This is a genomic window from Streptomyces sp. SID13031 (assembly GCF_010548305.1).
GTDB lineage: Bacteria > Actinomycetota > Actinomycetes > Propionibacteriales > Kribbellaceae > Kribbella.
Genome location: NZ_JAAGLV010000014.1, coordinates 56538 through 242719 on the forward strand (window position 1 = coordinate 56538; position 186182 = coordinate 242719).

The 186182-nt window shown below is 67.9% G+C and carries 190 protein-coding genes, 2 tRNA genes, 1 pseudogene and 1 riboswitch (1 of these 194 only partly in view); of the genes and pseudogenes, 71 read left to right on the forward strand and 122 right to left on the reverse strand.

Annotated elements, in window-relative coordinates; genetic code table 11:
* A protein-coding gene (locus G3I17_RS26260) for a helix-turn-helix transcriptional regulator (protein ID WP_164600272.1) crosses the window boundary here: on the reverse strand, positions 1-214 show its 5' portion. The gene continues 719 nt to the left of window position 1, outside the view; the window shows 214 of its 933 coding nt (coding positions 1-214); its start codon is at positions 212-214; the stop codon falls past the left edge of the window.
* Positions 215-321: 107 nt separating this feature from the next.
* Between G3I17_RS26260 and G3I17_RS26265 the strand changes: the two genes are divergently transcribed.
* The 6 genes from G3I17_RS26265 to tgmC all read left to right on the forward strand — a co-directional run bounded on the left by G3I17_RS26265 (position 322) and on the right by tgmC (position 3636).
* Positions 322-489: a hypothetical protein gene (locus G3I17_RS26265; protein WP_164600273.1), complete on the forward strand. Its 168-nt coding sequence runs from the start codon at positions 322-324 to the stop codon at positions 487-489.
* Between the two features lie 7 nt (positions 490-496).
* Complete coding sequence (locus tag G3I17_RS26270; protein ID WP_164600274.1) at positions 497-637, forward strand: hypothetical protein; 141 nt, start codon at positions 497-499, stop codon at positions 635-637.
* A gap of 23 nt (positions 638-660) precedes the next feature.
* A complete protein-coding gene (locus G3I17_RS26275) occupies positions 661-834 on the forward strand; it encodes a hypothetical protein (protein ID WP_164600275.1) in 174 nt (57 codons plus the stop codon).
* Positions 835-1136: 302 nt separating this feature from the next.
* Complete coding sequence (tgmA, locus tag G3I17_RS26280; RefSeq protein ID WP_164600276.1) at positions 1137-1448, forward strand: putative ATP-grasp-modified RiPP; 312 nt, start codon at positions 1137-1139, stop codon at positions 1446-1448.
* 2 nt (positions 1449-1450) lie between these two features.
* Entirely contained in the window at positions 1451-2416 is a 966-nt protein-coding gene (gene tgmB, locus G3I17_RS26285) for an ATP-grasp ribosomal peptide maturase (RefSeq protein WP_343238419.1), read from the forward strand.
* Positions 2413-3636 carry an ATP-grasp peptide maturase system methyltransferase gene (tgmC, locus tag G3I17_RS26290; protein ID WP_164600277.1) on the forward strand — a complete coding sequence of 408 codons (1224 nt, stop codon included), beginning with the start codon at positions 2413-2415 and terminating at the stop codon, positions 3634-3636. Before tgmB ends, tgmC begins: the two co-directional genes overlap by 4 nt.
* A 356-nt stretch (positions 3637-3992) precedes the next feature.
* Here tgmC and groL read toward each other — a convergent pair whose 3' ends face one another.
* The 6 genes from groL to G3I17_RS26320 form a co-directional block, all read right to left on the reverse strand.
* Entirely contained in the window at positions 3993-5642 is a 1650-nt protein-coding gene (groL, locus tag G3I17_RS26295) for a chaperonin GroEL (protein ID WP_164600278.1), read from the reverse strand.
* A 19-nt stretch (positions 5643-5661) separates the two neighbouring features.
* A complete protein-coding gene (locus G3I17_RS26300; RefSeq protein WP_164600279.1) occupies positions 5662-6708 on the reverse strand; it encodes an amidohydrolase family protein in 1047 nt (348 codons plus the stop codon).
* A gap of 56 nt (positions 6709-6764) precedes the next feature.
* The gene (locus G3I17_RS26305; protein ID WP_343238420.1) at positions 6765-7121 is read right to left on the reverse strand and encodes an MmoB/DmpM family protein; all 357 of its coding nucleotides are present in this window, start codon (positions 7119-7121) and stop codon (positions 6765-6767) included.
* Complete coding sequence (locus G3I17_RS26310) at positions 7118-8215, reverse strand: aromatic/alkene monooxygenase hydroxylase subunit beta (RefSeq protein WP_164600280.1); 1098 nt, start codon at positions 8213-8215, stop codon at positions 7118-7120. Before G3I17_RS26310 ends, G3I17_RS26305 begins: the two co-directional genes overlap by 4 nt.
* A gap of 9 nt (positions 8216-8224) precedes the next feature.
* Positions 8225-9247, reverse strand: coding sequence for an FAD-binding oxidoreductase (locus tag G3I17_RS26315; RefSeq protein WP_164600281.1), 1023 nt, complete (start codon positions 9245-9247; stop codon positions 8225-8227).
* A gap of 93 nt (positions 9248-9340) precedes the next feature.
* On the reverse strand, positions 9341-10993 hold the full coding sequence (locus G3I17_RS26320) for a methane monooxygenase (RefSeq protein WP_164600282.1): 1653 nt from the start codon (positions 10991-10993) through the stop codon (positions 9341-9343).
* A gap of 133 nt (positions 10994-11126) precedes the next feature.
* Between G3I17_RS26320 and G3I17_RS42240 the strand changes: the two genes are divergently transcribed.
* The gene (locus tag G3I17_RS42240; RefSeq protein WP_164600283.1) at positions 11127-12914 is read left to right on the forward strand and encodes a GAF domain-containing protein; all 1788 of its coding nucleotides are present in this window, start codon (positions 11127-11129) and stop codon (positions 12912-12914) included.
* A 47-nt stretch (positions 12915-12961) separates the two neighbouring features.
* A complete protein-coding gene (locus G3I17_RS26330; RefSeq protein ID WP_164600284.1) occupies positions 12962-13867 on the forward strand; it encodes an aminoglycoside phosphotransferase family protein in 906 nt (301 codons plus the stop codon).
* Positions 13868-13879: 12 nt separating this feature from the next.
* Here G3I17_RS26330 and G3I17_RS26335 read toward each other — a convergent pair whose 3' ends face one another.
* The 6 genes from G3I17_RS26335 to G3I17_RS26360 form a co-directional block, all read right to left on the reverse strand.
* Entirely contained in the window at positions 13880-15052 is a 1173-nt protein-coding gene (locus tag G3I17_RS26335) for an ABC transporter permease (RefSeq protein WP_164600285.1), read from the reverse strand.
* Positions 15052-15720 (reverse strand): ABC transporter ATP-binding protein, encoded by a 669-nt coding sequence (locus G3I17_RS26340; protein ID WP_164600286.1) that lies wholly within the window; start codon positions 15718-15720, stop codon positions 15052-15054. The genes G3I17_RS26335 and G3I17_RS26340 overlap by 1 nt, the downstream gene beginning before the upstream one ends.
* A gap of 4 nt (positions 15721-15724) precedes the next feature.
* Positions 15725-16519, reverse strand: a complete 795-nt coding sequence (locus tag G3I17_RS26345; protein WP_164600287.1) for a hypothetical protein — start codon at positions 16517-16519, stop codon at positions 15725-15727.
* A 1-nt stretch (position 16520) separates the two neighbouring features.
* Positions 16521-16973, reverse strand: coding sequence for a hypothetical protein (locus tag G3I17_RS26350; protein ID WP_164600288.1), 453 nt, complete (start codon positions 16971-16973; stop codon positions 16521-16523).
* 132 nt (positions 16974-17105) lie between these two features.
* Entirely contained in the window at positions 17106-17522 is a 417-nt protein-coding gene (locus G3I17_RS26355; RefSeq protein ID WP_164600289.1) for a hypothetical protein, read from the reverse strand.
* Between the two features lie 480 nt (positions 17523-18002).
* Entirely contained in the window at positions 18003-20852 is a 2850-nt protein-coding gene (locus G3I17_RS26360; protein ID WP_164600290.1) for a LuxR family transcriptional regulator, read from the reverse strand.
* Between the two features lie 201 nt (positions 20853-21053).
* On the opposite strand from G3I17_RS26360, the gene G3I17_RS40035 reads away from it, so the two are divergent.
* Positions 21054-23984, forward strand: a complete 2931-nt coding sequence (locus G3I17_RS40035; RefSeq protein ID WP_203590772.1) for a S8 family serine peptidase — start codon at positions 21054-21056, stop codon at positions 23982-23984.
* 45 nt (positions 23985-24029) lie between these two features.
* Here G3I17_RS40035 and G3I17_RS26370 read toward each other — a convergent pair whose 3' ends face one another.
* Complete coding sequence (locus G3I17_RS26370) at positions 24030-25319, reverse strand: aspartate aminotransferase family protein (protein WP_164600291.1); 1290 nt, start codon at positions 25317-25319, stop codon at positions 24030-24032.
* Between the two features lie 69 nt (positions 25320-25388).
* Between G3I17_RS26370 and G3I17_RS26375 the strand changes: the two genes are divergently transcribed.
* Positions 25389-26486 carry a Rossmann fold nucleotide-binding protein gene (locus G3I17_RS26375; protein ID WP_343238421.1) on the forward strand — a complete coding sequence of 366 codons (1098 nt, stop codon included), beginning with the start codon at positions 25389-25391 and terminating at the stop codon, positions 26484-26486.
* A 59-nt stretch (positions 26487-26545) separates the two neighbouring features.
* On the opposite strand, the gene pdxY is transcribed toward G3I17_RS26375, so the two are convergent.
* The 4 genes from pdxY to G3I17_RS26395 form a co-directional block, all read right to left on the reverse strand.
* The gene (gene pdxY / locus G3I17_RS26380; protein WP_164600293.1) at positions 26546-27397 is read right to left on the reverse strand and encodes a pyridoxal kinase PdxY; all 852 of its coding nucleotides are present in this window, start codon (positions 27395-27397) and stop codon (positions 26546-26548) included.
* Between the two features lie 28 nt (positions 27398-27425).
* Positions 27426-27956, reverse strand: coding sequence for a DivIVA domain-containing protein (locus G3I17_RS26385; protein ID WP_164600294.1), 531 nt, complete (start codon positions 27954-27956; stop codon positions 27426-27428).
* Between the two features lie 4 nt (positions 27957-27960).
* Complete coding sequence (gene rlmN, locus G3I17_RS26390; RefSeq protein ID WP_164600295.1) at positions 27961-29082, reverse strand: 23S rRNA (adenine(2503)-C(2))-methyltransferase RlmN; 1122 nt, start codon at positions 29080-29082, stop codon at positions 27961-27963.
* A 110-nt stretch (positions 29083-29192) separates the two neighbouring features.
* Positions 29193-29918 (reverse strand): C39 family peptidase, encoded by a 726-nt coding sequence (locus G3I17_RS26395; protein WP_164600433.1) that lies wholly within the window; start codon positions 29916-29918, stop codon positions 29193-29195.
* 311 nt (positions 29919-30229) lie between these two features.
* On the opposite strand from G3I17_RS26395, the gene G3I17_RS26400 reads away from it, so the two are divergent.
* Positions 30230-31264 carry an LLM class flavin-dependent oxidoreductase gene (locus G3I17_RS26400; RefSeq protein WP_164600296.1) on the forward strand — a complete coding sequence of 345 codons (1035 nt, stop codon included), beginning with the start codon at positions 30230-30232 and terminating at the stop codon, positions 31262-31264.
* Here the strand turns inward: G3I17_RS26400 and G3I17_RS26405 are convergent.
* From G3I17_RS26405 to rpsB, 6 genes are all read right to left on the reverse strand, one after another.
* Positions 31254-31862 (reverse strand): GNAT family protein, encoded by a 609-nt coding sequence (locus tag G3I17_RS26405; protein ID WP_164600297.1) that lies wholly within the window; start codon positions 31860-31862, stop codon positions 31254-31256. The two genes, G3I17_RS26400 and G3I17_RS26405, sit on opposite strands and share 11 nt — an antisense overlap.
* 45 nt (positions 31863-31907) lie before the next feature.
* Positions 31908-32741, reverse strand: a complete 834-nt coding sequence (locus G3I17_RS26410; RefSeq protein WP_164600298.1) for a phosphatidate cytidylyltransferase — start codon at positions 32739-32741, stop codon at positions 31908-31910.
* On the reverse strand, positions 32741-33298 hold the full coding sequence (gene frr / locus G3I17_RS26415; protein ID WP_164600299.1) for a ribosome recycling factor: 558 nt from the start codon (positions 33296-33298) through the stop codon (positions 32741-32743). The genes G3I17_RS26410 and frr overlap by 1 nt, the downstream gene beginning before the upstream one ends.
* Before the next feature lie 115 nt (positions 33299-33413).
* Positions 33414-34163 carry a UMP kinase gene (gene pyrH / locus G3I17_RS26420; protein ID WP_164600434.1) on the reverse strand — a complete coding sequence of 250 codons (750 nt, stop codon included), beginning with the start codon at positions 34161-34163 and terminating at the stop codon, positions 33414-33416.
* 64 nt (positions 34164-34227) lie between these two features.
* Complete coding sequence (gene tsf / locus G3I17_RS26425) at positions 34228-35046, reverse strand: translation elongation factor Ts (RefSeq protein ID WP_164600300.1); 819 nt, start codon at positions 35044-35046, stop codon at positions 34228-34230.
* Positions 35047-35185: 139 nt separating this feature from the next.
* Entirely contained in the window at positions 35186-36157 is a 972-nt protein-coding gene (rpsB, locus tag G3I17_RS26430; protein WP_164600301.1) for a 30S ribosomal protein S2, read from the reverse strand.
* 325 nt (positions 36158-36482) lie between these two features.
* Between rpsB and G3I17_RS26435 the strand changes: the two genes are divergently transcribed.
* Positions 36483-37193, forward strand: coding sequence for a M23 family metallopeptidase (locus tag G3I17_RS26435; RefSeq protein WP_164600302.1), 711 nt, complete (start codon positions 36483-36485; stop codon positions 37191-37193).
* A 32-nt stretch (positions 37194-37225) separates the two neighbouring features.
* On the opposite strand, the gene G3I17_RS26440 is transcribed toward G3I17_RS26435, so the two are convergent.
* A complete protein-coding gene (locus G3I17_RS26440) occupies positions 37226-37705 on the reverse strand; it encodes an Rrf2 family transcriptional regulator (protein ID WP_164600303.1) in 480 nt (159 codons plus the stop codon).
* 31 nt (positions 37706-37736) lie between these two features.
* A complete protein-coding gene (locus tag G3I17_RS26445) occupies positions 37737-38678 on the reverse strand; it encodes a tyrosine recombinase XerC (RefSeq protein ID WP_203590773.1) in 942 nt (313 codons plus the stop codon).
* Between the two features lie 137 nt (positions 38679-38815).
* Here G3I17_RS26445 and G3I17_RS26450 point away from each other — a divergent pair, with 137 nt between their 5' ends.
* The 4 genes from G3I17_RS26450 (at position 38816) to dprA (ending at position 43679) form a co-directional block, all read left to right on the forward strand.
* Positions 38816-40435, forward strand: coding sequence for an amino acid permease (locus tag G3I17_RS26450; RefSeq protein ID WP_164600304.1), 1620 nt, complete (start codon positions 38816-38818; stop codon positions 40433-40435).
* 126 nt (positions 40436-40561) lie between these two features.
* Positions 40562-40918 (forward strand): YraN family protein, encoded by a 357-nt coding sequence (locus G3I17_RS26455; RefSeq protein WP_164600305.1) that lies wholly within the window; start codon positions 40562-40564, stop codon positions 40916-40918.
* A complete protein-coding gene (locus tag G3I17_RS26460; RefSeq protein ID WP_164600306.1) occupies positions 40918-42495 on the forward strand; it encodes a YifB family Mg chelatase-like AAA ATPase in 1578 nt (525 codons plus the stop codon). The genes G3I17_RS26455 and G3I17_RS26460 overlap by 1 nt, the downstream gene beginning before the upstream one ends.
* Positions 42492-43679 carry a DNA-processing protein DprA gene (gene dprA, locus G3I17_RS26465; protein ID WP_203590775.1) on the forward strand — a complete coding sequence of 396 codons (1188 nt, stop codon included), beginning with the start codon at positions 42492-42494 and terminating at the stop codon, positions 43677-43679. Before G3I17_RS26460 ends, dprA begins: the two co-directional genes overlap by 4 nt.
* Positions 43680-44692: 1013 nt before the next feature.
* Here the strand turns inward: dprA and G3I17_RS26470 are convergent.
* The 9 genes and pseudogenes from G3I17_RS26470 to G3I17_RS26505 all read right to left on the reverse strand — a co-directional run bounded on the left by G3I17_RS26470 (position 44693) and on the right by G3I17_RS26505 (position 50205).
* On the reverse strand, positions 44693-45016 hold the full coding sequence (locus tag G3I17_RS26470; RefSeq protein ID WP_077012708.1) for a DUF2469 domain-containing protein: 324 nt from the start codon (positions 45014-45016) through the stop codon (positions 44693-44695).
* Positions 45013-45711 carry a ribonuclease HII gene (locus G3I17_RS26475; RefSeq protein ID WP_164600307.1) on the reverse strand — a complete coding sequence of 233 codons (699 nt, stop codon included), beginning with the start codon at positions 45709-45711 and terminating at the stop codon, positions 45013-45015. The genes G3I17_RS26470 and G3I17_RS26475 overlap by 4 nt, the downstream gene beginning before the upstream one ends.
* Positions 45712-45748: 37 nt before the next feature.
* The gene (lepB, locus tag G3I17_RS26480; RefSeq protein WP_164600308.1) at positions 45749-46513 is read right to left on the reverse strand and encodes a signal peptidase I; all 765 of its coding nucleotides are present in this window, start codon (positions 46511-46513) and stop codon (positions 45749-45751) included.
* A complete protein-coding gene (lepB, locus tag G3I17_RS26485; protein WP_164600309.1) occupies positions 46510-47157 on the reverse strand; it encodes a signal peptidase I in 648 nt (215 codons plus the stop codon). Before lepB (G3I17_RS26485) ends, lepB (G3I17_RS26480) begins: the two co-directional genes overlap by 4 nt.
* Positions 47158-47276: 119 nt before the next feature.
* Positions 47277-47639, reverse strand: a complete 363-nt coding sequence (rplS, locus tag G3I17_RS26490) for a 50S ribosomal protein L19 (RefSeq protein WP_164600310.1) — start codon at positions 47637-47639, stop codon at positions 47277-47279.
* A 183-nt stretch (positions 47640-47822) separates the two neighbouring features.
* The gene (locus tag G3I17_RS41075; RefSeq protein WP_239062948.1) at positions 47823-48320 is read right to left on the reverse strand and encodes a GNAT family N-acetyltransferase; all 498 of its coding nucleotides are present in this window, start codon (positions 48318-48320) and stop codon (positions 47823-47825) included.
* Positions 48321-48338: 18 nt separating this feature from the next.
* A pseudogene (gene trmD / locus G3I17_RS41080) lies at positions 48339-49025 on the reverse strand (tRNA (guanosine(37)-N1)-methyltransferase TrmD); the annotation flags it as partial.
* Entirely contained in the window at positions 49022-49576 is a 555-nt protein-coding gene (gene rimM / locus G3I17_RS26500) for a ribosome maturation factor RimM (protein WP_164600312.1), read from the reverse strand. The gene rimM and the pseudogene trmD, both read right to left, overlap by 4 nt.
* A 41-nt stretch (positions 49577-49617) precedes the next feature.
* Positions 49618-50205 carry a cupin domain-containing protein gene (locus G3I17_RS26505; RefSeq protein ID WP_164600313.1) on the reverse strand — a complete coding sequence of 196 codons (588 nt, stop codon included), beginning with the start codon at positions 50203-50205 and terminating at the stop codon, positions 49618-49620.
* A gap of 191 nt (positions 50206-50396) precedes the next feature.
* Here G3I17_RS26505 and G3I17_RS26510 point away from each other — a divergent pair, with 191 nt between their 5' ends.
* From G3I17_RS26510 to G3I17_RS26530, 5 genes are read left to right on the forward strand one after another with little or no spacing between them, the layout of a single operon-like run.
* Positions 50397-51308: an ABC transporter substrate-binding protein gene (locus G3I17_RS26510; protein ID WP_164600314.1), complete on the forward strand. Its 912-nt coding sequence runs from the start codon at positions 50397-50399 to the stop codon at positions 51306-51308.
* A 1-nt stretch (position 51309) separates the two neighbouring features.
* On the forward strand, positions 51310-52230 hold the full coding sequence (locus G3I17_RS26515; protein WP_164600315.1) for an amino acid ABC transporter permease: 921 nt from the start codon (positions 51310-51312) through the stop codon (positions 52228-52230).
* 8 nt (positions 52231-52238) lie between these two features.
* Entirely contained in the window at positions 52239-52991 is a 753-nt protein-coding gene (locus G3I17_RS26520; protein WP_164600437.1) for an amino acid ABC transporter ATP-binding protein, read from the forward strand.
* 1 nt (position 52992) lies between these two features.
* The gene (gene speB, locus G3I17_RS26525; RefSeq protein WP_164600316.1) at positions 52993-53940 is read left to right on the forward strand and encodes an agmatinase; all 948 of its coding nucleotides are present in this window, start codon (positions 52993-52995) and stop codon (positions 53938-53940) included.
* Positions 53933-55510 (forward strand): thiamine pyrophosphate-binding protein, encoded by a 1578-nt coding sequence (locus tag G3I17_RS26530; RefSeq protein WP_164600317.1) that lies wholly within the window; start codon positions 53933-53935, stop codon positions 55508-55510. The genes speB and G3I17_RS26530 overlap by 8 nt, the downstream gene beginning before the upstream one ends.
* 68 nt (positions 55511-55578) lie before the next feature.
* On the opposite strand, the gene G3I17_RS26535 is transcribed toward G3I17_RS26530, so the two are convergent.
* The 4 genes from G3I17_RS26535 to G3I17_RS26550 form a co-directional block, all read right to left on the reverse strand.
* A complete protein-coding gene (locus G3I17_RS26535) occupies positions 55579-55830 on the reverse strand; it encodes an RNA-binding protein (protein ID WP_164600438.1) in 252 nt (83 codons plus the stop codon).
* Positions 55831-55835: 5 nt separating this feature from the next.
* Positions 55836-56384, reverse strand: a complete 549-nt coding sequence (gene rpsP / locus G3I17_RS26540; protein WP_164600318.1) for a 30S ribosomal protein S16 — start codon at positions 56382-56384, stop codon at positions 55836-55838.
* Positions 56385-56631: 247 nt separating this feature from the next.
* Positions 56632-57975, reverse strand: coding sequence for a 6-phospho-beta-glucosidase (locus G3I17_RS26545; RefSeq protein WP_164600319.1), 1344 nt, complete (start codon positions 57973-57975; stop codon positions 56632-56634).
* A complete protein-coding gene (locus G3I17_RS26550; protein WP_164600439.1) occupies positions 57972-58724 on the reverse strand; it encodes a DeoR/GlpR family DNA-binding transcription regulator in 753 nt (250 codons plus the stop codon). Before G3I17_RS26550 ends, G3I17_RS26545 begins: the two co-directional genes overlap by 4 nt.
* Before the next feature lie 125 nt (positions 58725-58849).
* On the opposite strand from G3I17_RS26550, the gene G3I17_RS26555 reads away from it, so the two are divergent.
* Genes G3I17_RS26555 through G3I17_RS26570 form a run of 4 tightly spaced genes read left to right on the forward strand, consistent with a single transcriptional unit; the run spans position 58850 to position 62874 of the window.
* Complete coding sequence (locus G3I17_RS26555; RefSeq protein WP_164600320.1) at positions 58850-59827, forward strand: PfkB family carbohydrate kinase; 978 nt, start codon at positions 58850-58852, stop codon at positions 59825-59827.
* A gap of 4 nt (positions 59828-59831) precedes the next feature.
* Positions 59832-61118 (forward strand): extracellular solute-binding protein, encoded by a 1287-nt coding sequence (locus G3I17_RS26560; RefSeq protein ID WP_164600321.1) that lies wholly within the window; start codon positions 59832-59834, stop codon positions 61116-61118.
* Positions 61115-62047, forward strand: coding sequence for a sugar ABC transporter permease (locus G3I17_RS26565; RefSeq protein WP_164600322.1), 933 nt, complete (start codon positions 61115-61117; stop codon positions 62045-62047). The genes G3I17_RS26560 and G3I17_RS26565 overlap by 4 nt, the downstream gene beginning before the upstream one ends.
* Before the next feature lie 29 nt (positions 62048-62076).
* Entirely contained in the window at positions 62077-62874 is a 798-nt protein-coding gene (locus G3I17_RS26570; RefSeq protein WP_203590806.1) for a carbohydrate ABC transporter permease, read from the forward strand.
* Here G3I17_RS26570 and G3I17_RS26575 read toward each other — a convergent pair.
* From G3I17_RS26575 to G3I17_RS26585, 3 genes are read right to left on the reverse strand one after another with little or no spacing between them, the layout of a single operon-like run.
* Positions 62861-63079 carry a hypothetical protein gene (locus tag G3I17_RS26575; RefSeq protein WP_164600323.1) on the reverse strand — a complete coding sequence of 73 codons (219 nt, stop codon included), beginning with the start codon at positions 63077-63079 and terminating at the stop codon, positions 62861-62863. The two genes, G3I17_RS26570 and G3I17_RS26575, sit on opposite strands and share 14 nt — an antisense overlap.
* Positions 63080-63103: 24 nt before the next feature.
* Positions 63104-65032 (reverse strand): caspase family protein, encoded by a 1929-nt coding sequence (locus tag G3I17_RS26580; protein WP_164600324.1) that lies wholly within the window; start codon positions 65030-65032, stop codon positions 63104-63106.
* A gap of 1 nt (position 65033) precedes the next feature.
* Positions 65034-65417, reverse strand: a complete 384-nt coding sequence (locus G3I17_RS26585) for a hypothetical protein (protein ID WP_164600325.1) — start codon at positions 65415-65417, stop codon at positions 65034-65036.
* Between the two features lie 140 nt (positions 65418-65557).
* On the opposite strand from G3I17_RS26585, the gene G3I17_RS26590 reads away from it, so the two are divergent.
* The 3 genes from G3I17_RS26590 to G3I17_RS26600 all read left to right on the forward strand — a co-directional run bounded on the left by G3I17_RS26590 (position 65558) and on the right by G3I17_RS26600 (position 68087).
* Positions 65558-65752 carry a hypothetical protein gene (locus tag G3I17_RS26590; RefSeq protein ID WP_164600326.1) on the forward strand — a complete coding sequence of 65 codons (195 nt, stop codon included), beginning with the start codon at positions 65558-65560 and terminating at the stop codon, positions 65750-65752.
* A gap of 39 nt (positions 65753-65791) precedes the next feature.
* A complete protein-coding gene (locus G3I17_RS26595; protein ID WP_164600327.1) occupies positions 65792-67156 on the forward strand; it encodes a flotillin family protein in 1365 nt (454 codons plus the stop codon).
* A gap of 184 nt (positions 67157-67340) precedes the next feature.
* A complete protein-coding gene (locus G3I17_RS26600) occupies positions 67341-68087 on the forward strand; it encodes a M23 family metallopeptidase (protein ID WP_239062950.1) in 747 nt (248 codons plus the stop codon).
* 51 nt (positions 68088-68138) lie between these two features.
* On the opposite strand, the gene G3I17_RS26605 is transcribed toward G3I17_RS26600, so the two are convergent.
* From G3I17_RS26605 to ffh, 6 genes are all read right to left on the reverse strand, one after another.
* Entirely contained in the window at positions 68139-69278 is a 1140-nt protein-coding gene (locus G3I17_RS26605; RefSeq protein WP_164600328.1) for a S1 family peptidase, read from the reverse strand.
* 210 nt (positions 69279-69488) lie between these two features.
* On the reverse strand, positions 69489-70892 hold the full coding sequence (locus G3I17_RS26610) for an N-acetylmuramoyl-L-alanine amidase (protein ID WP_164600329.1): 1404 nt from the start codon (positions 70890-70892) through the stop codon (positions 69489-69491).
* A 196-nt stretch (positions 70893-71088) separates the two neighbouring features.
* Positions 71089-72183, reverse strand: a complete 1095-nt coding sequence (locus G3I17_RS26615) for an amidohydrolase family protein (RefSeq protein WP_164600330.1) — start codon at positions 72181-72183, stop codon at positions 71089-71091.
* Positions 72184-72371: 188 nt separating this feature from the next.
* Positions 72372-73535 (reverse strand): lytic transglycosylase domain-containing protein, encoded by a 1164-nt coding sequence (locus tag G3I17_RS41740; protein ID WP_203590778.1) that lies wholly within the window; start codon positions 73533-73535, stop codon positions 72372-72374.
* A gap of 279 nt (positions 73536-73814) precedes the next feature.
* Complete coding sequence (locus tag G3I17_RS26625; protein ID WP_164600332.1) at positions 73815-75185, reverse strand: lytic murein transglycosylase; 1371 nt, start codon at positions 75183-75185, stop codon at positions 73815-73817.
* A 132-nt stretch (positions 75186-75317) separates the two neighbouring features.
* Complete coding sequence (gene ffh / locus G3I17_RS26630) at positions 75318-76877, reverse strand: signal recognition particle protein (protein WP_164600333.1); 1560 nt, start codon at positions 76875-76877, stop codon at positions 75318-75320.
* A gap of 134 nt (positions 76878-77011) precedes the next feature.
* Here ffh and G3I17_RS26635 point away from each other — a divergent pair, with 134 nt between their 5' ends.
* The 3 genes from G3I17_RS26635 (at position 77012) to G3I17_RS26645 (ending at position 79428) form a co-directional block, all read left to right on the forward strand.
* Positions 77012-77452, forward strand: a complete 441-nt coding sequence (locus G3I17_RS26635; protein ID WP_164600334.1) for a hypothetical protein — start codon at positions 77012-77014, stop codon at positions 77450-77452.
* Between the two features lie 3 nt (positions 77453-77455).
* Positions 77456-78487, forward strand: coding sequence for a hypothetical protein (locus tag G3I17_RS41745; protein ID WP_164600335.1), 1032 nt, complete (start codon positions 77456-77458; stop codon positions 78485-78487).
* Positions 78488-78684: 197 nt separating this feature from the next.
* On the forward strand, positions 78685-79428 hold the full coding sequence (locus tag G3I17_RS26645) for an arginase family protein (protein WP_343238422.1): 744 nt from the start codon (positions 78685-78687) through the stop codon (positions 79426-79428).
* A gap of 171 nt (positions 79429-79599) precedes the next feature.
* On the opposite strand, the gene G3I17_RS26650 is transcribed toward G3I17_RS26645, so the two are convergent.
* The 5 genes from G3I17_RS26650 to G3I17_RS26670 form a co-directional block, all read right to left on the reverse strand.
* Positions 79600-80112 (reverse strand): hypothetical protein, encoded by a 513-nt coding sequence (locus tag G3I17_RS26650; RefSeq protein WP_164600337.1) that lies wholly within the window; start codon positions 80110-80112, stop codon positions 79600-79602.
* A 94-nt stretch (positions 80113-80206) separates the two neighbouring features.
* A complete protein-coding gene (locus G3I17_RS26655) occupies positions 80207-81247 on the reverse strand; it encodes a DUF2332 domain-containing protein (RefSeq protein WP_164600338.1) in 1041 nt (346 codons plus the stop codon).
* A gap of 10 nt (positions 81248-81257) precedes the next feature.
* Positions 81258-83525 carry a [protein-PII] uridylyltransferase gene (locus G3I17_RS26660; RefSeq protein WP_164600339.1) on the reverse strand — a complete coding sequence of 756 codons (2268 nt, stop codon included), beginning with the start codon at positions 83523-83525 and terminating at the stop codon, positions 81258-81260.
* Positions 83526-83864 carry a P-II family nitrogen regulator gene (locus tag G3I17_RS26665; RefSeq protein ID WP_164600340.1) on the reverse strand — a complete coding sequence of 113 codons (339 nt, stop codon included), beginning with the start codon at positions 83862-83864 and terminating at the stop codon, positions 83526-83528.
* Positions 83861-85195, reverse strand: a complete 1335-nt coding sequence (locus G3I17_RS26670; RefSeq protein ID WP_239062929.1) for an ammonium transporter — start codon at positions 85193-85195, stop codon at positions 83861-83863. The genes G3I17_RS26665 and G3I17_RS26670 overlap by 4 nt, the downstream gene beginning before the upstream one ends.
* Positions 85196-85454: 259 nt before the next feature.
* On the opposite strand from G3I17_RS26670, the gene G3I17_RS26675 reads away from it, so the two are divergent.
* Complete coding sequence (locus G3I17_RS26675; RefSeq protein WP_164600342.1) at positions 85455-86051, forward strand: TetR/AcrR family transcriptional regulator; 597 nt, start codon at positions 85455-85457, stop codon at positions 86049-86051.
* A 3-nt stretch (positions 86052-86054) separates the two neighbouring features.
* Here the strand turns inward: G3I17_RS26675 and G3I17_RS26680 are convergent, their stop codons facing one another.
* From G3I17_RS26680 to G3I17_RS26695, 4 genes are read right to left on the reverse strand one after another with little or no spacing between them, the layout of a single operon-like run.
* The gene (locus tag G3I17_RS26680) at positions 86055-87305 is read right to left on the reverse strand and encodes a hypothetical protein (protein WP_164600343.1); all 1251 of its coding nucleotides are present in this window, start codon (positions 87303-87305) and stop codon (positions 86055-86057) included.
* The gene (locus tag G3I17_RS26685) at positions 87302-87763 is read right to left on the reverse strand and encodes a sigma factor-like helix-turn-helix DNA-binding protein (protein ID WP_164600344.1); all 462 of its coding nucleotides are present in this window, start codon (positions 87761-87763) and stop codon (positions 87302-87304) included. Before G3I17_RS26685 ends, G3I17_RS26680 begins: the two co-directional genes overlap by 4 nt.
* A 41-nt stretch (positions 87764-87804) precedes the next feature.
* Positions 87805-88977 (reverse strand): MFS transporter, encoded by a 1173-nt coding sequence (locus G3I17_RS26690; RefSeq protein ID WP_239062930.1) that lies wholly within the window; start codon positions 88975-88977, stop codon positions 87805-87807.
* A gap of 40 nt (positions 88978-89017) precedes the next feature.
* On the reverse strand, positions 89018-90031 hold the full coding sequence (locus G3I17_RS26695) for an NAD(P)/FAD-dependent oxidoreductase (RefSeq protein ID WP_164600345.1): 1014 nt from the start codon (positions 90029-90031) through the stop codon (positions 89018-89020).
* A gap of 42 nt (positions 90032-90073) precedes the next feature.
* Between G3I17_RS26695 and G3I17_RS26700 the strand changes: the two genes are divergently transcribed.
* Together G3I17_RS26700 and G3I17_RS26705 are read left to right on the forward strand one after the other, a co-directional pair.
* Positions 90074-90652, forward strand: a complete 579-nt coding sequence (locus tag G3I17_RS26700; RefSeq protein WP_164600346.1) for an XRE family transcriptional regulator — start codon at positions 90074-90076, stop codon at positions 90650-90652.
* Between the two features lie 45 nt (positions 90653-90697).
* The gene (locus G3I17_RS26705; protein ID WP_164600347.1) at positions 90698-91681 is read left to right on the forward strand and encodes an asparaginase; all 984 of its coding nucleotides are present in this window, start codon (positions 90698-90700) and stop codon (positions 91679-91681) included.
* Here the strand turns inward: G3I17_RS26705 and G3I17_RS26710 are convergent.
* A complete protein-coding gene (locus G3I17_RS26710) occupies positions 91653-92870 on the reverse strand; it encodes a sigma-70 family RNA polymerase sigma factor (RefSeq protein ID WP_164600348.1) in 1218 nt (405 codons plus the stop codon). The two genes, G3I17_RS26705 and G3I17_RS26710, sit on opposite strands and share 29 nt — an antisense overlap.
* Before the next feature lie 24 nt (positions 92871-92894).
* On the opposite strand from G3I17_RS26710, the gene G3I17_RS26715 reads away from it, so the two are divergent.
* Positions 92895-93638 carry a class I SAM-dependent methyltransferase gene (locus G3I17_RS26715; protein WP_164600349.1) on the forward strand — a complete coding sequence of 248 codons (744 nt, stop codon included), beginning with the start codon at positions 92895-92897 and terminating at the stop codon, positions 93636-93638.
* Here the strand turns inward: G3I17_RS26715 and ftsY are convergent.
* The 5 genes from ftsY to G3I17_RS26740 are packed head-to-tail and all read right to left on the reverse strand — an operon-like array spanning position 93635 to position 100697.
* Positions 93635-94831 (reverse strand): signal recognition particle-docking protein FtsY, encoded by a 1197-nt coding sequence (gene ftsY, locus G3I17_RS26720; protein WP_343238425.1) that lies wholly within the window; start codon positions 94829-94831, stop codon positions 93635-93637. The genes G3I17_RS26715 and ftsY overlap by 4 nt on opposite strands.
* Before the next feature lie 43 nt (positions 94832-94874).
* Entirely contained in the window at positions 94875-96593 is a 1719-nt protein-coding gene (gene cydC / locus G3I17_RS26725; protein ID WP_239062931.1) for a thiol reductant ABC exporter subunit CydC, read from the reverse strand.
* Positions 96590-98254: a thiol reductant ABC exporter subunit CydD gene (cydD, locus tag G3I17_RS26730; protein ID WP_203590783.1), complete on the reverse strand. Its 1665-nt coding sequence runs from the start codon at positions 98252-98254 to the stop codon at positions 96590-96592. The genes cydC and cydD overlap by 4 nt, the downstream gene beginning before the upstream one ends.
* Complete coding sequence (gene cydB, locus G3I17_RS26735; protein ID WP_164600350.1) at positions 98251-99264, reverse strand: cytochrome d ubiquinol oxidase subunit II; 1014 nt, start codon at positions 99262-99264, stop codon at positions 98251-98253. The genes cydD and cydB overlap by 4 nt, the downstream gene beginning before the upstream one ends.
* A gap of 11 nt (positions 99265-99275) precedes the next feature.
* The gene (locus G3I17_RS26740; RefSeq protein WP_164600351.1) at positions 99276-100697 is read right to left on the reverse strand and encodes a cytochrome ubiquinol oxidase subunit I; all 1422 of its coding nucleotides are present in this window, start codon (positions 100695-100697) and stop codon (positions 99276-99278) included.
* Between the two features lie 79 nt (positions 100698-100776).
* Here G3I17_RS26740 and G3I17_RS26745 point away from each other — a divergent pair, with 79 nt between their 5' ends.
* Both G3I17_RS26745 and G3I17_RS26750 read left to right on the forward strand, forming a co-directional pair.
* A complete protein-coding gene (locus G3I17_RS26745; protein ID WP_164600352.1) occupies positions 100777-101163 on the forward strand; it encodes a BlaI/MecI/CopY family transcriptional regulator in 387 nt (128 codons plus the stop codon).
* A complete protein-coding gene (locus G3I17_RS26750) occupies positions 101160-102065 on the forward strand; it encodes a M56 family metallopeptidase (RefSeq protein ID WP_164600353.1) in 906 nt (301 codons plus the stop codon). Before G3I17_RS26745 ends, G3I17_RS26750 begins: the two co-directional genes overlap by 4 nt.
* Positions 102066-102306: 241 nt before the next feature.
* On the opposite strand, the gene G3I17_RS26755 is transcribed toward G3I17_RS26750, so the two are convergent.
* The 4 genes from G3I17_RS26755 to G3I17_RS26770 all read right to left on the reverse strand — a co-directional run bounded on the left by G3I17_RS26755 (position 102307) and on the right by G3I17_RS26770 (position 105352).
* A complete protein-coding gene (locus G3I17_RS26755) occupies positions 102307-103410 on the reverse strand; it encodes a beta-eliminating lyase-related protein (RefSeq protein WP_164600354.1) in 1104 nt (367 codons plus the stop codon).
* Between the two features lie 32 nt (positions 103411-103442).
* The gene (locus G3I17_RS26760; RefSeq protein ID WP_164600355.1) at positions 103443-104174 is read right to left on the reverse strand and encodes a zf-HC2 domain-containing protein; all 732 of its coding nucleotides are present in this window, start codon (positions 104172-104174) and stop codon (positions 103443-103445) included.
* Entirely contained in the window at positions 104171-104704 is a 534-nt protein-coding gene (locus G3I17_RS26765; RefSeq protein ID WP_343238426.1) for a sigma-70 family RNA polymerase sigma factor, read from the reverse strand. Before G3I17_RS26765 ends, G3I17_RS26760 begins: the two co-directional genes overlap by 4 nt.
* Before the next feature lie 123 nt (positions 104705-104827).
* Positions 104828-105352, reverse strand: a complete 525-nt coding sequence (locus G3I17_RS26770) for a hypothetical protein (protein ID WP_239062933.1) — start codon at positions 105350-105352, stop codon at positions 104828-104830.
* Positions 105353-105448: 96 nt separating this feature from the next.
* Between G3I17_RS26770 and G3I17_RS26775 the strand changes: the two genes are divergently transcribed.
* Positions 105449-105778: a nuclear transport factor 2 family protein gene (locus G3I17_RS26775; RefSeq protein ID WP_164600357.1), complete on the forward strand. Its 330-nt coding sequence runs from the start codon at positions 105449-105451 to the stop codon at positions 105776-105778.
* A gap of 12 nt (positions 105779-105790) precedes the next feature.
* On the opposite strand, the gene G3I17_RS26780 is transcribed toward G3I17_RS26775, so the two are convergent.
* From G3I17_RS26780 to G3I17_RS26850, 15 genes are all read right to left on the reverse strand, one after another.
* Positions 105791-106774, reverse strand: a complete 984-nt coding sequence (locus tag G3I17_RS26780) for a zinc-dependent alcohol dehydrogenase family protein (protein WP_164600358.1) — start codon at positions 106772-106774, stop codon at positions 105791-105793.
* 30 nt (positions 106775-106804) lie between these two features.
* Positions 106805-107827 (reverse strand): alcohol dehydrogenase catalytic domain-containing protein, encoded by a 1023-nt coding sequence (locus G3I17_RS26785; protein WP_164600359.1) that lies wholly within the window; start codon positions 107825-107827, stop codon positions 106805-106807.
* 73 nt (positions 107828-107900) lie between these two features.
* Positions 107901-108476 carry a TetR/AcrR family transcriptional regulator gene (locus G3I17_RS26790; protein WP_164600360.1) on the reverse strand — a complete coding sequence of 192 codons (576 nt, stop codon included), beginning with the start codon at positions 108474-108476 and terminating at the stop codon, positions 107901-107903.
* A gap of 319 nt (positions 108477-108795) precedes the next feature.
* On the reverse strand, positions 108796-109200 hold the full coding sequence (locus tag G3I17_RS26795) for a type II toxin-antitoxin system VapC family toxin (RefSeq protein WP_164600361.1): 405 nt from the start codon (positions 109198-109200) through the stop codon (positions 108796-108798).
* Positions 109193-109486: a type II toxin-antitoxin system prevent-host-death family antitoxin gene (locus tag G3I17_RS26800; RefSeq protein ID WP_164600362.1), complete on the reverse strand. Its 294-nt coding sequence runs from the start codon at positions 109484-109486 to the stop codon at positions 109193-109195. Before G3I17_RS26800 ends, G3I17_RS26795 begins: the two co-directional genes overlap by 8 nt.
* A 32-nt stretch (positions 109487-109518) precedes the next feature.
* Positions 109519-113082: a chromosome segregation protein SMC gene (gene smc / locus G3I17_RS26805; protein ID WP_203590785.1), complete on the reverse strand. Its 3564-nt coding sequence runs from the start codon at positions 113080-113082 to the stop codon at positions 109519-109521.
* Between the two features lie 209 nt (positions 113083-113291).
* A complete protein-coding gene (locus G3I17_RS26810; protein ID WP_164600364.1) occupies positions 113292-113492 on the reverse strand; it encodes a hypothetical protein in 201 nt (66 codons plus the stop codon).
* A 133-nt stretch (positions 113493-113625) separates the two neighbouring features.
* Positions 113626-114480 (reverse strand): bifunctional DNA-formamidopyrimidine glycosylase/DNA-(apurinic or apyrimidinic site) lyase, encoded by an 855-nt coding sequence (gene mutM, locus G3I17_RS26815; protein ID WP_164600365.1) that lies wholly within the window; start codon positions 114478-114480, stop codon positions 113626-113628.
* A gap of 1 nt (position 114481) precedes the next feature.
* Complete coding sequence (gene rnc, locus G3I17_RS26820) at positions 114482-115177, reverse strand: ribonuclease III (protein WP_203590814.1); 696 nt, start codon at positions 115175-115177, stop codon at positions 114482-114484.
* Between the two features lie 64 nt (positions 115178-115241).
* A complete protein-coding gene (rpmF, locus tag G3I17_RS26825) occupies positions 115242-115433 on the reverse strand; it encodes a 50S ribosomal protein L32 (protein WP_164600366.1) in 192 nt (63 codons plus the stop codon).
* Positions 115434-115539: 106 nt separating this feature from the next.
* Complete coding sequence (locus G3I17_RS26830) at positions 115540-116052, reverse strand: YceD family protein (RefSeq protein ID WP_343238427.1); 513 nt, start codon at positions 116050-116052, stop codon at positions 115540-115542.
* Between the two features lie 128 nt (positions 116053-116180).
* Positions 116181-116651, reverse strand: coding sequence for a pantetheine-phosphate adenylyltransferase (gene coaD / locus G3I17_RS26835; RefSeq protein ID WP_164600368.1), 471 nt, complete (start codon positions 116649-116651; stop codon positions 116181-116183).
* A complete protein-coding gene (gene rsmD, locus G3I17_RS26840) occupies positions 116644-117207 on the reverse strand; it encodes a 16S rRNA (guanine(966)-N(2))-methyltransferase RsmD (RefSeq protein ID WP_164600369.1) in 564 nt (187 codons plus the stop codon). The genes coaD and rsmD overlap by 8 nt, the downstream gene beginning before the upstream one ends.
* Positions 117204-119453: an ATP-dependent DNA helicase RecG gene (recG, locus tag G3I17_RS26845; protein ID WP_164600370.1), complete on the reverse strand. Its 2250-nt coding sequence runs from the start codon at positions 119451-119453 to the stop codon at positions 117204-117206. The genes rsmD and recG overlap by 4 nt, the downstream gene beginning before the upstream one ends.
* On the reverse strand, positions 119450-121105 hold the full coding sequence (locus G3I17_RS26850) for a DAK2 domain-containing protein (protein ID WP_343238428.1): 1656 nt from the start codon (positions 121103-121105) through the stop codon (positions 119450-119452). Before G3I17_RS26850 ends, recG begins: the two co-directional genes overlap by 4 nt.
* A gap of 39 nt (positions 121106-121144) precedes the next feature.
* On the opposite strand from G3I17_RS26850, the gene G3I17_RS26855 reads away from it, so the two are divergent.
* A complete protein-coding gene (locus tag G3I17_RS26855; RefSeq protein WP_203590786.1) occupies positions 121145-122149 on the forward strand; it encodes an SAM-dependent methyltransferase in 1005 nt (334 codons plus the stop codon).
* Between the two features lie 124 nt (positions 122150-122273).
* Here the strand turns inward: G3I17_RS26855 and G3I17_RS26860 are convergent, their stop codons facing one another.
* From G3I17_RS26860 to G3I17_RS26870, 3 genes are all read right to left on the reverse strand, one after another.
* Positions 122274-122918 (reverse strand): hypothetical protein, encoded by a 645-nt coding sequence (locus G3I17_RS26860; RefSeq protein ID WP_164600371.1) that lies wholly within the window; start codon positions 122916-122918, stop codon positions 122274-122276.
* A gap of 160 nt (positions 122919-123078) precedes the next feature.
* Positions 123079-123300 (reverse strand): 50S ribosomal protein L28, encoded by a 222-nt coding sequence (rpmB, locus tag G3I17_RS26865; protein ID WP_164600372.1) that lies wholly within the window; start codon positions 123298-123300, stop codon positions 123079-123081.
* A gap of 73 nt (positions 123301-123373) precedes the next feature.
* Positions 123374-125383 (reverse strand): aldo/keto reductase, encoded by a 2010-nt coding sequence (locus G3I17_RS26870; protein WP_203590787.1) that lies wholly within the window; start codon positions 125381-125383, stop codon positions 123374-123376.
* Between the two features lie 295 nt (positions 125384-125678).
* On the opposite strand from G3I17_RS26870, the gene G3I17_RS26875 reads away from it, so the two are divergent.
* Both G3I17_RS26875 and G3I17_RS26880 read left to right on the forward strand, forming a co-directional pair.
* Positions 125679-126302: an HAD-IA family hydrolase gene (locus G3I17_RS26875; protein WP_164600373.1), complete on the forward strand. Its 624-nt coding sequence runs from the start codon at positions 125679-125681 to the stop codon at positions 126300-126302.
* Between the two features lie 142 nt (positions 126303-126444).
* Positions 126445-127890 (forward strand): DUF222 domain-containing protein, encoded by a 1446-nt coding sequence (locus G3I17_RS26880; protein WP_164600374.1) that lies wholly within the window; start codon positions 126445-126447, stop codon positions 127888-127890.
* Here the strand turns inward: G3I17_RS26880 and G3I17_RS26885 are convergent.
* Both G3I17_RS26885 and G3I17_RS26890 read right to left on the reverse strand, forming a co-directional pair.
* Entirely contained in the window at positions 127839-128987 is a 1149-nt protein-coding gene (locus G3I17_RS26885) for an MFS transporter (RefSeq protein WP_164600375.1), read from the reverse strand. The two genes, G3I17_RS26880 and G3I17_RS26885, sit on opposite strands and share 52 nt — an antisense overlap.
* Complete coding sequence (locus G3I17_RS26890; RefSeq protein WP_164600376.1) at positions 128984-129316, reverse strand: HAD-IA family hydrolase; 333 nt, start codon at positions 129314-129316, stop codon at positions 128984-128986. Before G3I17_RS26890 ends, G3I17_RS26885 begins: the two co-directional genes overlap by 4 nt.
* A 78-nt stretch (positions 129317-129394) precedes the next feature.
* Between G3I17_RS26890 and G3I17_RS26895 the strand changes: the two genes are divergently transcribed.
* Positions 129395-130576 carry an ROK family transcriptional regulator gene (locus G3I17_RS26895; protein WP_203590788.1) on the forward strand — a complete coding sequence of 394 codons (1182 nt, stop codon included), beginning with the start codon at positions 129395-129397 and terminating at the stop codon, positions 130574-130576.
* 23 nt (positions 130577-130599) lie between these two features.
* On the opposite strand, the gene G3I17_RS26900 is transcribed toward G3I17_RS26895, so the two are convergent.
* From G3I17_RS26900 to G3I17_RS26910, 3 genes are read right to left on the reverse strand one after another with little or no spacing between them, the layout of a single operon-like run.
* A complete protein-coding gene (locus tag G3I17_RS26900; RefSeq protein ID WP_203590789.1) occupies positions 130600-131289 on the reverse strand; it encodes a DinB family protein in 690 nt (229 codons plus the stop codon).
* Between the two features lie 3 nt (positions 131290-131292).
* Positions 131293-132105, reverse strand: a complete 813-nt coding sequence (gene thiD / locus G3I17_RS26905) for a bifunctional hydroxymethylpyrimidine kinase/phosphomethylpyrimidine kinase (protein ID WP_164600378.1) — start codon at positions 132103-132105, stop codon at positions 131293-131295.
* 28 nt (positions 132106-132133) lie between these two features.
* Positions 132134-133096, reverse strand: a complete 963-nt coding sequence (locus G3I17_RS26910) for a thiamine-phosphate kinase (protein ID WP_164600379.1) — start codon at positions 133094-133096, stop codon at positions 132134-132136.
* A gap of 129 nt (positions 133097-133225) precedes the next feature.
* On the opposite strand from G3I17_RS26910, the gene G3I17_RS26915 reads away from it, so the two are divergent.
* From G3I17_RS26915 to G3I17_RS26930, 4 genes are all read left to right on the forward strand, one after another.
* Positions 133226-133459: an Lrp/AsnC ligand binding domain-containing protein gene (locus G3I17_RS26915; protein ID WP_041290445.1), complete on the forward strand. Its 234-nt coding sequence runs from the start codon at positions 133226-133228 to the stop codon at positions 133457-133459.
* The gene (locus G3I17_RS26920) at positions 133438-133959 is read left to right on the forward strand and encodes a DUF3515 domain-containing protein (protein ID WP_203590790.1); all 522 of its coding nucleotides are present in this window, start codon (positions 133438-133440) and stop codon (positions 133957-133959) included. Before G3I17_RS26915 ends, G3I17_RS26920 begins: the two co-directional genes overlap by 22 nt.
* A gap of 104 nt (positions 133960-134063) precedes the next feature.
* Positions 134064-134480, forward strand: coding sequence for a YciI family protein (locus G3I17_RS26925; protein ID WP_164600380.1), 417 nt, complete (start codon positions 134064-134066; stop codon positions 134478-134480).
* Positions 134480-135733, forward strand: coding sequence for a sigma-70 family RNA polymerase sigma factor (locus G3I17_RS26930; RefSeq protein WP_164600381.1), 1254 nt, complete (start codon positions 134480-134482; stop codon positions 135731-135733). The genes G3I17_RS26925 and G3I17_RS26930 overlap by 1 nt, the downstream gene beginning before the upstream one ends.
* A gap of 21 nt (positions 135734-135754) precedes the next feature.
* Here the strand turns inward: G3I17_RS26930 and G3I17_RS26935 are convergent, their stop codons facing one another.
* From G3I17_RS26935 to G3I17_RS26945, 3 genes are read right to left on the reverse strand one after another with little or no spacing between them, the layout of a single operon-like run.
* Complete coding sequence (locus G3I17_RS26935) at positions 135755-136888, reverse strand: D-alanine--D-alanine ligase family protein (RefSeq protein ID WP_164600382.1); 1134 nt, start codon at positions 136886-136888, stop codon at positions 135755-135757.
* Positions 136889-136933: 45 nt separating this feature from the next.
* On the reverse strand, positions 136934-137125 hold the full coding sequence (locus G3I17_RS26940) for a ferredoxin (RefSeq protein WP_164600383.1): 192 nt from the start codon (positions 137123-137125) through the stop codon (positions 136934-136936).
* A gap of 18 nt (positions 137126-137143) precedes the next feature.
* Entirely contained in the window at positions 137144-138364 is a 1221-nt protein-coding gene (locus G3I17_RS26945; protein WP_164600384.1) for a cytochrome P450, read from the reverse strand.
* 144 nt (positions 138365-138508) lie between these two features.
* On the opposite strand from G3I17_RS26945, the gene G3I17_RS26950 reads away from it, so the two are divergent.
* The 3 genes from G3I17_RS26950 to G3I17_RS26960 all read left to right on the forward strand — a co-directional run bounded on the left by G3I17_RS26950 (position 138509) and on the right by G3I17_RS26960 (position 140903).
* Positions 138509-139123: a TetR/AcrR family transcriptional regulator gene (locus G3I17_RS26950; protein WP_164600385.1), complete on the forward strand. Its 615-nt coding sequence runs from the start codon at positions 138509-138511 to the stop codon at positions 139121-139123.
* Complete coding sequence (locus G3I17_RS26955; protein WP_203590792.1) at positions 139120-140223, forward strand: PLP-dependent transferase; 1104 nt, start codon at positions 139120-139122, stop codon at positions 140221-140223. The genes G3I17_RS26950 and G3I17_RS26955 overlap by 4 nt, the downstream gene beginning before the upstream one ends.
* 74 nt (positions 140224-140297) lie before the next feature.
* A complete protein-coding gene (locus tag G3I17_RS26960; protein ID WP_164600386.1) occupies positions 140298-140903 on the forward strand; it encodes a nucleoside deaminase in 606 nt (201 codons plus the stop codon).
* Here G3I17_RS26960 and G3I17_RS26965 read toward each other — a convergent pair.
* Both G3I17_RS26965 and G3I17_RS26970 read right to left on the reverse strand, forming a co-directional pair.
* Positions 140880-142040 (reverse strand): MFS transporter, encoded by a 1161-nt coding sequence (locus G3I17_RS26965; RefSeq protein ID WP_164600387.1) that lies wholly within the window; start codon positions 142038-142040, stop codon positions 140880-140882. The genes G3I17_RS26960 and G3I17_RS26965 overlap by 24 nt on opposite strands.
* Positions 142037-142819 (reverse strand): DeoR/GlpR family DNA-binding transcription regulator, encoded by a 783-nt coding sequence (locus tag G3I17_RS26970; protein WP_164600388.1) that lies wholly within the window; start codon positions 142817-142819, stop codon positions 142037-142039. Before G3I17_RS26970 ends, G3I17_RS26965 begins: the two co-directional genes overlap by 4 nt.
* A gap of 78 nt (positions 142820-142897) precedes the next feature.
* On the opposite strand from G3I17_RS26970, the gene G3I17_RS26975 reads away from it, so the two are divergent.
* The gene (locus G3I17_RS26975) at positions 142898-144058 is read left to right on the forward strand and encodes an MFS transporter (RefSeq protein WP_343238429.1); all 1161 of its coding nucleotides are present in this window, start codon (positions 142898-142900) and stop codon (positions 144056-144058) included.
* A gap of 23 nt (positions 144059-144081) precedes the next feature.
* On the opposite strand, the gene G3I17_RS26980 is transcribed toward G3I17_RS26975, so the two are convergent.
* Together G3I17_RS26980 and G3I17_RS26985 are read right to left on the reverse strand one after the other, a co-directional pair.
* Positions 144082-144840 (reverse strand): SMP-30/gluconolactonase/LRE family protein, encoded by a 759-nt coding sequence (locus G3I17_RS26980; protein ID WP_239062935.1) that lies wholly within the window; start codon positions 144838-144840, stop codon positions 144082-144084.
* Positions 144841-144901: 61 nt separating this feature from the next.
* Positions 144902-145708, reverse strand: coding sequence for a class I SAM-dependent methyltransferase (locus G3I17_RS26985; protein ID WP_164600389.1), 807 nt, complete (start codon positions 145706-145708; stop codon positions 144902-144904).
* A 258-nt stretch (positions 145709-145966) separates the two neighbouring features.
* Between G3I17_RS26985 and G3I17_RS26990 the strand changes: the two genes are divergently transcribed.
* Positions 145967-146485 (forward strand): GyrI-like domain-containing protein, encoded by a 519-nt coding sequence (locus G3I17_RS26990; protein ID WP_164600390.1) that lies wholly within the window; start codon positions 145967-145969, stop codon positions 146483-146485.
* Positions 146486-146519: 34 nt separating this feature from the next.
* Here the strand turns inward: G3I17_RS26990 and G3I17_RS26995 are convergent, their stop codons facing one another.
* Together G3I17_RS26995 and G3I17_RS27000 are read right to left on the reverse strand one after the other, a co-directional pair.
* Positions 146520-147527: a sugar phosphate isomerase/epimerase family protein gene (locus G3I17_RS26995; protein WP_164600391.1), complete on the reverse strand. Its 1008-nt coding sequence runs from the start codon at positions 147525-147527 to the stop codon at positions 146520-146522.
* Between the two features lie 43 nt (positions 147528-147570).
* Positions 147571-148665: a Gfo/Idh/MocA family oxidoreductase gene (locus G3I17_RS27000; RefSeq protein ID WP_164600392.1), complete on the reverse strand. Its 1095-nt coding sequence runs from the start codon at positions 148663-148665 to the stop codon at positions 147571-147573.
* Between the two features lie 69 nt (positions 148666-148734).
* Here G3I17_RS27000 and G3I17_RS27005 point away from each other — a divergent pair, with 69 nt between their 5' ends.
* Entirely contained in the window at positions 148735-149877 is a 1143-nt protein-coding gene (locus tag G3I17_RS27005; RefSeq protein WP_164600393.1) for an ROK family protein, read from the forward strand.
* Between the two features lie 767 nt (positions 149878-150644).
* Here the strand turns inward: G3I17_RS27005 and G3I17_RS27010 are convergent.
* Positions 150645-151649, reverse strand: coding sequence for an NAD(P)H-dependent glycerol-3-phosphate dehydrogenase (locus tag G3I17_RS27010; RefSeq protein ID WP_164600394.1), 1005 nt, complete (start codon positions 151647-151649; stop codon positions 150645-150647).
* A complete protein-coding gene (locus tag G3I17_RS27015) occupies positions 151646-152482 on the reverse strand; it encodes a lysophospholipid acyltransferase family protein (RefSeq protein ID WP_164600395.1) in 837 nt (278 codons plus the stop codon). Before G3I17_RS27015 ends, G3I17_RS27010 begins: the two co-directional genes overlap by 4 nt.
* A gap of 16 nt (positions 152483-152498) precedes the next feature.
* Between G3I17_RS27015 and cofC the strand changes: the two genes are divergently transcribed.
* On the forward strand, positions 152499-153170 hold the full coding sequence (gene cofC / locus G3I17_RS27020) for a 2-phospho-L-lactate guanylyltransferase (RefSeq protein ID WP_164600396.1): 672 nt from the start codon (positions 152499-152501) through the stop codon (positions 153168-153170).
* A gap of 30 nt (positions 153171-153200) precedes the next feature.
* The gene (locus G3I17_RS27025; protein WP_164600397.1) at positions 153201-153407 is read left to right on the forward strand and encodes a hypothetical protein; all 207 of its coding nucleotides are present in this window, start codon (positions 153201-153203) and stop codon (positions 153405-153407) included.
* Positions 153408-153520: 113 nt separating this feature from the next.
* Here the strand turns inward: G3I17_RS27025 and G3I17_RS27030 are convergent, their stop codons facing one another.
* From G3I17_RS27030 to leuC, 5 genes are all read right to left on the reverse strand, one after another.
* Positions 153521-154105 carry an HU family DNA-binding protein gene (locus tag G3I17_RS27030; RefSeq protein ID WP_164600398.1) on the reverse strand — a complete coding sequence of 195 codons (585 nt, stop codon included), beginning with the start codon at positions 154103-154105 and terminating at the stop codon, positions 153521-153523.
* Between the two features lie 235 nt (positions 154106-154340).
* Positions 154341-154526: a hypothetical protein gene (locus tag G3I17_RS27035; protein ID WP_164600399.1), complete on the reverse strand. Its 186-nt coding sequence runs from the start codon at positions 154524-154526 to the stop codon at positions 154341-154343.
* Between the two features lie 50 nt (positions 154527-154576).
* Complete coding sequence (gene corA, locus G3I17_RS27040) at positions 154577-155743, reverse strand: magnesium/cobalt transporter CorA (protein WP_164600400.1); 1167 nt, start codon at positions 155741-155743, stop codon at positions 154577-154579.
* 268 nt (positions 155744-156011) lie between these two features.
* Positions 156012-156611 (reverse strand): 3-isopropylmalate dehydratase small subunit, encoded by a 600-nt coding sequence (gene leuD, locus G3I17_RS27045; protein WP_164600401.1) that lies wholly within the window; start codon positions 156609-156611, stop codon positions 156012-156014.
* Positions 156612-156622: 11 nt separating this feature from the next.
* Positions 156623-158062, reverse strand: a complete 1440-nt coding sequence (gene leuC / locus G3I17_RS27050) for a 3-isopropylmalate dehydratase large subunit (RefSeq protein ID WP_164600402.1) — start codon at positions 158060-158062, stop codon at positions 156623-156625.
* A 108-nt stretch (positions 158063-158170) separates the two neighbouring features.
* On the opposite strand from leuC, the gene G3I17_RS27055 reads away from it, so the two are divergent.
* Positions 158171-158890 carry an IclR family transcriptional regulator gene (locus G3I17_RS27055; RefSeq protein ID WP_164600403.1) on the forward strand — a complete coding sequence of 240 codons (720 nt, stop codon included), beginning with the start codon at positions 158171-158173 and terminating at the stop codon, positions 158888-158890.
* A gap of 173 nt (positions 158891-159063) precedes the next feature.
* Entirely contained in the window at positions 159064-159603 is a 540-nt protein-coding gene (locus G3I17_RS27060) for a DUF308 domain-containing protein (RefSeq protein WP_203590794.1), read from the forward strand.
* Between the two features lie 70 nt (positions 159604-159673).
* Here the strand turns inward: G3I17_RS27060 and G3I17_RS27065 are convergent.
* The 5 genes from G3I17_RS27065 to G3I17_RS27085 all read right to left on the reverse strand — a co-directional run bounded on the left by G3I17_RS27065 (position 159674) and on the right by G3I17_RS27085 (position 163308).
* Positions 159674-159749 (reverse strand) — tRNA-Glu (locus G3I17_RS27065).
* Positions 159750-159827: 78 nt separating this feature from the next.
* Positions 159828-159899 (reverse strand) — tRNA-Gln (locus tag G3I17_RS27070).
* 115 nt (positions 159900-160014) lie between these two features.
* Positions 160015-160977 (reverse strand): CPBP family intramembrane glutamic endopeptidase, encoded by a 963-nt coding sequence (locus G3I17_RS27075; RefSeq protein WP_164600405.1) that lies wholly within the window; start codon positions 160975-160977, stop codon positions 160015-160017.
* Entirely contained in the window at positions 160977-162455 is a 1479-nt protein-coding gene (gltX, locus tag G3I17_RS27080; RefSeq protein ID WP_343238431.1) for a glutamate--tRNA ligase, read from the reverse strand. The genes G3I17_RS27075 and gltX overlap by 1 nt, the downstream gene beginning before the upstream one ends.
* Before the next feature lie 64 nt (positions 162456-162519).
* Positions 162520-163308: a fumarylacetoacetate hydrolase family protein gene (locus G3I17_RS27085; RefSeq protein ID WP_164600406.1), complete on the reverse strand. Its 789-nt coding sequence runs from the start codon at positions 163306-163308 to the stop codon at positions 162520-162522.
* Positions 163309-163410: 102 nt separating this feature from the next.
* Between G3I17_RS27085 and G3I17_RS27090 the strand changes: the two genes are divergently transcribed.
* The 3 genes from G3I17_RS27090 (at position 163411) to G3I17_RS27100 (ending at position 165179) form a co-directional block, all read left to right on the forward strand.
* On the forward strand, positions 163411-163899 hold the full coding sequence (locus tag G3I17_RS27090) for a GNAT family N-acetyltransferase (RefSeq protein ID WP_343238430.1): 489 nt from the start codon (positions 163411-163413) through the stop codon (positions 163897-163899).
* On the forward strand, positions 163896-164768 hold the full coding sequence (locus tag G3I17_RS27095) for a 3-methyladenine DNA glycosylase (RefSeq protein WP_164600407.1): 873 nt from the start codon (positions 163896-163898) through the stop codon (positions 164766-164768). Before G3I17_RS27090 ends, G3I17_RS27095 begins: the two co-directional genes overlap by 4 nt.
* Positions 164769-164897: 129 nt before the next feature.
* The gene (locus tag G3I17_RS27100; protein WP_164600408.1) at positions 164898-165179 is read left to right on the forward strand and encodes a hypothetical protein; all 282 of its coding nucleotides are present in this window, start codon (positions 164898-164900) and stop codon (positions 165177-165179) included.
* Here the strand turns inward: G3I17_RS27100 and G3I17_RS27105 are convergent.
* Positions 165167-165727: a hypothetical protein gene (locus G3I17_RS27105; RefSeq protein WP_164600409.1), complete on the reverse strand. Its 561-nt coding sequence runs from the start codon at positions 165725-165727 to the stop codon at positions 165167-165169. The genes G3I17_RS27100 and G3I17_RS27105 overlap by 13 nt on opposite strands.
* A gap of 197 nt (positions 165728-165924) precedes the next feature.
* Between G3I17_RS27105 and G3I17_RS27110 the strand changes: the two genes are divergently transcribed.
* Both G3I17_RS27110 and G3I17_RS27115 read left to right on the forward strand, forming a co-directional pair.
* Complete coding sequence (locus G3I17_RS27110; protein ID WP_203590795.1) at positions 165925-167196, forward strand: Fic family protein; 1272 nt, start codon at positions 165925-165927, stop codon at positions 167194-167196.
* Positions 167197-167282: 86 nt separating this feature from the next.
* Positions 167283-167864: a DinB family protein gene (locus G3I17_RS27115; RefSeq protein WP_164600410.1), complete on the forward strand. Its 582-nt coding sequence runs from the start codon at positions 167283-167285 to the stop codon at positions 167862-167864.
* Here G3I17_RS27115 and G3I17_RS41095 read toward each other — a convergent pair.
* On the reverse strand, positions 167813-168097 hold the full coding sequence (locus G3I17_RS41095; RefSeq protein ID WP_239062957.1) for a beta-lactamase family protein: 285 nt from the start codon (positions 168095-168097) through the stop codon (positions 167813-167815). The two genes, G3I17_RS27115 and G3I17_RS41095, sit on opposite strands and share 52 nt — an antisense overlap.
* 29 nt (positions 168098-168126) lie before the next feature.
* Positions 168127-168486, reverse strand: coding sequence for a serine hydrolase domain-containing protein (locus G3I17_RS41100; RefSeq protein WP_239062936.1), 360 nt, complete (start codon positions 168484-168486; stop codon positions 168127-168129).
* Positions 168487-168643: 157 nt separating this feature from the next.
* A riboswitch (cobalamin riboswitch) is annotated at positions 168644-168761 on the forward strand.
* Between the two features lie 188 nt (positions 168762-168949).
* On the opposite strand from G3I17_RS41100, the gene G3I17_RS27125 reads away from it, so the two are divergent.
* The 4 genes from G3I17_RS27125 to G3I17_RS27140 all read left to right on the forward strand — a co-directional run bounded on the left by G3I17_RS27125 (position 168950) and on the right by G3I17_RS27140 (position 174164).
* Positions 168950-171904: a ribonucleoside-diphosphate reductase subunit alpha gene (locus tag G3I17_RS27125; protein ID WP_203590796.1), complete on the forward strand. Its 2955-nt coding sequence runs from the start codon at positions 168950-168952 to the stop codon at positions 171902-171904.
* Positions 171901-172968 (forward strand): ribonucleotide-diphosphate reductase subunit beta, encoded by a 1068-nt coding sequence (locus tag G3I17_RS27130; protein WP_164600411.1) that lies wholly within the window; start codon positions 171901-171903, stop codon positions 172966-172968. Before G3I17_RS27125 ends, G3I17_RS27130 begins: the two co-directional genes overlap by 4 nt.
* A 122-nt stretch (positions 172969-173090) precedes the next feature.
* Complete coding sequence (locus G3I17_RS27135) at positions 173091-173762, forward strand: hypothetical protein (RefSeq protein WP_164600412.1); 672 nt, start codon at positions 173091-173093, stop codon at positions 173760-173762.
* Positions 173763-173906: 144 nt separating this feature from the next.
* Positions 173907-174164 carry a hypothetical protein gene (locus G3I17_RS27140; protein ID WP_164600413.1) on the forward strand — a complete coding sequence of 86 codons (258 nt, stop codon included), beginning with the start codon at positions 173907-173909 and terminating at the stop codon, positions 174162-174164.
* Positions 174165-174202: 38 nt separating this feature from the next.
* Here G3I17_RS27140 and G3I17_RS27145 read toward each other — a convergent pair whose 3' ends face one another.
* Positions 174203-175516 (reverse strand): MFS transporter, encoded by a 1314-nt coding sequence (locus G3I17_RS27145; protein ID WP_164600457.1) that lies wholly within the window; start codon positions 175514-175516, stop codon positions 174203-174205.
* A 41-nt stretch (positions 175517-175557) separates the two neighbouring features.
* Positions 175558-175992 carry a MarR family transcriptional regulator gene (locus tag G3I17_RS27150; RefSeq protein ID WP_164600414.1) on the reverse strand — a complete coding sequence of 145 codons (435 nt, stop codon included), beginning with the start codon at positions 175990-175992 and terminating at the stop codon, positions 175558-175560.
* 113 nt (positions 175993-176105) lie between these two features.
* Here G3I17_RS27150 and G3I17_RS27155 point away from each other — a divergent pair, with 113 nt between their 5' ends.
* A complete protein-coding gene (locus tag G3I17_RS27155) occupies positions 176106-177197 on the forward strand; it encodes an epoxide hydrolase family protein (RefSeq protein WP_164600415.1) in 1092 nt (363 codons plus the stop codon).
* Here the strand turns inward: G3I17_RS27155 and G3I17_RS27160 are convergent.
* From G3I17_RS27160 to G3I17_RS27170, 3 genes are all read right to left on the reverse strand, one after another.
* Complete coding sequence (locus tag G3I17_RS27160) at positions 177184-177462, reverse strand: hypothetical protein (protein WP_164600416.1); 279 nt, start codon at positions 177460-177462, stop codon at positions 177184-177186. The genes G3I17_RS27155 and G3I17_RS27160 overlap by 14 nt on opposite strands.
* Positions 177459-179048, reverse strand: a complete 1590-nt coding sequence (gene cimA / locus G3I17_RS27165; protein ID WP_164600417.1) for a citramalate synthase — start codon at positions 179046-179048, stop codon at positions 177459-177461. The genes G3I17_RS27160 and cimA overlap by 4 nt, the downstream gene beginning before the upstream one ends.
* Before the next feature lie 228 nt (positions 179049-179276).
* Positions 179277-179675: a hypothetical protein gene (locus G3I17_RS27170; protein WP_164600418.1), complete on the reverse strand. Its 399-nt coding sequence runs from the start codon at positions 179673-179675 to the stop codon at positions 179277-179279.
* 101 nt (positions 179676-179776) lie between these two features.
* Between G3I17_RS27170 and G3I17_RS27175 the strand changes: the two genes are divergently transcribed.
* A complete protein-coding gene (locus G3I17_RS27175; protein WP_164600419.1) occupies positions 179777-180205 on the forward strand; it encodes a hypothetical protein in 429 nt (142 codons plus the stop codon).
* 27 nt (positions 180206-180232) lie between these two features.
* Here G3I17_RS27175 and G3I17_RS27180 read toward each other — a convergent pair whose 3' ends face one another.
* The 3 genes from G3I17_RS27180 to G3I17_RS40040 all read right to left on the reverse strand — a co-directional run bounded on the left by G3I17_RS27180 (position 180233) and on the right by G3I17_RS40040 (position 182600).
* Positions 180233-181324, reverse strand: a complete 1092-nt coding sequence (locus G3I17_RS27180; protein ID WP_164600420.1) for a branched-chain amino acid aminotransferase — start codon at positions 181322-181324, stop codon at positions 180233-180235.
* Between the two features lie 62 nt (positions 181325-181386).
* Positions 181387-182451 carry a 3-isopropylmalate dehydrogenase gene (locus tag G3I17_RS27185; RefSeq protein WP_164600421.1) on the reverse strand — a complete coding sequence of 355 codons (1065 nt, stop codon included), beginning with the start codon at positions 182449-182451 and terminating at the stop codon, positions 181387-181389.
* A complete protein-coding gene (locus G3I17_RS40040; RefSeq protein ID WP_020392829.1) occupies positions 182448-182600 on the reverse strand; it encodes a hypothetical protein in 153 nt (50 codons plus the stop codon). Before G3I17_RS40040 ends, G3I17_RS27185 begins: the two co-directional genes overlap by 4 nt.
* 259 nt (positions 182601-182859) lie before the next feature.
* On the opposite strand from G3I17_RS40040, the gene G3I17_RS27190 reads away from it, so the two are divergent.
* The 4 genes from G3I17_RS27190 (at position 182860) to G3I17_RS27205 (ending at position 185998) form a co-directional block, all read left to right on the forward strand.
* Positions 182860-183426, forward strand: coding sequence for a class I SAM-dependent methyltransferase (locus G3I17_RS27190; RefSeq protein WP_203590797.1), 567 nt, complete (start codon positions 182860-182862; stop codon positions 183424-183426).
* Positions 183427-183437: 11 nt separating this feature from the next.
* Positions 183438-184253: an aldo/keto reductase gene (locus G3I17_RS27195; protein WP_164600423.1), complete on the forward strand. Its 816-nt coding sequence runs from the start codon at positions 183438-183440 to the stop codon at positions 184251-184253.
* A 108-nt stretch (positions 184254-184361) separates the two neighbouring features.
* The gene (locus tag G3I17_RS27200; RefSeq protein WP_164600424.1) at positions 184362-184874 is read left to right on the forward strand and encodes a SigE family RNA polymerase sigma factor; all 513 of its coding nucleotides are present in this window, start codon (positions 184362-184364) and stop codon (positions 184872-184874) included.
* Positions 184871-185998 (forward strand): hypothetical protein, encoded by a 1128-nt coding sequence (locus G3I17_RS27205; RefSeq protein WP_164600425.1) that lies wholly within the window; start codon positions 184871-184873, stop codon positions 185996-185998. Before G3I17_RS27200 ends, G3I17_RS27205 begins: the two co-directional genes overlap by 4 nt.
* Positions 185999-186182: the final 184 nt, after the last annotated feature.

Genomic DNA, 186182 nt, shown 5'->3' on the forward strand with positions numbered 1-186182 from the left:
CAGTGACATTGACGCCCAGCGCCCGCGCTACGGCGGCAACCACAGTAGGGGTCGCGGCTCGCTCCCCGGACTCCACCTTGCAAATCGTTGAATACGAAACGCTGGCACGTCCAGCAAGGCCGGTTTGACTCGCACCGTTGAGTTTGCGTAGCTCCGCGATCCGCTGCCCGATTCGCGTGGCGTTGCTCTCCTCCGGCTTGGAGTCGTCCTCCATGCTCGCCCCCCGATGGCGTTGTGGCAGCTGTGTGGCAGTTCCGGAGCCAATCTGCCCTGAGTATCAACGTTACGCGACGGAACGAACACAGTCAGGAGGTGGCGGCAATGAGCGAACTGAGCGAGGTGCAGATCAGCGAGTACGTCAGCCGATGTCCTGAGCTTATGCGGTGGGCGTTCGAGGGGTGGTTGCGAGGCGAGCGCAAGTTGGACGGCGACCTGATCGACACGGGAGACAGCGGTGCACGGGAAAACAACCACCAAGGAGGGATCTGAGTGGCGAGTGCGGTTGTGGTTCAACGAGCACGTCATCGCGGACTCGACCGCAGGGGCGGAGCTCGCAGACAGGTTAGCGGCGTATTACTGGCACCGCTTCGCCAAGCTGCGCGTGACCGTCGAGGCGACCGTCCCGCCCAAGCAGTGATCAAGCGCACCTGGTGGCGCGTGATGGTCATTCGCGGCGACAGGATCATCGATGACCGCTACGCCCCGACTGAGCTGGCCGAGGCCTATGCCAACGTTCTGCGGCTGATCTACCCCGCCGACCAGATCCGGGCGGAAGAGGTCACCGCCACCGAGGCTGCCTACCCGCCGAGTCGGCCGTACGACCCGCGCGACTGATCGACCCACGAACGGGCGGAACCGGCACCGGTCCTCATCGTCCTGCGGAGTGATTGCCGCGCGGTGCTGGTTCCGTCTCACCCGTCCCTGCCTGGGCGATGCGACTCCCTGAAGGTCCCCCGACGTCCAGGCAGGGACCCAAATGCCGGCTGGTGTGGCTACGGCAAGAACAGAGCCGTATCGCGCCAGCCGTTCCACCCCGAGGTTGGACGCGAGCCTCGGTGCGGCCCCCGCTGTCCCGTGTTGGATGCCTTCGGCACGGGACAGCGAGCGGGCCTTCCATCTATCTAGGAGGCATAAAGATGTACAGGTTCGCCGATCGTTTTCCAGTCAGCCAGACCGCAAGTGCAGGAGCTGTCTCTCCGGTGCCGTGGGGATTGTCGCGGCTGGAGCCGTACGGGTCTTTCGACCTGGTCGAGGATGTGCCAGCCGGTCTGGACCCCACCACGCAGCGAGGCTTGTACCAGCTGCCCAACGGGACGATTGTGATGTCGCCAGGCAAGCACAGCCGCTCTCGCCAAGGCACGGAGAAGTCCACTAAGACAGGCAATCGCGGGGATGGCTCCAAGGCGCGACCCGACACCGACCACAGCCAAGACACGAAACTCGACTGACGATGATGAACAATGCCCGGCGAGTTCTGGTGCTAACGGAGGCGGACGATCCAACCGCCGACCTGGTGATCGAAGAACTGAACGACCGCGACGTGCCAATCGCCCGATTCGACACGTCCGATTTCCCATCCAGCCTGACCGTGGCGGCAGATATCAACGGCCTACGGAACTGGCGGGGCTGGCTGCGGACACCCACGCGAGAAGTGGACCTCACAGCCGTCCGGTCCTTGTACTACCGCCGTCCCAGCGATTTCGACTTCTCGCGTCTTGAGCCACAGCAGGCCCGCTTCGCCGCCTCGCAGGCTCGCTTCGGGCTCGGCGGCCTGCTGGCAGACTTGCCCGGATGCCTATACGTGAACCATCCCAACGCGATCGCCGACGCCGAGTACAAGCCGGTCCAACTCTCGGTCGCCGCCTCGGTCGGGCTGAGGGTTTCACCGACACTCATCACCAATGACCCCGAGGAAGCCCGAGCGTTCGCGAGGGGCGTCGGGAGGATCATCTACAAGCCGCTGTACCTCGGCCTGCACGACCTGGACGGGCAACCGGCGAGCATCTGGGTGAAGGAAGTTGACTTGGAAGACTTGGATGACTCGATCGCCGGAACCATGCACTTGTTCCAGGCGCGCTGCGACAAGGTCGCCGATCTACGTGTCACAGTGATCGGCGACAAGGTCTTCTGCGTGAAGATCAAAACGGAAAGCCCCGATCTTCTGGACTGGCGATATGACTACGACCACCTGTCCTACACGGTTGTCGAGCCACCGGCTGGAATCGTTGACAGCATGCAGGCGTACATGAAGCGATTCGATCTTGTCTTCGGCTGCTTCGATTTCGCCGTACCCCGCAACGGGGGCCCGGTGTTCTTGGAGTGCAACCCAAATGGCCAGTGGGGCTGGCTGGAGGAGGCGACAGGTCTGCCGATGACGGCAGCCGTAGCCGACCTACTGCAGAAAGGGACACGATGACGACCCCCGAACCGGACGGTGGCCGGGCAGCGGCGCTGCGGGTGAAGCTGGCGGACGAACTGGAGGCCTCCGGGGATCTGCGGACGGAGCCGTGGCGAGCAACGATAGAGACCGTCCCACGCGAAGCATTCATCCCGAGCTTCTTCGAGCGGATCGATACCCCACAGCAGACGATGTGGCGACCGATCACCCCCGAGCTCGTCAGCCAGCAGGCCCGACTGGAGCTGACGTACACCGACGAGACCTGGGTGACCCAACTGGATCACCACACGTGGCCAGTCGACACAGCCGTACCCATCCCCGGCGAACCGACATCCTCCTCGACTCTGCCGGGTCTGGTCGTGCGGATGCTGGAAGAGCTCCAAGTCGAAGACGGCAGCCGGGTACTCGAGATCGGAACCGGGACCGGCTACTCCTCAGCGCTGATGTCCGCACGGCTTGGAGCCGAGCTGGTCACGTCGGTTGAGGTCGATGCCGAAGTTGCCGTCCGCGCAAAAGAGGCACTTGCCGCAATCGGATTCATGCCCGATCTCGTGACCGGCGACGGCCTTCTCGGCTATCAGCCTGGAGCACTCTATGACCGCGTGATCGCCACTTGCTCGGTTCGTCACGTTCCAAAGACCTGGGTCAACCAGACCCGACCAGGCGGTCTGATCCTGACAACAATGCTGGGCTGGTTGGACGCATCGTCCGGACTGGTCCGTCTCGAAGTCACCGGAGACGGCACAGCCGAAGGTGCATTTCTCGGCGGCACCGAATCCTTCATGCCTGCTCGGCCGCATGCTGCTCCGCGACTTGGCGACGATGTCTACACCTGGATTGACGAGGTAGAGACCACAGAGCGTGCGACTGCTGCGGGTCCCGAGATCCTGGACCCCTGGGACGGTTGGACGTCGATGTTCATCGCGCAACTCGCTGTCCCCGACTCCCAGCTGCTCATCTACGGCGTCGATGGCGGTCCGGTGATCGAGCACATCATTGACGTGAACCAGCACGCGATTGCGATTCTCCGGAAGCTGCCCGACGACTCTACAGTCGTGCGGCAAGCCGGACCCGTCGCTCTGTGGGACTCGGTAGAGGCTGCCATTTCAGAGTGGCGGAACGCAGGATCACCCCCGCTTGAACAGTTCCGCATCAGCGTGACACCCGAGGCGCAAACGGTCTGGTTCGGAGACCCTGTCGGCCCGCTGTCGTGGAAACTACCGACGAACACCCAGTAGAGGCGAGTAAGTCGAGCCGCGGTTCGTGCAGCACAGCGCGCAGGTGGAAAGCTCGATCGCCGTACGGCGGCCGGCGTAGACCGGGACATCTCCGAGAATCTGGAGGCAGCCGGCAAGGCGCCACATCGGGGCTAATCTGCAGAAGTTCAACTGGCCAAAGATTGTTGGGACCTCGGCGGCTTCATCGACCGCGCAGGTTGCAGCCCGGCACAAACGTGCCCACAGCGGCCGCCGGGAACTACCTCTTGTTTCTTGTCTTTGCTCTTGCCCCCTGGTAGGCGGGCACTCCGCCGCGACACGGGTGCCCGCCCCCGGGAGGGATCGGGGGCGGGCGGGCCAATTGGGTCACTAGGTGGTCAGTAGATGTTGGAGGGGCGGATCATGCCTTCGGCCAGGTCACCGAAGCCGGGGGCCATGATCGCGCCCGGGTTGCCGAGGACCTCCTCCACGATGGCGGTCTCCGTGGTGATCAGCAGGGCGGCGATCGAAGCGGCGCTCTCCAGCGCGGACCGGGTGATCTTGACCGGGTCCATCACGCCGAAGTCGAACATGTCGCCGTACTCGCCGGTCAGCGCGTTGAAGCCTTGTCCGACCGGTAGTTCCGCGACCGTCTTCACGACCTCGTCGCCGTCGTAGCCGGCGTTGATCGCGATCCAGCGCAGCGGTTCGGCCAAGGACTGCCGGACGATCTCGCGTCCGATCAAGGCGTCTCCGGTCAGCTCCAGCCGGTCGAGAGTGTCGCGAGCCTGGGTCAGCGCCGACCCACCGCCCGCGATCACGCCTTCCTCCAAAGCGGCGCGCGTCGCGGACAGGGAGTCCTCGACCCGGTGCTGCTTCTCCTTGAGCTCGACGCCGGTTGCCGCGCCGACGTGGATGACGGCGACCCGGCCGGCCAGCCGCGCGATCCGGAGCTTGAGGTTGTCCTCGTCGTGCTCGTTCTTGGCCCGCTCCAGCTCCTTCTCGAGTTGGTGCAGCCGGGCCTCCACGGCCGCGGGATCACCGGCGCCGCCGACCATCGTCGTACCGTTCTCGGTGATGGTGATCCGGTGACACGAGCCCAGGTCGCCCACCGAGAGCGAGAGCAGGTCGACGCCTGAGTCTTCGCTGACCACGCGAGCGCCCAGTACCGCCGCCAGGTCCTCCAGTTCGGCCACCCGCCGGTGCCCGAAGCCGGGCGCCCGCACGACCACCGAGCGGAACGTGTCGTGCACATTGTTGCTGACCAGCATCTGCAGCGCCGGACCGTCGACGTTCTCGGCCAGGATCACCAGGGGCCGGCCCGATCGCGTCACCAGCTCCAGCGTCGGCATCAGCTCCTGCAGCTGGCTGATCTTCTTGTTGGTGAGCAGGATGTAGGGGTCGTCGAAGACGGTCTCCATCCGGTCCTTGTCGGTCACCATGTACGGCGAGATGAAGCCGTGGTCGAACTCGATGCCGTCGACAACGTTCAGCGACAGCCCGTACGCCGGCGACTCCTCGACCGTGACGACCCCCGTCTTGCCGACCCGGCTCATCGCCTCGGAGATGACCGAGCCGATCTCCGGGTCGTCGTTCGCGGACAGCGTCGCCACGAACAGCAGGTCGGTCTGCCCACCGACCTCGGCGGTCCGCTCGTGCAGCGTCTTGACGATCACCGCGACGGCTTCCTCGATCCCCCGGCGCAGCTGCATCGGGTTGGCGCCGCCGTCCACAGCGCGCAGACCCTCACGTACCAAGGCCTGGGCGAGCACGGTCGCGGTGGTCGTGCCGTCGCCGGCCACCCCGTTGGTCTTCATCGCGACTTCCTTGACCAGCTGCGCGCCCATGTTGGCGAACGGGTTGCGGAGCTGGATCTCCCGCGCGATGGTGACGCCGTCGTTGGTGATGGTCGGCGGTCCGGTCAGCTTCTCCAGTACCGCGTTGCGCCCCTTGGGTCCGAGCGTCACCTTGACCGCGTCGGCGAGCGCGTTCACGCCCTGCTCGAGCAGTTGCCGCGCGTCGGTGCTGAAGCGAAGATCTTTGGCCATCTGTCTGCTTCCCTTCGGTTCAGGAGACCTGGACCGGCGCGGAGCCGATCGGCTTGTCGGCGACCCCTTCGGCGGCTGCTTCCTTGATCCGCAGCTCGGCCGGTACTTCGAGGTCGTACAGCTTGGCCGCGTTGAGGCCGAGGATCTTGCGCTTGATGTCCGGCGTCAGGACGCCGTACTCGGACTGCATGTCCTCGGGGATCTGGAAGTCGACGAACTTCTCGACCAGCCACTTCGGCTGCCAGATCGCGTAGTCGCTGGCGAAGGTGATCCGGTCCTCGCCGATCCAGTACAGGAGCTCGCCGATGATCTGGGCGAAGTACCGGGGCCGGCTGTGGATGAACGGCATCGCCACCGCCAGACCGCCGTACACGTTGGGCTCCTGCGTCGCGATCCAGCAGAAGTCCTCCAGCCGGGGCAGCCCCACGTGCTCGACGATGAAGTTGAGCTCGGGGAACATTGAGGCCGCATAGTCGATGTCCTGGACGTCGAAGGCATCCCGGTTCAGCGGGTAGATCGTGGGGCCCTTGTGCACGTGGATGTTCTTGATGCCGAGCTCGACGCACTTGCGCAGGTACGGCTCGGCCTCCGGGTCGGACAGCTTCCAGCCGCGCGACTCGCCCTTCCACTCGGCGGTGTAGAGCTTGACGCCCTGCAGGTTCCAGCGGGCATGCAACTCCTCCAGCTTGTCCAGGCCCTCCGCACCGTCGCGGGGATCCCAGGCGCCGTTCGTGATGAACTTGCCCGGGTTGTTCTCCATCACGGCGCCGTCGCGCTCGGTGGTGTTGAACCCGTCGACGTAGAAGTCGGTCAGATAGGTCGGCTGGAAGATCGCCTTGTCCACATAGCCGATCTCGAACAGGTCGTGCAGCAGGTCGGCCTCGGAGTACGCGCCGAACTTCTCCGCCGTCCAGACGAACTCCTCGGGCGACAGGTTGCGGTGATAGTCGTAGAAGCAGTTGGTGAAGCCGGCGCCGAACCGGTTCTTGTTGTTCTCCGGCCGGCCGTTCCAGTAGTGCACGTGGCTGTCGACGATGTAGTACTTCTCGCCGTTCTTCTCATACATGGTTTGCCTCCCTGGCAGGCAACTGGACCGGGCCCCATCGCTGAGGCCCGGTGTCTTCAGCTGGTGACCTCGACGAGGTCGAAGTCGATGTACTCCGCGGCCTCCTCCGGACTGGAGAAGAGCATGGTCTTGTCGTCGAAATGGACCATCCGCCCGTAGTGGGTGGACATGATCTCCTCGAAGTCGGCCAGGCCGAACTCCGAGCCGAGCGCGTCGGAGATCTCGGCGAAGTCGAAAGTGAGCTTGCCGACGCCGTCGACGCGGATCATCGAGGGGTACTCGGTGATCGTGACGTTGTCGTGGTGGCCCATGATCTCGGCCACCACGTAGCCGTTCTGGTTGTTCATCAAGGTCACGCCGCACATGTTCGAGAAGGTGCGGTCGACCGCGCCGAACTCCTTGGTCGTGGTCACTGGTCCAGCTCCTTCGGTACGTCGAGGTCGAGGTCGGCCAGCGCGCTGCGCAGACCGGCCTTGGCCGAATCCAGCGAGTCGGCGAACGTGACGACCTTCTCGTTCGGCTGCGACCAGATCGGCTGCAGTTCGCGGGCCGCCCGCAGGCTCTGCGGGATCCAGGTGGCGAGCCATTCGCCCAGCACGGCCTTGTTCTCGTCGCCGTGCTTCTCGTCCCTGGTCAGCAGCGAGAACAGCGCCCGGGTGTAGCCGAGGTCACGGCTGTAGTCGTTCTCGCCGGCACCGACGATCGTCGGGGTGATGTAGTCGCCGTTGCGGGCCGAGACCTGCATCAGCAGGTCGCTGCGGAACAGCACGCCGACCAGGGACTCGAAGACGATGTTCGTCGCGAACAGCGCCTCACCCCAGTCGCCGATCGCGGTCAGCCGCTCGACGTTCTCCCGGACACCCTGCCAGACCGGGTCGCTCTGCCAGACCTCCTTGTGCACCTGCCCGTCGAAGTCGATCTCCGACTCGGCCAGGTCGAGGTTGAACAGCGCCAGGTCCTGGGCGAAGCGCAGCTTGTGGGCCGCGTTGACGCACATCGCGTTGTTGATCATGTTCGTCGGCGCCGACCGCTGCGCGGCGGTGAAGACGTGCATGCCCAGCCCGTTCTCGGCGTGCATCCAGGCGCCGAGGTTGCGCTGGATGAACTTGGTCCAGGCCGGGTTCCAGTGCGAGTACGCCTTGGCCCGCTTGGCGTTCTCCAGGCTCAGCCCGATCTGCCGGACGATCGCCGCGTTGTTGCGGTAGATCGTCTTCTCCCACTCCTCGTTCGGGTCGCGGAACTGGTGCCAGTCCGACGACAGCAGCCGGGTCCAGTCCTGCGGGTAGCCACCAGGAGAGTTCGCGAAACCGTAGATCCAGCCCTGCGTCAGGTGCCGCTCGGGGTCAGGCTGGACGTCGAAGGTGACATCCTCGTACGTCGTCGCGCGGGCCTTGGCCGGCTTGAAGTAGTTGTAAGTGCGACTCGTGGAGCTCGGGAACGTGAGCGCGCCGGCCTCGGAGTCGGTGAACTCCGGGTGCGGGAAACTCCGTTCTTTGGTATCTGCCATCTCGATCTCCTACTCCGCCACCGAAGTGGTGAACTTGTCGTAGTGGATGTGCTCGCGCGGTACGCCCTGCATCTCCAGCAGGCCGATCGCGGCATCGACCATCGGCGGTGGCCCGCACAGGTAGGCTTCGCACTCGGCCAGCCCTGGCTCCAGCCGTTGCACCACCTCCGTCACGAACCCGGTGTACTGCCACTCGTCCGGCCAGCTCTCCGACAGGCAGCCGACGAAAGCGAAGTCCGCCAGCTCGGCGCCCAGCTCCTCGATCTGGTCGAGGTAGAACAGGTCCTCGTGCGTCCGGGCGCCGTAGTAGAAGCGCACCGGGCGATCGATGCCATCGGCAACGAGATGCCGCAGTAGCGACAGGATCGGGGCGAGCCCCGCTCCCCCGCCGATGCAGACGATCGGCCGGTCGGACGACTTCTTCAGCGTGAAGGTGCCGTACGGCCCGTCCAGCTCGAGCTCGTCGCCGACCTTGAGCTCGCCGTCGAGCAGGCCGGAGAAGTGCCCACCCGGGTACTTCTTGATCAGGAACTCCAGTGGATCGCCGGGCAGCGTCGCCATCGAGAAGGACCGGTGCGCGTCGTGGCCCGGGATCGCGATATCGGCGTACTGGCCGGGTTTGAAGGTGAACTTGTCCGGCTCGACCAGGTCGAGCCGCAGCGACACGATGTCGCGGGTGACCGGCTCGATCGCGGCGACCCTGGTCCGCAGGTGCTGCAGCGGGACGGCGTTGCGCAGTTCCTCCTCGTCGTAGTTCATCAACTCCACGGTGAGATCGGAGTACGCGTGCGACTTGCAGAGCAGGATGTAGCCCTCGTCGCTCTCGTACTCGGCCAGCGCGAACGTCGAGTACCGGTCCATCTGCACGTCGCCGTCCAGCAGGAACGACTTGCAGGCGGCGCACTGGCCCTCCTTGCAGCCGTGCATCAGCGCGATGCCCTGCCGGAAGGCGGCGTTCAGGACGGTCTCGTCCTCGTCGACCTCCATCTCGAGGTCGACGGGTTCGAACCTGACGACGTGTTTGTCACCCATCGACTTCTCCTCATCGACTACTGCTGATCGGATGGAGCGATCGGTGGCGGCGAGTGGTGCCAGGGTTCGCCGCCACCGACCAGCTCGGGTGGGTCAGACCTTCGCCGGGGCCGGGCGGCCGGCGGGGCCGCCTGCCGTGTACGCCGCGAGGTGGGCCTCGCGGTCCGCGTCGGACATCTCGTTGAGCAGGATGTTCGGGCTGGCGAAGTTGATGCCGCGAACGTCGTCGAGGGTCCAGAGCTTCTTCTGGTCGTCCAGATCCAGGTGCGGCTGGGGGATCAGCGTCTTGCCGTCGTCACGGACGTACCCGAGGTCCTTGATGATGTCGGCCAGATCGCGGTTGTGGTGCAGCGTCTCCCACTCGCGATGCCCGGTCAGCCGGCCCATGTTCGGCGTCGGGCGACCCTCGTACTCCGGCCGGAACGCCTTGATGTCGGTCCAGGCGCAGGTCTCCGAGCAGTACGTGCGCCACTGGCCGTCGACCTTCTCGGTGACCATGTCCTCGCGGATCAGGGCCGGCACCATGCAGGTCCAGCAGCGGTGCGGGTACTGGTAGTCGACGTCCTCGAAGGCGATCGGCTTGTTCTTGCCGGGGTACCGCAGGCGGTTGTAGTTCTCCCACCACTTGCCGTACTTGTTGTACCAGCCCGGGTACTTGAACTCGAACCAGTCGAAGTCCTCGTCCGTCATCGGGTCGATCCGCCAGTAGTTGACCGGCCAGCCGGTGGCGAAGAACTGGGCCACCTCGTGCACGTAGCCCTTGTTGTAGATCCGGTTCCAGGCCTCCTCGACCAGGTCGTGCGGGATCTTCAGGCCGTACTTCTCCAGCGGGATCAGGTAGCTGCGGTAGTAGTCGTCGTAGATCCAGCGGCGCCACATCTCGGCGTAGGAGTCGCGGTCCTTGCGACGGTCCTTGGTGCCGTACTCGATGAACGTGCCGATCGCGGCGTCGACGACGCAGTGGTTGTTCCACCAGGCGTAGCGCAGGTCGCGCTCGAGCAGCTGGCGGTTGTCCTCGTCGGCCAGCGCCATCAGCAGGATCGAGTACCCGTTGCTGATGTGCCGCGACTCGTCGGACTGGACCGAGTGGAACACCGTCGGCAGCAGGTAGTCGCCGTTGGCGGCGGCCTCGTCGGGCATCGCGACGAACAGCGTGTTGGTGAACGCGGTCTCGGCCACCACCGTGAGGTAGATGTTGGCCGCGGTGATCGCGTCACCGGTGATGAAGCCCTCACCGAACTGCCGGCCGATGGTGCCCGCGTAGTTGTTCGCGAACGCCTTCTCGGTGATGTCGAACCCGGCCGGGTCGATGTAGTGGTTCATGTAGAGCTTCTTCAGGTTCATCTGGATCGTCGAGTGCCGGACCTCGTCGATCATCTGCACCGCGAGCCCGTTGTGGATCTCCGGGTTCGGCACCGCGTCGATCGCCATCGGCATCGCCCGGGCCGCCGAGATCTCCGGGAACGGGATGATGGACAGGAACAGCTTCTGCCACTCCATCCAGCGCTGCTGCACCTGGCGGAACATGTTGCCGCGGATCGCGCCGTCCATGGCGCCGAAGACGCGGTTGTCCTTCTCCTCCTCCATCGGGAAGTAGGACCGCATGATCTGCTTGAGCGGGTCCTTCTTCGGGGCCTTGTCGAAGGTGTAGTCGGTTCCGAAGCGTGTCGCGGGAGTCGCGAAGGTCGGCTCCCAGGACAGTTCGGTGATCTTGGCATGTGCCTTGCTCAGACTCTGCCTGCTCACGGTCTGCCTCCTCGGGGTTCAAGTGCACCGATCACACCCCGGGTGAGGCCTTGCGCTTGTCTCAATCTGAGACACAGTGGAAGCAGGGACGGCTCTACGCTAGGAGCAGAGTTCGACGACGAGAGGCGCGTCTGTGGAACAAGATCACTGGATCAGCACACCGAGGCCGGGCCGGCTCCTCCAAGTCGCCCGAGACTCCTTCCTGTCCTCCGGTGATCTGGACGACCAGGTGGTCCGCGAGCCGATCCAGGCGTCCTGGCTGCGCTCGTCGCGGCTGCGGGTCGACACCGACAACCTCGACCCGAGCTACCTCGGCATCGAGGGCCCCAGCCCCCTCGCCCTCAGCGCAGAGCCGGTACTTCGTGCGCTCGCCGACGAGCTGGCCAACGAGTCCGTCAGCATCATCCTGACCGACCAGCACGGCCTGGTGCTGCAGCGGAAGTGCCCGGATCCCTCCCTGGTGAGGCTGCTCGACCAGGCGTACCTGTCCCCCGGCTTCAGTTATGCCGAGGAACAGGTGGGCACCAACGGGATCGGGACGGCGCTGGAGGCCGGCATCCCGACGATGGTGACCGGGAGCGAGCACTTCACCGGCAGGCTGGGCGGGTTCGCCTGCGCCGGCGCTCCGATCCATCACCCGGTCACCGGTGCGCTGCTCGGCGTACTGGACCTGACGTCGTCCGTGACTCACTCAAACGCTTTGCTGATGTTCTGCGCACGCTCGACGGCGCAGAAGATCGAGCAGCAACTACTGGCGCGGTCCGGGGCTCGGGAGCTCGCACTGTTCCGTGACTACCTGGCTGCGTGCCAGCACCCGGGCAGTGGCGTGATGGCCCTCAGCCCTGACCTCGTGATGATGAACAACCAGGCTCAGCAGCGTTTCGACCCCGCCGATCAGGCTGCGCTCCTGGCTCGCTCTGCGGATGCAGCGGGCACCCCCGATCCGGTCACCCTGGTTGCTGACCTCCCGAGCGGCCTGGTTGCCCGGCTGGACTATCGACCGGCGTTCAGCGGTGCAGAGCTCGCAGGCGGAGTACTGCGGATCCAGGTGCAGTCTGGGCTCGATTCCACCACTGGGCCGGTGCACAACGCAGTACCGGTGATGCCTGGGCTTGCTGGGACCAGTGCTACTTGGCAGCGGGTCTGTCAGTCGGTGGACACCAGTAGGCGCAACGGCTCGTGGGTGGTGCTGGAGGGTGAGGCGGGGGTCGGCAAGATCGCGTTGCTGCGCTCGGTGAACCAGCTACGCAACGGCAGCGGGCACTTCCGGGTCATGGACGCCTCTGAGTGCGGCCCTGCGTGGCTGGACACGGTTGCTGACGAGTTGTCGGCCGGAGCCGGGTCGCTGGTCATCCGGCGTGCGCATCTGCTCGACAGTGATTCCGTGAGCGGTCTGTCGGAGCTGCTGCTCGAGCAGGCCGACCAGCGGAGCGAGATGTGGGTCGCGCTCACCATGCGGAGCGAGCCGCGCAACCCCGAGGTCGACGCGCAACTGCTGCCGCACTTCTCCCACACGGTGGAGGTGCCGCCGCTGCGGCATCACCTCGAAGACATGCACAAGCTGGTCCCACACCTGCTCCGCCGGCTCAACCGGGGGAACAACCTCAGCATCTCCCCCAGCGCACTCGCCCAGCTGATGCGACTCCCCTGGCTCGGCAACGTCGAGCAGCTCCGCCGCGTCCTGCTCCGGATCGCCCAGCAACGCCGCTCCGGCACGATCGACCTGGACGACCTGCCAGGCGAGTGCCGGGCCACCACCCGCCGCCGGCTCTCACAGCTCGAGTCGCTGGAACGCGACGCCGTCGTGAAGGCCCTGGTCATCCACCGCGGCAACAAGGACAAGGCCGCGAGCGACCTCGGCATGTCGCGAGCCACCATCTACCGCAAGATCCGCGACTTCGGCATCAACCTGACGATCTGAATAAATGCTTTGCCCCGGGTCTCGGCCTGACCGGAGACTTGGCCGGGATGAGCGACAACAGCGGTTCAGACGGTCGTGCCGGGATCGACGCGGACCTGGTCAGGCGACTGATCAAGGCGCAGTTTCCGCAGTGGAGTGCGCTGGCGGTTTCGCCGGTGAAGGTCGATGGGTGGGACAACCGCACCTATCGGCTCGGGGACGCGATGACTGTACGGCTGCCGACGGCTGCGGCTTATGCGCCGGCCGTCGACAAGGAGGATCTCTGGCTGCCGCGATTGGCGCCGTCATTGCCGGTCGCGGTGCCTGAGCCGGTGGGTAAGGGCGTGCCTGGTGAGGGGTACGGGTTCAACTGGTCGGTGCGGCGGTGGTTGGACGGGGAGACGGCGTCGGTCGACCGCATCGATGACCTGTCTGGCTTTGCTGTCTCCGTGGCCGAGTTCATCCTTGCGCTGCAGCGGTGTGACGCGAGTGGTGGGCCGGTGGCGGCCGCGCACAGCTTCTACCGGGGTGCGCCGCCCGCGCACTACGCCGATGAGACTCGGCGTGCGCTGGTCGCGTTGGCCGGCCGGGTTGATGTTGCAGCCTGCACTGAGGTTTGGGAGGGCGCGCTCGCATCCTCATTCGCCGGGCCGCCGGTGTGGTTTCACGGGGATATCGCGCAGGGCAATCTGCTGGTCGTCGACGGGAAGCTGTCGGCCGTCATCGACTTCGGCACTTCGGGAATCGGGGACCCGGCCTGCGACCTGGTGATCGCGTGGACGATGTTCTCCGATCAGAGTCGGGAGGCATTCCGGCGTACCGTCTCGCAGGATGCGGCGACCTGGGCCAGGGCTCGCGGCTGGGCACTGTGGAAGGCGCTGATCGTGCTCGCGGACGTCATCGACGTCGACGCCTCGAAGGCAGCCGTCAACCAGCGCGTGATCGAAGAAGTGCTGACCGACCCACTGGGCTGACGGCCAGTGCCGCTAGAGCCTGATGATGCGTGCGATCGGTGTCCTGGCCGCGCGGACTGCCGGGTAGAGCCCGCCCAGCAGGGCCGCGACCGAACTCGCCGAGACGCCGATGAGGACAGCTGCGGCAGAGACCTTGACCCCACCGAGGGAGCTGTCCGCCTGGAAGGCGCCGACCACCGTGGGCAGCAGGAGGATCGCACCCAGTGTCGCGGCCAGCGAACCGAGCAGGGCCACCACTTGGGACTCCAGCAGCATGATCAGCAGGACGTCCTTCAACGAGGCGCCGAGCGCCCGGCGAAGGGAGAGTTCGTCGGCGCGTTCCCGGGCCGTTGCCAGGCCGATGTTCAGGATGCCGAGGCAGCCCACCATCAGGCTGAGGGCGGCGATACCGAGGAAGATCCGGCGCAGGATCGCCAGCTGGCCGGCGAACGAATCGAGGCGATCCACTCGGGTGACGTCACCGATCCGGGGCGTAAGGCCCGTGGGCTCCGACAGCTCGACCACCCGTCGCCGGAGGCCGTCCGGATCGACAACCCCGCCGCTGACCAGGACGCCGGCCGAGCCACTCTCATAGGCGAGTCGCTGCCAGTAGGCGTTGCCCGACAGGTCCACATAGGCGTGGGGTTGAGAGCTGCCGTCATGGACGACCCCGACCACGACCACGGCCACCCGCTGGTAGCCGTCGCCGAAAGCCATCGAGGCCGGCCCCGCGGGCCAGCCCTGCGCTCCCCAGCCCGCGCGGTTCAGCACCACCTGGGGCGCCAGGCGTGGCGATCCGAACCAGCTCCCCCGGATCAGGGGGAAGGGTTTGATGGCGATCAGGTCGGGCTCCACGACGGACACTGCCAGCTCGCCTCCCGTCTGGCCGGTCGTACCGATCATGAACTGCGGCTGCTCGACGACCAGCGTTGTCCTGGTGGTCGGCCCCGCTGCACGCCGGACGACGTCCCGGACCTGTTGGGCCGTCGCCACGGCGTCTGGGCCATCGCCCTTCACCGCGACCTGGACCGTGACGCCCGGCCCGCTCTCCAGGATCGAGTCGCGCACCACCTCCTGCGCCATGAAGTCGCCACCGCCCTGGATCAGGACGATGGCCAGTACGCCGACGAAGAGGCTGACCGAGGTCAGTGCGCTGCGCAACGGGCGGCGCCGGACCCCTTGCCAGGCGACCAGCAGGGCCGCCATCACGGTGTCACCAGGGCGCCGTGATCGAGGGTGAGGATCCGGTCGCAGCCGTTGGCGACCAACTTGTCATGGGTGACGACGACCAGCGCTACGCCGCTCTGCCGGGCCAGCGCGTGCAACTCGGCCATCACGGCGGCTCCGGTCTCCTCGTCGAGCGACCCGGTTGGCTCGTCGGCGAGGATCACTCGCGGCGCCGAAGCCAGCGCCCGGGCGATCGCGACCCGCTGCCGCTCGCCTCCTGACAGCTGATCCGGCCGCCGTCCGGCGAGGTCCGCCAGCCGCACCTTGGCCAGCGCCTCCATCGCAACGTCGCGACGGCGCCGCCGGCGAAGCCCCCGGTGCAGCACCCCCGCCTCGACGTTCTCCCGGACGCTGAGGTGGGGCAGCAGGCAGAAGTTCTGGAACACGAAGCCGAACAACCGCGCCCGCAGTCTTGCCCGGTCGGCGTCGCCGAGACCGTGGACGCGCACTCCGTCCACCAGATAATGCCCGCCGGACAGTTCGTCGAGCAGCCCGAGGATCGAGAGCAGGGTGCTCTTCCCGGAACCGGACCGGCCGACGATGGCGACCCGTTCGCCTGGATCGACGGTCAGGGAGACGTCGTGGAGGAGCACCTGCGAGGCGGCTCCCACGATTTTCCGGGCGGAGGTCAGTTCGAGGACCCGCATGGCGCTAGCCGCCGGCCAGGTCGGGCGCCGGCAGGCTGACTCGATCGCCCTCGGCCAAGCCGGAAAGGATCGCGATCCGGTTTCCGTCGCTGGCCCCGAGGGTGACGCTGCGCAGGCTCGGTTCTCCCTTCGGCCCGAGCAGATTGACCGTCCCCTGGGCCGCCGATCCGGCCACCGCCTCGAGTGGCAGCGTCAGCACGTCGCGCTCTTGCGCGGTGACCAGCGCCATCACGGCCGGCATCCCTTCGAAGACCGGCAGATCCGCCGGTACCAGGCAGGTGACGCGGAGCGGGGCGCCGGAACCTGCTGCCCTGGTCGGAACGGTGCTCAGCAGGGCACACGGGAACGGCCCTGGTCCGTTGGTGATCTGGGCCTTCGCCGAGATGACGGGGGTGTAGAGGCGGTACAGGGATGCCGGATCGAGTTCGGCGACCATCCCGAACCCGGTTGCCCGTACCTCGGCGATCGGGAACCTGGCCGGGACGCGTTGCCCGGGCGTGACGAGCATCTTGGTGATCACGGCACCTGCCGGTACGTTCACCGGCACGACAGAGCCGTCGGCTTTCTTGATCCGAACTGGACCGGAAGACAGCACCACGGTCCCAGCCGCGGCCGACGTCAGTACGCCGGCCGGCGCGGCGGCCACTGTCGCCTTGAGCGTCACCACGCTCTGGATCGATCCGCGGGCGACCACCGCGGTAGGCGAGCTGCTCGGAGGCCGGCCCGGTGCCGGTGCGGCCTGGCCACCGCTGCAGCCCGCCAGCCCGAGCACGCAGGCCATGACGAGGACGAGTCTCATCTCAGATCGACTCTTTGTCGCAGTTCTGCTGGAAGTCGTTGGCGATCGGCCCCAGGTCGCCCAGCGAGGCACGCCGCAGTACGTCCTCGAAGAAGGTCTTCGATTCCGCCTGGAGCGCGGTGGTGTAGTAGTACGTTTCCCTGATCTTCAGGGCCTCGGCCAGCGCACCGCCGGTGGATTTCGTATCGCCGGCCAATGCTTTGCCGACCCAGGAGCAATACCAGCGCCGATCGGCCGCCTGCCGCCCGAACCCGCGTTGATAGACGACATCGTGGCCATCGTCGGTTTTTGCCATGAATGACTTATCGGCGGGCCACTGCCAGCCGTCCGCCAATTTCAGCGTGGCGGCCTCGGCCCGATATTCCGAAATCATTTCTGTGACCTTCAGGCCGTCCTGTCCAGCAGTATCTGAATCAGCCGATCCGCCGCATCCGGAAAGCGTCAGCAGCAACACCAGGACGCACCATTTCGAGTTTCGCATCCGTTCTTCCCTCCAGGCATTTTCCGCACCGGCCGGGTCTCCGCCGGGTGGGCTGGACCGGCGCCGGCCCACCCCACCCGGGGACCCATCACTCAGCACTCAGGCTCAGTAGCGCTCCGAGCCGATCAGGTTGTACGGGCTGCAGCCGCCCCCCGGGCACCCGCTGTTCAGCCGGAACGCGTTGTAGAACTGCCGGCCGTTGCTGACGCTGCTCGCCAGCGTCCGGCGCACGTTGGTCTCGGACTTGGTCCAGCTCTGCGGGCTGCCGATCAACGCGTAGGACACGCTCAGCAGCTCGAAGTACTGGCCGTTCTTCGGCAACGAGGAGAACGTCACCGAGACCGCTCCGGTGCCCTCCTTGAAGCGCGCGTTCGACGAGATGTAGAGATCGCCGCTCGCGTAGTTCGTGCCGGTGATGCCGTGGTCGGAGGCCGCATCGGCGACCCCGACGTTCAGGGCGAACACGCCCGCGACCACAGCGCCGGCCGCGACCAGTTTCTTGACGACTCCAGGACGAATCATTCTGCCTCACCATTTCCTTCGGACGAGTGGCGAAACCCGGCCCGGGCGGGACCTTCGAAGGTTTTACCACCCAGTGAATAGAACGGTCACAGAGTGAGTGCTCCCAAGATCCGCTGTCAAGACTTCGACCGGTCATTCACCGGAACCCGAATTGAACAATCCATGACCGATTCCGGAGAGTTAATCCGAGACGCCCAGAACTCGTATCAATTCACCCCCGAATTTAACGTGAAAACGATTGACCGGATTTCCGGCAGCACGAATAGACCCCGGAACGACGCGGGCAGCGTCGGACCGCAGGCGGTGCTACCGCTGTGAATCGGCTCCCCCAGAGTCCGAAAACGGACTACGGCGATCGCGGCGGGCTCACCCAGCCCGGCCGGAACCGCAGTCGAAACATACAAGCACCCTGCGCCGGACACAAGCACTTGCCGTAAGCCCGCAGTCACGCTGAGCATGCAGCTCCGGGGCACCGCCAGTTCATCGCCCGGCCTCGAGCAGATCGGTGCGCGAGCCGGCGTTGAGCTTGCGGAGAACCTTGGCGACGTGCTGCTCCACCGTGCGCGGTGAGAGGAAGAGGACGTCGGCGATCTCGCGGTTGGTGTGCCCACGGCCGAGCAGCCGGGCGACTTCTTGTTCGCGGGGTGACAGCTCGGCGCCGTAGCCGCGGCGGCCTCTGCGGGAGGGAGAGGTGACCCCGTGGCTGCGTAGCTCGTGGCGGCAGCGGGCCGCATCCCGGGAGGCCCCCAGGCGGTCAAAGCTCTCCGCGAGCGCAGTGAAGGCTTCCACTGCCTCAGGCTCCTGGAGCGCGAGCCTGCAGTACACAGCGCGCTCAGCCACCAGCGCAGCGAAGTACGGTGCCGGCAGAGCTTCGTATTGACGCTCTACCTCTCTATAGAGCTCCGCAGCAGCTAGATAGTCGCCGTCGCTTTCAGCTAGCTGAGCCCGGCCGCAGTGGAGCGCGACTCGCGCCAGTGGCGCATCCAGCCCGCTCGTGCAGTCGTCCAACTCCCCCAGCAACTTCCGTACTTCGTCGTCGCGCCCGTCCGCGAGTAGTACGGCGACTGCTGACGGCGTCAACTCCCCTGCCCAGGCCCACACCTGCTTGCGCCGCAGGAGGTCGAGGCCCCGATTCACCGAGGCAACTGCCGCACCGAGTTCACCACGCATCAGCTGCATCCAGCCGAGCAAGCCGAAGCCGGCCAGCGCTATCTGCGCGATGGCCTCGGGCGGCTGATCAATACCGGTCGCCGCAAGGAAGGCCTCCGCCTCGGCCCACTCGCCACGGGCGACCGCCAGAGATGCCAGTACCAGGGACAGCTCACTGGTGAGCGGGAACAGGTCGCGGTACTCGTCCAGAAGCTGCTCAGCGCGGTCGTCGAGTCCTGCCCATTCACCGGTGAACCAATCCACCCTCGCGCGAGTGGAGCGCGCCGTACTGACGACGAACGGTGCACCGCAGTCGGTCGCGAGCTGCAGCCCACTCCACAGCAGATCAATGGCCTTCGTGTAGTGGCCGATGGACATGCAGGCGTCTGCGAGGTTGCAGTGAGTTCGAGCGAGGTCCCGCTGCTCGGCCCCAGACGCGCCACTCACCGGAAGTCTGGAGATCTCACGCAGTACGGCAGGGTCGCCGGTGTGCAGCCCGGTCCCGAGCAGGTTGGCCCGGAGGGAGGCGACCAGCACTGGATCGGTTGCCCTGCCCAGGAACTGCTCCGCTCGCTCCGCCCACCGTCTGTTCTCGTCCAGCGACGCTGCCCCGAGCCAGCACTGAGCCAGCACGGATACCGCCTTGGCCTCCAGATCCGGTCTGGCGTGGAGGTCGGGGATCGCTCGTTCGATCTCCCGCCGCCCCTCGGAGATCCCGCCTGCCGCGCGCACCATCATCAGTCCGGCGTAGAGCCGAACCTCACCTCGCACCGCCGGCGACAGCCGCTTGTCGGTCAGTAGTCGCTGCAGGGTATCCATCGGGTCCTGCTGATCCAGACCCGTGTAGGCCACTTTGCCCAGCTTCGCGGCCATTCTGTCGACGCCTTCGGAGGTCTGGTCGTGCTCAGCCAACAGCCTCTGGAACAGTCGCGTCGCCGTCGAAGCATCGCCAAGCTCGCTGGCCCGATCAGCTGCGGCCTCACCGTAGCGACGCCAATCCTGCGTGCGGCTGGCCAGCCGGCTGTGCTCGGCCAGCTGGAGCAGCGGTAGCGGTGTCGTCCCGGCCAGAGTCTCGGCGATCCGCCTGTGCAGCGCCTGTCGCTGCGGCCCCGGCAGACTGTCATAGACCGCCTGCCGTCCCAACGCATGGCGGAAGTCGTAGCGACCGTCACCCGAGTCCCGCAGGACTCCCGCAGCCAGTGCAGAAGTAAGGGCCGCTTCAACGGCTTCCTCGGCAAGACCAGTCACCTGCCCGAGCAAGTCACTCGCTGCTGGAATCCCCAGTGCCGCCGTGGCGTAGCTAACCTCCCTCGCGGCCTCCTGCAGGCCGGAGAGCCGTTCAGCCATCGCATCCCGCAGCAGAGCCGGTACTTCGACATGCTCGAGCGCCCGGCGAGCAGTGCTCCCGTCAACGGGCAGAGGCAGCGTCCGGACCGCCTCCTCGATCACTGCGGGGATACCGGCTGTCCGGTCGTACAGCAGCTCGGCCAGGTCGGTCCCGATCGCGTCGACCCCCAGGATCCCGGCCGACAGCGACCGGACCCCGGCAAGGTCCAGTGGTTGCAGGGTGAGCACAGCGCTCGGCAGCCCCACCGGCGGCCGGTACTCCGCTCCGAGTGGCGGACCCGACGTCAGGTCCTCACGCCGGTAGGTCACCACGATCGATAGGTTGTCCGGCGGATCCGTCATCAGGAACCGCAGCAGCTGACGCGATCCGTCATCCGCCCAGTGGAGGTCCTCCACCACGAGGAGCGCCGGGCCCGCGGCCGCCAGTAGCTCGCGGATGGCCCGGAACACCTGGTGCCGCTCAGTCGCTGGGTCACCGGCGGGCCAATGCGCGTCGGGGAACCGGTCTGCGAGCTCCGGCAAGAGGGGGCGTAGTACCGAGGTGAGCGGGCCTAGCGGAGTACCGGAGTGGCGTGGGTAGTTTCTGAGCGCTTCGAGGACCGCGCCGTAGGGGAACGGCTCTCGCAGGGGCTGGCAGTAGCCGACCATGAGGTACTTGCCGCTGACCTCGGGCTCACGCAGCAGCTCGTTGACCAGGCGGCTCTTCCCGATCCCTGCCTCGCCCTCGACCAGCGCGACGCCTTGCCTGGCTGCTGTGGCGGCCAGCAAGCGCAGTTCGTCGGCGCGGCCGACCAGCACTGGCGAACTGGTACGGGTGATCGGTGCTCCAGCCATCTGCGCTCCCGTGGATGTGGGGGCGAGCCTACGTCGGCGGCAGCGGTGGGGAAACCGTTTCCGTGTGTCCGGAGTTGCGAATAGTCACGTACCCCTACGTACTCATGCCCGGATTGTTCCGGTCGTGACTCGCCACGACAGTAAGCGGACCGGCCACCCCACCCCCTCCGCCCTGGTGGCCGGGGACCGAACGGAGAGCTCATGAAACTCCCGCGGACAGGGGCCCTTGGGGCCATCGTGTGTCTGTCACTCGCAGTACTGGTTCCACCGGCTCAGGCCGCTGCTCCACCATCGGCACCCAGCCCCACCATCCGGGGCGCTGGTGCTCCGGGCACCATTCCCGGCAGCTACATCGTCGTGCTGAAGGACGGTGCCCGGGCCTCCGCCTCGACCCTGGCTTCGAGGTACGGAGGCAAGGTCAAGCTGACCTACACCACCGCACTGCGCGGGTTCTCGGCCTCCTTGACCGAGGCAGAGGTATTGCGGCTGGCGGCAGATCCAGAGGTCAGCTACGTCGAGCAGGACGGTATCGCCCGGGCCACTGACCGGCAGGCCAACCCGACCTGGGGACTCGACCGGATCGACCAGCTGAAGCTGCCACTCGACCAGGGCTACACCTACGCGACCAAGGCGCCCGGCGTCACGGCGTACATCGTCGACACGGGGATCTACAAGACGCATACCGACTTCGGTGGCCGGGCGACCGATGGCTACGACTTCATCGACAACGACGCGATCGCCAACGACTGCAACGGGCACGGCACTCATGTGGCCGGCACGGTGGGCAGTACGACGTACGGGGTGGCCAAGGGCGTCGCACTGGTCGGCGTACGGGTCCTGAACTGCCAGGGACAGGGCGAGTGGTCCCAGGTCATCGGTGGCATCGACTGGGTCGCCCAGAACGCCAAGAAGCCGGCAGTCGCCAACATGAGCCTCGGTGGCGAGGCGAACACCTCGGTGGACGACGCGGTAAAGCGCGCCGTCGCCGCGGGCGTCACCTTCTCGGTTGCAGCAGGCAACGACAACGGCGCGAACGCCTGCAACACCACCCCGGCCCGGACGCCGGAGGCGATCACGGTCGGCTCCACCGACAACCAGGACAACCGGTCCAGCTTCTCCAACATCGGCTCGTGCCTGGACATCTTCGCGCCCGGCTCCGGCGTCACGTCGACCTGGAACAACGGCGGTACCAACAGCATCAGCGGTACGTCGATGGCGACACCGCACGTCACGGGAGCAGCGGCGCTCTACCTGGCGGGCAACCCCTCCGCCACGCCGGCCACTGTCGCTTCGGCGCTGACCAGCAACGCGAGTGCGGGCGTAGTGAAGAACCCCGGCAGCGGCTCACCGAACAAGCTGCTCTACACGGGCTTCATCGGCGGCGGCGACCCCGAACCGCCGACCTGTGCAGGCGGTACGTCGACCGAGGACGCGGCGATCCCCGACGCGGGTGCCGCCGTCTCCACGGCCACGACGATCACTGGTTGCGCCGGGAACGGTACGTCGACGACCAGCGTGAAGGTCGACATCAACCACAGCTACACCGGTGACCTCCAGGTCGACCTGGTCGGACCGTCCGGCGCAGTGATCAACCTCCGCCGTGCGGGCGGGGTCGGCTCGCCCGACGGGCTGCACCAGACCTTCACCGCCAACACCTCCGGCGAGACCCGCAACGGCACCTGGAAGCTGCAGGTGAAAGACGTCTACCGCTTCGACACCGGCACCCTCGACGGCTGGTCGCTGAACTTCACGCCGTCGGCCGCCAACTACGAGGGCGACGCCGTCCCGGTCAAGTCGGGTGGTCCGGTTGCGAACTTCGCCGGCGGCCAGGACGCGACCGTCAGCGAGTTCCCCGCCATCATCGCCGGGCTGCGGGCCGGCGGTACCCGCCCACAAGGGCAGACCTGCACAGGTACGGCGATCGCGCCGCGGAAGATCCTGATCGCGGCGCACTGTGCCGATGCGGCCGGCGCCAAGAGCTTCCTCTACGGGCTCAACGACCTCAACGCCGGTGGTGGCACCAAGGTCGGCGTGGTCGACTACAAGAAGCACCCGAAGTACGTGAACTTCGACCAGGGGTACGACGTCGCGGTGGTCACCACCGACGCGGACGTCCCGGTGCCCGGCGGCAAGTACGCGTCGTACGCGACCTCGGCCGACGCGGGGCTGGAGAAGCCGGGGGCCACCGGGCAAGGCTTCGGCTACGGCAAGAAGGACTTCGACGACACCGCGCGCGACGTGACGCTCGACAAGGCGTCGCTGCCGATCGTGGACGGCGCGCAGGTCTGCAACGGCGTCGGCGCCGGTTTCAAGCCCGCGACGATGATCTGCGCCGGGTACTCCGACGGCCGGATCACCATCCTGCCCGGGGACAGCGGTGGCCCGCTGATCGTCCAGGGCAAAGTGATCGGCGTCGCCTCCTGGAGCCGCTCCGACTTCAAGTGGTACAGCGTCTACGGCCGGCTCACCAACGACATGGGCGACTGGGTCAAGACGCAGGTCGGCGACACGCCCCCGACCGGTGACTTCGGGGTGGCGGTCTCACCGTCCGCCGTGAAGGTTGCCCCCGGCAAATACATCTCGACGACGGTGACCAGTACCGCCGGATCGGGCGGCGCCGAGAACCTGACGCTGACCGCCTCGGGTCTGCCCACCGGCGCCCGGGCCACCTTCCAGCCGGAGTCGATCAGCTCCGGCTCCGCCGCCAAACTGACCCTCGAGGCCGGTACCGGTACCCCGGCCGGCAACCACACCGTCACGGTCACCGCGACCAACCCGGCCGGCAAGACGGCCACTGCCAACGTCACGCTGACAGTGGCAGGCGACCAGCCCCCGACGGGCGACGTACAGGTCACCGCAACCCCGTCCAGCGGGACAGTGACTCAAGGCCAGCTCGCTCAAACCACGGTGAAGGCGTCGGGTGGCACCGGCAACCTCACCCTGACCGCCACCGGCGTTCCCACCGGCACCCAGACCTTCTTCAACCCGGCCACCATCACCCAGAACGGCACCAGCAACGTCTGGTTCTTCACCAACTTCCAGACGCCCCGCGGTACCTACGCGATCAAGGTCTCGGCCCGCTCCGCCGACGGCAAGACCGGCACCACCACCTACAACCTCACCGTCCGCTAGGACGCAGAGTGGGCCTCTGCCTCACGGCGGGGGCCCACTTCTGGGTCAGCGCAGGGTGTTGAAGGAGTCTCGGAGGATCTCCAGGGCTTCGGTGGTTTCCTCTTCGGTCAGGGTCATCGGTGGGGCCATCCGCAGGACGTTGCCGTAGAGGCCGCCCTTGCCGATCAGCAGGCCGCGGTCCATCGCCTCCTGCTGGAGCTTGACCGTGGTGGCGGCGTCCGGCTTGCCGTCGTCGGGGTTGATCAGCTCGGTGGCGAGCATCAGGCCCTTGCCGCGGACGTCGCCCAGCTCGGGGAACTCCTCCGAGATGCCGCGCAGCCCGTCCATCAGCTGGGCGCCGCGCTTGGCCGCGTTGGCCTGCAGGTCGTTGTCGAGGAGGTACTCGATCGTCGCCTTCGCCGCGGTGGTCGAGATCGGGTTGCCGCCGAAGGTCGAGAGGCTGTTGGCGCTCAGGCTGTCCATCAGGTCCGGCTTCGCGACGACACCGCCGATCGCGAACCCGTTGCCCAGGCCCTTGGCGAAGGTCATCGCGTCCGGTACGACGTCATGCGCCTGGATCCCCCAGAAGTGCTCCCCGGTCCGGCCCCACCCGGTCTGCACCTCGTCGGAGATGAAGAGGATCCCGTACTCGTCGAGCACCTCCTTGAACGCGGCGTACAGGCCGTCGGGCGGTGACGAGAAGCCACCGACGCCCTGGATCGGCTCGACGATCATGCACGCGACGTCGCCCGCCGTACCGGTGTCGATCACATTGCGGAGATCGTCCACGCAGACCTTGATGTACTCCGCGTCCGGCAGGTCCCTGAACGGGCTGCGGTACTGGTACGCCCCCTGCACGTACTGCACGTTGATCGGCGACAGGCTACTCGCCGACCAGCCCCGGTTGCCGGTGATGGCGACCGTGCCGAAGCCGCGGCCGTGGTACGAGTTGCGCATCGCCAGCACCTGGTTGGAACGGCGCTTCTGGGTGGCGAACAGCAGGGCGGCCTCGTTCGCCTCGGTGCCCGAGCTGGTGAAGAAGACCTTGGCGTCCGGGATACCGGACAGCTCGGCGATCTTCTCGGCCAGCTCGATCTGCCGCCGGATCAGGTAGACCGTCGAGGTGTGCGCGATCCCGGTGGCCAGCTGCTCGCGGACCGCCTCGGAGATCTCCGCGATGTCGTACCCGATCGCGTTGGTCAGGATGCCCGCGAAGAAGTCGAGGTACTCCTTGCCCTCACCGTCGGTGACCCGGCGGCCGGCGCCCTTGACGATCTCGATCGGCTGCTCGTAGTACAACGACAGCCAGTCCGGCATGACGGCCTTGTGACGCTCCCACAGCTCCGCATGTGTCATGACCTAGCAATACCTCATCGCCAGGCCTCACCGCCATCACGACCTACCGGTGACTTAGGGTGGCTCCTCGTGACGACGCCGAGTATCGCCCATCTGGACATCGAGTCCCTGCGGCATTTCGACCAGGTGACCGGGGCCGGCGCCACCTCGATGGGCGGCTGGCGGGTGCAGTCGGTGGACCTCACCGGGCGGACGGCAGTACTGCTCAAGCTGTCGCCGATGGGCTCGCTGTTCCTCGGGTGCGCGCTCGAGGAGACGGCTGCGACCTGGGTACGCGACGGCGGCGGGCTGATCTTCCCCGCCATCCCGGAGCTGCCGTTCGACCCGTACAGGGGCAGCCTCTATGCCGCCGATGAGCTGTACGCGGGCCTGGCGGCCGGCTACGAGGCGACTCCGGATGCGCAGATCTACGCGTGGTCACGGCAGTACGACGAGAGGGGCGACACCAGTCGCACCCTGGCGGCCGCGCTGCACGACCACTCGATCGCCGACGCGCTGCACGAGCTCCCCGGCGGCAAACCGTGGATCGGCGTGATGGGCGGCCATGGGATCGCACGCACCGACCCGACGTACCGGGCGGCCGTCCTGCTCGGCCGGACGCTCGCCCGGGCGGGTCTGACCGTCGCGACCGGCGGCGGACCCGGCGCGATGGAGGCAGCCAACCTGGGCGCCAGCCTGTCCTTGTACGACGATGCGGCGGTCGACTCGGCCCTCGCCATGCTCGCCGGTACGCCGTCCTTCCGCCCCTCCATCGCAGACTGGGCCACCAGCGGTCTGGCCGTCCGCCAGGCCTTCCCCGGCGACGGCGGGGTCTCCATCCCGACCTGGTTCTACGGCCACGAGCCGCCGAACGTGTTTGCGGGCTCCATCGCGAAGTACTTCTCCAATGCGCTCCGTGAGGACGTACTGCTCGGCCGCGCCCGCGGCGGCATCATCTACTTGCCGGGAGCGGCCGGTACGGTCCAGGAGATCTTCCAAGCCGTCACCCCCAACTACTACGGCGACCAGGTGACCCAGACCCCGATGATCCTCGTCGGCGACCACTACTGGACGACCGAACTCCCCGTCTGGCCCCTGCTCCAGGGGTTGGCCGCCGGGCGCCCGATGGCCGCCTCCGTCCACCTGGTCGGCTCGATCGAGGACGCCGCCAGGCTCGTCATTCGTTAACGGATCTGAAACTACCCATGGTGTCCCCCGGCCGCCATCGGCCGGGGGGATTTGTCAGCTCAGGCGACGCGGGACGGCGTGAACTGCATCCGCGGGTGGGCGTACGCGTCCTGCGATTCGACGAGCTGCAACTCGCGCTCCCCCGAATCGTGCGTGCGCGTGAGCAGATCGAAGACGCTGGAGGTCGTGCGGGCGACCGCATCCGCGAGATCGCCCGTACGGCGGTAGTGCGCCGTGAAGAGCGCGGCCGTCACGTCGCCCGAGCCGTTCGCCTTCATCGGGATGTACGGCGTCTGCACGAGCCACGCGCCGCTGTCGTCGACGGCCAGCATCTCGATCGTGCCGTCCTCGCGGTCGGGGCGCTCGACGCTGGTGACGAGCACCGTGCGCGGTCCGGTCGCGCGCACGAGCTCCACCGAGGCCAGCGTGGACTCGAGGGTGTCCGGCTCGGTACCGGTCAGGAAGCCCAGCTCGAACTGATTGGGCGTGATGATGTCGGCGGCCGGAACCACCCGGTCGCGCAGCAGCACGGGGATGGCCGGAGCGACGAAGCAGCCGGATTTCGCGTTCCCCATCACCGGGTCGCAGGAGTACACCGCCGCGGGATTCGCCGCCTTCACCCGCTCCACCGTCTCGAGGATGACGTCGGCGATCCCCTCCCCACCCTGGTAGCCCGACAGGACCACGTCGATCTGCGGAAAGACTCCCCGGTCCTCGATGCCCAGCAGGACCTCTCGCACGTCGTCCGGGCTGATGAGCGGCCCGCGCCAGGCCCCGTACCCGGTGTGGTTCGAGAAGTTCACCGTGTACACCGGCAGCACCTCCACACCGATGCGCTGGAGCGGGAAAACGGCTGCCGAGTTACCTACGTGCCCGTAGGCGACCGCGGACTGGATCGAGAGAATCTTCACCGCCCGATCATGCCACTTCGCCGCTGACTCAACCTCGCGGGCGTTCCGGGCCTTTACCCGGTCTGCCGCTGAGCCAGCCTTCGGCTTCGTCGAGCCAGTCGTCGACCTCTTCGACGTCGTAGCCCTCGGTCAGCCGGACCGGGGTGAACTGCACTTTGCGGATCTCGCGCGGAGTGACCGGGCGGTCGACAGGCTGCCCGTTCACCGTCGCCATCACCCGATCCACGAAGGCGTCGACCTCAGACGGGGCATAGCCCTCGCGAATACGGACGGGCGTGAAGAGCGGTCCTTGCCGTTGCTCGCTGGTGGGCGCGTGCCCCGCGACCGGCCGGTCCGGCATCCACTGCTCGGCGTCGGCCAGGAAGTCGTCGACCTCGTCGGCGGCATAGCCGGGGCCGAGCAGCGGAGTACGGAACGCCGCACCGCGCAGCTCCGGCACCGTGACCGATGGCTGCCCGGTACGGTTCACCGTCGCGAGAATCTGCTCGACCAGCGCGTCGACCTCGGCACGGTCGTACCGCTCGCCCAGGCGCTTGACGGCGAACTCCGGCCGAAGCACGCGATCAGTCCTTGTTGGCGGCGGCGAGCTGGCCGCAGGCGCCGTCGATCTCCTGACCTCGGGTGTCGCGGACCGTCGTCGGGATGCCACCGGCCTGCAGGCGGCGGACGAACTCGCGCTCGTCGGCCGGGTCGGAGGCGGTCCACTTGGAGCCGGGCGTCGGGTTCAGCGGGATCAGATTGACGTGCACCCAGCCCCAGTCGCCGCGCGCTGCCAGCTTCTCGGCGAGCAGGTCGGCGCGCCAGGCGTGGTCGTTGATATCGCGGATCATCGCGTACTCGATCGAGACGCGGCGCTTGGTCTTCTCGGCATAGCCCCAGGCGGCGTCGAGGACCTCGTCGACCTTCCACCGGTTGTTGATCGGGACGAGCTCGTCGCGCAGCTCGTCGTCCGGCGCGTGCAGCGACACCGCCAGCGTGACCGGGATGCCCTCGGTCGAGAGCTGGTTGATCCGCGGCACCAGGCCGACGGTCGAGACCGTCACGCCCCGGGCCGAGATCCCCAGGCCGTCCGGCGAAGGCTCGGTGAACCGGCGGACCGCGCCGATCACGGCCTTGTAGTTGGCCATCGGCTCGCCCATCCCCATGAAGACGATGTTGTTGACCCGGCCGGGGCCGCCGGCGATCTCGCCACGGGCCAGCGCGCGGGCGCCGTCGACGACCTGCTCGACGATCTCCGCGGTGCTCATGTTCCGGGTCAGACCGGCCTGGCCGGTCGCACAGAACGGGCAGGCCATCCCGCACCCGGCCTGCGACGACACGCACATCGTGGTGCGGTCCTTGTAGCGCATCAGCACGGACTCGACCAGCGACCCGTCCAGCAGCTTCCACAGCGTCTTGCGCGTGGTCCCGTTGTCGCACTCCATGTCGCGGACCTTGGTCAGCAACGGAGGCATCAGCTCGGCGACCAGCTTGTCCCTGGTCGCGGCGGGCAGATCGGTCATGTCCGCCGGGTCGTCGGTCAGCCGGGCGAAGTAGTGGTTCGACAACTGCTTGGCCCGGAAGGCGGGCTCGCCGAGCGCCGTCACCGCGGCACGGCGCTCCTCCCCGCTGAGGTCGGCCAGGTGCCGCGGCGGCTTCTTGGCACGGCGCGGCTCATCGAAAACAAGCGGAAGGGAGGTAGTCATGGCCTCCCATTGTCGCGCGCGCCCTCGCTCATTCACAAATTCACATCAGTGACCCTGGACACCACTCGCGCCCGGGCGGCCTGACCGCCAGGGCGCGAGTGGTAGGGCGGTCAGGCGGAGTAGCCCTTCGGCGGGATCAGGGTGGCGAGCTGGTTGAAGGTCAGCCAGTACGTCGCCGGGCCGAAGCCGGCCGGGTCGGCGATCAGCACGGTCGAGTCGCTGGTGTCGTACCCGATCACGGTGAAGTAGTGCCAGATCGTGTAGTTCGGGTAGCCCGGCGGGTGGTTGCTGGCGGGGGCGACGATGTTCGCGACGATCGCGTAACCGCGGTCGATGTCGTACTGGATGTCGTACCAGAGCAGGTCGCGCTGCCCCTGGGTCGGCGGATCGTTCGGCATCTCCTTGGTCTCGTAGTACCCGGTGTTGAGCCGGTTGTTGAGCACACCGGTGACCTGACCGATCCAGTCGGTACCGTCCTCGTCGGTGCCCAGTTGGTTGGCCAGGTCCTGCTGGCTCGGTGCGGACATCCGCGCCGACAGGGCGATCCGGGTGGCGGCCGGACCACACCAGTAGCCGGTCTGCTGGTACTGGAAGTCGATGCTCAGCGACCGCAGCGTCTGGGTCGAGTGCCCGAGCGTCGGCACCTTCTTCGTGGCCGCTGCCGCATTCGCGGCCTTCGCAGCCGTACTACCGGCCTGTACTCCGATGCCAGGCGCACCCAGGGCGGTAGATGCGCCGGCCGGAGCCGGTGTCGCCACGGCCGACGAGGTCAATGCCATCGGCATCGACACTCCGGCAACCAGGGCCAGACCGCATGCCGCGGCCTTCAACTTCATCGTCGTACGCCTCCCGAGCCTCACGGGCGGCTGGAACAGGTCACGGGACATGTGAGCTCCTCAGCCTCGACGCGGCGACCTCCGTGGCCGTCGCACACGACAGTGGATTCCTTGCACCGACCTCTTGTAAACCCACTCTCCGGGCATGAACGGGCACGCTCAGCGACTGACATCGTGGTGTTTCCGCAGGTCACGGCGTTGTCAGCAGGTTTCCAAGACCGTCCGAGCACCGTGAAAATTTGACCGAGCATTTCGATTCAGATCGAATCCAGCCGCGGAATGGGCCACCGCCGGAGTCGGTTGCACCCCATATGGACTCACTCCCCCGTACTGCGCTCGCTGGGGTCCCGTTGTCGGTTCTCGACCGGTCTCGGACGCGTACTGGCGAGACAGAGGCCGAGACGCTTCGTGGCACGGTTCAGTTGGCGCAGGAGGTCGAGGAGCTTGGGTATCACCGGTTCTGGGTGTCCGAGCATCACAGCGTGCCTGGGGTGGTCGGGTCGGCGCCGACCGTGCTGGCTGCAGCCGTGGCGGCGTCCACCTCACGGATCCGGGTCGGCACTGGTGGGGTGATGCTGCCCAATCACCAGCCACTCGTGGTCGCCGAGCAATTCGGCGTACTGGAGTCACTGTTCCCCGGACGGATCGACATGGGGCTTGGCCGCTCGGTCGGGTTCACCAATGGCATCCGACGGGCGCTTGGCGTCGAGAAGGACGCAGCGGAGGATTTCAGCGACCAGGTACGGGAGTTGCTCGGCTACTTCACCGGGACTCAGCAGGACCATCCACAGGTGCATGCACGGCCCGGTGAAGGCCTGGCCGTCCCACCGTTCGTACTGGCGGTCGGCGAAGGCGCGCTCCTCGCAGCCTCGCTCGGGCTGCCGCTGGTGATCGCTGGCGTCAAGGGCGAGCACGAGCTCCTGAGCCTCTTGGACCGCTACCGCACCGACTTCCAGCCCTCGCTCTGGGCCACTAGCCCGTACGTCGTACTGGCGGCGACAGTGGCCGTCGCTGCGACTACTGATGCGGCCAAGCGGCTACTGCTGCCTGAGGCATGGGCCAGCGCCTACTCACGCACCCGTGGGGTCTTCCCGCCGCTGGAGTCGGTATCGCACGTGCTGCAGCTGGACATGAGCTCCAAGGAGCGAGGGTTCTTCGAGCAGTCGTTGACCGGGCAGATCTACGGAACCCCCACCGAGGTCGACGCCGCGCTGGGCGGCCTGGTGCAGCGGACGGGCGCGGACGAAGTACTGGTGACGACCAACACCTACGACCGTACTGAGCTGCTGGAGTCCTACCGGCTGCTCGCCGAACTGGCGGAGCTGCGGAGTCTCGCTAGCCGCTGATCCTTGCTTGGAGTCCCTTGCGGACGTCCGGCCATTCGTCGGCCAGGATCGAGAAGACGACGGTGTCACGCCACGAACCGTCCGCCAGCTTCATGTGCCGGCGGAGAACGCCCTCGCGGGTGGCCCCGAGCTTGGCGATCGCCGCCTGGGAACGCGTGTTGGCCAGCCCGGTCTGGATCTTCACCCGGCCGAATCCACAGTCCTCGAAGGCGTGCTGGAGCAGCAGGAGCTTGGCGGCCGGGTTGACCTTCGTCCCCCAAACGGCCGGGGCGTACCCGGTGTAGCCGAGATGAGCGCGCTCGTTGTGCAGGTCGATGTCGGTCAGGCTCGACGTCCCGACGACGGTGCCCTCGGCCCCCAACTCGCTGTCCGCGGCCAGCCGGACGACATACGCGAACCGCTCGGCCGCAGCCGGCACCCACGACTCGCGCATCTGCTCGACGCCGGTCGGCATCGCGGCTGGACCGCCACCGAAGCCACCGGCGTACACCTTCTCGTTGGCGATCGCGGTGTACAGAGATTCGATGTCGGAGGCAACGAGCCGGTCCAGGCGGACGACGTCACCGAGCAGGGCGCGGCCGTCGGGTGCGATGGTCATACGGCCAGCAAACCCGGCGCCGCGGCGAACGTCAAACGAACGGTCTCAGACGAGCAGGTGCAGCAGCAGCCAGATCGCGGGAGCCGTTGCCAGCAAGGAATCCAGCCGGTCCATCACGCCACCGTGGCCCGGCAGCAGGTTCGACATGTCCTTGATCCCGAGGTCGCGCTTGATCATCGACTCGGCCAGGTCGCCGACCGTCGCGGTCAGCACGGCGACGGCGCCGATGATCGCGCCGACCCACCAGTGACCGTCGAGCAGCCAGACCACGGAGCCGATGCCGGCGCCGATACAGGCCAGCGTGGAGCCGGCGAAACCTTCCCAGGACTTCTTCGGGCTGATCGTCGGCGCCATCGGGTGCTTGCCGAACAGCACGCCGGCCACATAGCCGCCGACGTCGCTGGCCACCACGACCAGGAAGAACGTCACCACCCGCTGCGGGCCGTCGTCGTCCGGCTGCACGAGCAGGATCGCGAACCCGGCCAGCAGCGGCACATAGCCGATCAGGAACACGTTGGTGGTGACGTCGCGGACGAAACCGATCGAACCGGCCGGCATCCGCCAGAAGATCGTTGCCAGCACGGTCAGCGCCATCGCGATCAGCAGCGCGAGCGGGCCGCCGTAGTACGCCGCGACGAGCATCGCGGTGGTACCGATGAAGAGCGGGATCCGGGACAGCTTCGCGCCGCTGACGCGGAACACCCGGACCAGTTCGTCGACGGCAGCCAGGACGGCGGCCAGGACGACGAGGGTGAACAGCGATTTCTGCCAGAAGAGCGAACCGATGATGACCGCACCGAGCCCGACCCCGACGCCGATCGCCGCGGGCAGGTTGCGCCCGGCGCGGCTCGGCGCGGGGGTGCTCTGGTCGACGCCCATCACACCTCGAGCAGTTCGGCTTCCTTGTGCTTGAGCAGCTGGTCGATCGAGTCGACGTACTTCTTCGTCATCCCGTCGAGCCGCTTCTCAGCACTCTTGCCCTCGTCCTCGCCCGCCTCGCCGTCCTTGACCGACTTGTCGATCGAGTCCTTGGCGTGCCGGCGGATGGTGCGGACGGAGACCTTGGCATCCTCGCCCTTGGTCTTGGCGACCTTGATGTACTCCTTGCGGCGCTCCTCGGTGAGCTGCGGCATCGTGATCCGGATGACCGAGCCGTCGTTGCCCGGGTTCACGCCCATATCGGAGTCGCGGATGGCCTTCTCGATGGCCGGCATCGCGCCCTTGTCGTACGGCGAGATCAACACGGTGCGGGGATCCGGCACCTGGAAACCGGCCAGCTGCTGCAGCGGCGTCGGCGAACCGTAGTAGTCCGCCACGATGTTCGAGAACATCGATGGGTGCGCGCGGCCGGTGCGGATCGCGGCGAAGTCGTCTTTGGCGACCTCCACGGCCTTCGCCATCTTCTGGTCGGCATCGCGGAGTGCTTCGTCGATCACGACATTCCTCGCTTCCTCGGGGCCGCGTCGGTGCGGCCTGATCCAACCCTACGAACGCTGGTTTACCAGATAACGGACGTCAGCCCGTGTGTTGGCCGTGATCTTAGTGGGTCGGCTACTGGCCGGGTGAGACGACCGTGCCGATCTTCTCACCCCGGACGACGCGGGCGATGTTGCCCTCCTCGAGTCCGAAGATCACGATCGGCAACGCGTTGTCGCGGGCCAGGCTGATCGCCGTCGCGTCGGCGACACGCAGGCCGCGGGACAGGAAGTCGTCGTACGACAGCTGGTCGAACTTGACCGCGTCCGGGTTCTTCTTGGGGTCGGAGTCGTAGACCCCGTCGACACCCTGCTTGCCCATCAGCAGCGTCTCGGCGCCGATTTCCAGCGCGCGCTGCGCGGCGACCGTGTCGGTGGAGAAGTACGGCATGCCGGAACCGGCGCCGAAGATCACCACGCGGCCCTTGGACAGGTGCCGATCGGCCTTGCGCGGGATGTACGGCTCGGCGACCTGGCCCATCGTGATGGCGGTCTGCACCCGGGTCTCGACGCCCAGCTTCTCCAGGAAGTCCTGCAGCGCCAGGCAGTTCATCACCGTACCGAGCATGCCCATGTAGTCGGCGCGGTTGCGCTCCATCCCGCGCTGCTGCAGCTCGGCGCCACGGAAGAAGTTCCCACCGCCGACCACCACGGCGACCTGGACGCCGGAGCGGACCACCTCGGCGATCTGCTTGGCGATGGAGTTCACCACGTCGGGGTCGACGCCGAGCTTGCCGCCGCCGAACACCTCACCCGACAACTTCAGCAGCACCCGGCGATAGGCCGGAGCGAACGGCTCAGAGGCCGGATTCGTCTCGGTACCCAGGGTTTCCGTCACGACTCCGGCCTCCTCGTCGACTGCGCTGACTAGCTGTGTGGTCGGTGAGCCGTCAGGCTCCGACCTCGAAGCGAGCGAACCGCTTGACGGTCACGCCTGCCTCGTCGAGGACCGCCTTCACGGTCTTCTTGTTCTCCTGGACCGACGACTGCTCGAGCAGCACGACCTCCTTGAAGAAGCCGTTCACCCGGCCTTCGACGATCTTGGGCAGTGCCTGCTCGGGCTTGCCCTCTTCGCGCGCGGTCGCCTCGGCGATCCGCTTCTCGTTCTCGACCGTCTCGGCCGGGACCTCGTCGCGAGTGGTGTAGAGCGGACGCATCGCGGCAGCCTGCATGGCGGCACCGCGGGCAGCGTCGATGTTGTCGCCCTCGAACTCGACCAGCACGCCCACCTGGGCCGGGAGGTCGGCGGCACGCTTGTGCATGTACGCCGCGACCTTGCCGTCGAAGACGGCGACCTTGCCGAGCTCGAGCTTCTCACCGATCACCGCGGCCAGGGCCTCGATGTTCTCGGCGACGCTCTTGCCGTCGGCCAGCTTCTCGCCGAGCAGACCCTCGACGTCGCCGACCTTGCTGGCCGAAGCGTGCGCGACGATGTCGGCCGCGAGCTGCTGGAACTGCTCGTTCTTGGCGACGAAGTCGGTCTCACAGTTGAGCTGGACCATCGCGTTCTCCGCGGCGGCGACCAGTCCGTTGGTGGCGGAGCGCTCGGCGCCACGCTTGGCGGCCTTGGCCGCGCCGTGGATGCGCAGCTCGTCGATCGCCTTGTCGAAATCACCGTCGGTGGTCTCGAGCGCCCTCTTCGCGTCCATCATGCCCGCGCCGGTGGCGTCGCGGAGCCGCTTCACGTCAGCGGCGGTGTAGTTCGCCATTCCTCGATCTCTCGTCTTCGGTGGTGCGTCAGCTGGGGGATTCACCGCCCGGCCGGAGCCGGGGGTAGGTCACTGCCGGCGCGGGCCGGGCCGCCGTGGGTACGACGGCCCGATCCTGCGGCTGGCAGTGACAGACCGGTCAGGCCTCGGTCTTCGGCGCCTCGTCGGCGGCCGGAGCCTCGGTCACCTCGGCGGCCGGAGCCTCCTCGGCGACGGGGGCCTCGACAGCAGCCTCGGCCGCGGGGGCCTCGACAGCGGCTTCGGCGGCAGGCGCCTCGACGGCAGCGTCCTCAGCGGCGGGGGCCTCGTCGGCCTTCGCCTCCGTGGTGGCGCCGTTCTGGCTCTCCAGCAGCTCGCGCTCCCAAGCAGCCAGCGGCTCCTCGGCACCCAGCTCCTCGCCGGCCGCGGTCGCACCCTGGCCACCACGCGACATCAGACCGTCGGCGACGGCGTCGGCGATCACGCGGGTCAGCAGGCCGACCGAACGGATCGCGTCGTCGTTGCCCGGGATCGGGAAGTCGACCTCGTCCGGGTCGCAGTTGGTGTCCAGGATGCCGATGATCGGCAGCTTGAGCTTGCGCGCCTCGTCGACGGCGAGGTGCTCTTTCTTCGTGTCAACGATCCAGACGGCGGCCGGAACGCGGGACATGTCGCGGATACCGCCGAGGGTCTTGAGCAGCTTGATGTACTCGCGACGCTTCTGCAGCAGCTCCTTCTTCGTCACACCGGAGGCGGCGACGTCGTCGAAGTCCAGGAGCTCGAGCTCCTTCATCCGCTGGAGCCGCTTGCTGACGGTCTGGAAGTTGGTGAGCATGCCGCCCAGCCAGCGCTGGTTCACGTAGGGCATGCCGACGCGGGTCGCCTGCTCGGCGATCGCTTCCTGGGCCTGCTTCTTGGTACCGACGAACAGGATCGCGCCACCGGAGGCAACGGTGCTCCGGATGAACTCGTAGGCGCGGTCGATGTACGACAGCGACTGCTGCAGGTCGATGATGTAGATGCCGTTGCGCTCGGTGAAGATGAATCGCTTCATCTTCGGGTTCCAGCGACGGGTCTGGTGCCCGAAGTGGACGCCGCTCTCGAGCAGCTGCTTCATGGTCACGACGGCCATGAGGTGTTCCTCCTGTCGTGCCGGCCCGGCGTTGCACACTCGGACGGCACAGTCTCGGTTGTTCGCAACGAACCGGTCGGTCCGCTGCGCCTGACGCTCGCGCGCACCAATCCCGGACGAACCGGGACCGAGTGGTGCGCCCCCACCGCCTCCAGTGAGTACTGAAGTCAGGTTCGGGGCATGCGGGCGTGCGAAGTCGTCCCACTCACGCGGGACGCCACCAAAAGTCTACGGGAGAGCAGCCACCACACCTAACCGGCCCCACTTGTCCACAACCGCCAAGATCCTCACCGCCACCGGCCGACTCCAACGGCACATTCTCTGTATGACGCCCTTCCTCCTCACACCCCTGGCCCTGACTGCCCTACTGACCCCGATCCACCCCGCTCCAACCCCGCCGCAGTCCGCCTCTTTCACGGCCCAACCCGGCGCGGTCTGGCCACTCACCCCTCGCCCTGAGGTCATCCGCGGCTTCGAACCACCGCCCAAACCCTGGCTCTCCGGCCATCGCGGCCTCGACCTGCGCGGCTCCCCTGGTCAGCAGGTCCGCTCAGCCACGCCCGGCACAGTCACGTACGCCGGCTCGCTGGCCGGCCGCGGCGTCATCGTCATCACCAACGGCCGCCTCCGCACCACCTACGAACCGGTCGTCCCCACGGTCCGCGTGGGCGCCGTCGTCACCCCGGGCACCCCGCTAGGCCACCTCTCGGCGGCCGGTTCCCACTGCACCCCAGCAACCTGCCTCCACTGGGGCCTACTCCAAGCCAACATCTACCTGAATCCCCTGGCCCTACTCCCCCACCGCCCCATCCGCCTTCTACCCCTCGCCCCGACGCCCTCATTCCGCAACAGCGCAGTCCTGGGAGTCACCACACAGTCCCTCGCCCCGCACCCCAGCATCACGGCACAGCCACCTGTGCCACCCGCTCGCGTCGAGGCGCAGGCTTCAGCGAGAGATGAAGTCGCCTCGGGCGTGATCGTCGGCCTGGCAGCGGCAGCGACCCTCATCGGCGGTCTTCTGATCAGGCGCCACTGATGCCCGCCCAGACCCGCCGTCCAGCAACTGGATCAGCTACCGGGAACGCGCGCCTGCCAGGCGTCTTCGTCCTTCGAGCGGCGCTCGACGCCGGCCGGGAGCTTGCCTTTGGCAAGGTCCGTCAGCGTCGTGTGCTCCAGCACGTCTCGCAGGCTCGCCCGCGCAGCGATCCACACCCGCTGCAGCACGACGGCCCGCTCGTTGTACGCGACGCTCTCGGGCCGGACCCCGGAGATGCTCACGATCGGCCCGTCCACCGCCCGCATCACGTCGGCCACCGACACCTCGTTCGGGTCGATCGCGAGTTTCCACCCGCCCGATTGGCCGCGCTGGCTCGTCAACACCCCGGCTCGGCGCAGGTCGGCGAGGATCCCCTGCAGGAAGCCGTGTGGAATCCCCTGCGCACGGCTCAACTCCTCCGCCGACACCACCGAGGGATCGTTCGCCACCCATCGCTGGGTGATCTCGATCAGCGCCCGCAACGCATAGTCAGACTTCGCCGAAACCCGCATACTCCGCAGTCTGCCGTATCCAGGGCCGAGGTCAGGCGCGCGGATGCGCTTGTTCGTAGGCGCGTCGCAATCGCTCGCCCGACACGTGGGTGTAGATCTGCGTGGTCGCCAACGAAGCGTGACCGAGCAACTCCTGCACGCTGCGCAGATCCGCACCGCCTTCGAGCAGGTGCGTCGCCGCCGTGTGCCGCATCCCGTGCGGCGACAGATCCGGCGCGTCGACGGCTTCCATCCTGGCGTGCACGAGTCGCCGGACGGTCCGCTGGTCGATCCGCGTCCCACGAGCTCCCAGGAACAACGCAGGCCCGCTCCCCGGCCGGAACAGCTTCGCCCGCGGCCCGTCCAGCCACCCATCCAGCGCAACCCCGGCCGGTACGCCGTACGGGACCGAGCGTTCCTTGCGGCCCTTGCCGAAGACGCGGACCACCCGGCGGCCCGGGTCGACGTCGTCAAGGTCGAGCGCGCACAGTTCGCCGACCCGGATACCCGTTGCGTAGAGCAACTCCATGATCGCCAGATCGCGGAGCCCGACCGGGCTGCCGTCATCCGCCGCCACCGCCGCGGCCTCGAGCACCGCCCGCGTGTCGGCCACGCCGAGCACGCCGGGCAGCGATTTGTGCGGCTTGGGGCTGGCGAGCAACGCACCCGGGTCAGTCTCGATCCGGCCCGTCCGCTGCGCCCAGGCGGTGAACACCCGGGCGGCCGTCGCGCGCCGCGCCATCGTGCTGCGCGACTTGCCGAGGCTCTGCTGCTTGGCCAGCCAGGACCGCAGGCCACGGATGTCGAGCCCGCTCAGGTCATCGTGACCAAGCCGAGTCAAATGGTCGATTAAATCCAGCACATCGCCCATGTAGGCTCGCACCGAATGTCTGCTGAGGTCTCTTTCCGCCGTCAGATGCCGTTCGTAGTCAGCCAGTAACACAGTGAAATCTGCCGCCCCGGAGGGCGGTGTGCTGACCTCGTCCGGCACCATTACCTGACCATGCGGGAGTGACCGCACCATCGCAAGTCACCGCGCGGAGGACACCCCGAGGAGGTCTGGCCCGAATCCCCACTGGTCGACTACTGTTCGGCCCGATTGCCCTAGTAGCAACGGAGGCACCCCTGACCATGGCCCCCTCAGCGAACGGACAGACCGTAGGCCGGCGCCTGCCGGTCGAGTCGGCGTTCACTCGAGTCGAGGACGCGCGGCACCGTCTGCCGCGCCTGTTCGGTCGTCGCGACCTAGTCGTTCTCGGACTAGGTGTGATGATCGGGTCCGGCATCTTCAGTCTCAGCGGAAAGCAGGCGGCCAACGTCGCCGGTCCCGCTGTGATCTTGTCGTTCCTGATCGCCGCGGTGGTCTGCGTACTGGCTGCGGCCTGTTACGCGGAACTGTCGTCGACGATCCCCGTCTCTGGTAGCGCGTACACCTTCAGTTATGTGACCTTCGGCGAGATGTGGGCCTGGCTGGTCGGCTGGGCGCTCGTGCTGGAGCTCGTCACCGCCGCCGCCATCGTGGCGCGCGTCTGGTCGGCGTACTTCCTCGCCACCCTGGAAGGATTCGGCGTCAACCTGCCCGCAGGGGTGGCCCAGTTCTTCGGGCCCGACGCCAAGGTGAACCTGGCCGCGCCGTTGCTGCTGCTGGTGCTGACCGTGCTGATCGTCACCGGCACCAAGTTGTCGACCCGGGTGCTCACCATCGTCGTGATGGCGAAGGTCGCGGTGATCCTGCTGGTCGTCGTGGTCGGCGCCACGCACATCAACTTCGACAACTACCGCCCGTTCGTCCCGGACTCGCGGCCCGCACCGGCCACGGCCAGTCCGACCCTGCTCAGCTGGATCCTGGACTCGTCGTTCGGCTCGTTCGGCCTGATGGGCATCTTCACCGCGGCCAGCTCGATCGTCTTCGCCTTCATCGGCTTCGACCTGATCGCGACCGCGTCCGAGGACGCCCGGAACCCGCGCAAGACCGTGCCCCAGGGCATGCTGCTCGGCGTCGGCGCCGTCACGATCCTGTATGTCGCAATGGCGGTCGTACTGGTCGGCATGCGCCCGTCCGGCCAGCTGGGTGGCGCCGCACCGGTGTCGGAGGCGATGTCGGCCGTCGGCGAAGGCTGGGCGGCGAACGTGGTCAACCTAGGGGCCTTGCTCGCCTTGATGACGGTGATCATGGTCGTCTTGATCGCGCAGAGCCGGGTGCTGTTCAACATGGGCCGTGACGGCCTGCTGCCGAAGAGCCTGGGCCGGGTCAGCCGGGTCTACTCCTCGCCGGCCCGCGCGGCCAGCGCGGCCGGTGCGGCGGCGATCGCGCTGACGCTGTATCCGAAGGTCCTCGATCTGGAGGAGCTGCTCGTCATCGGAGCCCTGTTCTGCTTCGCGTTCTGTGCGGTCGGGGTGCTGACGCTACGGCGTACGGAGCCGGACCTGGAGCGTGGCTTCCGGGTCCCGATGGTGCCGCTGATCCCGCTGCTGTCACTGGCCGCGACGCTGTGGCTGATGCTGAACCTGAAGACGAGCACCTGGACGAAGTTCGCCATCTGGATGGTGGTCGGGCTGGCGATCTACGGCCTCTACGGCCGCTGGCACAGCCGGCTGGCCAACGAGGACAGCTGGGACTTCGACATCGGCGACACCGACCCCGGCACGGGTGGCCTGCAGGCGATCCGGAGCGAGGCCGACACCGGCGAGCTGCGCGCGGTCCGGACGCCGCCGAAACAGTCGACCCGCGGTAAACACATGCGCAACTGACGTCAGTGGGGCCGGCTGTCCGCCGGCCCCGCTGTCGTCCGCGGCTCCACTGTTGTCCACAGGCTCCGAAGTCCTCCGCGAAATCGGTGAGAACCACGGCATGTTCTTAGCCGGAGGTGGTCATCGATGCGAACCACGCAAACGGTCGGGCAGTACGGCGAGGATCTCGCCGCCAGGTACCTCGTGGAGCAGGGCTTCACGATCCTGGAGCGCAACTGGCGTTGCCCCCAGGGCGAGATCGACATCGTCGCCCGGGAGGATCAGGCCCTCGTCATCTGCGAGGTGAAGACCCGGCGCGGGCTGGGGTACGGCAGCCCGCTCGAGTCGATCACGTATCGCAAGCTCAGCAAGCTGCGCCAGTTGGTCGGCCACTGGCTGCGCGAGCACGAGGTGCGCCCCGGCGAGATCCGGATCGACATCGTCGCGGTGCTCCTGCCGCACCGGGGCGAGCCGAGCGTCGACCACGTCCGGGGCGTGGCCTGATGGCACTCGCCCAGGCCTGGTCCGTGGCGCTGGTCGGCCTGGAGGGTCACCTTGTCGAGATCGAGGCCGACATCGCCCAGGGCCTGCCGAAGACGACCCTGATCGGCCTGCCGGACACGTCACTGTCCGAGGCTCGCGACCGGGTCCGCGCCGCGGTCGTCAACAGCGGCGAGAAGTTCCCCGACCGCAAGGTCACCATCGGCCTCTCCCCCGCGACCCTGCCGAAGACCGGCTCGCACTACGATGTCGCGATCGCCTGCGCCCTGCTCGCGGCCGCGGGCGTCGTCGACAACCAGCGCCTGCGCCAGCTGGCGATCATCGGCGAGCTCGGCCTCGACGGCCGGATGCGCGAGGTCCGCGGTGCGCTGGCAATGACGCTGGCCGCCTCCCGATCCGGCTTCGAGCGGATCGTCGTTCCTGAGCTGAATGCGGGCGAAGCAAGACTGGTGCCGGGCATCGAGGTCTACGGGATGCGCTCTCTGCGCCAGGTGCTCGCGCTGCTCCGCCAAACCGAGATGCCGGACGAGGAGCCGCCGCGAGCCGAGCCCCGGCTCATCTCCGAGTCGCTCACGCGGGTTCCAGAGGTCGATCTCCACGACGTCCTCGGCCAGCGCGAAGGACGGAAGGCGATCGAGGCCAGTGCCGCCGGTGGTCATCACCTCTTCCTGCACGGCCCGCCCGGCTCCGGCAAGACGATGCTCGCCGAGCGCCTGGCGGGTCTGTTGCCAGACCTCAGCACCGACGATTCCCTCGAGGTGTCCGCCGTCCACTCGCTCGCCGGCCTGCTCACCAACGACGCCGAACTGGTTCTGCGTCCGCCCTTCATCGCCCCGCACCACACGGCTTCCCTGCCCAGCCTGATCGGCGGGGGCTCCGGCATGCCCCGCCCCGGCGCCATCAGCTGCGCCCACCGAGGGATCCTCTTTATCGACGAGGCTCCCGAGATGCATCCGCTGACGCTCGACACCCTGCGCCAGCCACTCGAATCCGGCTTCATCGAGGTTCATCGGGCGGCAGCGGTCGCGAAGTTCCCGGCCCGCTTCCTGTTGGTCCTCGCGGCCAATCCCTGCCCTTGCGGCCTCGCCGGGACGCCGCATGGTGTCTGCAACTGCACTCCGCAGAATCTGAACCGCTATCGCCAGCGCATCAGCGGCCCGATCAAGGACCGGATCGACATCCAGCGCCAGATCCTCCCCGCCGCGCGAGGCGAGGGCGATGGCGACCGCCCGGAGTCCACCGCCGAGGTGGCAGCAAGGGTCAGACTCGCGCGCGATCGCCAGGCCCACCGCTATCGAGACACCGGTTGGGTGCTGAACAGCGAACTCCCCGGCCCGATCCTCCGCCGTGAGTACCCGATCGACGAGCCGAGCCAGCGTCTCCTGGAAGACCTCTACGCCGAAGGCCGCCTGACCGCTCGAGGCTTCGACCGAGTCTCCCGCCTCGCCTGGACCCTCGCCGATCTGGAAGGCGTCCCGATCCCCACCGTCCCCCACACCCATCAAGCCTTCCAACTCCGCACCGGCGCACCCCTGACCCCGTTGACCGACGTCCGCCCCCTCCGAGAGGCCACCTCATGACCACGTCCGCACAGTCCTCGTCCGCACAGTCCCCGTCCGACATCCATCCGGACGGAGGAGGTGAAGCAGAGCGGCTTGCCCGGGCCGGGTTGGTTCGGGTCATCGAGCCGGGGGATCCGGCGGCTGCTGCCTTCGACGGGATGGAGGCTCAGGAGTTGTGGCAGGCCCTGCAGGAGAAGCATCCGATCTTCGAGCGATGGTCGGCGCGGATAGCCGAGGCACGACCGGAGCTCGATCTGGAGCGCGCCGCGGCGGCTGGAGCGCGATTCGTCATTCCCGGTGACGACGAATGGCCCGAGCAGGTGGAGGTACTGGCCGAAGCGGGTCTGCAGAGCCGTCGCGGCGGCGTACCGTTCGGGCTTTGGGTCCGTGGGCCGGCGCACCTGCGAGAGACCCTCGCGAAATCTGTTGCCCTGGTGGGTGCTCGCGCCTGTTCGTCCTATGGCGAACACGCTGCCGCCGAACTGGCTGCGGGGCTCGCCGACGAGGGCGTCACCGTGGTCTCCGGCGGCGCATATGGCATCGATGCCGCGGCCCATCGCGGGGCGCTGTCGAGCGGGGGTCTTACCGTCGCTGTGCTCGCCTGTGGAGTCGATGTCAGCTACCCGAAGAGCAACACCGCACTCTTCGATCGCATCGCCGAAACAGGCCTGCTGATCAGCGAACTCCCACCGCGCTGCTCACCCACCAAACTCCGCTTCCTCGCCCGGAACAGACTCATCGCCGCGACCACCCTCGGCACCGTCGTCGTCGAAGCAGCCGTCCGCAGCGGCGCCCTGAACAGCGCAGGCTGGGCCGACCAATGCGGCCGCCAGGTCCTCGCCGTCCCAGGCCCCATCACCTCCCGGATGTCCGAAGGCGTCCACCTCCTGATCCGCGAACGCAACGCCGTCCTGGCCACCAACGTCGCCGACATCCTCGAGGCCATCTCCCCCATCGGCACCCACATCACGCCCTACCCCCACGCCCCCGCCGCCCTCACCGACCACCTGGACCACGACCTCAGCCGCACCCTAGACGCCGTCCCCGTCCTCCGCCCCGCCCCCGCCACCCGCATAGCCACCACAGCCGGCCTAGACCTGGAAACCACCCAGGAATGCCTAGAAACCCTCGCCGATTCCAACCTCATCGAATACACCCCCACCGGCTGGCACCTATCCCCCACCCACCGCCAATCCCTCTAACCGCACCCCCAACCGTCCCGCAACCCCCGCCCCAGCCAGCCCACCTGCCCCCACCCCGCCCAATCGATCCCACCCGCCAGATCTCCCCAGCCGACGCATGCACGCCCAAGCGACACCCCCGGCAACGCCCACTCTGCTCACACCCAACCAACGCACCCCGACCCACCAGCAACAACTAACCCGGTACCTCCCACACCCAGCACTCCGCTATCCGGCCCACACCTAAAGCGCGCAGCCTGCCGCCATGCCCTCGCGCCCGGTAACTTCTGGCCGGCCCCGGTTGTCGAGGGCGACCTGTCGACCCTTCTGTCGCAGGATGCGCATCCAGCCGCCGGACTCGCGCCGAGATCCAGAGCCGCCGTACCTCCTGCCGACGTACAACAGCCATCCGGCCGGACCGAGGACACGGCGGATGCGGCTTCAGCGCGCGCCAGCTGCTGCACCCACCCGGCACCCACATCCGTGAGGCCGCGCCGCCCGTTGACGCGCGGCCTACGCACTGTGCTTCAAGTGCACTCCTCGGCCGTGGAGAACGTCCAACGGACCGGCGGGCGCCTGCTCAAGCCGCTTTGAGGTACCCGTCATCCAGCGCTTGGCACGTTGGTACGCCGCTGCGCTGCCACCTGGCCTACGGCGCACTCGCCAGCCCGCGAATGCCACTCAGGCACGCCCACCTGGCCGGCCTGCGTCGCACGGGTCGACTCGCTCAGGCGCATCTGTCCAGCGGCGTGTGGGCTAAGTAGGGCCGGTGCCTCGTATTCGTGCCTGCGCAATCCGAGCGATGCGCGCCTGAGGCAGAGGTGTGAGCGTAGGAGCGTCCGGGCTCCGCAGAGCATGCGCAGCCTGCACTGGGCCCGCTCAGCTCCTCGGGCGCTAAGCCTTCCGGGTGCTCCGGGGTCCGGTGTAGACCGGCGGCCCGGTGCGGCCGGGGGCGCTCTCGGGGAAGGGCGCGCCCGTTGGCCGGGGGGCCGGTGTGGCCGGGGCGCTCTCGGGGGAGGGCGCCCGGGGGTGGGTTAGCGGCCGAAGTCGCTGTCTTTGGGGACTTCTAGGTCTGTTTTGGCCAGTTCTTCGATGTTGACGTCGCGGAAGGTGACTACCTTGGCGTTTTTCACGAAGCGTGCGGAGCGGTAGACATCCCAGACCCAGGCGTCGGCCATCGTCACTTCGAAGTAGACGTCGCCGCCTTCGGTCCGGACTTTGAGGTCCACTGCGTTGCACAGGTAGAAGCGGCGTTCGGTCTCCACGACGTACTTGAAGATCCCGACGACGTCCTTGTACTCCCGATAGAGCTGTAGCTCCATATCGGTCTCGTACTTCTCGAGGTCGTCAGCACTCATCGGTTCTCCACTCCGGTGGGACTGGTCACATTCTGTCCCATGTCGGCCCGCATACTGCGGCGGACATTCTCGAACCGCCGTCGATGTTGTGGACACGGGCCGTATTCGTCCAGTGCCGCCTGGTGTTCAGGGGTGCAGTATCCCTTGTGAACCGCGAAATCGTACTGCGGGTACTCCTGGTGCCAGCGTTGCATGATCCGGTCCCGGGTCACCTTGGCGATCACCGAGGCGGCCGCGATGCACGCCGCCACCCGGTCACCCTTCCAGACGGCGAGCCCCGGTACTCCGAGGCCGTCGACCCCGAAACCGTCGGTCAGCACGTACTGCGGGCGCAGGTCGAGCAGGAAGATCGCCCGGCGGAGCGCCTCCACGTTGGCGACGTGCATGCCCAGCCGGTCGCACTCGGCCGCCTCGATCGAGACCACCGACCAGGCCAGCGCCCGGTCGCGGATCTGCTCGTAACAGCGGTCACGTGCCTTCGCCGTCAGCAACTTGGAGTCGGCGAGCTCGGGGATCTGGCCGCGCTTGCCGTCCGGCAGGATCACCGCGGCGGCGACCAGCGGGCCGGCGCACGGTCCGCGGCCGGCCTCGTCGACGCCCGCGATCGGGTCGAGACCGACCCGCCGCAGGGCGCGTTCGTACCCATAGAGCCCGGCGTCACGCCGGATCGTGCTGCCGCGCGGAAGAGCGCTCATCCATCAATCCACTGGGGAGGCGGTTGTGAGCGAGAACTCACTTGGGTGGCGGTGTGAGGGAGATCGACGGTTTGTCGGGGGCCGGGCCCGGCGCCGGTATCGCCTTGAAGGTGTCCGGTACGTCGAGTTTGTCGAATCTGTTCGCCGGCCACACCACCAGGATCGCCCGGCCGGTGATCTTGTCCATCGGCACGAATGCGGCGTCACCCGGACTGCCGCCGTCGGGGCCGGTGTCGCTCAGGTGCACCCGGGAGTCACCCGACTCGGATCGGTGGTCGCCCATCACGAAGACGCGACCGGCCGGCACGGTGACCTGGAACTCCATCGCCGAGGGCGCGTCACCGGGGTACAGGTAGCTGCCTTCTTCGAGCGGCTGGCCGTTCACCATCAGCCGGCCCTTGGAGTCACAGCAGGCGACCTTGTCGCCGGGCATGCCGATCAGGCGCTTGATCAGGTGACCGTGGCTCGAGTCCGGCAGCAGGCCGACGACCTCGAAGAACCGGCCGACCGAACCGCGCTTCTGGCCGCTCTCCTCGTCGCCCAGCCAGCCGCCCGGATCCTCGAACACGACGACGTCGCCGCGCTTGACGTCGGTCAGCTTCTCGACCACGACGCGGTCGCCGACGAGCAGCGTGTTCTGCATCGACTCGCTCGGGATGATGAACATCTGGCCGACGAAGGCCCGCAGGATCGACGAGACGATCAGAGCACCGACCACGATCAGCACGAACTCGCGAGCGGCAGCCGCGAGGCCCGAGCGGTGGGCGGGTTTCTCTTTCGTCGCAGTCGGTGTCTCAGTCACTTCTTCAGCCCCGGCTTCTTGAAGGTTTCCGGAGGACGCAGCATCGTCATCCGGTCAGACGGCCAGATTACGCAACAGGCACGGCCAACCACGTTGTCGACGGGGACGAACCCGCCGCCGGGCCCGCCCATGTGGGCACGGGAGTCCGCGGATTCGGCCCGGTTGTCACCCATGACCCACAGTGAACCAGGCGGCACAACGACGCTGAACGTCGTTGTCGAGGGTTTGGCGTCCTTGAGCAAGTACTCGCGCTCGTCCAGCGGGATCTTGTTGACCGTGATCTGGCCCGCCTTGTCGCAGCAGACCACCCGGTCACCGGCCACGCCGATCACCCGCTTGACCAGGTGACCCTCACCGCTGCGCGGCAGGATGCCGACGAACTCACCGACCCGCCGGAGCGCGCCGGGCTCCTTCTGCACCTCGTTCAGCCAGTGCCCGGGGTCCTTGAAGACGATGATGTCGCCCCGGTCGACGTCGCGATGCAGATAGCTGACCTTCTCGGCCAGGATCCGGTCGTTGGTCGTGAGCGTGTCGTACATCGACTCCGAGGGCACGTAGAACGCCTCGGCGACAAAAAGTCGCAGGACGACCGTGATGACCAACGCGAGCACTGTCACGGTGGTCATCTCGAGCAGCAGGCTCATCAGCGGGTTCCGCTGTTTGAGCCTACGGTGACGTCCCTTGGTGCGACGTGCCCTCCTGGCTGGCGGGCGAGCGCGCGTCGCGGTGCTCGGCGCCATTCCGGACCGTCGTCAGTAGACGATCAGGAGGCCGGGAGGTTGTCCCGCTTCTCCTTGATCTTGGCTGCCTTGCCGCGCAGGTCGCGCAGGTAGTACAGCTTCGCGCGGCGCACGTCGCCACGGGTGACGACCTCGACCTTGTCGACGATCGGGGTGTGCATCGGGAAGGTTCGCTCGACGCCGACGCCGAAGCTGACCTTGCGGACCGTGAAGGTCTCCTGCAGGCCACCACCGTGGCGGCGGATCACGACACCCTTGAAGACCTGGACGCGGGACCGGTTGCCTTCGACGACCTTGACGTGCACGTTGACCGTGTCACCGGCGCGGAAAGCGGGGATGTCGTCACGCTTGCTCGCGTTGTCGAGCTCGTTCAGGAGGTTGGTCATCAGGTGTCTCTTCCTCGCGCGTGCCACAGGTCACCCACGAATGCTTGGTATGAGAGTCAGAAGTTGCTGTCATACGGTGGTCACCCCCTGTGGCAGGAGCACCGAATGGCAACAGCGACCAAGTTTGCCACACGGCACTCACGCAACGAAATCAGCCCGCACCAACCCAAGGCTGAGAGGCCGTCAGCGCTTGGTCCGGCGGCGCTTGGCGAGCAGCACGAGCTCGACCTTGTCCGTCTGCTGCTCCCGCTTGATCTCCCGGTAGCCGGCGTTGCGGTACAGCTGCAGATTGCGCTCACTCTCCGCACCCGTGGACAGCTCGTACGCCGTGACCTCGGCGGGCGCGGTCTTCTCGGCCACCTGGAGCAGCTTGGTGGCGATCCCCTGGCGCTGCCAGTCCGGAGCCACCATCAGCCGCCCGATCCGGCCCACGGAGCCGTCGATGCCCAGCTGGACCGAGCCGACGATCCTGCTGCCCGCCACGGCCTTCCACACCGGCCCCTGGGCCAACCGGGCGACACACTGCTCCAACGATTCCAGCAGCGGCGGGATAGACAGGTCGCCATAGACCTGCGCCTCGGTCAGGAAGGTCGCCCGCTGCAGCGTCAGCAGCTCGCCTGCATCCGCCGAGGTCGCCGGGAGCACCCGCACTTGCGACACCGGGTCGTCTTCAGCAGGCATGGAGCTCCCCCACGCGGCCAACAGGTCCGGCCTGCGCTCGGCAGTACGGCGTACAGACTCGTCGTGGCGCCACTCGGCGATCAGCTTGTGGTTCCCCGACAGCAGGATCTCCGGTACTTCGTGCCCGCGCCACGACGGCGGCTTGGTGTAAACGGGGTACTCCAGCAGCCCATGGCCCGAGTGGGACTCCTCGGCCAGGGACTCCGGGTTCCCGATCACGCCGGGCAGCAGGCGGGCGATCGCCTCGACCATGACTAGTACTGCGACCTCGCCGCCATTGAGCACGTAGTCGCCGATGGAGACCTCGGTGACCTGCATGCGCTCGGCAGCGTGCGCCGCGACTCGCGCGTCGATGCCCTCGTACCGTCCGCAGGCGAACGCCAGCCACGGCTCGGCAGCGAGCTCATAGGCCAGGTCCTGGCTGAACGGCTGGCCAGCAGGCGACGGCACGATCAGCCGGGGCTGCGCAGGCCCATCCACAGGCGCTACGGCGTCAAACGCCTCGCCCCACGGGTCCGGCTTCATCACCATGCCCGCGCCACCGCCGTACGGGGTGTCGTCGACAGTGCGGTGCCGGTCGTGGGTCCAGTCACGCAGGTCGTGCACCCGGACGTCCAGCAGGCCGTTCTTGGCCGCCTTGCCGACCAGCGAGACGTCCAGCGCCGCCAGGTACTCCGGGAAGATCGAGAAGACGTCAAGCCTCATCGGGCCGCGTCTCCAGGCTCCGACGGGACCACCTCGGCGCCTTCCGGGTCGAGGAGGCCCGGCCTGTCAGCCACCACCAGGTACTGCGAGTCCAGGTCGATCTCAGGGACCAGTTCCTCGACCAACGGCACCAGTACTGCGTTGCCGGCCGGCCTGCGGATCTCCAGCAGGTCCTGCGAGGGCAGGTGGATCACGTCGATGACCTCACCGGCCTCCACTCCGTCGATGGTGCGGACCTTCAGGCCGATCAGCTCGCGGTCGTAGTACTCCTCGGGGTCCTCGGGCCGCTCGTCCTCACCGATCTCGGCCTGGACCTCCAGGTTGCGCAGGTTCTCGGCCGCGGTGCGGTCCGGCGACTCCGTGAACTTCACCAGCAGCCGGCCACTGTGCCAGCGGCTGGACTCCACGATCAGAGTCCGGGGCGGGTCCGTAGGCGTCACCAACTGGGCGCCATCGGCGAACCGGAGGTCTGGGTCGTCCGTCCGGACGATCATGCCGACCTCGCCCTTGATCCCGTGCGCCCGGCCGATCCGGCCGACAATCACCAGCACCGCATGTCCTTTCCCCTGCTCGACACCAACGCCACAGTGTCTCAGGCGCTACCGCTCCATGGCGCAGGGGTGAGCACCCAGATGAGCTCGGCCTGCTCTGTCTGGCTCGCATTGACCCAGGTATGCGGCTCGCCACCCGGGAAGGTCAGGGCGTCCCCCGCCGCGAGCTCCACCCGGCGATCGGTGAACAGCATCTCGATACTGCCGGCCAGGACGTACACGACCTCGTACTCGCAGTTGATCGTGTAGAAGTCGGAACCGCCCGTCCCGCCCGGCTGGGCGTCGGTGTGGACGACCTGGACGCGGGACTGCCCGCGCGGCGTCATCAACCGCTCGTCCACCCCCGTACCGCCCAGGTTGATCGCCGGTGCACTGTCGCGCCGTACCACCGCTACATCCGAAACCGTGAACAACGAGCCGACGTCCAGGCTCATCACCTCGCACAGTGTGATCAGCGAAGCGACGCTCAACGAGGTCTCATCGCGCTCGACCCGACTGAGGAAGCCCTTGGTCAGCCCGGCGGCGGAGGCGAGCTGATCGAGCGTGTAGCCGTGTGCCTGACGGGCAGCCCGGAGCCGGGAGCCGATCCGGATCTCGTTGTTCGAGGGCGACACCGGCATGGGACGCATCAAGGTCCTTCCACTGAACGGAACATCTGGGCGGAACATCTGGGCGGAGTTGACGAAAGACAGCGGACTTACCGCTTGACACCCATCATGCCGCCCCCGATGCTCATACGACAACCTTTGTTGCCTGTGACGAAACATTCTCGAAACACGGGCAACAAAACCGCCATCGAAGGCCCCGGGAGAAACCCACCATGCGGATTCCACACTTCGCCCTCGCCGCCGCGCTCTCGGCGACGATCGTCACGGCCTCCTGTGCGGCGCCCGACGCGGCCGAGAGCCCGGCCGGCAACGGCGGGTCCACCGGTACGGCGCCGGCGCTGACCAAGGACGACGCCGCTGCCGCGCTGCTGCCCGACGCGATCCGGACGGCAGGCAAGGTGCGGGTCGCCTCCGGCGTGAGCTTCCCGCCGATGGAGTTCTTCGACACCGACAACAAGACGGTGCTCGGGTTCGACGCGGATCTCGGGGCCGCCCTCGGCCAGGTGCTCGGCGTGACCTTCGAGTTCCAGAACACCAACTTCGACGGGATCATCGGCGGCCTCAACGCCGGCCGGTACGACCTGGCGCTGACCAGCATGATCGACAAGAAAGCGCGTCAGGGCACCGCCGATTTCGTCGACTATCTCAACTCCGGCGTGACCTTCATGGTTGCCAAGGGCAATAAGAACGGGCTGAAGGACAAGCTGGACCTGTGCGGCCGGACCGCCGCCGTGGAGAAGAGCGCTACCGGAGACCTGACCGCGGACGACATCACCAAGGAGTGCGCGGCCGCCGGCAAGCCCGCGGTGAAGAAGCTGCCGTTCCCCGACCAGGCGAGCGCGGTCCAGGCGCTGCAGTCCGGCCGAGCGGACGCAGTACTAGCGCTCGACCTCACCCTGGCCTACAACGTCAAGCAGGCGCCCGATGCCTTCGAGATCGCGAGCAAGCCGTTCGGCACGCTGCCCGTCGGAATCCCGGTGCCGAAGAGCAACGCCAAGCTGCGCGACGCAGTACAGGCCGCTCTGAAGAAGGTCATCGAGAGCGGCACGTACGACGCCCTGCTGGCCAAGTGGAACCTCACGGACCAGGCGCTCAAAGACGCTCCGATCAACCAGGGCGAATGAGATGAGCACCGCCGACGAGCCGATCGTCCGGCTCAGGCATCCGGGGCGCTGGGTCGCCGCAGCGGTGATCGTGGTCCTGCTGGCCATGTTCGTCCACTTCGTCGCGACCGCGCCGAAGCTGCGGCTCGACCTGGTGGCCGGCTACCTGTTCGAGAAGTCGATCATGCTCGGCCTGCTGAAGACGCTCCAGCTGACCGTCATCGCGATGCTCGTCGGCGTCGTCCTCGGCACCCTGCTGGCCGTGATGCGCCTGTCGGAGAACCCGGTACTGCGCGCCGTCGCCGGCGGCTACGTCTGGCTCTTCCGTGGTACCCCGATCCTGGTGCAGCTGCTGTTCTGGTTCTTCCTCGGCACCGTGCTGCCGCAGATCAGTATCGGACTCCCGTTCGGCGGCCCCGATCTGGTCAGCTGGCCGACGAACACGGTGATCACCCAGTTCACCGCCGCCATCCTCGGACTCGGGCTGAACGAGGCGGCGTACATGGCCGAGATCGTCCGCGCCGGCATCGGCTCGGTGGACCATGGCCAACGGGAAGCGGCCGAGGCGCTCAGCATGAACCCGTGGATCACCTACCGGCGGGTGATCCTGCCGCAGGCGGCCCGGCTGATCGTGCCGCCGACGGCGAACCAGACGATCTCGATGCTGAAGCTCACCTCGCTGGTACTAGTGATCGGCCTGCCCGAGCTCACCACCACCGCCCAGCTGATCTACGGCCGGAACTTCCAGCAGATCCCGCTGCTGATCGTCGCGAGCATCTGGTACCTCGTGCTCACCACCATCCTGACCGTCGTGCAGAACCGGCTGGAGAACCGGATGAGCCGCGGCGTCCTGGCCACCACCCGCCGCCGCCCGAGAGCCCGGCCCGTGGACAGCCAGCCCCTGGACAAAACGATCAAGGCAGACCCGGCAGGAGCCCGCTGATGCCCGCGATGGTGCAAGCGATCAACGTCCGCAAGTCGTTCGGCGACACCGAAGTGCTGAAGGGCATCGACCTCACCGTCGACGCCGGCGAGGTCATCTCGCTGCTGGGGCCGTCCGGCTCGGGCAAGAGCACCTTCCTGCGCTGCATCAACCACCTGGAGCGGCTCGACGGCGGCGAGATCAGCGTGAACGGCGAGCTGGTCGGCTACCGGCGGCACGGCGGCCGCAAGTACGAGCTGCGCCCGCGCGAGACCGCGGCGGCCAGGCGCCAGGTCGGGATGGTCTTCCAGCGCTTCAACCTGTTCCCCCATCGCACTGCGGTGGAGAACGTGATGGAGGCGCCTATCTTCGTCAAGCGCGAGACCCGCGCAGCAGCCCGGGCACAAGCTATGAAGCTGCTCGACCGGGTCGGCCTGGCCGACAAGGCCGCGGCGTACCCAGCCCAGCTCTCCGGTGGGCAGCAGCAGCGGGTGGCGATCGCCCGGGCGCTCGCGATGCGGCCGACGCTGATGCTGTTCGACGAACCGACCTCTGCCCTCGACCCCGAGCTCGTCGGCGAGGTGCTCGAGGTGATGAAAGGCCTGGCGACCGAGGGGATGACGATGATCGTGGTCACCCACGAGATCGGCTTCGCCCGGGAGGTCTGCCACCGGGTGGTCTTCATGGACGCCGGCGTCGTCGTCGAGGCCGGTCCACCCGCCCAGGTGCTCACCAACCCCCGCCATGCCCGAACCCAGTCCTTCCTCTCGAAAGTCCTTTGATATGACCAGCTTCCAAGGCCCGGTCGACGCGACCAAGGTCCCCCGGTACGGCGGTCCCGCCACCTTCGCGCGGTTGCCGCGCATCGACGAGGTGGCTCGTGCCGACGTCGCGGTGATCGGTGTGCCGTTCGACTCCGGCGTCAGCTACCGCCCGGGCGCGCGGTTCGGGCCGAGCCACATCCGCGCGTCGTCGAAGCTGTTGCGGCCCTACAACCCGGTGCAGGACGTCGAACCGTTCGCGCTCCAGCAGGTGGCCGACGCCGGCGACATCGCCTGCAACCCGTTCGACATCCTCGAAGCGGTCAAGCAGATCGACGAAGGCGTTCGCGAGGTGATCGGCTTCGGCGCGAAACCGCTCACGATCGGCGGCGACCACACCATCGCGCTGCCGCTGCTGCGGGTGATGCACGAGGCGCACGGCCCGATCGCCGTGGTCCACTTCGACGCGCACCTGGACACCTGGGACACCTACTTCGGCGCCCCGATCACGCACGGTACGCCGTTCCGCCGGGCGGCCGAGGAGGGTCTGATCGACCAGACCGGCTCGCTGCACGTGGGGATCCGCGGCTCGCTGTACTCCCGTGAGGACCTGACCGACGACCAGGTGCTCGGCTTCCAGGTGATCGGCGCGCACCAGTTCGACGACCATGGCTGGCGCGGTGCCGTCGAGCGGATCAAGGCGCGCGTCGGCGACCGGCCGACGTACGTCTCGCTGGACATCGACGTCCTCGATCCCGCCTTCGCCCCGGGCACCGGAACCCCCGAGGCGGGCGGCCTGACGAGCCGGGAGTTGCTGCAGATGCTGCGCGCGTTCGCCGAGCTGAACCTGGTCGGCGCCGACATCGTCGAGGTGGCCCCGGCGTACGACCACGCCGAGGTGACCGGGATCGCGGCCGCCCACGCGGCCTACGAGCTGATTAGCGCAATGGCACCCCGGACCGATGGCTGAGGCCGTCACGGGCGGTGCGGCCGTCGTCGACAGCCTGGTCGCCAACGGCGTCCGGCACGTCTTCGGCATCCCCGGCACGCACAACCTGGAGCTCTACCGCTATCTCCCCGCGTCCGGGATCCGGCACATCGTCACCCGCCACGAGCAAGGCGCCGGGTACGCCGCCGACGGCTACGCCCGCGTGACGGGCGGCCCTGGCGTGCTGATCACCACCTCCGGCCCCGGCATCACCAACGCGATCACCGCCCTCGCCACCTCGTACGCCGATTCGGTGCCGACGCTCGCGATCTCTCCCGGCCCGCCGCGTGGCATGGTCGGCAAGGACGTCGGCTGGCTGCACGAGCTGAAGAACCAGCAGGCCGCGCTCGACGCGGTGTGCGACCGCAGCATCCGGGTGGAGAACGCGGACGAGCTACCCGAGACGATCGCGGACATCTTCGCAGGCTTCGTCACCCGGCGGCCCCGGCCCGTCCATCTCGAAGTACCGGTCGACGTCCTCGAAGGAGAGTGGGTACGCCGCCCCGCCACCGCGCAGCCGCCCTCCGCGCCGGGCCGACTCGATCCGGTTGCCATCAGCAACATCATCGCCGCGCTCGGGCAGGCGACCCGGCCGCTCCTGATCGCAGGTGGTGGCGCGCGTGGCGCCGGTGAAGAGATCCGCGCGCTGGCGGCCACCGGCGTACCGGTCCTGACAACGGTGAACGGCAAGGGCATCCTCGACGAGACCGACCCGACTGCCCTCGGTGCATCCGTCCGGCTACGGGCTGCCCACCAGGCGATCGCCGAGGCGGATCTGGTGATCGCCGTCGGCACCGAACTGGGCGACTCCGACTTATGGGGCGGCGTGCTCCAAGCCGCCAAGGTGATCCGGATCGACCTCGACCCCGCTCAGCTGCACAAGAATCTGCGCGCCGACCTCGCCGTCACCGGCGACGCCAAACAGGTGCTTCAGGCAATCATCACGGAGAGCCGCTTCCCGACCGACCACGTCGCCGGGTGGCGGAAGGCGATCACCGCCGAGGCCGACCTGGACGCCGGGCCTTGGGCGAGGATCCAGCACTCGCTAGCCGCAGCTCTGCCGGCCGACACCGTGATCGCCGGTGACAGCTCGCAGGTCACCTACTACGGCACAGTCCACCACTGGCCGTTCACGCCCGCGAACCAGTTGCTCTACCCGACCGGCTACGCAACCCTCGGCTACGGGCTGCCGGCCGCGATCGGCGCGAAGATCGCGCAACCCGAGCGCCCGGTGATCGGGTTGTTCGGCGACGGCGCGGCGATGTTCACCATCCAGGAGCTGGTCACCGCGACCGAGCTCCGCCTGCCGCTGCCGATCATCGTCGCGGACAACGGTGGCTACGCCGAGATCCGCGAGCAGATGGTCGACCGCGGCATCACGCCCCAGGCGGTCGATCTGTACCAACCGGATCTGCCCGCCCTCGCCCGCGCGATCGGTGCGTACGGCGTCGTGGCCGCCACTGTGGAGTCGCTGGGCGACCTCGCGGCCGAGGCGCTCACCGCTGACCGGCCGACGCTGATCCACCTCGCCGTCGACGGCAGCAAGCCGTGACCACCGGCCGCTGAGAATGCGGAAAGGCCGCGCCCCGAGGGGACGCGGCCTTTCCGGTGGACCTGAGGTCAGCGGCGCGGGCGCCGGTTGAACTCGTCGACGAAGTCGATCCGGACCGACTGCTCGGAGCTGAGCGCCCCGACCACGGTACGGAGCGCGGTCGCCGTCCGGCCGTTGCGGCCGATCACCTTGCCGATGTCGTCGGGGTGCACGTGCACCTCGAGGGTCTGGCCACGTCGCAGGTTGCGCGACTTGACGCTGACATCGTCAGGGTTGTCCACGATGCCTCGGACCAGGTGCTCGAGCGCCTCGGTCTCCATCATCGTCAGGCCTTGGCGTCGTCGGCCGGCGCCTCGGCGGCGACGTCAGCGGCCGGGGCCTCTTCGGTCTTGGCCTCGACGGCGTCGTCCTTCGCGGTGTCATCCGACTTGGGAGCCTTGTCGGCCTTCTCAGCCTTCGCCTCGGCCTTGTCGGCCTTCGGCTCCGCCTTCTTGGCGGTGGCCTTCTTCGTGACGGCCTCGGTCTTCAGCGTGCCGTGCGCCTCGGCGAGGGCCTCGTTGAAGATCTCCTGCTTGTCACGCTTCGGCTCCTTGACCCGCAGCGGCGGCGGGGCATCGAGGCCCTTGAACTTCTGCCAGTCACCGCTGGCCTTGAAGATGGCCGCGACGGCCTCGGTCGGCTGCGCGCCGACGCCCAGCCAGTACTGCGCCCGGTCCGACTCGACGTAGATGAACGACGGCTCGGCCTTCGGGTTGTACTTGCCGATCTCCTCGATGGCGCGGCCGTCACGCTTGGCGCGGGCGTCCATCACGACGATGCGGTAGTGCGGCGCACGCTTCTTGCCGATGCGCTTCAAACGGATCTTGACTGCCACGTTTGTGGTGTCTCCCTCGGGATTCATGTCTTGGTTGAGTGATGCACCGGTCGTGGGGACAACGGGTGACCACTCGGATGGGCCGAGCCGGGACGTGGAGTTTAGAGGGCTGCACGTGATCCGGACGGACTCAGCCCATCATTCTGCCAGATTCGCCCCCGCCAGACCAATCCAGCCCCAACCAAACCCTTACGTCCGAAGAAGCGTCGACGACGTCCCTCCGCTTCTTCGGACGTAGGGGCTCGGGTCAGGCGCGGAACGCGGCCAGCTCGGGAAGGTGGTCGACGTACCCGTCGAGGAGTTGGTGGGCTGCTGTCACCGAGTCGATCAGGGGATGCCAGGCGAAGGCGCGGATGGCGGCCGAGCGGGAGCCTGACGTGGCCGCCTCGATGGTGGAGCGTTCGACGGCCTTCACCGCGCAGACCAGCCCGGCCTGGTGGTCGGTGAACTGGGAGACGGTGACCGGGCGGGCGCCGTTGGCGTCGACCGTGCACGGGATCTCCACCACCGCGTCCGCGTCGAGGTGGTGCAGGGTGCCGCGGTTGCGGACATTCAGGATCAGCGAGGCCCGCTCGTTGTGCGCGATCGCGCGCATCAGCGACAGCGCGACCTGCTCATAACCACCGGCCGACATGTCCCGCTCGTCCCGCTCGCCCGCGTCGGCGATCTCGCGGCTCTCGACCATGTACGTCGATTCGCGCTCGGCTCGCGTCTTCTGCCACAACTCCAAAGCATTGGCCGGCTGCCCAGCCGTCTCCGCATAGAACCGGGACTGCTGCTCCAGCAAGAACGTCCCCCGCGTCTGCTCGACCGCCTGTACCGCGGCCAGCGTCTCGCGCGCGAAGTAGTAGTAGTGCAGGTACTCGTTGGGGATCGACCCCAGCGACCGCAACCACTCGACCCCGAAGAGTCGCCCCTCCTCGAAATCCCCGAGCGCGGCGGGATCCGCGAGCAGCGCGGGCAGGTGGTCGACGCCGCCCGATTCCAGTCCTCGCAACCAGCCGAGGTGGTTCAACCCGGCGTAGTCGTAGAAGACCGACGACGGGTCCAGCCCCAACGCCAGGGCGGCCCGGCGGCCGAGCCCGGATGGCGAGTCACAGATGCCGATCACGCGATCACCCAGGTACGGGATCATCGCCTCGGTCACCATCCCGGCCGGGTTGGTGAAATTGATGACCCACGCCTCCGGCGCCAGCGCGGCGATCCGCTGCGCGATGGCGGTGGCCACCGGCAACGTCCGCAATGCGTAGGCGATCCCACCGGCGCCGACGGTCTCCTGACCCAGTACGCCGAGATCGAGCGCGACCCGCTCGTCGATAGTGCGCCCTTCGAGCCCGCCGACCCGGATCGCCGAGAAGACGAAGTCGGCACCCCGGATCGCCTCGTCGGGGTCGGTCGTCTCGGTCACCACCGGCGCATCGGCGTACGGCGCGGCCTGCTGGCGCAGTACGGACCCGATCGACGCCAGCCGGGTGCGGTCGGTGTCGTAGAGCACGACGGATGTGATCCGGCCATCACCGCGATCACCGAGCAACGCCTGATAAACGAGGGGCACCCGGAATCCGCCGCCCCCGAGAATGGTCAGCCTCACGACAGCACCACCTGCACCCCTGCCTCCTCCAGTTGCGCCCGGGTCGCCTCGTCGGCGCCGGATTCGGTCACCACCATGGAAAGTTCGGTCGGGTCGCAGACCTTGGCGACGCCGTGGCCGGGGAACTTCGTCGCGTCGGCCAGCAGCACCACCCGGTCGGCGGCCTTGATCATCGCCCGCTTCACCGGCACCTCGATCATCGTGCTGTCCATCACCCAGCCGTCGGGGCGGACCCCGCTGGTGCCGAGGAACAGCCAGTCGACGTGGATCTGGCGCAGCGACTCCTCGGTCAGATAGCCGACCAGCGAGCGGTAGCTGCGCCGGACGAAGCCGCCCAGGATGATCAACTCGATCTGCTCGTCGTTCTGCAACTCCTCCAGGACGGCGAGGTTGCTGGTGACGACAGTCAATGAGCGCCCGTGCAGATGCTGTGCGACCCGCAGCGCCGTCGTACCGATGTCCAGCAGCACCGACTGCCCGTCGCTGACCAGGGAGGCCGCGCGCCGGGCGATCTTGTCCTTCTCGGACGCGTGCACCGCGCTGACCTCGGCGAACGGCTCGTCACCGCCGTCGACGGCGAGCGCGCCGCCGTACACGCGGGTCAGCCGGCCCTGGTCGTGCAACTGCTCGAGGTCGCGCCGGATGGTCGCCTCGCTGACGCCCAGTTGGGCAGCCAGCAACTTCACACCCCCGGCCCCGTCGACCCGAAGTGCGCGGACGATCTGATCCTGCCGCTGCTGTGGCAACACCCAGAGACCGTACCACGCAAACTCTGTCATATTCACTCATCTGACTGCAGAGGTATTGCGCAATCTGCTCAAAAGATTCAAACTGCATGCACGAGTTTGAGCGACCCTGCAGGAGTGTGTCGACGATGAGTGAGCTGGATGTAGTCGTGTCCGGCCTGGTCTTCCAGGACCTCGTCCTCGGGCTGCCCTCCGCACCCCGCCCTGGCACCGAGGTCTGGGCGGACGGCTCCGCCGAGAGCCCGGGCGGGATCGCCAACTTCGCCGTTGCACTGGCCCGGCTCGGGCTGCGCACCGGAATGGCCGCGACCTTCGGCGCCGACGACCTCGGCGACCGGCTGTGGGACCGGCTGACGCAGGGCGAAGGCATCGATCTGACTCTCTCCCGCAAGCTCGACGGCTGGCAGACCCCCCTCACGGTGGCTCTTGCCTATGACAACGACCGGGCACTGGTCACCAGGGGCACCCCTCCCCCACTGTCAGCCGACGAGCTCCTCACCACGCTGCCGGCCACCCGGGCCGTCGCCGCTCACCTCGGTCCCTGGCCGAACGAGTGGCTCGCCAAGGCCCGCGCGGCCGGCAGCGTGGTCTTCGCCGACGTCGGCTGGGACCCCACCGAGCAGTGGGACTCCGCAGTACTGGACCAGCTGGAGCACTGCGACGTGTTCCTGCCGAACGCCGGCGAGGCGATGAGCTACACCCGCACGAGTACGCCGGCCGAGGCGCTCGAGCGGTTGGCCGAGAAGGTACCCCTGGTAGTCGTCTCCGACGGCGCCAACGGAGCACTCGCGCTCGACGCGGGCTCCGGCGAGCGGGTCGTAGTACCGGCCGTACAGGTCTCGGCGGCGGACACCACCGGGGCGGGTGATGTGTTCGCCGCCGGGTTCATCGCTGCGACGTTGTGGGAGCTGCCGCTCATCGAGCGCGTGCGGTTCGCCGCATTGACCGCAGCTCTGTCCGTGACCCGGCTGGGTGGTGCCGACGCGGCTCCGCACTGGGCCGACCTCGCCGAATGGCACCGGCAGCATCCAGAAGACCAATCCCTTGCCGCGCTGATCAGCGCACACTCCGGAAGCGCTCCCCCGCGCGACCAGTCAGGAAGGTAGAACCATGGAGCTCTCACGTCGGACGGTGCTCGCCGGAGGCTTCGCCGCCCTGCTCGGCGGAACGGTCGTCGGCTGCTCGTCGAGTATGGACACGGGATCGACGAAGAAGAACGCGACCGGCAACATCGCCCTGTGGTGCTGGCCGGGCGGCCTGGGCAAGTCCGTCCTGGACGACACGATCGCGCACTTCCCCGACCAGCACATCAAGTACTCCGAGGTCGGCGGCGACTTCAAGCAGAAGCTGCTCACCACTTTCAACGGCGGTACGTCGATCCCCGACATCACCGGCGTCAAGGGTGAGGACATCGCCTCGCTGCTGCCGCAGGCCAACCGGTTCATCGATCTCAAGACGATCGGCGCCGACTCGTTCCTGGGCGACTACCTGGAGTGGAAGGTCAAGCAGGCCACCACGCTGGACGGCAAGGTGATCGGGATCCCGATCGACATCGGCCCGACCGCGCTGTTCTACCGCGAGGACATCTTCACCGCTGCCGGGCTCCCGGGTGATCCCGCCAAGGTGGCCGAGCAACTGAAGACCTGGGACGACTTCCTGGCCGCCGGGGTGGAGCTGCGGAAGGCCAACCCGAAGGCGCCGATCGTCGCCGACGCCGCCGACCTGTACGGCACGATCGTCAACCAGGGCACGGCGCGCTACATCGACAAGGACAACAAGTTCATCGGCGACCAGGACCACATCCGCAAGGCCTGGGACACCGCGGTAAAGGCAGTCACGCTGAAGGTCGACGGCAAGACGCTGGGCGGTTCGCCAGACTGGAACGCCGGCCTCGACCAGGGCACGGTGCCCACCGTCACTGGCGCGGCCTGGGTCGCGCTGGACATCAAGGCGGCCTGCAAGACGAGCGTCGGCAAGTGGCGGGTCGCGGCGACGCCGAGCGGCCCGGCGAACTTCGGCGGCTCGTTCCTGACCATCACCAAGAACGCCGCCGACCCGGCCGCCGCGCTCGAGGTGATCAAGTACATGCTCAGCGCTGACAACCAGGCCAAGGCGTTCGCCGACGCGCAGATCTTCCCGTCCGCGCCGGCCGCCTACGACAAGCCGCAGCTGAAGGCGGCCGACCCGTTCTTCGGCGGCCAGGTGCCGATCGACGTCTTCGGGCCGGCGGCGAAGGCGATCCCGATCGCCTATGAGGCGCCCCTCGACAGCGCGGTCGCCACCCCGTTCACCGACGGCATCAAGCTCGTCCAGGCGGGCAAGAAGACGTCGGACGCCGCCTGGGCGGAGGCCGTCTCGAAGGCGAAGCAGATCGGCAAGCGTCAGGGCGTGCAGTGACCCTGACCGCGACAGCCCCCAGCAGACCGGCCCGTACTGCGAAACCGCGGCGCCGGCGCGGCATCGCGTCGTACTGGCGCTTCTACCTGGCCCTGTCGCCGTTCTACCTGATCTTCCTCGTCTTCGGGCTCTACCCGGTGGCGTCGACGATCCTGCTCGCGTTCCAGAAGTGGGACGGGCTCGGGCCGCGCAAGATGGTCGGGTTGCAGAACTTCGGCTTCCTGATCGAGGACAGCACGTTCTGGCTGTCCTTGTGGAACACGGTCATCCTGTTCGTGATGTCGACCGTGCCGACGTTGGTGATCGCGATGGCGCTGGCGGTGATGCTGCACTCGGCCGTTCGGTTCAAGGGCATCTACCGGATCGCGTACTTCATCCCGAACATCACCTCACTGGTGGCGGCGGCGATCTTCTTCGCCGCCATCTTCAGCACCAACTTCGGGCTGATCAACTCCGGTCTGCGCGCGCTCGGGCTGCCGACCGAGGACTGGCTCCGACAGCCGTGGGGGATCAAGATCGCGATCTCCACGATGATCGTGTGGCAGTGGGCCGGCTACAACACGATCATCTATCTGGCCGGGTTGCAGGCGATCCCGACCGAGCAGTACGAGGCCGCCAAGGTCGACGGGGCCGGGCCGTTCCGGACGTTCTTCTCGATCACGTTGCCACAGCTTCGCCCGGTGGTGCTGTTCACGGTGATCATGTCGACGATCGGCGGGTTGCAGACCTTTACCGAGCCACAAGTCATGGTCGGCAACAACGGTGGTACCGGGCAAAGCGGCATGACGGTCGTCATGTACTTCTACAACCAGGCGTTCTTCAACAACGACTACGGGTACGCCGGCGCGATCGCGCTGAGCATCTTCATGCTCGTGCTGCTCTTCACCGCGATCAACTGGAAGCTCCTCGGCGGAAGGGGCCGGCAGTGAAGGCGCGCGTGAGGTGGCCCGGGCTGATCATGCACGTGGTGCTGGCGGTCACCGGGTTGCTGTGCCTGTTCCCGTTCTACTGGACGCTCGTGATGGCGACCAACACGACGTCGGACATCTACCGGTACCCGCCGAAGTTCACCTTCGGGTCGCAACTCGACGACAACATCCACGCGGTATTGGAGAACGTGGCGTTCTTCCAGTCGATGGCGAACACGCTGATCGTGGCGGTGTCGACCACTCTGCTGGTGCTCTTCTTCGACTCGCTGGCCGCGTTCACCTTCGCGAAGTTCCGGTTCCCCGGGCGGAACGCGTTGTTCGTGATCCTGCTGGCGACGATGCTGCTGCCGGCCCAGCTGGGCGCGGTACCGCAGTTCCAGACGATGGCGGCGTTCGGCTGGGTCGGGTCGCTGAAGGCGCTGATCATCCCGGCGTCGGCGAACGCGTTCGGGATCTTCTGGTTGCGGCAGTACTTCCAGAACTCGATCCATGACGAGTTGGTGGAGGCGGCGACGCTGGACGGTTGCGGCTTCCTCGGCGTCTACCGGCACGTGGCGCTGCCGTCGGCGCGGCCGGCGCTGGCGTTCCTCGGCATCTTCACCTTCGTGGCCTCGTGGAACGACTACTTCTGGCCGTTGATCGTGCTGACCAACCCCGATCACCTGACGTTGCAGGTGGCGCTGTCGTCGCTGAACCGCAGCCACGGGGTCGACTACAGCATGGTGATGACGGGTGCGCTGATGGCGATGATCCCGTTGATCATCGTCTTCACCATCTTCGCCCGCCAGTTCATCAAGGGCGCGACCGAGGGCGCTATCCGCGGGTGAGTCTGGCGGCGAGCCGATCGGCACCCTCCCCGGTCAGCTCGCCGCTGCCTACTCCTCGGCCGTTGAGGATTCGCAGTACCGCATCGCCGGCCGCGTGCACCTCGGGTCCCTGCCCGTACGACCAGTCGTAGTCGTCGGCAACCAGTTGTACTCCGGCCAGCCGCGCCAGGCGTTCCGTCCTGATCAACTGCGGCAGGTCGTTCATGGGTGGAGTGTGACAGGTTGACCTCTACGTCGGTAGAGGCGGTAGCCGGCGACTGACCAGGACGCCGGCGACGATGAGCAGGTTGCCGAGGATGCCGGCGAGGAAGTCTGCGGCTGAGGCGCCATCGGTCAGTGACGGTACTGCGGCGATCATGCTGATGGCGGCGTAGGTGACGGCGGTGGCGGTGAACCAGGTCCTGGTGCGCGCCTCGACCGCGGCAATGGCGAGCCAGCCGAGCGCGACGACGGCCAACGGCTCCAGCAGGGCGAGCTTGGTGACGGTGGAGAAGGAGATGCCGTCGCTGTGCTGGATCGTCGTCCCCAGCAACAACACGATGCCACCGGCAACGATCAACGCGAAGGCGGACGCCCGGACCGGCCACGGCCGCGGCTGTGGCTTGAGGGTGACGAGGATGGCCACCGCCAGGATGAGAGCGATGAAGCCGGCGACGAGCCACTCGGCCGTCTCCTCCGCGGCGAGCCCGCCGGCGAGGAACAAGAAGGCATCCTCCCCGACCGACAGGGCGCAACCCAGCGCGATCCCCAGCGCGACCGGCACCCACCGCGCCGCCAGACTCGCGGCCAGCAAGCCGACCGACGCAAGGATCTCCGGGTCGTCCCAACTCCGGTAGACCCGCCACCCGGTATTCGAGTCGTCCGACCAGATCCGCCGGGAATCAACAGCCCCAGGCCAGTTGACGATCACCAGAAGCACAGCCCCCACAACCAGGACTGCCACCACCCACCAAGGCACGGGCGCCGGTTTGTCAAAGGCCGCGAGCTGCTGCGCACGCTCGGCACGCACCTCGGCCACCAGTTTCTGCTTACGCTCCTCAAAGCGCTGCTCGGCCTCAGACGAAGGTTGTGGTGTTATCACAGGAGCGGCGACGGGCTCGGGCGCTGCCGGCTCGGGTGCAATCGGCTTGGACGCAACTGGGGCGGCTGGGTCAGGTACCAGGTCTTGCAGGGCAGGTGGGGCACTCGTCAGCGCCCGGGTGGCGGCTTCGGAGACTTTGCGGCTGTCGTCGTTGGTCATCTGGGTGAGGGCTTGGTAGGCGGCGAAGGCGAGGCCCAGGTCATCGCTCGCGAGGCGTTCGCGGAGGTAGTCGACCACGCCGAAGCGGGCCGCTGACAACGGGCTTGCCATGGCTTCGAGTAGCTCGGGGGCCAACGCCGTCGGGGTGATCCGGTGGGAGCGCGCGATCAGGAGTTCGCCTTGGGAGCCGAAGGTCCACATCTGCGGGTTCTGGTTCGGCGTGACCCGGTGGACCTGGTCCGTCACGTAGCCGACGAGTTCGGTGAGGCCTACCCAACCGTCGCCATCCTTGTCCGCATCGCCGGACATCAGGCCGTCCACCACCGCGCTGGTGAACACGGACGGCTTCGGCGTACCGGAGGCCAACTGCCCGCCCTCGAACGCGTACTCCATCGCGCTCGAAGCAGTGACGACCACCCGGCCGCGTCCGCCACCGACTCCATCCTGGCCGGCGAAGGCGTCGCGCACCTGCGCCTCCCCCGCCGCGCGCACGACCAGCCCGCGCGGAAACGCGCCGCCGTAGCAACAGTCGAGGAACAACGCGATCCGTTGCGCGCGGCTGTCCGCCATCTGCCGATTGACGAAGTCCGCGGCCACCGCCGTCGACGCCAGCCGCGTCGGCTTGGTGTCCGCGACGGCCAGGAACAGTTCGCCGGCCGCGTTCTTCAGCCCATGGCAGGAGAAATGCAGCAACAGCAGGTCTTCCGGCGATCGATCCGAGAAGAAGTCCTCGACGGCGAACCGGATCGCCTGCGCCGACTCGTTCTGCAACACCCGTACGTCGAACCCGCCGACCTCCGGATCACCCAGTACGTCGGCCAGCGCCGCCGCATCGCGAGCCGGCGCCATCAGCCGGCTCAACCCCGGATCGGTGTACTCCGCGTTGGCTATCACCAGAGCGAATCGAGACCCGTCCATCTCATCCGTCCGTCCCCGAATGCTTGCGCACCCACGCGTCCACAAGCCGTTGCTGGACCTCGTCACTCGCCCCGGTCAGCTCGATCGTGTCGCCATCGATCGACAGCTTGACCGTGTGCCCACCACCCGACCGACGCAGCCAGTCCCGTACTACGGCCACTACCGCGCCGACCACCTGCAACCCCGGAGCCAGCGAGATACTCAGCAGGCCGGCGATCGCGGCGAGCCCACCTCTCGTCCCAGGCGGCGCGTCGCCGTCGCGTACCGGCTCGACCGATCGGACGTCGAGGGTCAGCAGGTCCTGGCGCAAAAGCAACGCCAGCTCCTCCAACCGGGCCTCGTCCGCCCCGTCCTCGACGACCCCAACCCGTACCTCAGCCCCCATCGTCCCTCCCCATATCCCCCAGGCCGACACCTCAACCATCCTCCAGCGCACGCCCCACCACAAGGCGTGACGGGCTCTATGGGCGAGGGACACTAGGCTGCGGGAACCGTTTGGTGCAGGGGATACGTCGGAGGAGCGTCATGGTTGGCAAGCGAGGACGCGTGATCGGGCGGGTCGCACCGGGAATCGTCGGCGAGGTGATGCTGCCGGTCCGCGGTGCCACCGAAGCCTTCTACGCTTACCCCGCGGCCGACGAGATGATCGAGGTCGGTACTCCGGTGGTGGTGGTCGAGTTCGACCCACCGCGCACGGTCTACGTCGCTCGCGCCATCTGAAACTTACGTATTTGAATTCAACGCAGTCCTGGAGGGGAAATGCCCTGGACGTACCTGATCACCGGCGCCGCTGCGCTGGTGGTCCTTCTGCTCCTGTTCCGGATGGTCTGGCGGGTGGCGGAGCCGAACGAGGCGCTGATCATCTCCGGTCTCGGCGCGCACTCGAGCCAGGAACAGATCAACGAGACGCTCGGTTTCAAGATCGTCGTCGGCCGCGGTACCGCCGTCCTGCCGGGCTTCCAGACGGTTCGCCGGCTGCCGCTCGACATCCGGGCGACGCCGCTGACGGTCACCTGCGTCTCGAGCCAGGGCATCCCGCTGCACATCAAGGGCGTCACGGCGTACAAGGTCGGTGACGACTACGGCTCGATCGCGAACGCGGCCCGGCGGTTCCTGGAGCAGAGCGACGAGCAGGTGATGAGCACGATCCACGAGCTGTTCGCGGGTCACCTGCGCGCGATCGTCGGTTCGACCACGGTCGAGGAGATGCTGCACGACCGGGAGACGCTGACCACGAACATCCGTGGCTCGCTGGCCGGCGACATGGAGAAGCTCGGCCTGGTGGTCGACTCGCTGCAGATCCAGGAGATCGACGACGAGTCCGGCTACATCAAGAACCTCGGCCGTCCGCAGGCCGCCGCCGTCGAGGCAGCGGCCCGGATCGCCTGGGCCGAGCGGGATCGTGAAGCCACCGAGCGCGAGCAGGTCGCCGAGGCGGCCAAGGCGGCCGCAGTACGGCAGAGCTCGATCGCCCGCGCCGGATACCAAGCCGAGGTCGACCAGGCGAACTCGAAGGCGTCGCAGTCCGGCCCGCTGGCCGAGGCGCTGGCCCGCCAGCAGGTCGTCGTCGCCGAGACGGAGACCGCGAAGCTGAACGCATCGCTGGCCGAGAAGCAGCTGGAGTCCTCGGTACTGAAGCCGGCCGACGCCGAGGCGTACAAGCAGCGCACGCTGGCCAACGCGGCCCGCGACGCGCAGATCGCCTCGGCCGAGGCGAACGCCCGCGAGGTCACCCTGCGCGGTGAGGCGGAGGCGAAGGCGACCGAGCTGAACGGTAAGGCCGAGGCGCTCGCCATCGAGGCCAAGGCGATGGCCGAGGCCGCCGGTATCAAGGCACGCGGCGAGGCGCTGGCCACGAACACCGACGCCGTCGTCGCCCAGCAGCTGGCCGAGGCCTACCCGGAGATCGTCCGCGCCGCGGCGAGCTCGTTCGAGAAGGTCGGCAACATGGTCGTGCTGAACGGTGCCCAGGGCATCGAGGACACCCTGGTCAAGACGATCACGATGGGCGGCTCGGGCTTCGCGCTCGCCAAGCAGCTGATCGAGTCGCTGTCCAGCAACGGCAAGCCGCCGGCGCTCGCGGCGGTCCCGGACGAGAATCCCCGGCCTGACGCCCAGAAGTAGCCTTTCGACCACAGGTTAATCACTAACGATTCACCTGAATGATCAGTTCCTAAGTCACGAAACCTGCGCTAGCTTGAGTGGCACATCACTCCCAGCTTCACGGATCTCACCATCTGTGACAGGTCGCCCCGAAGGACTGATCACCGTGCCCCTCAGAAGACTGCTCGCTGTTCTGGCCTCGCTTCTGGTCGGTGCCGCCACGTTGGTGGCGGTGCCGACCGAGGCAATGGCCGCACCGAACTTCAAGGCCCCGTACCCCTGTGGTCAACGCTGGACCTACAGCCACCACTCGGCCGAGGTCCGCCGCGCCCTCGACTTCGTCCGCGCCGACGGCGGTACCACCAACGGGACTCCCGTCCTGGCCTCTGCCGCCGGTACCGCGCACCGGTTCTCCCAGCCGAGCGGAGCAGGCAACTACATCGCCGTCGAGCACGGCGGCGGCTGGAAGACCTACTACTTCCACCTCTCCTCGTACTCCGTTGCCGAAGGCGCCCAGGTCTCCCAGGGCCAGCAGATCGGCGTAACCGGGAGCACCGGCAACTCCAGCGGCCCGCACATCCACTACGAGCAGCTGTACAACGGTGTCGGTCAGAACATCGTCATCAACGGCTCCGGACTCGCCTACCCGGGTTCGTACAACCAGTACTACCTGACCAGCGACAACGGCTGCGGCAGCCAGCCCGGGAAGCCCTTCAACACCTGGGGTTCCGGTGTGCGCGTCCGCTCCGACGCCTACTTGAACTCCACGGTGGTAGCCACCCTGGGCGGACCTACCCCCGTACGGGTGCTCTGCCAGAAGCAGGGCGACACCGTGACCGCTGAGGGCTACACCAACAACTGGTGGGCCAAGCTCGCCAGTCCGGCCGGTTTCATCAGCAACATCTACATCGACGATCCGAACGCTGTACTACCAGGCGTTCCAACCTGTTGAGCTGAACCGACGAGAGCCGGGCCCACCCGTGAGGGTGGGCCCGGCTTTGTGTCATGCGGTGTGCAGAGTGAGCCCGTAGGTGCCCAGGATCTCGTTGACCGGCTGGAACCAGGTCTCACCGCCGCTGCTGCAGTTGCCCCAGCCGCCAGAGGTCACGCCCTGGGCCTGGTCGCCGGTGATGAAGGAGCCACCCGAGTCGCCGCCCTCGGCGCACACGTTGGTCTTGGTGGCGCCGTAGAACAGCTGGCCGTTGCCGTAGTTCACGGTCTCGTTCTTGCCCGTGACGGTGCCGCAGTGCCAGTGGGTTGTCGAGCCGCTGCGGCAGACCGACGTACCGATCGGAGCTTCCCAGGAACCGCGGACCAGCGCGTCGCTGACCTGGCCCCAGCCGAGCACTACCGGTACGGTCCACCAGCCACTGTCGATCTGCACCCAGGAGTAGTCGTTACCGGGGAAGGACGCGCCCCGGAAGAAGCCCTGGTTCGAACCGTCCCAGCCCCGTGTCCTGGCACCTACGCCAGGAGAGCAGTGCCCGGCCGAGACGTATCCGCCGTGGACGGAGAAGCCGATCGAGCAGCGGACGTTGCCGGTGTAGTAGGGGTCTCCCCCGACCGTGCCGGCGGCGAAGGTCCGCGGCGCCTGGGCCACGACCTCCCGGACCGTTACCGCGCCGGCCTTGGACACCTTGGCGACGAAGGCGTCGACGGCCTGGGAATGCTTACCTGCTTGGACATTCACGACGACGCTGCCTGTGCGAGCATCGACGGACCAGCCAGTTACTGCGGCCGGCACAGCCTTCCCGGCCAGCTTGTCGACAGCAGCCTTGCGCTGGTCGAGCTGCTTGGCAGTCGCCGGTACTACGGTCACGTCGGCGCCCGTAGCCCGTACTGCGTCCGCAACGGCCGCGCTGGTCACGCCGACGACCAGCCGTTGCTTCGTGGCGTCGTACCAGGTGCCACCGAAGGCAGCTCCTGCTGCGCGCTGCGCGAGCGGGACGAGCTTGGTCGCAGCGGTTTCGACCTTGAGCCGTTCCTTGGCCTGCTGCGCAGTCAGACCGAAGTCAGTCTGCATGGCAGTCACCTGCCGCGGTACCGCGAGTTGCTGGCCGGGCTGGTCGGGTGTTGCAGCCGTGGCCTGGGTCGGGACGGCCACCGCGCTCGCAACGAGCACGGCAGTAATCAGAACCTTCATCTGGACTCTCCTCACCTAGGGGCGGTTCGGTGCGGTGAGAGCGCTCTCGAAACCGAGAGTGGCGTGACGGACACGAACCGTCAAGAGCTGATGCCGACGTTGTCACCTTGCGCAAAACCGGCAACCGCTATCCCCGCCCGGAGCTGTCCGAAAGCGGTCAGAGTCCAGAACGGTCCGGGGCCTGCCTCGGCAGACCCCGGACCGTCGGCGCTACGGGCAGACCGGGACGCCGGGGAGCTTCGGGTTCGGGTCCGCGATGTAGATGTTGGACATGTAGCCGCCCTGGTCACGCAGCTTGGCCCACCAGTTGTTGGAGGTGCCTTCGGCGTTGACCATGTCGCCCTGCTTCTGGCAGGTGACGAAGACCTGTGTCGGGCCGGGCAGGGTGGTGACGATCGAGGCGGTCAGCAGCGGCGCGCTACGGACGCGGACGCCACTGCCGTAGGTGGTGAAGTTGTACGTCGGCGGGTTCGGGTTGCCGCCGTTGACCAGCTGCATGTAGTAGGTCCAGTTCCAGTTCGGGCCGGGGTCCGTGTGGGTCTGGTTCGGCAGCTCGGAGTGACCCTTGATGTGAGCCCGGTCCTTCGGGATACCTCGCCGCTCGGCGATGTTCTTGGTCACTGCCGCCGACGAGCGGTACATGGCGTCGGTGAACCAGGACGGCTGGTCCACGAAGCCCTCGTGCTCGATGCCGACCGTGTACGGGTTCTCGGAACCGACATGCCAGGCGGTGTCCTTCTCGGCCACCATCTGGGTGACCTGTCCGTCGCTGGACCGGATCACGTAATGCGCGCTCACCTGGGCCGCGGAGTTCTTGAACCAGCTGATCGTTCCGGCGTACGAGCCCTGGGTGACGTGGATGACGATGGTGCTGATGGCCTTGGTCCGGCCGACTCGGTAGTTGCAGGTGCAGGCCGCGTTCCAGATGGCGCCGGGGTAGTCGACCGCCAGGACCGACGACGCGCTCTTGCTGCCGAGCGGGGCCACCTTGACGTAGGCGCCGCGATCCGGGGTCACCGCCTTCGGGGCGAGCTGGACGCCGGCGGAACCGACCCCCGCACCGATGATCCGGTAGACCTCATCGGTGTAGAGCCGGCCGGTCGGGGCGTCGGCGGAGTGCGAGTACTGCGCGACGACCGTGTACCACTTGGCGACGTCCTTGCGGGCGTCACCGGTCAGACCGGCCTGGTCGGCGTACGAGGCGAGGACGGCGGCGGCGCCGGTGATGTTCGCTGCCGAGTCCTTGGCGAGCGTCTCGACCGGCAGGCCGGTCAGCTTGATCGCCTCGGACATCGTCGGGTTCTGCGGGTTGCTCGCCAGGTGCATCAGGCCATAGCCGTTGTCCTGGCTGGGCTGGCCATTGTGGCCGTCGAGATGCGATTCGGCGTAACCGATACCGACCAGCACCTCACGCGGTACGTCGTACGTGACGGCGGCGGTCTGGAAGGCCTGGTTCAGGTCTCCCGGCACGGCCGAGCCGGTCTGGGCGCCGGATTGGGGCGGTTCGGGCGCCGGCGCGGCAGTGCTTGGGAGCGCGCCGCTCAGCGCGATCGCTCCGGCGGCAGCTGCGGCGAGCAGCGCGGTCATTCTGGGCACTCGGGCGGTCTTACCCATGGGGGTTCGTTCCTTCCCTTGCGACGTCCGCCGCGCCTCCCGCGGCGACCGTCCCACCGAGGGGCGTCGGCGGGTGCGACTCACGGTAGGGCAATATCTTCCGCCGAGACCAGTGGTTACGTGAATATTTCCCGTCACAGGGTGAAATTGTTCGATCACTCAGCTGTTCCGCCGCGATCCTGCCATCTTCGCGGGGTCAGGGCCGGTAGACGCGGCCACGCAGGACGATGCATTCGGGGTGGCTGAGGACGGCCGGATTGGCGCGCGGGTCCTCGGCGTAAACGACGAGGTCGGCCGGGTTGCCCAGTGCCAGGTCGGCGGGAGCGCCGAGCCAGCTGCGGGCGGCCCAGGAGCCAGCGGCGAGGGCCTGTTCGCCAGACATGCCGATGGCGGTGAGAGCCTGGATCTCCTCAGCGACCAGGCCGTGCCCGAGGACTCCACCCGCATCCGTCCCCGCAAAAACCGGTACTCCGGCCTCGAAGGCCGAGCGCAGCGTGTCGAGCCGTCGCGTGTAGAGATCACGCATGTGGTCGGCGTACACGGGAAACTTGCCGGCGGCCTGATCGGCGTACTGGGGGAAGTTCTCGAGCTGGATGATCGTCGGTACGACGGCGACGCCACGGCCGGCCATGTCGTCGAGCATCTCGGGGAGCAGGCCGGTGCCGTGCTCGATGCAGTCGATGCCGGCGGTCAGCAGGTCGGGCAGGGCGTGCTCGCCGAAGACATGCGCGGTGACCCGGGCACCGAGCTCGTGGGCTCTGGTGATCGCCGCCGTGAGTGCGTCCAGCGGCCAGCATGGGGTCAGGTCGCCGGCGTCGCGGTCGATCCAGTCCCCCACCAGCTTGACCCAGCCGTCGCCGCGGCGGGCCTCCTGCTCGACGTACGCGACCAGCTCCTCCGGCTCGATCTCCCAGCCGTAGTCGCGGATGTAGCGCTTGGAGCGGGCGATGTGCCGGCCGGCCCGGATGATCTTGGGCAGGTCTTCCCGCTCGTCGATCCAGCGGGTGTCGGCGGCCGAGCCGGCGTCGCGGACCAGCAGCGCGCCAGCGTCACGGTCCACGATCGCCTGCTGCTCCTGGACGTCCCGGTCGACCGCGCCGTGCTGGTCCAGGCCGATGTGACAGTGCGCGTCCACCAGGCCGGGCACGATCCACCCGCCCGTACTGACCGTGGTGACGTCAGCAGTGGCGGGCCGGTCGACGACCAGCCCGCCACTGAGGTGAAGCTCCTGCTGCTCACCGGCCGGCAGAACCGTGCCGGCGAGGCGTAGTACACCGGAGTCGGTCGTCATAGGGCGACCGTAGCGGCTAGTGGTGTGTCGCTTCAAAAACTCGAGTGCTGGCGGTGTCCAGGTGGGTGCATCGCAAGGCGGAGGGAAGGGCTCGATGTTTTTCCATCGTGCCCTTTCCTCCAACGCGGCGAGGTGCCCGCCTGGGCGCCGCCAGTGCCGAGTTTTTGGAGCGACACACCACTAGTGCGTCAGCCGTGCGAGCCGCTGCCCTCGGTGCAGGGAGTGGGGTTCGTCTCGGCGGCGCAGGGTGACCCGGACGGGGTCTCGGTCGGGGTCGGCGTCTCGGTCGGGGTGGGCGTGGGGGTCGGCGTATCGGTCGGCGTGGGCGTCGGGGTCGGCGTCGGGTCGTCCGTCGGCGTCGTCGTCGGCTTGCCGGTCGGCGGGTGCGTCGGGCGCGTCGGCTTGCCGGTCGGCGTCGCGATCGGGTCCGGGATCGACGGCGGCCGCGTGGTCGACCCGGGCACGCTCGGCTTCGTCGTCGTCGGCGGCACCGTGGTCGGGTCGTCCGGCACCTCGGGAACCTCGCGCGGGTCCACGTTGGTCTCGACGTTGCCGGTCGTCTTGGGCGTGGCCAGTTTGCCGGTGAGGTTCGGCACCAGGACCGCGCTCTTGCTGTAGACGCGCATCCAGCGCAGGACGGTGGCGACGAAGTCCTTGGAGTGCTGGTACCGCAGGAGGGAGGCGACCAGGTCGCGCGGGCGCTTCAGGTCGTCGCCCTCGGAGCACAGGTAGACGGCAACTGTGGTGACGGCGTCGTACACGTTGTTCGGGTTGCGGAAGCCGTCGCCGTTCCCGTCGGCGCCGAACTCGTTCCAGACGCCCGGGACGATCTGCATCGGGCCGACGGCGCGGTCCCAGACCAGGTCGGCGTCGTACCGGCCCTTGTCGGAGTCCTTGATCCGGCCGATACCGCGACGGCCGTTCAGGACCGGGCCGAGGAGCTTGCCGCGGGTGGTGCCGGCCACGTCGACCTTGCCGCCGGAGGCGTGGTCGGACTCGACCTTGCCGATCCCGGCCAGCAACGGCCAGGTGAGCCCACAGTTGGGGCGGACCACGGCGAGATTCGCGGTGGCGCGGCGATAGGCGGGGAAGACACCGCGAGGGATTCCGTTCACGGCACCGGGACGCCCCGGCCGGACCACGGAGCGGCCGTCGGTGGCACCCTGCACGGGCACGTCGGCTCGGGCGGGCTTGTCGGATCCGATCCGGCCGTCCACTCCTGGACGCTGGGGCACGATCATCGTCAGTTCGTCGAATTCACCGCTGTTCAGTCCGGCCCCAGGCGAAGGGGCGACCGGGCTGTCCGCCGCGAGCTGGCCGGAGGCACCGGCACCCCCCGAGGCGACTGTCACGATCGCCCCTACCAGCAGGGGGGCCGTGCACAGTGAAGCGATGATTATTTTGACCCGACGGTTTCCACTACGGGTTAGGCGCATAGTTCCCCCAACGACCCATACGCCAGAAAGTTACCGAGTTACGACGGAAAGTTACCTGAGCCGATAGCCCAACGGTCCAGGATTTGCGCCGAACGGTCCCTCGCCACGCTCAGCAGGCCCCTGTGAGCCCCTGTCCGACCGGGTCGGCGATGGGAAATCTTAACGTTCACGACCCGATTTCGGGCCTCTTCAGGCTCAGGTCGGGGTCGATTGCGACGCTACCGGAGTGCTCTCCGGCGCCGGCGTCGTGTCCTGCGGGGCCGGGGTGGTCGGCGGCACCGTGCAGCTCGGGTCCGGCGCCGGCGGGTCGGTCGGCGGCAGGGTCGGCGGCGACGTCTCGTTCGGACCGCAAGTCGTGGGCGGCGTCGTCGGCGGCGTCGTGGGCGGCGTCGTCGGCGGGGTCGTGGGCGGGGTGGTCGGCGGCGTCGTGGGAGGCGTCGTCGGCGGAGTGGTCGGCGGCGTCGTGGGAGGCGTCGTCGGCGGCGTGGTCGGCGGCGTCGTCGGAACGGTCGGCCGGCTGGGACCCGTCGTCGGGTGAGTCCCCTGCGGCGACTTCGGCGGCGTCGGAGTCGGCGTCGTCGGGCGCGGTGTCGTCGGCTGCGGCGTGGTCGGCGCGGGGGTCGTCGGCTGGGTGACCGGCGGGGTCACCGGGGTGGTCGGCGGCGGCGTCGGGTCGTTCTGGACGTTGCCGCTCTGGTCGGCCGGCGGGGTGATCGGGTCGGTCGAGTCCGGGATCGTCACCGTCGTGCTGCTGTAGGTCTGCATCCAGCGCAGCACGGTGGACACGTAGTCCATCGAGTGGTTGTACCGCAGTACCGCCTGGACCAGGCCTTGCGGGTCTTTCAGGTTCGCGCCGCCGGCGCAGAGGTAGTTGCCCGCCGCGCGGGCCGCGTCGAAGATGTTGTGCGGGTCCTTGACGCCGTCACCGTTGCCGTCGGCGCCGAAGGACTTCCAGGTGCCCGGGATGAACTGCATCGGGCCGACCGCGCGATCCCACTTGGCGTCGCCGTCATACAGGCCCTGGTCGGTGTCGGCGATGGCCGCCATCCCCGGGCCGCCGTCGAGCACCGGGCCGAGGATCTTGCCCCGGGTCACACCGTTCGTGTCGACCCGGCCGCCGCTCGCGTGAGCGGACTCGACCTTGCCGATCCCGGCCAGCAACGGCCAGGTGATCCCGCAGTTGGGTTGCGCCAGAGCCAGGTCGTTCGCGGCCTTCTGGTACGCCGCCAGCACGGTGCCCGGGATGCCGGAGACGTCGCCGGTCACGCCAGTGATCGGCTGCTGGGCGCTGTCCACGGCTCCGGTGACCGGAACCTCGACCTGGGACTTCTGCTCACTCGGGACGCTGCCGTCGACCCCGGGGCCGGCCGGCAGGTTCTCGGCAAGGTCGTCGAAGACGGAGTCGTTGCGCGGCTGACTCAGCGCCTGGGCGTCCACGATGAACGTGTTGGAGGTGACCCCACCGGCCACGAACACGACCACCAGGGCCGTCGGCGGCGCAAGGCAGATCCACACAGCGGTCAGCTTGCCCCGCCAAGTGTCCAGATCCTTGAACTGCTGCCTCATCCGAACCGTCCCTCACGACGTAGTCCGCGGTACCTCATTCTTGGGCGTACGGATGATCTTAACGGTCTAACGGCTCTGGACAACCGGTAACGGTGCGCCAGCTCACGCAGTGAACAAATCCCTAACCGGCAGTCACTTGTCGCCGAGCATCTTCTTGAGGTCGTCGGGCAGCTCGAAGGCACCACCCGTACCACCGCCGCCGAAGGCCGCCGGCAGCTGGCCCGCCGCGGGGGCGGCCGGCTCGCTCGAGCCCGGATTGGCCCGCTTGGCCGGGTTGCCTGAGCCGCGCTTGGGCTTGACCTTCTTCGCCTGCTGCTTCGCCTTCTTGCCGCCGCCCGCACCCCCCATGCCGGGCATTCCGGGCATCCCCGGCATGCCCTTGCCGGACGCCATCGCGGACATCATCTTGCGCGCCTCGAAGAAACGTTCGACCAGGCCGCTGACGGTGGCCACCTCGGTACCGGAACCGTTCGCGATCCGGAGCCGGCGGGAGCCGTTGATGATGTTCGGATCGGTCCGCTCGGCCGGCGTCATCGAGTGGATGACCGCCTCGATCCGGTCGATCTCGCGCTCGTCGAAGTTCTCCAGCTGGTCCTTGAACTGGGCCGCGCCGGGCAGCATGCCGAAGATCTTGGTCAGCGGACCCATCTTGCGCACCGACTGCATCTGGGCGAGGAAGTCGTCCAGGGTGAACTCCTTGCCACCCTTGCGCTGCAGCTTGGCGGCGGTCTTGGCCGCCTCCTCGGCATCGAACGACTGCTCGGCCTTCTCGATCAGGCTCATCACGTCGCCCATCCCGAGGATGCGGGACGCCATCCGGTCGGGGTGGAAGACGTCGAAGTCCTCGAGCTTCTCGCCGTTCGAGGCGAACATCACCTGCCGGCCGGTGACCTTCGCGATCGACAGCGCGGCGCCACCGCGGGCGTCACCGTCGAGCTTGGACAGCACCACACCGTCGAAGCCGACGCCGTCCAGGAAGGCCTGCGCGGTGTTCACCGCGTCCTGGCCGATCATCGCGTCGACGACGAACAGGATCTCGTCCGGGCTGACCGCGTCGCGGATGTCCGCGGCCTGCTTCATCAGCTCCTGGTCCACACCGAGGCGACCGGCGGTGTCGACGATGACGACGCTGTACTGCTTGGCCTTCGCCTCGTCCATCGCCTGCCGGGCCACGTCGACCGGGTCACCGACGCCGTTACCGGGTTCGGGCGCGAACACCGGTACGCCGGCGCGCTCACCGACCACCTGGAGCTGGGTGACCGCGTTCGGGCGCTGCAGGTCGGCGGCGACCAGCATCGGCGTCTGGTGCTTGCTCTCCTTCAGCCACTTCGCGAGCTTGCCGGCCAGGGTCGTCTTACCAGCACCCTGCAGACCGGCGAGCATGATGACTGTCGGCGGCCGCTTGGCCATCCGCAGCTCACGCGTCTCACCACCGAGGATCGTGACGAGCTCCTCGTTCACGATCTTGATCACCTGCTGCGCCGGGTTCAGCCCGCCGCGCACCTCGGCGCCACCGGCCCGCTCCTTGACCGCCGCGATGAAGTCCTTCACCACCGGCAACGCGACATCGGCCTCCAGCAACGCGATCCGGATCTCCCGGGCGGTCGCATCGATGTCGGCGTCGGTCAGCTTGCCCTTGCCGCGCAGATTCTTGAAGGCGGCGGACAGGCGATCAGAAAGCGTGTCGAACACGAGAACACAGTCCGTTTCTTCCGGCAGATCAGACAGTCACCAAAAACCCCCAGGCAACTCCCCGAGTCTACCGGCCACCCAACCCTGTGGATAACTCCCACCACCCCGTACCCCTCACTCGATATCGTGACCCCATGCCACTGGACATCGCCGTGTTCACCTCGGCCTTCTCTCGTGCCCGCCACAAGGTCGAGACCGAGCCGGGCACGGACGTCGCCGCAGAGCAGGCGAAGCTCCGAGCGCTCGTCCCCGATGACGCATCCGACCACGACCGCACATGGACGAAGACTCTGATCGATCGCCTCAGCGATCCGCCTGAGCCGCCGAGGGAGTGGAGCGCGATGTACCACGAGGCCGGCCAGGTCCACGCGTCGGCGTACCCGGTCAACGGCACCGTCGAGGAGCAGATCGCCGCCCTCGAGGAGGCCCGCCGCAAGATCTGGGCCATCGCCGACCGGGCCGCCAAGGACGAGGCTCCGCACATACGTGCGATGACGCGAGTGCTGGAGCACATCGAGAACGAGTTGCGTGATCCGACCTTTCCGCTGGACAACACCCAGCCGCCGACGAGCTGACCCGTGAACGACCGCGTCGTCCCTCGCGAGTCGGGTGTCTATCAGGAATTCGCCAGGCTCTACCGACTGGCTCGCAGTATGCGGCCGACTGCGGTTGATCGCTGGAACGGAACGCTCTACGCGAGTGATACCGAGCGTTGGGGTGGCTTCAATGGGAAGACCGGCAGCATCCGGTTGTCTGCGGATCGCGTCCTGCGGCACCTGACCGGCTCTCCCTCGTCGGCCGATGCCGACGAGCAGGCCGAGGCGCTGGCCACAGTTCTTCACGAATCGACTCATGCCGGCATGGAGACAGATGCTCCGGCGGAGCCGAATGCCGTCCGCACCCCGCACTCGCTGGGCGCCACTGAAGGCTTGGCCGAGTTGCGGGCGATGAACGACTTCCCCATCTTCGCAACCCTCGCCGGCTATCCGGGTCTGAAGCTCCCCGCTGCCACCTACCCAGGCGCGCACTCAGCGATGGACAACTTGGTCACCCAGGTGACCGGGCCCGCCAAGGACCGGGACGCCTTCATCTCCGAGGCCTGCCAAGGACCCGGTGTGATGCATTTCGATCAGTTGGCTGACGGGGTGATGCGGAATCGGCTGAGTGAGGTCGTGCCGTTTCAGGCCGAGCATCGGCGGGAGGTACGGGCTGCGTTGATCGCGACGATGGTTCACCCCGGGTGGCCGGTCCTGCCGGAGAGCTCCGCCAGGGTCGGGGAACAGGTGGCCGAGGACATACGCCGGAGCTTGAATGCCAAAGTCGACGAGATTCGGCAGCATTACTTCTTCAAGCCCGGGGAGGTGTTTTCGGGTGGGGTGCCCAATCCGGAGGCGGGGCGGGAGGGGGTGCTCGATCGAGCGGGTGCGCCGAAGGAGGGGGTCGGGCCGGGGAAGGGGGACCCGGGTGAGGGGCATCCGGAGATGCGGTTTTTGGGTGGGCAGGCTGGGGCGGTGGGGGCTGTTCGGGGGCGGCCGGTTCTTGGGGATGGGGCTCGGGGGCGCGGGGTGGGTGATGGGGACGGGCGCGGGAGTGGACCTGGGCGGGGCTAGCATCTGCTAACCGAAAGCTTGGGTATTTGTGGTTAGGGAGGGGTTTCGTGGTCGGGAGCAGGGTTGTTTTGGATGGGCCGTCCAATCTGGGGTTGCGGCCGCCGGCGCCTGGGACCGTGCCGGGGTGTTACAAGTTGGCGGGGGCCATCCGGGATCAGGGGTTTGCGCGCCGGATCGGGGCCAGGGACGCGGGGTGCGTGACGCCGCCTCGGTATGACCGGGGAGAGTGGAAGCCCGGCGACGGGGTCTTCAACTCAGAGGCGATGGCGACCTACACCACCAAGTTGGCTGATCGGCTCGGCGAGCTGCTGGATGGCGGCGAGTTCGTGGTGTTGCTGGGCGGGGAGTGCAGCAATTTGCTGGGGCCGGCGGTCGCGTTGCGGCGTCGGGGGCGATACGGGGTGGTCTATCTCGATGGGCACTCGGATATGCGCACGGTCGACAACGACGAGTATGTCGGCGCCGCGGGCGGTGAGGCGCTGGCGCTGGTGACCGGGCGCGGGCAGGACGATCTGACCGATCTGGGGGGCCTCAAGCCGTACATCCGCGACACCGACGCCGTGATGCTCGGGTATCGGGAGGACGAGGCTTACCTGGGCACGCTGCGCGAGGCGGGGATCCCCCACTGGTCGGCGCTCACGGTCATCGACGATCCAGCGGGCGCCGCGGCCGGAGTGCTCGAGCACCTCGAGTGGGACGAGCTGGACGGCTTCTGGGTGCATCTCGACGTCGACATCCTCGACGCCGAGGTGATGCCCGCCGTCGACAGCCCCGACCCGGGCGGCCTGCAGCATGAGCACCTTCGCGACCTGCTCAAGCCGCTCCTCGCCTCGCCCAACTGCGTCGGCTTCAACATCGGCATCTTCGACCCGGATCTGGACCCGGACGGCCGGTACGCCGCGGAACTCACCGACACCCTGGTCGCAGCCCTCACGGACTAGCGAACGCCGTCCCGACCGACAGGACATAGTCGGGCGTTCGGCCCGTCGCCACGCTCACGGAGGCTGCGTCCGGCCGCGATATAGGCACTATGTCCTGTCCGTCGGGACACTTCACAGCCGGACACCGCCGGCCGGAGTGGCCGTCCAGCCGGCGGTGGGTCTAGGGAGCCGTCAGCTGAAGGAGACCGGGATGTAGACGTCACCGGTGCGGTCGCTCGCGGCGAAGTGGTCGCGGCGGCTGACGATCGCGCAGGTGATGTCCGGGTCGCTGCAGTCCAGGCCCGGGTTCACCTTGGCGATCCGGATCTGCGCGGTGAAGGTGCCGTTGGTCGCGATCGGGTACGACGCGCTGCCGCCGAGCGGGTTGTTCGTCACCCAGGCCGACGGGCCGACCGTCGTACCGCCCTGGCCGTCGCCACCCGCGCACGGGCTCGGCTTGGTGCCGTAGCTGTAGTCGGAGGGCACGGCGCACAGCGCGACGTAGTACCCCTGGGCCGGGTTGTAGCCGCTACCCGTCACGGTGATCGTCTCACCGGCGGCAGCCAGGCCGGTCGCGTTCGAGGCGTTCAGGGTCTTGCCGAGGTTGCTCGCGCTGCCGGGTGCGGCGGAGGCGGGCGTGACCAGGCCGACGGCGAGCGCGGTGGCGGCGGCGACGGTCAGGACGATCCGGCGAAGCTTTGTCATCTGGGCGGAGATCCTCTCAGGTGACTTAGGTTAGGTTTACCTAAGTTTCTCGCCCAGAGTAAGGGTTACCTAACTAAGAGGGGAAGTGGGGGTCTCATTCCCAGTACGCCGGCAGCCCATGCGGATCGGCCGTGCCGAGGATGCGCGGCGCTCCCCCGGGCCAGACCTGCAACACGATGAGGAACTCCGGCTCGGCCTCCGGCGTACGCCGCATCGGCTCCAGACACAGGTGAGCCAGCGGCGTGGTCGGAGTCGCACGAGCCCCCAGCGCCACGATGAGCGCGTCCCCAGCCGTCTGCTCGGCCGGTGAGAGGTACTGCCACATCACCGAGTGCCAGACGACGGTGACGTGGCCTTCCGACAGCTCCAGGTTCCGCAGGAAGGACAGTGCGTCTTCACGCCGTACGTCGGCCGGCACCTTGCGCGCGACCTCCAGAGCACCCCGCAGCCGCTCCAGCCGCGCCGTCATGTCAGGCCACACGTACGACGTCAGCGTGAGCGCCCCATCCTCGCTCAGCGGGTTCACCGGGGCAATGTCGCTGCCGACCCGCTCAGCGATCCGCAACACCGCCGGGGTGATCGGGCGACCGGACCAGGCGTCCTCAAGAACCACCGAGCTGTCGGCAGTCCCATAGCTGGACCCGTCGGCCAGGTTGTAGCGGAAGTGGTCAGCCCGCAGGTTGAGCCCGCCACTCGACCCGATCTCGAACAGCCGCACAGGAAGCGGCACAACCTCCGCAAGCCGCAGCAGACCGCCATACAGGGCCGTAGAGCGGCCGACCTCGTTGGTCTGCGGTGCCTGGGTCAGCAGGTTGCGCAGTTCCGGCCCACGCGCAGCCAGTACCTGGTCGAACGCTTCCCACCCGAGTACTGCGTCCCACTCGCCGCCAACGCTCGGGTAGAAGACAGCCAGCTCAGGCGCCTGCCCTGACAACACCAGCCGGTGTACTGCGCCCAACAGCCGCAACCCGATGAGCGCATCACCAGGCGCAGACTCGAACCCGGCCAAGACAGCAGTGGACGTCCCACCCAGCTCGTAGTCGTCCACGAGCCGCCTCAGCAGGTCGGCGTACATGGGCGAACCCAGGTCCTCGCAAGCCACTGCCTGCCGCTGTATTGCCGCTACTAGATCCACCAGTACGACACTAGAAGGTCAGGCGATCCAATACCGACTTGGCTGTCGTGCGTGCGTCTTCCTCCTCCAGCGGCGACCCGTCGCGATCAGTCAGGTAGAACACGTCCACACATTCAGCACCGAGCGTGCTCACGTGTGCGGACCTCACGTCCGCCCCAGTGGCAGCAATGGCTGCAGTGACGTCGTAGAGCAGGCCCGGCCGGTCATGTGCCCGCACCTGCAGCACAGTGGCCGTCTCTGATGCCTCTGGCAACAAGTCGACTCGGCTCGCAGCACTTTTCCCTCGCGACGCCGACTGGTCCCGCGCAGCCAACCGGCGTACGAGATCACTGTCGTCGCGCAGGGCAACAGCAAGCCGGTCCCGCAACCGCACCGGGTCCGGAGCCGAGCCGGACACCGACCACTGCGAGATCCCCAACCCCTCGACAGAGGTGACAACAGCAGCCCGTACGGCGAGCCGCTCGACCGCCAGCACTCCGGCAACCGTCGACAGCGTGCCCACCTGGTCAGGCACGGCCACGTTGACCCGAACGTCTCCCCGATGCTCCGACACCGTCACGCCAAGGCGTCCCACACCGACCACCTGATGCAACTCGGGCACGGGAATCGGCGGAGCGTCGGTCCACAACCCAGCCCCTCCCCCAGACAGCTCACCGCGCACCCGCCGGGCCAGCTCACCCACCAACCGGAGTCGCCACGGCGAGGCGGCCGCAGGCCCGGCAGCACGCGCATCGGCGTACGTGAGGGCCTCCAGCAGATCCAGCGTCTCGGTATCGCCCACGATGCCCGCGACGAGCTCCACGGTCATCGGGTCATCCAGGTCACGCCTTGTGGCCACCTGAGCCAGTACGAGGTGCTGCCGGACGAGCAGCGTGATCGTCTCGACATCAGGCTCAGGGAACCCCAGCCGGCGGGCAAGCGCCGTCGCAATGACAGCCCCGGTGACACTGTGGTCGCCCTCGACCGCCTTGCCCAGGTCGTGGATCAGCGCAGCGACCAGCAGCAGGTCAGGACGCCGTACATCCCGGACCATCTTCGAAGCCTCGACACAGGTCTCCAGCAGGTGCCGGTCAACCGTGTAGCGATGCACGGCCGACTGCGGCGGCCGGAAGCGAACCAGATCCCACTCGGGAAGGATCCGCGTGATGTACCCAGCCTGGTCGAGTGCCTCCCAGACCTCCAGGAGACCCGACCCGGCTCCAATCAGCGCACAGAGCAGCCGCCGAGCCTCAGCGGGCCACGGCTCCGGCAGTAACGCAGCAGAGTTCGCCAGCCGAGCACAGACGGCCGGAGACAGCACCAGATCCCTGTCGGCCGCAACGGCCGCAGCGCGGAGTCCAAGAGCCACGTCTCGCTCCGGACGAGCATCTGGCATCAGGACGACCTCGCCCTCGTGTTGCCCGACTCCCTCGTCCAGTGCCAGCAGCAGCGGCCCACCAGCGCGGTTACGGCGTCGTGAGCGAGGCGGCCGAGCCACCAGGCTCTCGATCCGCCGCCACGACACGTCACACACGTGTGCCAGCGTCCTGCCGGTCGAATAGATGTGTCGCAGCAAGGCATCACGATCCGGCAGCCCAAGCCCGGCAGCGACCTCAGCAGCCACGTCAGCGACCACACGGTCAGTTGCCCGGCCGGCAACAGAGTGCAGCTCGTCCCTGATGTTCAGCAGGTCCAGCCGGGCCCGCTCGACCACCGGGTGCGGTACGTCGATCAACCAGGAGGCGACCAAGGCCCGCAGTACGACGGCATCCCGCAACCCGCCGTATGCCTCCTTGAGGTCAGGCTCTGCGAGGTGTGAGAGCTCCCCGACCGTGTTGGCCCGGTCCCGGCAGGCCTCAGCGAGCGCAGGCAGCCGGGTCTTCGCAGTACGGCGCCAGTCGGCCATCAGGACCGACCGCAACTGCAGTGTGAGGTGCGAGTCGCCTGCCACGTGCCGTGCGTCCAGGAGCCCCAGGGCCACCCGTACGTCGTCGGCCGCGGCGCTCTGGGCCTCGGCAACCGTGCGGACGCTGTGGTCCAGCTTGGTCCGCGAGTCCCACAGCGGGTACCAGATCTGGGCGGCCAGTTCGCCGATCCGCGGGTATCCCTCGGTGTGCAGGAGCATCACGTCGAGATCGCTGTACGGCGAGAGCTCCTCCCGGCCGTAGCCGCCGACGGCGACCAGCGCGACGCCCTCGGTAGGCACACCGAGGGCGTCGCAGGCTTTGGAGAGGAGCAGGTACAGCAGCGCGTCGGCCTCTTCGGCACGCACGCGCCGCTGTGCTGCTCGATCCACCATCTAGAGGGCGTCTCCGTCCAGCTCACCTGTACGGACCCGGACGATCGACTCGACCGAGGTCACCCAGACCTTGCCGTCACCGATCTTGCCGGTCTGCGCGGCCTTCACGATCACGTCCACCACCTCGGCGCTGTCGCCGTCCTCGACGACGACCTCGAGCCGGACCTTCGGAACCAGGTCCACCTCGTACTCCGCGCCGCGGTAGACCTCGGTGTGGCCCTTCTGCCGGCCGTAGCCGCTCGCCTCGGTGACCGTCATGCCGGTCACCCCGAAGGTCTCGAGCGCAGCCCGGACGTCTTCCAGCTTGTGCGGCTTGACCACTGCGGTGATCAGCTTCATGCGTGCGCACCTTCCTTCTCAGTGTCAGTCTCGACCTCAGCGGCTGATGCTGGACGGGCGACCGAGCTGTGACCGCGCAGGCCCGAACCGGCGGACAGGAAGTCGTACGCCGTCTCGGCGTGCTCCACCTGGTCGATACCCGCGACCTCGTCGTCCTCCGGCAGCCGGAAGCCGATGGTCAGATCGATCACCTTGCCGAGGATGAACGCCACCGTGAAGGAGTAGACACCCACGACCAGGTTCGCCAGCGCCTGCTTGCCGAGCTGGCTCGCACCGCCACCGTAGAACAGACCGTTCACCGCGGACGGCGCCGCCGCAGTACCCAGGAAGCCGATCGCCAGCGAGCCGAACAGACCGCCGACCAGGTGCACGCCGACCACGTCGAGCGAGTCGTCGAAGCCCAGCTTGTACTTCAGCGAGACCGCGAAGGCGCAGATGGCACCGGCGAGCACGCCGAGGATGATCGCGCCGACCGGGGTGACCGCGCCACAGGACGGGGTGATCGCGACCAGACCGGCGACCGCACCGGACGCCATGCCCAGCGTGGTGGCCTTGCCGTGCCGGATCCGCTCGACGATCAGCCAGCCGATCACCGCGGCCGCCGTGGCGACCTGGGTGTTGACGAAGGTGACCGCGGCCGTAGTACCGGCGCTCAGCGCTGAACCGGCGTTGAAGCCGAACCAGCCGAACCACAGCAGACCGGCGCCGAGGATGACGAGCGGGAGGCTGTGCGGACGCATCGGGTCCTTGCGCCACCCCACCCGGCGCCCGAGAACCAGGGCCAGCGCGAGCGCTGCCGCACCGGCGTTGACGTGCACCGCGGTACCACCGGCGAAGTCGATCGCCTTCAGCTTGTCGCCGATCCAGCCACCGTTGCCGTCGTCCAGGAACCAGACCGAGTGTGCGACCGGGAAGTACACCAGGCACGTCCAGCCCACGACGAACGCGATCCAGCCACGGAAGGTGGCCCGGTCGGCGATGGCGCCCGAGATCAGCGCCGGGGTGATGATCGCGAACATCAGCTGGAAAGCGACGAAGGCGAGCGTCGGAATCGTTCCGCTGACGGCCTCGGGGGCGATCAGGCCCTTCAGCCCGACCTCCGAGAAGTCACCGATCACGTGCCCGGTGTCACCGGCGAAGGTCAGCGAGTAGCCGACCACCACCCACAAGATGGTGACGACCGCGATGGTGATGGCGCTCATCATCATCATGTTCAGCACGCTCTTGACGCGTACCATTCCGCCGTAGAAGAAAGCCAGGCCCGGTGTCATCAAGAACACCAGGGCGGCACTGACCAATACCCAGGCGGTATCGCCGGCGTTGATCTCCATCAACGTCATCCCTTCCATCGATCTGGGGGTGGCCCGCGTCCTCAGTCGGGGAGCTCCACAACGCCGGGGAACCCGCGCACGGCCACATCGCAAACGGTGTCGGCGCGCCGTTTCAACCGATCGGTCCTGATGTTTCAGGCATGTGACAAAGCACCTCGCCAAGTGACATCGGCGTGACATCGGCCGTCATGTGGCACTCTGGCCTGACCACACGGCCCGCAGCCGCGCCACTGCGACCGTCCGAGCTGGGGAAGTACGAATGGGGACCAACAACGGGGAGAGGCCGCGTCGAGGCAGACCGCGGGACCCGGACGCAGAGCCGAGGATCCGCCGGTACGCCGTCCAGCTGCTGCTGGAACGCGGCTTCGACGGAATGACGGTGGACGACGTGGCCGAGGCGGCCGGCGTCGGCAAGGCAACGATCTATCGGCGGTGGGCGAGCAAGGAGCTCCTCGCCAACGACGCGATGGCCCAGTTGTTCGACATCGAGATACCCGATGCCGACACCGGGTCGATCGCGGGCGACCTGCTGCGGGTCTACCGTGACGCGCTGGTCTTCGTGAACAGCAAGGAAGGGGTCGCGCTGATCCGGCTCGCCGTCACGGAGATGAACCGCGACGAGCAGTTCACCGCGTTCTACCGCAGCTTCCTGCAGCGCCGGATCGCCTTGACGGCGGACGCGCTGGAGCGGGCCCGGCAGCGCGGCGAGCCGATCCGGCCCACCGCGGATCCCGTACTGATGGTTCAGTGGCTGGCAGGCGTGCTGATCCTCAGGGCGATGACCGGTGAGCAGATGCCGGCCGTCGAGGACGCCGAGCACCTGGTCTCGATGACGATGAGGTGCATCGTGGAGTAGCGGTCAGCCGCGGATACCGGGTCCGAGGGCGACGCCTTCGACCTCGAGCTCCGCGACCCGGCGGACCTGCCCCGACCGCAGATTCCAGGCCAGCAGCCAGTCGGTGACCTGGAACAAAGCGGTCTGGCTGTCGTACCAGCCGAGCAGGAAACAGCAGCCGGCCTCGCGGATCCGGTCCGGCGAGGTCCGGCCGGGAGTCGGCGTCGCCGCCGGGGTCTCGCCGAGAACGAGCAGCCGGTCTTCTTGCGGGTCCAGCATCGAGATCGCCGCGACCACCTGGGGTCGCGACGCGACGGTCTGCACCTGGGCGAGCTGGTTCGCGACGAACATCCGTCCGACCAAGTTGCCTATAGCAAACGTTTGACCGGCCCAGGCACTGACCGGCAGCCGCGGGTTGGCCAGCTCGACCCAGCCGTTGGCCCCGGCGTACTGGCGCAGCGCCACCTCCCCTGCCACACCGTCCAGCCGGTACGGCGCCGTCGCGTCGTCGGCGTCGTTGCTCACGGCAACACCACCGACGCTCGGCTGGCGGGTGTTCCCCAGATCGACGTCGAGCTGGTACGCCGAACCGGGCCCGCTGACGATCAGGCGGATGCTGTCGGCCAGCCAGGACACGCTGCGCACATCCTTCGACGGCAGGGTGATCAGCTTGGCCTTCGAAGTACTCGCGTCGATCACGTACACCCCGCCGGGCTGCGGGAACGCGACGAGCTTCCCGTTGGGCGAGATCGCACCGGAGCTGAGCGGCTCGCCGGTCACGATCGGCCGCAACTCCCGGTCCGCCCGCGCCCAGTCCGAGTCGGAGCTGAGCAGGAGCGGCAGATAGCTGCCCTCCCGTGGCTCCAGGATCACGGCTGCGACCCGGTCCATCGGGTTGGTCCGGAGATCACGGGCGTCGTCCGGGACGCGCAGCAGCTCGCCCAGCGGTGTGGAGACCCGATCGAGGAAGCGCTCACTGCCCGCGGGCGGGGAGTTCCAGTAGTTGATCCCCGCGATCTGGCCGGCCGGCGGCAAGAAACCGGGCGGCGTCGGTGTGGCGTCGGGTGGATTGATCGCCTTCGAACCGCCCCCGAGGGTCATCACCAGGACGCCGATGATCACCACCAGAAGCAAAGCCATCAGTCCGGCGACGATGCTGCGTAGCTGGCGGCGGCGGTACGCGACAGCGCCTGCCCAGGCGGCGTCGGCCAGCTCGGGCTCGGGCAGGCGATCGGACGCCTGCTTCAGGAGGAAGGGGACCTCCTCGCGCCTCACCGCGACTCCCCCTTGGTCACGTCGCGCCAGTCCGGCGTACCGAGCTCGAGGCGGAAGCGGCTGAGGGCGGTCATCGCGTTCGCGTGCACGGACGAGCTCGACATGCTCAGTACATCGGAGACCTCGAACTCGGTGAGCTCTTCGTAGTACAAGAGGACCAGTACTGCGCGCTGCTGCGGGCTGAGTGCGGCCAATGCGATCTTGACCTGGTCCTCCTCGTCCTCGAAGAGCACCTTGGCGCGCGACCAGCGCGACATGGCCGCGTTGTAGAGGATCCCGAGCACGTAGGCGTCCGGATCGTCCACCTTGCCCCAGCGCAACGCGAGCCGCAGGAAGGCCTGCTGAAGCTGCTCCTCAGCCCGCTGCAGGTCGCCGTACACGAGGTACGCCGCACGAAGCCACCTACCTTGCCGCGCATCGACGTACGCGGCGAACTCTGGGTCGACTGTGTCGCGCATCCACCCTCCCCGGTACTGGCGCTGCCTATTCAACATCTCAACTACCCAAAAGGGGATGCTTCTGACCGCACTACTCGTCGCAACCTTGGTTGGAGGGCTGCCAGAAGACACGCTGCTAGACCACAACCGCCCCAGAGACCGAGCGGACCTACGGTCGCGAGGAGTTGGGTGCCGACCAGTGGGGCGACAGCAGTGGCCACTCCCCAGCTGAGACCGTAGGTAGCCAAGTAGCGGCCGCGGGCATGGTCAGGGGCTAGCTCTGCGACTACTGAGAGCGCCCGGCCGATCAGTAGCAGGTCACCCAGACTCCAGAGGACAGCGGCGGCCAGGAACGCTGGCAGGGAGTGAGAGAAGCCGTTGGCGATCAGACCGGCTCCTAGCAACAGGTAGCCCAGCGTCAAAGCTTGGAAGTCGTCGAGCGCCCGCAGGCGACGGGTTCGTAGTACCGGCTGTACTGCAACCTGGGCGATCGCCGAGACGGCCAGGATGATGCCGACGCCCGATGCCGAGACACCACGGTCGAGCAGGGTGAGAGGTAGACCGAAGACGATCACCATGGCTAGTACTGCGAAGACGGTGCCGGAGCCCAGCACCCACAGCAGCCGCCGATCGCGCCAAACCGCTGCAGCCGCCGGAGCCACCTGAACCCCGCCGGGCAGAGCAATGGCGACCAGCATCGCGCAGGCCAGACAACTGACGGCGTCGGCGACGAACAGCCACCGCAGATCCCACTGCCCGAGCCACGCGGCCAGCAGCCCGGCGACCACAGCCATCACCGCCCCCAACAGCCCGTACGCCGCCGGTCGATCCGCGGGCGCGGTCACATCGGCGATGATCGCTTGACTCGGTGGCTCGTAGATCTCGAACGCCAACCCCAGCACCACCACCGCCGGCACCGCCGACCACAGGCTCCCCGACGCCGCGATCCACAACTGACCCACCGCGCACCCGACCAGCCCGAGCACGATCGTCCACCGCCGCCCCAACCGATCGGCAAGCTGCCCGCCGAACACCCGAGACGGCAAGGTCGCCACCCCGAACGCCGTCAACACCAACCCGGCTTCAGCAACGCTGGCCCCCAGCTCAACCGTCAACACCACCGCCAGAAACGGCAGCGTGAACGCCCCCAGCCGATTGACCCCACGCGCGATCACCAACACCCACACGGCCGCGGGCAGCCTCCGGCGGTGGACGGAAGCTGCCTGGTCGCTCATGCCAGCAGACCCTAGAAGGTGCATGCGACAGTTTCGCGGGCTAGACGGAAATAGCGGCTCCGGCACGGTAGGTCTCTACCGCTAGGCGGGTTTCTTCGGTGATCAAGTCGGCGTTGATCACGGCGCCGGCGGTCATGCCGGCGGCTGCGGAGGTGATGACCTGGCCCATCGGGTCGGTGACATTGCCGGCCACCCAGACGCCGGAGACCTCTGTGGCTCCGGTGGGATCCGAGTCAACGGCTTTGCCGACGACAACCCCTCGGCCTTCACGGACGGTCGCCTTGATGCCTAGGTCCGCCAGGAAGTCTGCGCGGGCCTCTAGCTGGGTCTGCACAGCCAGTGCCTGCCGTGGGATGACTCGGCCGCCCTCCAACTCGACACCGGTCAGCTTGTCGCCAGTTACCTCTAGCGACGCCACCTTTCCTTGCACCACAGAGATCCCGCGGGCGGCGAACTCCTCCCACTGGTCCTCGGTCGGCTCCAGCGCGTCATTGAGGAACAGAGTCACGTCGTCGCTCCATTGCCGGAACAGCAGCGTCTGGTGCGCCGCCATCGGCCCAGTAGCCAGTACGCCGATCGCCTGGTCGCGTACCTCCCACCCGTGGCAGTACGGGCAATGCAGCACGTCCCGCCCGAACCGCTCAGCCAACCCCGGTACTGCGGGCAGCTGGTCGACCACTCCAGTCGCCACCAGCAACCGCCGGGCCTCCACTGCCTCACGCCCAGCCAGCTCCACCACGAACCCGTACTCCGATCCGCCGGGCCGCACCCTCGTCACGGTGTCGATCACCACCTCCCCGCCGTACCCGCTGACTTCGCCGCGCCCGATCGCGTACAGCTCGGCCGGAGCCACCCCATCACGCGAAAGGTAGTTGTGCACGTGCTCCGCCGGGGCGTTGCGAGGTGTCCCGTTGTCGACCACCAGCACCGACCTGCGCGCCCGGACCAGCGCCAGCGCCCCACTCAACCCGGCGGCTCCCCCACCGATCACCACCACGTCGTACCGCTTCACGATGAGCTCCTTCGTTGTCGTTGTTCTGATCCGACCATCCATCGCGTTCTCGATATTGACAACTTTCTTTGCCAGAATGGCAAGATGGAACCTGATCTCGACGACGTCCTCGAAGCGGTCGGCCCGCGGCTGCGCGCGCTCCGCCTCGAGCGCGGCACCACGCTCAGCCAGCTCTCGGAGACGACCGGCATCTCCGTCAGCACGCTGTCCCGCCTGGAGTCCGGCCAGCGCCGCCCGACGCTGGAACTGCTGCTGCCACTGGCCCGCGCCCACCAGGTCCAGCTGGACGAACTGGTCGACGCACCACCGACAGGCGACCCGCGGGTGCACGCCAAACCGTTCAAGCGCAATGGCGCGACGATGATCCCGCTCAGCCGACGGCCGGGTGGTCTGCAGGCGTTCAAGCAGATCGTCCCCGCGGGCTGGGGTGGCGACGACGTCGAGCAGCGTGTGCATGAGGGCTATGACTGGATCTACGTGCTGTCCGGCCGGATCCGCCTGGTCCTCGGCGACCAGGATTTCGTACTACGCGAGGGCGAGGTGGCCGAGTTCGACACCCGCGTCCCGCACTGGTTCGGCAACCCCGGCCCAGGCTCCGCGGAGATGCTCTGCCTCTTCGGCCCCCAGGGCGAGCGGATGCATGTCCGGGCACGCTCGAAGTAGTAGTACTCTCCTGCCCGGTCGTGACCCTATGAGAGGACCCAGTCCGTGAGCATTGCGTTGTTCACCCTCGGCGGCACCATCTCGATGGCCGGCCGGACGCCCGACGGCGTCGCCCGGCTGACCGGTGAGGACCTGACCGCGGCTGTACCCGGCCTGGCCGCCCTGCCGGTGCCACTGGAGATCCAGGACTTCGAGGCGGTACCCAGCTCGAACCTGACCCTGGCCAAGATGCTCGACGTGGTCGACGCAGCCTCGAAGGCGATCAGCAACGGCGCGACCGGCATCGTCCTCACCCAGGGCACGGACACCTTGGAGGAGACGGCCTTCCTGGTCGACCAGGTCTGGCCGCACTCGCAGCCCTTCGTCCTGACCGGCGCCATGCGCAACCCGACCCTGGCCGGCCCCGACGGCCCGGCCAACCTGCTCGCCGCCGCCCGCGTCGCCGGCTCCCCCGCCGCTCGCGACCTGGGTGCCCTCGTCGTCTTCAACGACCAGGTCCACGCAGCCCGCTGGGTCCGCAAGACGCACAGCACCAGTACTGCGACCTTCGCGTCCCCCAACGCCGGGCCGATCGGCCAGCTCGTCGAGGGCCAGGTGCGGATCCTCACGCGCCCCGCCCGGCAGGACGGCGTACCGGGTCGTGCTGAGCCTGCTGACCTCGATGCTGCGCAGGTGGCTCTCTACACGGTCACACTCGACGACGACGGCGTACTGCTCAAGGGGCTGGCCGACACGCATCAAGGGCTGGTCGTGGCGGCGTACGGCGTCGGGCACGTGCCGGCGACCCTGGCTCCGGTGCTGGGAGAGCTGGCGGAGCGCATCCCCGTCGTACTGACGTCGCGCACCGGCGGTGGATCCGTACTGCGCAACACCTACAGCTCGGTCGGTTCCGAGTCGGACCTGCTCGGTCGCGGCCTGATCGACGGCGGTTTCCTCGACCCCTACAAGGCGCGCGTGCTCCTAAGGTTGCTCTTGGCAACAGGTGAGGGACAGGACGAGATCATCGGCGCCTTCGCCCAGCATCACTGACCTCGGCCGCCTTGGTGGTCAGGTAGTTCTGCTCCGGCAGACTGGTGGTCCGCCGGGCCGCCGCGCTGAAGTGCCGCGCGGCGGTCTCGTGCTCACCGAGCATCTCGTACAGATGCCCCCGTACTGCGTCCAGCCGGTAGTGCCCGTCGAGCTTCTCGTCCAGCGGTCGCAGCAACTCCAGACCCGCTTGCGGGCCGTCGACCATCGCCTGGGCGATCGCACGATTCAGCGTCACCATCGGATTGCCCGACAGCTCTTCCAGCAGCCCGTAGAGCCCGAGGATCTGCGGCCAGTCCGTCTCCTCGGGCCGGGCCGCCTCGTCGTGCAGTGCAGCAATCGCGGCCTGCAGTTGGTACTCCCCCAGCGGCGGCTGGTTGAACGCTTCCACCGCCAGCGCGACCCCTTCGTCGACGAATTCCTTGTTCCACAACGACCGGTCCTGCTCGGTCAACGGGATCAGCTCGCCCGCCGTCCCGGTCCGGGCCAGCCGCCTCGCGTCGTTGAGCAGCATGAGCGCCAGCAGCCCGGTGACCTGCGCGTTCTCCGGCAGCAACTGACGCACCAACCGGGTGAGCCTGATCGCTTCGCCGGACAGATCGGTGCGATGCAACGCGGCGCCACTGCTGCTCGTGTAGCCCTCGTTGAACACCAGATAGAGCACATGCAGCACCTGCGCGAGCCGCTCCTCGTCCTGCGACAGCTCGAACGGCAGCCCCTTGAGCTTCTGCTTGGCCCGGCTGATCCGCTGCGCCATCGTTGCCTCAGGCACCAAGTACGCCGTCGCGATCTCCGCCGTCGTCAACCCGCCGACCGCACGCAGCGTCAGCGCGATCGCCGAGGCCGCGGTGAGCGCCGGATGGCAGCACAGGAACAGCAGCCGCAGCGTGTCATCGTGCTCCTCGACGTCCTCGGCCGGCACCTCCCGGTGCGCCGCCAGCTCCTCGCGCCGCCGTCGCGCCTGCTCCTGCCGGATCTCGTCGATGAACCGCCGTGACGCCGCCTGGATCAGCCACCCCCGCGGGTTTTCCGGCACCCCGTCGGCAGGCCACGTCCGGGCGGCCGCGATCAGCGCTTCCTGCACAGCATCCTCTGCCGCGGTGAAGTCCCCGGTACGCCGCACCACCGCGCCGAGCACCTGTGGCGTCAGCTCCCGCAACAGGTCGTCGAGCATGGTCTCCTGGCCAGTCATCTCTCTCCGGATAAGCTCACGGGTATGGCTGGGGACAAAGTACAGGCGTTCGGTGAGGTCGCTACTGAGTATGACCGGGTCAGGCCGGGTTATCCGGTTGAGCTGATCGAGGACATGCTCCGCTACTCGGCGCCGGCGACGGCGCTGGAGATCGGGGCCGGCACTGGCAAGGCGACCGTCGCGGTTGCGTCCCGCGGCGTACAGATCGTTGCGCTGGAGCCGGATCCGGCCATGGCGCTGGTACTGCGGCAGCACGTGGCTGGGCTTGCGGTGAACATCGCCATGGGGACTCTGGAGTCGTATGAGCCGGAGGAGCCGGTCGACCTCGTCTACAGCGCTCAGGCGTTCCACTGGACGGCGCCGGAGACCCGCTGGACCCGTACTGCGGCCGCCCTGCGTCCTGGCGGCTCGCTGGCGCTTTTCTGGAACCTGGAGCGCCTGGCGGATGCCGCAGTACGGAATGCGGCGGCTGGGATCATGGGCGACTACGAGATCAAGGCGTGGAGCGAGTGGCCTGAGTCGGATGTGGTGGAGCCCAACCCGGAGCTGACCGCGCGACCGGAGTACGCGGAGTTCAGGCAGCAGCTCTACCGGTGGGAGCGCACCTTGCCGCGCGAGGACCACCTGGCCAACCTGAGCACGCAGTCGCAGTTCCGGATGCTCGAGGACGAGGACCGCGACGAGCTGCTCGACAAGCTCCGCGACGTGCTGCCCGACCCCATCAGCATCGAGGTCGCGACCGAGCTCTACCTCGCCAAGCGGGTCTAGTCCAGCAGGGCGTCGACGAACTGTTCGGCGTCGAAGGGGGCCAGGTCGTCGGCGCCTTCGCCGAGGCCGACCAGCTTCACCGGGACGCCGAGCTCGCGCTGGACGGCGATCACGATGCCGCCCTTGGCCGTGCCGTCCAGCTTGGTCAGCACCAGACCGGTCACGTTGATCACCTCGGCGAACACGCGCGCCTGGGTGAGCCCGTTCTGGCCGGTGGTGGCGTCGATGACGAGCAGCACCTCGTCGACCTCGGCGGTCTTCTCGATCACCCGCTTGACCTTGCCGAGCTCGTCCATCAGGCCGGTCTTGGTGTGCAGCCGCCCGGCCGTGTCGACCAGGACGACGTCGGCGCCCTCTGCGATACCCTGCTTGACCGCGTCGAACGCGATGCTGGCCGGGTCGCCGCCCTCGGGTCCGCGGACGGTCTTGACGCCGACCCGCTCACCCCAGGTCTGCAGCTGATCGGCCGCCGCGGCGCGGAACGTGTCGGCCGCACCGAGCAGGACCTTCTTGTCCTCGGCGACCAGCACCCGGGCCAGCTTGCCGACCGTGGTGGTCTTGCCGGTGCCGTTCACGCCGACGACCAGGACGACGGCCGGCTGGTCATCGTCCCGCTCGACCTTCAGCGAGCGGTCCAGCGACGGGTCGACCAGCGCGATCAGCTCCTCGCGCAGGATGGTCCGCGCCTGGTCTCCGCTGACGCCCTCGATGCGCACCCGGGTGCGCAACTTCTCGACCAGCTCCTGCGTCGGCGCAACCCCCACGTCGGCGGTGATCAGCGTGGTCTCGATGTCCTCCCACACCTCGTCGTCCAGCTTGTCGCGGGACAGCAGCGCGAGTAGCCCCTTGCCCAGCGAGCCCTGGGAGCGCGCCAGGCGGGTGCGGAGGCGGACCAAGCGGCCTTGCGCCGACTCAGGCTTGTCCAGCGTCTCTGTGGCTGTCCCTGAGGCAGCGGGCTCCGGCAGGTCGGTGTCCTCGAGCGTGCGGGTCTGCGTGTCCCGCGGCTCCTCGGCGTCGTCGCCGACCTGGGGCTCGGTGAGCTCCGAGGTCGGCTGAGAGGCAGGCAGTTCCGCCTTACGGCGCCTGGAGACGACCAGACCGGCCGTACCGGCGACCAGAACGACGGCGATCACCGCGATGATGGCGATCAGGGCCTGGTCGGTGAGCAGGGTGACTAGCTGAGGGGTCGACACGATCACCCATCTTGGCAGACGGCCGGACCGCGGCCTTCATCCCTCACGGCAGGATGAGCGCCGGTTGCGTTGTGTGAGGAGCCAGTTCCGGGCGGTGGGTCAGCAGTACGACGGTACGGCGGCCAGCCGCGGCGAACAGGTCGTGCAGCAGCCTGCTGGCGGTCTCCTCGTCGAGGTGCTCGGTGGGCTCGTCCAGGACCAGTACTTCGTGGTTCGCGAGCATCAGCCGGGCGAACGCGAGCCGCTGCCGCTCCCCGCCGGACAGCCGTGCCCCGTGCTCGCCGACCATCGTGTCGAGCCCGTCGGGCAGGCTCTCGACGAATCCGCCCAGCCGCGCCTGGTACAGCGCCCGCCAGAGCTTCAGGTCGCTGGCACCGGGCTTGGCGAGCAGCAGGTTCTCCCGGATGCTCGTGTCGAACACATGGCTCTCCTGGGTCAGCAACCCGATCACCGAGCGCACGTCGTCGCCCCGCAGGTCCGAGAGCCGTACGCCGCCCAATGCGACTTCACCGGCGGTCGGCTCCAGGAAACGGAGTAGTACGGCCGCCAGGGTGCTCTTGCCGGATCCGCTCGGGCCGGTCACCACTACACGGCTCCCGGCCGCGACGGTCAGGCCGACGTCTCGTAGTACGGGCCGGTTGTCGTAGCCCGCGTTCAGGTGGCTGATCACGAGGTCGCGGCCGACTGGCAGCTCGCTGGGCGCGTCGGGCTCTAGTACCGGGGTCGGTGCGTTGAGCAGCTCTTGCACCCTCGTCAGGGAGGCCTTGACCCGGATGGCTATCTGAGCCGTCGCCGGGATGCCACCGAGAGCGTCTGCGAGTGCCAGCGGAGTCAGCACGAGTACCGCGAACACCGGGCCGGAGATGTCGGCCCTGCTGCCCAGCACCAGCCCAGCGACGCTCGCCCCGCCGACACAGAGCACCAGCAGCGCACTCCCCAGCCCCGCGCTCCACGCCGACCGCCGCTCGGCAGCCGCGAGCCTCGCATCGGCCGCTGTGAAGGAAGCCAGTACTGCCTCCGTCGCGCCGAACGCCACCACATCGGCAGCCGTCAACAGCGTCTCGGTCGCACTCGCCGCAACCTCTCCCCTGTCCCCCGCGATCGCCTCCTCGGCCCGCCGAGCACTACGCGCCGTCACCCAAGGCACCACGATGCAGGCAATCCCCACAGCAACGGCCACCGCCACCCCGGCCGCCGGAAGCAACACCACCAACAACCCCACTGTCGCTACCGCAGTCACGCTCGCCACCAGCAACGGCAGCACCACCCGCAACCACAGATCCAGCACGGCATCGACATCAAGCAACAACCGAGCCAGCAAATCCCCGCTCCGCACACCCCCCAGCCCCGCCGGCGCCAACTCCTCCAACCTCCCGGTCACCCGCGACCGAGTAGCCCCCAACACCCGATAAGCCGCATCATGCGCAGCCAACCGCTCGACATACCTGAAGACTCCCCGCCCCACCCCAAAGGCCCGCACAGCAACAATCGCCACCAGCAAGACCAGCACCGGAGGCTGAGCAGCCGCCTCCGTGATCAACCAAGCAGAAGTAGCCAACAACCCAACCGCAGCCCCAGAAGCCAAAACCCCAGCCACCACAGCCAACACCAACCGCCCCCGAACCCCCCGCTCCGGCCTCACCAACTCCAGAAGCCCCCGCACCCCACCACCCCGCTCCCCCTTCGCCGCCCCACGCCACCATTTCGGCGGTTGACCGCCGAAATACCGGGAGGCGCGTGGCTGAGCGTCGAGGCGGCTCATCTGGCTACCGCCGTTGGTGATCTGAGGCTTGGCCGAAGGCCGAGCGAGGTGTGCTGCCGGCCGACCTCGACTACCCGGTCCGCCGCCGCAAGGAGTGCCGGTCTGTGGGCGACCAGGAGGACCGTGCGACCCGAAGCTCGCAGGTGGCGGACCACATCAGCCTCTGCTTCGGCGTCTAACCCGGCCGTGGGCTCGTCGAGCAACAGGACGGGGGCTTCCGTCACCAGGGCTCGGGCGAGGGCTACTCGGCGCCGCTGGCCGCCTGACAGGAATTGGCCGCCTTCGCCGACCAGTTGGCCGGGGTCCAGCTCCGGTGCGCCTGCGCCGGACAGGGCGCGTAGTACCTGGTTGTCTGTGGCGTCGGGGCGGCCGAGGCGGAGGTTGTCGGCGATGGTGCCTGTGCGGAGGCCGGGGCGTTGCGGCACCCAGGCCAGCTGCCTGCGCCAGCACTCCGGAGCGAACTCGTCGGCGGCACTCGCACCCGCAACAACGACCCCACGCTCAGGTACGACGAAGCCGAGCACTGCGGCGAGCACGGTCGACTTCCCTGCGCCACTAGGGCCGGCGAGGGCGACCACCTCGCCCGGCCAGAGGTCCAGGTCGAAGCTCTCCAGCGCGGGCTCGTCTCGGCCCGGGTAGCGCACGGTCACGTCGTGCAGGTGCAGTGGAGTCACCCACAGGTCCGGTACGTCGGTCCGCTCACCATGCTCCGGCAGCGGCGTCTCCAGCACCCGGAAGACCTCTTCGCTCGCCGCCACCCCGTCCGCACTCGCGTGGAAGTGTGCACCCACCTGTCGCAGCGGCAGGTACGCCTCCGGGGCCAGGATCAGCACCAGCAACGCCGTCTCCAGCCCGAGCTTGCCGTCGATCAGCCGCAGTCCGACACCGACCGCGACGAGCGCCACCGAGATGCTCGCCAGCAACTCCAGTACGAACGACGACAGGAACGCCAGCCGCAGACTCTTCATCGACGCCACCCGATGCCGGTCAGTCACCTCCCGTACCGCCCGCACCTGCCCCTTCGCCCGCCCGAACAGCTTCAGCGTCGCCAGCCCAGCCACCACGTCAGAGAAGTGATGAGCCAGTACTGCGAGCGCATGCTGCCGCCGACGGCTATGCGCCTGGGTAGCCCAGCCGACCAACGCCATGAACACCGGGATGAGCGGCAGCGTCACCACGACCGTCCCGGCCGCGATCAGGTCGCCAGTAGCCATCCAACCCACCACACCAGCCGGCACTGTCGCAGCGAGCACCAACTGCGGCAGGTAGCGAGCGAAGTACGGGTCGAGATCGTCGAGACCCTTGGTGAGCAGGGTGGTCAGCGCACTACTCCGCTCGCCGCTGAGCCAGGCCGGTCCGAGCATCAGCGAATGCTCCAGCACCTGACGGCGCAAGGTCGACTTCACCGCAGCCGCCGCCCGCTGAGCCACCACCTCCTGCACCCAGATCAGCACCGCCCGCGCCGCCACCACCCCCACCAACAGCCACGCCACCCGCCCGATCCCGGCGCCGTGCAGCACCACCTCAGCGATCCCGTGAGCCAGCAACACCGCCTGCACCACGATCAGGAACCCAGTAGCCACCCCGATCAGCACAGACCCGACCAGGAACACCCGAGCAGCCTTGGCCCTCCGCAACAACCGCGGATCAAGCGGCTTCACGAGACAACAACCGACGACACTGCCACCGGCTCAACGCTGACCCGCTTGCGGAACACCCAGTACGTCCACCCCTGATAAAGCATCACCAACGGCGTGAAGATCCCCGCAATGACAGTCAAAACCTTCAACGTGTACGCCGAAGAACTGGCGTTGGTGACCGTCAAGCTCCAGGCGGGATCCAGCGTCGACGGCATCACCGCAGGGAACAAGGCCACGAACAACGAAGCAACTCCCAACGCAACCGCCACAGCAGTCCCGGCAAAGGCCCACCCTTCACGCCCGACTCTGTTGGCCACCAGCCCAGCGACGAACGCAACGGCCGCGAGGCCGGCGACGACCATCGATCCAGCATCACCACGGATCCCGTGTGCCCAGGCCAGGAAGCCGACGACGAGCACGGCCGCGACCAGCCCAGCCACCGAAGCCAGGCGGTTGGCGCGTTGTCGTAGGTCGCCGGTTGTTCTCAGGGCCAGGAAGATTGCGCCGTGGGCCACGAAGAGCGCGGTGAAGGCGACGCCGCCCAGCAGGGCGAAGGGATTGAGCAGAGTCCCGAGGTTGCCGGTGAACTCGTGGGACGCGTCCAGCGGCACGCCTCGGAGGATGTTCGCGAAGGCGATGCCCCACAGGAGCGCCGGGAACAGGGAACCGACGGTGATCAGGGTGTCCATCCGGCTGCGCCAGACCAGGTCATCGCGTTTGCCGCGGTACTCCAGCGCGACGCCGCGCAGGATCAGCGACACCAGGATCGCGAACAGCGGCAGGTAGAAGGCGCTGAAGAGCGTCGCGTACCACTCCGGGAACGCCGCGAACGTCATCGCGCCCGCCACGATCAGCCATACCTCGTTGCCGTCCCAGACCGGCCCGATCGTGGTGACCACCGCGCGCCGCTCCGGCTCGTCGCGGCCGAGCACGCGGAGCAGGATGCCCACCCCGAAGTCGAACCCCTCGAGCACGAAGTACCCGATCCACAGCCCCGCGATGATGAGGAACCAGACGGTCGTGAGTTCCATTCAGATCACCCCTAGTACGCGAAGGAGAGTGGTTTGGCGGCGTCGTCGTCATCCGGCGCACCGTCGGGCGGATCACCGGGTACCGGCGAGGCGCCGGCCAGACCGGCCCGGATCGACTTGAGCATCAGCTTGACCTCGACCACCGCCAGTACGCCGTACAGCAGCGTGAAGCCGATCAGCGAGATCAGCACTTCGGACATCGTGGTGCCCGGCGACACCCCGGCCGAGGTCGGCAGCAACCCGAACACCAGCCACGGCTGCCGCCCCGTCTCGGTGAAGACCCAGCCGAACACGTTCGCCAGCAGCGGCAGCAGGGGTAACGGCACCGCCAGCCAGACCAGCAACCGATGCGGCGCCCGCCCCTTCCTCGTTGCCCAGAGCAACAAGACCGCGAGCCCGGCGGCGGCCATCCCGACCCCGATCATCAGCCGGAAGGTCCAGTAGGTCAGCGGCACGTTCGGGTTGTACGACCCCGGCCCGTAGAGCTTCTCGTAGGACTCCTGCAGGTTGTTGATGCCCTGCACCTCACCGTCGAAGGTGCCGGTGGCGAGGAAGGACAGCAGGTACGGAACCTTGACCGAGTAAATTTCGCGAGAGCCATCCAAAGTTCCCACAGTAAAGATCGAGAACGAAGCCGGCTTCTCCGACTCGTACAGCGCCTCGGCCGCGGCCATCTTCATCGGCTGGACCTCGGTCATCACCTTGCCCTGCTGGTCACCGCTCAGCGCGACCCCGGCGCCGGCCACGATCAGCATCACCGCGCCGAGCCGCAACGCCGTACGGAAAGCGCCCGTGTCGACTCCCGGCTTGCGGACCAGGTGCCACAGGGCCACCGCCGCGACGAACGCGCCGCCGACCATGAAGGCCGCGAAGATCGTGTGCGGGTACGTGACCAGGACGACCTTGTTGGTCAGCACCGCGCCGATGTCGGTCAGCTCGGCGCGGCCGCGCTCGGCGTTGTAGCGGAAGCCGACCGGGTTCTGCATCCAGGAGTTGGCGGCCAGGATGAAGTACGCCGACAACTGGGTGCCGAGCACCACGATCCAGATGCAGGCCAGGTGCACCTTCTTCGGCAGCCGGTCCCAGCCGAAGATCCACAATCCGATGAAGGTCGACTCGAGGAAGAACGCGAGCAGCCCCTCCAGCGCGAGCGGCGCGCCGAACACGTCGCCGACGAAGCGCGAGTAGTCGCTCCAGTTCATCCCGAACTGGAACTCCTGGACCAGCCCGGTGACGACCCCCATCGCGATGTTGATCAGGAACAACTTGCCGTAGAACTTGGTCAGCCGCAGGTACTTGTCCTTACCGGTCCGGTACCACGCGGTCTGCAGGCCGGCCGTGACGGCGACCAGCGACAGCGTCACCGGAACGAAGAAGAAGTGGTAGACGGTGGTGATCGCGAACTGCCAGCGAGCCAGGTCGAGCGTGTCCATCTGCCCTCCCGGGCGATCTACGACGTTGCGTAGTAGATGGTAGCCCACATCTACTACGACGTGTAGTTATACTGGCCACATGTCCGCCGACGAGAAGGCTCCCCGCCCGCTTGGAGACCTCGAGCGGCTGGTGATGGAGCAGCTCTGGGCCGCCGACGGCGCGCTCACCGTGCGCGAGGTGCACGAGCGGCTGGCCGGGACCCGCGAGCTCGCCTACACCACCGTGATGACCGTGCTGGACCGGCTGGCGAAGAAGCGGCTGACCGAGCGCGAGCGAGACGGCAAGGCCTGGCGGTACAAGGCCGCCGCGCCGCGCGAGGAAATGGCCGCCGACCTGATGCGGGACGCGCTCGACCGGGCCGGCGACCGCCGCGAGGCGCTGGTCCGGTTCGTCGGGCAGGTCAGTGACGAGGAAGCCGCCCTGCTCCGGGACGCGCTGGCTCGACTGGAGGCGCGGGAGGGGTGATCACCCCGTTCCTGCTCGTTGCGCTGGCTCTGGTGCTGACCGGGCCAGTCCCAGCGTTCATGGCTCGGGCCAGTTGGCCGTACAGGATCCCCCGGGCCGCCGTCGCCCTGTGGCAGGCGATCGCGCTGGCCGCAGTACTGGCCGCCTTCGGGGCCGGGATCGCGCTGTCATACTCGACGGCTGGCGAGCCGGGTGAGCCGCGGTTCGACCCGTCATCGCCGCGGGACCTGGCAGCAGCCGCAGTACTAGCACTGACGGCTCTGGTCGGGGTCAGGCTGCTGTGGGCGGTCGGACGCGTCGCTGTCGGCACCAGGGCCCGCCGGAAGCGTCACCGCGACCTGGTCGACGTACTGGCGACACCGGACGGGCTGATCCCCGGCCTCCGGGTGCTGGCCGAGGAGACACCGCTGGCCTACTGCCTGCCCGCACTGCGCGGCTCCCGGGTGATCGTGTCGGTGGGCGCGCTCGACCGGCTCGACGACGGCGAGCTGCGCGCAGTACTGGCCCATGAGCAGGCCCATCTGCGGGCACGGCACGACCTGGTACTGGAGGCCTTCACCGCACTCCACATGGCCTTCCCCCGCTTCGTCCGGAGCGACGTAGCGCTAGACCAGGCCCGCACTCTCGTGGAGCTGCTCGCAGACGACGACGCCCGCCGCCGCAACGGACCTCTGCCCCTCGCCCGAGCACTGGTCGCCCTGGCAGGCTCCCCAACACCGGAGGCCGGCCTCGCCGCCGCCCAGTCCTCCACTGTGCTCAGGGTCCAGCGACTGGCCGACCCCGCCCCAAACGCGACCCTACTGTCAGCCACCGCCTACACCGTGGCAGTACTCCTACTGGTCGTCCCCACCTTCACCGTAGCCGCGCCCATCGTGAAAGCAGTCGTCAACGCAGTCAGCTAGCCCGCGGACACCCCGGCTACCGCGTCGGTGATGATCTCGCCCGGCTGACGAATTCCTGGCAGATGAGTCGTCTGATCTTGGCCAATCTAGTGGCCGATGCCTTTGCCTTCGCCTCGGGCGACTGCCAGCAGGACGAGTCCTGACAGGACCAGCAGGATGATCATGGTGATGACGAACGTCAGCATTGGTTACTTTTCCCCGTTGTGTTGCCGTGCCCAAACCTCACAACAGGTGGACGCCTTCAGCCATCCAAAAGTTCCCCGAACGCCTTTGCTACCTCGTCGATCCGCCACTGCAGAGTGCCAGGAGTGACCACCAGTTCCACCCACGACCACCCCGGTACGTCGGCGCGCTGCCAGGTGTAGGTCAGCGACTCGCGCGTCGCCTCCATCCGGCGTACCGCGGCCAGCTCCATCACGTCGGCCGGTCGCGGTGCGAAGACCCGGAACGAGTTGGTGTGCGGCGGCTCGGGGAAAACCCGGAATCCCGTGCTCTGCAAGGCCTCCGCCAGCTCGATCGCCCGCTGGTGCAGCTCGCCCATCTGCGGCAGCACGGTACGCAGCCCCTCGCGCGCGGACACGGCGTACGGGAAGAGCGTGTACAGATTGCCGCCGAGCCGGCGCTGCCACCGGCGTACCTCTGCGATCACGTCCTCGGGCCCGGCGAGCGCAGCCCCACTGAGGCCGCCCAGTCCCTTGTAGAAGGAGACGTAGACCGTGGTGGCGAGTGCAGACACCTCTGCGAGGCTGTGATCCAAGTACGGCGTGCTCTCCCACAGGCGAGCGCCGTCCAGGTGCAGTGGAACGCCACGCTCCTCGCAAGCCGCAGCGAACACCACCAACTCGTCCCACGTCGGCAGTACGAACCCACCGTCGCGCAGCGGCAGCTCCACCGTCACAGCGGCCAGCTTGCCCGGGATGGCGGCAAGCTCATCCGGCCGCGGCTGCCGCGGCTCGGACGTCATCCGCTCCGGCCGCAGGTGGTGCACCTCCTCCAGTGCGTTCAGCTCGTGCACCAGGAGATGAGACAGTCCGTGTACTGCGACGCGCTGCGACCCCGCCCGGTCCGCGAAGACCCGGAGCACGCTCTGCTGGGCGAGGATCCCACTGGGCAGGAAGACAGCAGCCGACTTGCCGAGCAGCTCCGCGACCTCCTGCTCGAGCAGCTCGACCTCACCGCCGTTGCCATACCCATCGCGCTCGTCCTCGGTCACCGCATCCGCGAGCGATCGCAGCGCATCGGCGGGCGAGACCCTGCGGCCGGTCAACCAGCGCGTGCAGTCAGCCGCCGCGACTTTGCGCCGCGCGCTGAGGTCCTCGGATGAGTCGGTCGTCGCGTAGTTCACGCTATCCATCCTCCCGGACGAGGCAACCGATTTCAGACCGGAGTGGTGACGATGTGCGCACCCTGGGCGGTCTTGATCTCCACCGACTTGACCTGGTCGATCGGCACCAGCACGCCACCGCCGAAGCGGCTGCCTTCCTTCGCAGCCTTCTCCGAGATGACCCAGCTACCGGCGACGTAGATCTTGCCCGCCTTGTCGGTGATGAGCATCTCGCACTGGTCACCGGCCTTCAGGTTGGTCAGCTTGACGTTGATCCAGGCCCAGCCGGTGCGCGGCTCGACGGTCGTCGCCATCGTTACCTTGGTTTTCGCATCCGTCGCCGTCACCTGCTTGGACCCGGCCGGAGGCGTCGTATCGGCCACCACCTCGTCCACAGACTGACGACCGATCAGTACGCCGCCGACGAGCGCTCCGGCGACCACGACGACAGCAGCCGCAACCAGCAGCCATGGGCCCCGCTTGCGGGAGCCGTCAGCCGGGTGAGCTTCAGCAGCGGTCTCAACCGGCGCAGAGGTCTCGGCAGCAGCCACCGAGCGGACCTCGCGCAGCGTGCGCTGCAGCAGCAGGTCGCCGTCGTCCGGTGGGCCGTCCAGGAAAGCCTCGGGCGGTACCTCGCCGAGGAACTCCTTCATCTCCTCGAGCTCGGCCACCTCTGCGCGCGCCGAGGCACAGCCGGCCAAGTGCTCGTCGACCTCGCGGACCTCGTCCGGCTCCAGCGCACCCAACGCGTAGGCGCCGAGCTGCGAGTGATCGTGCTCGCTCATCGGGCCACCTCCGCTTCCGGTCCTGCCATCACCGCGCGGAGCGCTCGGAGGGCGTAATACGATCTCGATTTCACCGTACCGGGCGGGACGCCCAGCTCCTTCGCTGCCTCGGTCACGGACCGGCCGCGGTAGTACAACTGCACCAGTACTTCGCGATGCTCCGGCGAGACCTGGCCGAGCGCGTCCATCACCACCATCGTGTTGACCACCGACTCGGAGTGATCGCCCTCCACCGGCGGGCGGTCCTCGACCTCGGCCACCTCGGCGGGCCGGACGGCGCGCGCCCGGGCCCGGTCGGTGACCAGGTTGCGCGCGACCGTCAGCAACCAGCCACGCACCGACCCCTTGCCGTCCAGCAGGTCGTCGGCGTGCTTCCACGCCCGGACCAGAGTCTCCTGGACGACGTCCTCCGCGGCGGCCCGATCACCCGTCAGCCGGGTCGCATACGCCAGCAGGCTGCGGCCGTGCTCGGCGTACAGCGAGCGGATCAGCGCCTCGGCCGTGTCCGGACGGCGGTCCGTGTCAGCCACCGCAGTCCTCCCCGGCTCGATCGACATGGTCGATCGTACGATAGGGGATCGCGCTGCAGGACCCCATGTGGGGCCCTGCAACACACAACAGTCGGCGGTGGCCATCGGGTCAGCTCGGGTGGATCAGTAGCCGTAGCCGTTGCCGGAGCCCGACGACGCCTCGGTGGTGATCTTCTTGCCGTCCGCGCCGACGACCCACCAGATGCCGCCGACGGCCTGGCCCTTGGCGTCACCGGCCTTGGTGTCCTGGGCGAACTGGTAGAGGGGCAGCCCGGCCAGCGTGACCTGCTTGCTACCGTCGGTGCGCGCGACGGTCCCGACGAGGGACGCGTCCACCCCGTCGACCTGCGGCGTACCGGATCCGGCCAGCACCGGCGGCCACTTCGCCGCGCAGTCGCCGTCGCAGTTCGACTTCGACGGGTCGGCGGTGTCCTTGTCGAACACGTAGAGCGTCCGGCCGGTGCCGTCCACGACGACCTTGCCGAAGTTACCGACCTCAGCCGTGGCCAGCTTGGCCTCCGACGAGGACGCACCCTGGCTGGTGGAGTTGTTCGGGGCCGCGGCGGGCTTGTCGTCGCCACCACCGCAAGCGGTCAGGGTGGACAGACCGAGGATGGCCGTTCCGACGACGATGGCAAAGCGCTTCATGTTCCTTCTCCCTTGGATTGTTCGTCTGTTCGACACCATCCACACGGACGGATCGGCGAACCGGTTCAAGGGAGCAGGCCTGGTTATCTTTACGCTATGAGCAATCAGGAGAATCTGCCGGCTGCGGTCAGGCGCGCACTGGCCGCGGTCGACGCCCTCGACGCGGACGCTTTCGTCGCGGCGTTCGCGCCGGACGGGTTCGTCGACGACTGGGGCCGGCAGTTCCGCGGGCCGGAGCGGATCCGGTCCTGGAGCGACGGCGAGTTCATCGGCAAGTTCGTCACCTTCACCGGTACGACGGTGTCCACTCCGGGCAACCCGGTCACCATCGTCACCCAGGTGGGTGGCGATGGATTCAACGGGCCGTCCCACTTCACTTTCGACGTACAGGACGATCAAATCGCCTCGATGACGATCACCGCCTGATCGTGCCCGCCGTCAGGGCTTGAAGACGATCTTTCCCGTCCGGCCGGGCTGCCGCGCGTGGTCGAGTGCCTTGCGGTATTCGGCCACCGGGTAGGTCGCCTCCACCTCGGCGCTGATGACGCCCTGGGCAACGAGTTCGGCCAGTTCGCCGTACGTCGATGCAATCTCTTCGGGCGTGGAGTTCTGCAGCCAGTTCACCATCCAGAGGCCGCGCAGCTTCACCTGCCGGTAGATGGAATCGCCCAACCCGACCTGTGGCGCCTGGCCGGTGACGGACGAGTAGCTCACCACTGTGCCCTCGAACTCCAGTGCCTGCGCCAGCGCGCCGACGGTGGCGTCGCCGGTGCCGTCGAGCACCAGCTTGAACTCCTGGCCGCCGAGCTCCTGCTTGATCCGCTCCGCCAGGTCGTTGCCATCGACAACCACCAGTCCGGCGCCGCTGCGGCGGAGCCGATCGGCGGCCTCTTCGCTCCGTACGACGCTGAGCGTCTTCAGACCAGCCTTCTTGGCCAAGGCGATCACGAACTGACCGACGCCCGAGTTGCCTAGATTCTGGCCGATCCAGTCCCCCGGCAACAGCTCGACGTACCGGGTCAGCAGCAGATGTACCGTCAACGGGTTTATCCCGACCAGCGCGAGCTGCGCGGGATCACCCTCGTCCGGCACCGGTACGACGTTGCTCGCGGCCACCACGACCTGGTCGGCCCAGGTGCCCTGCTGGTAGTTCGGCAGGATGAGCACCCGGCGGCCGACCAGCGCCTGGTCGACCGACGCCCCCGCGGCGGTGACCCGGCCGACGCCCTCGGCGCCGAGCGCGAACGGCGGCTTGGCCTGGAAGCCATAGGTGCCTGCGGCAATCATCAGGTCGACCGGGTTGATGACGGCGGCCTCGATCGCGACCAGCACCTGGCCGGCGCCGACGGTCAGGTCAGGATCGGTGACCAGGGTGATGTCCTTGTCGATATCACCGATGGCGTTGAGAATCAGCTGGCTCATAGTCGTTACCCCTCTTGGATTTTCGGTGCTTCAGTTCTTGATGCTGAGGACCATCCGGAAGCGCGCCGCGCCGGACAGCATCCGGGCATACGCCTCGGCCGCTTCCTCAAGTCCGACCGGCTCGATCATCGGCCGGACGTCGTGGGCGAGGCTGAACGCGAGGCTCTCCTCGTTCTCCAGCGGGGTGCCCGTGAGCGACCCCTCGATGGTCTTGTTCCCGAACAGCAACTGGCCGGTCGGAACCTCGATCGGGTCCGTCCCGGCACCGACGACCATCAACTTGCCGCCCCGGACGAGACCGTCGAGCAGCGGCGTCATCGACGCGCCACTGGACGCCGTCGGGATGATCACCTTGGCGCCACCGAGCGCCTGCAGCGCCGCGGCCTGGTCGATCGCCGTGCTGTCGATGTACTCGGTCGCACCGAGCTTCAGTGCCAGCTCACGCTTGTCCTCGCCGCGAGCGATGGCGACGACGCGGAGGCCGAGCTTGGCGGCGTACTGGATGGCCAGGTGGCCGAGGCCGCCGATGCCCTGGATCGCGACCAGGTCGCCGGGCCACAGGTCCGACTTACGCAGCGCGTTGTAGACGGTGATACCGGCGCACAGCAGCGGAGCCGCCTCGAGCGCGTCGAACTCATCCGGTACTGCGACCAGCCCGGTGGCCCGGGTCGTCACGTACTCCGCGTATCCGCCGTCGATCGAGTCGCCGAGGATCTGCTGGTCGGTGCAGTAGACGAACTCGCCGCGGCGGCAGGACTCGCAGACGCCGCAGTGGCCGCCGAGGTAGCCGACGCCGACCCGTTGGCCGACGGTCCAGGTGGTGACGCCGGCGCCGAGCGCGTCCACCCGCCCGACCACCTCGTGGCCGGGGACGATCGGCGTACCGACCGGGTGGTGGTGGAACAGGTTGCCGACGCCGGCGACGTCGCTGTGGCAAATGCCGCAGGCCTCGACGGCAATCCGGACCTCACCAGCGCCGGGGTCGGTGAGCTCACGCTCGACGAGGCTGAAGACGCCCTCGGTGGCGTGTACTGCGCGATAGGTGATGGTCATCCTGCAGGCTCCTAAGACGGTCGGTCATCTTGAAGTGGTCAAAAGAGAACCCCTCTCGTCGAGGGGTCCGATATCAGCCCTTGAACAGGCTGGTGAAGGTCAGCTGGAAGAAGCTGTCGAAGGGTTCTGTCGACTTGTAGGCGCGAGCCTGGATCAGGGTGCCTTCCCAGGCGCTGAGCAGGTAGCGCGCGGTCTGGTCCGCATTGAGCTCCTTGGGGATACTCCCGGCCTCCTGCCCCTCGGCGATCGCGCCGGCGAGCAGTCCGCCCCAGACCTCCAGGCCGGTGCGGACACCGATCCGGATGGCCTCACTGTGGTCGACGATCTCAGTCCCGAAGTTGCCGAGCAGGCAGCCCCGGGTGATCCCGAAACTGATCACCTCGTCCCGGAGGAACTCGAAATGCGCCCGGATCCGGGCCACCGGCTCCACTGACTTGTCCGCCAGGTCCCCCAGCCGCCGGCCGTCGCCGTAGCGCTGCAGCGCCACGATCGCGAGCGCTACCTTGCTCTCGAAGTGGTTGTAGAACGACCCCTTCGGCACACCCGCCCGGTCCGTGATGTCCTTCACCGCCGCCGCATTGAAGCCCCGCTCATGAAACTGAGCCAGCGCCGCCTCGACGATCTCTTCCCGCATACTCCGCCTTGCCATGTCCCCAATATGACCGCCCGTCTTAGCCTTGTCAAGGAAGGTCCTCGACCACGACTTATGGGTGGGGACCCGGCGAGGACTCCGAGGGGGCCGGCCAGTGGTGGTCGGACGAGGGCATCGACGCGCCGTCCTCGCCCTCACCCCCCGAGAACGGCTGGGCGATGCAACGCCTGGCCTTCATCAAGGTAGAACGCGGCCAGTACAACGAGGCCCGCCGCCCACTCAAGGCCGGCCTGGCCCGCCCGCAAGGCCCTCCGAGCCGACATCACGAAGACCGTCGCCAAGCTCCGCCAGCTGCTCTCCTGACGCTGCTCGGCAATCAGATCACCACCACCGTCAGTACGTCTTCGAGTCCCTTGAAGTCCTTGCCGTTGCGCGTATATAGCGGCAAGCCTCTGGTAGAGGCAATGGCGGCGATCATCAGGTCCATCCGCCGAGGCCGTGGATCTCGACCGGCGGCAACCACCAACGCCACCAAAGTGCCGTAACGTGCGGCCGCATCACCGTCGAAGGGCAGTGGGTCGAAGGTGGACACAGCCGCCCCGAGCTTCTCAGTTCGAGTAGTTCGGGTTGCCGCATCTTTGGCCATCGCGATGCCCTGGTGAAGCTCCGCCAGCGTGACAGAAGTCAGCTCCGGATACTCCGGAAGATGACTGAGCTCCAACAGATCGAGATCGACGTAGACACAGGTATCCAGTACGCCGGTGTCCGATCCATCAGCCACGGTCGCGTTCCCAGGGGTCAGAGCCGCCGGTCGAATCATCGCCGATCCGGTCCTCGCCACCGAAGAATTCGTCGGCATCCTGGCGCAGCTGCACGAAATCCATCCGCGGCAGCCGTCGGTGCTGGGCAATCAGCTCTGCAGCGGTCGGCCGTCGGCGGCGACCGAGCGGGCGCAACTCGGCGACCTCAGTCCCGTTCCGGGTGATGTGGTACGTCTCCCCCGCCTCGACAGAGTCCATCACGGCTGCGGAATGATTCCGGAACTCGCGTTGAGTGATGATCTTCATGAGACCAGCGTAGCCCCATGAGACACAGCGCGCTACACCGGTTCGGTTTCGCGGATTCGTTGGCTGATTACCGCGGAGACGCCGTCGCCTCGCATCGTGACGCCGTAGAGGGCGTCGGCTACCTCCATGGTGCGTTTCTGGTGAGTGATGACGAGGAGCTGGCTGTTTTCGCGGAGTTCTTCGTAGATCTCCAGGAGGCGGCCGAGGTTGGTGTCGTCCAGGGCTGCTTCTACCTCGTCGAGGATGTAGAAGGGCGAGGGGCGGGCCTTGAAGAGGGCTACCAGGAAGGCGACTGCCACCAGGGAGCGCTCGCCACCGGACAGGAGGGAGAGGCGCTTGACCTTCTTGCCCGGCGGGCGGGCCTCTACGTCGATACCGGTGTTGAGCATGTCGTTCGGGTCGGTCAGGACGAGTCGGCCTTCGCCGCCGGGGAACAGGCGGCTGAAGACGTGTTCGAAGGCGACCTCGACGTCGCGGTAGGCCTCGGTGAAGACCTGCTCGACGCGGTCGTCGACCTCCTTGACGATGTCCATCAGGTCGCGCCGGGACTTCTTCAGGTCCTCGAGCTGCTCGGCGAGGAAGCGGTGCCGCTCCTCCATCGCGTCGAACTCCTCCAGCGCGAGCGGGTTGATCCGCCCCAGCTGGCCCAGCGCGCGCTCGGCGGTCTTCAGCCGCTTCTGCACCTTGACCCGGTCGAACGGCTCGCCCTCGAGCTCGAGCGTGTTCTCGTCGCCATCCTTGGGCAGCGGCGGTACCAGCTGATCCGGCCCGTACTCCGCGACCAGCGCCTCCACCTCGGTGCCCAGCTCGCTCAGCGCCTTCTCGTACAGGGCCTCCAAGCGCATCTTCTGCTCGGCCCGGGCCAGCGCGTCGCGGTGCACGGTGTTGGTGAGCTGCTCCAGCTCGCTGCTCAGGTTTCGGGTCGCGGAGCGAGCCTGCGCCAGCCCCTGCTCGCGCTCGGCGCGCTGAGCCTGGATCGCCGACCGCTCAGTCGCTGCAAGCTGCAGTGAGCTCTCCAGGCGGGCCAGTACGTGACCTGCCGCCAGGTGGACCGCCTGCGCGGCCTCGGACTGCCGGGCCCGCCGGGTCGCCCGAGCGATCGCCCGGGCCCGCGCCTCCCGCTCCTGGCGAGCCGCACGCTCCAGGGAGTCGGCCCGGCCGGACAGGGCCCGCGCACGCTCCTCTGTGGTCCGCAGTGAGAGCCGTGCTTCCATCTCGCCCGCACGGCCGGCCTTGGCCGCCTCGGCGAGCCGGTCGCGCTCGGTCGGGTCGGGCTCGTCACCCTCGTCGTCGCCGTACTGCTCGACGTCGCTGAGCCGCTTCTCGAGGTCGGCGAGGCCGGACAGGTTCCGGTCGCGCTCCTCCCCCGCCGCGGCGATCGCCTCGGCCATCCGCTGCGCCTCGCCACGGGACGCCTTCGCCAGTGACCCGAACTGGGCCAACTGCTCGGCCACCGCAGCCATCGACGCATCCGACTCGTGCAACCGGGCCAGCGCGATCTCGACGGACTGCTTCTGGCTCCCCCGCTCACCCTCCATCGCGGCCAGCTCGAAACGCAGCCGCTCGCTCCGGGCAGTCGCCTCGGTCAGCTTCTCGCTGGCCTCGTCGACGGCGGACTGAACCTCGATCAGGCTCGGCGCCGCGTCAGAACCGCCGTACGCGAAGTGCGCACCCAGTACGTCGCCCGCGCGGGTGGCCGTGGTGACATCGGGCAGGTGCTGGATCAGTGAGCGCGCCGCAGGCACATCCTCGACGACCGCGACCTTGCGGAGCAGCCGGCGAAGGGCCGGGCGCAGCGTCTCGGGGCAGTCCACCACGTCGACCGCGTACGTCGCGCCGTACGGCAACTGCGGCCAGCTGGCGTAGTCATCGGCCGGAGCGTCTCCGAGGAGCAACCCGGCGCGGCCGAGGTCGTGCTCCTTGAGGTGCCCGACAGCGTTCAGTGCCGCCTGCGTATGCGTCACCGCGACGGCGTCAGCGGCCTCGCCCAGCGCTGCGGCGATGGCGGTCTCATACCCCGCGCGAACGCTCAGCAGCGCGGCGACAGAGCCCATCAGGCCGGCGATCTGCTCGGAGGCGGCCAGCAGGGCGCCGGCGCCGTCCTTGCGGTTGAGGCCCATCTCCAGGGCGTCCTTGCGAGCGGTCAGACCGGCTCGCTCCCGCTCGGCGTCGCGCTCCTCGGCGCGGAGCTTGGTGAGGCGCTCCTCCAGCTCGTCCAGGACGCTCTGGGCTGCCTCATACTCCTCGTCGAGACCCCGCTCACCGGCGTCGAGGCCGGCCACCTGGGTCTCCAGGGCGGTGAAGTCGTGCTGCGCCTTGGCGGCGCGCGCCTCGGCTTCGTGCTGATTGGTGGCCAGACGGCCGATCTCGGACTCGGCAGCGGACGCGCGGCTCTTCAGCGCGTTCACCTGGCCGGTCAGCCGGGCCAAACCTTCACGACGGTCGGCGGCGGCCCGGATCAGGGAAGCGATCCGGCGCTCCTCCTCGGCGTGCTCGGCCTCCAGCTGCTGCCGGTGCTCGATCGCCTGCTGCAGTAGCTCGGAGTGCGCCTCGACCTCGGCCTCGATCTGCGCCTCGGTCTCACGGACCCGGGCGGCCTCCAGCTCGAGCTCCTCGGGGTCGCGCCCGCTGCGAGACTCCTCGGCCTCGTCGTTGAGCGACCGGATCCGGTCCGCGGCGATCCGCGCGGTGCCCTTGATCTTCTCGCCGAACCCGGACAGCGAGTACCACGTGTCCTGCGCGGCCTGCAGCGCCGGTGCATCGGTACGGAGTGCGTCCTCCAGCTCGGCCTCGAGGTCGCGCGCCTCCCGCAACGAAGCCTCGAGCAGCGACCGCTTCTCGGTCAGCGCGGCCTCGTCCTTGAGCTCGGCCTCGAGCGAGGACTGGGCCTGCACGATGTCGTCGGCGAGCAGCCGGGACCGGCCGTCGCGAACCTCGGCCTGGATGGTCACCGCTCGCCGCGCCACCTCCGCCTGGCGCCCGAGCGGCTTCAGCTGCCGGCGGATCTCGGCGATCAGGTCGCCGAGCCGGTGCACGTTGCCCTCGGTGGACTCCAGCTTGCGGAGCGCCTTCTCCTTGCGCTTGCGGTGCTTCAGGACGCCGGCGGCCTCCTCGACGAAACCGCGGCGGCCCTCGGGGGTCGCGCGCAGGATCGAGTCGAGCTGGCCCTGGCCGACGATGACGTGCATCTCGCGGCCGATACCGGAGTCGCTGAGCAGTTCCTGGACGTCGAGCAGCCGGCAGTTCTGGCCGTTGATCTGGTAGTCGGAGCCACCGTTGCGGAACATCGTCCGCGAGATGGTGACCTCGGCGTACTCGATCGGCAGCGCGCCGTCGGCGTTGTCGATGGTCAGCACAACCTCGGCGCGGCCCAGCGGGGGGCGGCCGGAGGTACCGGCGAAGATGACGTCTTCCATCTTGCCGCCACGTAGCGACTTGACGCCCTGCTCACCCATCACCCAGGCAAGACCGTCGACGACGTTGGACTTGCCGGAACCGTTGGGGCCGACGATGCAGGTGATCCCCGGTTCGAAGTTCATCGTCGTGGCCGACGCGAAAGACTTGAATCCTCGGAGCGTCATGCTCTTGAGGTACAAAGCGAGGCTCCCAACCCGTGAAAAGGACAGACGATACCGAAGGAACCGTCGTAACTGCTGGTGACGCTGCCGTTACCGGGGGAAGTAGTTCCACTCAACACTGTACCTACCTGAACAGCCAGTGCTGACCAAGAAAACGCGGCGGAGGCCCGGACGGGGGCCACCGCCGTGGGTGGTGCGGTCGGTAAGGGTGGTGCGGCTTCGGTGGGTCAGACCGAAGCGGGCTCGCGCAGAGCCTCGTCTACTGTCAGCAGACGCCCGTCGTGTACGGCTGCGACCAGATGGTCGTTTTCAGCCTGTAGGCGCATCACGTGCGCCTCCAGATCGGCGACACGCCGGTTGAGCAGGCGTACCTGCTCGAGCATGCGCGGGTCAGTGCTTCCAAGATGCCCTAAAAGAGCCTTGGCCATTGTGCTGTCCTCCGGAAGGGTTCTGGCAGGTGGCGCCCCTGGTCCGCGGAGCGCAGAAATGTGTGCCGTCTTTCAGGGTGACACCGCGATGAGGTTGGGTCAACCTGGGCTACTTTAATTAACGATACCTCGCTCACCACCGGGCGTGTCGCGGTACTGGCTGACACTTCGGGCAGCGGAACGAGGAACGGTTCATGAACGGTTCCCGGCGGATCGGGCGGCCGTCGCGCGGGCAGGGCGAATCCTCTTGCCCGTAGACCGCGAGACCCCGCTCGAAGTAGCCGGATTCCCCGTTCACGTTGACATACAGGGCGTCGAAGCTGGTACCACCGACCGCCAGCGCCTCGCCCATCACCGCCTTGGCGTGACCGAGGATTTCCCTTGCCTGCAAGGGTTTCATCGTCTCGGTCGCCTTCGCGTAGTGCTGCTTGGCCCGCCACAAAGCCTCGTCGGCATAGATGTTCCCGACTCCGCTGACCAGCGTCTGGTCGAGCAACGCCCGCTTCAAACCGGTTTTCTTGCGGCGCAGCGCGGTGACGAAAAGGTCCTCGTCGAACAAAGGATCGAACGGGTCGCGGGCGATGTGCGCGATCTCCTCGGGCAGCTCGGCGCCACCCTCGGAGTAGGACAGACCACCGAACATCCGCTGGTCCAGAAAACGGACCTCTCCGCCGTCGTCGGCGAAGCGGAACCGGATCCGCAGGTGCTTCTCGTCCGGCGCCCCGACCGGCTGGACCCGGAACTGCCCGCTCATCCCCAGGTGCGCCAGGACGGCGTCCCCGGACTCCAGCGGCAGCCACAGGTACTTCCCACGCCTCGCCGGGGCCGCGAACGTCTGCCCCTTGAGCTTGGCGACAAAATCGTCCGGCCCGGCGAGATGCCGGCGTACAGGCCGGGGATGCAGCACCTCGACGGCGTCGATCGTCCGCCCGGCGGTGAAATCCGCGAGTCCGCGGCGAACGACCTCTACTTCGGGAAGCTCGGGCACCTCAGGGCTGCTGGGACGGATCTATGCTGTTGGGGTGGGCTGCTCTGAGCGCCTTCCAGGCGGTCTCGGCTGCCTGCTGCTCGGCTTCCTTCTTGCTCCGGCCGATGCCGTGCCCGTAGGTGTCCGCGCCGATCCGCACCTTCGCCTCGAATGTCTTGGCGTGGTCCGGACCGGACTCGGCGATCACGTACTCCGGTACGCCGACGCCCAGCTGGGCGACGAGCTCCTGCAGGCTGGTCTTCCAGTCCAGGCCGGCACCCAGCCTGGCCGACGACTCCATCAGCTCGTCGAACAGCGTGTGCACGACCGCGCCGGCCACCTCGAAGCCACGGTCGAGGTAGACCGCACCGATCAGGGCCTCGACACAGTCGGCCAGGATCGACGACTTGTCCCGCCCGCCGGTGGCTTCCTCGCCGCGGCCGAGCCGGAGATACTTCCCCAGCTTCAGCTCGCGAGCGACTCCCGCCAGGGCGCGCATGTTGACCACAGCGGCGCGCAGCTTGGCGAGCCGGCCCTCGGAGAGGTCCGGATGGTTGCGGAACAGCGACTCCGTGACGATGACGCCGAGCACGGAGTCCCCGAGGAACTCCAGCCGCTCATTGGTCGGCAACCCACCGTTCTCGTACGCGAACGAACGGTGGGTGAAGGCGTGCTCCAGTAAATTGTCAGCCAGCGATACGCCGAGCCGCTGGTTCAGCTCGGCGTAGAGCCCCCCGCTGGGGATTGACTCAGTGTTGGCAGAGTTCACTGGGTAGTGCCGTTTAGCTCTCGACGACCTGGCGACGCTCGCCCTTGGCGCCGTACTGGCCGCAGGTCGGGCAAACGGTGTGCTGCAGGTGCTTCGCGCGGCAGGCGGGGTTCACGCAGGTGACCAGCGAGGGCGCAGTGGCCTTCCACTGGGCCCGGCGGCTCCGGGTGTTGCTGCGCGACATCTTCCGCTTCGGAACGGCCACGGTTATGACTCCTCGGTTCGGCCGGGGGCTTGCGACCCGGCCGGCTGGCTGGTGACTTGGTGAACTGCATCAGGCACTACGACCGCCCAGGTACTGCGGTCGTTCACTACTTTCGTTCGTCCTGCGGGAGCAGGCCTTGCAGAGCGGACCACCGCGAGTCGACATCGTCCTCGTGCTTGTGTCCGGGCTCGTCCGCCAGGCGCACCCCACACTCGGGGCACAGACCTTGGCAGTCGTCCGTACACAACGGCTGGAACGGCAGTGCGAGCACCACCTGGTCCCTCAACGCCGGTTCGAGGTCGATCAGATCGCCCACCATCCGGCTGGCCTCGTCCGGCTCGGCGTCACTCTCCGGGTAGACGTACAGCTCCTGGACGTCGGCGAGGAAATCCTCCTCGACATCGACCAGGCACCGCGCGCACTCCCCGACCAGCCGGCCACTGGCCGACCCGGAAACGAGCACCCCTTCGACTACCGCTTCCAGTCGTAGATCGAACTGGATCGGATCGCCTTGGGGGACGCCGATCACGTCGATTCCGAGATTTTCCGGTGCCGGTGCCGTGAAGGAGACTTCGCGCTGGGACCCGGCGCGGCGTGACAGCTCGTGGGTATCGATCACGAGTGGGTACCGCGGGTCCAAGGCGCTCAGGACATCCCTTTCAGGCGTAGGCAGGCAGAATCTCGGTCTCAACAAGACCAGTGGACAACATTACCAACTCCGCACCGTCTGGCCCAATTCGGGGCAGGCTAGAGCGCGGCGAGCAACTTTGTATGAACGCTGGGCGGCAGGAAATCGGCTACCGGACCACCGAGTCTCGCAATCTCCTTGACCAGGCTGGAGGAGATGAAAGCGTTCTCCGCGGCCGTCGGCAGGAAAACGGTGTCGACGCCGGACAGTTTCCGGTTCATCTGGGCCATCTGCAGCTCGTAGTCGTAGTCGGCGCCCGAACGCAGCCCCTTGACGATCACGCCGGCGTTCTCGGCCCGGCAGTAGTCGACCAGCAACCCGTCGAAGGTGCCGACCCGGACGTTCGGGTACGGCGCGGCGATCTCGGTCAGCATCGCGAGCCGGTCCTCGACGCTGAACAGGCGGTGCTTGGACTGGTTCACCCCGGTCGCGACGATCAGCTCGTCGAACGCGGCGGCCGCCCGGGCGATCACGTCCAGGTGCCCGTTGGTGGGCGGGTCGAAGGTCCCGGGGAACACAGCCCTACTCATGGCGGTGACCGTACCAAAGCCGGGCCTCGCCGTACTTGCGATCCCGCAGCGCGGCGAACCCCTCGGGCCACTCCCACGGCTCGCGCTTGGCCCGCTCGACGACGACCACCGCGTCCGCCGCGACCCATCCGTTGGCCACCAGCGAAGTGAGCACCTCTTGCAGCTCAACGGTTTCCAGCTTGTACGGCGGGTCGGCGAAGATCAGGTCGACCGGCTCCCCCGGGTTGTGGCCCGAGGCAACCTTCTCGACCGGCCGGGTGAGCAGGGTCGTGCCGGGCAGCCCGACCACCTTGATGTTCGCCGCGATCACCTCGGCGGCCGGCCGGTCCGACTCGACCAGGACGACCCGTTTGGCCCCGCGTGACAACGCCTCCAGGCCGACCGCGCCCGATCCGGCGTACAGGTCGAGGACCTGCAGTCCGTCGAGGCCGGCGAATTCGGCTTCCAGGGAAGAGAAAAGCGCTTCCCGGACCCGATCGGCCGTCGGCCTGGTTCCGATGCCAGGTGGTACGGCGATCCGCCGGCCACCGGCCACTCCCCCGACGATCCGCGTCACGTCTTCTCCAGGTAGTCGGTGGCTTCTGACTCCAGCGCGCTGCGCACGAAGGAGCGCAGTACTGGGTACTCCGCCAGCTCGGCGTCGACCGAGATGAGCGAGTTCGCGACGTGCCGGGCGGTCAGGATGATCTCCTCGTCGCGCAGCACGCTGAGCAGCTTGAGACTGCTCCGGCGGCCGGACTGGGCCACCCCCAGGACGTCGCCCTCGCGGCGGTTCTCCAGGTCGATCCGGGACAGCTCGAAGCCATCACTCGTCGCCGCCACCGCATCGAGCCTGGCGCGCGACGGAGACGTCGGGTAGGTGTCTGTGACCAGCAGACAGAGCCCAGGCACCTTGCCCCGGCCGACGCGGCCGCGCAACTGGTGCAGCTGGGAGATACCGAATCTGTCGGCGTCCATGATCACCATCGTCGAGGCGTTCGGCACGTCGACGCCGACCTCGATCACGGTGGTCGCGATCAGCACGTCGACCTCGCCGGCGGCGAACCGCGACATCACCGAGTCCTTCTCGTCGGCCGGCAGCCGGCCGTGCAGGATCTCCACCCGCAGGTCACCCAGCACCTGCTCGAGCACCTCGGCGACCTGCAGCACCGAGATCGCCGGGCGCGGCTTGCTCTTCGTCCCAGGACCGGCCTCGTCCTCGGCGCCCGCGGCGAACTCGCCCTCCTCGTCGCCGGCGTTCTTCACGTCGTCGCCGATCCGCGGGCAGACGACATAGGCCTGGTGGCCCTTCGCGACCTCCTCGCGGATCCGCTGCCAGGCGCGTTCCAGCCAGGCCGGGCGCTCCTTGGCGGGCACCACCGAGCTCATGATCGGCGACCGCCCGGCGGGCAGCTCGGTCAGCGTGGACACCGCCAGATCACCGAAGACGGTCATCGCGACAGTCCGCGGGATCGGCGTCGCGGTCATCACCAGCACGTGCGGCGTCGCGTCACCCGACTTCTGGCTGAGCGCCGCCCGCTGCTCGACGCCGAACCGGTGCTGCTCGTCGACGACGACCAGCCCCAGATCGGCGAACTGCACCTTGTCCTCGAGCAGTGCGTGCGTACCGACCACGATCCCCGCAGCGCCACTGGCCGCGTCCAGCATCGCCGTACGCCGCGCTGCCGCGTTCAGCGAGCCGGTCAGCAGACCGACCCGCGTCGCCTGGTCGGCACCGCCCAGCATGCCCTGCTCGGCCAGCTCACCGAGCATCTTGGTCAGCGTCTTGTGGTGCTGGGTCGCGAGCACCTCGGTCGGGGCTAGCAGCACCGCCTGGCCACCGGCGTCGACCACCGAGAGCATCGCTCGCAGCGCCACCACGGTCTTGCCCGAGCCCACCTCGCCCTGGAGCAGCCGGTGCATCGGGTGCGATCGGGCGATATCCGCGAAGACCTCGTCGCAGATCTCGGTCTGCCCGTCGGTCAGCTTGAACGGCAGCCGTTGGTCGAACTCGTCCAGCAGCCCGCCCTTGGTGCGCTCGCGCGGGATGGCCTTCAGCGCGTCCGTGACGGCCCGGCGCTGGGCCAGGATCGTCTGCATCACCAGGGCTTCCTCGAACCGGAACCGCTTCTGCGCGATCTCCCAGTCCTTCTCGGTCTCCGGCAGGTGCACCTTCTGCAGCGCCTCGCGCAGGCCGATCAGCTTCTCCTTGCGCAGGATCAGCTCGGGGATCGGGTCGTCGATGTCCTCGAGGTTGTCCAGGACGATCTTGATGCTGCGCTCGATCGTCGCCGTCGGCAGCTTCGCGCTGGCCGGGTAGAGCGGCCGGAACGGCTTCGCCCGGCGCTCGATCTCCTCCTCGCTCAGATCCTCCTCGTCGAGGATCTCGGTGCCCGGGCCCTTGAGCTGCATGATGTCGCGGAACATCGTCACCTCGCCCCAGAACAGCGCCGCCGTACCGGCGGTCAGCTTGTTCGCCAGCCAGGGCTGGTTGAAGAAGGCGAGCTCGAGATCGTTGCGGCCGTCGGTGACGACCACCTTGGTGATCGTCTTGTGCCGGCGGAACTTCTGCACATCCTCCGGCCGGATCTCCTGCTTGGAGTCCAGCGAGCGGACGGTCACCTTCTTGACCCGCCCGCTGACGGTCGCCTGGTCGCCGACCTCCAGCTCGTCGAACGGGGTCAGCTCACCCTTCTTCAGATACCGCCGCGGGTAGTGCCGCAGCAGCTCGCCGACGGTCTCGATCCCGAGCACCTCGGAGAAGCTCTTGGCCGTCTTCGCCCCGATGAAGTCGCGGAGCTTACGGTCGATGTCGGTCTTCATTCCACCCCGATCAGCAACGGGTACCTTTCCTGACCACCGTCGTACACCACGACATCGACATCCCGGCGAATCCGCCGCACGTGCCGCACCACGGCGTCGACCAGTTCCGCATCCACCTCGCGCCCGGTGACCACGGTCATCAGCTCACCACCACCGCCCAGCAGGCGATCCACGACACCGGTCGCGGCGGTCTTCAGATCATCGGTGATGAGCGTGAAGTCGCCGTCCACCACGCCGAGCGCGTCGCCGATCCGGCAGGTGCCGGCCATCGTCCAGGCGTCCTTCACGGCGATCGTCACCGCGCCGTGCCGGGTCTGCCCGGCGGCAGCCGACAGTTGCACGACGGCGTCGTCGAAGCTTCGCTCGGGGTCATGCACCGCGATCGCCGCGAGCCCTTGTACCTGCGCACGGGTCGGGATGACAGCTACCCGTATGCCGTCCTGGCGCGCGGCCGTGGCCGCTGCCTCAGCCACCGCGATGGAGTCGTTGTCGTTCGGGAGCAGCACGATCTCCGGGGCGCCGGAGCGCTCTATCGCCTTCAGCAGCTCGCCCGTCGAGCACCGGCGTCCCGGGCCGCCTTGTACGACCACTGCGCCCGCCTCGGTGAACAGCGCCGCCAGCCCGTCGCCGGCCGCGACAGCGATCACCGCCCGGTTCGGGACCGGCTCGCGATGGGCCATGTCGGCGAAATGGGTGACCCTGATCCGGTACGGCCGTCCGATCCCGATGCCGAGCTCGATAGTCGCGCCGACGTCATCGGTGTGCACGTGGACGTTCCAGAGCTCGTCACCGCCAACCACGACGACTGAGTCGCCCAGCCCGGCGAGCTGCTGGCGGAAGTCGCCAATCTGCTCGTCGGGCGCCTCCAGGAGGTACATCACCTCGTACGCCGGTCCGTCTGGATCCAGGTCGGTACCGGCCTCGCCCGGGATGCTCGCCTCCTGCGGTGGTACCCGCGCTGGGACGCCACTGGTCGCTGCAGGGCCTCGCCCGGAGAGGACCGACTCCATGGCGCCCAGAATCACCACCAGGCCGGCGCCGCCTGCGTCGACCACGCCTGCGCGGCGTAGTACCTCCAACTGCTCGGTCGTCTTGGTCAGCGCGACCCGTGCGGCGGCCACTGCCGCCAGGCAGACCTCGGCCAGGCCCTGCCCGTCGTTGGCCGCCTCCAGAGCCGCGTTGGCGGCCTGCCGGGCAACCGTGAGCATGGTGCCCTCCACCGGCTGTGCCACGGCGCTGTAGGCAGCATCAGCCGCGAACACGAGGGCGTCGGCAAAGGCGACGGCCTCACTCATCCGAGCGTCCGCCAGCACCCCACTCGAGGTGTCCTGGTCTCTCGGGAGGTTCTCCGCGAGGCGGAGGCCGCAGGCGCGGACCAGCTGCGAGGTGATCACGCCGGAGTTGCCGCGGGCGCCCAGGAGGGCTCCGCGGCCGAAGGCTTGGACTGCTTCGGCGAAGGTGAGTTCGCCCTCTGGGAGGGCCTCGCAGGCGGCTTCCCAGGTCAGGTACAGGTTGGTACCGGTGTCTCCGTCCGGGACCGGGTACACGTTGAGCTCGTCGATCTCGACCCGGGCGCGCCCGAGCTCGGACAGCGCAGTACGGGCCCAGGCTCGCAGTACCGCTGTCGTCAGCACCTCTCCACTCACGTCCACGCCGGGAAGGCTAACTGGTTCGGCCGCTTAGTATGTGGCGTGCTCGCATTGCTCTTCTCGGTGGCTACCGACAGCTATGACCTGGCGGTCCGTGAGATCCGGGACGAGTTCGGGCCTCGGGTGAAGGTCGAACGGGTCAGCGGGGACCTCGGGCGGATCGTCGCGGACGGGCCCTCGGTGGAGGAGCTGGCGGCGGCCTGCAACGACGGGCGGATCGTGTTCGTGCGGCATCTGACCACCGAGCTCGCGAGCTTCGGGGTGGCTGAGGTGCCGGCGGGACACGAGCTGGCGGAGCTGATCCTGGCCGAATTGCCACGCCATCCGCAGGCCCTCGCAGTACAGACGTGGACGGATGGCGCCAGCAGCGGCGGGTCGTACTACCACCTGCTGGAAGACGCTCTGGGCGCTCGTGGGATCGGGGTCAGCCGGTCGGGTCAGGAGCTGGTCGTCTCCTGCTTCGCCTCGAAGAAGAGCGTGGTGATCGGGCTGAACCGGCTCGAGCACAGCCTGTCGGACTGGCCGGGCGGGCGGATGCGGCTGGCGCGGGCGGACGAGCGGGTATCGCGGTCGGAGTTCAAGCTGGAGGAGGCCATCCAGACCTTCGACCTGCGGTTGCCCGACGGCGGCAAGGCACTCGACCTCGGCGCGAGTCCCGGCGGCTGGACGCGCATCCTGCGCCAGCACGGCCAGGAGGTCTGGTCCGTCGACCCCGGCGAGCTGGACCGCCGGGTGACCGCCGACCGTGGCGTGCATCACGTCGCCACCACAGCCGGCGAGTTCTTCCGCCGCAACCAGATTCGCTTCGACGTGGTGGTCAACGACATGCGGATGGACCAGATCCTGAGCGCCCGAGTCATGCTCGACGCCATCCCCCACCTCCACCGAGGCGCCCTGGCGGTGATCACCCTCAAAGGCGGCGGCCGAAACCCCCTCGACGCAGCCCGCCGAGGCATGGACGTCCTCCGCAAGGAGTACGACATCCAAGCCGCCCGTCAACTCCACCACAACCGCAACGAACTGACGGTCATCGCCCGCGCCAGGTAACTCCCCACGCAGCTCCTAAGTCGCGGCTCCCACCCACCCATCGCCGCCGTCATCGGCCTCGCAGTCGTCCTCCTGCTGGCTGTCCGACGGTCGGTCCGAACCTGGTTCACCCCGGCCGGATAAGTCAGATCACGGTGAAGTTCAGGGTCTTGGTACCGGTCGGCCCGGTGTCCAGCCTTGCGTTGATGATCACCTGGTACTTCCCCTTGACCGAGAGTGAGTCCTTGGCGAGCTGGAACTTGTCCTCACAGGTCGAGGCTCGGTCGGTGAGGATGGTCACCGAGTCTCGCTTGAGCACCCAGGACGGATAGCACCCTGTGTACTGCTTCATTCCGGAGGCGTCCCGCACTTCGGCGTAGACGTAGGGCGCGAATCCCCTCAAGTACTCGGTCGGCCCGACCTTGCCGGGGCCGCGTGACAGGTCGAGGACGATCGACAAATCACTCGGTGGTGGCACCGGCGCCGAGGAGGTCTCCTCGACCGGCGGGGCGACTGTCGAGCCGGAGGTCGGGTCGGGAGTCGGCGTCTCGGTGACCGTCTGAGTCGTGGTGACGGTGACTGTGGTGGTCTGCAGCGCCACGACCGTGGTCGCCGGCGGAGCCGGGTTGATGCCCTCCGGGAGCTTGCCGTTCTGGCCGGCGAGAACGGTGGCCACCGCGCCGGCGAGGATCCCGACCAGCGGAATGACCGCGAGCAGGGCCGGATGCCGATGCCAGGCATCGTCCTTGGCCGGGTTTTCGGCAGGCTGACGCGTCGTCGTCTGGTCCACTGTGGTTCCCCCCACATGCGAAAAAGTGAAGGCCCCACCTTGGACCCAAAACCTGAGCGGCGTCCATAGCGGAGAGTGACGGAACAGCAGTAGGCGCCCGGGAGATCCCGGGCGCCTCTGGGGCCCTACACGGAGGTCGGCCTACTGGAGGCCGGAAGTTCTAGCCGACGACGCGCTGAACCTTGCCCGCCTTGATGCAGGACGTGCAGACCTTCAGCTTCGTGGGCGTGCCCTTGATCATCGCGCGGATCGGCTGAATGTTGGGGTTGAACCGACGGTTCGTACGAGCCTTGACCCGACGGATCATCGCGCCCTTGCCGAGCCGGGCAACACTTTTGCCGAACATCGGCTTCTTGTCGCAGATATCGCAAACTTTAGACATGATTCTCCGTGTTTAGGGTCGAGACGCCGACAGACCATGTTACACAGCCGGTGATGCGTCCACCAATTCGGTGTCAGCCGAGGTCGGCGGCTGTTAGCCAGGCCACATCCTGGGCCGACAACTCCACCGACAAGCCGGGCAACGAGGTCCGCGTCTCGCTGAGCTGGCGCGGTCCGATCAGCGGGAACACCGGGTACGGCTGGTGCAACAGCCAGGCCAGCGCGATCGCCGTCGCACCCACACCATACTTGCCCGCCAGTTCCTCAGCACGCCGGAGTCGCTCGAAGTTGCCGTCGGAGTAGAAGCAGCGCACCAGCTCCTCGTCGGACCGGTCCGCCGGCTTGGCCCGCCCGGTGAAGAATCCGCGCGCCTGGCTCGACCACGGGAACAGCGCGACCTGCCGCTCCCGCAGCCACGCCTGGGACTCGTCATCGCTGACATGACGGCAGCCGGCCCACGGTACGTCGTACGCGCGGGCCAGGCTGAGGTGGTTGCTCAGCAACGTGAACGGCTGCTTCCCATGAGCCTCGGCATACGCGTTGGCCTCGTCGAAGCGCGCCGTCGTCCAGTTGGAGCCGCCGTACGCCTTGATCCGGCCGGCCTGGAAATGCGAGTCGAGGACGTCGACGAACTCCCCCACCGGGATCGACTCGTTGTCGCGGTGCATCAGATAGAGGTCGACGTGATCCGTCTGCAGCCGCTCCAGCGACTCGAAGAGCTGCCGCGTGATCGACTCCGGGTCGCAGTGCGGCGTGTGCGCACCCTTCCCGATCACGACGAGCTCGTCCCGGTTGCCGCGCGACTTGATCCACTGCCCGAGCAGCTTCTCGCCGCGCCCGCCGCCGTAGATGTACGCCGTGTCGAAGGTCGTCCCGCCGCGCTCGACGAAGTCGTCGAACATCGTCGCCGCGTGCGGCAGCGTCAACTGGTTGTCGACGCCCATCACCAGCCGCGACACCTGCTTGCCGAGCCCCGGTACCTCCCCGTACGTCATCGGCGCATCGTCACGCCGTACCAGCGGCCGCCCGGTCGTGGTCGGGATCAGCACGTCGTCGCGCTCGCTCGAGTACTGCTGCCCGATCAGCTTGCGCCACTCGTCCTGTACTTCGAGATTGCCGAGCGTGTCGGCCCAGGACATCTCGGGTGCCTGGCGCTGCTCGATCGCCGCCGCGACCGCATCCGCCTCGGCCGTGTAGATGAAGGCCGGGTCCGCCGAGATGTCGCGCGGCTCCTCCCCCACCTTGTGCAGCGTGATGTGGGTCGGCTTGCCGTCGCCGCCGAACCACGGGTCCTCGATCACGAGGTACCCCTCGCTGCCCAGCACCCGGACCCGGTTCTCGTCGCTCAGCCGGACGCCGGTGCTGACCTGGGCGGTCATCCCGCTGTCGAAGAAGAGCGTCGCGACCGACCACTCGTCGGCGCCGGTCTCGCCGACCTGACCGACCGCGGTCACTGCCGCCGGATCGGCGTACGGCGCTCCGATGGCGGCGCCGGCGATCAGCCGCGCGTACGAGACCGGGTACCCGCCTACGTCGAGGATGCCGCCGCCCGCCATCTCGTCGGCGAAGATCCGGCTCCCGGCGTTGAACGACGCCTGGAACGCGAACGACGCCTGGATCTGGTGCACCTTGCCGATCGCCCCGTCGCGGACCAGCTGGGCGACCAGCTTGGTCTGCGGCAGGCAGCGGTACATGTACGCCTCCATCAAGAAGACGTCGTTGCGGATCGCGGCCTCGATCATCGCCGCCGCCCAGGACCGGTTGATCGCGAGCGGCTTCTCGCAGAGCACGTGTTTGCCCGCCTCGGCCGCCTTGATCGCCCACTCGGGATGCAGTGGATGTGGCGTGGCGATGTAGACGGCGTCGACGGTCTCGTCGGCGAGCAGTTCGTCGTACGACGCGTGCCGGTGCGGGATGCCGTACTTGTCGCCGAACGCATCGGCCGAGGCCTGGCTGCGGCTGCCGACCGCGGCCAGCTCACCGGAAGCGGACTCCGGGACCTGGCTGGCGAAGCGGGAGGCGATGTTTCCGGTCCCCAGGATTCCCCAGCGGAGCTTGCTGTTCTGCACAGAGGTTCCCCTCATCGAGGTGCGGTCAATTGGGTCAGAACTTCACGGCACCGGCGGCGATGTCGGCGATGAAACGGCGGCCACCGATCAGGAAGACGCGATCAACGGAATCACACTCATCAGGGCACCCGCCAGCACCACCTTCATCACTGACCGGTTGGAAGTACAGATGTTCAGTTCCGCGAAAATGTGTCTACAAATGTTCGGACATGGTCAAGGTAAGCGCAGACCAACTGAACCGGTCAAGGCCCCGTCCGGCGCCCGGCCCCGACCGGTCTCGGACCCGTGAGCGCCTGACAGGATGGACGCCATGCCGCTCGCGACGATCGATACCGTTCTGTTCGATGCCGATGGAGTCATCCAGCGGCCGACCGTCGACTGGCGGGCCGCCCTGTCGACTTACGTCCCGGCGGAGTCCGCCGACGAGTTCGTGCTCGACCTGATGGTGTCGGAGCGGCCCTCGATCGCCGGCAAGGGCGACTTCCGCGAGGCGGTGGCCGAGGTGCTGGCGCGCTGGTCGTCGACCGCGTCACCGGAGGACATCCTGCATTTGTGGAGCGCCTTCGAGGCCGACCCGGTGGTGGTCGGCTGGATCCAGGAGTTGCGCGCGGCTGGTATCGGCTGTCATCTCGCCACGAACCAGCACACCTACCGCCGGGCGATCATGAACGACGAGCGGCACTACGGCGACTTGTTCGACCAGAGCTTCTACTCGTGCGACCTCGGCCTGGCCAAGCCCGACCCGGCGTACTTCAAGGCCATCCTGGCCGCGGTGGACCGGCCGGCCGCGTCGACGCTGTTCATCGACGACAACGAGCCCAACATCGAGGGCGCCCGCAGCGCCGGACTTCACGCCGAGCTGTACGACCTCTCGCAAGGACATGAGGTCCTGCGCGAACTGCTGGTGCTTTACGGGCTGACGGTTTCGAGCTGAGCCACCGCTCAGAGGCCGGCGCGGCCCTTTGCATATCCGCTTCGGGCCGTTCTGGTGATGTGAGGTTTCCGCCTTGTGGATAAGGGATTCTGCCCTGTTTCCAGTTTGGCTGCAGATCGACTTCGAGCGTAGAATCAATCGTATGTTCGATGGTGATGTGAGTGCGCTTTCGCTGACCGACCTGCTCGTGTCGGCCGGCGAGCACCAGGTGGAGCGCCACCGGTGCGAAGCCCGCCTGCTCCTGCATGCCGCCTGCTTCGCCGACCTCACCATCCTCAACACCAACGTCGACTCCTCGGCCGGGGCCGGCCGGGAACGCCTGATGGTGTACGGCGGCGAGGGCTGCCCTGCGATCCCCGAGTTCGCCGCCGCCGAGTTCGGCGCGATGATCGGTATCTCCGCCGGCGCAGCCGCCCACTACATCGGCCAGGCACTGGCCCTTCGGCACCGCCTCCCATTCACCTGGGCCCGCGTCCTGGCCGGCGAGGCCATCCCGTGGCGAGCCTGCAAGATCGCCGACGCCTGCAAGAGCCTCTCCGCCGAAGCGGCCGCCATCGTCGACAAGCGCGTCTGCTCCGTCATCGACACCGTCACCCCACAGCGACTGGCCCGGATCGTGAAATCCGCGGTCTACGAGGCCGACCCTGCAGCCGCGCAGGCCGCCGCGGAACAGAAGGCCCGCGAGCACGGCGTGTACGTCAGCCAGTCCGACGAACACGGCTCCAAGACGATCTGGGTCCGCGCCGAGGCCGGTGCCGTGATCCGCTTCGACGCCACCATCGAACAGATCGCCGAAGCACTCAAAGTCCTCGGCGACACCGCTTCACTGGCTTCCCGCCGCGCCAAAGCAATCGGCATCATCGCCGACCCCTGCTTCACCGAAGAACTCCTGCTCGAGGCCCGCAACACTCCCCCGGCGCCACAGGCCACACCCGAGCCCGGACCGGACGCTCGGGCCGAGCAGGGTGCGATGGAGCCGGAACCCGTGCACCCGGGGTCTGAGCGGGAGGATGCGGCTCGGCGTGCCCTCGGCGCCAGGCTGGCCCAGATCAAGCTCGACTCCCACTCCCGGGCCCGCGGGACAACGGCAGGGACGCGACCGCGACAGACCGAGGTGTACGTGCACCTCACCGACCGGACGCTCGCCACCGGTACCGGCGTAGTACGGGTCGAGGACCTCGGACCCATGCTCGCCGGCCAGCTCGCAGACCTCGTCGGCTACGGCCCGTACTGCGTCAAACCCGTCATCGACCTCAACGACAACCACGCCATCAGCGTCGACGCCTACGAGATCCCCGACCGGATCCGCGAACGCGTCAAGCTCATCCACCCGGTCGAACAGTTCCCCTACGGCACGGCCGAATCCAGCCTGCACATCGACCTGGACCACATCGAGCCCTACGACCCCGCCGGCCCACCCGGCCAAACCAGGATCGACAACCTCGCACCCCTGCGACGCTTCACTCACAGGGTCAAAACGCATGGCAACTGGGCCGCCCGCCGCCTCGATCCCACCACCCTGGAATGGACAACGCCTCACGGGTTCAAGTTCCGGGTCACCCCCGATGGCACCAGATTCATCCCATGACCACGATTCAGAGGACGACTAACCAGGAACAGGGCGATCAGCAGGGGAAGGGTGATCAGGAAGGCGGTCCGAAGGTCGACGACTCCTGCGAGCGTGGCGAGGATGGCCGGCGCAAGCAGGATGGCCACACCGGACGCGGAGGCGCCGAGGGCCGCGAGTCGGGCGGAACTGAGTCCTGGGGTGGCGACCAAGGCCGCAAGAGTGACGGGATAGAGCGGCGCGACACCGATGCCCGCCACCACCAGTCCTGCCGTCACCATGGCCGGGGCGCCGAACAGGCTGACCAGAAGCGTCCCACCGATCGCCAGGAGGCCGCCCGGCACGACCGGAGACCAGCCAAGGACATGTACCGGCCCGACCGCCCGCCCGACTGCCATCCCGATCGGAAACGCGCTGCCCAGCAAGGCGGCGGTGGCGATCGACAGCCCCGAATCCAAGAGGCGGGCCACCGCCCAGATCACGAAGCAGAACTCCACCGCGACCGCCAGCACCACCCGCGCCCAACCCCGAGCGACCTGCACCAGAACCCGGCGCTCCACACCCATTGTCCGAGCCTGCTGGACGTGAGTCGCGCCAGGGCGTGCGATGACGGCCAGAACCAGGAGTGGAGGTACGGCGGCCAGCATCGCCAACCGGCCGGTCGAGATCAGCCTGTCGACCGCGCCGATGGCGAGCGGAGCCAGGATGCCGGTCGCACTGGAGAACGCGTTGACCCGGGTCAGCCGGGCTGCTGCAGTCGGGCCGTTGAGCAGTAGCGGCGCAATCAGGATCAGCAGAGCGCCACCGAGTCCGACACAGAGTCCCCCGGCGATGGCCACGCCGTACTGCGGAGCCACGGCGATCAGGACGCCACCGAGCGCGCAGACGATCGACCCGATCCGCAACACGACGCTGATCGCGACGGTCCTGAGCACCCACGGCCCGATCACCGCGATGACGAGCAACCCCACCGCAAAGGCAGACGGCAGCAACGCGAGCCGATCGGTCGGCAGGTCCAGATCGCGAGCGAGGACCGCGACACACGCCCCGAGCCCGGCCAGCAGAAACCCGAGCGCCGCGAGCGCGACCCCGATCTCGTTCCCCTCCCGGTTGCTCACTCCCCCGACCGGTTCAGGAGCGCGGCGAGCTCGTGAAGGTCGCGCAGGCGGATATCGCCGTCGAGCCCTTTCAACGCTGCTGTCTGAGCGCCCGCCGCGCGTCCGGCAGCCGGGCCGACCTCGGCGTCTTCGACGACCAGGCAGTACTTCGGGTCGACGCCGAGCGACTCGGCTGCGTGGAGGTAGCCCTCGGGGGCGGGTTTGCCGTGGGTGATATCCACGCCGTACTCCGAAGCGCAGGTCGTCCACGCGCGTTCGACAGCCGCGTCCGAGGTGACCAGAGTGCCGTCCATGTCGAACAACACGGCCCGCAGTTGCCGCAACTCCATCGATTCCTCCATTAAACTCGTTGTCCGAGGATAAACCCGAGAGGCCCCATGACAGCAAGAGGTGACGTGAAACCGGCCGTGAGAGCTGAGCAGCGACGTGGCGAGCGCCGTGGACAGTGGCAGACGGCTGCGGACGTGCTGGCCCAGGTCGCCCGGCAGCCCGGCATTACCCGCGCCGCCGTGGCCAAGGAGCTCAAGCTGAGCACCAGCTCGACCACTGAGGTCACCGCTCGCCTCCGGGACCTCCAGCTCCTCACCGAGACGCCAGCGCCTAGCCAGGGCCGCGGGCGGCCGACGACAGTACTGCGCCCGCATCCGCGGGGCCCGGTGATCCTGGCGATGGAGCTTCAGCAGGCTGACTGGCAGAGCGCAGTGGTGTCGCTGGACGGCGTACTGGTCGACCAGCAGTCCACGCGCCACCGCAGCCGCCGGCCGGACGCAGTACTGGCTGTACTTCGAGCTGGCGTCGAGCGGGCCAAGGCGCAGTACGGCGATCGCCTGCTGGCCGTAAGCCTCGCCGTTGCCGGGACTGTCCGGGAGAACCGGCTGATGCAGGCGACGACGCTCGGGTGGAGCGCACTCGACCTCAGCCCGGTAGTAGCCGGCACAGGTCTACCGCTGCTGGTGGGGAACGACGCGACGCTCAGTGGAGTCGCCGAGGCGCGCACTGGAGCAGCAGCCGGGGCCGGAACCGCCCTGCACCTCATCGTCGAGGTAGGAGTTGGCGGGACGCTCATCCTGGACGGCATCCCAGCTAGCGGGGCTACTGGCGCCGGCGGCGAGTACGGGCACATGCCGTTCGGCGACCGCAGCCGCTCCTGCCCATGCGGCGCCCGCGGCTGCTGGGACCTCGAGATCGACGGCCGCGCCCTCGCCCGTCATCTAGGTGAGTCCGAGCCCGACGACCCGTACGGCTACGCCGAGACCCTCTTCCAGCGACTCGACGAGAAGCCGGTCGCCCGTGCGGTCGACCTAGTCACGGCTGCACTCGCGGCAGGCATCGCCGGCCTGGTCAACGCCTACGACCCTGAGGTGGTGACACTGGGCGGCCTGGCCATCCCACTCCGAGCCGCCGCTCCCACCACCTTCGCCACCGCTTACCTGGAAGGCCTGATGACCTTCCACCGCGTCAGCCCACCCGCGGTCCTCGACTCGACCCACCAGGAGACCGGTCCCCTCCGGGGCGCAGCCGCCCTCGGCCTCGACCACATCACCACCTCGACCGCGCTGGCGGCTTGGTCAGACAGACCAAGCCACTAGGAACGGCTCAGCCCGCTACAGGCTCAGTCTCTCTGGCCCGCAGCCTGATCGCCGGCTTCGACTGCCGCTGCGACCGGGTCTGCCTCAGCCGTCTCGGTGTCCGTCGCCTCCGCTGCGTCCGTATCGACCTCTGTCTCCGGCTCGGGCTTCGGGGCCGGGATGATCGGCGGTTCGAGCACGGCGAGGATCTTGACGATGTCGTACCGGTGGTGCTGGATCTCGTGGGCGGTGTGCCGGACGATCCAGCTGAGCGAGCGAGGCGCCACGACCGGGTAGTTGTAGAGGCCGAGCTTGCCGAGCTGAGGCGGCGTCAGCACGCGCGCCGCCGCACCGAACTCGCGGGCGAACCGCATCAGCGCCGCCGCGACCTCCATCGGGTCCTGGTCCTCGTACTTCGCCTGCTTCACGCGTCCGGTCCGGTCCATCGGCGCGTAAACCGGCCGGTCCTCCGCCAGACACTGCGCGATCCGGAAGGTCTGCGTCTCCAGTACGTCGCGCACATGGCACGCGTACTCGATCGCCGACCACACCTCGGGCTCCGGCCGGATCCGGACGACGCCCGGCTCCTTGCCCGCGGCTGCCTTCGTCAACGCCATGCTGCTCTCGGCCGACTGCCGCACGAGCGTCGTCACCGTGCCCTGCAGGTCACCGGTGTCGTAGTTGAAGCCGCACTCGTTGCACAGTCCGTCCACTGGGGGCCGGCTCGTGTTCACCTGTCACTCACTCCTGTATCGAAACTTCCACGCATGATCTACCGGCCCGATCCCACCACCGAGCGCGAAACCGGCCGCCACTGCCCCACTGATGTATTCCTTGGCGGCGCCGACAGCAGCCGGTACGTCGTACCCGCGGGCCAGGTATGACGCGATTGTGCTCGCCAGTGTGCATCCCGTGCCGTGCGTATGGCGGTTGTCGGCCCGCGGCGCGCTGAACTCCTGCCGCACTCCGTCCCCGTGCAGCACATCGACAGCCAGCGAGCCGGTGTCATGCCCGCCCTTCACCAGCACCCATGAGGCACCGGCGTCGAGCAGTACCTTCGCTGCGAGCTCGCGATCCTCGACACTGTGCAGCTCGACACCCGCCACCGGACCCAGCTCGGTCAGGTTCGGCGTGAGCACGGTCGCCAGCGGCACGATCTCCTCGCGCACCGCCACCATCGCGTCGTCGGCGAGCAGCGCGTCGCCGTGCTTCGACACCGACACCGGATCGACGACCACCGGTACGCCGGCGGGCAGCGTACGCAGCAGCTCGGCCACCACCCGGACCATCGACACGGAGGACAGCATCCCCGTCTTCACCGCGTCGACACCGATGTCGTCGACCACGCTGCGGAACTGGGCCACGACCTGTTCCGACGGCAGCTCCCAAGCGCCCTGCACCCCGAGGCTGTTCTGCGCGGTGATCGCGGTCAGCACGCTCATCCCGTGCACGCCGTTGGCGAGCATCGCCTTGAGGTCGGCCTGAATCCCCGCACCACCGCCGGAGTCGGACCCGGCGATGGTGAGCACCCTGGGCGGGGCGGCAGTCATGAAAGCTCCTTGTGATCCCCGGAAATGGTCATGGCCGGAAGTGCGCATGGCCGGTGCTGCCCAGGTAGGGCTCGCCGTCGACCGTCACCGTTCCGGGCGGTCGCCCTTCGTTGCCTACCGCAACAGTCCCGATGACGGTCCAGCCGTCCGGTACGTCGGCCGGCTCGAAGGTACCGACCAGGGCGTGGTCCTCGCCGCCGGTCAGGACGAAGGCGAGCGCGTCCGCGCCAGTCGCCGAGGCGACCGCCTGGAGTGGTTCGGCGATCGTCAGGGCGGCCGAGCGGATGTCGATCAGGACCTCGCTGGCGACCGCGATGTGGGTCAGGTCGGCGATCAGCCCGTCGCTCACGTCACACATCGAGGACGCGCCCGCCTGAGCGGCACGAATGCCCTCGGCGTACGGCGGCGCGGGGCGGCGGTGCGCCTCCACGACCGACCGCGGCGAACGGAAACCCCGGTTGAGCACGGTGAAGCCCGCCTCGGCCCAGCCCAGCCGACCGGCCACGGCCACCTCGTCGCCGGGGCGCGCGCCGGAGCGTAGTACCGGAGCTCGGCCGTCGAGGGAGCCGAAGGCGGTGACCGAGACGACGATCTTGTCCGACTGCACGGTGTCGCCGCCGACGATGCTCACGCCCAGCAGCTCGCACTCATCGCCCAAGCCCTGCTGCATCTCGACCGCCCAGGCCGTCGGCAGGTCGGCCGGCCCGCCGAAGCCGACCACGATCGCGGTCGGCCGGGCGCCCATCGCGACGATGTCGGCCAGGTTCTGCGCGGCGGCCTTGCGGCCCACGTCGTACGCAGAGGACCAGTCCTGGCGGAAGTGGCGGCCCTCTACCAGCAGATCGGTCGTGATCACCATCCGGCCGTCCGGCACGGCCAGCACGGCCGCGTCGTCACCCGGCCCGACCAGGACGTCCTCACCCTGGGGAAGGCTCTTGGTGACGGCCTCGATGTAGCCGAACTCACCCGTGCTTCCCAACGTCTCTGTCACGTCAACAGACCTCCCATATGCCTCGAGCGAGTCTAGGCGGTACGGTGACCGAGCAACGAAGAGTACGCCCGGCCGCTTCGCAGTACCGTGGCCCTGCCAGCTGAGGACGACTGAGTGGAGAACGACGTGGTGGTCCAGGCCTACATCCTGATCCAGACCGAGGTCGGCAAGGCGGCCGACGTGGCAGCGCAGATCGCCGAGGTGCAGGGCGTCACCCTGGCCGAGGACGTCACCGGTCCGTACGACGTGATCGTGCGCGCCGAGGCCCGCAACGTCGACGAACTGGGCAAGCTGGTCGTGGCCAGGGTGCAGAACGTTCCCGGGATCACCCGCACGCTGACGTGCCCCGTCGTTCACATCTGACCCCGATCGCCGCTGCGTACGGCCGGCGCGTCCGCCCACGAGTCGCGCTGGTCGTCGTCATGCTCGGGCTCACCTCGGCCGCCCTGGCCGGTTGCAGCCCGGGGGCGGTCAAGATCGCCGTACCGTCTCCCGGACCTGAGGTCGCCGACGCCTGTATTGGGTTGATCCAGGCCATGCCGGCCAAGGTGCTGGACGCCAAGCGCCGCAAGGCCGAGCCGGCGAGCGCGCTGACCACGGCGTACGGGGATCCGGCCATCGAGGTGACCTGTGGGGTCGCGCCTCCCGCGGGGATGGCGCAGGCCCAGTCGCAGTGCTTCGAGGTGAACGGGGTCGGCTGGTATGCCCAGCAGGTCACCAACGGCTATCTCTTCACGACGATCGGCCGCAAGGTCTATCTGGAGCTGGCCGTGCCGGACAAGTACTCCCCTGAGGCCAACGCCCTCACTGATGTCTCCGACGCGGTCAAGGCGCACAACACCTTGGTCACCCCCTGCACCTGAACTCGCGGCTGAGTTCCGGTTGAGTGCACGTCCGGTTCCTGCTGGGTGCATCGACGTAACCGGTGAGAGGCATCAGAGTTGGTGCCAGCAGACGGGAGACCACAATGAAGTACATGATCCTGACCTACGCCTCGCAGCAGGACTACGACGGCATGGGCGGCAAGGACACCGGCAAACCGGCCTGGACGGGCGAGGATTTCGCCGCGATGGGCGCGTTCATGGAGAAGTTCAACACCGACCTGGCCGAGTCGGGTGAGCTCGTCGAGACGCGGGCGCTCGCCGCACCTGTGCTGACCAGACGGCTCGGCTCGAAGGACGGCGCATCGGTGGTCACCGACGGCCCGTACGCCGAGACACAAGAGGTCCTGGCTGGGTACTGGATCGTCGAGTGCGACGGCTTCGACCGCGCCACCGAGATCGCCGCCCGACTCGCCGACACCCCCGCGCCGGATCACGTCCGGGCCACCGCGTACGCCGACATCCGCCCGCTCGCGGAAGGCCAAGAGGACCTGGTCGGCTAATGAGCGAGCCGGTGGAAGAGGACCTGCTGCGGGAGTCGGCGCCGCAGGTCCTCGGGGCGCTGGTCCGGCGATATGGGCACTTCGATACCGCCGAGGACGCCGTGCAGGAGGCTCTGCTCGCGGCTGCGCAACAGTGGCCGGAGCAGGGCCGGCCGGACAATCCGCGGGCCTGGCTGATCACCGTCGCGTCCCGGCGGCTGACCGACCTGCTGCGGAGTGAACAGGCGCGGCAGCGACGGGAGGACACGGTTGCACAGTGGGTGCTACCCGACGAGTGGCTCGCACCATCAGCGGACAAGCCGGCCGAGGCTGCTGACGACACCCTGATCCTGCTCTTCCTCTGCTGCCACCCGTCGCTGTCGCCGGCCTCGCAGATCGCGCTCACCCTGCGCGCGGTCGGTGGTCTGACGACGACCGAGATCGCCCGCGCCTTCCTCGTCCCTGAAGCGACGATGACGCGGCGGATCACCCGGGCCAAGCAGAGCGTGAAGAACGCCGGCGCCCGCTTCTCCCTGCCACCGGACCGCGACGAGCGCCTGGAAGCTGTGCTGAAGGTCAGCTATCTGATCTTCAACGAGGGCTACGCCAGTACTGCGGGCCCGCAGCTTCAGCGGGTCGAGCTCGCGGCGGAAGGGATCCGGCTGGCGAGGATGGTCCACGCGCTACTCCCCGACGACAGCGAGGTGGCCGGTCTGCTCGCGCTGATGTTGCTCACCGATGCTCGCCGCCCGGCGCGGACCGGTGAGGGCGGCGAGCTGATCCCGATGGCCGAGCAAGACCGCTCACTCTGGCTCCGAGCTTCCATCGACGAAGGCGTCGAGCTCATCACCGGGGCGCTCCCCCGTGGGCCAGTCGGTGCGTATCAACTGCAGGCCGCGATCGCCGCCGTCCACGACGAGGCCGCTTCCTGGACCGACACCGACTGGCCACAGATCGTCGCGCTGTACGAGGTACTGCTCCAGTTGAGTGACAACCCGATGGTCGAGCTGAACCACGCAGTCGCGGTCGCGATGGCGCAGGGTCCGGAGCGTGGGTTGGAGTTGCTCACCAAGATCGAGAGCGACGAACGCATCGCCGAGGATCACCGCTTGCACGCCGTGCGAGCACACCTACTGGAGATGTCCGGCGACGCGCCGGGCGCGCGCTCGGAGTACGAACTGGCGGCGGCCCTGACCACGAGCCTCCCCCAGCAGCGCTACCTCAACAACAAAGCTGCCGGCCTCAGCGGAACGGACGCGAGTCCTAGCAGGTAGGGCGGCGGCTAGGGCAAATGATCAGCGCAGGCCGGTGGCTCTGGTCATCGCGAGGCTGAGGAGGCGGTCGACGAGCTCCTTGTAGGAGACGCCGGATGCGGCCCACACCTGCGGGAACATGCTCTTCGGCGTGAAGCCCGGCATGGTGTTGATCTCGTTGACGATCACCCGCTCGTCCTCGGTGAGGAAGAAGTCGACCCGGGCGAGCCCCTCGCCCTCGATCGCGTCGAACGCGATCAGCGCCTTCGCCCGGATCTCCGCCGCGACGTGCTCGGGCAGCTCCGCCGGCACCGACAGCGCCGCGAACTCGTCGCCCTCCGGCAGGTACTTGGTCTCGAAGTCGTAGAAGTCGTGTCCACCACCGGAGACCGCGATCTCACCGCAGACGCTCGCCTCGGCAGGGGCGCCGTCCAGCCCGCCGAGCACACCGACCTCGATCTCCCGCGGGTTCTTCGCCGAGGCCTCGACGAGCACCTTCGGGTCGTGCGCGCGCGCCTCGGCGACGGCCCAGTCGAGCTCGTCGAGGCTCCTCACCTTGCTGATCCCGAGGCTCGAACCACCGCGGGCCGGCTTCACGAACACCGGGTAGCCGAGCTTGTCGACCGCGTCGCGGCAGGCCTGCGGGTCACGGGTCCAGTCCCGGTCGCGGATCACGACGTACGGGGTGACCTCGAGCCCGGCGGCCGCGAAGACGATCTTCATGTAGTGCTTGTCCATGCCGACGGCGCTGGCCAGCACGCCGGATCCGACGTACCGGATGTCCGACATCTCCAGCAGACCTTGCAGCGTGCCGTCCTCACCCCACGGGCCGTGCAGCAGCGGGAAGACGACATCCACCTCGCCGAGCGTGTTCGGCACCTCGCCCGCCTCGGTGACGACGAGCTCGCGGTCCGCGCCGAACACCACCGGCAGCGCGGTCACATCGACCTCCGGCAGCTTGCCGTCGGTGATCGACAACCGCTCCGGGTCGCCGCTCTCCAGCACCCAGTGGCCGCCGGTGGTGATGCCCACCGGTACGACGTCGTACTTGTCCCGGTCGATCACCCGCAGCACGTTGGCCGCGGTGATGCAGGAGATGGCGTGCTCACTCGACCGGCCACCGAAAACAACGGCTACCCGGAGCTTGCGCTTTTCTTCCCTCGAGGACTGACTCACCGACTCGACGATAGCGTCAGTGCCCCGCGTACGTAGTACCGGCGCTCATTCGCTCAAGTGGATCGCGCGGGCCGGGCAGAGTAGAGCCGCCTCGCGGGTAGGGCCGTGCTGCTCGTCTGTCGGCGTCTGCAGCAGTATCGCGACGCCGTCCTCGTCGCGTTGGTCGAACACGTCCGGCGCCGCGAGCACGCACTGCCCGGCGCCGACACACTCTTCTTCGTCGATCTTGACGTCCATCTCGTCGATTCCCTTCGCTCAGCGATCCCAGGTGACGGGCAGTGCGACCACGCCGTACACGAGGGTGTTGTCCTTGAATTTGATCTCCTCGAACGGCACGGCGAGCCGCAGCGTCGGGATCCGCCGGTACAGCCGCGTGTAGACCTCTTGCAGCTCCACCCGCGCGAGTTGTTGCCCAAGGCATTGGTGTGGGCCGAAGCCGAAGGCCAGGTGGGCGGAGGCCTTGCGGGACAGATCGATCTGGTCAGGATCAGGGAAGACCGAATCGTCGCGGTTACCCGAGGAGATCGCGGCGACCAGGTACTCCCCCGCCTTGATCGTCTCGTCGCCGATCGGGATGTCCTCCATCACGTGCCGGAACAGGCCGAACTGGATGACGGTCAGGTAGCGCAACATCTCCTCGACCGCGGTCGGGGCCAGGTCGGGATCGGCGCGCAGGGCCTCGAGCTGCTCCGGATCGCGCAGCAGGGCGAGGGTGCTCAGGCCGATCATGTTCGCCGTGGTCTCATGGCCGGCGATCAGCAGGGTGATAGCGATCGAGACCAGCTCGGGCACGGTCAGCGGCTGACCCTGGTCCTCGGCCCGGGTGATCAGCCGGGACAGCAGGTCATCCTCGCGAACGGCCATCTTGGCCGTCACCAGACCTGCCATGTACTCGGAGAGCTCGTCGCTGACCTGCATCACCTCCTCCTCGGGCCGGTCGACCGAGACGAGCACCGCGCTGCGCTCCTGGAACTCACCCCGGTCTGCGTACGGGACGCCGAGCAGCTCGCAGATCACCAGCGACGGGATCGGCAACGCGAACGCCTGGACGAGATCGACCGGCCCCTCGCTCGCCAGCATCGCGTCGAGGTGGTCGTCGATCAGCTGCTGGATCCGCGGCCGCATCGCCTGCACGCGCTTGACCGTGAACTCGCTCGTCAGCAGCCGCCGCAACCGCACGTGATGCGCACCGTCGACCTGCAAGATCGACCCCGAATCGACCTCCCGCTCCAGATCGGCATCCGGTACCACGTGAGCCGACGGCGCGGACCTCGAGCTCAGCCGGGAGTCGGTCAGCACCGAGCGCACCTCGTCGTACCGGCTGAAGACCCAGGCGTCGACACCGGCCGGGGTGGACACCTTCGTCAGGCCCTCGGTCTCCCGCAGCGTGCTGTAGCCGCCGGCCGGATCGAAGGGACAGCCGCTCGCGCGGGTGGCGGGAAAGGGCGTCTGAGTGCTCTCGGTGGTCTCGGTCATCGACAGGTTCCTCGCTTCGGGGTTTGCGCGGGGGAGGATTTTGGTAGTAACTACCATATGACTGCAGAACCCACTTGGCATCAACTGTCGGCGTGTCCGGTGGCGGTACGCTGCCCGCACGTCGTACTAGCAAGGGGCACGGGCATGGGGCTTCGCGAGCTGAAGCGGGAACGAACCCGCCGGCTGATCTCGGACAAGGCGTTCGAGCTGTTCACCGACCACGGCTTCGGCCGGACCACGGTCGAGCAGATCGCCGCAGCCGCCGAGGTCGGGCCGAGCACGCTCTACCGGTACTTCCCGACCAAGGAGAGGCTGGTCCTGGAGTTCGTCGAGGAGAGCCTGTTCGGGGCGCTGAACTGGTTCCGCGACCAGCCGCCCGAGCTGGATCTGCCGGACGGCCTGCAGAGCGTGATCGAGCGGGTGCTCGATCAGCTGGAGCAGAATCCAGATCGGGTCCGGGCCGTGTACGAGCTGGCCGACCAGACGCTCTCGGTCAGCGCGAGCCTCGCTGAGGTGACCTGGCGCTGGCGCAATGAGCTGGCGGTCGAGCTGACTCGCCGGATCGCGAGTGACTCGGTGAAGTTCACGACCGTGGAGTTCACCGCCGCGCTGGCCGCGGGCACGGTGATGAACATCGTCGAGGTCGTCGTCCAGACCTGGGTCGACAACCCGGACGGCACTCAGGTCAAAGACCTGGCGAACGAAGCGATGGGCCTGCTCCGTGGCGGCGGTTTCCCGCTGCCTACAGTGCAGCCATGACGCCTGAGCTGGACCCCTCGACCGTTGTAGTGCACGCCGGCCGCCCGGCCCGGGTGCCGGACGCACCGCTGGGTGAGTCGCCCGTCTTCAGCTCGACCTACATCGCCGGCGGAAACCGGGGCTACGGCCGCTTCGACAACGACGCCTGGGCGGCGCTGGAGTCGACCCTCGGTGCGCTCGAAGGCGGCCGGGGTCTGAGCTTCGCCTCCGGCATGGCAGCGGCTGCCGCCGTCTGCGACCTCGTACCGGTTGGTGGGCGGGTAGTCGCGCCGCAGCACGCTTACAGCGGCGTACTGGCTCTGCTGGACCAGCAGGCGGCGACAGGGCGGCTGACTGTCACTCGGGTCTCCGTCACGGACACGGCTGCCGTGTCGGCAGCGGTAGTCGGTGCGGACATGCTGTGGATCGAGTCGCCGACCAACCCGGCCATGGAGGTCGCCGACCTGCCAGCCCTGGCAGCAGCCGGTCGTACTGCGGGCGCCACGGTAGTCGTCGACAACACGTTCGCCACGCCGCTCCTGCAGCAGCCGCTCTCCATGGGCGCCGACATCGTGCTGCACTCGGCCACCAAGTTCATTGCGGGCCACTCGGACGTAGTACTCGGCGCCCTCATCACCGACTCCGATGAGCTGTGGACGGCGCTGGAGCTGCGTCGCCGGAGCCTGGGCGCGATCCCCGGTCCGATGGAGGCGTTCCTGGCGCTCCGCGGCCTCCGCACTCTCGCCCTGCGACTGGAGCGAGCGCAGTCCAACGCAGCCTTCCTGGCCGAGCGCCTGCTGGAACACCCCCGCGTAAGCCTGGTCCGCTACCCCGGCCTCCCCGACGACCCAGGCCACAAGCTCGCGTCAGCCCAGATGTCCGGCTTCGGCGCCATCCTCGCCTTCGAACTCGGCGGCGACGCCGAATACGCCCAACGCGTCTGCGAATCCACCACTGTCTGGGTCCACGCCACCAGCCTCGGCGGCGTCGAATCCATGCTCGAACGCCGCCGCCGCTGGGCCATCGAAGTCCCCACCATCCCCGAAGACCTGATCAGACTGTCCGTAGGCATAGAACACCCCAACGACCTTTGGACAGACCTAGCCCAAGCGCTCGGCTGATCCCACATACAGGGCCGAACGAACCAGTACGACCTGTCGCTCGGGATGCTGCCTGGCGCCTACAGTGGGTGGGCATGGCGAGCATCTGGCAACAGCCCTTCGAGCTTGCATGGGAAGCTCTTGGGGTGGGGAGTTTTCCGGTGGGCGCGGTGTTGGTCGACCCCGATGGGCAGATTGTCCTGGCGGGGCGTAACCGCCGCGCCGACGAGGCCGGCCTGCTCGGTCAGATCAGCGGTGCCGCGATTGCTCATGCCGAGATCAACCTGCTGGCGCAACTCGGCCATGGGGACTATCGCGACTGGACGCTGCGCTCTTCACTCCAGCCGTGCTTGCTTTGTCTCAGTGCGGTTCGGGTGGGCGGTGTGGGGCACGTGAGTTATGCCGGGGCCGACCCGCTCTGGGACGGCTGTGCACAGGTTCCCGCCCTGCTCCCCGAGTTGCTGTCGAGCCGGTGGCCCACCACAACCGGCCCGGCCGAAGGGATGGACGGCGTCTGGGGCGCCCTGCTCCCCGCCATCTGGTACGTCGTGCACAAACCCGAGTCCGTCGCCGAGCCCACAGACCTCTTGCCTTGGGCAACAGTCCAGCTCGCCCGCGGATGTGTCACCACGGGCATCCTCGACGCACCGTCCGGGACCGACGCCTACAGCCTGGCTTCAGCGCTTCATCACCGAGGCTGAGGCGACCGTGATCGCGCACAGCACCACCGGCAGGATGAAGGCGATGTTGAGCGGCATCCAGTGCGCAAGCCCGCCGATCAAAGCCGGGCCCGCGAGCAGGCCGACGTAGCCGAGGCCGACCACCTTGGCCATCAGTGCGCCCGAGGCTCGGGTGTCGAGGTTGCCTGCTGCGGTGAAGAGTTGCGGTACGCCGCCGGACAGGCCGAGGCCGAACAGCGCCCACCCGACGAGAGCCACCGGCACCGACGGCACCACGATGACGGTGGTGAGACCGATGGCGGCCAGCAGAGCGCCGTACCGGACGATTGCTGCTGGGCCGACGATCGCTGCCACCCGGTCCGTGGCGAAACGTCCGATGGTCATGGCGACCGCGAAGGCGCCGTACGCGTAGGCCGCAGTACTGGTTGACGTGTCGAGCACATCGCGGAACTGCAGCGCCGCCCAGTCGTTGGCGACGCCCTCGGCGAGCATCAGCGCGAAGGCGAGCGCGCCGAGCTTCCAGACCAGCTTGCTCGGCGGGGCGACTCGCTCCGGTTCATCCGCTGCCGGCTCCGGCACTGCGGGCGCCTCGATCAGGAAGCGGCCAGCCGCGAGCGAGACGATGATGACGACCACTCCGGCCGCGCCCAGCGAGACAGAGGTCGGTACGTCGGCCTTCAGCGTCGCCGCGCCGATCAGCGCCGCGAACGCCCCGCCGATCGACCACATCGCATGGAAAGCGGCCATGATCGGACGCGGATAGGCGCGTTCGACGACAACCGCCTGGGAGTTCATCGCGACATCGATCGACCCATTGCCGAAGCCGACGGCGAGCAACGTGAGCCCGAGCGTCCACCAACTGTCGGCGAAGCCCGGTCCGAACAACGAGATGCCGAGCAGTACGCCGGACGCGGGGACCAGCCTGCGTTGACCGACCCGGTCAGCCAGTGGCCCGGCGACCTGCATACCGATGAAGGCCGCGCCGCCCAGGACGAGCAGCAGCAGGCCGAGCGTGCTGTGCGAGATACCGGTCGAGTGCTCGACGTTCGGGATGTGCACGACCCACATCCCGACGGCGAAGCCGTTCAGGCCGAAGTACGTCCAAGTGGCCACTCGGGCCGCGCGCGGGGGCGCGACAGCGGCAGTGTCGATGCTCAAGAGAGCCCTTCCAAAGATAGGTCCGCGACCTCGACGAGTACTCCGCGCTGCGCGAGCAACGTGCGGGACTCCTCGGGTGCGGTGGAATCGGTGATGATCAGGTCGGGATGGTCGGCCGGGCAGATGTAGGCGAGCGCGGCACGATCCCACTTGGCGCCGTCGGCCAGCACCATCGATCGGGTCGCCACTGCCATCGCCTGCTGTTTCACCTCGGCGTCACCCAGATCGAACGCGGTCATCCCCGCGTCGAGGCTGAACGCGCACGGACTCAGCACGGCCACGTCGAACCGCAGCGCCTTGAGCGAAGCCAAGGTGAGCGGACCGACCAGCGCCAACTCGCCCGGCCGCGGCTCGCCGCCCGGCAGGAGCAGCCGGACTCGCGGAGCGTCGATGAGCTCCTGGGCCACGTGCAGGGACAGCGGCATCACCGTGACCGCGCGATCGCGGAGCAGCTTGGCGACCTCGAGGGCCGTCGTACCGCTGTCCAGGACGATCGTCTCGCCGTCCTTCAGGTGCTCGACGGCGGCCCGCGCGATCGCCTGCTTCGGGCCGAGGTCGGCGGTCGCCCGCGCGGCGAACGGCGGCTCGACCCCGGTCGGCATCGCGGCGACCGCGCCACCGTGGACGCGCTTGAGCACGCCCTGCGCCGCGAGGTAGTCGAGATCGCGCCGGACCGTCATGTCGGAGGCGCCCGTCGCCGTCACCAACTCGGCGACGCCGACCCGGGTCGCGGCCCTGAGACGCTCGACGATGACGCGCTGTCGTTCCGTACTCTTCACAAGGAAAAGTTATCATCCAAATGTTCATTCAAACAAGCTGGTTGTTTGAATGGTGGAATCCGATGTGAGGTTGAGTCAGTGACCGAGATCCGCCAGGCCCGATACGCCGTCGCCGCGGTCTTCTGTGTGCATGGCTCGGTGGCGGGGTCGTTCGCGACCCGGGTGCCGTGGATCCAGGACCACGCCTCGGTCAGTCCGGGACAGCTCGGGCTGGCGCTCGCCTTCCCGGCGATCGGCGCCTCGCTCACGATGCCGCTGGCCGCGCGGATCAGCCACCGCTTCGGCAGCCGGACCGCCCTCCGCGGCCTGATCGCGCTCTGGACGCTCGCCTTCGTCCTGCCGTCGTTCGCACCCAATCTGGTGACTTTGTGCGCCGCGCTGTTCGTGTACGGCGCGACCGCGGGGATGGCCGACGTCGCGATGAACGCACTCGGCGTCGAGGTCGAGCAGCGACTCGGCAAGTCGATCATGTCCAGTCTGCACGGCATGTGGAGCGTCGGAGCGCTGGTCGGCTCCAGCATCGGTACCCTAGCCGCCCACCTCGATGTGAGCGCCCAGCTGCACCACACGGTCGCGGCCGTAGTACTGACTCTGGCGGGGACTACTGCCTGCCACTGGGTACTCAACTTGCGTCCGGCCGAGGACGAGGAGGCGCCACCACGCTTCGCCTTGCCACCGAAGTCCGCGTGGCTGATCGGGGCAGTGGGCTTCTGCTCCGTCTTCGCCGAGGGGGCGAGCCTGGACTGGTCTGCCGTCTACCTGCGCGACGTACTGACCACCTCGGCCGGTGTCGCCGCCGCTGCGACGACCGGCTTCGCACTGACGATGGCTGTCGCCCGGCTCGGCGGAGACGCGGTAGTCGACCGCTGGGGCGCAGTACGGACCGTGCGAGTCAGCGGCGCGATCGCCACGCTCGGCGGCGTACTAGTGGTGCTGGCTGGCCATCCACTGGTCGCCATAGCCGGCTTCGGACTGCTCGGGCTCGGCATTGCCGTAGTAGTACCGCTCGCCTTCGCCGCAGCCGGTCGTACCGGCCCCAACGCCAGCCAGGCGATCGCGGGAGTCGCCACTGTCACCTACACCGCAGGCCTGATCGCCCCGTCGATCATCGGCGGCATCGCCCAGGCCAGCAACCTCAGCATCTCCTTCATCCTGGTGACGGTGCTCGCAACCGGCATAGCCGTGTTCTCCGCCGTACTACGGCCTGCCGGCGTGCGGGACGGCCACGTCGACAGTTGAAACGAGGCCGGTGCGGTCCGGGCTCAGCATGTGCTCGAACCCGCGCCACTGGGCGGACAGCATGAACAACGTGGTGCCCTCAGAGCCGCCGAGCATGCAGGAGAAGGCGCCTCGGTCGAGGTCGACGGTCTCAAGCACTTCGCCGCCTCCTGCACCCGGACACAACGCTGCGCGGGCACATCGGCGTACCAGGCGGCGCCGTCGGCGTCGAGGCAGATGCCGTCGGGGTGACCGCCCTGGAGGTCGGCCCAGACGCGGCGGTTGGAGAGGCTGCCGTCGGCGCCGATGTCGAAGGCCGCGAGGTCGCAGGCGTACGACTCCGCGACGATCAGCGTCGAGTCGTCGGCGGTGATCGCCATGCCATTCCCGAACCGGATGCCGTCCGCAACCTGCCGGGCCCGCCCGTCGGGGGTCACGACGACGACCACACCGGGCTGGTTGAAGTCGAACCAGCCGCCGTTGACAAAGACGTTGCCGCGACTGTCGACGACGATCTCGTTGAACATGTCCGCCAGCCCGCTCAGGTCGGCGGACGGGACCAGCTCGCCGTTGTGCTGGTGGTACAGCGTCGTGCCGGCGATCAGCAGCAGCGTGCCGTCGGGCGTCCAGTCGATCGAGTACGGGATGGTCTCGGGCGGCACGGTGGCGATGACCTCGCTCTTGCCGTCATCCGGGCTGACCGCCAGCACCTCACCGGTCCCCCAGTTCGCGAGCCACAGCCGCCCGTCGTGCCAGCGCGCCGATTCGCCGTACGCGAGCCCATCCAGCAAGACCTTCGACATCGCCTTCTCCTTCAGCCAGGTGCTTTACCTTCTGGACGAAGTCACCGGCCGCGTTTCGACATCAGCCGCGCCGGGCGGTCACGATCGCGTACTCGTTGGAGACCTTGAGTGCCGCCGGATCCTCGTTGATCTCCCGTACTGCGGCCAGCAGGCGGCGCTCGAGCTCGGCCTGCAACTCATTGCCGTCGGGGCGGGAGGCCAATGCCTGCGCCGCGCTCACCGCCATCGGGTGCCGTGCCGACTTCTCCAGGTACTCCTCGGGCGACTTGCCGGTGAGGTTCATCGAGCGGCGCTCCAGCTCCACCACGAACCCGTGCTTGGCGAAGGCCTCTTGCAAGGCCGGCTCGTCGTGCCAGCCGAGCGGCTTGGGCGCGTCGGGGTCCGGTGCCGGGCCGCTGCCGAACACCTCGGCCATGAACTTGCCGGCGGCGCCGTTGATCGCCATCATCGATCCGCCGGGGACCCACGAGGTCAGCCGGATCACCCCGTCGGGTGCCGTCGCTCGCACCATCTCGGCGATCGCCGCGTCGGCATCCGGCGCGAAGATGACGGCGAAGACCGACAGCAGCAGGTCCGCGGTGCCGTCTTCGACAGGGATCGACGCAGCGTCACCAATGAGGAACTCGGCCTGCAGCCCGCGCTCGGTGGCTCGCTTCCGCGCGACCTCCACCAACCTCGCGGCCGGATCGACGCCAGTCACCACGGCGCCACGCTCGGCCGCCAGTAGTGCGGCGTTGCCGGTACCAGTCCCCAGATCGACGACACGCTTTCCTGCCAGCGGCTCCGACATCGCCACGACGACCTCGGAGATCGGCAACAGCGACTCCCCCGTCGGCTCGTACTGCCCCAGACCCCAGTCGAGCTCCACAGCCCGCTCCCTCCACCCGCAGGTTTGACGACCCCAGTAGACCACCAGGCCTACCTTGCAGTTGACGCCGTCCTCGACCTTGCAGTTGACACAGTGTGAAGCCGGACAGTGAAGGGACCATGATGAACATCGGAGAATTCGCCCACCTCGGCGGCGCTGCGTCTGCGGGAAGCCGAGCTGGAACGCCAGGTGCGCCACGACCGCCACACGCTCGACCGGGTCCAGGCGAGACTCCGACTGATCGAACAGGAGACTCAGGTGAACGTCGAGACCAAGTACGTCGAAGCTGTCACTCTCGCCGCCCTCTCAGCAGATGCCCCGGACGCCAGCCGCCAGCAGACGGGCGCCGTCGTACAAGCGCTGTTCGAGCAAGTCATCAACCAAATGGAAGCGGCCACCGCAGACCGCACAACACCAATCGCCCGCTACCAACCAACCCCACCCAACTCAGGCGAGGGCGAGTGCGGCGGGGGCGACAGCGCAAGTGACGGTCGTAGGGACAGCGGCGCCCAGGCGGTTCGGGTCACCGCCGGCTACGCACTTACCGGCGATCAGGTGCCCGGCCTGCAGGACCACGTTTTGCCGGCCACCCACGTGGCCGCCGTTGTCCACCACGGGCCGATGAACACCATCTCCACCGCGTACCAAGAGCTCGCCCGGTGGGCGGAATCCACCGGGCGACCGTCCGCAGGTTTGTCTTGGCGCGAGCACTACCTCGAAGCGAACGGCGACGACCAGTCGCACTGGATCGTCGAGGTCCAGCTGGAGCTCGACTGACCTACTGCTCAACTGACTCACTTGCTCGGGTGGGCTACTTGTCGGTGGCGAAGGCGTCGTCGAAGGAGCCTTCGGGTTTGTCGAAGGCCAGTTTGCGGATGACGTCGACTGCTTCGGCGGCGCCGACCTTGCGTTCCATCCCGGCGTCTTCCCACTCGACCGAGATCGGGCCCTCGTAGCCGATCGAGTTGAGGACGCGGAAGCAGTCCTCCCAGTTCACGTCGCCGTGGCCGGTCGAGTAGAAGTCCCAGCCGCGCCGCGGGTCGCCCCACGGCAGGTGCGAGCCGAGGCGTCCGTTGCGCCCGCCGCCGACGCGCATCCGGGTGTCCTTGCAGTCGACGTGGTAGATCCGGTCCTTGAAGTCCCACAAGAAGGCGGCCGGGTCGATGTCCTGCCACACCATGTGGCTCGGGTCCCAGTTCAGTCCGAACGCCTCGCGGTGGCCGATCGCCTCCAGCGTCAGCGTCGTGGTCCAGTAGTCGTAGGCGATCTCCGACGGATGCACCTCGTGCGCGAACCGCACGCCGACCTCGTCGAAGACGTCGAGGATCGGGTTCCACCGGTCCGCGAAGTCCTTGTACCCCGCCTCGATCCGCTCGGCCGGTACCGGCGGGAACATCGCGACGTACTGCCAGATCGACGATCCGGTGAACCCGACCACCGTCTTCACGCCGAGCTTGGCCGCCGCTCGCGCGGTGTTCTTCATGTCCTCGGCCGCCCGCTGCCGGACACCTTCGGGATCCCCGTCGCCCCACACCCGCGACGGCAGGATCGCCTGGTGCCGGAAGTCGATCGGGTCGTCGCAGATCGCCTGCCCGACCAGGTGGTTGGAGATCGCGAAGACCTGCAGCCCGTGCCGCTCGAGGATCTCCTTGCGGCCGGCGATGTAGTTCTCGTCGTCGATCGCCTGCTGGACGTCGAAGTGGTCACCGGAGCAGGCGATCTCGACGCCGTCGTAGCCCCAGGAGGAAGCGAGACTGCAGACCTCTTCGAAGGGCAGGTCGGCCCACTGACCGGTGAACAGGGTGATCGGGCGTGGCATGTGGGGACTCCTCGATGATCAGTCGTGCGATGAGGTCGTGGGTTCAGTTCTCGACAGTGGTCCAGGCGCCGTCCGCGGCAGCGGACCGCAGTACGGCGTCGACGAGGTGAGCCGAGCGGACGCCGGCCGCGAAGTCCGGCAGTCCGTCCGGTTGGTCGCCGTCCAGCGCGGCCGCGTAGGTGTCGGCGACAAACGAATCGAACGCGTCCTGATAGCCCTGCGCGTGACCGGCAGGCAGCCGGTTGACCCGCGCCGCGGGCGGGCTGAGGGTCTCGGGATCGCGCGTCAGCAGTTGGCTCGCCGCGCGTCGTCCGACCCACAACCGATCCGGGTCCTCCTGGTCGAAGCCGAAACTCGACTCGGTCCCGGAAACCTCCAGATACAGGCGGTTCTTGCGCCCAGCTGCGACCTGGCTGACGACGACCGTCCCGACGACGCCCGCAGCAGTACGGAACTGTGCGGTCGCCAGATCTTCGGTCCGTACTTCGACGCCGCCGCGGCTCGCACGAATAGTGCGGGTCTGCGCGCTCACGTCGGCGATCCGGTCACCCGTGACGAACTCGGTCAGGTCGCACCAGTGCGACCCGATGTCGGCGAACGCCCGCGACGGACCACCCGCGGTGTCGTCCACGCGCCAGTTCTGGTCGTTCTCACCGGCCAGCCAGTCCTGCAGATAGCTCCCGTGCAGGCTGGTGATCTGGCCCGCGTCACCCTCCGCGATCCTCGTCCGCAACTCGCGCACCATCGGGTGGTACCGGTAGACGAACGGAACGGTGGCGACGCGACCGGCCTCCAGCGCGGCGGCGAGCAACCCGGTCGCATCCTTGGCGGACGTGGCCAGCGGCTTCTCGCAGATGACGTGCTTACCCGCCTCGAGCGCTTGCAACGTGACCGACAGGTGCGTGTTGTTCGGCGTACAGACGTGCACGAGATCGATGTCGGCGGCGAGCAACTCGTCCAGCGTCGCGAAGCCGCGCTCGGCGCCCGACGCCTCAGCGGCGGCCTCGGCCCGATCTGGACTGGACCCGACCGCGCCGACGATCTGCGCGCCCGCGACCAACGCGGACCGTCCGTGCACGCGGCCCATGAAGCCGCCACCGACGATCCCGACCTTGAGCTTGCGCGCTGTGGTGGACATGGATGCGACGCTATGCGAGACTTTTGTTTCCTGTCAAGCAGAAGTCTCGCAACGAACGGCGGAAGTCTCATGGGCGACGAGCTCAGCGCACGGGCGGCGGATCCCGATCCACTGCTGCAGTTGCTGCTGGACGGGCAGCCCCGGACCCGCAACCAGTTGATGGACCTGACCGGCCTGGCCCGCTCCACGGTCACCGGGCGGCTGGAGTTGCTGGTCGCGCAGGAATTCGTCGTACCGCACGAGGCGGCCGAGTCGACCGGCGGCAGGCCTCCCGGGCGCTTCAGGTTCAACCCCACGGCGCGCTTGGTCCTGGCCGCCGACATCGGTGCCACCCACCTGACCGTCGCGCTCGCCGATCTGGCCGGCGAGATCCTCGACAGCGCCACCATCAGCCAGAACATCGCCGACGGCCCGGAGGTCGTCCTGGCCACGCTCACCGAGCACGCGCGGGCACTCTTGGCCCGCCATCCCAACGGACGGCTCGCGGGCGCCGGCGTCGGTCTCCCCGGCCCGGTCGAGCATCTGACCGGGCGCCCCAACCACCCACCGATCATGCCCGGCTGGGATTCGTACGACGTCGTCGGCCGGCTCACCGCCGAGTTCACCGGCCCGGTCCTCGTCGACAACGACGTCAACCTGATGGCCCTCGGCGAGCACACCAGTCAGTACGCCGACGTCGAGCACCTGTTGTTCGTCAAGGTCGCCACCGGCATCGGAGCCGGCCTGATCAGCGGCGGCCGCCTGCATCGCGGCGCCCAAGGCGCGGCCGGCGACATCGGCCACATCCAGGCCGCCGGCCACACCGAGCTCTGCCGCTGCGGCAACACCGGCTGCCTGGAAGCAGTCGCGTCCGCCGCGGCCATCGCCACCCAACTGCGCGCAGGGGGTCTCGAGGCAACCAGCAGCCAGGATGTCGTCGAGCTCGTTCGCGCAGGCAACACGGCCGCCACCCAAGCTGTTCGGCAAGCCGGCCGCGAGATCGGTACCGTCCTGGCGGCCTGCGTCAGCCTCATCAACCCGTCGGTCCTGGTGATCGGCGGCTCCCTGTCCCAAGCCGGCGACAGCCTCCTGGCCGGCATCCGCGAAGCGATCTACGCCAGATCCTTGCCCTTGGCCACCACCGACCTGAAGGTAGTCCCCTCCCGAACCAGCCACCAAGCAGCAGTCCGAGGAGCAGCCGCAATGATCCTCCAACACACCCTGGGCCTGTAGCCTCACGCATCTCCTCCGTCGGCGCTCCCACCCAGAACGCGGCTCGTCCGTCACCGCTCGAAGCGAACAGAGAGCCCTTTCGTCGGACGATTCGCCCATTGGTCTGCCGGTGGCGAACCCCCACGAAGCGGGGTTGAGCGGCCGATGCACATCTGAGGTGACGACGGTTCGCAAGACGCGGCCGCATCGACGAACACCACCCGACCGGTTTCGTCGATGGAAGCGGTCCGTGCCGAAAGCACGCGAGTCCGCTGGCCGCAGACCATCGGAAGCTGCTCGGCCCGGCTCCCCTGCGATCTCGACGAAGCACCGCATACCTGAATGCCAGAGCAGAGCCGGCCCACGCGCTCGATCTGCTCGGCGAGCAACGAAGTACCCGCTCGCCGGGCATACGGAAGCAGCGATGGAGCAACTGCCTGCCGGGTACACGCGAGCAGCGACAGTGCTGCCGCCCCACCCGAGAACGGAGCTCCTGCGTCGCTTACTGCCCACGAACACCTGCTCGCCTCTCGAACCGAGGGCCCAGCCACCTATCCCCCCATGACCATGCATACCCGCTGAGCAACCCGGCCCGGCCAAACGCCCACCGACGACCGCCTCAACGGGCGACGTCGCGCAACCTTGTGCACCCTCTGAGCATCCGCTGCGGACGTTGGCGCTCAGGAGGTGCACAAAGTCGTGGCAATCTCGACGGGAGCACCCGCGACCCGGGTACACGCGAGTAGCGACGCAGGAGTTGCGTTCTGGGGTGGGCGGGGGTGGGGGAACTACCCCCAGCGTTCGGACTTGGCTGATCTCGATACCAGGCTGAAGAGCATGTCCTTCGGGGTCATCTCGCCGGCGACGACCTTGGTGACGTGTTCGGCGATCGGCATTTCCACGTCGTGGTGGTGGGCGAGTTCGGAGATCGAGGCGCAGGACTTCACGCCCTCGGCGACCTGGCGGGTTGCGCCGGCGATCTCCGCGACCGTCATCCCTTGGCCGAGTTTCTCGCCGAAGGTGCGGTTGCGGGACAGGGGTGACGAGCAGGTGGCAACCAGGTCACCCAGGCCGGCCAGACCGGAGAAGGTGTGCTCGTCGGCGCCCAGCGCAGTACCAAGGCGCGCGGTCTCGACCAGCCCCCGGGTGATGACGGAGGCGCGTGCGTTGTCGCCGAAGCCCAGTCCGACGGCCATCCCGACGGCAAGCGCGATCACGTTCTTCGTGGCGCCGCCGAGTTCGCAGCCGATCACGTCGTTGTTCGTGTACGGGCGGAACGTCGGCGAGTGGCACAACTTCTGCAGCCGGGCAGCCGTTCCCTCATCGGCGCACGCGACAACGGCAGCGGCCGGCTGGCCCTCGGCGATCTCGCGGGCAAGATTCGGGCCGGAGACGACAGCGATCCGCTCGGGGCCGGCGCCGGTCAGCTCCGCGATCACCTCGCTCATCCGCTTCGTAGTACCGACCTCGACGCCCTTCATCAACGAAACCAGCGGTACCGCGGCCGGCAGCACGTCGGCCCAGTCGCGCAGGTTGGCTCGCAGCGACTGTGAAGGAACGGCGAGCACGATCGCCTCAGCGCCCTCGGCGGCGAGCGCCGGGTCGTGCGTTGCGGTGATCGCGTCCGGAAGTCTCAGGCCGGGCAGGTAGTCCGGGTTCTCGTGCCGCGTGTTGATCGCTTCGCAGAGCGATTCGCGGCGTCCCCAGACGGACACCTGATTACCAGCCTGGGCCAGGACAATCGCGAAGGCGGTCCCCCAGGACCCCGCGCCGAACACCGCAATCTTGGTCATCGAGTCTCCCCATCCTCACGGTTGTCTTCAGACGTCTTCGGCTCTGCAGCCTGGTCTTCCCGGGCTTTGTAATCCCGCAGATCGAAGAGCTCCTTGGGCGGAGTCTCCCCGCGCAGTACGCCGAGCTCCCCGGCCACCCGCTGCATGATCACCTCGGTTGCCTCGTGCAACAGCTCGTTCGTGATCGGCTTGCCCTGGAAAGCGCTCAGGTCGACCGGTTCCCCCGCGATCACCCGCATCGTCTTCCGCGGCAGCAGCCGCACGCGAAGGCTGCCGTACGACGCGAAGATCTCCTGCGCACCCCAGTTCGCGATCGGGATCACCGGGCAGCCCGTCATCAGCGCGATCCGCGCCGCGCCGGTCTTGCCGGTCATCGGCCACAGCTCCGGGTCCCGGGTGATCGTGCCCTCGGGATAGACGCCAACGCACTCGCCCTTCTCCACCGCGGCGACCGCTGCCCGGAACGCGTCCGCGGCCTCGGCCGAGTCGCGGTACACCGGGATCTGTCCCGCGCTGGTGATGATCCGGCCTGCGATCGGCAGCTTGAACAGCGACGCCTTGCCGAGCAGCCGCGGGATCCGCCGGCACTCCCAGATGTACATCCCCAGCACGAACGGGTCGAAGTGCGAGATGTGGTTCGTCACGAACACCAGACCACCGGTCCGCGGCACGTTCTCGCGACCGCGGAAGTCCCGCTTGGTCCAGATCAGCATGAACGGTTTGACGATGGCCACCACCAGGCCGAACCAGAACCCCCGCCGTGGCCGGGGTCCCTCGGTGGTGCGCTGGCCGTTCACTACTGCCTCCTGGTGGCTGTTGTCGCCGTCGGTCATGGGAGAATCCTGCCTGATGGCAGACCTACAGGTCGTTCCCTGGACCCTGGTGATCCCGGTGAAGCGTACGGCGATCGCTAAGAGCCGGCTGGCTTCCGCATACCCGCAGCACCGTCCGGAGCTCGCTCGCGCCTTCGCAGTCGACACTACTGCGGCTGCACTCGAGTCTCCTCTGGTCCGCGCGGTCCTGGTTGTCACGGATGACCCAGTGGTCGCAGCGGACGTCACCGCGATCGGCGCGCGCGTAGTACCGGACGTGCCGGGTGCAGGGCTCAACGGCGCTCTGGAGCACGGTGCAGCGGTTGCAGCGGCCGAGTACCCAGAGTCCGGGGTAGTGGCGCTCTCAGCCGACCTACCGGCGCTCAGACCGTCCGAGCTGACTGCTGCCCTTGCAGCCTGCACCGCAGCGCGCAACCTCGTCATAGACGAGCCAGGGACCGGTACTACGATGCTCGCCGCCGCCCCCGGCGTTCCCCTGGATCCCCGCTTCGGTGTGGGTTCCGCACTAGCCCACCAGGCGTCTGGTGCAGTAGCGATCGAGCTGGTCGCGATCGAGTCGCTGCGGCGTGACGTGGACACCGCAGCGGACCTGGCGCACGCAGTACAGCTAGGTGTCGGTCCCCGGACTGCTGATGTGATGTCACTGGTGATGGGCGCCGCGACGGGCACTGAAGGCCTTGCCTGCTAGAGGCCTGTCAAAGGCCGCTACCGTAAGGCCATGCAAGCAACAGTCAGCCGCTACGACGCTGCGACAGCCTCCGGTGCAGTGTTGACCGACACGGGCATCGAGTTGCCCTTCGACGCCGAAGCCCTCATCGGTACTCCGGTGCGCCTGCTCCGCCTCGGCCAGCGAGTCCGCCTGATCACCACAGGCTCCGGCGCCGGCCTGGCGATCTCCGAGGTCCACTTCATCACTCTGCCCTGAACCAGATTGCCCTCGGCAACCCTGGCGGCAACGGCAACGGCGAAGGCCGGTCGCCCCTGGTGTGGGGAGACCGGCCTTCGCTGGTGATGCTGGTACTACCAAGTGCTGACGGGTCAGCGAGCAGCTACGCGCTTCGCCGGAGCCTTCTTGGCGGGGGCCTTCTTGGCCGGCGCCTTCTTGGCAACGGTCTTGGCGGGAGCCTTCTTCGCGACCGGGGCCGCCTTCTTCGCGACGGTCTTGACCGGGGCCTTCTTGGCCGGGGCCTTCTTCGCAACCGTCTTGGTGGCGACGGCCTTTGCCGGAGCCTTCTTGGCGGCGGCCTTGACCGGAGCGGCCTTCTTGGCCGGCGCGGCCGTCTTGGCCGGCGCAGCCTTGGTGGCCGGGGCCGCCTTCGGTGCAACCAGCTTCGGCAGCTTCTTGGCGCCGGAGACGACGGCCTTCAGCTCCGCACCCGCGCGGAACTTCGGAACCACGGTCTTCTTGGCCCGCTTGGTCTCGCCGGTCCGCGGGTTGCGAACCATGCGTGCCCCGCGCTCGATGGCCTCGAAGGCACCGAACCCGGTGATGGCAACCTTGCCGCCCTTCTTGGTCAGCTCGCGCTGGACGGTGTCGATGACCGACTCCAAGGCGTGCTGGGCCGAACGGCGATTTCCGTCGAAGTGCACTGCGAGCGCTTCGACCAACTGGCTCTTGTTCACTGTCTTCCCTCCGTGAACGATGGCGTCGAGCACAGCGCTCGATCTTCCGTGAACGTTATGGACTCATCGGCGTGTTCACAAACACCAACGCGGCAATTCGCCCTTGTTTCAGGTGATTTGGACCAAATTTTTCCCCGATTGGCCTCCGAAGGGGCTTCTGATTCCCTTCAGAGCAACGAACCGGCGACCAACGGTGACCTCGGCCACATCACCGATCGAGGCGCTGAAAGGGCTTTCAGCGCCGCTTTCCGCGCAAGGTACGGACGCCGGACTGGGCTGTGTCGAGCCCTTTGGTCACTGCGTTCTCACCCTTGCGGGCCTTCAGTTCTGCACTGACCTTGCCCAGCAACCACTCCAGCAAAGGCACCGCGATCGCCAGCACGACCCACATGATGAGCCGCCGCCGCAGGAACAGCCACATAGCCACAACCTCCTCGAGACAACCGGAGTTGCAGACTAACCGTCCTCTTCCTACAACCAGCCGCGACGCTTGAAGATCAGGTGCAGACCACCACACACCATCGCCATCAGGCCGACCGCGAAGGGATAGCCGTACTGCCAATGCAGCTCCGGCATGACGTCGAAGTTCATCCCGTAGACCGTGCCGATCAACGTCGGGGCGAACAGGATCGCCGCCCAGGCGGAGATCCGCTTGACCTCTTCGTTCTGCGAGTTGCTCGCCATCGTGAGGCTCTTCATCTCTTCGTTCTGCTGCTGGGCGACCAGCGTCGCGTTCACCGTCAGGATGTCGCGGAGCAGTTCGCGGAAGGCGTCCACCCGCTCGACCACCTGGGTGACGTGGTCGGCCACGTCCCGCAGCGAACGTTGCAGTTCCTCGTCGACGCCGTACTTGTCGAAGCCCGCCCGCAACGAGTCGAGCATGCCGACCAGCGGCCGGGTCGCGCGCTGGAACTCGATCACCTCACGCGACAGCTCGTAGATGCGCCGCGACACCTTCGGGTCGCCACGGAACACCTCGGTCTCGATCTCGTCGATGTCGTTCTCGAGCCCGGCGACCACCGGCGCATAGCCGTCGACGACCTTGTCCATGATCGCGTAGAGAACAGCCTCGGTCCCTTGGCGCAGCAGCTCGGGATCGCGTTCGACCCGGCGGCGGACCGCGGCCAGGTTCGGCGCCTCGGCGTGCCGGACCGTCACCACGAAGTCCGGGCCGACGAACACGTGCACCTCGCCGAACTCGACCTCCTCGGTCGCGTCCCGGTACCGAGCAGCCTTCAGTACGACGAACAACGTGTCGCCGTAGCGCTCGAGCTTCGGCCGCTGATGGGCCTGGATGGCGTCCTCGATCGCCAGCTCGTGCAGGTCGAACTCCTGGGCCAGCGAGGTCAGTTCGCGCCGGTCAGGGCGGTACAGGCCGATCCAGGCAAGGCTCTGCGGCGACTCGTGCAGTACCTGGTAGGTGTCTGCCAGCGATTCCGGCGACGCGACCCGTGAGCCGTCGCAGTAGATCGCGCTGTCGACGACGCTGTGCCCCTTGGGCTTGTGGGCCGTGGGCTGCGCGGGCTTCTGCTCGATCGGCGCGGGATCGGCGACAGCACCGGCGTACCGGCGGGCGGCGGCGCGGAGGGACGGGGTGCGGCTGAACGCACGGAGCGTGCGCAGGCGAATGTCGGACATGACGAATCCTCCAGGTGCGAGGTGCGGGATCGAGGGGCGACACATCGCCCGGCCCCGCGCTGCAGATCACCCGGCGCGGAGCCGCGCCGGGATGATCTGGACCTAGCAGAAGAGGATTCAGCGCCTCAAGGCCGAACGAGATCCATATGTCTGGAGGGTTCGCTGCTCATGGCGCCCCACCTCCAAGATCTCGTAGTTCCTTGTCACGGCCTGTGCTGACAACTTCAAGAGGATAACACCGGAGTTATCGGTCCGGCTGTGCGATTCGTTACGCCCGCACCGGAAGCGTGGCCGGCTTGAAGGCCGGCCTGGTCGCCTCGTACGTCGTGATGTCGGCCTCGTGGGACAAGGTGATGCCGACGTCGTCGAGCCCGTTCAGCAGCCGGTAGCGGGTGTAGTCGTCGATCTCGAATGGCGCCGAGACGTCACCAGCCGAGATCGTCTTGTTCTCCAGGTCGACGGTCACCTTGGTGCCGGGATCCTGCTCGACCGCGGCCCAGAGCCGGTCGACGACGTCCTGCTCGACGAGCGCGGCGAGCAGCCCGGCCTTGCCGGAGTTGCCGCGGAAGATGTCCCCGAAGCGCGAGGCCACGACGACGCGGAACCCGTAGTCCATCAGGGCCCAGACGGCGTGCTCACGCGACGATCCGGTACCGAAGTCCGGCCCGGCGACGAGCACCGAGACCCCTTCGTACTCGGGCTGGTTCAGGATGAAGGCGGGATCGTTGCGCCAGGCAGCGAACAGGCCGTCCTCGAAACCGGTCCGGGTGACCCGCTTGAGGTAGACCGCCGGGATGATCTGGTCGGTGTCGACGTTGCTGCGCCGCAGCGGAACCGCGGTGCCGATGTGCTGGGTGAAGGCTTCCATGATCTCTACTCCTAGACGTTCTCGGGTACGGCGACCGCTGCGTCCTGACACGGCGGCAGGTCGGCCGGCGCCGCGAGAGTGCCCGTGACGGCGGTTGCGGCGGCGACCAGCGGCGAGACGAGGTGCGTCCGGCCACCCTTGCCCTGGCGTCCTTCGAAGTTCCGGTTGGAGGTCGAGGCGCTTCGCTCCCCCGGGGCCAGCTGGTCCGGGTTCATTCCCAGACACATCGAGCAGCCCGCTCCACGCCACTCGGCGCCCGCATCCTTGAAGATCACGTCCAGACCTTCGGACTCGGCCTGCAGCAGCACCCGGCCCGAGCCCGGGACGACGAGCATCCTGGTGCCGTCGGCAACCTTCCGGCCGGCCAGTACACCGGCCGCGGCGCGCAGGTCCTCGATCCGGCCGTTGGTGCAGGAGCCGAGGAAGACGGTGTCCACCTTGACCTCGCGCAGCGGAGTACCGGCGGTGAGGCCCATGTACTCCAGGGCGCGCTCGGCGGCGATCTTGTCGTTGGGCTCGTCGAAGTCGTCCGGCGACGGCACGTTGGCCGACAGCGGAGCGCCCTGGCCCGGGTTGGTGCCCCAGGTGACGAACGGCGCGATGTCTTCGGCGCGCAGCACGATCTCGCGGTCGAAGTCGGCGTCGTCGTCGGTCGACAGGCCGTTCCAGTACTCGACCGCTGCTTCCCAGTCGAGACCCTGCGGCGCGTGCGGCTTGTCCTTCAGATACGCGTACGTCGTCTCGTCCGGCGCGATCATGCCGGCCTTCGCGCCCCACTCGATCGACATGTTGCAGATCGTCATCCGGGCTTCCATCGACAGCGCGCGGATCGCTTCACCGCGGTACTCGACGATGTAGCCCTGGCCGCCGCCGGTGCCGACCTGCGTGATCAGCGCGAGGACCAGGTCCTTGGCCGAGACGCCGTCGGGCAGTACGCCGTCGACGGTGACTGCCATCGTCTTAGGCCGGGCCTGCATCAGCGTCTGGGTGGCGAGCACGTGCTCGACCTCGCTGGTCCCGATGCCGAACGCGATCGCGCCGAACGCGCCGTGGGTGGAGGTGTGGCTGTCACCGCAGACCACGGTCATCCCGGGCTGGGTCAGGCCGAGCTGCGGGCCGATCACGTGCACGACGCCCTGGTCGGGATCGCCGAGGGTGTGGATCCGGACGCCGAACTCCGCGGCGTTCCTGCGCAGCGTGTCCACCTGCGTCCGCGAGACCAGGTCGGCGATCGGCTTGTCGACGTCGAGGGTGGGTACGTTGTGATCCTCGGTGGCGATCGTCAGATCCGGGCGGCGGACCGGTCGGCCTGCCAGCCGGAGGCCGTCGAAGGCTTGTGGACTGGTCACCTCGTGCACCAGGTGGAGATCGATGTAGAGGAGGTCGGGCTCTCCGTCGGCATGGCGCACAACGTGCGCATCCCAGACCTTTTCCGACAACGTCCTACCCATCAGACTGCTCCTTTGAGGTTTGTGGTGTGCTGTCTCTCGCTCACATTGCGCCGGAACCGGCTCCAGAAGCGACTTGCGTTCCACGATTCGAGACGGCAATATCGTCTCATGGACAACTCTAGCGGAGTCGGCGTTCTCGACAAAGCAGCTCTCGTTCTGTCCGCACTCGAGTCCGGGCCGGCGACCCTGGCCGGACTCGTGGCGGCGACGGGACTGGCCCGGCCGACGGCTCATCGGCTCGCCGTGGCCCTCGAGCACCACCGGCTGGTGGGGCGCGACATGCAGGGCCGCTTCGTGCTCGGGCCGCGCCTGAGCGAGTTGGCCTCCGCGGCCGGTGAGGACCGGCTGCTGGCGACCGCCGGTCCGGTACTGGCCCGGCTGCGCGACATCACGGGTGAATCGGCCCAGCTGTTCCGGCGCCAAGGTGAGTACCGCGTCTGCGTCGCGGCCGCCGAGCGCCCGTCCGGTCTGCGCGACACCGTTCCGGTCGGCAGCCAGCTGACGATGGCAGCCGGCTCAGCCGCCCAGATCCTGCTGGCCTGGGAAGACCCCGAGCGGATGCACCGCGGGCTCCACAACGCCAGCTTCAACGCGGCGGCGCTGGCCGGCGTACGCCGTCGTGGCTGGGCCCACTCCGTCGGCGAACGCGAGCAGGGCGTCGCCTCGGTCTCGGCGCCCGTCCGCTCCCCTTCCGGCAAGGTGATCGCCTCGGTCTCGGTCTCCGGCCCGATCGAACGCCTCTCCCGCCAGCCCGGTCGCATGCACGCCCCCGCCGTCATGGCCGCCGCCGAACGCCTCTCCGAAGCTCTCCGCAGAGCCTCCGAGTAGTACAGCCCGTACTGCGAACAGCCCGTCGCCTCCCGCGGCGGGCTGTTTCAGTTGTTCTGCGGTGGGCGTGGGGTGCTTGCCGGGCGGCGGGGCCGGATCCACGATGAGCTCAGGGGGTACTGCGTTCTGGGAGGTTCGTGATGGTGCGGGACTGGATGACTGTCGGTTGGAAGATGTTGATCGTTCGCGGGGCGATCGGCATCGTGTTCGGGATCCTGGCGATCGTCTGGCCGATCTCGACGGCGATCGCGCTGGCGTTGCTGTGGGGCTTCTGGGCGTTGATGGACGGGATCGGCTCGCTGACCCAGGCGTTCCGGCCGGAGTCTCGTGGCAGCCGGCTGTGGCTCGGGGTGATCGGGGTGATCGCGCTGGTCGCGGCCTTCTTCGCCATCTTCAGCCCGGCCGTCACCGCGGTCACGCTGACCTGGATCCTCGGCATCTGGCTGATCGTCCGCGGTGTCTTCGAGGCGGTCGGCGCCTTCACCACCGATCAGCTGGCCCCGCGGTGGTTCCTGGTCCTCAGCGCCGCGCTGTCGATCCTGCTGGGCATCCTCTTCGCCGCCAACCCCGGTAAGGGCGCGGTCGGCATCGCCGTCTTCCTGGGCGTCGTGGCCCTTCTGTGGGGCGCCGCTTTCCTGGTCGCCGGCCTGGCGGTCCGCCGGCTGGTCGCCACTCCTCAGCAACCGGCGGCGGGCCAGCAACCTGCGATGTGACGCCTGTCTCAACGAGAGTTCGAGGCAAACAACAAGCGCCCCTCACCTGACGGTGAGGGGCGCTTTTCTCTGGTAGCCCCGACGGGATTCGAACCCGCGCTACCGCCTTGAGAGGGCGGCGTGCTAGGCCGCTACACAACGGGGCCAGAGGGTTGTCGACCTGCTCCGAAGAGCTGACCAACGAGGATGAACTGTACCTAACTTCCAGCGATACGGTCCAATCGCTGGGGTACTAGGACTCGAACCTAGACTAACTGGACCAGAACCAGTCGGGCTGCCAATTACCCCATACCCCAAAGCTTTTACTGCGATTGTCAGTGCGTTTCCGCCCTCACAACCTGGCCCGCTGAGCCTATCGCAGCAAGGCGCCAGAATCCAAAACGGGGTCCCCGCCTGCCGTTGTCACTCCCGTCACACCAGCCTCCTGCCTGGTCGGCGGTCCATGACCAGAGGGGTCGCCAACGGCAACTCGCACCGGGTCGCCATTCCCTGCTTGCCGGCCAGCAGCAACGCGATCGCCCCGAAGGCGGCGAACTTCACCACGTCGACGGCAACGAGCGACCAGGGCGCGTCCGAGGCACCCAGGCTGTCGCCGACGGTGTTGGTCAGCGCCGCATAGATGAAGGTGATCACGTTGTTCGCCGCGTGCGCCGCGATCGACGCCTCCAGCCCACCGGTCCGGACGGCCAGCAGCCCGGCCACCAGCCCGAACGCGAAGCGATCCAGGAACAACGCCGGGCTCTCCCACGGCCAGATCCCGTGCGCCATCGTGAACAGCACCGTCGTCACCAGTACTGCGACCAGCGAGCTGCGCACCAGCGCGCCGACCGCCTGCAGCAGGTAGCCGCGGAAGAAGTACTCCTCCCCCGCCGCCTGGAACGTCGAGGTCAGCAACGTCACCGCGATCACGCCGGCCGCGTCCGAGGCGATGCCGTCGGGGCCGTCGCCCAGGACGCCGATCCCGCCGAACTTGATCACCCCGAGCATCACCAGCTCGAGCACCACAGCCGCGACCCCGAACACCACCAGTGGACGCCAGCGCAGCTTGCCGATCACCGACGACAGCAGGCCCGGCGTCTGCTTGTTCAGCAGCGTCGCGACGATCATCGTCAGCGGGATCAGCACGATCAGCGACAGGTTCGTCGCCAGCAGCCCCAGCCACGACACGGTGCCCTCGGGATCCGTCCGGATCCCCCGCTGGATCGACAGGATCAGCAGGCTGAAGAACATCCACCCGACCAGTACGGTGAGCGCGCCGAGGAGCAGGAAGGCCCGCGGCGCCACGTCGTTGCGCAGCAGCCGGTGGAACGGCTGCGGGCCGGCGTCCCGGGGGTCGACCGCACCCCCGGGACCCGGCGTACCGGCGTACGACATCAGTCTGCCGGGAGTGCCGCGCGGGCCTGCTCGATCCGGTGCAGCGAACGCTCCCGGCCGAGTAGATCCAGCGACTCGAACAGCGGCGGCGAGATCCGGCGGCCGGAGATCGCGACCCGGACCGGGCCGAACGCGTTCTTCGGCTTCAGCCCGAGACCCTCGATCAACGACGCACGCAGGGCGGCCTCGATCGCCTCGGTGGTCCACTCGCCGACCTCGGTGAGCGCCTTGCCAGTGGCCTCCAGGACGGCGCCGGCGTCAGCGGTCAGCACCTTGTTGGCCGAGTCCTGGTCGATCGAGAAGGCCTCGTCCGGTACGAACAGGAAGCTGAGCATCTCGACCGACTCCGACAGCGTGTTCATCCGCTCCTGTACCAGCGGTACGGCCGCGCCGAGCAACTGCAACTGCTCCGCCGACGGCTCGGCCGGCAGCACCCCGGCCTTGGCCAGGAACGGTACGACGCGGCGCGCGAACTCCGCCGGGTCGAGCATCCGCATGTGGGAGGCGTTGATCGCCTCGCACTTCTTCGGGTCGAAGCGGGCCGCGTTCGCGTTCACCTTGCGGATGTCGAACGCCTTGATCATCTCGTCCATGGTGAAGACGTCGCGATCGTCGGCGATCGACCAGCCGAGCAGCGCCAGGTAGTTCAGCAGGCCCTCGGGCAGGAAACCACGCTCCATGTACTCGCCGAGGCCGGCCCCCGGGTCGCGCTTGGACAGCTTCTTGTTGCCCTCACCCATCACGAACGGCAGGTGCCCGAACCGCGGCGTCTGGCCCGAGCCGATGCCGATCTCGGCCAGTGCCTCGTACAACGCGATCTGGCGCGGCGTCGACGGCAGCAGATCCTCGCCCCGCAGTACGTGGGTGATCTCCATCAGCGCGTCGTCGACCGGGTTCACCAGCGGGTACAGCGGGTAGCCGTTCGCGCGGACGAGCACGTAGTCGCCCAGGTTCTCCGGCAGGAAGGTGATCTCTCCGCGGACCAGGTCGTCGAAGGTGATCGGGCGGTCGGGCATCCGCAGCCGGACGACCGGGTGCCGGCCCTCGTCCAGGTACGCCTGCACCTGCTCCGGCGTCAGCGTGCGGCAGTGGCCGTCGTACCCGCTGTGCTGGCCGGCCGAGCGAGCAGCCTCGCGGCGCTGGTCCAGCTCCTCCTGCGAGCAGTAGCAGTGGTACGCCTTGCCCGCGGCGAGCAGCTTCGCCACCACGTCGGCGTAGAGGTCCATCCGCTCCGACTGCAGGTACGGGCCGAACTCGCCGCCGATCTGCGGGCCCTCGTCCCAGTTCAGGCCGAGCCAGGTGAGCGAGTCCAGCGTGTACTGCAGCGCCTCAGGCGTGTTGCGGGACTTGTCCGTGTCCTCGATCCGGAGCACGAGCTTGCCGCCGTAGTGGCGGGCGAAGGCCCAGTTGAACAGCGCGCTGCGGATGTTGCCGACCGTCAGCAGACCGGTCGGTGACGGTGGGAAGCGCACCCGCACCTTGGACGGTTCCAAGCCCCCAAGAACGTTGCCGTCGTCGTCGAATGAAGCAGCGGCAGGCCTTTCAGTCACGCACGATCACCTTGTTCGTCAGAGTTCCGAGTCCTTCGACGCTGATGGCGACCTCGTCGCCGGGCAGCATCGGGCCGACACCCGCGGGGGTGCCGGTGAGCACCACGTCGCCGGGGAGCAACGTGGTGAAAGAGGTGATGTAGGCCAGCACCTCGGGGATGTCGAACAGGAATTGCGAGGTCTTCCCGTCCTGCTTGAGCTCGCCGTTCAGCGTGGTGGTGACGCGCGCGTCCGACACGTCCAGATCCGTACTGATCCACGGGCCGAGCGGGCAGAACGTGTCGTACCCCTTCGCCCGGGCCCATTGCCCGTCGCTCTTCTGCAGGTCCCGCGCGGTCACGTCGTTGGCGATCGTGTACCCGAAGATCACCTCTTCGGCGCGCTCCCGGGGCAGGTCGCGGCAGATCCGGCCGATCACGATCGCCAGCTCGCCCTCGAAGTGCAGGTCGTTGGTCTGCTCGGGGTAGACGATGCCGTCCCGCGGGCCGACCACCGAGGTGTTCGGCTTCAGGAAGATCAGCGGCTCGGTGGGGACCTCGTTGCCGAGCTCCTCGGCGTGCGCGCGGTAGTTGCGCCCGACGCAGACCACCTTGCTGCGCGGGATCACCGGGGCCAGCAACCGGACGTCAGCCAGTTGCAGCTGCTCGCCGGTGAATTGCACCGGCCGGTAGAGCGGGTCCGAGTCGAGCACTGCGACGGTACCGGTGAGCCCCTCGGGGTCATCGGTCTCGACGACGCCGTACTTCGGTTCGTCGTCGACGGAGAATCTGGCGATACGCACGTGCGGCCTTTGCTGAGTGTCGGATCGAGTCCTGGAGTCAATTACCAGAGTCACGTTCGGAGCACCGAGCCTACCGTCGTACCGGGGTGAGACAGTTACCTGGTGACGACTGACATCCGGCTGGCCCGGCCCGCGGAGTACGACGAGGTGGGCGAGCTGACCGCCGAGGCCTATGCCGCGGACGGTTTCATCCCCGAGGGCTCCGACTACGGACGGACTCTGCGCAACGCGGCCGACCGCGCCGCCAAGGCGGAGCTCTGGGTCGCCGCCGACAGTACAGAACTGTTGGGCACCGTCACTTTCTGTGTTCCCGGCTCGGTCTACGGCGAGCTCGCCCGCGACGGCGAGGGCGAGTTCCGGATGCTCGGGGTGTCGGCGAAGGCGCGCGGCCGCGGCATCGGTACGGCGCTGTCGGTGCACTGCATCGAGCGCAGCCGCGAGTTGGGCTATCGCCGTGTCGTCCTGTCGAGCGCTCGAGCCATGACCACCGCCCACCGCGTGTACGAGCGGCTCGGCTTCACCCGCCTCCCCGAACGCGACTGGTCCCCCCGCCCCGGTGTCGACCTGTACGCCTTCTCCCTGGCCCTGTGACCGTCGTCCTCGAACCCGCCGACTGGGAGCCGTTGCAAGCAGCCCACTCGGAGCGGGTGGATGCCCTGCTCGCGGACCATCTCGAGCGCCGCCAACGGGGTGAGAAGCACCCGGTCGAGGACTTCCTCTTCACCTACTACCCGACCCGCCCCAAACAACTCCGTGTCTGGCACCCCGGCCCCGGCATCAGCCTGCGCGGCGCCACGCAGTACGAGGGCAAACGCGGCTACCTGTACTCCGGCGACGCCGCGCGCCTGGACCCGACCGAGATCTCGCGCCGCACCGACTCCATCACCTGGATCGCTCGGTTGCTCAAGGCAACCGCAGACCGTCAACCCCAGTTCGGCTGCTTCGGCCTGCACGAATGGGCGATGGTCTACCGCTCGGAGGAAGTCCGCCACGACTGGCCCCTCCGACTGGGCGCCGATCGCACCGACCGCGTGGTCGAGTCGCACAAGATCGCCTGCTCGCATTTCGACGCCTTCCGCTTCTTCACGGAACCCGCGCGCCCCCTGAACGTCCTGCAGCCCACGCGCGAGTCCCAACCTCTGCTGGAGCAGGGCGGCTGCCTGCACGCCAACATGGACCTCTACAAATGGGCCACGAAGCTCATGCCCTTCACGCCAAGCTCCTTGCTCCTCGACTGCTTCGAGCTGGCCCGCGACATCCGCACCCTCGACATGCGCGCCTCGCCGTACGACTTCGCCGTACTGGGCTACGACCCCATCCCGATCGAAACCCCAGCCGGCAAGGCGCAGTACGCCGCAGCCCAACGCGCCTTCGCCGACCGCGCCCGCCCCTTCCGCCGGCAACTCGTCGAGCTCTGCGACCAACTGGCTGAAGAACAGCAGAGGACCTCCCACGCCTGACGGCTTCGACGCGGAGGCGCAACCCGCCTTCCTGCTGCCCCTGACGAGAACGATGATGACATCAACTGATGTCGGTTGACGGCGCCATTTGATGCCGTCGGCAACAAGAGGTCGTCGGTAGCCTGGCCGATGCGTATGAGTTCGCGGCGCGGTGGCACGGTGACCAGGTTCGGCCGGCCAGTGAGTCGTACGTCGAGCATCTCCTGCAGGCGCTCGAGATTGCTGTCGAGGTCGCTGGGGCGACGCAACGTGCAGCGGCTCGACACGCACCCGCGGCCCGCGAAGCAGGCCAGCTACTACGCGGAGACGGTCCGCTGGTTCATGCCGCTGGCTGCTGGATCGACGCAGTTCAAGGCACCCTTCACCCAATGGCGAGACAAGTTCGCCTACCTGGAGACTCAGGGCGTGTAAGGAGTTCCACCGAACAGCGCGTTGAGCTTGGCGGCAAGCGACGGCTTGAGCTCGCCGTTGACGCGCAGCAGGGCGGAGTCGTTCGTGTAGTTGTACTCCGTCCCGAGCATCGGGATGTCCTTCAAGTTCTTCTGGATGTAGGCGGCGCGGTCGGTCGCAGCCTTCGCCGTCGGCCAGATCTCGATGGTGGCACCGCAGTCGGCACCAGGCTTGTCGCACGTCAGCGTCGACTCGTAGAGCACAGCGGCGTCCAGGTAGCCGGTCGGCCGCCCGATCAGATTGTTCGGATCGTTGTCCTCGGTGATCTGGACGATCTTCTTGATCGACGGCGCCCCAGCCTTCACCTTGGCCGCGAGCCCGGCCGCGGTCGCCTTCGTCGCCGGCGCACTGGAAGCCACGGTCGAGGACGGCGCAGGCAAAGTCTTGGTAGGCAGCGACTCCGTAACCGTCACCGGCCCAACCGACGGCGTCCCCTGCCCAGCCGTCGTCTCGGCCCCACCACATCCACTGACGACCAACAGGAGGACAACTCCCACCAATACCTTCATCTGCCAACCTCCCCAGTTGCGGCCTGGACCACTACCGCGCAACGTAGCCGCCACAAGGTCCACCCCCGCCACCCTTGCGTCCCCAGCGAACAGCTCCCCCACCAACTGTCATCTCCCCCAATGCCTCGCGATCGGTTGTTGCCTCCTTTCGCGGTTCAGCTCTTGTTCAAGGTTGATGGATAAGCTTGAATAAGGGTATGGCCAGGGTTGAGTTGCAGCGGTGGCCGGGGCACCCGGATGGGTTCACCCGGGCTGAGCGGCTGGGTGGGTCGTACGAGTTGTACTTTCCGGATCCGTTGGTGGGGCGGGAGTTCGATCTCAGCGATGAGGTGCTGGCTGCATTGGAGGATGCGGCTGGGGATTTGGCTCGGCTGGATGCGACCGCGGCGGTGCTGACGAACAGTGAGGCGTTGGCTCGGTTGTTGTTGCGGGCCGAGGCGGTGGGGTCTTCGCAGATCGAGGGGCTGGTGGTGGGGGCTCGGCGGTTGTTGAAGGCTGAGGCTTTGCGCGACAACGCGCGGCATCATGACGTGACCGCCGAGGAGGTTCTTGGTGCTGTCGACGCGATGATGTGGGTGACCGGGTCCGTGCAGATCGGGGACAAGCTCGAGGTCGAGCATCTGCTCGAAGCACACCGGCGCTTGATGGCGCACTCTCCTCATCGGGAGTTCGGCGGCGAGGTGCGCTACCTGCAGAACTGGATCGGCGGGCGCTCCCCTGCCGAGGCGTACTACGTTCCGCCGCCGGCGCAGGTTGTGCCCGAACTGCTCGCCGACCTGATGACCTTCATCCGCGAGTCCCCGTTGCCCGTACTGGCCAAGACCGGGATCGCGCATGCGCAGTTCGAGACGATCCATCCCTTTGCCGATGGCAACGGTCGCACCGGCCGCGCACTGATTCACCTGGTACTGCGAGCCGAAGGCCTCGTCGAGCGCAGCGTCCCGCCGGTCTCGCTCTCCCTTGCCACGCACGCGACGCAGTACATCGAAGCCCTCACCGCCTTCCGTCACACCGGCAAGGCGACGAACCCCCGCGCTCGCCGGGCGGCGAACGAATGGCTGCTGATGTTCGCCACCGCCTGCAGCCATGCGACAGCCGAAGCCGCCCGTTTCGAGCGCACCGCCGCCGACCTCAAGGTTGCCTGGCGTGAACGCGCAGCGCCGGTCCGCGCGGGCTCCGCCGTCGACCTGCTGATCGAGACCTTGCCGGCCGCGCCCGTACTGACCCTCACCGCGGCAGCCGAGCTGATCGGCAGATCGCAGCAAGCCGCCAACCAGGCCCTGACCCGCCTGACCGAGGCCGCCGTCCTCCGCGAGATCACGGACGGTCGCCGCAACCGTGTCTACGAAGCTCCTGAACTTATCGATGCCTTCACCCTCCTCGAACGCCGCTTCGCCAGCCCGGCCGCCGATACCCGGATCGAGGCGCCTAGCAGACCGGTTCCGTCAGTGCCACGACCAACACGCTGAGCTGATTGACTTTCCTCGCTTCCTCGATGAACAATTCGAACATACGTTCGAGAGCTGGGCCAAATCGGGGAGTGTGAGGAACTGTGATGCCGGAGCCGTTCGACTGGGAGATCTTGCAGCGGCCGTCTGCGATGGCGATGGTGCGCGGGCAGCTCGGCTTCAGCTGGATGGTGTTGTCGGGGCGGTTGGCGGCGCTCACCGACGAGCAATACTTCTGGCGGCCGAGCAGTGAGGCGCTGACCGTCGTCCGGCGGCAGTATGCGGGGCGGTTCAGGTCGCTCGGGTCGGGTGAGTGGGTGGCGCAATGGCCGGACGAGCCGGATCACCGCGGGCCGCGAACGATCGCGTGGCTGATCGCACATCTGACCGAGACGTTCTTCGAGCGCTGGGAGTGGACGTTCGGGGCGAGCCAACAAGGCCGGGCAGACATCACCCTGCACGGCAACGCCCAGGACGCGGTCGCCTGGCTAGCTCACTGGGTGGACGCCTGGCGTGACTCGATCGCCGAGCTCGACGAGCAGGAGGCGATGTCCATCGGCCTGAGCCAAGCAACCGAGCTAGACGCCGCCGAGCCGTTCGGCCACGTGATCCTCCGCCTCAACCGCGAGCTCATCCATCACGGCTCGGAAATCATGACGCTGCAGGACCTCCACGCCCTGGCCGCCTGACCCGCCGATTGACCCACCCGATCCCCTGGCCGTCGAGGCGGAGGCCACTCCATCCACCGCTCAGGAGTGCGCCTCGGCGGCCAGGCCCCAGGCAGATGCAGTACGGCCGAGATCGGCGACCCCGTCAGCCGCCGAACCACCTCGCCGAGAATGAACCCGAACGTCACAGCGTGATACCCGACCCGAGTCCCCGGCGCCCACCACGGCTCCAGCGAAGCGACCACCGCGCACATCGCATCCCAGTCGCAGAACCGCTCCAAGGTCAGCTCCGCAGGCACCGCAGGCACCCCGCCGAATGCGTCAGCACGTGCCGCACGGTCGTCGACGACTTGCCATGAGCGCCGAACTCCGGCCACACCGAAGCCACCAAGGTGTCGTAGGAGAGCATCCCCTGTTCCACCAGCACGTGGACGACGGTCGAGGTCACCCCTTTGACCGTCGAGGCGGCATAGAACAGCGTGTCCGACGTGACCGGCCGGCCCGTCACCCCATCGGCGACGCCGGCCACCGCGTCCACGATCAGCTCGCCACGGCGGTACACGGCGGCCTGTACGCCGTCCTCCGAACCCGACGCGACCAAGCCGTCGAGCAGCACCTGAACCTGCTTCTGAAGCTCGCTCATACCAGTTCCTCCCACCCGCAGATCATCGCCTCGCTGGCGACGCTCAGTACTGGGTCGGAACCGTTGAGCAAAATTTGACATTGCACCGAGATGCGTTTTTCACACAACATGTGCGCTCCTCGGCGAGTCGAGGCACTAGATGTGGGGGTAGTGGGGTTAAGGTCTCTGCACTGGTCGTCAGGGGAATCCGGTGAGAATCCGGGGCTGCCCCGCAGCGGTAAGCGGATAAGCAGTCCCCGTGAGCCCGAATACCTGCGGCCGGTGCGCGTACCGCCGGTGCGCGCTGTCCGAGACCTCGAGGGCGGGTCGCAGGGCGAGACAGCAGCAGACCGTCGGGTTGGCGCGCAGCAGCGTTGGATAGCGATGCGCGGGCAGCCCACGGGTGGAGTCAGGGCTCCTCGACGATCTGCGTAGCGTGTCCCGTCATGCGCTGCCCCGGGGTCCCGGTCGTCAAGAGACTCGCGTGGAGAGAGCGCTTGTGACCATCGTTTCGCCATCCCAGTCAGGCACCGCAAAGCCGGCCGCGGCCGGACCGAACCAGCTCACCGTCGTACGGCGTGACGGCAACAGCACCGCGTTCGACCCGACCAAGATCTCGGTCGCGCTCAGCAAGGCGTTCCTCGCCGTCGAGGGCACCGAGGCCGGCGGCAGTCACCGCGTCCGCGACCTGATCGCCGACCTGACGGCCCGTGTGGTCGACACGCTGACCAGCCGTGGCGACGCCCGGCGCAGCGTCCAGGTCGAGGACATCCAGGACCAGGTCGAACTGGCGCTGATGCGAGCCGGTGAGCACCAGGTCGCTCGCGCCTACGTGCTCTACCGCGAGGAGCGCACCAAGGCCCGTACGCCGGAGAACGCCGCCGAGCTCAGCACCCAGCCAGTGATCAACGTCCGCGCCGCTGACGGCAGCACTGCTCCGCTGGACGTCGACCGGCTCCGCGTGATCGTCGCCGAGGCAGCGGCGGGCCTCGACTCCGTCGACGCCGAGCTGATCCTCAACGAGACCCTCGGCTCCTGCTACGACGGCATCGCCCAGCACGAGGTCGAGCTCGCCCTGGTGATGGCGGCCCGTGGCTATGTGGAGACGGAGCCGGAGTACAGCTTCGCCGCGTCCCGCCTGCTGCTCGACCAGATCCGTCGCGAGACGCTCGGCCGGGTGCACGGTGAGCCTCGGCAGGCGAGCCAGGCCGACATGGCCACGGCGTACGTCGACTACTTCCCGCAGTACATCCAGACCGGGATCGAGGCCGGCCTGCTCGACCCCGAGCTGGCCACCTTCGACCTGGCCAGGCTGGCCGCGGCGATCAAGCCCGAGCGCGACCTGGACTTCGCCTTCCTCGGCCTGCAGACCCTGTACGACCGCTACCTGTTGCACATCGACAAGATCCGGTTCGAGCTCCCGCAGGCCTTCTTCCTCCGCGTCGCGATGGGCATCTCACTGAAGGAGGAGAACCGCGAGGACCGCGCGATCGAGTTCTACGAGCTGCTCAGCTCGTTCCGGTTCATGTCGTCGACGCCGACGCTGTTCAACTCCGGTACCACCCGGCCGCAGCTGTCGTCGTGCTTCCTGACCACCGTCGACGACGACCTGTCCGGCATCTTCGCGGGGATCCGCAACAACGCCCTGCTGGCCAAGTACTCCGGTGGCCTGGGCAACGACTGGACCCCGGTCCGCGGTATCGGCGCGAAGATCCGCGGTACCAACGGCGAGTCGCAGGGCGTCGTACCGTTCCTCAAGATCGCCAACGACACCGCCGTCGCGGTCAACCAGGGCGGCAAGCGCAAGGGCGCGGTCTGCGCGTACCTCGAGACCTGGCACATGGACATCGAGGAGTTCCTCGACCTGCGCAAGAACACCGGTGACGAGCGTCGCCGCACGCACGATATGAACACCGCCAACTGGGTGCCCGACCTGTTCCTGCGGCGGGTCGAGGCCGGTGGCGACTGGACGCTCTTCTCTCCGGATGAGGTCCCCGACCTGCACGACCTGTATGGCGCGGCCTTCGCCACGGCGTACGAGAACTACGAGCAGGCCGCCGACCGTGGTGAGATCCGGGTGTTCCGCCGGGTCAAGGCCGTCGACCTGTGGCGCCGGATGCTGACCGTGCTGTTCGAGACCGGTCACCCGTGGATCACCTTCAAGGACGCGTGCAACCTGCGTTCGCCGCAGCAGCACGACGGCGTCGTGCACTCGTCGAACCTGTGCACCGAGATCACCCTGAACACCACTGTCGACGAGACGGCGGTCTGCAACCTGGGCTCGGTCAACCTGGTCGCCCACCTGACCGACACCGGTCTGGACGCCGAGCTGATCCGCGACACCGTGAAGACGGCCGTCCGGATGCTCGACAACGTGATCGACGTGAACTTCTACACGACGCCCGAGTCGGAGCGCGCCAACCAGCGTCACCGCCCGGTCGGCCTCGGCCTGATGGGCTTCGCGGACTCGCTCTTCGCACTGCGCATCCCGTACTCCTCCGACGCCGCCGTCGCGTTCGCCGACAGCTCGATGGAGCAGATCAGCTATCACGCGATCGAGGCGTCGAGCGATCTGGCCGCCGAGCGCGGCCGGTACCAGACGTACGAGGGCTCGCTGTGGAGCCAGGGCGTCCTGCCGATCGATTCGCTCGAGCTGCTCCGCGAGGCGCGCAACGGCGACCTGACCGTCGACACGGGCAAGCTGCTCGACTGGGACGCGCTGCGCGGCAAGGTCCTGCGCGACGGCATGCGCAACTCCAACGTGCTGGCGATCGCGCCGACCGCGACGATCTCCAACATCTGCGGGGTCAGCCAGTCGATCGAACCGATCTACCGCAACCTGTTCGTGAAGTCGAACATGTCCGGTGAGTTCACCGTCGCGAACCCGTACCTCGTCGCCGACCTGAAGGCGCGCGGGCTGTGGGACCAGGTGATGGTGTCCGACCTGAAGTACCACGACGGCATCCTGTCCCAGATCGACCGCGTCCCGGCCGACCTGCAGGAGCTGTACGCGACCGCGTTCGAGATGGACCCGATGTGGCTCATCAAGGCGGCTTCGCGTCGGCAGAAGTGGCTCGACCAAGCGCAGTCGCTCAACCTCTACATGACCGCGCCGTCGGGCAAGGCGCTCGACGAGCTGTACCGGTCGGCGTGGCGTTACGGCCTCAAGACCACGTACTACCTGCGCTCCCAGTCGGCCACGCACGTGGAGAAGTCGACGATCAAGGGCACGGACGGCCGGCTCAACGCGGTACCGGTCAGTCCTGCCGCAGCACCCGCGCCGGTAGCAGCCGCACCGGTGGCATCTCCGGTCGCGTCGCCTGTGGCCGTCGTACCGGCTACTCCCCCGCCGGCTCCGGCAGTGGAGATGGACGACTCGTTGCTGGATGCACCCAACGTCTGCCTGATCACCGACCCCGACTGCGAGGCCTGCCAGTGACCACCACCAGCAACGTGACCGGGCTGGGCTCGATCGCCGTCGGCGCGTCCCGGATCGAGGTCGCCGACAAGGCGATGATCAACGCCCGCGCGGACGTGAACCAACTGCTGCCGCTCAAGTACCAGTGGGCCTGGGACAAATACCTTGCCGGCTGCAACAACCACTGGATGCCGACCGAGGTCTCCATGCAGGCCGACATCGCGCTGTGGAAGTCGAAAGACGGCCTGACCGCGGACGAGCGGCTGATGCTGAAGCGCAACCTCGGCTTCTTCGCCACCGCGGAGTCGCTGGTCGCGAACAACATCGTGCTCGCGGTCTACCGTCAGCTGACCAACCCCGAGTGCCGCCAGTACCTGCTCCGCCAGGCGTTCGAGGAGGCCGTGCACACGCACACCTTCCAGTACATCTGCACCTCGCTCGGGCTGGACGAGGGCGAGCTGTTCAACATGTACCGCGAGGTGCCGTCGATCTCCGACAAGGACGCCTGGGCGCTGAAGTACACCCAGCACCTGGAGGACCCGGACTTCAAGACCGGTACGCCGGAGACCGACACGGACTTCCTGCGCGACCTGATCGCCTTCTATGTGGTCTTCGAGGGCATGTGGTTCTACACCGGTTTCGCGCAGATCCTGTCGCTCGGCCGGCGCAACAAGATGGTCGGCATCGCCGAGCAGTACCAGTACATCCTGCGCGACGAGTCGATCCACCTGAACTTCGGCATCGACTGCATCAACCAGATCAAGCAGGAGAACCCGCACCTGTGGACCGAGGCGTTCCAGGCCGAGGTCCGGCAGATGCTGACCGAGGCGTGTGAGCTCGAGGTCGCCTACGGCCGCGCGACAATGCCGAACGGCATGCTCGGCCTGACCGCCGACCTGTGCGAGCAGTACATGCACTTCGTCACCGACCGGCGCGCCGAGCAGATCGGCATCGCCCCGATCTTCGGCGAGACCCGCAACCCGTTCGGCTGGATGTCCGAGATGATGGACCTGAAGAAGGAGAAGAACTTCTTCGAGTCCCGGGTGATCGAGTACCAGTCGGGCGGCGGCCTGAGCTGGGACTGAGCCCACCCGTCCGGGGAACCGCCTCCCGCGGTTCCCCGGACCTGACGATCGTCCTCGACTGGGGCTGGTATGCGTGGATCGCCGCCCTGGCGATCGCGGCCGTCGCGCTGATCGTTGCCGCCTTGCGGTCCAGGCCGGTACTACGAACTGCCGCGGTGGTTGCCGCCGTCGCCATGGTCGCGGCCGGAATCCTCGGGGCCCACATCCCGCCGATCACGTCGGCCGGCTGGGAGGCCGGATCGGACACTGTCCTGATCGCGGCGGACGACAAGCTCGCAATCACGCTGACCCAGGAGACTCCTGCGCTGCGGGGCCGTGCGATCTCCGATGGCCGCGAGCTGTGGAAGAACAGTTTCGGCAGCTCAGGCACGGTTCGGTGGCAGCAGTTGGGAACGAATGCCGTACTCCTCTACGGCGACAGCGGCAGCTCCCAACGGGACAACCAGGCCTCAGTCGTCTCGATCTCCGATGGCAAGACCCGCTGGCAGCAGGACGTCGGACAGCAGGAGCCGTTCACCACGAACGGCGACGGTGAGGCGACCGCCGGGTCGGGTGGACAGAGCTCCTACAACCCGAGGCGTTGGGTACCCCGATCCGACTGGATCGTCATCCGCGGCGGTTCCGAGTCGACGCCGGTCACCGTGCTCGACGCACGCACTGGCCAGGTGGCAGCCACGGTACGGGCAAAAAGCAACGACTTCGTTGTCGCCGGCAAGAGCTTCGTCGAATTCGATGACACCAAGTTCGGCCGTCGGCTGGCCAAGGGAACTCCGCTTGCGGGCGGGCAACCCTGACAGGCCGAGTTCAGACGCTCCAACAGCCAGGAGTCGCTGGACGTCGTCGACGGCAAGGCGCGAGCCCTCTATGACACCAAGGCTGTCTACGTCGACCCCGAGAGCGGCAACCTGCGCGAGGCTGCCATCGGGGACGACTGGTCCGTGAACTGGTTCAACGGCGGCTTCGGCGGCCGGTACGTCGCGGTCAAGCAGCGCGACCGCGATCGATTGGTCACCGCCTGGGCAGTGGCCGACACCGTCACCGGCAAGCTGGTGAACCTCGCCGGACGCGGACAGACGGTCGACCGCCGGATCCCGCCAACGCGTCGAGTCCGCCGCCATCGTCGTCCAGCTAGGCCAACGAATCCTGGTGCTCCGCAAGGACTGAACCAGCTCACGAGGCGAGACGCCGGCGGGTAGCGGCGTACCGGGCAGGGCGACGACTGCGTTCTGCAGTTTCAGGTGGGTTGGCCGATCCGGCGCAGGGAGCGGTCCAGGACGGTGATGATCAGCAGCAGGGAGCTGGTGATCAGGAGGAAGGAGGACAAGTGGTGCAGGCCGATGGTCGAGGCACCGGTCTTGAAGAAGGTGGCGTTGGCCGCGGCGGCGATGAGTGCACCGAGATAGGTCCCGGTACGGAGGAGGCCGGCCGATGAACCCATCCTGGCCGGATCCGCTTGGTGGTAGAGCGCGTTCTGGTTGGCGAGGCCGTTGAGTCCCTGGGGGAAACCGGCCGTGACGCCGAGGCCGACGAGCAGCCAGAGAGCGCTTTCTGCCTCAGCTAGCTGGAGACCCGCGACGGCGATCAGCAAGATGATGCTGCCGGCCACGAGTTTGCCGCGGACCTGCGCCCGGCGGCCGGTGATCGCGGTGATCACGATCGCGGCTCCCGACATCGGCAGCAGCACCAGCCCGGTCGCGGAGGCGCTCAGCGAGCGGCTCTCCTCCAGCCATTGGGCGAAGCCGTAGAGGAACGAGTAACTGACCACGAACGAGAGCACCTGCCGCGCGTAGGTGGCGAGCAAGGGCGCGTTGCCACCGAGCACGCGCAGGTCGATGAACGGCTCCAGCGTCCGAAGCTCCCGCACCGCGAAGGTTGCGCCGATGGCGACGGCCAGCACCGGCAGGTACAGGCGATCGACGGCAGGACGCATGAGGAAGACCATCAGGGACACCAGCGTCGCCGCGAACAACCCGATCCCGGCGTAGTCCAACCGCTGCGTATTCCGTACGCCGGTCGTCCGCCGGGGCAGCCAGAACCAGCCGAGCAGGACGCAGGCGATCGACAGCGGGACGTTGATGGTGAAGATCAGATGCCAGCCACCGACGCCGATCAGCACACCGCCGAGCGTCGGGCCGATCACGGCGATCACTTGGTTGGCGACCGACAGGGCGCTCAGTACGCCGGTCGGGCTCTGCCGACCCGTGCGGTCGGACTCGCTGCGGATCAAGGACATCGAGGCCGGGTAGGCGGCCGACGTCCCGAAGCCGAGCAGGACCCGGGAGGCGATCAGGAAGCCCAGGCTCGGTGCGAGTGCACCCATCAGTCCGGCGATCCCGACCAGGGCCGTGCCGATCAGGTAGAGCGGGCGCGGTCCGTACGTGTCGACCAGCTTGCCCATCACCGGCTGGCCGACCGCCGTCGCGAGGTACAGACCAGTGACCAGCCAGGCCGTCTCGGACGGCGGGATGCCGAAGGCGGCGCCGATCGGGATCAGCGCCACCGCCAGCATCGATGAGTTGATCGGGTTGAGGATCGAGCCGAGCATCATCGGCGCGATCAGCTTGCGGTCGAAGGCCCCAGGGGCAGTGCTCACGCCTCGGTCACTTCCTCCAGCAACGCGAGCGCCTCGATGATGGTCTGGCGTTGCTCCTCGGTGCATTTCTCCTGCAACGTCCTGGCCAGCCACTCCTGCCGGACCTGCCGATCGCCTTGCAAGCGCTTCTGCCCTGCCGGGGTGAGGGAGATCAGCTGCCGGCGGCCGTCGTCGGGATCCGGGGTCCGCTCGACGAAGCCGAGCTCCACCAAGACGGCGACCGTGGCGGCCATCGACTGCGGGCGCACGCGCTCGGCCACCGCCAGATCGCTGGCAGATACGGCACCGCTCTTGTCGAGCCGGCTCACCACCGACTCCTGCGAGGGCGTCAGATCCGTCGTCGAGGCCACGGCCCGCAAGCGCCGGCGGAGCCGCCCGAAGGTCACCCGCACTTCGCTGGCCGCCTGCACGGCGGACTCCGAGATCTCCATACCTCCAACCTAAAGTCTTCAGTTCAAACTGTCCAGTCCAGCCTGTCTATTTATTTGTTGGCCGGGCCAACAATTGCGAGCTATCGTTGGCCACACCAACAAAGGAGTGGACGATGATCGAGCCCTTCACCATCGACGTACCGCAGGCCGACCTCGACGACCTGGCCGACCGCCTCACCCGCACCCGCTGGCCCGACGAGCTACCGGACGCCGACTGGGACTACGGCATCCCGCTCGCCAGGGTGAAGGAGCTGGCCGAGTACTGGCTGACGACGTACGACTGGCGCAAGCAGGAAGCCCGGCTGAACGAACTGCCGCAGTACACGACCGAGATCGACGGGCAGCGGGTGCACTTCGTCCATGTGCGCTCGAGCAATCCCCACGCGTTGCCGCTGATCCTGACCCACGGCTGGCCGGGCTCGTTCCTCGAATTCCTGGAAGTGACCGGGCCGCTGTCGGCTGAATTCCACCTGGTGATCCCGTCCATCCCAGGCTTCGGATTCTCCGGGCCGACGCACGAGAAGGGCTGGGGCGTCGACCGAGTAGCCCGCGCCTGGGCCGAACTGATGAGCCGGCTCGGCTACGACCGGTACGGTGCGCAAGGCGGCGACTGGGGCTCGGTGATCTCGCGAGCACTCGCGAACGTCGCGCCAGACCACGTCGTCGGCGTACACCTCAACTACCTGCCGACCCCGCCACTGCCCGGCATCGAGGCGGAGCTGTCCGACGCCGACCTTGGCCGGCTCGACACGATCAAGGCACTGGTCGCCCAGAAGCCCGGCTATCAGGTGCTGATGGCAACGACCCCGCAGACCATCGGCTACAGCCTGACCGATTCCCCGACCGGCTTACTGGCGTGGATCGCCGAGAAGTTCGATGGCTGGTCGGACCCCCGCTCCCCCATCGAGGTCGACCGCCTGCTCACCAACGTCGCCCTCTACTGGCTCACCGGTACAGCGACCTCCTCCGGGCGGCTTCGCAAGGAGTCCCCCGGCCAGGCCCCGTACTGCGAAGTCCCGATCGGCGTCGCAGTCTTCCCCTACGACATCACCCTCGCGGTCCGCCCACTGGTCGAACGCAGCTTCACCGTTGCCCGCTGGACCGAGTTCGACCGCGGCGGCCACTTCGCGGCAACCGAAGTACCCGACCTCCTCGCCACCGACGTGACCGCCTTCTTCAAAGGCTTACGAATCAGGAGTAGCTGACCTCGAGGACGCCGATGATCTTGTCGAGGCGGGCGGCGACCCGGCCGGCGTCGAAGCCGTTGCCTTCGACAACGACTCGCAGGGTGCAGGTCTCCAGGCAGAGCGCCAGCTCGCGGACGTCGTACGGGTTGAGCTGGACGGCGATCCGCGCGAGCAGGCCGCGGGTCTCCACGATCTGGGCGGTGAAGGTGGTCAGGACCCGCTCCGGTACGACGTACGCGGGCGGCGCGGCCTTGACCGGGGCCAGGGTTGCCAGGGCAGTCATCGCACGACCTCCTTGTGGCGAAGCAGACCGTAGGTGACGCCGTCGACCAGCGCCTCCCAGGATGCCTCGACGATGTTGTGGCCGACGCCGACGGTGAGCCAGGAGCCCTCGCCGTCGGCCGTCTCGATCAGGACTCTGATCACCGCGTCGGTGCCGTGTCCCTGGTCGAGGATCCGGACCTTGTAGTCGACCAGTTCGAACTTGTTCACCACCGGATAGGCGCGCTCGATCGCGGACCGCAGCGCGTGGTCGAGGGCGTTCACCGGGCCGTTGCCCTCGCCGGTCACAACCTCGCGATCGCCGCCCGCGACGAGTTTCACCGTCGCCTCGGAGACCGCCTCGCCCTCGGCGCGCGACTCGGTGATCACCCGCCAGGACTCCACGTCGAAGAAGCTCACCCGTTGTCCGGCGACCTCCTCGCTCAGCAGCAGCTCGAACGACGCGTCCGCGGCCTCGAAGGTGTAGCCGCGCGACTCCATCTGCTTCACCCGGTCGGTCACCCGGCTGACCAGATCGCGGTCGTTGCCGAGGTCGAAGCCGAGCTCGCGGCCCTTCAGCTCGATACTCGCCCGGCCGGCCATCTCCGAGACGAGCATCCTCATGTCGTTGCCCACCAGGGCGGGATCCGTGTGCTGGTAGAGATCGGGATCCACCTTGATGGCACTGGCGTGCAGGCCCGCCTTGTGGGCGAAGGCTGACACACCGACGTACGGCTGCCGGGTCGACGGCGGCACGTTCGTCACTTCGGCGATCGCGTGGGCGATCCGGTACGACTCGGCGAGCCGGCCGGGCGGGAGCAACTGCATCCCGCGCTTGAGTTCGAGGTTGGCCACCACCGCAAGCAGGTCGGCGTTGCCGGTACGTTCGCCGTACCCGTTGATGGTGCCCTGTACGTGCGTGCAGCCGGCCTCGACGGCGGCGATCGAGTTCGCGACCGCGCAGCCGCCGTCGTTGTGAGCGTGGATGCCGAGGCGGGCGCCGGTGTTGTCCAGTACGTCGTGGACGATGTCCTGCAGTTCGCGCGGGAGCGTGCCGCCGTTGGTGTCGCAGAGCGCGACCACGTCGGCGCCGGCCTCGGTCGACACCCGGACGACCTCCAGCGCGTACGCGCGGTTGGCGCGGTACCCGTCGAAGAAGTGCTCGGTGTCGAGGAAGACGCGCAGGCCGTGCTCGCGCAGGTGCCGCACGGTGTCGGCGATCATCCGCAGGTTCTCGTCGAGGCTCGTCCGCAGCGCCCGCTCGACGTGTGCATCGTGGCTCTTGGCAACCAACGTGACGACCGAGGCGCCGGAGTCGCGCAGCGCCGCGACTTGCTGGTCGTCGGCGGCCGGCGTACCGGGCTTGCAGGTGGCGCCGAAGGCGGCGAAGGTCGCGTGCCGCAGGTGCAGCTCGGTGCGTGCCCGCTGGAAGAACTCGGTGTCCTTCGGGACGGCGCCCGGCCAGCCGCCCTCGATGAAGCCGACGCCCAAGTCGTCCAGGTGCTGAGCAATGGCGATCTTGTCGGCCACGGACAGCGCCAGACCCTCCTGCTGCGCGCCGTCGCGCAGGGTGGTGTCGTAGACGTGGAACTCGTCGCTTGTGCTCACGGGATCGCCTTCCGGTGCGGGCTTCAGGCAAACAAAAAACCTCCCGCAACATGCGAGAGGTCTGCGCGCTCAGGTACTGCTTGCTGAGCGCGCCTAGCTAATAATGAACTGGTAGTTCTTCATGACATTCGGCAGTCTGCCACAGTAATTCCACCCAGCGGCCGATCGTCTCGTAAAGCGAACATCCAGTACGACCGCCAGTACTACGGAGCGTGGCGGAGTACTGGATCAGGCGGTCAGCGACCAGCCCGGGTCATCCCAGGCGGTGTAGAAATCCTCCCGGCTGAGCGGCCGCAGACCCCATTCGTCGCGGTTCAGCCCTTCCTCGGTGAGCGCGCCGTCCTCATCCTCGAGGCGCTGCCACCAGTACCGCAGGACGGTACCGTCCTCGCCGACCTGCAGTTGCCGGACGATGACCCACTCGCGCTCGTGCCAGACCGCCTCGAACAGCCAGTCCGTCCCGTACTCGTCGGCACGCGCCCCGAACGTCCGGGCCCCGGTCCCCCGGTCGAGATCGCGGATCAGGTCCACCGAAGCTCGATACGCCCGCACGGTGTCCGGCCGCCACCCGCGTTGCTCGGCCAACTCCGCGTAGTACGCCTCGACCTCGTCCGGAAAGCTGCTCATACCCTCGCCCTCGCCTGACCACCCATTCCCCGACCCTACCCAAACCTCCGGCCGGCCCGGCTGAAAGGATCCTGTGAAAACCGGCGGGTCGAAAGGACACGATGAAGCACTCCCTGTTCCGGCCGGCGTCCATCGCTTGCGGCATCGCCGCGATCCTGGTGCTGGCGCCGACCTGGTTCACCTTCGGCGGAGAGCCTGGTCTCCCGGCCTTCTCCAGCAGCGGCTTCGGCCTGACCGGCGTGGTTCCCGGTCAGGACCATTCGCCGACGGGAGCCGTCGGCGTTCTGATGGTGCTGGTCTGCGTGGTGGCGGCGATCGCCCTGCTGACGATTCCGCCGGACGACAAGGCCGCCCTGGTGCTGGCCGGCGCCGGGCTGATCGCCACCGGTATCCTGCTCGCCGACCGGGGTCCCCGGATGTCCGGGGTCTCGCCGACCTGGGCTCCTTTCGTGGCTGCGGCCATCTGGCTCGTCGCCGTCTTCGTCTGCCGCACCGCTCACGACCGAAGCAAAACGCCCCGGAAACCGTGAGGTTCCCGGGGCGCTCGGCGCTGGACTTCAGCAGACCTTGGTCATCCAGCCATGCGTGTCGGCCGTGCGGCCGTACTGCAGGTCGAGCAGTGCGGAGCGGACGGCTGCGGTGACCTTGCCGCCTTCGCCGTCGGCCACCTGTACCTCGCCGCCGTTCCACTTCAGGGAGGCGACCGGGCTGATCACCGCGGCGGTACCGCAGGCGAAGACCTCCTGGATCCGGCCCGAGGCAGCGCCGTCGCGCCATTCGTCGATCGAGATCTTGCGCTCGGTGACGGTGTAGCCGAGATCGGTGACGAGCTTCAGGATCGAGTCCCGGGTGATGCCCTCGAGGATCGTGCCGGACAGCTCCGGCGTGACCACCGAACTGTCGTCGAGGACGAAGTACAGGTTCATCCCGCCGAGCTCTTCGATCCACTTCTTCTCGACCGCGTCGAGGAAGGCGACCTGGTCGCAGCCCTGTTCGATGGCCTCGGCCTGGGCGAGCAGCGACGAGGCGTAGTTGCCACCCGTCTTCGCCGCACCGGTACCACCGGGGGCTGCCCGGGTGTACTCCTCGCTCAGCCAGATCCGGACCGGCTTGACGCCCTTGGCGAAGTACGAGCCGGCCGGGGAGGCGATCGCGCAGTACGTCACCTGGGCCGACGGGCGGACGCCGAGGAACGGGTCCGAGCCGAACATGAACGGCCGCAGGTAGAAGGAGGTCTCTCCCCCGGTGGGCACCCAGGCCTTGTCGATCTCGACCAGCTTGCGCAGCGAGTCGAGGAACGCCTCCTCGGGGATCTCCGGCAGCGCGAGCCGCCGGGCGGAGCGGTTGAACCGCGCCGCGTTCGCCTCGGGCCGGAACATGTGGATCGAGTCGTCGGGGTGCCGGTAGGCCTTCATCCCTTCGAAGATGGTCTGGGCGTAGTGGAACACCGCGGTCGCCGGAGACAGCTCCAGCGGCCCGAAGGCGGTGATCCTCGCGTCGTGCCAGCCGTTCTCCTTGGTCCAGGTGGCGATCGCCATGTGGTCGGAGAAGTACTGCCCGAATCCTGGGTTCGCCAGGATCTGGGCGCGCTGGTCGTCGCTGGCCGGTTGGGTGTTTGGCTCAACGGTGAACTGCAATTCCGCGCTCATAGGCGCACCGTACCTGTTGGAGAAGTGGTCATGCGAGCCTCTCGCTGCTCAAACACACACCGTCAGCCCGCGGCGCGCTTCGCGATCGCGTCGCCGATCTCGGAGGTGGTCCGCGGCGCGCCCGTACGCTCCTCGATGTCGGCCGTCACGGCCGCCTCGATCGCCGCGGCCGCCTCGGTCAGGCCGAGGTGGTCGCAAAGCAGCGCGGTGGACAGGATCGCCGCCGTCGGGTCGGCCTTCTGCTGGCCGGCGATATCCGGTGCGGAGCCGTGCACGGGCTCGAACATGCTCGGCGCGGTCTTCTCCGGGTTGATGTTGCCGCTCGCGGCCAGCCCGATCCCACCGCTGATCGCGGCGGCCAGGTCGGTGATGATGTCGCCGAACAGGTTGTCGGTGACGATCACGTCGAAGCGGGACGGGTCGGTGACGAGGAAGATGGTCGCCGCGTCCACGTGCAGGTAGTCGACGGTGATGTCGGGGAAGTCCTGCTTTACAGCGTCGACGGTCCTGGTCCAGAGGTGACCGGCATAGACCAGCACGTTGTTCTTGTGCACCAGGGTCAGCTTCTTGCGCGGTCGCGCCTGCGCCCGGGCGAACGCGTCCCGGACGACCCGCTCCACGCCGTACGCCGTGTTGACCGACACCTCGGTGGCGATCTCGGCCGGCGTGCCGACCCGGAGCGCGCCGCCGTTGCCGGTGTACGGGCCTTCGGTGCCCTCGCGGACGACGACGAAGTCGACCTCGCCCGGATTCGCCAGTGGCGAGCCGACACTCGGATACACCTTCGAGGGGCGCAGGTTGACGTAGTGGTCCAGTGCGAAGCGGAGCTTGAGCAGCAGGCCTCGCTCCAGTACGCCGGACGGCACGGTCGGGTCGCCGACGGCGCCGAGCAGGATCGCGTCGTGGCCGCGGATCTCCTCGAGCTCGGCGTCCGGCAGCGTCTCGCCGGTCTCGTGCCAGCGCTTCGCGCCCAGGTCGTACTCCGTGCGCTCGAACGTGACGCCGTAGTTCGCGCTGACCGCGTCGAGGACCTTGAGCGCCTCGGCGGTGACCTCGGGACCGATCCCGTCGCCACCTACTACAGCCAGCTTGAAGGACTTGTCAGTTGAACGCAGTTTGGTGCTCACTTCTTGGGTTCTCCCCCGTTGTCGCGGCGGTTCATGGCCTCTTGGACTGGCTGGGTCTCGGCCTGGCGTGGGGCGGGACGGCGACGGCGGGCGGCCTTGCGCTCGCGTCCGTCGACGACCTTCCAGTTGGCCGGATACATGTCGTACATGCTGATCTCCCGTTTGGTCTGGTGCTTGTCACAAACGGCCGACGACTGGCACTACCGGGCGGGAGGTACGCCGAAACCCGCGCCGGGGAGGTCGGCCTTAGCGGACCCCGGCGCGGCAGCGAATGAGACGTACCGCGAACTGCATGATGGGTCCGAAGATACTCTGGCGTGCGACTATTTCGCCACAATGCGGGCAGGCTGTCCCGGAATGTGAGATACCAGTGACACGGCTGGACCAATGCTGTGCAACTCTCAACCGGTGAGTGCTCCCCCAGAACTACCGCCGCTGGTTTCAGCGGCCCTCAGCCTGTCCGGACGCCGTGGATTCGTCAGCGCGACGCGCAACGAGACCGGCCGATTGCTCGCCACGCTGGCGGCATCCCGGACCGGAACGCTCGGCGAGGTCGGTACCGGCTGTGGCGTCGGCTCGGCCTGGTTGCGGCACGGCGCCACCGACGACACCAAGATCGTCACCGCCGAGAGCGACCCGCAGCTGGCTCAGGTGGTCAAGGAGCTCTTCGCCGACGACGGCCGGATCGAGGTGCTGTCGGCGGACTGGACCGCACTGATCGAGCGCGGCCCGTTCTCCCTGCTCTTCGTGGACGCCCGCGAGGCGAAGCTGTCCGCGCGGGACGTGATCGCCGAGGCAGTCGAGCCGGGCGGCTTCGTAGTACTGGACGACTTCACTCCGTCGATGGTCTGGCCGCCGATGTACGAGGGCCGGGTGGACACGCTGCGCCAGGAGTGGCTCCAGGACAAGCGCTTCACCACCGTCGAGATCATGGTGGCCACCGACGCCGCGGTCCTGCTCGCCACCAAGCGGTAATACTTGGAGTCATGCAGACCACGCTGAAGCTTTCCAACGGTGCTGAGATTCCTGTGCTCGGGCTGGGCGTCTGGCAGGTGCCGGACGGGCCGATCACCGAAGCAGCGGTGACCGCGGCGCTCGAGACCGGGTACCGGCTGATCGACACGGCTCAGGCGTACGGGAACGAGGCGAGCGTCGGGCGGGCGATCCGGAACAGCGGCGTACCGCGGGAGGAGATCTTCCTGACGACGAAGTTCCACCCCGGCCGCCGCGACCCGCTGGCCGAGATCGAGAAGAGTCTGGAACTACTCGACACGGAGTATGTCGACCTCTACCTCGTGCACTGGCCCCAGGGCGGCGCGACGGTGGCATGGCCCGGGATGGAGGCTGCCCACGCGGCCGGCCTCGCCAAGGGGATCGGCGTGTCGAACTTCAGCACCGCCGAACTCACCGAGGTGTCCGAGTCCAGCCAGGTCGCACCGATGGCCAACCAGTTCCAGTACAGCCCCTTCGTGGATCGCCGCTCACTGGTCGAAGCCTGCGTGGCGGCCGGCGTGGTCCCGCAGGGCTACAGCCCGCTCGGTACCGGAGAGCACCTCGACGACCCGGCCGTCGCGAAGCTCGCGACCGCCACCGGCCGGACCCCCGCCCAGGTCCTCATCAGGTGGTCCCTGCAGCGCGGCGTCTCGGTCATCCCCAAGTCGTCCACTCCCAGCCGGATCAAGGAGAACTTCGTCGCTCTCGACTTCGAGCTCGACGACGACTCGATGGCTGCCCTGGATGCCCTGGACGCCACCAGCCACACCGCCGAGGCCAAGGCCTCCAGCCAGAAGTGGTGGTCCTGACCTCCGCCGGCCGGTGAAACTCCTCGCCGGTCCTGCCAACACTTCGACGGTCACGAAGCGTCAAGGGGGCAACTGGTGCGAAGGGCACCGGCTGCTGAGAGGACACAGATGGCCATAGGGCGTGAATTCGAGGAATTCACGATCAGCAGACAGCGCGCCTTGTTCAGGTATGCCTACCTGCTGATCGGCGACCGGGGACTCGCCGAGGACCTGCTCCAGGAGTCCCTCACTAAGACCTACGTGCGCTGGAACAAGCTGCGCGACTCGGCCAACGCCGAGGCGTACACGCGCAGGGTGATGACCAATACGGCGATCAGCTGGTTCCGGCGCAAGTCGTGGCGCGAGCGGCCGCACGACACGTTGCCCGCCGGTGCCCCGGCTCCGGCCGAGGACACGACCGGCCGGGTTTGGTTGTGGGCGGAACTCGCGAAGCTTCCGCCGCAACAGCGCGCAGTACTGGTGCTGCGGTACTACGAGGACCTGACGCAGGCCGAGACCGCTCGCGTCCTCGGCTGCTCCGAAGGCACGGTGAAGAGCCAAGGCTCCCGTGCCCTGAAGAAACTGCGCGCTGGGCTCGGCCCCGACGCGCTCCTGATCGTGGAAAAGATGGTGACCGCATGACCGGCCTGCTCAAGGACACGTTCACCGAACAAGCCGAGGCGATCGGCGACCCCAGCCTCGACCTCGACGCGATCGTTGCGACCGGCAACAAGCGGCTCAAGCGCCGCCGGGTGGCTCGCATCGTCACCGCGGTGGCCGCGAGCGCAGTCGTGCTCGCCGGTGGGCTGACTGCCGCCGTACAGCTGAACGGCGGCGATCCCCAGGTCGCCGGCGGCGGGGTCTTCACCGAGCGACGGCCGACCTGGGCCGAAGGCAAGGAGATCCACTTCGGATCCGAGGTACTACGGGTCAAGTCGGCCGTCGCGGCGTTCGTCCAGACCAACTCCGGTTTCGTCTACACCGACGCCGCCGGCTCCGTGTTCCATCTCTCCGGCGGTGGCTCCGACCTGATCGGGAAAGGCAACCAGGCCCACCGGATCGCCGTGGACGCGGACCGTTCGCTGGTCGGCTGGGTCGACGCCGGCCCGAAGATCCCCGAGTTCGTGATCTACGACGTGGCGGCTCATCGCGAGGTGGCTCGCACCGCGACCGGCAACCAGCCCGGCCCCAGCACCTCCGGCGAGCCGCTCCGCGTCGCGGCGATCGACGGCGGTACGGCGTACTTCGGCGCCTCGGACGGTCTGCGCCGCTGGGACATCGCCAAAGGCACCGGCCAACTGATCAAGCCCAAGGCGGTACCGACCTTCGTGGTCGCCGCCAACGCGGGACAGGTCGTCTGGGAACACCCGGTCGACGGCGGCGACAACGACCTGGCCGTCGGCAAGGACGTCAACGCGCCCAACCCGAAGCACTTCGAGGGCTGGACCGGAAACCTCTCCCCGCAAGCCCGCTACCTGCTGACCGACAAGGCAGACACGGTCGAACTGATCGATCTGCGGACCAGCACCACGTCGACGGTCACACTCCCCGGCTACCAACTGATCGTGCCAACCCAGTGGAAGGGCGAGCACAGCTTCTACGCAGTCGGCTTACGCCCCGAGGAAACCGAGCGCCCGGACCTCCTCCTCTGCAAGATCACCTCAGCCGGCCAAACGAGTTGCGAAGTCGCAGCCGCAAAATTCGCACCCCCACTGACCGACAAGTCCACAACCGAATTCCCCATCGGCCTCTCAGTCAACGAGTAGGCAGTCGGCCCCCCTTTGGTTGTCCACAGACTCGACCTCGCTGTGGACAACCTGGCAAGTTCCTGCTGTTCGTCGATCCCTTGTAAATAAGGAGTTCTCGGCTTTGAAAACTGTCGGTGGGGTCGTCTATCGTTTCGGGTATGGAGATCTCGCAGCTACGACTGCCGTGCCTGCAAAGTGACAG

Bases quoted from the DNA above. Each gene is read 5' to 3' on its own strand.
- G3I17_RS26960 (WP_164600386.1), top strand. From the start codon at position 140,298: ATGGCGAGCATCTGGCAACAGCCCTTCGAGCTTGCATGGGAAGCTCTT.
- G3I17_RS26530 (WP_164600317.1), top strand. From the start codon at position 53,933: ATGGCTGAGGCCGTCACGGGCGGTGCGGCCGTCGTCGACAGCCTGGTC.
- G3I17_RS26330 (WP_164600284.1), top strand. From the start codon at position 12,962: ATGAGCGACAACAGCGGTTCAGACGGTCGTGCCGGGATCGACGCGGAC.
- G3I17_RS26780 (WP_164600358.1), bottom strand. From the start codon at position 106,774: ATGAGCCAGCTGATTCTCAACGCCATCGGTGATATCGACAAGGACATC.
- rplS (WP_164600310.1), bottom strand. From the start codon at position 47,639: ATGACCAACCTCCTGAACGAGCTCGACAACGCGAGCAAGCGTGACGAC.
- G3I17_RS27035 (WP_164600399.1), bottom strand. From the start codon at position 154,526: ATGTGGCTGTTCCTGCGGCGGCGGCTCATCATGTGGGTCGTGCTGGCG.
- G3I17_RS26890 (WP_164600376.1), bottom strand. From the start codon at position 129,316: ATGGAGTTGCGGCAACTGCGGGCCGTGTTGTTCGACATGGACGGCACT.
- G3I17_RS27105 (WP_164600409.1), bottom strand. From the start codon at position 165,727: ATGAAGGTATTGGTGGGAGTTGTCCTCCTGTTGGTCGTCAGTGGATGT.
- G3I17_RS26515 (WP_164600315.1), top strand. From the start codon at position 51,310: ATGAGCACCGCCGACGAGCCGATCGTCCGGCTCAGGCATCCGGGGCGC.
- leuC (WP_164600402.1), bottom strand. From the start codon at position 158,062: ATGGGTAGGACGTTGTCGGAAAAGGTCTGGGATGCGCACGTTGTGCGC.
- G3I17_RS26665 (WP_164600340.1), bottom strand. From the start codon at position 83,864: ATGAAGCTGATCACCGCAGTGGTCAAGCCGCACAAGCTGGAAGACGTC.
- cofC (WP_164600396.1), top strand. From the start codon at position 152,499: ATGGCAGACCTACAGGTCGTTCCCTGGACCCTGGTGATCCCGGTGAAG.
- G3I17_RS26300 (WP_164600279.1), bottom strand. From the start codon at position 6,708: ATGTATGAGAAGAACGGCGAGAAGTACTACATCGTCGACAGCCACGTG.
- tgmB (WP_343238419.1), top strand. From the start codon at position 1,451: ATGATGAACAATGCCCGGCGAGTTCTGGTGCTAACGGAGGCGGACGAT.
- G3I17_RS26955 (WP_203590792.1), top strand. From the start codon at position 139,120: ATGACGCCTGAGCTGGACCCCTCGACCGTTGTAGTGCACGCCGGCCGC.
- G3I17_RS26925 (WP_164600380.1), top strand. From the start codon at position 134,064: ATGAAGTACATGATCCTGACCTACGCCTCGCAGCAGGACTACGACGGC.
- lepB (WP_164600309.1), bottom strand. From the start codon at position 47,157: ATGAGCCTGCTGCTCGAGATGACCACCGTGACAGTGCTCGCGTTGGTC.
- G3I17_RS27115 (WP_164600410.1), top strand. From the start codon at position 167,283: ATGCCGGAGCCGTTCGACTGGGAGATCTTGCAGCGGCCGTCTGCGATG.
- G3I17_RS26870 (WP_203590787.1), bottom strand. From the start codon at position 125,383: ATGAGGGGAACCTCTGTGCAGAACAGCAAGCTCCGCTGGGGAATCCTG.
- G3I17_RS26505 (WP_164600313.1), bottom strand. From the start codon at position 50,205: ATGCGTCCCATGCCGGTGTCGCCCTCGAACAACGAGATCCGGATCGGC.
- G3I17_RS26315 (WP_164600281.1), bottom strand. From the start codon at position 9,247: ATGGGTGACAAACACGTCGTCAGGTTCGAACCCGTCGACCTCGAGATG.
- G3I17_RS26520 (WP_164600437.1), top strand. From the start codon at position 52,239: ATGGTGCAAGCGATCAACGTCCGCAAGTCGTTCGGCGACACCGAAGTG.
- G3I17_RS26740 (WP_164600351.1), bottom strand. From the start codon at position 100,697: ATGGACACGCTCGACCTGGCTCGCTGGCAGTTCGCGATCACCACCGTC.
- rpsB (WP_164600301.1), bottom strand. From the start codon at position 36,157: ATGGCCGTCGTGACCATGAAGCAGCTGCTCGAGAGCGGCGTCCACTTC.
- G3I17_RS26785 (WP_164600359.1), bottom strand. From the start codon at position 107,827: ATGACCATCACCTATCGCGCAGTACACGCCACCGAGGGCGTCTTCAGC.
- G3I17_RS41100 (WP_239062936.1), bottom strand. From the start codon at position 168,486: ATGAGCGAGCTTCAGAAGCAGGTTCAGGTGCTGCTCGACGGCTTGGTC.
- G3I17_RS26555 (WP_164600320.1), top strand. From the start codon at position 58,850: ATGAGTGAGCTGGATGTAGTCGTGTCCGGCCTGGTCTTCCAGGACCTC.
- G3I17_RS26570 (WP_203590806.1), top strand. From the start codon at position 62,077: ATGCACGTGGTGCTGGCGGTCACCGGGTTGCTGTGCCTGTTCCCGTTC.
- G3I17_RS26470 (WP_077012708.1), bottom strand. From the start codon at position 45,016: ATGAGTGCTGACGACCTCGAGAAGTACGAGACCGATATGGAGCTACAG.
- G3I17_RS27205 (WP_164600425.1), top strand. From the start codon at position 184,871: ATGACCGGCCTGCTCAAGGACACGTTCACCGAACAAGCCGAGGCGATC.
- G3I17_RS26685 (WP_164600344.1), bottom strand. From the start codon at position 87,763: ATGCGCGACACAGTCGACCCAGAGTTCGCCGCGTACGTCGATGCGCGG.
- groL (WP_164600278.1), bottom strand. From the start codon at position 5,642: ATGGCCAAAGATCTTCGCTTCAGCACCGACGCGCGGCAACTGCTCGAG.
- cydB (WP_164600350.1), bottom strand. From the start codon at position 99,264: ATGGAACTCACGACCGTCTGGTTCCTCATCATCGCGGGGCTGTGGATC.
- thiD (WP_164600378.1), bottom strand. From the start codon at position 132,105: ATGACTGCCGCCCCGCCCAGGGTGCTCACCATCGCCGGGTCCGACTCC.
- G3I17_RS27100 (WP_164600408.1), top strand. From the start codon at position 164,898: ATGCGTATGAGTTCGCGGCGCGGTGGCACGGTGACCAGGTTCGGCCGG.
- G3I17_RS26760 (WP_164600355.1), bottom strand. From the start codon at position 104,174: ATGAGCGAGCACGATCACTCGCAGCTCGGCGCCTACGCGTTGGGTGCG.
- G3I17_RS27150 (WP_164600414.1), bottom strand. From the start codon at position 175,992: ATGGAGATCTCGGAGTCCGCCGTGCAGGCGGCCAGCGAAGTGCGGGTG.
- G3I17_RS27180 (WP_164600420.1), bottom strand. From the start codon at position 181,324: ATGAGCGCGGAATTGCAGTTCACCGTTGAGCCAAACACCCAACCGGCC.
- G3I17_RS26435 (WP_164600302.1), top strand. From the start codon at position 36,483: ATGACGCCCTTCCTCCTCACACCCCTGGCCCTGACTGCCCTACTGACC.
- G3I17_RS26700 (WP_164600346.1), top strand. From the start codon at position 90,074: ATGGAACCTGATCTCGACGACGTCCTCGAAGCGGTCGGCCCGCGGCTG.
- G3I17_RS26580 (WP_164600324.1), bottom strand. From the start codon at position 65,032: ATGGACGGGTCTCGATTCGCTCTGGTGATAGCCAACGCGGAGTACACC.
- G3I17_RS26945 (WP_164600384.1), bottom strand. From the start codon at position 138,364: ATGACCGAGACCACCGAGAGCACTCAGACGCCCTTTCCCGCCACCCGC.
- G3I17_RS26625 (WP_164600332.1), bottom strand. From the start codon at position 75,185: ATGAGGCAGCAGTTCAAGGATCTGGACACTTGGCGGGGCAAGCTGACC.
- tsf (WP_164600300.1), bottom strand. From the start codon at position 35,046: ATGGCGAACTACACCGCCGCTGACGTGAAGCGGCTCCGCGACGCCACC.
- G3I17_RS26575 (WP_164600323.1), bottom strand. From the start codon at position 63,079: ATGAACGACCTGCCGCAGTTGATCAGGACGGAACGCCTGGCGCGGCTG.
- G3I17_RS27000 (WP_164600392.1), bottom strand. From the start codon at position 148,665: ATGTCCACCACAGCGCGCAAGCTCAAGGTCGGGATCGTCGGTGGCGGC.
- G3I17_RS26310 (WP_164600280.1), bottom strand. From the start codon at position 8,215: ATGGCAGATACCAAAGAACGGAGTTTCCCGCACCCGGAGTTCACCGAC.
- G3I17_RS26590 (WP_164600326.1), top strand. From the start codon at position 65,558: ATGGTTGGCAAGCGAGGACGCGTGATCGGGCGGGTCGCACCGGGAATC.
- G3I17_RS26340 (WP_164600286.1), bottom strand. From the start codon at position 15,720: ATGCGGGTCCTCGAACTGACCTCCGCCCGGAAAATCGTGGGAGCCGCC.
- dprA (WP_203590775.1), top strand. From the start codon at position 42,492: ATGACCACGTCCGCACAGTCCTCGTCCGCACAGTCCCCGTCCGACATC.
- G3I17_RS40035 (WP_203590772.1), top strand. From the start codon at position 21,054: ATGAAACTCCCGCGGACAGGGGCCCTTGGGGCCATCGTGTGTCTGTCA.
- G3I17_RS26695 (WP_164600345.1), bottom strand. From the start codon at position 90,031: ATGGATGGTCGGATCAGAACAACGACAACGAAGGAGCTCATCGTGAAG.
- corA (WP_164600400.1), bottom strand. From the start codon at position 155,743: ATGTCCGACATTCGCCTGCGCACGCTCCGTGCGTTCAGCCGCACCCCG.
- G3I17_RS27060 (WP_203590794.1), top strand. From the start codon at position 159,064: ATGTTGATCGTTCGCGGGGCGATCGGCATCGTGTTCGGGATCCTGGCG.
- G3I17_RS40040 (WP_020392829.1), bottom strand. From the start codon at position 182,600: ATGTACGACATGTATCCGGCCAACTGGAAGGTCGTCGACGGACGCGAG.
- G3I17_RS26455 (WP_164600305.1), top strand. From the start codon at position 40,562: ATGCGAACCACGCAAACGGTCGGGCAGTACGGCGAGGATCTCGCCGCC.
- G3I17_RS27055 (WP_164600403.1), top strand. From the start codon at position 158,171: ATGGACAACTCTAGCGGAGTCGGCGTTCTCGACAAAGCAGCTCTCGTT.
- G3I17_RS26715 (WP_164600349.1), top strand. From the start codon at position 92,895: ATGGCTGGGGACAAAGTACAGGCGTTCGGTGAGGTCGCTACTGAGTAT.
- G3I17_RS26770 (WP_239062933.1), bottom strand. From the start codon at position 105,352: ATGAAGCGCTTTGCCATCGTCGTCGGAACGGCCATCCTCGGTCTGTCC.
- G3I17_RS26615 (WP_164600330.1), bottom strand. From the start codon at position 72,183: ATGACGACCGACTCCGGTGTACTACGCCTCGCCGGCACGGTTCTGCCG.
- G3I17_RS26635 (WP_164600334.1), top strand. From the start codon at position 77,012: ATGCCACTGGACATCGCCGTGTTCACCTCGGCCTTCTCTCGTGCCCGC.
- G3I17_RS26345 (WP_164600287.1), bottom strand. From the start codon at position 16,519: ATGAGACTCGTCCTCGTCATGGCCTGCGTGCTCGGGCTGGCGGGCTGC.
- G3I17_RS26690 (WP_239062930.1), bottom strand. From the start codon at position 88,977: ATGAGCGACCAGGCAGCTTCCGTCCACCGCCGGAGGCTGCCCGCGGCC.
- G3I17_RS26980 (WP_239062935.1), bottom strand. From the start codon at position 144,840: ATGTCGAAGGTCTTGCTGGATGGGCTCGCGTACGGCGAATCGGCGCGC.
- G3I17_RS27175 (WP_164600419.1), top strand. From the start codon at position 179,777: ATGAAGCACTCCCTGTTCCGGCCGGCGTCCATCGCTTGCGGCATCGCC.
- coaD (WP_164600368.1), bottom strand. From the start codon at position 116,651: ATGAGTAGGGCTGTGTTCCCCGGGACCTTCGACCCGCCCACCAACGGG.
- rpmB (WP_164600372.1), bottom strand. From the start codon at position 123,300: ATGTCTAAAGTTTGCGATATCTGCGACAAGAAGCCGATGTTCGGCAAA.
- tgmC (WP_164600277.1), top strand. From the start codon at position 2,413: ATGACGACCCCCGAACCGGACGGTGGCCGGGCAGCGGCGCTGCGGGTG.
- G3I17_RS26650 (WP_164600337.1), bottom strand. From the start codon at position 80,112: ATGACAAAGCTTCGCCGGATCGTCCTGACCGTCGCCGCCGCCACCGCG.
- G3I17_RS26710 (WP_164600348.1), bottom strand. From the start codon at position 92,870: ATGACTGGCCAGGAGACCATGCTCGACGACCTGTTGCGGGAGCTGACG.
- G3I17_RS26560 (WP_164600321.1), top strand. From the start codon at position 59,832: ATGGAGCTCTCACGTCGGACGGTGCTCGCCGGAGGCTTCGCCGCCCTG.
- G3I17_RS26875 (WP_164600373.1), top strand. From the start codon at position 125,679: ATGCCGCTCGCGACGATCGATACCGTTCTGTTCGATGCCGATGGAGTC.
- G3I17_RS26940 (WP_164600383.1), bottom strand. From the start codon at position 137,125: ATGGACGTCAAGATCGACGAAGAAGAGTGTGTCGGCGCCGGGCAGTGC.
- G3I17_RS26610 (WP_164600329.1), bottom strand. From the start codon at position 70,892: ATGGGTAAGACCGCCCGAGTGCCCAGAATGACCGCGCTGCTCGCCGCA.
- G3I17_RS26370 (WP_164600291.1), bottom strand. From the start codon at position 25,319: ATGACACATGCGGAGCTGTGGGAGCGTCACAAGGCCGTCATGCCGGAC.
- G3I17_RS26880 (WP_164600374.1), top strand. From the start codon at position 126,445: ATGTTCGATGGTGATGTGAGTGCGCTTTCGCTGACCGACCTGCTCGTG.
- G3I17_RS26775 (WP_164600357.1), top strand. From the start codon at position 105,449: ATGAGCAATCAGGAGAATCTGCCGGCTGCGGTCAGGCGCGCACTGGCC.
- G3I17_RS26510 (WP_164600314.1), top strand. From the start codon at position 50,397: ATGCGGATTCCACACTTCGCCCTCGCCGCCGCGCTCTCGGCGACGATC.
- G3I17_RS26950 (WP_164600385.1), top strand. From the start codon at position 138,509: ATGGGGCTTCGCGAGCTGAAGCGGGAACGAACCCGCCGGCTGATCTCG.
- G3I17_RS26265 (WP_164600273.1), top strand. From the start codon at position 322: ATGAGCGAACTGAGCGAGGTGCAGATCAGCGAGTACGTCAGCCGATGT.
- G3I17_RS26800 (WP_164600362.1), bottom strand. From the start codon at position 109,486: ATGAAGATCATCACTCAACGCGAGTTCCGGAATCATTCCGCAGCCGTG.
- G3I17_RS26460 (WP_164600306.1), top strand. From the start codon at position 40,918: ATGGCACTCGCCCAGGCCTGGTCCGTGGCGCTGGTCGGCCTGGAGGGT.
- G3I17_RS26400 (WP_164600296.1), top strand. From the start codon at position 30,230: ATGGACTCACTCCCCCGTACTGCGCTCGCTGGGGTCCCGTTGTCGGTT.
- G3I17_RS26660 (WP_164600339.1), bottom strand. From the start codon at position 83,525: ATGGTGGATCGAGCAGCACAGCGGCGCGTGCGTGCCGAAGAGGCCGAC.
- G3I17_RS26360 (WP_164600290.1), bottom strand. From the start codon at position 20,852: ATGGCTGGAGCACCGATCACCCGTACCAGTTCGCCAGTGCTGGTCGGC.
- G3I17_RS26810 (WP_164600364.1), bottom strand. From the start codon at position 113,492: ATGGCCAAGGCTCTTTTAGGGCATCTTGGAAGCACTGACCCGCGCATG.
- G3I17_RS26790 (WP_164600360.1), bottom strand. From the start codon at position 108,476: ATGGCAAGGCGGAGTATGCGGGAAGAGATCGTCGAGGCGGCGCTGGCT.
- G3I17_RS27075 (WP_164600405.1), bottom strand. From the start codon at position 160,977: ATGTCGTACGCCGGTACGCCGGGTCCCGGGGGTGCGGTCGACCCCCGG.
- rlmN (WP_164600295.1), bottom strand. From the start codon at position 29,082: ATGACTACCTCCCTTCCGCTTGTTTTCGATGAGCCGCGCCGTGCCAAG.
- G3I17_RS26450 (WP_164600304.1), top strand. From the start codon at position 38,816: ATGGCCCCCTCAGCGAACGGACAGACCGTAGGCCGGCGCCTGCCGGTC.
- G3I17_RS27145 (WP_164600457.1), bottom strand. From the start codon at position 175,516: ATGATGCTCGGCTCGATCCTCAACCCGATCAACTCATCGATGCTGGCG.
- G3I17_RS26595 (WP_164600327.1), top strand. From the start codon at position 65,792: ATGCCCTGGACGTACCTGATCACCGGCGCCGCTGCGCTGGTGGTCCTT.
- G3I17_RS26585 (WP_164600325.1), bottom strand. From the start codon at position 65,417: ATGGGGGCTGAGGTACGGGTTGGGGTCGTCGAGGACGGGGCGGACGAG.
- G3I17_RS27010 (WP_164600394.1), bottom strand. From the start codon at position 151,649: ATGACCAAGATTGCGGTGTTCGGCGCGGGGTCCTGGGGGACCGCCTTC.
- G3I17_RS26395 (WP_164600433.1), bottom strand. From the start codon at position 29,918: ATGAAGTTGAAGGCCGCGGCATGCGGTCTGGCCCTGGTTGCCGGAGTG.
- G3I17_RS26995 (WP_164600391.1), bottom strand. From the start codon at position 147,527: ATGCCACGCCCGATCACCCTGTTCACCGGTCAGTGGGCCGACCTGCCC.
- G3I17_RS26410 (WP_164600298.1), bottom strand. From the start codon at position 32,741: ATGGGCGTCGACCAGAGCACCCCCGCGCCGAGCCGCGCCGGGCGCAAC.
- G3I17_RS27005 (WP_164600393.1), top strand. From the start codon at position 148,735: ATGGGCGACGAGCTCAGCGCACGGGCGGCGGATCCCGATCCACTGCTG.
- recG (WP_164600370.1), bottom strand. From the start codon at position 119,453: ATGAAGACCGACATCGACCGTAAGCTCCGCGACTTCATCGGGGCGAAG.
- cydC (WP_239062931.1), bottom strand. From the start codon at position 96,593: ATGAGCCGCCTCGACGCTCAGCCACGCGCCTCCCGGTATTTCGGCGGT.
- G3I17_RS41075 (WP_239062948.1), bottom strand. From the start codon at position 48,320: ATGCCTGCTGAAGACGACCCGGTGTCGCAAGTGCGGGTGCTCCCGGCG.
- G3I17_RS27200 (WP_164600424.1), top strand. From the start codon at position 184,362: ATGGCCATAGGGCGTGAATTCGAGGAATTCACGATCAGCAGACAGCGC.
- G3I17_RS26605 (WP_164600328.1), bottom strand. From the start codon at position 69,278: ATGAAGGTTCTGATTACTGCCGTGCTCGTTGCGAGCGCGGTGGCCGTC.
- G3I17_RS26335 (WP_164600285.1), bottom strand. From the start codon at position 15,052: ATGGCGGCCCTGCTGGTCGCCTGGCAAGGGGTCCGGCGCCGCCCGTTG.
- G3I17_RS26745 (WP_164600352.1), top strand. From the start codon at position 100,777: ATGTCCGCCGACGAGAAGGCTCCCCGCCCGCTTGGAGACCTCGAGCGG.
- tgmA (WP_164600276.1), top strand. From the start codon at position 1,137: ATGTACAGGTTCGCCGATCGTTTTCCAGTCAGCCAGACCGCAAGTGCA.
- G3I17_RS27025 (WP_164600397.1), top strand. From the start codon at position 153,201: ATGCAAGCAACAGTCAGCCGCTACGACGCTGCGACAGCCTCCGGTGCA.
- G3I17_RS26535 (WP_164600438.1), bottom strand. From the start codon at position 55,830: ATGGAGACCGAGGCGCTCGAGCACCTGGTCCGAGGCATCGTGGACAAC.
- G3I17_RS27015 (WP_164600395.1), bottom strand. From the start codon at position 152,482: ATGACCGACGGCGACAACAGCCACCAGGAGGCAGTAGTGAACGGCCAG.
- G3I17_RS41095 (WP_239062957.1), bottom strand. From the start codon at position 168,097: ATGTGCGCGGTGGTCGCTTCGCTGGAGCCGTGGTGGGCGCCGGGGACT.
- G3I17_RS26405 (WP_164600297.1), bottom strand. From the start codon at position 31,862: ATGACCATCGCACCCGACGGCCGCGCCCTGCTCGGTGACGTCGTCCGC.
- G3I17_RS26930 (WP_164600381.1), top strand. From the start codon at position 134,480: ATGAGCGAGCCGGTGGAAGAGGACCTGCTGCGGGAGTCGGCGCCGCAG.
- G3I17_RS27170 (WP_164600418.1), bottom strand. From the start codon at position 179,675: ATGAGCAGCTTTCCGGACGAGGTCGAGGCGTACTACGCGGAGTTGGCC.
- G3I17_RS27195 (WP_164600423.1), top strand. From the start codon at position 183,438: ATGCAGACCACGCTGAAGCTTTCCAACGGTGCTGAGATTCCTGTGCTC.
- G3I17_RS27155 (WP_164600415.1), top strand. From the start codon at position 176,106: ATGATCGAGCCCTTCACCATCGACGTACCGCAGGCCGACCTCGACGAC.
- G3I17_RS27110 (WP_203590795.1), top strand. From the start codon at position 165,925: ATGGCCAGGGTTGAGTTGCAGCGGTGGCCGGGGCACCCGGATGGGTTC.
- G3I17_RS26440 (WP_164600303.1), bottom strand. From the start codon at position 37,705: ATGCGGGTTTCGGCGAAGTCTGACTATGCGTTGCGGGCGCTGATCGAG.
- G3I17_RS26475 (WP_164600307.1), bottom strand. From the start codon at position 45,711: ATGAGCGCTCTTCCGCGCGGCAGCACGATCCGGCGTGACGCCGGGCTC.
- G3I17_RS26355 (WP_164600289.1), bottom strand. From the start codon at position 17,522: ATGATTCGTCCTGGAGTCGTCAAGAAACTGGTCGCGGCCGGCGCTGTG.
- G3I17_RS26670 (WP_239062929.1), bottom strand. From the start codon at position 85,195: ATGGAGATCAACGCCGGCGATACCGCCTGGGTATTGGTCAGTGCCGCC.
- G3I17_RS26275 (WP_164600275.1), top strand. From the start codon at position 661: ATGGTCATTCGCGGCGACAGGATCATCGATGACCGCTACGCCCCGACT.
- G3I17_RS27160 (WP_164600416.1), bottom strand. From the start codon at position 177,462: ATGACTGCCCTGGCAACCCTGGCCCCGGTCAAGGCCGCGCCGCCCGCG.
- G3I17_RS26675 (WP_164600342.1), top strand. From the start codon at position 85,455: ATGGGGACCAACAACGGGGAGAGGCCGCGTCGAGGCAGACCGCGGGAC.
- speB (WP_164600316.1), top strand. From the start codon at position 52,993: ATGACCAGCTTCCAAGGCCCGGTCGACGCGACCAAGGTCCCCCGGTAC.
- leuD (WP_164600401.1), bottom strand. From the start codon at position 156,611: ATGGAAGCCTTCACCCAGCACATCGGCACCGCGGTTCCGCTGCGGCGC.
- G3I17_RS26445 (WP_203590773.1), bottom strand. From the start codon at position 38,678: ATGGTGCCGGACGAGGTCAGCACACCGCCCTCCGGGGCGGCAGATTTC.